Source organism: Actibacterium sp. MT2.3-13A, from assembly GCF_018139985.1.
In the GTDB taxonomy this organism is placed as follows: Bacteria; Pseudomonadota; Alphaproteobacteria; order Rhodobacterales; family Rhodobacteraceae; genus JAGSOU01.
The window spans coordinates 110,967-287,785 of sequence record NZ_JAGSOU010000003.1; the positions used below are offsets into that span (position 1 = coordinate 110,967).

Here is a 176,819-nt window from a genome sequence, read left to right on the forward strand (position 1 = left end):
CTCGCCGGTGGCGAAGGCGATGGCGGACTGCCAGTAGGTCTGGGTGATCGCCGCCTCGAAAAGCGAGGTGTCGACCTTCTGCCCGCGCCCGGTCTGCAGCATGCTGGCATAGGCGGCGCTGACCCCCATCGCGGCCAGGATCCCGGCGTTGATGTCTGAAATCGGCGCGCCGGGCTTGACCGGCGCGCGGCCCGGCCCCTCGCCGGTGATCGACATCAGCCCCGACATGCCCTGCGCGATCAGGTCGAAGCCGCCGCGCTGCGCGTAGGGCCCGGTGCGGCCGAAGCCCGAAATCTCGCAATAGATCAGGCGCGGGTTGATCTCGCGCAGGGTCTCGTAGCCCAGCCCCAGCCGCTCCATCGTGCCCATGCGGTAATTCTCGATCACCACGTCGGCCTCGGCCAGCAGGCGGCGCAGGGCCTCGACGGCCGCCGGATCCTTGAGGTTCAGCGCCAGGCCCCGCTTGTTGCGGTTCATCATCATGTAGGCGGCGGATTCGCCTTCGATCGCCGGCGGCAGGAAGCGGCGGCTGTCGTCGCCGTCTGGCTTCTCGACCTTGATCACGTCGGCGCCCATGTCGGCCAGCATCAGCCCGCAGACCGGGCCGGCCATGATATGGGCCAGCTCGATCACCTTCATGCCCCTCAGCGGGCCGCTTCGCTGGCTGTCCGTCATCTGCCCCTCCAGTCCGGTTTCTTCTTGGCGAGGAAGGCCTCCATCCCGTGGCGGAAATCCTCGCTCATGTAGCACATCTCGATCAGGTCTGCGTCTGCGCCGGCGGTTGCGGCGCGGTTGCGGCGCATCGCCTCCTTGGTGGCGCGCAGGGTCAGCGGGGCCATCTCGCCCAGCTGCCCGGCCAGTTCCTCGGCGCGGGCGATCAGCGCCGCCTCGTCCTCCAGCACCTCCGAGACCAGCCCGGCGGCCTGCGCCTCCTCGGCGCCCATCAGCCGCGCGGTGAAGATCATCTCGCGCACCCGGCCCTCGCCCAGCAGGGCCGATAGCCGGGCGAGGTTCCTGGCGGCCAGGCAGTTGCCCAGCGTGCGCGCGATCGGAAAGCCGAATTTCAGCGCCGATGAGGCGATCCGCAGATCGCAGACCGAGGCGATGGAGGCGCCGCCGCCGGTGCAGGCGCCGTGGATCGCGGCCAGCGTCGGCAGGGGGCATTTCTCGATCGCGGTCAGAACCTCCTCGATCCGCGCCTCGTAGTCGAGCGCGTCGCGCGCCGTTTCGAAGGCGCGGAACTGTGTCATGTCGGTGCCCGCGGCGAAGGCCTTGCCGCCGGCGCCGTGGATCACCACGGCGCCGAGGCTGCCATCGGTCGGCACGTTGCGGCACAGATCGGCCAGCGCCTCATACATGCCGAAGGTCAGGGCATTGCGCGCCGCGGGGCGGTTGAAAGCGATCCAGAGCGTGCGGCCCCGGATCTCATGCGTCAGGTCGCTCATCGGTAGAAATACTCCACCAGGAACAGCGGCACAGAGGGCACATAGGTGCACAGCATCAGCACCGCCAGCAACACGCCGACGAAGGCGACGTTGACCTTGGAGACTTCCCAGATATTCGCCCGCGCCACCGCGCAGGAGGTGATCAGCACCGAGGCCACGGGCGGCGTCTGCTGCCCGATCGCCAGGTTCAGCGTCACCACCAGGCCGAAATGCACCGGGTCGATTCCGGCCGCGTTGATCAGCGGGATCACGATCGGCACCACCAGGATGATCGCCGCCGCGGAGTGCAGGAAAAACCCGATCACCAGGAAGAAGATGTTGAGGATCAACAGGATCAGCCATTGCTCGGTGGTAATCGCCAGGATCCCCTCCGCCAGCTGCTGCGGGATCTGGGCGCGGGTCAGGAAGCCGCCCATCAGCACCGAGGCCGCCACCAGCAGCATCACCACCGCGGTCTGGATGCCACCGTCCAGCATGGCGCGGCGCAGGTGCCGGCCATCGACCTGGCGATACCAGGCCGAGACGATCAGCGCCGCGATCACCGCCAGCCCGGCCGCCTCGGTGGCGGTGACGAAGCCGCCGAAGATGCCGCCCAGGATGATGACGGGCAGGGCGAAGGCGGGCAGCGCCTCGCGGAAGGTCTCGCGCACGCGGGGGATGTTGAACGCCTCTTCGGTGGGCAGGTTGTAGCGCCGGGCGAACCAGTAGGCGACGGCCATCAGGCCGGCCGCCCCCAGCAGCCCCGGCACGACGCCTGCGACGAAGAGCTGCTCGACCGAGGTGTTGGCCGAGGCGGCGTAGAGGATCATCGGGATCGAGGGCGGAATGATGATCGCCAGCGAGGCCGACGAAGACGTGACGGCGGCCGACAGTTCCTTGGTGTAACCGCGTTTCTTCATCTGCGGGATCAGGATCGAACCCATGGCGGCCACGTCGGCCACCGCGGAGCCCGAGATCTCGGCAAAGAACAGCGACACGCCGATGTTCACCATCGCCAGGCCGCCGCGGATGAACCCGATCAGCGCCGAGACGAAGTTGATCAGCCGGTCGGTGACGCCGCCGGCATTCATGATCGCGCCGGCGAGCACGAACATCGGGATCGCGATCAGCGAGAATTTGGTCGACCCGTCATACATGTCGAGCGCGATGGTCACGAGGCTCGACGCGCCTTCGGTCATCAGAAGGCCCAGCACGCCGGCCAGCGCCAACGCCACGGCGATGGGCACGTTGATGCAGATCATCGCGACCAGGGCGAGGAAGATGACAAGCATCAGCATCAGGCATGCTCCTTGTTCTTTTGCAGTTCGGCCTCGACCTCTTCCTCGATCTCGGCATGTTCGAGAGAGATGCCCCGGACGGTGTTTTCCCAGTATTCGGGCAGGCTGAGCAGTTGGCTGACGATGAAGAGGAACGCGCCGATCGGGATCACCGACTGGGTCAGCTGCACCGGCACCCAGGTCAGCGACACCAGGCGGTCGCCTTCCAGCACCTCGAGCACCTGGAGCCCGGCGCGGGCCATCAGCACGAAGAAGGTCAGAACCAGAGCCTCTGCCAACAGCAGCGCGGCGATGCGCAGCCGCGGCGGCAGGGCCAGGAGAACGGTGTCGAAGCCGATGTGGCGGCGGTGCAGCGCGGCCAGGGCCGAGCCGTAATAGGTGATCCAGGCCAGCCCGATGGCGGCCACCTCGTCATACCAGGAGAAGCTTTCGCCCATCAGCCGGGCGATGACGGCGAGGATCACGATGGCGGTGAGGCCGACCATCAATGCGATGGTGATCGTCTCCAGCGCGCGGCTGGCGATCTGGCGGATGCGTTCGATGATGAGGCGCGCGCCGCTCTGAGCGCCGGGGGGTGAATGCGGATCTGCGGTCATAGTCATGCCTTGGCTCCGGAAGGTTGGGGGTGCAGGAAGCGGCGGGCGCAAGCGCCCGCCGCGTCAGGTTCAGCTGCCCCCACCGAGGCTAAGCACCCGGTCGATCATCTCCTGCCCGCCTTCGACTTCGGCGGCGAAGGCCTCGTAGATCGGCTTAGAGGCGGCGATGAAGGCGTCCTTGTCGGCCTCGTTCACCTCGACCCCGGCGGCCTTGATTACGCCCAGCAGTTCCTCTTCCAGCGCGGCGGCCTTCTCATAGGTGAAGTCCTGCGTTTCGGCGGCGCAGTCCTTGAGCCCGGCCTGCACGTCCTCGGGCAGTTTCGAGAAATGCTTTTCCGAGGCCAGGATATAGGCCGGCGTGTAGACGTGGCCGGTGATCGAGAGGTATTTCTGCACCTCCTGGAACTTGGCCGAGGCGATCTGGGCATAGGGGTTTTCCTGGCCGTCGATCACGCCGGTCTGCAGCGCGGTGAACACGTCCGAGAAGGCCATCGGCGTCGGGTTGGCGCCGTAGTTCTGGAACATCTTCACCCGCCAGGTGCCGTTCGGTGTGCGCAGTTTCACGCCCTTCAGATCCTCGGGCTTGTTGATCGGGCGCACGTTGTTGGTGATGTTGCGGAACCCGTTCTCGGCAAGGCCGACGATGTAATAGCCGTTGTCCTGCGCGGCGGTCTGGAATTTGTCCATCATCTCCGCCTGGACGCGGCGCATGTGGTCGCGGTCCTTGATGATGTAGGGCATCTCGAAGATGCCGAAGACATCATCGACCGAGGACATCACCGACGAGGGCAGGGCGAAATCGACCTGTCCCAGCTTGAGCTTCTGCAGCAGTTCCTTGTCCTTGCCCAGCTGCGACGAGCCGAAGGCCTGAACCTCGACCTTGCCGTCGAGCTTGGTGTTCGCGCATTCGGCGAAATGGTTGACGGTGGCTTCGAACAGCGAGCCGGGCGCGCCGACATGTCCGAATTTCAGCGTCAGGTCCGCGGCCATGGCCGGGCCCGTGCCGAGGGTGATCAGCGCCGTGGCTGTGGCGATCAACGTTTTTTTCATGTTTTCCTCCCTGATATTGATCGTGATTTGAACCGGGCGGTCGGTCTGTTGCCGTCCCGGCCCGTGCATCCCGAGATGTCTGATGTTTGTCTTGCGTGCGCTCCTTTCCTGTCGTCTCGTTTCGATCCGTCTTGCGCGGCCGCGGCGGTCCCCCGCGCGCGCCGGCCTCCTCAAACCGGCGGGGCGGGGCCGCGATCAGGCGGCCGAGCGATGCGCCGCGGGCGTGCTGCCCAGAAGATCCATCGCCGCCTGCACGCCGCCGGCCTTGCAGGGCACGCTGGCATCGCGCAGTCCCATTTCCACGCCGGCCAGCGTGCCACAGAGCATCAGATCGTTGAAATCCCCCAGATGCCCGATGCGGAACACCTTGTCGGCGACCTTGGACAGGCCGTTGCCCAGCGACATGTCGTAATGACGCAGCGTGGTGGCGCGGAAGGCGTCGGCGGAATGGCCTTCGGGCATCATCACCGCGGTCAGCACCGGCGAGCGGTGCGCGGGCACCTTGCAGAGCACCTCCAGCCCCCAGGCCTCGACCGCCGCGCGGGTGGCCGCCCCGTGGCGGGCGTGACGGGCGAAGACATTCTCCAGCCCTTCCTCGTGCAGCATGGCGACGGCCTCGATCAGGCCGTAGAGCAGGTTGGTGGCGGGCGTGTAGGGGAAATAGCCCGTGGCGTTCGGGCCCTCCATCTCGGCCCAGCTCCAGTAGGCGTTTTGCAGTCCGGCGGTTTTCGAGGCGGCCACGGCCTTCTCGCTGATCGCGTTGAAGGACAGCCCCGGCGGCAGCATCAGCCCCTTCTGCGAGCCCGCAACGGTCACATCCACCCCCCAGTCGTCGTGCCGGTAGTCCACCGAGGCGAGCGAGGAGATGGTATCGACCATCAACAGCGCGCCGTGGCCCGCGGCGTCGATGGCGCGGCGGACGTCGGCGATCGGGCTGACCGCGCCGGTCGAGGTTTCGTTATGCACCACGCAGACCGCCTTGATCTCGCCGGCGCGGTCCTCGCGCAGGCGCGCCTCGATCGCGCCGGGATCGGCGCCCGAGCGCCAGTCGCCCGCGATGAACACGGGCTTCAGCCCCAGCCTCTCGGCCAGTTTCTTCCACAGCGTCGAGAAATGGCCGGTCTCATACATCAGCACCGTGTCGCCGGGCGACAGCGTGTTGACCAGCGCGGCCTCCCAGGCGCCGGTGCCCGAGGAGGGATAGATTACCACCCGGCCCTTGGTTCGGAAGATCGAGCGCATTCCGTCCAGCGCCTTCTGCCCGAGTTCCGCAAAGGCCGGGCCGCGGTGGTCCATGGTGGGGTAGTCCATCGCGCGCAGCACGCGGTCCGGCACATTGGAAGGTCCGGGGATCTGCAGAAAATGGCGGCCGGCTGGCATGGTGTGTCTCCTCTGTGGTCACGGCATTCTTGTGGACGGACGTCCTGGCTGCCCCCGCGCTGCGGGCCGTCCCCTTTCGGGGCCTCCTCTCGGGCCGGAGCGCCGGGCGGGGCGAAATTGCTTGAAGTGAATTCTGAATTCATTATTCAGTCAAGGGCCAAGTCGAGAAACCGGGGAGGGCGGGCGCGATGCCGGACGGGACACGGAGCAGGATCCTGGCCAGGGAGCTAGAGGGAGAAGCTCATTTCGGCCTTTTCGATCGGGGGCGCTATGCCACCGATGCCTCGATCTACCAGATAATGCCGGCCGGCGTGGTGATCCCGAAATCGGCGGACGACGTGGCCATCGCGCTGGAGATGGCGCGCGAATCGGGCTTGCCGCTGACCATGCGCGGGGGCGGGACCTCGCAATGCGGCCAGACCGTGAATTCGGGGCTGATCGTGGATTGCGCGCGGCACCTGAACCGGATTCTGGAACTGGACGTCGAGGGGCGCCGGGCGATCGTCGAGCCGGGAATCGTGCTGGATGAGCTAAACCGCCAGCTCAAGCCGCACGGGCTGTGGTTCCCGGTCGACATCTCCACCGCCTCGCGCGCCACCATCGGCGGCATGGTGGGCAACAATTCCTGCGGGGCGCGGTCGATGCGCTACGGCACGACGCGCGACAACGTGCACCGGATCGTGGGGCTGCTGGCCGACGGCACGCCCTTCGATTTCGGCGCCGGCGGCGGCAACCGCGTGCCGGCTGACCTGCTGGAGCGCCTGTTGGCCATCGGCGCGCGCGAGGCTGAGGAGATCGCCCTGCGCTTTCCGAAGGTCCGCCGGCGGGTCGGGGGATACAACCTCGACGCGTTGGTGCCCGGGGCGGCGCCGCCGAACCTGGCGCATATCCTGATCGGCTCCGAGGGCACGCTGGGGATCTCGACCGCGATCGAGATCGCGCTGTCGCCGCTGCCCTCGAAGGACAAGATCCTCGGCGTGTGCCATTTCCCCACCTTCCGCGCCGCGATGGAGGCGGCGCAGCATCTGGTGGCGTTGGGGCCGACCTCGGTCGAACTGGTGGATGCCACGATGATCTCGCTGGCGCGCTCGATCCCCCTTTACGCCCGCACGCTTGAGGAATTCGTGCGCGGCGCACCGGCGGCGCTGCTGCTGGTCGAATTCGCCGACAGCGCCGAGGAGAATGAGCGCAACATCTCCGCCCTGCACGACACCATGTCCGATCTCGGCTATGGCTTCGGCCGCGGCGGCGCGCATGAGGGCGGGGTGGTCGAGGTGCGCGACGCCCGCCTCGCCGGCGACATAGGCGAACTGCGCAAGGGCGGGCTGAACATCATGATGTCGATGAAGGACGCCGGAAAGCCGGTCTCCTTCGTCGAGGATTGCGCCGTGCCGCTGGAGCATCTGGCAGACTATACCGACCGGCTGACCGAGGTCTTCACCCGCCACGGCACCACCGGCACCTGGTATGCCCACGCCTCGGAGGGGTGCCTGCATGTGCGCCCGGTGCTCAACCTCAAGCTCGACAAGGATGTCGCCACGATGCGCGCCATCGCCGAGGAAGCCTTCGACATGGTGCGCGACTACAAGGGATCGCATTCCGGCGAACATGGCGACGGCATCGTGCGGTCGGAATTCCACGAAAAGATGTTCGGCCCCCGGCTGGTGCGCGCCTTCGAGGAGGTGAAGGGACTGTTCGACGCCGAGAACCGCCTCAACCCCGGCAAGATCGTCAATCCGCCCAAGATGGATGACCGCAGCCTCATGCGTTACCCGCGCGGCTACGACTTCGCCGATCTAGAAACCGGCCACGACTGGTCGGCCTGGACCGGCGCGGGCGGCGGTTTCCAGGGCGCCATCGAGATGTGCAACAACAACGGCGCCTGCCGGAAACTCTCCGGCGGCAGCATGTGCCCCAGCTACCGCGTGACCCGGAACGAGCGCGACGTGACGCGCGGGCGCGCCAACACGCTGCGGCTGGCGCTGTCGGGGCGGCTGGGCAAGGACGCGCTGTTCTCCGACGAGATGGAGGAGACGCTGCGACTGTGCGTCGGCTGCAAGGCGTGCAAGCGCGAATGCCCCACCGGCATCGACATGGCCCGCATGAAGACCGAGGTGCTGGCGCAGCGCGGGCGCAAGCTGGGCTTCGGCGCGCGCGCCCGGCTGATCGCGGCCATGCCGCGCTATGCCCGTCTGGGCGTGGCGCTGCGCTGGGCGGTGGCGCTGCGCAACCGTGTGCCGCTGCTGGCGCTGCTGGGCGAGAAGGCGCTGGGCTTTGCCCGCCAGCGCAGCCTGCCGCTGTTCCGCGGCGATTTCTTCCGCGATGCGGAGGTCGCGCGCGGCTCGGGCAGCGGCGCAGCCGGGACGGTGGTGCTGTTCACCGACACCTTCAACCGCTGGATGGAACCGCGCATTCCGCGCGCCGCGCTGCGCGTGCTGGCGCGCGCCGGCTACAAGGTCGAGCCCGCGCAGGCGCCGGGCACCCGTCCGCTGTGCTGCGGGCGCACCTATCTGGCCGCCGGCATGATCGACCAGGCCCGCGCCGAGGCGCAGCGCACGCTGGAGGCGCTGATGCCCCATGTGCGCGCCGGCCGCCCGATCGTGGGGCTGGAGCCGTCGTGCCTGCTGACCCTGCGCGACGAGTTCCTGACGCTGCTGCCCGGCGAGGACGCCAAGGCGTTGGCCAGGAACGCGCTGCTGTTCGAGGAATTCGTGGCGCGAGAGCTGGGCGAGGGCCGGTTCAAGCTGCCTGCCGGCGGCATGGCTGGCGAGACCGTGCATGTGCATGGCCATTGCCACCAGAAGGCCGCCGGCGCGATGGGCGACATGGACCGCGCGCTGGCCGCGCTGGAGGGGCTGGAGGTGCGCCACATCGAAAGCGCCTGCTGCGGCATGGCGGGGGCCTTCGGCTATGGCGCCGAGACCTACGATGTGTCGCAGAAGATGGGCGAGCTGTCGCTGCTGCCCGCGGTGCGCGCGGCGGCGCCGGCGCACCATGTGCTGGCCAATGGCACCTCCTGCCGCCACCAGATCGCCGATGGCGCGGCGCGTGACGCGTTGCATATAGCCGAGCTTTTCGACCGGGCGACGCGAGGGCAGGATGACGACGAACAGCGCCGGGCTTGATCTTTGCGCCCCGATCGAGAAAGGAACCGCATGAACAGCAAGATCCCAGGTCCCATCGAGCGCACCGCGCTGGCCGTCGAGATCAGCAACCACCTTCGGCAGATGATCTTCGAAGGTGTGCTGGAGCCCGGCGAGAAGGTGCGCGAAAAACCCCTGACCGAGAAATTCGGCGTGTCGCGCACCCCTCTGCGCGAGGCGCTCAAGGTGCTGGCCTCCGAGGGGCTGCTCGAACTGATCCCCAACCGTGGCGCCGTCATCACGCGGCAGAGCGCGGACGAGCTGGACGAGGTGTTCAGCGTGCTGGCCGTGCTCGAGGGGCTGGCGGGGGAGTTGGCGGCGAAGGCGGCCTCCGACAAGGATCTGGCGCGGATCTCGAAAATGACGCGCGAGCTGCGGCAAAGCTTCGAGGACGCCGACCGGCCGACCTATTTCCGCATCAACCAGGCGATCCACAAGGCGATCCTCGAGGCCGCCTCGAACGACACGCTGACGCGCACGCATGAGCTTCTGGCCTACCGCGCGCAGCGGGCGCGCTATCAGGCCAACCTGACCGCGGAGCGCTGGCGCGTCGCGGTCGAGGAGCACGAGGCGATCGCCGGGGCGCTGGAGGCGCGCGATGCGGCGCGCTGCGCGGCGCTGATGCGGGCACATCTGCTCAACAAGCTGGCCTCGATCAAGGCGGCGGCGAAGGTCTGAGCCGGCGCCCGGGCGGCGGGCCGCGCCGGGCCCACCTTTCCCAGCCGGTTTCGGGGGCGGCTACAGCTTCAACCGGCGCAGCCGCAGCGCGTTGCCGATGACCGAGACCGAGGAGAAGCTCATCGCCGCGGCGGCGATCATCGGCGAGAGCAGCAGGCCGAAGACGGGGTAGAGGATCCCGGCCGCGATTGGCACGCCGGCGGCATTGTAGACGAAGGCGAAGAACAGGTTCTGCTTGATGTTTCGCAGGGTGGCGCGGGCCAGTTTCCGGGCCCGGACGATGCCTGTCAGATCGCCTTTCAGCAGGGTGATGCCCGCACTCTCGACGGCGACATCGGCGCCGGTGCCCATGGCGATGCCGACATCGGCGGCGGCCAGGGCGGGGGCGTCGTTGACGCCGTCGCCGGCCATCGCGACGGCGGCGCCCTGCGCGCGCAGCTCCTCGACCAGGGTCTTCTTGTCCTCGGGCAGGACGCCCGCGCGCACCTCGTCGATCCCCAGCTTCGCGGCCACCGCCTCGGCGGTGCGGCGGTTGTCGCCGGTGGCCATGATCACCCGCAACCCCTGGCGGTGCAGGGTGCGGATCGCGGCCTCGGTGGTCTCCTTGATCGGGTCGGCCACGGCGACGAGGCCGGCCAGCGCGCCATCGACGGCGACATACATGGCGGTCTTGCCGTCATCCCTCAGCCGGTCCGCGGCCGCCTCGGCCGCGCCGGTGTCGAGGCCGATCTCGCGCATCATCGCGGGGTTGCCGAGGGCGACCGGCACGCCGCCGACCGTCCCGCGCACCCCCTTGCCGGTGAGGGCCTCGAACCCGGACGGCTTTTCGAGCGTCACGCCGCGGGCGGCCGCCCCCTCGACGATGGCCTCGGCCAGAGGATGCTCTGAGCCGCGTTCCAGCGCGGCGGCCAGCGCGAGGATCCTGTCCTCGGCCGTCGCGCCGAGGGCCACCACATCGGTCAGCTTCGGCCGGCCCTCGGTCAGGGTGCCGGTCTTGTCCACGATCAGGGTATTGACGCGCGCCATCCGCTCCAGCGCCTCGGCGTCCTTGATCAGCACCCCCGCCTGCGCGCCGCGCCCGGCGGCGGTGGTGATCGAGATCGGCGTGGCAAGCCCCAGCGCGCAGGGGCAGGCGATGATCAGCACCGAGACCGCCGCCGCGATGGCAAAGGCCAGCGCCGGCTCCGGCCCGGCCAGGAGCCAGACGGCGAAGGCCACGATCGCGGTAAGAACCACCGTGGGCACGAACACCGCCGAGACCTTGTCGGCCAAGCCCTGGATCGGCGCGCGCGAGCGCCGCGCGCCGGCCACCATCTCCACGATCTGGGCCAGCACGGTGTCCGCGCCGACCTGCATGGCGCGGATCGCCAGCGTGCCGTTCTTGTTGATCGTGCCGCCCGTCACACGGTCGCCCTGCGCCTTTTCCACCGGCAGCGGCTCGCCGGTGATCATGCTTTCGTCGACGGCGGAATGGCCCTCGACCACCTCGCCGTCCACCGGCAGGCTGTCGCCCGGGCGCACCCGCAGCAGGTCACCCTCGACCACGTTTTCCAGCGGCGCTTCGTATTCTGACCCGTCGGGCAGGATGCGGCGCGCGGTCTTGGGCGCGAGATCGAGAAGCGCCCGGATCGCGTCGCCGGTGCGCTCGCGCGCCCGCAGTTCCAGCACCTGGCCGACGAAGATCAGCGCGACGATCACGGCGGCGGCCTCGTAATAGGTGCCCACGCCGTCGCCCATGCGATACTGCGCGGGGAAGATGCCGGGCAGGAAGGTGGCGACCAGCGAATAGAGATAGGCCGCGCCGACGCCGAGCGAGATCAGCGTCCACATGTTGGGCGAGATCGCGCGGATCGACTCCCACCCGCGCCGGAAGAAGGGCCGCGCGGCCCACAGCACGACCGGCGTCGCCAGCAGGAATTCCACATAGACCGCCACGCGGTGGCCGATCCAGTCGCGCAGGGGCAGGCCGACCAGCCCGCCCATGGTCAGCAGGATCAGCGGCGCGGCGAGCGCCGCGCTGATCCACAATCTGCGCGTGAAATCGGTCAGTTCCGCGCTGGGCTCGTCGGTGGGCACGATGGGCTCCAGCGCCATGCCGCAGATCGGGCAGGAGCCGGGCGCGTCGCGGATGATCTCGGGGTGCATGGGGCAGGTGTATTGCGTTCCGGGCTGCGCGCGCGGCCCGACCTTCGCCACGTTGCCCGAGGCATAGAACCACGGGTCCGCGTCGAATTTGGCAAGGCACCCGTCCGAGCAGAAATGAAACCTGTCGCCGCCGAATTCGCGTGATCGGCTGCCGGCGGCGATGGCGACGGTCATGCCGCAGACCGGATCCTTCGCCGTCGGCGCGCCCGGCGGGATCTCCGCCTGGCCGTGGTGGTGAGGGTGGTCTTGATGTCGATCCGTCATCGTTGCCTCCTAGCGGCGTCGCGACTCGAAGCATGGGGCTTCCGGTGGCTGGAGGGTCAAGGGCGATGCGGCCCTTGCCGCGGATGCGGCCTGGCCTGTCGGTCGCGGCGCCGCTTGCGGGTGTCGCGCAGCGTGACGATGAGCAGCGGCAGCAGCGTCGCCGCGCCGAGCCCTAGGGCGGCCCAGCCGGCGCCCGCCCAATCGCCGCGGGCGGCCTCGCCGCCGAGATGGGCCAGCAGGAAACTCGCCGGCACGATCCCGGCGAGGGTGGCGAGGGCGAAGCGCCACATCCGCAGACCGCTCAGCCCGGCGGCATAGCTGATCATGTCGAAGGAGACGAAGGGCAGCAGGCGGCTGGCGAAGACCGTCAGCATCAGTGCGTTCTGCGATCCCAGCAGGCCTGCCTCCACCCGGTTTCCGAGCCGCCGCCTCAGCGCCTCGCGCCCGAGGCGGCGGGCAAGACCGAAGGCGATGAGCGCGCCCAGCTCGGCGCCCAGGATCACATAGACCGTGCCCGCGACATGCCCGTAGGCCGCCCCGGCAGCCAGCGCGATCGGCGCGCTGGGCAGGGGGCTGGCCACCACCGCGACCGCCATCAGCAGGATGATCAGCGCCGGGCCGAACGCACCGCTGCGCACGACCCAGTCCGACACCGTGCCTTGGTCGAGAACGGCGTCCAGCCGCGTTCCGAGGCCCGCCCACCAGAGTCCTCCCGCCAGCGCCGAGAGCGCGAGGACCAGCAGCAGGCCCCTACGGGCCTTGAAGCGCCCGCCCAGCGGTTTCAATCAGGCCGCGTCGACCACGGCGCGCAGAAGGTCGCGGACCTGTCCCGCCACCGCCCCGAGACCGGCGTTGTCGATCGCCGCCATCGAGGCCACGGGGTCGATCGCGCTGATCTCGACACCGCCCGCGACCTGCCGGAGGATGACATTGCACGGCAGCATCGCGCCCACGCGCGGCTCCAGCCCGATGGCCTCATGCGCCATTTTCGGATTGCACGCCCCGAGGATGCGATAACCGTCCATGTCGACGTCGATCTTCTTCTTCATCGTGGCCTTGACGTCGATCTCGGTCAGCACGCCGAAGCCCTTGTCGGCGAGCGCGGCGCGCACGCGCGCTTCGGCGTCCTCCATCGTCGTTCCCGGCAGCAACCTGTCGTATGTGTAGCTCATCTTCCTGTTCCTTCTTGCAGGGGGTACGCGCCGCGCTCAGGCGACGGCGCTGGTCTCGTAGCCGGCTTCGCTGATCGCGGCGCGCACGGCGCTTTCCTCCAGGGTGGTCTTCACCGAGACGCTGCGCGCGGCGAGGTCGCAGTCCACCTGCGCGCCCGCGTCCAGCGCCTTGATCGCCTTCTCGATGGCGGCCGTGCAGTGACGGCAGCTCATCTCGGGAACGTTGAGTTTCATCTCGGCTATCCTCCTTCAGATGCCGCGAAAGTGGGGTGCTCCGGCGCTGGAAGGTCAAGTGGCGGAAAAAAATATTTCGGCGATCCTTGACCTTCCAGTGAATGGAAGCCTTAGGTGGCAGGCCGAGACCAGATCATTGGAGGCGCCCATGCCGGAAGAACAGCATTTCAAACTGTCGATCGAGGGGATGTCCTGCGCCTCCTGCGTGGGGCGCGTGGATCGCGCCCTCGCCGCGCTTCCGGGGGTGAGCGGGGTGTCCGTGAACCTTGCCAGCGAGACCGCGCAGCTCGACCTCGATGACGGCGCGCGGCTGGCGGATGTCGTCTCGACACTGGACGGGCTGGGCTATCCGGCGCGCCGGGCGGCGGTGACGCTGAGCATCGCGTCGATGTCCTGCGCCTCCTGCGTCGGGCGGGTGGACAAGGCCTTGGCCGCCGTGCCCGGGGTGCTGGAGGTCAATGTCAACCTCGCCTCGGAGACCGCCACGATCGCCTATCTCGATGGCGCGGTGACGCCTGGCGCGCTGATCGCGGCCTCGGCCGCGGCCGGCTATCCCGCCGAGCTCGCGCAGGCGACGCAGTCTGAGGACCGCGCCGCCCGCAAGGACGCGGAGGCGCGCGAGACCGCGCGCCGGACCATCCTGGCAGGGGTGCTGGCGCTGCCGGTGTTCCTGATGGAGATGGGCGGCCACCTGATCCCGGGCGTTCACGCCTTCATCGGCCAGACGATCGGGCACCAGGCCAGCTGGCTGATCCAGTTCGCCCTGACCACGGCGGTGCTGGCCGGGCCGGGGCGGGGGTTCTACGCCAAGGGCCTGCCGGCGCTGCTGCGCGGCGCGCCGGACATGAATAGCCTCGTCGCCGTCGGCACCGGCGCGGCCTATGCCTATTCGGTGGTGGCGACCTTCCTGCCCGCGCTGATGCCCGCCGAGGTCCGGGCGGTCTATTTCGAGGCCGCGGCGGTGATCGTCGTGCTGATCCTGCTGGGCCGGTTCCTGGAGGCGCGTGCCAAGGGCCGCACCGGGGCCGCGATCCAGACGCTTCTGGGCCTGCAGGCCCGCACCGCCCGCGCGATCCGCGACGGTGAGCCGGTGGAGGTGCCGCTGGAGGCGCTCCGCACCGGCGACATCCTGATCGTCCGCCCCGGCGAGCGCATCGCCGTCGACGGCGAGGTGACCGAGGGCGCAAGCCATGTCGACGAGAGCATGATCACCGGCGAGCCGGTGCCGGTGGCCAAGGCGCCGGGCGACCAGGTCACCGGGGGCACGGTGAACGGCGCGGGCAGCTTCCGCTTCCGCGCGACGCGCGTGGGGGCGGACACCACGCTGTCGCAGATCATCCGCATGGTCGAAGAGGCGCAGGGCGCGAAGCTGCCGATCCAGGGGCTGGTCGACCGGATCACCCTGTGGTTCGTGCCCGCGGTGATGAGCGCCGCGGCGCTGACCGTGCTGGTCTGGCTTGTGCTCGGGCCCAGCCCCGCGCTGTCCTTGGCGCTGGTCGCGGGCGTGTCGGTGCTGATCATAGCCTGCCCCTGCGCCATGGGTCTGGCCACGCCGACCTCGATCATGGTCGGCACCGGGCGCGCGGCCGAGATGGGGGTGCTGTTCCGCAAGGGCGACGCGCTGCAGCAGCTCGCCTCGGTCGATGTCGTGGCGCTGGACAAGACCGGGACCGTCACCGAGGGCCGCCCCGCGCTGACCGATCTCGTCCTCGCCGACGGCTTCGCCCGCGACGAGGTGCTCGGCCTGGTGGCCGCGGTCGAGGAACAGTCGGAACACCCGATCGCCGAGGCGATCGTGCGCGCCGCCCGCGCGGCGGGCGCGCCGCGCCGCGCCGCGGCTGGCTTCGCCTCGCTCACCGGCTTCGGCGTCAGGGCGACGGTCGATGGCCGCGACGTGCTGATCGGCGCCGACCGCCTGATGGCCCGCGAGGGGCTGGAGCCGGGCGCGCTGGCCGCGCACGAGGCTGATCTGGCGGCGCGCGGGCGCACCGCGCTCTATGCCGCGGTCGACGGCCGGGTGGCGGCGGTGATCGCGGTCGCGGACCCGGTGAAACCGGCCAGCGCGGCGGCCATCGCGGCGCTGCACGCGCAGGGGTTGAAGGTGGCGATGATCACCGGCGACAAGCGCGAGACCGCTGAGGCCATCGCGCGCGAAACCGGCATCGACCATGTGGTCGCCGGCGTGCTGCCCGACGGCAAGGTCGCGGCGCTGGATGAACTGCGCGGCGGCGGCCTGACGCTGGCCTTCGTCGGCGACGGCATCAACGACGCGCCGGCGCTGGCGCATGCCGATGTCGGCATCGCCATCGGCACCGGCACGGATGTGGCGATCGAATCCGCGGATGTGGTGCTGATGTCGGGCGACCTGCGCGGCGTGGTCAACGCCTTCGAGGTGTCGCGCCACACGATGCGGAACATCCGCCAGAACCTGTTCTGGGCCTTCGGCTACAACACCGCGCTGATCCCGGTGGCGGCGGGGGTGCTCTACCCCGCCTTCGGCGTGCTGCTCTCGCCGGTGCTGGCGGCCGGTGCGATGGCGCTGTCCTCCGTCTTCGTCCTGACCAACGCCCTGCGCCTGCGCCGGGTGCGCCCGCCGATGGACGAACGGGCCGCCCCCAACCCCGCCATGACCGCGCCGGCGCCCGCCCCGGCCGAGTAAGAAGGAGACCGACATGAATATCGGAGATGTCGCCCGCGCCTCGGGCCTGCCCGCCAAGACCATCCGCTACTACGAGGACATCGGCCTCGTGCAACCGCTGCGCAGTGCCAACGGCTATCGCAGCTTCCGGGAGAGCGACCTGCACAAGCTGGCGTTCCTGGGACGCGCCCGCGCGCTCGGATTCACCATCGAGGATTGCCGCAGCCTGCTCGCGCTCTACGAGGACGACACCCGCGAAAGCGCCAGCGTGAAGCGCATCGCCGAGGACCACCTGCGCCGGATCGACGAAAAGATCGCGCAGCTCCAGTCCATGCGGACGACCCTCGCGGATCTGGTGCAGTCCTGTGCCGGGGACCACCGCCCCGACTGCCCGATCCTGAACGACCTCGGGGCGCCGGCAGCGGGCGAGGGCGGCGCATCCTGCCACGGCGCGTCCGACTGACGCGCGGCGGCTAGATGCGCAGGCCGGTCCCGGCGTCGAACAGCTTGGCCTTGCCCATGTCCACCTCGAAGCGGAACGGCGTGCCGGGCGGATGAGCGTCTTCGGGCCGGACGCGGGCGATCAGGTCCTGGCCGCCGATCTCGAACACGATCATGGTGTCCGGCCCGGTCGGCTCGACCACGGCCACCGGGCGCTCGAACACGAAGCGGTCGGGCCCCGGCAGTTCGGTCCCGGCGGCGAAGATCGTCTCGGGGCGCAGCCCCAGCACCACCTCCTGCCCGTCGGGCGCGCCGATCCGCGCGGCCTCGGCCGCCGCGATGGGAAAGCGCACCCCGTCCCGGTCGCCCAGCGGCGCGAAGAACAGCCCGCCGTCCCGGACCAGCCGCCCGCGGATCATGTTCATCGGCGGCGAGCCCATGAAGCCCGCGACGAACAGGTCCACCGGGTTTTCATAGATCGTCGCCGGGTCGGCCACCTGACGGATATGGCCGTTGTCCATCACGGCGATCCGCGTGGCCAGCGTCATCGCCTCGATCTGGTCGTGGGTGACGTAGACGGCGGTCTTGCCCAGCCGCTGGTGCAGTTTCTTGATCTCGGTTCGCATTTCGATGCGCAGCTTGGCGTCGAGGTTCGACAGTGGCTCGTCGAACAGGAACACCGCCGGGTTGCGCACCAGCGCGCGGCCCATGGCGACCCGCTGGCGCTGCCCGCCCGACAGTTGGCCCGGCTTGCGCTGGAGGAAGCGGTCGATCTGCAACAGATGCGTGAACTCCTCTACCGCGGCGTCCTGATGCGCCTTGGGAATGCGCCGGGTCTCCATCCCGAAGGTGATGTTCTGGCGCACCGTCTTGGTGGGGTAGAGGGCGTAGGACTGGAACACCATGGCGATGTCGCGGTCGCGCGGCGGCGTGGTGTCGACCTTCTGCCCGCCGATGAACACATGGCCCGAACTCAGCGTCTCCAACCCCGCGATCAGGTTGAGCAGCGTGGACTTGCCGCAGCCCGAGGGGCCGACCAGCACCACGAACTCGCCCGGCTCGATCTCCAGGTCGATGCCCTTGATCACCTCGTTCGCGCCGAAGAACTTGCGCACCGACTCGAGCCGGATCCCTGCCGCCATTCGCCTACCCCTTTACCGCGCCCGCCGACAGCCCGCGCACGAAATACGCGCCGGCAACGACATAGACCAACAGCGTGGGCAGGCCGGCGATGATCGCCGCGGCCATGTCCACGTTGTATTCCTTCACCCCCGTCGAGGTGTTGACCACGTTGTTCAGCGCCACCGTGACCGGGTTGCTGTCGCCCACGGTGAAGGCCACCCCGAACAGGAAGTCGTTCCAGATCTGGGTGAACTGCCAGATCACCGTGACCACGATCGCCGGCAGCGACATCGGCAGGACGATCCCGAAGAAGATGCCGAAAAACCCCGCTCCGTCCACCTTGGCCGCCTGCAGGATGCCGTCGGACACCCCGATGAAGAAATTGCGGAAGAACAGCGTGGTGAACGCCAGACCATAGACCGTGTGCACCAGGATCAGCCCCGGCACCGAGCCCGCCAGCCCCAGCTGCCCCAGCGTCCGCGCCATCGGCAGCAGGATCACCTGGAAGGGGATGAAGGCGCCGAACAGGATCAGCGCGAAGATGATGTCGGCGCCGGGGAAACGCCACTTGGTCAGGGCATAGCCGTTGAGCGCGCCCAGGATGGTCGAGATCGCAACCGCCGGCACCGTCATCAGAACCGAGTTCCAGACATAGGGTTCCAGCCCGTCGCAGCGCACGCCGACGCAGGCCGCGTTCCACGCCTTTCCCCAGGCATCGAAGGTGATCTCGCGCGGCAGGCTCAGGAAGCTGCCGGCGCGGATCTCCTCCAGCGATTTCAGCGAGGTCGCGACCATCACGAACAGCGGCACCAGGTAATAGAGGCAGAACAACGCCAGCACCGCGAACAGGAGCCCGCGCAGCATCACCGCGCCTGGACCGGAGGGGCGGACGATGCCCGATGTGCGGCGGCGCCTCATTTTCGCGTCCCCCGCAGCTCGGAATAGAGATAGGGCACGATGATCGCGCTCACCGTCATCAGCATCATCACCGCGCTCGCCGCGGCCACGCCCAGCTCGCTGCGCTGGAAGGCGAAGGCATACATGAAGGTGGCGGGCATGTCGGTGGCGTAGCCCGGGCCGCCTCCGGTCAGCGCGACCACCAGGTCGAAGCTCTTGATCGCCAGGTGGGCGAGGATGATGACCGTGGACAGGAACACCGGGCGCAGCATGGGCAGCACGATGCCGGAATAGACCAGCCAGGGGCCCGCCCCGTCGATCGCCGCGGCCTTGAGGATCTCGTCATCGACCGAGCGCAGCCCGGCCAGGAACAGCGCCATCGCGTAGCCCGAGGATTGCCAGACGGCGGCGATGACCACCGTGTAGATCGCGAAATCGGAGTTCACCAGCCAGTCGAAGGTGAAGTTCTCGAACCCCGCCTGGCGCATCAGCCGCTCGATCCCGAGGCCGGGGTTGAGGATCCATTTCCACACCGTGCCGGTGACGATGAAGGACAGCGCCATCGGATAGAGGTAGATGGTGCGGATCATCCCCTCGATGCGGATGCGCTGGTCCAGCAGGATCGCCAGCAGGATGCCGATCGCCATGCTGATGCCGATGAAGAGCGAGGAGAAGATGAACAGGTTCTTCAGCGCCACATACCAGCGCGGCGTGGCCCACAGCCGCTCATACTGCGCCAGCCCGTCGAAGGTGTAGACCGGCATCACCCCCGATTTCGTCAGCGAGATATAGGCCGTCCAGGCGATGAAGCCGTAGACAAAGAACAGGCTCAGCGCGAATAGCGGCGAGACCACGATGAGCGGCAGGCGCCGTTCGACACCCTGCCTCAAGGATTTCAGGAACACTGCCCGCTGCATGGAGGAACAGGCGGCCGGGGCGCGCGTGGCCCCGGCCGCCCCGGTTTCACATTGCGCGCTTGACGGCGGCGGCCAGTTTCTCGACCGCGTCCTGCGAACTCATGTCGGAGTTGAAGAACTCCGTCACCAGGTCCAGGAACTCGCCCCGGACCGAGCGCGGCACTGCCATCTCATGCGCCATCGAGGGCACCAGCGCGTCGCTCTCGATCGCCTTGACCAGATCGGCATGCGAGCGCTTGGCGCAGTCGTCGAAATCGTCCAGCGGCACGTCCGTCCGCGCCGGGATGGAGCCCTTGGCCAGGTTGAAGGTCTTCTGGAAATCCGGCGACATGATCAGGCTGGCCAGCACCTTCTGCCCGGTGAGGTTCTCGTCGCCCTCGACCTTGAAGAAGGTGAAGCTGTCGGAGTTCAGCACGAAGCCGTTGCCCGGCGTCGGCGCGCAGAGAAAATCCTTGCCCGGCACCTTGCCCGCGGCCAGGAACTCGCCCTTGGCCCAGTCGCCCATGATCTGGAAGCCCGCCTCGCCGCGCATCACCATGGCGGTGGCGAGGTTCCAGTCGCGCCCGGAGAAGTTGGGATCGACATAGCCGCGCATCTTGCGCAGCTGGTCGAAGGCGGCGACCATGGTGTCGCTGGTCAGCGCATCCTGGTCGAGTTCGACCAGCGCCTTGCGGAAGAACTCAGCCCCGCCGACGCCCAGCACCACGTCCTCGAAGACGGTGGCGTCCTGCCAGGGCTGGCCGCCATGGGCCAGCGGCACGATGCCCGCGGCCTGCAGCTTGTCGGCGGCGGCGTTGAACTCCTCCCAGGTGGTCGGCATCGCCTCGACGCCGGCCTTGGCCAGCGCCTCGGGGTTGGCCCAGATCCAGTCGACGCGGTGGATGTTCACCGGCGCGGCGACATACTGGCCCTCGTATTTCATGATCCCGGCCAGCGCCGGGGGCAGCACGGCGTCCCAGCCCTCGGCCTCGGCCACGGCCTGCACGTCGTTCAGCGCGCCCTGCTGGGCCCATTCCTGGATGCCCGGGCCCTTGAGCTGCACCGCGGTCGGCGGGTTGCCCGCCACGACCCGCGCGCGCAGGGCGGTCATCGCCGCGTCCCCGCCGCCGCCCGCGATGGGCGAGTCGATCCAGGTGCCGCCGGTGGCCTCGAAGCTTTTCTTCAACTCGCCCACGGCCTTGGCCTCGCCGCCCGAGGTCCACCAGTGCAGCACCTCGACCGTGCCCTCGGCGCGCGCCGGGGTGCCCAGCGTCAGGCCCGCCATTGCCACAAGCGGTAGAACATACTTCGAATGAAACATGGGACTTTCCTCCTCCTGAACGGGCGGTGGTCAGCGCCCCGCCCAAAATGGAACGTCTTCGTGCCCCTTCCCCAGCCAACCGAGGACGTCGTGCAGTAATGCAACGCGTGTAGCACGGATCGGCGTTCTCCAGTTTGATCGGTGTCAAGTCTCGCCGCGCCCCGATCCGCCGCGATCGGGGCCGCGCAAGGGGCCGCCAGGGGGCAGTCACCGCGGCCGGGGGCACGTCAAAGGAGACCGCCCCCCGCGGGGCCGCTGCGCGCGGGGGGGCGAAGGGCGGAGGGCGACAGCGCCGACCTCCGAAGGGGACGTTATTTGATCTCGACCTCGATGAAGACGATCTCCGTCTCCCCGGCGTTGATCACGTTGTGCGACACGCCGGCCTTGCGGAAATACGACACGCCCGCGCGCAGGGGCGCCTGCACCGTGCCGCCGTCATCGGCGGCGATGGTCAGCGTGCCGGGCTGCACCGGCACGACGACGTAGTCGTATTCATGCACATGGTGGCCGGTCGCGGTGCCCGGCGCGAGGCGCCATTCGGTTACGCGCACCCGGTCGTTGTCCTCCTGGCAATCGCTTGCCGCCTGTCCGTAGTCCATCGCATTCGCTCCGTTCAATGCGCGGCGCCGCGCGCCGTCAGGTCGTAAACGCCGGTCTCGTGCAGGGTGGCCCGCCAGTCGGCGTCGATCAGGATGGTGGTGGTGTCCTCCTCGATCACGGCGGGACCCTCGATGCGGTCGCCCGCGCCCAGAAGGTTGCCGTCATAGACCGGCGCGGTGACCGCCGCGCCGTCGGCCGACAGAATTACCTCGCGCTGCGCCTTGATCGCGCGCTCGGGCCCGTCGCCCGCGGCCAGGGTGAAGCTGCCGAGCTTGCCGATCCGGCCGAAGATCGCGCTTTCCACGTTCACGACCTCCACCGCGTTATGCGGCTCGGAATAGGTGTAGAGCTCCTTGTGGCGGCGGTGGAATGCGTCGCGGAGGTCGCCGAGGCTGTCCTCGGTGATCTCCATGCCGCCGATCTCGACCGTGCATTCATGCACCTGCCCGACATAGCGCATGTCCAGCGCGCGCCGGATCTCGATGTCCTTGCGGGCGAAGCCGTCCGCCTCCAGGTCCGTGATCCCGCGCGCCTCGATCTCGGCGAAGGTGCGCGCCAGCGCCGCGCCGGTGCCGGGCGCGTCCAGCCGGGCGGGGAAGGGGGCCATGTAGTTGTATTTGACGTCCGAGATGATCTGCCCGAAGGCGCAGAGCCCCGAGGCCAGCTTGGGCACCAGGATGCGCCGGATGCCCATCTCGCGCGCCAGCGCCGTGATATGCGCGCCCGTCGCGCCGCCCGCGCCCACCAGGATGAAGTCGCGCGGGTCGTCGCCGCGCTCCACCGAGACGCGGCGAATGCCGTTGACCATGTTGTTGTTGACGATGGTGAACATGCCGTAGGCCGCGCGCTCGACGCTGATGCCCAGGGGCTCGGCGACATGGGTGCGGATGGCCTCGCGCGCCTTCTCCACGTCGAGCGGCAACTGGCCGCCGATCAGGCCGCCGGGGTTGAGATAGCCCAGCACCAGGTTGGCGTCCGACACCGTGGGCCTCGTGCCGCCCTGGCCGTAACAGGCGGGGCCGGGATCGGCGCCGGCGCTTTCGGGGCCCATCTGCAGCAGCCCCAGCTCGTTGATCGCCCCGATCGAGCCGCCGCCGGCGCCCAGCGTCTCAACCTGCACCATCGGCACGCCGAGGCGGTAGCGCAGGAAGTCGATGTTCTTGGTGATGTTGGAGACGCCGTTCTTGGTCAGCGTGATATCGAAGGAGGTGCCGCCCATGTCCACGGTGATGATGTTGTCCAGGCCGAAGGGCCGCGCCACGTGCAGCCCGGCCTGCGGCGCCGAGGCGGGGCCGGAGTTGATGGCATAGACCGAGCGGTCCGACAGCACCTCGCCGATCGCCAGCCCGCCGTTCGACTGGAAGAAGCGCACCGGGTTGCGCGCCCCCAGCGCGCGGAAATAGGCGTCCACCGCGTCCACATACTGGCGCAGGATCGGGCCGAGATAGGCGTTGACCACGGCGGTGGAGGTGCGGGTGTATTCGCGCACCTGCGGGTAAAGCTCGGACCCCACGGTCAGCAGGGCGCCGGGCATCATCTCGGCCACGATCCTGGCCGCGCGGCGCTCGTGCTCGGGATTGAGCACCGACCACACGAAGGAGATCGCGACCGAGCCGATGCCCTCCTTCAGGAACAGCTCGCAGGCGGCGCGCACGTCGTCCTCGTTCATCGGCGTGTGCACCGCCCCGGTGGAGATCACCCGCTCGCGCACGCCGCGGCGCAGGTAGCGCGGCACCAGCATGGTCGCGGGCGGGTATTCGGCGTCGTAGCGATAGCCGTCCTCCTTGTGGCCAAGGCGAATCTCCAGGCTGTCCTCGTGACCGTGGGTGCAGATCAGGCCGGTCGGCGCGCCGCTGTGGGTGATCAGGGCGTTCAGCGCCACGGTGGTGCCGTTGATGCAAAGATCCGCCCCCGAGACGATCTCCTCGGCGCTGACGCCGAGGGCCTCGGTCATCTGCGCCAGCCCCGCCTTGATCGCCTGCGTCGGGTCGGCGGGTGTGGAGAGCGCCTTGAACAGGTGCACCTGTCCGCTGCCGTCGGCCAGCACGAAATCGGTGAAGGTTCCGCCCGCGTCGATGCCCAGTCGGTATTTTGCCATTGTCCTGTTCCTTCCCCTCAGTTGGCGCGGCCGCGCAGCGCGGCGGTGGCGGCCTCGTCCACGGTCAGCGTTTCGGCGTCGGCGACGACCACGCCGTAATCGGCCCTGGCCCCTTCGACCGAGACCAGCCCGTTGCGGATGTCGCGGAGAACGGCCGCGATCTCGCGCTCGAACGGGTTGCCGTAGCCGCCGCCGCCGGGGTTCATGTTGGCCGCCCGCTCGCCCGGGCGGATGGTCTCGATGACGTTGCGCTTGATGACCTCGGTCTGGCCGTTGCGGGTGATCTCCAGCCGCCCGACCTTGGGCTCGATCATGGCCGAGGCCGCGCCGCCCGCGCCGGTGGCGGGAATGCGCCGGCCCTCGCCGAAGGTGATGAAGGTCATGTCGCTGTCCAGCGGTTCCACCTCCCAGCAGGTGCCCGAGCCCCCGCGGAACTTGCCCGCCCCGCCCGAGTCGGTCATCAGCGAATAGCGGTGGATGATGATCGGGTAGGAATGCTCCAGCAGTTCGATATCGCCCGAGGTCAGCGCCCCGAAGCAGCATTCCGGCCCGCAGGCGTGCCAGCCGTCCTGGCTGGGCGTGGCGCCCGCGCCCGAGATGATCGAGGCCAGAACCATGGTCACATATTCCTCGTCGTGGCGCTTGTCCCAGCCGGCGATGTTGCAGCCGTTGGCATGGCCCCAACTGGCCGAGACCTTGGCGGGCGCGGCCTGCTCGAAGGCCAGCCGCACGGCGTCGGTCAGGGTCTCCATGGGCGTGGTGGTGCAGTTGGCGTGCGGCGCCGGTTCCCGGGCGTTGCACAGCGTGCCCTTGGGCCCCATGTCCACGCTCACGCAGCGGTAGAGTCCCTCGTTATAGGGCGGCGGCAGCTGCGCGAACATCATCAGCCCGAGATAGACGCCGGAATAGCTGTTTCCCTCGTAGGAGTTGATGAAATAGGGGATCTGCGGTGGGCTTTCGATGGCGATGTGGCAGGTGTCGTCCTTGATCGTCACATGCGCGGTGATCTCGAAATCGCCGAAGCCGTGGCCTGCGTCCTCGAGGATCGCTGTGCCGGTATATTTGCCGTCGGGCACCTCGCGGATCAGCGAGCGCATATGCGCGTCGGCCATCTCCATCAGCTTGTCGATGCAGGCACGGACCTCCTCGACACCGTATTTGTCGAGCAGCGCGATCAGGTTGCGCTCTCCGACCTGACAGGCGCCGATCAGGGCGTTGAAATCGCCCTCCTGGTCGCGGCGCGCGCGCATGTTGGTCAGCAGCAGGTTGAGGATGTCGCGGCGCGGCACGCCCTTGTCCCAGATCTTGATCGGCGGGATGCGCAGCCCCTCTGCGTAGATCTCCTTGGCCTCGGGGTTGTAGCCGGCCGGGACCGGGCCGCCGATATCGGTCAGGTGGCCCTTGCACACCGTCCAGAATACCAGCTCGCCCTTGTAGAACACCGGCTTGTACATGCAGGTGTCGATGATGTGCGATCCCGCGTAATCGGGGTCGTTGTGCAGGATGAGGTCGCCCTCGTGGATGTCGCCGTCGAAGAATTTCCACACCGCCTTCATCGCCGGGATGAGGCTGCCGAGGTGGATCGGGATGTCCTGGCCCTGCAGGATCATCTCGGGCGTGGCGTTGAACAGCGCGGTGGAATAGTCATGCGCCAGATTGAACACGCTGGAGCGCGCGGTCTTTTCCAGCGAGACCGTCATCTCGCGCTGTGTGGTCTCCAGGACCCCGCGCACGACGCTCAGCGTGATGGGGTCGACATCCCTGTTGGCCATGGGGGCCTCCCGTCTTGTTATGGAGTGACGTTGTCGCGCCAGTTTAGGGCCGGTGGGCGGGGGCGTTCTATGCGCGGGGCGCACGATCTCTGTGCCGGCAGCGCATTGCGGGCCGAAAACGGACGGCTTGCCTTGTGCGGGGAGATCGGCAACCATTTCCCCGTTTCGCAAGGAGGGGCGCCGCATGACGCCAGCCACTGCCGAATTCACCACCGCCGGCCTGCCGCCGGGCCTCAGGGCCGCGCGCTGGTCGCAGGCGATCGCGCGCTCCTATTTCGCGCTGGAACTGGAGTTCCGCCAGCCGGAGCGGTTTCATGGCGCGCTCAAGACCTGGTCGCTGGGCGAGGTGCTGGCCTCGCGGTTGCGCTCGGACGCGCTGTGCTACACCCGGCGGAGCGATCACCTGCGCGGCGCCGGCGAGGAGGAGTTCCTGCTGACCATCCCGCACCGCAGCGCCGTGCAGTTCGTCCAGATGGGGCGGGACGTGACCTGCCCGCCGGGCGGCTTCATCGTCGAACGCGGCAACGAGCCCTATGAGTTCAGCTACGCCGCCGCCAACGACCTGATCGCGCTGAAGGTGGCGCACCGGACGCTGGCCGATCGGCTGCCCGACCCGGGGCGGTTCTGCGCGATGGAATTCGACGGGCGCAGCGGGGTGGGCGCGCTGATGGTGGACCTGATCACCGCCAGCGAGGCGCATGCCGCCGAGATGTCCGCCGAGGCCCGCGCCGCCGTGGGCCGCCAGGTGATCGAGCTGCTGGCGCTGGCGATCGAGCGCGATCCGCGCGCGGCGGGCAGCCGGGAAACCTCGGTCCGGGCGGCGCATCTGTCGCGCATCAAGCGGGTGATCGGCGAGGATTTCTCAAACCCGGCACTGGTCCCGTCCGCGGTGGCGGCGGCCTGCGGCATCTCCACCCGCTACCTGCATGAGCTGTGCCGAAGCGACGGCGCCAGCCTGCGCCAGCGGATCCGCGAGGCGCGTCTGAGCGCGGCGCACCGCCGGCTGTCGTCGCCGGGCGGGACCCGCTCGATCACCGAGGTCGCCTATGGCTGCGGATTTTCCGACGCCTCCTCCTTCGCGCGAGCCTTCCGCGCGCGCTTCGGCGTGACGCCGCGGGCGCTGCGCGATCAGGCGCGCGCCACCTGCTGGGAGCCGAACAGCCCCCGGAAATAGTCGCGGAAGGCGGTCATCGCCGGGGAGAAGACCGCGTTCCTGCGCCAGACCAGCCCGACATCCATCGGCGGGATGTCCTCGGCGACGTCGGCGGTCTCCAGCCGGCGGCCCTCCAGCGACCAGGGCCGGTAGACCATGTCCGACAGGATCGACACGCCATGCCCGTTGGCCACCATCGAGCGCACCCCCTCGACCGAAGAGGTCCTGAGCACGACATTCGGCTTGACGGTGGAGTTCGACCAGTAGCGCATCGCGGTATGCGCGGCCTCGTCCACGGTCAGCATGACGTAGGGCTCCTGCGCCACGTCGGCGAAGCTCAGCGCGCCGCGGTCGAGGAACGGGTGGCGCGAGGGCAGCCACAGCCGGCGCGGCGAGCGCAGCAGGGTCTCCGAGGCGATCTCGGAATTGGTGATGTTCGAGGTCAGCGCCACGCCGATGTCGATCTGTCCGTCGACCAGCGCATCCTCGATCGCCGGGCGCGACATCTCGCGCAGGTGCAGTGCGATGCCCGGCATCAGCCGTGCCATGCGCTCCAGGTGCACGGGCAGGAAATAGCCGATCACCGTGTAGGAGGCCGCGACCTGCAACGCGCCGCTGGTGTCCAGCGGCTCCTGCGCCTGCAGCGCCTCGTCCACCTTGGCCAGGATCTCGTAGCCCGAGGACAGGAAGCGCCGCCCCGCCTCGGTCAGGGTCATCCCCAGCGAGGAGCGCACGAAGAGGGTGGCGCCGAGGATCGCCTCAAGCTCGCGGATCGCGGCGGTGACCGCCGATTGCGACACCGACAGTTCGATCGCGGCGCGGCTGACCTGGCCGAGCTCGGCCGTGGCGACGAAATATTTGAGATGGCGCAGGTTGAATGACATGGGGCATCATTATCAGAAAAAACGATAGGGCAACCCCAGAAAAAAGAACTTCTGCGGAAAGAAATCCTGTCGTTAACTTTCCCCGATCCCGTTGGCTCCCTCGGAAAGGACCGTGATGTATCGCTCCACCATTGACCTGAACTGCGACCTGGGCGAGGGCTACGGCCACTGGACCTACGGCGATGCGCCCGACAGCGAACTGATGCCGCTGATCAGCTCGGCCAATGTGGCGACGGGCTATCACGCGGGCGATCCCAACCAGATGGACGCCGTGGTGCGGCTGGCGGCGGAAATCGGCGTCGGGCTGGGGGCGCATCCGGGCTACAAGGATCTGCAGGGCTTCGGCCGCCGCACCATCGCGGCGCGGCCGGACGAGCTGGTGAACGACATCCTCTACCAGACCGGCGCGTTGCGCGAATTCGGGCGCCGGCACAACGTGCCGTTGCAGCATATCAAGCCGCACGGCGCGCTCTACATGACCGCGGCCGCCGATGCCGACCTGTCGCGCCAGCTGGTCGAGGCGATGCAGCGCACCGGCCCCGACCTGTTCATCTACTGCATGTCGGTCTCGGAAACCTACCGCGTGGCGCGCGAGGCCGGGCAGCCGACGATCCGCGAATTCTACGCCGACCGCGATTACGACAACAGCGGCTCCATCGTCTTCGCGCGCAAGATGCGCCGGCTGGAGCCCGCCGAGATCGCCGAGAAATGCCTGCGCGCCTGCGTCGACGGCAAGGTCCGCACCGTCGAGGGCGACGACATCGAGATCGAATTCGAATCGATCTGCTTCCACTCCGACACGCCCGGCGCGCTGAAGATCGGCACCGCCGTGCGGCAGGCGCTGCTGGACAACGGCATCAGGATCGCCCCGCCCAGCCGCCAGACCGCCGTTTGATCCGCGACACAGACAAGGAACAGAACCATGGCCAAGACCATCCAATCCCCGCTTCCCGGCACCTTCTACCGCCGGCCCGCCCCCGATCAGCCGGAATTCGTCGCCGAGGGCGGCTCGGTTGCCGCGGGTGACACGATCGGGCTGATCGAGGTGATGAAGACCTTTCACGAGGTCACCGCCGAGCAGGCCGGCAGCAATATCCGCTTCTCCGTGGAAAACGAGGCGCCGGTGACCGCGGGCGCCGTTCTGGCCGAGATGGACTGATCGCCGTGGACCTGACCGGACGCAGCCTTTTCATCGCCAACCGTGGCGAAATCGCGGTGCGGATCAACCGCGCCGCGCGCAGCCTCGGCATGGAGGTGATCCAGGCCCATTCCGAGGCCGACGCCGACATGCTGGCGGTGAGGCTGGCCGACCGCGCGGTCGAGATCGGCCCGCCGGCGGCGACGAAATCCTATCTCGACATCGCCCGCGTGGTGGAGGCCGCCAGGGCCTCGGGCGCCGACGCGGTGCATCCCGGCTACGGCTTCCTGGCCGAGAACGCCGCCTTCGCCGCGGCGGTCGAGGCGGCGGGGATGATCTTTGTCGGACCCAGCGCCGAGACCATCGCGCGGATGGGCGACAAGGTGGCGGCGCGCGCCGCCGCGATCGCCGCCGGGGTGCCCACCGCGCCCGGCAGCGAAGGCCGCATCGAGGGCCTCGCCGAGGCGCGCGCGGTGGTGGCCGAGATCGGCTTTCCGGTGATGATCAAGGCGGCCGCCGGCGGCGGCGGGCGCGGCATCCGCGTGGTCGAGAGCGACGCCGACCTGGAGCGCCTGATCCCGCAGGCCCAGACAGAGGCCGCCGCGGCCTTCGGCGACGGCGGGCTTTATGTGGAGCGCATGGTGCGCGACGCCCGCCATGTCGAGGTGCAGATCCTCGGTGACGGCAGCCGCGCGGTGCATCTGTTCGAGCGCGAATGCTCGCTGCAGCGGCGCCGGCAGAAGGTTTGGGAGGAGGCCCCCGCGGCCTGCCTCGGCGCAGAGGCCCGCGCCCGGGTCTGCGCCGCGTCGGTGCGGCTGGCCGAGGCGGTGGGCTATCGCGGCGCCGGCACGCTGGAATTCCTCTTCGAACCGGCGCGCGACGCGTTCTATTTCATGGAGATGAACACCCGCATCCAGGTGGAGCACCCGGTGACCGAGATGATCACCGGCGTCGACCTGGTGGCCGAGATGATCCGCGTCGCCTTCGGCGCGCCGCTGGGCCTGCGCCAGGAGGAGATCGCCATCGACGGCCACGCCATCGAGGTGCGGGTGAACGCCGAGGACCCGTCGAAGAACTTCATGCCCTTCCCGGGCGTGACCGGCGCCATCGAGACGCCGGAGGGGGTGCGCTTCGACACCATGCTTTACGAGGGCTACGCAATCCCGCCCTTCTACGACTCGCTTCTGGGCAAGCTGATCGTGCATGGCGCCGACCGCGACGAGGCGCTTTCGCGGCTGCGCGAGGCGCTGGCGCAGACGCGCATCGGCGGGCTCAAGACCACCCTGCCGCTTTTTTCGGCACTGGCCCGGGATCCGGAGGTCCTGGCCGGCGAGGTCAACACCGCCTGGTTGGAATCCTGGCTGCAACGAAACATCATTCAGGCTGCCTGAGCGCGGCGAGGAGGCGAGACGCGATGAAAACACGATATTCATTCGGCGGCGATGAGCACATCTTTGTCGAAGTCGACGAGGAAATGTCGCTGGACGCTTTTTTCAAAAGCCTGTCCATGACCAACGCCGTGCGCAACAGCAACATCCCCGGCGTCACCGAGATCTGCCCGGCCAACGCCTCGTTCCAGGTCAAGTTCGACCCGGACCGGATCCATCCCGACGACATGATGGCCGAACTGAAGAAGCTGGAAAGCGCCGCCGAGAACGCCGAGAAGCGGCTGACCACGCGGATCATCGAGATCCCGGTCTTCTATAACGACCCCTGGACGCATGAGACGCTGATGCGCTTCCGCGAGCGCCACCAGGACCCGAACGGGACCGACCTGGAATATGCCGCGCGCATCAACGGCTTCGACAGCGTGGACGATTTCATCACCGCGCATCATTCGACGCCCTGGTTCGTGTCGATGGTGGGGTTCGTCTCGGGGTTGCCCTTCCTCTACCAGCTGGTCGATCGTGAGCGCCAGCTGCAGGTTCCCAAATACCTGCGGCCGCGCACCGACACGCCCAGGCTGACGGTCGGGCACGGCGGCTGCTTCGCCTGCATCTACTCGGTGCGCGGGGCGGGCGGCTACCAGATGTTCGGCATCACCCCCATGCCGATCTACGACCCCGAGCAGAAGGTCCGGCACCTGAAGGACTTCATGGTGTTCTTCAAGCCCGGCGACATCGTGAAATACAAGCCCATCGACCGCACCGAATACGACCGGATCGTCGCCGAAGTGGAGGCCGGGACCTACGCGCCCCGGATCGCCGAGGTTGAGTTCGATCTGGATGCCTTCAACGCGGATATGGAAGGCGTGAACGCCAAGCTGAAGGAGGCGCTCTATGTCGGTTAAGGTCATCAAACCCGGCCTTCTCACCACGGTGCAGGATCTGGGCCGCCCGGGCTATTTCCATCTCGGCATCCCGATGGGCGGCGCGATGGACCGCCTGGCGATGCGCAGCGCCAACCTGCTGGTCGGCAACGACGAGGGGGCGGCGGGGCTGGAGGCAGTTTTCATGGGGCCGGAGCTGGAATTCACCCAGGACGCGCTGGTCGCGGTCACCGGCGCCGACATGCCGATCTTCGTCGACGAGGTCGAACAGCCCGGCTGGACCGCGATCGCGGTCAAGGCCGGGCAGCGGCTGGGCTTCGGCTTCCTGCGCTCCGGTGCGCGGGCCTATATCGCCATCTCGGGCGGCATCGACACGCCGCCGGCGCTGGGCTCGCGCTCGACCTACGCGATCGGCGCGCTGGGCGGGGTCGAGGGCCGCGCCATCGCCGTCGAGGACGAGTTGCCGATCGGGCGGGCCTCGGGCAAGGGCAGGGCCGGCGCCAGCGTCCCGCAGGCGCTGCGCCGCGGCCCCGGTTCGCCGGCCGAGTTGCGGATGCTGCCCGGGCTTTACTGGCACCGCATCACGGAGGCAGCCCAGAAGGGCTTCTTCGAGGACGAATGGGCCGTCGCGCCCGAGGCCGACCGCATGGGATACCGCTTCCGCAACGGCCGCCCGCTGGAATTCGTCGAGCGCGAACAGCCCTTCGGCGCGGGCTCGGACCCGTCGAACATCGTGGACGGGTGCTATCCCTACGGCTCGGTCCAGGTGCCCGGCGGCACGGAGCCGATCGTGCTGCACCGTGACGCGGTGTCGGGGGGCGGCTATTTCATGATCGGAACGGTGATTTCCGCCGATATGGACCTGATCGGCCAGTTGCAGCCGCATACGCCGGTGAAGTTTGTTAAGGTGGACATGGACGCGGCGCTGGCCGCGCGCGCGGAGCGTGCGGCGCTGATGCAGCGCATCCGGGAAGCGGTGGGCTAGGGGTGATGGGCGCGGAGGTTCTCGACAAGGGCAGGCTGTCGGCCCCGGCGGTGCGCCGGGCCCGGCCGGCGCTGCGCGTGCTCGGCACCTCGGTGACCCAGACCCGCGCCATGACCGAGGCCGCGCGCGAGGAGCTTGGCCTCGATTTCGACTTCATCACCCTCGATGGCATGCGGGCGCAGCGCCAGGGCGCGCTGCGGCCCGACAGTTTCGATGTCTACGACCAGTGGTTCCACGATGTCGACCTGATCTGGCCCACCGGCTCGGTGCAGCCGATCGACGTGCGGCGCATCGACCGCTGGGACGAGATCAACGCCCTGCCCAAGACCGGGCGGCTGCGCCCCGACCTGCCGCTCGCGCGCGGCGGCGACCCGTCGCAGCGGCTCTATGTCCAACTCGACGGCTCGCTCGACAAGAAACCGTCGGACCACATCAGCATGGTGCCCACCGTGCACAACGCCGACAGCTTCGCCGTGGTCGGCTGCGACCCGGAGGAGATCACCAGCTGGGGCGCGCTGCTCGATCCGGACTGGTCGGGGCGGGTGGTGCTGCAGGGCGATGCCGCGATCGGCAGCCTCGACATGGTGCTGGCGCTGCAGGCGCAGGGGCTGCTGCAATCGGCCGACCTGGGCGACCTGACGCTGGAAGAGATCGACGCGCTGACCGAGCAGCTGGGCGCCTATGACCAGCGCGGCCATTTCCGCTGCATCTGGGCCGATGAATCCGAGGCCGTGGCGGCGCTGCAGGGCAAGCCGCCGATGATCGGCTCGCTCTGGTGGTCGGGCTTCACCAAACTGCGGGCGCTGGGCGTGCCGGTGTCGATGGTGACCCCCGCCGAGGGCTACCGCGGCTGGTTCGGCGGGCTGGCGCTGTCGTCGCGCCTGGACGACTGGGTGCGCGACGCGGCCTATGACTACATCAACTGGTGGCTCGACGGGCGGGCGGGGGCGATCATGATGCGCTCGGGCGCCTACATGTCCAACCCCGACGCGGTGCGCCCCCATGTCGCCGAGGCGGAGTGGGGATTCTGGTACGAGGGCCTGCCGGCGGCCGAGGACATCCTCGACGCCAATGGCAACACCACCTTCCGCAAGGGTGAGCGCCGCGAGGGCGGTAGGTATTCCGACCGGATGTCGCGGATCCGGGTCTGGGACAACATCATGATCGAGCACAACTACCTGGTGCGCCGCTGGGAAAGCGCGCTGGGTCTGGGCGGGGGGCACTGAGCATGTCAGGCGGTCTGGCGCTGCAGATAGCGGGGCAGGTCAGGCTCGGGGAAGACCGAGATCGCCATCAGCCGCTTGCGCGTGCGCTCGGCGGCCAGGCGCATGTGCTCCTCCAGGGCCTGCGCCGCGGCCGCGTGCGCGCCCCGCTTGATGAATTCCAGAACGATCAGGTGCTCGCGCAGCGACACCTCGAAGGGGCGCGCCCCGACATAGGAGGCGAACACCCGGTTCACCACCAGCGCGATCTGGGTCTGGTGGATCATCCGCAGCAGGTAGCCGTTGGACGAGCGCGCCAGCAGGCGGACATGGATGTCGTTCTCCAACTCGTCGATCAGCGCCGCGTCGAGCTCCGTCCGCCCCGAGATCGCATCGTCGGCGGCCTGCCACATGCGCTGGATCTCGGCGGGCGCCATCTGCGACGCGCTTTCCATGAGCGCCAGCGGCTCCAGCTTGCCGCGGATGTTGAAATAATGGGCCACGTCGCGCGCGGTCAGCGGCCCCACCACCCAGTGCGAGCGCAGGTCCTTGCGCACCAGCCCGCGGTCCTGGAAGCGCGACAGCAACTCGCGCACGATGGTGCGGCTGACCTCGAAATGATCGGCCGCGGCCTGCTCGTTGATGCGGAACAGGCCGAAGGGCAGCGCCAGCGCCAGGCTGTCCTCGAAGCGCCGCGCGATCCGCTCGGCGGTGGCCGGCTGCGGCTCGGGCGGCGAATCCGGCGCCAGGCCCAGCATCTCGCGCGTCAGCGGGGTGCGGGTCGGCGTGACCTTGCCGGCGCCGTGCACGACGAAGCCGCGGCCCTCGAACCGGGCGATCAGCCCGACTTCCAGCAGCTCGTTCAGCGCGGTGCGCACCGGCGTCCGGCTGGTGCCGAACAGGCTGGCGATGCGGCCTTCGGTCAGGACGGTCCCCTTGGGCAGGGTGCCGCTGCGGATCGCCTGCGACAGTGACTCCTTGATCGCCGCGTAGCGCGGGGCGGGGCGGCTGTCCGGGTCGTGGGGTGGGATGTTCAAGATCGCACGCCTTTCGTTCTTTTGAGCAAGGATAAATGCACTTCGTGCACGATGACCATTATTTTTTCGCCTAGATTGCGGGCTTTTGCGGGTTTGCGCGCGGTAAAGTGCAATTTCTGGCGCATGGGCTCAGAAAAATTTTGACTTTTGAACGCGAAACGCACAGCCTCGACTCATGGGGGCGCTGAGACCCCCGCAACAAACAGGTGAGGGATTCGGCCCGCGATGATGGAGCTTCATGGCCTCGGAAAGACGTTCGGCGGAAAGGCGGCGATTGCCGGTCTTTCGCTTCGCGTCGAAGATGATGAGTATCTGACATTGCTTGGACCTTCGGGCTCAGGGAAGTCGACGATGCTGCGTCTGATTGCGGGGCTTGAGGCGCCCGAGACCGGGCGCATCTTTCTCAACGGCGAAGACATCACGACCCGACCGACGCATCTGCGCGGGCTCGGTTTCGTGCAGCAGAATTACGCGCTGTTCCCGCATATGACGGTGGGCGACAACGTCGCCTTCGGGCTGCGCAACCGGATCGTCGATCCGGTGACCGACGAGACCGTGGTCGCGCGACGGGTCGGCGAAATGCTGGAACTGGTCGGCCTGCAGGGGCTCGAGGGGCGCATGGTCGGGCAGATCTCGGGCGGGCAGAAACAGCGGGTGTCGCTGGCCCGCACCCTGATCACCGAGCCCAAGGTCTGCCTGCTGGACGAGCCGCTGGGCGCGCTGGACGCCAACCTGCGCGAACGCATGACCATCGAACTGCGCAAGATCCGCGAGGCGCTGGGCGTGACCTTCTTCCACGTCACCGGCAACGAGAGCGAGGCGCTGGCCATGGGCGACCGGATGATCGTGCTCGACGAGGGCCGCGCCATCCAGGTCGATTCTCCGGACGCCGTGTTCCATGCGCCGGCGACCGTGCGCGTCGCGAAATTCATCAACAGCTACAACATCCTCGGCGGCCGCACCGAGGGCGGCGCGTTCCGCCACGGCGACCAGAGGCTGCAGATGCCGGCGGGCGCGGGCGAGGCCGCCTATTATGCGCTGCGCTTCGATGCGACCGAGATCGAGCCCGCTGGCGCCAGCGTCGCGCCGGGCCGGGCCTCGATGCCCGCGACCTTCATCGCGAGCGAGTTCATGGGCAGCCGGGTGGTGCATTTCTTCAAATGCTCCGACGGCGCGCTGTTCGAGGTGGAGCGTCATCTCAGCCGCTCCGATCCGGTCGAATACCGCGGCGGCGAGCAGCGGCTGCTGTCGTGGGACGTGAACGCCGTCCTTCTGTTCGATGCCTCCGGCCGCCGGATCGCCGCGGCCCAGACCAAGGGAGCTGCCTGATGGTTGCGACACCCGATATCGCCGCGTCCGAAACCGGCGCTCCGATGGCCCCCAAGCCGGGCTTCCTGAGCCGCAACCGGCATTTTCTGCTGCTGGCGCCCGGCGTCATCTGGATGGTGCTGTTCCTGATCGTGCCGCTGGTGATGATGGTCTATGTCAGCTTCTGGACCCAGACCACCTTTGCCATCAAGCCCGACCTGACCCTGAAATCCTGGGCCACCTTCTTCGGCTCGGAGACCTATTTCGGGGCGCTGCTGCGGACCCTGCGTATCTGGCTGACGGTGCTGTTCCTGACGCTGCTCCTCGGGTATCCGACGGCGCTGTTCATCGGCCAGTTCGTCCGCAACAAGACCGTGCAGACGGTGCTGCTGGTGGCCTGCGTGATCCCGTTCTGGACCTCCTTCCTGATCCGCGTGCTGGCGTGGCGGCCGATGCTGGGCAAGGAGGGCGCGATCAACATCGTGCTGCAGAAACTGGGCCTCATCACCCAGCCGATCGAGGTGCTGCTGTTCACCGAGCTGTCGGTGATCATCGGCATGGTGCAGATCTATGTGGTGTTCATGGTCGGCCCGATCGCCTTCATGCTGGCGCGCATCGACGAGAGCCTGATCGAGGCCGCGCGCGACCTCGGCGCCTCGTCCTCGACGATCTTCCGCAAGATCATCTTCCCGCTCAGCCTGCCGGGCGTGGTGGTGGGCGCGATCTTCGTCTCGGTCATGGTGCTGGGCGAGTTCGCCACCGCCTCGGCGCTGTCGGGCCGCAAGGTCAACCTGCTGGGCAACATCATCGTCACCCAGGTGGGGTCGCTGAAATGGGCCTTCGCGGCGGTGGTGGGCGTGGTGCTGACCGTGGTCATGGCCGCGGTGATCACCGGGCTGCTGCGAATCGTCAACCTGCGCCGTGAGCTCTGAGGGGGAATAGCGATGCAACAACTGACCGCAACGCGCTGGGTTCTGGCCCTCTATACCGCGCTGTTCCTCGCCTTCCTCTATGGCCCCTTCGTGGTGATGGCGATCCTGAGCTTCCAGCAGGGGCCGGAGGGCGGGCCGCAGTTCCCGATCATCGAATGGTCGACCTTCTGGTACAAGCATGTGCTGGGCTTCGCGCCGCCCTCGCGCGTGGCGCCGCTGCCGATCGGCGAGGCGCTGACCCGCTCGCTGACGCTGGCCTTCGCCACGATGGTGGTGTCCACCGTGCTGGGCACGCTGACCGCGCAGGCCTTCCGCCGGCAGTTCAAGGGCTCGGGTTTCGTGTTCTACCTGGTGGTTCTGGGCATGATGGTCCCGGGCGTGCTGCTGGGCCTCGGGATGGCGCTGGTCGCCGACCAGATGGACATCGCCCGCACCTGGTGGGGAACGGCCTTCGTGCTGCATGTGGTCTATACCTACCCCTTCGCCTTCCTGGTGATGCTGGCGATCTTCAACCGCTTCGACAAAGGCGTGGAAGAGGCCGCCTGGGCGCTGGGCGTACCGCCGGGGCGGACCTTCCGCAAGGTGACCTTCCCGATGATCTTCCCGGGCGTTCTGTCGGCCATGCTGTTCGCGCTGACGCTCAGCTATGACGAGTTTCCGCGCACGCTGTTCACCGGCGGCTCCGAGGTTACCATGCCGATCGCCATCTACGGCACCTTCGCGGTCGAGATCCACCCCAACCTCTTTGCCTTCGGGGTGCTGACCACGCTGTTCTCATTCTCGCTGCTGGCGGTCTACGGCATCCTGATGAGCGCCTCCGTGCGCCGCGCGAATGCCCGCGCCTCGGGCATCCAGGAGGACGTGGCATGACCCGGCTGGCGCACCACGCGGCGGTCGTCACCGGCGCCGGCGCGGGCATCGGCCGGGCCATTGCCGAACGGCTGGCCGCCGAGGGCGCGCGGGTGGTGGTCAACGACCTGAGGGCCGAGGCCGCCGCGGCCACCGCCGACGCGATCGTCGCGGCGGGCGGGACGGCCCTGGCCGCGCCGGGCGATGTCAGCTCCGAGGCGGATATCGACCGGGTGTTCGCGGCCTGCGAGGCAGCCTACGGCCCCTGCACCCTGGCGGTGAACAACGCCGGCATCGTGCAGCAGTTGCGCTTTGCCGAGATGTCGGCCGAGGATTGGGACCGGATGATCGCGGTGCATCTGCGCGGCTGTTTCCTGGGCGCGCGGCGGGCGATCGGGCCGATGCTTGAGGCCGGCTCGGGCTGCATCGTCAACATCGCCTCGCAGCTGGGCCAGATCGGCGGCATCGAGCTGACCCATTACAGCGCCGCCAAGGCCGGGATCATCGGCCTGACCAAGGCGCTGGCGCGCGAGGTCAGCGCCTCGGGGGTGCGCGTCAACGCGGTCGCGCCGGGGCCGATCAACACCGAGCTGGTGCTGGGCCTGTCCGAGGACTGGCGTGCGACCAAGGCCGCCGAACTGCCGCTGGGCCGTTTCGGCGAACCCGAGGACGTGGCCGCCACGGTGGCCTTCCTCGCCTCGGAGGATGCGAGGATCTACGTCGGCCAGACCCTGGGGCCGAATTCCGGCGATGTGATGTTGTGAGGGAGAGCAAGGCATGAAAACGGTTCTGATCACGGGCGCCGGCATCGGCATCGGACGCGCCACGGCGCTGGCCTTCGGCAAGGCGGGATACCGGGTCATCGTGACCGACGTCCTGCAGGACGAGGGCGCGGCGGTCGCCGCCGAGATCGAAGCGGACGGCGGCACCGCCGAGTTCCACCCGCTCGACGTCACCTCGACCGAACAGAGCAACGCGGTGGTGGCCAGGGTGGAGGCCGCGCATGGCGCGCTCGATACGCTGGTGTGCAACGCGGGCATCGCGCACAAGGTGCCGCTCGACCAGCTGACCGACGAGAAATGGGACCACACATTCGACGTGGACCTGAAGGGCATGATCCGGGTGATCCGCGCGGCGGCGCCGAAGATGCGCGCGGCCGGGCAGGGCTCGGTCGTCTGCCTCAGCTCGATCATGGGCGTGGCCTATGGCTGGGACGAGCATGTGCATTACTCGGCCGCCAAGTCGGGCGTGGTCGGGCTGGTGCGCGGTCTCGCGGTGGAACTGGCGGCCTCGGGCGTGCGGGTGAACGGCGTGGCGCCGGGCTACATCCGCACCGCTCAGGCGCTGTCGGAACAGCATTCTCTGGGGCCGGCGGGCCTGGAGAAGGCCGCTGAATTCATTCCCATGGGCAGGGTCGGCGAAGCCGCCGACATCGCCGATGTCATCTGTTTCCTTGCATCCGATGCGGCCCGGTATGTGACCGGCCAGGTCGTTACGGTGGATGGAGGGTTGCTGGTCGGCCGTTACTAGGCCGGCCCGCGCGCGCGGTCGTCAACTACAACAGGGAAGCGAAAGATGAAAAACTACAATTGTTCGCGCCGCGGCTTCATGGCCGGCGCAGGCGCATTGGCCGGGTCTTCGGCCCTGCTCAGCCCCCAGATGCTCTGGGCCCAGGGCCTCGGAGACCAGCAACTGCGGACCGTCGGCCTGTCGGTGACGGTGCAGGAGCGCATCCTGAACGACTTCAAGGCCAAGTCGGGCGTGGGCTCGGTGTCGGGCAAGGCCGACATTTTCCCCAACACCCAGACCGAGCTGCTGTCGGGCTCCAACGCCTATGACTGCTGGGAAATCATCGGCGAGCGCCTGCCGGCGATGACCATCACCGAAACCATCACGCCGATCCCGACGGCGGATCTGAGCAACTGGGGCAACATCCGCCCGACCTTCACCGAGACCGATCCCAAGATGGAAGCGCGGGCGCAGATTTCGGGCCAGATCTGGGCGGACGAGGCCAAGACCCAGCTGTGGATGGTGCCCACCGTCTACAACTTCGACTCGATCGGCTACCGCCCGGACCTCGTTTCGGCCGAGGAGGCGAACACCTGGACCGCGCTGTTCGACGAGAAGTTCAAGGGCAAGACCGGCCTGAACGTCGACCCGCTGATCGCCTTCGGCCAGGCCATCCTGGCGATGAACTCGCTCGGACTGCTTGAGGTTCCGAACCCCGGCAACCCCAGCGCCGATGAAATCGACGAGGCCGCCAAGTTCCTGATCGCCAAGAAGAAGGCCGGCCAGTTCCGCGCCCTGTGGGGCGATTTCGGCGAGCTGGTGAACCTGCTGGCCTCGGGCGAGATGATCCTCGCCGACGCCTGGCAGCCGGCGGTGATGGCGGTCAAGGCGCAGGGCATCCAGTGCTCCTACGCGGTGCCGAAGGAAGGCTATCGCGCCTGGTCGATCGGCATCTCGCAGATCGCCAACAGCCCCAATGGCGATGCCGTCAAGGCCTATGCCGATTACTGGCTGTCCGGCGCGCCCGGCATCACGGTGTCGGAGCAGGGCTACTATTCGCCGACCACCAACATCAAGGATGTGATGGACCCGGACAAATACGCCTTCTGGTACGAGGGCCAGCCCTGGAAGGGCGCGCCGGAGCGCGGCATCAACGAAGGCGACCTGCGCGACGGCGGCTCGCTGGAGGAGCGCGCCAGCCATGTCAGCTACTGGCACCAGTGGCCCGACGAGTACGACCACCTCATCAGCCGCTGGGACGAATTCCTCAGCGCCTGACGGCATGACGCCGTGGGAAAGGGGGGCGCCCCCTTTCCCACATCCCCAAGCCCAACAGCGTTGCGACAGGAGCCGCGCCCCCATGACGAATTTCGATCTCGAACTCGTGAAAATCCGCAAGGTCTATCCCGGCGGGACCGTCGCCGTGGAGGATTTCGACCTGCAGGTCTCGAAAGGCGAGTTCATCTCTTTCGTGGGGCCCTCGGGCTGCGGCAAGACGACCACGCTGCGGATGATAGCGGGGCTCGAAAGCATCACCTCGGGCGAGCTGCTGATCCGCGGCCGCAATTTCACCCATGTCCCGACCGAAAAGCGCCCGACATCGACGATTTTCCAGAACTACGCGATCTTCCCGCACATGACGGTGCGTCAGAACATCGCCTTTGGCCTGCAGGTGCGCAACGTGCCCTCCGACGAGGTCAAGCGCCGGGTCGACACGATCATCGAGAAACTGGAACTGGGCGACGTCGCCGACGCCAAAGAAAGCGCCCTGTCGGGCGGCCAGAAACAGCGTCTGGCGCTGGGCCGCGGCCTGGTGACCGAGCCCGAGATCCTGCTGCTGGACGAGCCGCTGGGCGCGCTCGACGCGAACCTGCGGAAATCCATCCAGGAAGAGCTGAAGATCCTGCAGCGCGACCTCGGCATCACCTTCGTCTTCGTCACCCACGCGCAATCCGAGGCGCTGAGCATGGGTGACCGCGTGGTGGTGATGAACTCCGGCAGGGTCGAGCAGATCTCGGCCCCGTTCGAGCTTTACACGCGGCCGAAATCGCCTTTCGTGGCGCGCTTCATCGGCCGCAACAAGATCATCGACGGCCAGCTTGCCGAAATCGGCGCCGGCCGGGCCACGGTGCAGACCCGTTTCGGCCTGCTGTCGGGCGTGCCCGGCTTCGATCCGGCAGCGGCGCGCCCTGGGGCGCAGGCGCTGGCCGTGGTGCCCTCGGAATATGTCGGCGTGCACCGCGCGGATGACCCCCGGGGCGACACGCCGCTCGACAGCGTCAAGGGCACCGTGACCGCGATGGATCGGGTCGGGCAGGTCATCTACGTCTCGGTCCGGCTGGACGACCGGCTGGACGTGCGGCTGGAGACCTACCGCGACAAGCTCGAGGGCCGCGGCATCGAGCCCGGCTCGGAGGTCGAACTGCGCTGGAACCCCGAACGCACCACGATCGTTCTCGACGCGGGCTGAGGGGGAGGGCCGCGCCCGGCGGCGGGCGCGGGCGACAAGACGAACAACAAACAGGCGCCGCCTGAGGACGGTGCCGATCCGAACCAACTAGGGAGTGAAACACATGGCTAAAGAAATCTACTGCGCCTTTGGCGTGGACGTCGATGCCGTCGGCGGCTGGCTCGGCTCCTACGGCGGCGAGGACAGCCCCTGCGACATCAGCCGCGGCATGTTCGCGGGCGAGGTCGGCTCGATGCGGCTGCTCGACCTGTTCGACCGCTGGGGCATCAAGACCACCTGGTTCGTCCCCGGCCACTCGATCGAGACCTTCCCCGAGCAGATGAAGCGCGTGGCCGAGGCCGGCCACGAGATCGGCATGCACGGCTACAGCCACGAAAACCCGATCGCCATGACGCCCGAGCAGGAAGAGGCGGTGATGGACAAGTCCATCGAGCTGATCGAACAGCTCTGCGGCCGCCGACCCACCGGCTATGTCGCGCCGTGGTGGGAATTCTCGCCGGTGTCGAACGAGCTGTTGCTGAAGAAGGGCATCAAGTACGACCATTCGCTGATGCATAACGACTACTCGCCCTACCGGGTGCGCGTCGGCGACAGCTGGACCAAGATCGACTATTCCAAGAAGGCCGAGGAGTGGATGAAGCCGCTGGTGCGCGGCCAGGAGACCGACCTGATCGAGATTCCGGCCTCGTGGTGGCTCGACGACCTGCCGCCGATGATGTTCATGAAGGCCGCGCCGAACAGCCACGGCTTCGTCAGCCCGCGGCACCTGGAAGAGATCTGGCGTGACCAGTTCGACTGGGTCTACCGCGAGATGGACTACGCGGTGTTCACCTTCACCATCCACCCGGACGTGTCGGGCAAGCCGCAGGTGCTGCTGATGCTGGAGCGCCTCTACAACCACATCATCTCGCATCCCGGCGTCAAGTTCACCACCTTCGACGCGATCGCGGACGATTACAACCGGCGCTTCCCGCGCTGATCCTTGCGCCCGGGCCGCATGGCGCGGCCCGGGCCGTTCCACCGACAGGGAGACGGACGACATGTGCGGCCTTTGCGGGCTGCTGGGGGTGGTCCATTGGACCGAGACCTCGGCACATCCAGACGCGTTCACCGGCGATGCCCGGCGCACCATCCGCGCCGAACGCAGCCACCGGGCCGCCATCGTCAACGCCGCGCTGGCGCCGCTGCGGATGAAGGTGAAGGATTTCCAGGCCAGCAGCTACATCCTGACCTCCGCCACCGGCCGCAGCGAGATCGTCGACGACATCCAGGCGGTCTGGGGCGCGGTTGAGCGTCTGCGCGGCGCGCCCGTCGATCCGCTCGACCCCGACTGGCTGGCGGCGCTGCCGGGGCAGGGGGGCAAGCCATGATCCCGGTGAACATCATCACCGGCTTCCTCGGCTCGGGCAAGACGACGCTGCTGCGCGAGATCCTGTCGCGGCCGGAGTTTTCCGACACCGCCGTCATCGTCAACGAATTCGGCGAGGTCGGGCTCGATCACATCCTGCTGGAGGAGGTCGAGGAGGGCGTGCTGCTGATGGACTCGGGTTGCCTGTGCTGCACCATCCGCAGCGACCTGAAGGACACCCTGCGCGACCTGCACGACCGCGCCGCGCGCGGCGACATCCCGCGCTTCCGCCGGGTGGTGGTGGAGACCACGGGGCTGGCCGATCCAGCCCCGATCGTCTCGACCATCGCGGCGGAGCCGGTGATCCGCAACCACTACCGCATCGGAAACATCATCTGCACGGTCGAGGCCGTGGCCGGCGCGCAGACGCTGGCCGGCCAGCCCGAGGCGGTGAAGCAGGCCTCGGTCGCGGACCGCATCCTGATCACCAAATGCGACCTCTCCGACGCGCCGGAGATCGCCGCGCTTGAGGCCCGGCTGCATGCGCTGAACCCGGTGGCCGCCGTGGTCCGCAGCGAGGGGCGTGACTTCGACGCCGATTTCCTCTTCGCCGAGGATCTGGGCGATGCCGAGCGCCGCGCCGCCGAGGTCGCCCGCTGGCTGGAGAGCGCCGCGCGCGCGCCGGCCCATGACCACCTGCACGACAGCGACACCAATTCCTTCGTGATCGTCTATCCGCAGCCGATCGACTGGACGGCCTTCGGGGTCTGGCTGACCGCGCTGCTGCATGTGCATGGCGCGCATGTCCTGCGGGTCAAGGGCATCCTGAACGTGCAGGACTCGGACACGCCGGTGGTGATCCACGGGGTGCAGCATGTCGTGCACCCGCCGCTGCACCTGCACCGCTGGCCCGACGAGGATCGCACCTCGCGGATCATCTTCATCACCCGCGGCATCGGCGAAGGGGCGATCCGCCATTCGCTGACGACCTTTCTGGCCGCGGTCGCGCCCGCGGGCGGGGGGGAGGCCGCGGCATGATCCTCCCCCGCGCGCGCATCCCGGAAAAAGGACCCAGACATGGCTGATCTCGAAGCCCTCAGCGGCCGCTCGGCGGCCACGATCGCCCGCGCGCTCGCGGCGGGCGAGGCCAGCCCGGTCGCGCTGGCCGAACTGCTGCTCGACCGGATCGCGGCGCAGAGCTCGCCGGTGTTCCTGGCGGTGACGCGGGAGCGCGCGCTGGCCGAGGCCCGCGCGGCGCAGGCGCGGCTGACGGCGGGCCGGGCGCTGTCGCCGCTCGACGGGGTGCCGATCGCCTGGAAGGACCTGATCGACGTTGCGGGCACGCGCACCACCGCCGCCTCCGATATCTACCGCGACGCCGAGCCCGCCCGCGCCGATGCCCCCATCGTGGCCAATGCGGCGGCCGCCGGGATGGTGAGCCTGGGCAAGCTGAACCTGACCGAATTCGCCTATTCCGGCCTTGGGCTGAACCCGCATTACGGCACGCCGGTCAACCCGAACGACCCGGCCACGCCGCGCGCGCCGGGGGGCTCGTCCTCGGGCTCGGGCGTGGCGGTGGCGTCGGGGCTGGCGCCGGTAGCGATCGGCACAGACACGGGCGGTTCGGTCCGCATCCCGTCGGCCTTCAACGGGGTGGTGGGCTACAAATCGTCGGAGGGGCGGATCTCCACCGCGGGCGTCTTCGCGCTGTCGCGGACCCATGACACCATCGGGCCGCTGGCGCGCTCGGTCGAGGATTGCGTGCTGAGCGAGATGGTGCTGCGCGGCGCGGCCACCAGCGCGGTGCGCCGCCGCCCCGCCGAGGGGCTGCGGATATTCGTGCCCGAAACCGTGGTTCTCGACGATCTCGACCCGGCGGTGGCGGCCAATTTCGAGGCAAGCCTGCGCCGGCTGGAGGCCGCCGGCGCGCGCATCGAACGCGGCCCGCTGCCACCCTTCGCCGAGGCGCTGCGGCTGGCCGGTGAGATCGGCACCATCACCGCCGCCGAGGCCTATGTCGAGCACCGCGCGCTGGTCGACGGCCCCGAGGCCGCGCGCATCGACCGCCGCGTGGTGGCGCGGATCATGGGCGGCAAACGGATGCCGGCCTCCGGCCTGATCACCCTGCACCGGGCGCGCGCGGCCGGCATGGCGGAACTGGCGGGGCGGCTGGACGGCGCGCTGCTGGCAATGCCCACCACGCCGCACACCGCCCCCGAGATCGCGCCGCTGGAGGCCGACGACGAGCTGTTCCACCGCGTCAACCTCAAGACGCTGCGCAACACGCTGATCGGCAATTTCCTGAACCTGCCCGGCCTCGCGATCCCCAACGGGCGCGATGCGGACGGGCTGCCCACCAGCTTCCTGCTGGCCGCGACCGGCGGCGAGGACGACCGGCTGCTCGGCGCGGGGCTCGGCGTGGAACACATCATTCGTGGCGAGGACGCGACAGAGAAGGACTGTGAAAGGATGACCAAATGATCAGAGTAGGCGTGGATGTCGGTGGAACCTTCACCGACATCGTTCTGGAGCGCACCCGGCAGGCGGGCGAGGACGACCAGCGGATCGTCGTGACCAAGGTGCCCTCGACCCCCTCGGACCAGTCCGAGGGGGTGGTGAACGGCGTGCTGCAGGTCTGCCGCCTGGCGGGCGTGGAACCGGGCGACATCGACGTGCTGTTCCACGGCACCACCGTCGCCACCAACATGGTGATCGAGCGCAACGGCGCCGAGGTCGGCATGCTGACGACCCGCGGCTTCCGCGACATCCTGCACATGGCCCGGCACAAGCGGCCGCACAATTTCTCGCTGCAATTCGACGTGCCGTGGCAGTCGAAGCCGCTGGTCAAGCGCCGCAACCGCCTGCCGATCACCGAGCGCCTGTCGCCGCCCACCGGCGCGGTCGAGGTGCCGCTGGACGAGGACGAGGTTCGCGCCGCCGCCGAGCTGTTCAAGAAGCGCGGGCTGGACGCGGTGATCATCGGCTTCCTGTTCTCCTTCCTCAACGACGCGCATGAGAAACGCGCCGCCGAGATCGTCCGCGAGGTGATGCCGGACGCCTTCGTCTGCGCCTCCTCGGACGTGGTCAACGTGATCCGGGAATACGAGCGCTTCAGCTCGACCGCGATGAACGCCTATGTCGGGCCCAAGACCGCGCTCTACCTGCGCCGCCTGGAAAGCCGGCTGAAGGAGAACGGCATCGGCGCCACGGTGCGGATCATGCAGTCGAACGGCGGCATCTCGACCATCGACCAGTCGGCGGCGCGGCCCATCGGCCTGCTGCTTTCCGGCCCGGCCGGGGGCGTGATCGGCGGCCGCTGGACCGGCCATCACTGCGACAGCGCCAATATCATCACCATCGACATCGGCGGCACCTCGGCCGACATCTCGGTGATCCAGAACGGCGAACTGCGGATCAAGAACCCGCGCGACACGCTGGTCGCCGACCTGCCGGTGCTGGCGCCGATGATCGACATCGACGCGATCGGCGCCGGCGGCGGCTCGATCGCCTATGTGGACGAGGGCGGCGCCTTCCGCGTCGGGCCGCGCTCGGCCGGCGCGGTGCCGGGCCCGGCCTGCTATGGCCGCGGCGGCACCGAGCCCACCGTGACCGACGCGCAGGTGGTGCTCGGGCGGCTCGATCCCGAGCGTTTCCTCGGCGGCGACCTGTCGATCGACAAGTCCCTCGCCGAGAAGGCGATCCGCGAGCATATCGCCGAGCCGCTGGGCCTGAGCGTCACCGGGGCGGCGCTGGGCATCCTCAAGATCATCAACAACAACATGGCGCTGGCGATCAACGCCAACTCGGTGGCCAAGGGGATCGACCCGCGCGGCTTCTCGCTGATGGGCTTCGGCGGGGCGGGGCCCCTGCATGTCGTGGCGCTGGCCGAGATGGTCCGGGCCAAGGACGTGATCTCGCCGCTGCAGCCGGGGATCACGGCGGCGATGGGCCTGCTGGTGACGGACCTGAAATACGAATACACCCGCTCGGTTCTCAAGACGCTGGACGATGCCGACGACGCGGCGCTGGCGCAGATCAACGCCATCGCCGACGACCTGATCGCCGAGGCCAACGCCCAGCTCGAGGCCGACGGCATCCCGCCCGCGGCACGCCGGTTCCAGAAGGTCATGGAATGCCGCTATCTCGGGCAGGGGTTCGAACTGCGCGCCGAGATGCCGGACGCGGCCCTGACCCAGGAGAACAAGCACGCGGTGATCGACTCGTTCTTCGACGTGCACAAGGAAGCCTACGGTCACGCCTTCCGCGACCAGATCACCGAGGGCGTGACCCTGCGGGTGATCGCCTCGGCCGAGGTCGACCAGCTGCGGCTGCCCGGCCTCGACCACGGCGGGCGCCACAACCCCGAGGAGGCGCATCTCTACGACGCGGACACCATCTTCGACGACGGCCACGCGACGCCGACGCCGCGCTACGACCGCACCAGGCTGCTCGCCGAGGACCGGATCACGGGGCCGGCGATCATCACCCAGCACAACTCCACCACGATCGTGCCGCCGGGCTTCGCCGCGACGGTGCTCGGCCACGGCGACATCCGCATCGAACGGACCTGAGGGAGAGAGACATGACCAAAGAACTTGATCCGATCACCCTGCAGGTCGTGGGCGGCGCCCTGCATTCCATCGCCGAGCAGATGGGCAACGTGCTGTATCGCATGAGCTATTCGTCGATCATCCGGGAAAGCCAGGATCTCGGCGCCGGGCTGTTCGATACCGAATACAACACGCTGTGCGAATCCGACTCGACGCCGATGCATATCGGCTCGCTGCCGGGTTACCTGCGCGGCATCGCCCAGAGCATCCCGCTGGACGCCTGGAAGCCCGGCGACTGCGTGTTGCACAATCACCCCTACAAGGGCTGCTCGCATTCGCCCGACATCGCGGTGGTGATGCCGGTCTTCTTCGAGGGCGCGCTGGTGGGCTTCTCGGCCAACACAGCGCACCATGTCGATATCGGCGCGGCCACCCCGGGCCTGATCATCGACGTGCCCGACATGTGGGCGGAGGGCATGATCCTCGACGCGGTGAAGCTCTATGATGAGGGCGTGCGCAACGAGGCGATGTGGAAATACATCCGCGACAACACCCGCGTGCCGGGGCTGGTGATGGGAGATCTGGAGGCCCAGATCGCCTCGGCCGAGCTGGGCGTGCGCCGCTTCGAGGAGCTGATGGCGAAATACGGCAAGCAGACCGTTCTTCAGGCCACCCGGCAGCTCATGGACTATACCGAGCGCCGGATGCGCGCCGAGATCGAGAAGATCCCCGATGGCGAGTATTTCGCCGAAGGCTTCCTCGACGACGACGGGCGCAACCGCGACAAGACGCTGCCGATCAAGGTCTGCGTCCGGGTCAAGGGCGACAGCGTGGAGGTGGACCTGACGGGATCATCGCCGCAGGTGCCCACCGCCTTCAACGTGCCCTTCGACGGCTCGACCAAGGTGGCGGCCTTCTTCGTGTTCCGGGCGCTGCTGCTGGACACCTACACCTCCTCCGACGACATCCCGGCGAACGAGGGCTCGTTCCGGCCGATCAGCGTGATCGCGCCCAAGGGCAGCATCTTCAACCCGATCGCCCCGGCGGCGGCCGAGGCGCGGTTCTGCCAGATCCAGCGCATGGCGGATCTGGTGATCAAGGCGCTTGCGCCGGTGCTGCCCGACCGCTGCACCGCCGGCAACGCCGCGACGCTGTCCTTCGCCGCCTATTCGGGGGTGAAGCCCGACGGCGACTACTGGGTGTTCCTCGAGGTGAACGAGGCCGCGATGGGGGCCCGCGCCACCTCGGACGGGCCGGACACGGTGGAGGAGCTGATGCGCAACACGCGCAACAACCCGCTGGAGGATCTGGGCATGCACCTGCCGCTGATCTGCGATCGCTACGAGGTGCGCGACGACGTGCCTCCGGGGGCGGGCAAGTTCCGCGGCGGCGCGGGCGTGGTGAAATCGCAGCGCTACCTGACGCCGGGCTTCATGACCCATGAGGCCGACCGCCATCTCGACGCGCCTTGGGGCGTGTTCGGCGGCAAGGAGGGCGCCGTGGGCAAGCTGGAGATCCACAACATCCATACCGGCGAGACCCGGCAGGAATACGCCAAGTTCTCGGGCCTGCGCACCGAGATCGGCGATGTGGTCAGCTATTTCTCGCCCTCGGGTGGCGGCTATGGCGACCCGCTGGACCGCGATCCGGCCAAGGTGCTGGACGACGTTCTGGACGGCTTCATCCGCCCCGAGCACGCGCGCGACGACTACGGCGTGGCGCTGGTCGAGGTGGACGACGGCTATGGCTGGGCGGTCGATGCCGCCGCGACGCAGAAGCTGCGCGGCGAGATGCGCGCCTGACGCCATCGCGCCGGGGCGAAGGGGGCGGCGTCCCCTTCGCCCCGGCGCGCCCGACCGCGCGCACCCCGCGGGCGCCGGTCAATCCGGTTGCTGCGCCCGGTGCCGGCTCCTAAGATCGCCGGCGGCGGATCAAGGCAGGAGAGACCGACGTGAGATTTGCGAAATGAGCCCGGCCCCCCGGGATGGCTGGCGGGTCGGCCTGCTGTTTTCACGCAGCGGCACCACCGAGGTCACCGAGACCGAGCATTTCAACGGCTCGTTGCTGGCCATCGAGGAGATCAACGCCGCGGGCGGCGTGCTCGGGCGCCCGATCGTCCCGGTCAGCCGCGATCCGGGATCGGACAGCGATACCTATCGCGCGCTGGCCCGGGGCATGCTGTCGGAGGACGAGATCGACATCATCTTCGGCTGTTCGATGTCGGGCAGCCGCAAGACCGTGCTGCCCATCGTCGAGCGCCACAACGGGCTGCTGTTCTACCCCTCGATGTACGAGGGGTTCGAATATTGCGAGAACCTCGCCTACACCGGCGCGACGCTGAACCAGACCTGCCTGCCGCTGGCCGACTACCTGCTGCAGACCTATGGCAGCCGGATCGCCTTCGTCGGGTCCGACTACATCTATCCGCGCGAATCCAATCGCGTGATGCGCGACCTGATCGAGGCCAAGGGCGGCGAGATCGTGGCCGAGCATTACCTGCCGCTTGGCGCCGGCGCCGCCGAGGAGGTGGCGGTGATCCGCGAGATCGACAGGATTCGCCCCGACGCGGTGTTCTCCACCCTCGTCGGCACCTCGGCGCAGGCGTTCTATACGCTCTACGATGCCGCCGGCATCGACCGCGCCGCCTGTCCCATCGCCAGCCTGACCATGGCCGAGGGCGAGATCGCCCGGATCGGCCCCGAGAAATGCACCGGCCACATCCTCGCGGCGAGCTATTTCCAGACGCTCGGCTCGGAGGTGAACCGCAGATTCGTGGCCGCCTACAAGGCGCGCTTCGGCGCGGGCGCGACCACCAGCGTCTGGTCCGAGCCTGCCTACAACCAGGTCCATCTCTTCGCCCGCGCGCTGGAGCGCGCCGGCGGGCTGGACACCCGGCGCATCGCGCGCGAGGTGCTGGGCGAGGAGTTCGAGGCGCCCGGCGGGCTGATCCGCGTCGATGCCGACACCCGCCATACCTGGCTGACGCCGCGGATCGGGGTGGCGCGGGGCGACGGCCTCTTCGACATCGTCTGGGAGGGGGCGGGGCCGGTGCGCCCGGACCCCTACCTGGCCACCACGCGGTTCGAGGAACCGTCGCTGCGGGAATGGGCATGAAGGGACAGGCGCGCCGGATACTCGACGACCTGCGCCGCGCGCGGGTCCTGGTCATCCATCCCCGCGACGAGGACGGCAAGGTGCTGACCGACCAGCTGCGCCGGCTGGGCTGCGAGGTCACGGCGGTCTGGCCGCTGCCCGCCGTCCTGCCCGAAGGCACCGATACCGTGTTCATCGCGGTCGAGGACGTGCCGGCCGACCAGGCCGCGCAGGTGTTCGAGGGGCAGGACCCCGCGATCATCGCCGTGGTCACCTACGAAAGTCCGACCTCGCTCAAGGCGATCTACGACCTCAACGCGCATGGCGTGATGAGCAAGCCGCTGCGCCCGCTGGGAATTCTCACCCAGTTCACCCTGGCGCGCTATCGCCACGGCTACGAGGCGCGGCTTGCGGGCAAGGTTCGCAAGCTGGAGGAAACGCTGAAGGGCCGGCGGGTGGTGGATCGGGCGATCCGCCTGCTGATTGACGAACAGGGATTGAGCGAGGACGCCGCCTATCGCCTTCTGCGCGAGCAGGCGACCTCGGAGCGGATCACCATGGCCGCGATCGCCGAGGATCTGATCTCGGCGCATGAGACAATGCGGCGCCTCGGCCTCGGCACCCGACTCAAGGGTGATGAATAAAACGGCCAAAAAATGTGGCAATTGCCAAAATATTGTGATTGAACCAACTCGCCCTGCATGACAGCATCCGGGGCAACGAGCAGGACTGCTCCGCGGCAAGGTTGCCGCCTTACATCCCGGCTATGCAGCCCCCGATCTGCGGTGATCAACCGCGGCGGGGGCTTTTTGCGTTTTGGAGACCGACGTGACCCCTGAGACCGAAGACAAACCGACCGTGACCATTGCCTGCATCCAGTTCGAGCCGATCATCGGCCAGGTGGAGGCCAATCTCGCCGCCATCGAGGAGCGCGTGCGCCGGGCCCATGCCCGCGGCGCGCGGCTGATCGTGCTGCCGGAACTGGCCGACAGCGGTTACGTCTTCGACAGCAGCGAGGAACTGGCGGCGCTTGCCCAGCCGATTCCCGGCGGGCGCAGCGCCGAGCATCTGTGCGCGCTGGCGCGCGAACTGGACATCTACATCGTCTCCGGCCTCGCCGAGGCGGCTGAGGGCAGGTTCTACAACTCCGCCATCTTCTGCGGCCCCGAGGGCCATATCGGCACCTACCGCAAGCTGCACCTGTGGGGCCGCGAGAACCTGTTCTTCGAAAAGGGCGATCTGGGCCTGCCGGTCTTCGACACGCCGCTGGGGCGGATCGGCATCGCGATCTGCTATGACGGCTGGTTCCCCGAGACCTTCCGCCAGCTGGCGATGAAGGGCGCGGAGGTGATCTGCGTGCCCACCAACTGGGTGCCGATGCCCGACCAGGACCCGAAGGCCGAGGCGATGTCGAACATCCTGCACAAGGCGGCGGCGCATTCCAACGGGCTGTTCATCGCCTGCGCCGACCGGGTGGGCATCGAGCGCGGCCAGCCCTTCATCGGCCAGAGCCTGATCATCGACGCCACCGGCTGGCCGCTGGCCGGCCCCGCCGACCGCGAGCAGGAGGAAATCCTCTATGCCACGATCCGGCCCTCCGACGTGGCAACGAAGCGGAAGCTCAACGAATTCAACGACATCTTCGGCGACAGGCGCAGCGACGTCTACGGCTGAAGACGGCAGGCGGCAGGCACGCATCCTTCACCAACCAACTGAAAGTCAAACAGGGGACATAAACCATGAAAATGCCAACACTTTTCGCAACCGTGGCCAGCGTCATGCTGGCGGGCAGCGCCTATGCGGCGGGCGACGGCCCGATCCGCATCGGCGTGCCGGTGGGCCTGTCGGGCGCCAACAGCGTGGTCGCACCTTCGGTGGTGCAATCGGCCGAACTGGCGGTCGAGGAGATCAACGCCGCCGGCGGCGTGCTGGGCCGCCCGCTGGAGCTGGTCATCGCCGATGACGCCTCGGGCGCCGCGGGCGCGCAGAAGGCCTTCGACTCGCTGGTGTTCCAGAAAGAGGTCGATGTGCTGATCTCGATGGAGACCAGCGCGGCGCGCAACGCCGGCCTGCCGATCGTGTCGCGCGGCCAGGTGCCCTATATCTATACCTCCTTCTACGAGGGCCGGTCGTGCAACCCGTTCCTCTATGTCAACGCCTGGGTGCCGGAACAGCAGGTGCCGCCGATCGTTGACTACATGAAGGGGCAGGGCGCCTCGAAATACTTCCTGATCGGCAGCGATTACGCCTTCGGCCGCGGCATGCTGGAGTTCGCCCGCAGCTATGTCGAAAGCACCGGCGGCGAGGTCGTGGGCGAGGAATACCTGCCCATGGACGGCACCGACTGGACCGCGATCATCTCCAAGCTGAAGGCGTCGGGCGCCGAGGCGCTGATCACCTCGACCGCCGGCGGCGCGCCCAACGTGACGCTGACCAAGCAGCTGCGCGGCGCGGGCGTCGACCTGCCCTATGCCAACCTCGCCGTGGACGAAGGCACCGCCAAGAGCATGGGCGCGGATGCCGCCGGCATCCTGATCTCGGCCTCCTATGTCACCGGCATCGACAGCGCCGAGAACGCCGCCTTCCTGAAGGCGATGGAGGCCAAGTTCGGCGCCGATCTGCGCACCCCCAACGACCTCTCGGTGCCGCAGTACGAGGCCGTCTATCTCTACAAGGCCGCGGTTGAGAAGGCCGGCACCACCGACGCCAAGCCCGTGCTCGACGCGCTGGACGAGGTGTCCTTCACCGGCCCGCGCGGCACCATCCAGATGAGCAAGCAGCACCATGCGCCGCTGACCATGTATCTGGGCCAGGTGCAGCCGGACGGTTCGGTCACCGTGGTCGAGAGCTTCAAGGATGTCGATCCGGGCGAGCAGTGCCCGAAACTGTGATCTGACGACAGCGGCCGGGGGGCGGCACGCCCCCCGGCCGGCATCAACGTATTCTGCCCAGGCAAACCGGAGACAGCGACCCGATGACACTCCTTCTGGATATCGTGACCACGGCGGCGATCCTGTTCATCGTCTCGGCCGGGCTACTGGCCATTTTCGGCGTGCTGAAGATCGTCAATTTCGCGCATGGCGCGTGGCTGACGGTCGGCGCCTATTGCGCCGTGGTGGCCGGCGGACTGGGGCTGAACCCCTGGCTGGCGCTGCCCCTGGCCTTCGCCGCCGGGGCGGTGCTGGGCGGCGTGACCGAGCGGCTGATCGTGCGCCCGCTCTACGCCCGGCCGCTGGACGCGATCCTGGCGACCTGGGGCCTGGGCATCGTCATCGGCCAGCTTGTGACGCTGTGGTTCGGCCGCGACGTGCAATTCACCGAAAGCCTGCTGCCCGGCACCATCCATGTGCTCGGCACCACCTATTCGCTTTACCGCATCTTCGCGCTGGGCGCCGCGGTGGTCATCGGGCTGGGCTTCGCCTTCTTGCTCGAGGGCACGCGGCTGGGCCTGTCGGCGCGCGCCATCATCATGAACGAGGCGCTCGCCCGCGCGCTGGGGCTCGACACCGCGCGCATCCGTCTTGTCACCTTCATGATCGGCACCGGGCTGACCGCGCTGGCGGGGGTGCTGCTGACGCCGCTGACCAGCGTCGACCCCACCATGGGCGTGGCCTGGCTGATCGGCTCGTTCATGCTGGTGATGGTGGCGGGGTCGTCCTTCGGGGCGCTGGCGGTGGCCTGCCTGCTGTTCGGCGGCGCGCAGGTGCTGGTCTCCACCTTCATCAGTCCGATCCTCGGGGGGATCACCGTCGCCGTGCTGTGCGCGCTGGTCCTCCGCATCAGTTCGAAAGGCTTTGCCCGTGTCTGACACCGTGACCGCACCCATCCCCTCTGCCGCGGGGCGGCGGCGGCCGCTGATCCTGGCGATCCTCGCCGGCGTGGCGCTGGCGCTGGTCCTGCTGGGGCCGCTGTTCCTTGACCGTTTCAGCATGAACGTGCTGACCCGCTCGATGATCTACGCGATCCTGGCGATCACCGTGGATCTGCTGTGGGGCTTCACCGGCATCCTGACCTTCGGGCAGGCGGCGTTCTTCGGCATCGGCGCCTATGCCTCGGCGATGCTGCTGACCCATATCGGCAGCTCGCCCGCGCTGCTGGGTCTGGCGCTGGTGCTGGCCATCGTCGTGCCGGTGCTGCTGGGCGTCGCGGTGGGCTGGCTGTCCTTCTACTACGGCTCGACCCCGATCTACGCCACGGTGATCTCGCTGGTCTTTCCGATCGTGGTCACGCAGCTGGTCTATTCCGGCGGCACGCTGACCGGATCGAGCAGCGGCCTGGTGGGCTATTTCGGGCTGCCTTTCGGGCTGGAGGGGTTCTTCCGCCTGTCGGGGATATGCCTGGTGGCGGTCGCGGTGGCGGCGCTGGTCTTCGTGCGCTCGGACGCCGGGCGGCTGCTGACGGCGATCCGCGACAACGAGACCCGCTGCGCCTATCTCGGCCTCAACACCCAGCGCATCAAGATCGCGCTGACCGCCACGCTGGCGGGCGTCGCGGGGCTGGCCGGGTTCCTATACGCCAACGCCTCGGGGGTGGTGGCGCCCGAGAACACCGGCTTCGTCTTTGGCACCGAGCTGGTGGTCTGGACGGCGCTGGGCGGGCGCGGCACCGTGCTGGGCCCCGTTCTGGGCACCATCGGCATCGATTATCTCAGCGCCAACCTGTCGGGCGAGCTGCCCTTCCTGTGGCAGCTGATCGTGGGCGCGCTGTTCGTGGTGATGATCATCTTCCTGCCCAACGGCCTGGCGGCGCTGGTGACGCGCTTCACCCGGCGCGGCCGCAGCGAGGTCGTGGCGGGCGGCGGCCCCACCCTGGTGCCGGAGAAGCCGCTGCACCACATGAAGACCGCCAGCGGCCCGCTGCTGAGCATCGAGAGGCTGGAGAAATCCTACGGCAGCCAGAAGGTTCTGGAGGACATCACCCTAGACGTGGCGCCGGGCGAGCTGGTCAGCCTGGTCGGCCCCAACGGGGCGGGCAAGACCACGATGATGCGCTGCCTGACCGACGGCAAGGAACGCTCGGGCGGCACCGTTCGGATTGCCGGGCAGGACATCGCGGGCATGATCCCCAACCAGATCGTGGCGCTGGGCGTGGGGCGCAAGTTCCAGGTGGCCAGCGTGTTCGAAAGCATGACCGTTGCCGACTGCCTGCGCATGTCGCGCGCCGCGCTGGAGGCGCCGAGCTTCGTCACTGCCTCGGACGCGCTGGGCCTGCCGCCCGCCGCGATCGAGATCCTGCGCCTGACCGGGCTCGACAAACTGCTGGCGACAGAGGTCTCGCTGCTGTCGCATGGCCAGAAACAAAGCCTGGAACTGGCGATGGTGGTGTCGCTGGAGCCGCGGCTGATCCTGCTCGACGAGCCCACCGCCGGCCTGACCAAGACCGAGCGCACCACCATCGGCGCGATCCTGAAAAAGCTGACCTCCGAGCTGGGCTTCGCCGCGATCCTGGTCGAGCACGACCTCGATTTCGTCTGCGACATCTCCAGCCGGATCGTGGTGCTGCACCAGGGGCGGCTGGTGCTGGACGGCTCGGTTCAGGAGGTGGTGAATTCGGACATCGTGAAGACGATCTATTCGGGGGGCGAGCATGTTTGACAGCAGCGCAGCTGAGGCAAAGCTGGAGCTTGACGGCGTGACCAGCGGCTACGGCCCGGTCGCCATCGTCCGGGACCTGTCGCTGTCGATCCGCCGCGGCGAGATCTTCGCGCTGATGGGCAAGAACGGCATGGGCAAGACGACCCTGCTGAAGACGATCCTCGGCCTCGTGGCGGCGCGCGGCGGCGATATCCGCATGGACGGCGCGTCGATCGTCGGCGCCTCGCCCAAGGCGCTGGTCAGCTCCGGGGTCGGCTACGCCCCGCAGGAGCAGCCGCTGTTCCAGGATCTCAGCATCCGCGACAACCTGCGGCTCGCCGTTCACTCCGACCGTGAGCTGGGCGCGGCCTTGGAGCGTGTCTTCGGCCATTTCCCCTTTTTGCGGGACCGGCTGGCGCAGAAGGCGGGCACGCTGTCGGGCGGCGAGCAGAAGATGCTGATCATGGCGCGGGCGCTGATGCTGGGGCCCGATCTGCTGCTGATCGACGAGATCTCCGAGGGGTTGCAGCCCACGGTGATCGCCCGCATCGCCGACGCGCTGCGCGCCGAGCGCGAGGCCAATGGCACCACCATCCTGCTGGTCGAGCAGAACCTCAACTTCGCCCTCGACGTGGCCGACCGCTGGGCGGTGCTGAAGCTGGGCGAGATCGACGATTCCGGCGAGGTGGGCGCGGGCAGCCGCGAGCGGGTTCTGGAACATCTGAAGATCTGACGCATCCGGCCATCGCCGGCGTGGAGAGCGGGACAGGGGGGGCGCGATGGGCGAGCGGCAGGTTGCGATCGAGGATATCGAGGCGGCGGAGCGGCTGCTGGGCATCGCCCAGACCGCGCGCGAACGCGCGCAGATGGCCGGCAATCTCGGCGGTCAGATCGAGGCCGCGGTGGCGCGGCGCAAGGTCGCGCTGGCCAATTCGGCGCCGATGGCGCTGCGCTTCGACCCGCGCCTGCCGACCACGCCGATGCCGGCGCCGCAGGGGCCGTTGCGGTTTTCCGCGGCCGATCCCGGTCCGCTGCCCGATGACGACGCGGATATCGCCTTCGCCCCGCTGCCGCGCCTTTCCGCATGGATCGCCTCGGGCACGCTCAGCAGCCGGCGGCTGACCGAGCTCTACCTCGCGCGGATCGAGGCGCTGGACCCGATGCTGAAATGCTGGGCCCGGGTCACGCCCGGGCGCGCGCTGGCCGAGGCGGAGGCCGCGGATCGCCTGCTGGAGCAGGGCGTGGTTCTCGGCCCGCTGCATGGCATTCCCTACGGGCTGAAGGATCTGTTCGACACCAGGGGCGTGACCACCGGCTGGGGCGCCGAGCCGTTCCGGGACCGCATTCCCGACACCGACGCGACCATCGTGCACAAGCTGCGCGCGGCCGGCGCGGTCCTGCTGGGCAAGACCTCGGTGGGCGCGCTGGCCTACAACGACATCTGGTATGGCGGCCAGACCCGGAATCCGTGGAACCTGAACGAGGGCTCGAACGGCTCGAGCGCCGGATCGGCGGCGGCGACGGCGGCGGGGCTGTGCGGCTTCGCGATCGGCACAGAGACGCTGGGCTCGATCACCTCGCCCTCGCAGCGCTGCGGCACGACCGGTCTGCGCCCGACCTTCGGGCGGGTGTCGCGCGCGGGGGGCATGGCGCTGTGCTGGTCTCTGGACAAGGTGGGGCCGATCTGCCGCGGGGTCGAGGACACGGCGATGGTGCTGTCGGTTCTCAATGGCGGCGACCTGGCCGACCGCGGCTCGATCGACGCGGCGTTCCATTTCGATGCGGGCGCGGGGATCGCGGGGATGCGGCTGGGTTATCTGCCGGAAGCCTTCGGCGAGGGGGCCACGGGCGTTGACCATGCCGCGCTCGCCGCGGCGCGCCGGCTGGGGATCGAGGTGGTCGAGGTCGCGCTGCCCGATCTGCCCTATGGCGCGCTGATGAACACCCTCTACGCCGAGGCGGCCGCGGCCTTCGAGGAGCTGACGCTGAGCGGCGCGGATGACAGCCTGACCTGGCAGGATGACGTGGCCTGGCCCAACACCTTCCGCAAGGCGCGGTTCCTGTCGGCGGTGGACCATGTGCAGCTGGACCGGCTGCGCTATCAGGTCATGCTGGCGCTGGACGGGCTGTTCGACCGGGTCGATGCGCTGATCGGCCCGTTCTCGACGGGGCCGATGCTGGTGGCGAGCAATTTCACCGGCCATCCCTGCCTGCATCTGCGCGCCGGTTTCGAGGACTTGCCGACGCGCGGGGGGGCGGCGCTGGAGGCCGGCAACCTTTCCTCGGGCGCGGCGGGCCGGACGGGGCGCCGGTTCACGGTGCCGCAGGGCGTATCGCTGTGGGGACGGCTGTTCCAGGAGGGGCCGCTGCTCAATCTCGGGATGGCGCTGGAGCGCGAGTTGGGCGTGGCCGCGCGCCGCCCCGGGTTTCCGGGCTGAGCGGCGCTCTCAGAACGTCGGCGGGGTGTTTACCCACAGGATCCGGGTCGTGCCGTCATAGGTGTTGCGGTAGCGGTGCGGCAGCTGCGAAGAGAAATAGAAGGAATCGCCCTGCACCAGCGGGATGACCTCGCCGTTCACGGTCAGTTCGGCCGCGCCCTCCAGCACATAGCCGATCTCCTCGCCGTCGTGGCGGATGTCGCCGCCGCTGTCGGCGCCGGGCTCCAGGGTGTGGATATTCGCGTCCAGCATGGTGCCGGGGTAGGTCGGCGAGAGGCGCTCGATGAAGATCGCGGGCTGGTTGCTCATCCGCCGCACCATGACCGAGGGGCGCTCGCCGCTGCGGTAGAGGCGCACGCCCTCGGTCTCGGCCTCGGCGAAGAGCTGGACGATGGTCATGTCCAGCGCCGCGGTGATCTGGTGCAACGTCTTGAGCGACGGCGAGGTCTGTTCGTTCTCGATCTTGGACAGCATCGAAACCGAGCAGCCGGCCATTTCGGCCAGGCTTTTCAGGGTCAGCCCATTGTTCAGCCGCGCGGCGTGCAGCCGGGCGCCGAGATCGCTGATCGGCGACATGTCCGCCTTGTCGTTTGCCATCTTCGCTCCCTGTCTTGCCGCCCGCCGGATGTAGCGGCTTTTGCCTGGCCCGCCAAGTTCGGGGGGCGGCCCGAAGTCCCCGCAACGCCCTGGATCGCGCCCGGATCAATTCGCCATCAGCGGCCGCGCGCCATAGTGACAATTTTCATCGTGGTAGAAATCTTCAATAGAAAACTGCCATATCCGTAAAAAATTTATTGTCATTCAAATTTCTCTGAGAAAGAGTTTCCCGGCAAGTGGCCAGCGGGATGCCCCTCGATTGCGGCTGCTGGCACAAAATGAACGCAGGGAGTAAATAGATGAAATTCACGGAAAACAGACGCAGCTTCTTGTCCTTCGCGCTTGCGGCGTCGCTTTCGCTGGGCCTGGCCGGGCCGGCGCTGGCCAAGGAAACCGTCAAGGTCGGCTTCATCGGCCCGCTGTCGGGCGGGGTGTCGAATATGGGGCTTGGCGGGCGCAACTCGGCCGCGCTGGCGGTTGCGCTGCGCAACCAGGACCCCAACGCCAAATACGAATACGAGCTGGAGCCGCTGGACGACGAGTGCAAGCCCAATGTCGGCGTCCAGGTGGCGACCAAGCTGGCGACCAACCGCAAGGTCGTGGGCGCCGTGACGCATTACTGCTCGGCGGTGGCGATGGGCACGGTGGACATTTACCACAAGTTCAACCTGCCGGTCATCGTCTGGGGCGCCGTGCTGCCCGACATCACCTATGGCAACGACTACGCCGAGGTGCATCGCGTCAACGGCACGATGATCAACCAGAACGAGACCGCGGCCAAGTTCATGACCGAGCAGGGCTACAAGACCTGGGCGATCATCCATGACACCACCGACTACGGCAAAGGCCACAACAAGTATTTCTCGCAGTTCCTGACCGAGCGCGGCGGCGAGATCCTGGGCACCTTCGGCGTGACCTCGGATCAGCAGGACTTCACCGCCGAGCTCACCAAGATCAAGGAGCTCAACCCCGACGTGGTCTATTTCGGCGGCCTGACCCCGATCGCCGTGCGTATCCGTCAGCAGATGGACAAGCTGGGCATCGAGGCGCAGTTCCAGGGCGTGTCGGGGATCAAGTCGGACGCCTATTTCGCCGGCCTCAGCGGCGATCTGGCCGAGGGCACGGTGACCTTCCTCGAGGGCGCGCCGGCCGAGAAGCTGCCGGGCGGCGAATATTTCATGGCGGAGTATGAAAAGGCCGGCTACGGTGAGGATTTCGAGGCCTATGGCCCCTTCGCCTTCGCCGCGATGAGCCTGCTGCTGGACGGCATCGAGGAGGTCGGCCCGGACCGCAAGGCGCTGACCGCATACCTTGCCGACGTGAACGAGCACAACTCGATCACCGGTTCGGTGTCCTTCGACGATCACGGCCAGAACACCGTGGCGCTGATCACCACCTATGTCGCGCAGGACGGCCAGTGGGTCGTGTGGGAAGACAGCGAATACGCTGACGGCACCCGCAAGCTGACCGGCAAGTAATCGCATCAACTCCGCGGGCGGGGCGCCGTTGTGCGCCCCGCCCGCCTCTGCAATCTCCGGAGGTCTCCTGATGGATATCGGTCTGCTCGGCCAGTATCTGGCCAATGGCGTCATGCTGGGCACGATGTATGCCCTTGTCGCCGTCGGCTTCACCCTGTTTTTCGGCGTGCTCGACGTGATCAAGTTCTCGCATGGCGACGTGCTGATGCTGGGCTCGTTCACCGGGTTCACCGTCTATATCGGCGTCCTGGCCATGGGGATCGAGAATCCCTGGCTGATGATCGCCGTGATCCTGATCGTCTCGATCACGACCACCGCCGCGGTCGGCGCGCTGATCGCGCGCTACCTGGTGCTGCCGCTGAAATCGGCGCCGCCGCTCAACATCCTGCTGATCACGCTGATGCTGGGCACCGCGATCCGCGAGGCGGTGCGGCTGTTCTATCCCGACGGCTCCAACCCCAAGAATTTTCCGGCGCTTCTGCCGACGGCCTCGGTCGATCTGGGCGGTTTCGCGCTGCGCGCGGACAGCGTGATCCTGGTGGGCGCGGGGATCGCCGTGATCATCGGGCTGAACCTGCTGATCAACCGCACCCGGCTGGGCCTGGCGATCCGCGCCGTGGCGCAGGACGAGGAGACCGCCAAGATCATGGGCATCAACTATACCCTGATCGTGCTGGTGACCTTCGCCATCGGCTCGGGGGCGGCGGCCTTCGCCGGCATCATGAACGGCCTCTACTACAACGAGGTCAATTTCGGCATGGGGCTGCTGCTGGGCCTGATCGGCTTTTCCGCCGCGATCATCGGGGGCTTGGGCAATATCTACGGCGCGATCCTGGGCGGCTTCCTGTTCGCCGGGCTGCAGACCGTGGGCGCCGTCGCGCTGCCCTTCGCCAGCGCCTACAAGGATGTGTTCGCCTTCGGCGTGGTGATCGCGCTGATGGCCTGGAAACCCACCGGCCTGATCGCCGAGCGCAGCAGCGACCGTGTGTGAGGAAATTTCGATGACAGACAAAACGACCCCCAAGAGCGGCTGGCTCGGCCTGCCGCCCCTGGCCGTGGGCCTGGGCGCGGTGGCGGCCACCGCGGTCTATGGCTGGCTGTTCCTGCTGGCCGAATCCGAGATCGCCGTCCTCGGCCTGGTGGCGCTGGCCGCGCTGGGCGGCTGGGCGCTGGGCCGCACCGGGCTGCCCGACACCCTGGACGCGGCCATGCGCGGCCACGGCCGCAGCATGAACGGCGCGATCCTGCTGGGCCTTCTGGCGGTGATCTTCCTGCTGGGCGAGGAGCATTTCCCGCTGCTGATGCTGACCACCATGCTGCTTTACATGACCGTGGCGCTGGGGCTGAACGTGCAGTTCGGCCTGACCGGCATGGTCAATTTCGCCGGTGCCGCCTTCTTCGGCATGGGCGCCTACACCGCGGCGGTCCTGACCGCGCATTCCGCGGTGCCGCCGCTGCTGATCCTGGTCGCGGGCGGCGTGATCGCGGCGGCGATCGGCTTTCTGCTGATCGTGCCGGTGGTGCGCACCGCCGGCCATTACTCGGCCGTGGTCACCATCGCCTTCGGCGTGCTGTTCAAGACCTTTCTGGAGGTCAACGACGTGCTCGGCGGGCCGCAGGGCCTGATGGTCGGCCCGATGAAGTTGTTCGGCTGGGATTTCAACTCCAGCCCCGTTCTGCTGGGCGTCGAGATGTCCTTCTACGTCAACTACGCGCTGCTGGGCGGGGGGCTCGCGGTGCTGGCCTTCGTGCTGACCCAGCGGCTTGAACGTTCCTGGCTGGGGCTGACGCTGGACAGCGTGCGGCTGGACGAGACGGCCTCGGCCTGTTTCGGGCTGAACGTGGTGCGGGCCAAGGTGCTGGCCTTCACCTTCGGCAATGTGCTGGCGGGTGTCGCCGGGGCGCTTTACGGCATGATGATCAGCTTCATCGCGCCCAACAGCTTCACCTTCGCCGATAGCCTGCTGATGGTGTCGATCGTGCTGCTGGGCGGGCTTGGCAGCCTGTGGGGCACGGCGCTGGCCGCCGCCATCGTGGTGCTGCTGCCGGAGAAGCTGCAGATCCTGCAGGAATACCGCTTCCTGCTGTTTTCGGGTCTGGTGATCCTGATGCTGCTGTTCCGCCCGCAGGGCCTGTTGCCGCGCAAGGTGCGCAGTTATTTCCCCAGCTGGAGGCCGCAACAATGAGCGACGCGCTTCTCGAATTCGAAGGCCTGGGCAAGAGCTTCGGCGGGGTCCGCGCGCTGGACGGGCTGGACATGCGCGTCAAGCGCGGCGAGATCCTCGGCCTGATCGGCCCCAACGGCTCGGGCAAGACGACCAGCTTCAACGTGGTGACGGGCATCTATTCGCCCAGCCAGGGGCGGGTGCGTTTCGACGGGCAGGACATCACCGGGCTCAGCGCGCGCAAGGTCTACGAGGCGGGGATCGCCCGGACGTTCCAGCGCTCGCGCCTGTGCCTGCCGCTGTCGATCTTCGACAACATCATGATCGGCAACCACGCCCGGCTCGACAACGGGCTGTGGTTCAACCTGATCCGGCGCGGCGCGCTGCGCCGGCAGGTCGAGGAAGGCTACGACAAGGCGCGCGAGCTGGTCGCGGGCTTCTCCAGGGAGCTGGCCGGCCGCATGTTCGAGCCCGTCGGCGCCCTGCCGATGATCGAGCGGCGCCGGATCGAGATCTGCCGCGCGCTGGTCTCGGGGCCGAAGCTGTTGCTGCTGGACGAACCGTCGGCCGGTATGACCCATGACGAGACCGCGCAGTTGATGGACGACATCCTGGCGGTGCGGGATCGCATGGACGACCTGTCGATCATCATCATCGAGCACGAGATGGGCGTGATCGAACGCCTGACCGACCATTGCGTCGTGCTCAGCTATGGCCGCAAGATCAGCGAAGGCAGCTATGCCCAGATCGCCGCCGATCCCGAGGTCCAAAGCGCATATCTGGGGGTGGACTGACCCATGAGCAGCATCAAGATCGAAAACGTCTACACCGCCTATGACAAGGCCGATGTCCTGCTGGACGTCTCGCTGGAGGTCGTGCCGGGCAAGATCACCTGCCTTCTGGGCTCGAACGGGGCGGGGAAATCGACGCTGATCCGCTCCATCCTCGGGCTGACACCGCCGCGCGCCGGGCGGATCACGGTCGATGGCCAGGACATCACCGGCGCCCCCACCCACAAGGTGATCGCGGCGGGCATCGCCTGCATCCCCGAGGGGCGGCGGATGTTCCCCAAGCTGACGGTGACTGAGAACCTGCGCCTCGGCGCCTTCCAGGTCGCCGACGAGGCGCTGATCCGCGAGCGGATGGAGAAGGTCTTCGACACCTTCCCGCGCCTGGCCGAGCGGCGCGATCAGCTCACCGGCACCATGTCGGGCGGCGAGCAGGCGATGGTTTCCATCGGGCGCGGCCTGATGGGCGGCCCCCGCATCCTGCTGATCGACGAGCCGTCGCTGGGCCTGTCGCCGCTTTATGTGAAGGAGAACTTCCGCATCATCGACGGCATCCGCGACAGCGGCATCACGGTGTTCCTGGTGGAACAAAACGTGCGTCAGACGCTGGCCATCGCCGATTACGGATATGTGCTGTCGGGCGGGCGCGTGGTGGCGCAGGGCACCGCCGAGGCGCTGAAGGACGACAAGGAAGTCTATGCCGCGTATTTCGGCTGAGGAGGGCGGCATGGAAGATGCCACAGATGTCATCGCGCTGACGCGCCGGTTGCTGCGCTTCGACACGGTGAACCCGCCGGGCGACGAGGCCGCCTGCGCGCGCGACCTGCAGGGGGTGCTCGACGCCGCGGGGTTCGAGACCGAGCTGCGCCCGATGGGCGAGGGGCGGGCCAACCTGCTGGCCTATCTCGGCGACGGCTCGGGCGCGCCGCTGGCCTTCACCGGGCATCTCGACACGGTGCCGCTGGGCGCGCAGGGCTGGCGGCACGACCCCTTCGCGGGGGTGATCGAGGACGGCCGGATCTACGGCCGCGGCACCACCGACATGAAGGGCGGCGTCGCCGCCTTCGTGGTGGCCTGCATCCGGGAGGCCGAGGCGCTGCGCGCGGGTCCCGGCGTGCTCTTGCTGATCACCGCGGGCGAGGAGACCGGCTCGGACGGGGCGCGGGCGCTGGTCGCGGAGGGCGGGCTGCGCCGGCCCGGCGCGCTGGTCGTGGCCGAGCCCACCGCCAACCGGCCGCTGGCCGGCCACAAGGGCGCGCTGTGGTTGCGGGTGGTCACGACAGGCGTCACCGCGCACGGCTCGATGCCCGAGCGCGGCGTGAATGCCGTGGTCGGGGCGGCGCGGGTGGTCGGGAAACTGGCCGCCTTCGGCTTCAACGTCGCGCCGCATCCGGTAATGGGCGCGCCGACGCTGAACGTGGGCACGATTTCCGGCGGGATGAACATCAACTCGGTCCCCGACCGGGCCGAGATCGGCGTGGACATCCGCAGCGTGGCGGGGCTCGACCATGACGCGCTGCGCGAGAACCTGACGCAGTTCCTGGGCGATGAGGCCCAGGTCGAGGTGCTGGTCGATCTGCCGCCGGTCTGGACCGACCCCGCGCATCCCTGGATGCGGCGGGTGGCGGGCGCGGTCGAGGCCGTCACCGGCGAGGTCAGCCGACCCGAAAGCGTCAGCTATTTCACCGACGCCTCGGTCTTCACCCCCGCCTTCGACGGTCTGCCCACGGTGATCCTGGGGCCGGGCGAGCCGGGTCTGGCGCATCAGACCGACGAATATTGCGAGATCGGCAAGCTTCACGATGCCGTTGATATTTACGCCCGCCTGATCAGCGACTGGGCCGGGCAGGGGGAGGACAGGACATGACCACGATACCCGACACCGCGCTGGCGGCCCTTGCCGCCTTCGAGGCCGGCACGCTGACGCCGGAGGGCTATCTGCGCGCGCTGCTGGAGCGCTGCGCCGAGGCCGAGCCGCAGATCCACGCCTGGGCGCATCTCGACCCCGAGGGGGCGCTGGCGCGTCTGGCCGGGGCCGGGGCGCCGGGACAGGGCGCGCTGGCGGGCCTGCCCATCGGCGTCAAGGATGTCATCCACGCCGAGGGCCTGCCGCGCACCTGCGGCTCACCGATCTACGCCGGCGCGATCTCGCCGGTGGATGCGGCGGTGGTGGCGCTGGCGCGGCTGGCGGGCGCCTATGTGATGGGCAAGACCGAGACCACGGAATTCGCCACCTACAGGCCGGCGCCGACCCGCAACCCGGCAGCACCCGGCCATACGCCGGGCGGCTCTTCCAGCGGCTCGGCCGCGGCGGTGGCGGCGGGGATGGTGCCGCTGGCGCTCGGCACGCAAACCGCGGGCTCGGTGGTTCGGCCCGCGGCCTATTGCGGCGTGGTCGGCTACAAGCCCAGCTTCGATTTGATCGAGCCCGGGGGCGTGAAGGCGCTGGCGCGCAGCTTCGACACGGTGGGGGTGTTTGCCCGCTCGGTTGCCGACGCGGCGCTGTTCGCCGAGGCGGTGACCGGCCTGCCCCTGCTGCGCGGGGCCCGTGCGCCCGAGGCGCCGCGGGCGATCGGCCTGTGCCGCTCGCCGGTGTGGGACCGCGCCGCGCCCGAGATGCAGGCGGCCTGGGACGAGCTCGGCGCGCGCCTGCGCGGCAAGGTCGCCACGGTCGAGCTGGAGCTGCCCGCCGAATACGGCGCGGCCATCGAGGCGCATCCGCGGATCATGGCGCGCGAGGCCTTTCAGGCGCTGTCGCACGAATGGCACAGCCACCGCGAACTGCTCAGCCCGCAGCTGCGCGCGATGCTGGAGGAGGGGCGCGACGACCTGCCCGGAGAGGCGCAGGCCGAGGGCCGCGCGATGATCGACCGGCTGCGCCAGCGCTTCGCCGCGGATCTGGGCGACACGCCGATCCTCGTCACCCCCTCCGCCCCCGGCGCCGCGCCGGCCTTCGATAGCGGCACCGGCTCACCCGATTTCAACCGGCTGTGGACGCTGCTGGGCGGGCCCTGCGTCAACGTCCCCGGGCTGCGCGCCGCCGATGGCCGCCCGGTCGGGGTGCAGGTGGTCGGCCCGATGGGCCGCGACGCCGAGGTCCTGCGCGCCGCCGCCTGGCTGGCCGGCCTGCTGGCCTGACGCGGCCGCCCCCCGCGCGCCCGGCGCCCGTTGCGCCGGGACCGCAGCCCCCGATTGCCCGCGGGCGAAAAAACCGACATGATCGGGGACCGGGGCGCCGCAGGGGCAGGGCAATTGGGGTGGACGACGTGAGGATTTGGCCGGACAGCGGGATCGCGCCGCCCTCCGCGCGGGCCGAGGTGCGCCTGCAGGGCGTCTCCTGCGCCTTCGGCGGGCGCGCGGTGCTGTGCGACACCACGCTGGAACTGTCCGAGCGCCGCATCGGCGTCGTCGGGCGCAACGGCTCGGGCAAATCCACGCTGGCGCGGCTGATCGCGGGTCTGATCGCCCCGGACAGCGGTCGGGTGCTGGTCAACGGCGTCGATGTCTATCGCCAGCGCCGCGCCGCCGTCGGGGTCGTCGGCATCCTGTTCCAGAACCCCGACCGCCAGATCATCTTTCCGACCGTGGAGGAGGAGCTGGCCTTCGGCCTGACCCAGCTGGGGCAGTCGAAATCCGAGGCGCGGGCGGGCGCCCAGGCCATGCTCGCGCGGTTCGGCCGGCCCGACTGGGCGCCGCGCGCGGTCGCCACCCTCTCGCAGGGACAGCGGCATCTGGTCTGCCTGATGGCGGTTCTGGCGATGCGGCCGGCGGTGATCCTGCTCGACGAACCGTTTTCCGGGCTCGACATCCCCACCACGCGCGCCCTGCGCCGCTACCTGGCGGAGATCGAACCGGCGATCATCCAGATCACGCACGACCCCTCGGCGCTGGAGGGCTATGACCGGGTGCTCTGGATCGACGCGGGCCGCATCCGGGCCGACGGTGCGCCCGGGCCGGTGCTGGACGCCTTCCTGGCGGCGATGAACGCGGAGGAGAGCGGCGATGCTGGCACTGACCTCGCCGGTTGACACGGTGTTTCACCGCCTGCCCGCCGCGCTCAAGCTGCTGGTCATGGCGGGCTTCACCGTCGCCGTCTTCCGGGTCGAGCGGCCGGCGGTCATGCTGATCCCGCTGGCCATCGTCGCGGCGGCCTACGCCATCGCCGGGCGCGCGGTCCTGCGGCAGGGGGCGCGGGCGCTGCGGCCGCTCTGGCCCTTCGTGGCGGTGATCCTGCTCTGGCACGGGGCCACGCGGGACCTCGCGACGGGGCTGGCCCTGACGGGGCGCATCCTGTCGGCGGTGGCGCTGGCCAACCTGGTGACGATGACGACGCGGCTGGACGAAATGATCGGGGTGGTCAACGGCGCGCTGCGGCCGCTGGAGCGTCTCGGGGTGCGGACCGGCGCGGTCGGCTTCGCCATCGCGCTGGTGATCCGTTTCACGCCCGTCCTGATCGAAAAGGGCCGCGCGCTGGCCGAGGCTTGGCGGGCGCGCAGCCCGCGCCGGCCGGGCTGGAACATCGTCATCCCGGTGACGCTGGCCGCCCTCGATGACGCCGAATATGTGGCAGAGGCCCTGCGCGCGCGCGGCGGCCTGCCTGCCGGAGCAACCGAAAGGAACCGACATGGAACGTAACGTGGTCATGATCGCGCTGTTCGCCGCGCTGATCGCCGCCCTGGGGCTGATCCCCACCATCACCCTGATGTCCGGGGTGCCGATCTCGGCCCAGAGCCTGGGAGTTATGCTGTGCGGCACGGTGCTCGGCGCACGCAAGGGGGCGCTGGCGGTGCTGCTGTTCCTGCTGCTGGTGGCACTCGGCCTGCCGCTGCTGTCGGGCGGGCGGGGCGGGCTGGGCGTCTTCGTCTCGCCGACGGCGGGCTTCCTGGTGGGCTTTCCGATCGCGGCTTTCGTGGCCGGCACCATCGTCGAGAGGTTCAGGGCGGTGCCGCTGACGTGGGCCGCGATGATCGGCGCCTTTCTCGGGGGCGTGGTCGCGCTCTACATCCCCGGCATCATCGGCATGGCGATCACCCTCGACAAGTCGCTGTCCGGGGCGGCGGCGCTGGCGCTGCCCTTCCTTCCCGGCGACGCGATCAAGGTGGTGATCGCGGGGCTGGTGACCGCCGCCATCGCCCGCGCCCGGCCCGGCAGCCTGCTGTCGCGGCCCTGAGCCGGCCCTAGCTGGGCTTGCGGAACAGCCGCGTCATGTCGAACAGCGCGTCGAGCCGCTCGTAGCGGTCGCGGGTCTCGGGCCAGCATTCCTCCTGGGTGGCGGCGATCAGCGCCTCCAGCAGCATCATGGTGGAGATGTTCGAATCCCAGGCCGAGGGGATCTCGACCCAGCAGTTGAAGCTGTGCGTGGCGACGCCGGCGATCGGACTGGCCCATTGGTCGGTGATCAGGATCACCCGGACGCCGCGTTCGGCGGCGAGTTCCGCCAACCGCTCCAGGTTGGTCTCGTAGCGGCGCACGTCGAACATCAGCAGCGTGTCGCCCGCCTCCATGTCCAGCAGGTAATGCGGCCAGGTGGCGGAGGAGGCGGTCATATGCGTGACCCGCGGGCGCACCGCCTGGAAATGGGTGAAGGCGTAATCCGCCAGCGCCCGGGTGATGCGCCCGCCCACGACATAGAGCTGGTGCCCGGTGTCGGCCAGTTGCCGGACGGCGGAATCGAAGCTGCCGGTGTCGAGGTTCGAGAAGGTCTGGTCGATATTTCGCGTCACCGCCTGGGCGAAGCGGTTGAGCAGATGCGACTCGGGCGCCTCGGCGGCCCATTTGGCGCGGCGCTGGGTGGGGCCGGAGACCTTGGCCTCCAGCTCCTTCAGCAGCGCCTGGTGGAATTGCGGGTAACCCTTGAAGCCCAGCTTCTGCACCATCCGCGCCACCGTGGGTGTGGAGACATCGGCGTTCGCCGCGACGATGGTGATCGAGGCAAGACCGGCTGCGGGATAGTTTTCCAGTAATGAATTCGCGAACTTGCGCTCCGACTGGGTGAGGGCGGCATAATGTTCGCGGATCAGTTCGCGCACGGTCGCGGGCGACTTCTTCAACGGCTTTTCCTGTTCTTCCTGCTGCAATCTTGGGCGAAGCGACCGCTGCGGGGCAGACGTGGCGTCATCCCTCACCGGCCGCATTGAAGATATATTGACACAAGAACGGCCACTGTGGAAAGATTTTTACAGCGCAGGGAGGGTGCGTATGTCCCAAGGCAATCCCATAGGCGGCTCGCCGGCTGTCGAAGTGATCAACCCGGACGGTCCGGGGGTGGCGCTGCTGCTGTGCGAACATGCCTCCTGCCACGTCCCCGACCGTTATGACGGGCTGGGCCTGCGCGCGGAGTGGCGCGAAAGCCATGCCGCCTGGGACCCCGGCGCGCGCGCCGTGGCGCTGAGCCTGTCGCAGGCGCTGGACGCGCCGCTGGTGGCCAGCCGGGTCTCGCGTCTGGTCTATGACTGCAACCGCCCGCCCGAGGCGGAAAGCTCCATGCCCGTGTTCTCCGAGGTGGTGGAGGTGCCGGGCAACCGCGACCTGCCCCCCGAGCAGCGCGCAGAGCGGATCGCAACCGTCTACCGCCCCTTCTGCGACAGCGTCACGGCGCTGATCGACGCGCGGCGCGCGCGCGGCCTGCCCACCGTCCTGATCACCATTCACAGCTTCACGCCGGTGTTCTACGGCAAGAGGCGCGAGACCGAGATCGGCATCCTGCACGACGCGGACAGCCGTATGGCCGACGCCATGCTGGCCGAGGCCGGCCGCCTGCCAGGCCGCCGGGTCGAGCGCAACAAGCCCTACGGGCCCGAGGACGGGGTGACCCATTCGCTGAAAATCCACGGCATCGCGCAGGGCCTGCCCAACGTGATGATCGAGTTCCGCAACGATCTGGTGGCCGATGACGCGGGCGTCGAGGCCATGGCGCGGGACCTGATGACAATGATCGGCCCGGCGCTGGCGGCGCTGGGCGTCGAGAGCAAGGGGGCGGAGGATGCCTAGGATCGTTCGCGGCTATGTCCACGCTGTCGACGCGATGAACCGCTTCATCGGGCGGATCGCGATGTATCTGATCTTCGTGCTGGTGGGGGTGCTGCTGTGGTCCTCGGTGTCGAAGACCCTTTTCACGCCCTCGCTGTGGACGCTGGAGACCGCGCAATTCGTGATGGTCGCCTATTACGTTCTGGGCGGGCCCTATTCGATCCAGCTCGGCTCGAACGTTCGGATGGACCTGTTCTACGGCGGCTGGTCGGTGAAGACGAAGGCGTGGTTCGACGCCGTCACCGTGCTGTTCCTGATGTTCTATCTCGGCGTGCTGCTCTATGGCGCGGTCGGCTCGACGGCCTATGCGCTGGGCTATTTCGGGACCGAACCCTTCGCCTTTTTCCGGGACCTGCTGGGCGCGCTGCTGACCGGCGGGCTGGACGCCGCGGCCGGGAAGCTGGGCTACCTGGAGCGCAGCCCGACCGCCTGGCGGCCCTGGCTGTGGCCAGTGAAGACTCTTCTCTCCATTGGCGTGTTCCTCATGTTGCTGCAGACGCTGGCTGAACTGTTCCGGGATATCGGACGCATTCGCGGGGAAGAAATCTGATGTCCTATGAAATGATCGCCCTGCTGATGTTCAGCTCGATGATGCTGATGCTGCTGACCGGCCAGCGCGTGTTCGGCGCGATCGGCTTCGTCGGCGCGGCGGCGGCGCTGCTCTTGTGGGGGACGGGGGGCGTGGACGTGCCCTTTTCGGCGGCGATGAAGCTGATGAAATGGTATCCGCTGCTGACCCTGCCGATGTTCATCTTCATGGGCTATGTGCTGTCGGAATCGAAGATCGCCGACGACCTCTACCGGATGTTCCATGTCTGGATGGGCCCGGTGAAGGGCGGCCTCGCCATCGGCACGATCGGGCTGATGGTGCTGATCTCGGCGATGAACGGGCTGTCGGTCGCGGGCATGGCGATCGGCGCCACCATCGCCCTGCCGGAGTTGCTGAAGCGCGGCTATGACAAGATCATGGTGACCGGCGTGATCCAGGCGGGGTCGAGCCTCGGCATCCTTGTGCCGCCGTCGGTGGTGCTGGTGCTCTACGCCATGATCGCGCGCCAGCCGGTGGGGCAGCTGTGGCTGGCCGGTGTCATTCCCGGTCTGATGATGGCCGCGATGTTCATCCTCTACATCTATCTGCGCTGCCGGGTGCAGCCGCATCTCGGGCCGGTCCTGCCGGCGGAAGAGCGCAACGTGCCGATGGAGGAGAAGCTGCGCCTGCTGCGCGCGGGCATCCTGCCGCTGGTGATCTTCGCGGCGATGATGGTGCCCTTCGTCAACGGCTGGACCTCGCTGGTGGAAAGCTCGGCCATCGGGGCGATGGCGGCCTTCGTGGCGGCGATCGTGAAAGGGCGGATGACGAAGCAGGTCTTCGAGACCTCGGTGCGCCACACGCTGGCGGTATCGTGCATGTTCATGTGGATCATCCTCGCCGCGCTGGGCTTCGGCGCGGTGTTCGACGGGCTGGGCGCGGTCAAGGCGATCGAGAACCTGTTCACCGAGCAGCTGGGCCTCAGCCCGTGGATGATCCTGGTGCTGATGCAGCTGAGCTTCATCGTCATGGGGACGTTCCTGGACGACACGGCGATGCTGGTGATCGTGGCGCCGCTCTATGTGCCGCTGGTGGGGGCGCTGGGCTTCGACCTGATCTGGTATGGTGTGCTCTACACCATCACCACCCAGATCGCCTACATGACCCCGCCCTTCGGCTACAACCTGTTCCTGATGCGCGCCATGGCCCCGCCCGAGATCGGCCTGCGCGACATCTATGTTTCGATCATTCCCTTTTCCCTGGTCATGGTGCTGGCGCTGGCGCTGGTCATGGTCTTCCCTGAGATCGCGCTGTGGCTGCCGGATTATGTCTACGGAAAATAACCGAGAGAAGAGCCCCGCAAGGGGGCCATTACACCAACAAGGAGTAAGTGAGATGACCACCAGACGTAAGTTCCTGACCACCGCCGGCGTCGGCGCGATGGCCGCGCCTCTGGCCGCCCCGGCGCTGGCGCAGTCCACCATCAAGTGGCGCATGCAGACCTATGCCGGCCCGGCGCTGGCCGAGCATGTGGTGAAGCCCGCGATCGACATGTTCAACAAGATCGCCGGCGACCGCATGCAGATCGAGCTGTTCTTCGCCGATCAGCTGGTGCCCACCGGCGAGCTGTTCCGCGCCATGCAGCGCGGCACGATCGACGCGGTGCAGTCCGACGACGACTCGATGGCCTCGCCCACAGAGGTCACGGTCTTCGGCGGCTACTTCCCCTTCGCCTCGCGCTACTCGCTCGACGTGCCGGTGCTGTTCAACCAGTATGGGCTGAACGAGATCTGGGATGCCGAATATGCCAAGGTCGGGGTCAAGCATATCTCGGCCGGGTCCTGGGATCCGTGCCATTTCGCCACCAAGGACCCGATCAACAGCCTTGAGGATCTCAAGGGCAAGCGCGTCTTCACCTTCCCCACGGCGGGCCGCTTCCTGTCGCAGTTCGGCGTGGTGCCGGTCACGCTGCCCTGGGAGGACATCGAGGTCGCGGTGCAGACGGGCGAGCTTGACGGCATCGCCTGGTCGGGCATCACCGAGGATTACACGGTGGGCTGGGCCGACGTAACCAACTATTTCCTGACCAACAACATCTCGGGCGCCTGGGCGGGGTCGTTCTTCGCCAACATGGGGCGCTGGGACGAACTGCCCGAGGATCTGCAGACCCTGTTCCGCGTCTGCTGCGACCAGTCGCATTACTACCGCCAGTGGTGGTATTGGGGCGGCGAGGCCAGCCTCCGCGTCAACGGCACCAAGATGCAGTTGACCACGATCCCCGACGCCGAATGGGCGCAGGTCGAGGCGGCCGCGACCAAGTTCTGGGACGAGATCGCGGCCGAATCCGAGACCAAGGCCAAGGTGGTGGAGATCTTCAAGCAGTATAACGCCGACATGCAGAAGGCGGGCCGCCCCTACCGCTACGGCTGAACGGCCCCGGCCCACACGAGACCGGCCCCGGCGGCGCGCGCCGGGGCCTCCCCATTCAGAACAGGATAACTGCCCATGTCTGGCATACTGAGTTTCGAGGAACTGAAGGCCCAGGTCGCGGCCGGCGCTGTGGATACGGTTCTGGTCTGCCTCGTCGACATGCAGGGCCGCCTGATGGGCAAGCGCTTCCACGCCGGGCATTTCGTCGCCAGCGCCTGGGAGGAAACCCATTGCTGCAACTACCTGCTGGCGACCGACCTGGCCATGTCCACGCCGGAGGGCTTCGCCGCCACCAGCTGGCGGCGCGGCTATGGCGACTATGTGATGAAGCCGGACCTGAGCACGCTGCGCCCGATGCCCTGGCTGGAGGGCACGGTGATGGTGCTGTGCGACGTCCTCGACCATCACACCCACCAGGAGATCCCGCATTCGCCCCGCGCGGTGCTGAAACGGCAGCTGAAGCGGCTGGAGGAGATGGGCTACGAGGCGATGATGGCCTCGGAGCTGGAATTCTTCCTCTTCGAGAAGAGCTTCGAGGAGATCCGCAAGGGCGGCTACCGCGACCTCGCGACCCTCTCGGGCTACAACGAGGATTACCACATCCTGCAGACCACCAAGGAAGAGCACGTCATGCGCCCGCTGCGCAATCACCTGTGGAACGCGGGCATCCCGGTGGAGAACACCAAGGGCGAGGCCGAGGCCGGGCAGGAGGAGCTGAACATCAAATATGCCCCCGCGCTGGACACCGCCGACTACCACACCATCGCCAAGCACGCGGCCAAGGAAATCGCCTGGCAGCAGGGCCGTGCCGTGACCTTCCTGCCGAAATGGCATCACGACAAGGTGGGCTCGTCCAGCCATGTGCACCAGTCGCTGTGGCAGGACGGCAAGCCGGCCTTCCATGACCCCGAGGACAGCCTCGGCATGTCGGCGCTGATGAAGAGCTACGTCGCGGGGTTGCTGAAATACGCCGCCGACTACACCTATTTCCTGGCCCCCTACATCAACAGCTACAAGCGCTTCCAGCGCGGCACCTTCGCGCCGACGCGGATCATCTGGTCGATCGACAACCGCACTGCCGGCTTCCGCCTCTGCGGCGACGGGACCAGGGCGGTGCGGATCGAATGCCGGGTCGGCGGTTCGGACATCAACCCCTATCTGGCGATGGCGTCGATGCTGGCGGCGGGCATCCGCGGGATCGAGGAGCGACTGGAGCTGGAGCCGCCCTTCAAGGGCGACGCCTATGAGGGCGAAGGCGCCCATATCCCCCACACCCTGCGCGACGCGCGCGAGGCCCTGATGGGCTCGGCCATGCTGCGCGCGGCGATGGGCGACGACGTGATCGACCATTACGCCCGCGCGGCGGAGTGCGAGATCGAGGATTTCAACCGCGTGGTCACCGATTACGAGGTGGCGCGCGGGTTCGAACTGGCCTGATTGAGGACACCATGAGCCAAACACTGAAATGCATCTCGCCGATCGACGGATCGGTCTATGCCGAGCGTGAGACGCTCAGCGCCGAGGCCGCGCGCACCGCGGCCGCGCGGGCCCGCGCGGCGCAGGCGGCCTGGGCCGCCCGCCCCCTGCAGGAGCGGATCGAGCTGGTGCTCGCGGGCGTCGCCGCCGTCGGCGCGATGAATGACGAGGTGGTGCCGGAACTGGCGCACATGATGGGCCGCCCGGTGCGCTACGGCGGCGAGTTCGGCGGCTTCAACGAGCGCGCCAGTTACATGGCCGGCATCGCCGGCGAGGCGCTGGCCAATATCGAGGTGGGCGAGGACGCTACCTTCAAGCGCTACATCCGGCGCGTGCCGCTGGGCGTGGTGCTGGTGGTGGCGCCTTGGAACTACCCCTACATGACCGCGATCAACACCGTCGCGCCGGCGCTGATCGCGGGCAACACGGTGATGCTGAAACACGCCACGCAGACCCTGCTGGTGGGCGAGAGGATGGCGCGCGCCTTCCATTCGGCGGGCGTGCCCGAGGACGTGTTCCAGAACGTGTTTCTCGACCACGACACCACCTCGGGGCTGATCGCGGGCAACGCCTTCGATTTCGTGAACTTCACCGGATCGGTCGGCGGCGGCCGCGCGATCGAGCGCGCGGCGGCGGGCACCTTCACCGGCGTCGGGCTGGAACTGGGCGGCAAGGATCCCGGCTATGTCATGGAGGACGCCGATCTTGACGCGGCGGTCGCCACGCTGATCGACGCGGCGATGTTCAACTCGGGCCAGTGCTGCTGCGGGATGGAGCGGCTCTATGTCCACGAAAGCCTGTTCGACGCCTTCATCGAAAAGGCGGTGAAGATCGTGAAGGGCTACAAGCTGGGCAACCCGCTGGACCCCGATACCTCGATCGGGCCGATGGCCAACATCCGCTTCGCGCGCGAGGTGCGCGCCCAGATCGGCGAGGCGCTGGCCGCCGGCGCCGTGGCGCATATCGAGACCTTCGCCGAGGATGACGGTGGCGCCTATCTCACGCCGCAGATCCTGACGGGCGTCACCCACGACATGCGGGTGATGCGCGATGAAAGCTTCGGCCCGGTCGTGGGGATCATGCCGGTCAAGGACGACGAAGAGGCGATTGCGCTGATGAACGACAGCGTTTTCGGCCTGACCGCGTCTCTCTGGACCCGCGACCTGGAACGTGCCGAACGGGTGGGCGACCGGATCGAGACCGGCACCGTCTTCCTCAACCGCGCCGATTACCTCGATCCCGGCCTGTGCTGGACCGGCTGCAAGCAGACCGGCCGCGGCGGCGGGCTGTCGGTGATCGGCTATCACAACCTGACCCGTCCGAAATCCTACCATCTGAAAAAGGTGACAGCATGAGCCTGACTGCAAACTGGTCCTACCCGACCGCTATCAAGTTCGGCGCAGGCCGCATCGGGGAACTGCCCGCGGCCTGCGCGCAGGCCGGCATCAAGCGCCCGCTGCTGGTCACCGACCGCGGGCTTGCCGGCCTGCCGATCACCGCGCGGACCCTCGATATCCTGGAGGCGGCGGGACTTGGCCGCGCGCTGTTCGGCGAGGTCGATCCGAACCCGAACGAAAAGAACCTCGATGCCGGCGTCGCGGCCTACAAGGCGGGCGGCCATGACGGGGTGATCGCCTTTGGCGGGGGCTCGGGGCTGGACCTGGGCAAGATGGTCGCCTTCATGGCCGGCCAGACGCGGCCGGTGTGGGATTTCGAGGATATCGGCGATTGGTGGACGCGCGCGGATGCTGACGCCATCGCGCCGATCATCGCCGTGCCCACCACCGCCGGAACCGGGTCGGAGGTGGGGCGCGCCAGCGTCATCACGAATTCGGAAACGCACGCGAAAAAGATCATCTTCCACCCCAAGGTCCTGCCGAGCGTGGTGATCTGCGACCCCGAGCTGACCGTGGGCATGCCGAAATTCATCACTGCGGGCACCGGGCTCGACGCTTTCGCCCATTGCGTGGAGGCGTTCAGCTCGCCCTTCTACCACCCGATGAGCCAGGGCATCGCGCTGGAGGGCATGCGGCTGGTCAAGGAGTATCTGCCGCGCGCCTATGCCGACGGCGCCGATCTTGAGGCCCGCGCGCAGATGATGAGCGCGGCAGCGATGGGCGCCACCGCCTTCCAGAAAGGCCTGGGCGCGATCCACGCCATGAGCCACCCCATCGGCGCGCATTTCAATACCCATCACGGCACCACCAACGCGGTCTGCATGCCCGCCGTGCTGGCGTTCAACGGCCCCGCCATCGCCGAACGCTTCGCCGCCGCGGCGGCCTATCTGGGCATCGCCGGGGGCCTCGACGGGTTCCGTGCCTTCGTGCAGGAATTCAACGACAGCCTCGGCATCCCGCGCAAACTGTCGGAACTTGGCGTGACGGAAGAGAGCATCCCCGAACTGGTCAAGGGCGCGATCATCGACCCCTCCTGCGGTGGCAACCCCGTGGCGCTGACCGAGGAGAACCTGACCGCGCTGTTCCACGCCGCGCTCTGATCCGCACCGAGAGGCGCAGATCGTCATCCCCGCCGTCCGGGACGCCCGCGCGCGCCGGACGGCGGGGGCTCACTCCAGCGCCGCCACGATCGCATCCAGCCCCTCGGTCAGGGCGGCGGGGCCGGGTTGCAGGATCAGGGGGGATTTGATTTCCACGATCCGGCCCCCGGCCACGGCTGGGATCCGGTCCCAGCCGGGCCGCGCCGCGATGCGCTCGGGGCGGACCTTCTTGCCGCACCAGGAGGCCAGGATCACCTCGGGCGCGGCGGCGATCACCTGTTCGGGGCTCACGATCCGGTCGCGCGCCGACGTCCGCGCGGCGCGATCCGCGAACACGTCCTCGCCCCCGGCGATCGCGATCAGCTCCGACACCCAGCCGATGCCCGAGATCATCGGCTCGTCCCATTCCTCGAAATAGACGCGCGGGCGCGGGCGGCCCCGACGCGCTTCGGCCAGCGCCGCCAGCCGCGCCTCGTAGCCGCGCGCCAGCGCCTCGGCCGCCCCGGCGCAGCCGGTCAGCGCGCCGAGGCTGCGGATCATGGCCAGGATGCCCGCCACGTCGCGCTGGTTGAAGCCCAGAACCGTCACGCCTTCGCGCATCAGCGCCGCCGAGATATCGGCCTGCAGGTCGGAGAAGCAGAGCACCAGATCGGGCGCCAGCGCCATGATCCTGGGGATATCCGCCGAGGTGAAGGCCGAGACCCGAGGCTTCTCGCGCCGCACGCGTTTCGGGCGCACGGCATAGCCGGAGACGCCGACGATGCGGTGCTCCTGTCCCAGCAGGTAGAGGGTTTCGACGGTTTCCTCGGTCAGGCAGACGATGCGTTCCGGCGGGAAGCGGCGCATGGCTCAGGCCCCCGCCATCTGCGCCGCGGCGCCGGGCCGGGCGCGGGGCAGGGCCTGCACCATCGCGCAGGGGATTTGCTCCGGTCCGCCACGGCCGAGCAGCGCCCCGGCCGCGCCCGGCCCGAAGAAAGCGGCGGCGAAGCGCGCCAGCGGGGCGGGGTCGGCGTCGCCGTCCACGTCGCAATAGACGCGCACCGCGCGCGTGCTTGCGACATAGAGCGCGGCGCAGCTGCGCGCGCAGCCGGTCAGGCGGCCCGATCCGGTGACCTCGAAATCCTCCGCGGTGAACGGGGCCGACAGCCGCAGCGCCGCCGCCAGCCGCTCGGCCAGCTGCGCGGCGGCGGGGCAGGGCGCCCCGGAGTGCCGGCAGGTGGAGCAGGAATATTCATGCGTGTCATCGGCCCAGATCATGTCGCCCTCCGCGCTTGCGGGGCGGCAGAGCCGGCGGTGCGATCGGGCAGGCAGGGGCTTGGCGCCATCTCAATCCTCCATCCGGGCCACCCCGCCCGGGTTCGAGTTTCTTGCGATGGCAGGTCTCCTGACTCGCGGGTCGTCGCTCTCCCGGTCCTTCCCGGGCCTTCCGGCCCAGTGGAGCGCTCCGGGGTTGCTCGCCGCTTACAGTTGCGGGGGCAGTCGCGGATTTGGCGCAGGCGCCGCACCGCGTTCCCTTTTCATCCCTTTGGCCGGCCGGCCTTCGGGAACCATCGTCCGATGCGTAACGGGCCGCGCCCCACCGCGTCAAGGGCGCGGCGCCGGGGCCGCGCGATTGCCGCGGCGGCGGCGCCGGGCCGGGGCAACGCAATTCTGCAAATGAGAATAGTTCGCAATTCTATTGACTTCTGCGAATGATTTGCAATAACTGGCGGCAGGACGGAGCCTGCCCGTCGCAACCACCGACATCGGGGATCACCGGCGCATGCTGACCAGACGTTCCTTTCTGAACCTTGCCGCGGGGCTGGGACTTGCCGCGACCGCCGGCGCCGCGCGCGCCGAGGCGCGGCTGGCGGTGGTCGCCACCACCGGCATGATCGCCGATGCGGCGCGCCGGCTGGGCGGCGACCTGGTCGAGGTGCGCGCGCTGATGGGGCCGGGGGTGGACCCGCATTCCTATCGCCAGACCCGCTCGGACATCGTGGCCCTGGCCAATGCCGACCTGGTGCTGTGGCACGGGCTCTATCTGGAGGCGCAGATGGAGGCGTTCCTGCGCGATCTTGCCGCCGAGGGGCGCGTGGTGGCGGTCGCCGAAAGCCTGCCGCGCGAACTGCTGCGGGCGCATGACGATTACGCCGACAAGTTCGACCCGCATGTGTGGATGGATCCCGCGCTCTGGGCGCGCGTGGTGCTGAGCGTGCGCGACGCGCTGATCGCCGCCCGCCCCGAGGCCGAGGCCAGCTTCCGCGCCAATGCCGAGGCGCATGTGGCCGAGATCGCGGCGCTGGGCGACTATGCGCGCGGCATTCTCGGAACCGTGCCGCCCGCCAGCCGCGTGCTGGTGACAGCCCATGACGCGTTCAGCTATTTCGGCGCGGCCTATGGGTTCGAGGTGGTGGGCATCCAGGGCATCTCCACCGAATCCGAGGCCGGGCTGCGGCGCGTTTCCGAACTGGTGGAGCTGCTGGTGGCGCGCGACATCCGCGCGGTCTTCGTCGAAAGCTCGGTGTCCGACCGCAACATCCGCGCCCTGATCGAGGGGGCGGCGTCGAGGGGGCACGAGGTGGTCATCGGCGGAGAACTCTATTCCGACGCGATGGGCGCCGAGGGCAGCTACGAGGGCACCTATCTGGGCATGATCGACCACAACGCCACGGTCATCGCCCGCGCGCTGGGCGGCACGGTGCCGGCGGGCGGCATGGCCGGCAAGCTGGTCCTGAACTGAGGGAGGACGCGATGACAGATCCCGTTCTCACGCTGGCCGCCGATCACGGGCTGACGCGCGCGGCCCCGGCGCCGGGGGACAGCCCGCTGGCGATCCGCGGCATGACCGTCTCCTATGGTGAGAAACCGGCCGTGTTCTCGGTCGATGCCACCTTTCCGCCCCACGCGATGACGGCCATCATCGGTCCCAACGGCGCGGGCAAGTCGACCATGCTGAAGGCGGCGCTGGGGGTGATCCCGCGGCTTTCGGGCGAGGTGACGGTCTTTGGCCGGCCGATCGGCAAGGCCCGCGATCGGATCGCCTATGTGCCGCAGCGCGCCAGCGTCGACTGGGATTTCCCGGCGACGGTGATCGACGTGGTGCTGATGGGGCTCTATCGCCGGGTGGGGCTGCTGAAGCGGCTGACCGGCGCGCATCTGGCGGCGGCCCGCGACTGCCTCGACCGCGTCGGCATGGCCGATTTCACGGACCGCCAGATCGGCCAGCTTTCGGGCGGCCAGCAGCAGCGGGTGTTCCTGGCCCGCGCCCTGGCGCAGGAGGCCGACCTCTACCTTCTGGACGAGCCCTTCGCCGGGGTCGACGCCGCGACCGAGCGTGCCATCATCGACGTGCTGAAGGCGTTGAAGGCCGAGGGCCGGGCGGTGGTCTGCGTGCATCACGATCTGGCCACCGTGGCCCGCTATTTCGACCATGTCTTCCTGATCAACGTGCGCCGCATCGCCGAGGGGCCGGTCGCGACCGCCTTCACTGCGGCGAACCTTCACGCCACCTATGGCGGGCGGCTGGCAACGGCGCATCTCGACCAGCTCGACCTCGGCCTCGGCGGGGCGTCATGAGCAGCCTTCTCGACGCGCTGCTGCTCGGCGCGGGCTACAACGCCGCGCTGGTGGGGATCGGGGCGGGGCTGCTGGGCTTCGCCGCCGGGGCGGCGGGCACCTTCCTGTTCCTGCGCAAGCGCGCGCTGGTCTCGGACGCGGTGGCCCATGCGACGCTGCCCGGCGTCGGGCTGGCCTTCATCGCGATGGTGGCGCTCGGCGGGGACGGGCGCAATCTTGTCGGACTGCTGGCGGGATCGGCGCTGAGTGCCTGGGCGGGGCTGCTGCTGGTGGAGTGGATCACGCGCCGCACGAGGCTGAGCGAGGACGCCGCGATCGGCGCGGTGCTGTCGGTATTCTTCGGGGCGGGGGTGGTCCTGCTGACCGTGATCCAGACCATGAGCGCGGGGCGGCAGGCGGGGCTGGAGGGGTTCCTGCTGGGCTCCACCGCGGGGATGCTGTTCCAGGACGCGGTGGTGATCGCCGTCGGCGGCACGCTGGCGGTGCTGGCCACCTGGGTGCTGCGCCGCCCGATGACGCTGGTGGCCTTCGATGCCGATTACGCGGCCGCTTGTGGCTACGACGTGCGCCGGATCGACCTTGCCATGATGGCGCTGGTGATGGCCGTCACCGTGATCGGGCTGAAGCTGGTGGGGCTGATCCTGATCGTGGCCATGCTGATCATCCCGCCCGTGACCGCCCGCTTCTGGACCGAGCGCAGCGGCCGCGTGATCTGGATCGCGGGCGCGCTGGGCGGGACGGCGGGCTATGTCGGCGCGGCGATCTCGGCCTCCGCGCCGGCCATGCCCACCGGACCGATCATCGTGCTGGGCGCGGCGGCGCTGTTCCTGCTGTCGCTCTTCCTGGCGCCCGCGCGCGGGGTGGCGGCCGCGCTGCTCCGGCGCCGCCGCTTCCAGCGCCGGGTGCATCGCCGGCAGGGGCTGCTGGCGCTGGCCCGCTCCGAGAGGGTCCACGACCCGCTGACGCTGAAGGTGCTGCGCGCCGAGGGGCTGATCCGGCCCGACGGCGTGGCGACCGATGCGGGCCGCGCGCAGGCCGCCAGGGTCGCCCGCGACGAGCGCCGCTGGGATGTCGCCCGGGAGATCCACCAGGACGCGGGGCTGACCGGCCGGTATGACGGGCTGACCCCGATCGAGCAGGTCTTCACCCCCGACGAGATCGCCGCCTTCGACCGCGTGATCGGCGGCCCCAGCCCGGTGGGAGGTCCCGTCTGATGGGTAATGAATTCGTGCAGTTCTCGCTGACCCCGATGCTGATCGGCACGCTGGCCGCGGTGGCCTGCGCGCTGCCGGGGAATTTCCTGCTGCTGCGCCGCCAGGCGCTGATCGGGGACGCGATCAGCCATGTGGTGCTGCCTGGCATCGTGGTGGCCTTCCTGCTGACCGGGGCGGTGGCCGCGATCCCGATGCTGCTGGGCGCGGCGGGGGCGGCGGTGGTCGCGGTGATCGTGATCGAGGCGATCAAGCGGCTGGGCCGGATCGAGCCCGGCGCGGCGATGGGGGTGACCTTCACCTCGCTTTTCGCGGGCGGCGTGCTGCTGCTGGAGCAATCCGACACCTCGTCGGTTCATCTCGACGTCGAGCACGCGCTGATGGGCAATCTCGAAAGCCTGATCTGGTTCAAGGCGCGCGGCTGGGGCTCGCTTCTGGACCCCGTGGCGCTGGCCGCACTGCCCGACGAGCTGGGCCGCATCGCGGCGGTCTGCGCGCTGGTGATCGCGCTGACGGTTCTGTTCTGGCGGCCGCTGAAGATTTCCACCTTCGACGAGGGCTTCGCCCAGGCGCAAGGCCTGCCGGTGGGGCTGATCGGCTTCGGGCTGGTGGGGGTGGCCGCGGTGGCGGCGGTGGCGGCCTTCGACGCGGTGGGCTCGATCATCGTGATCGCCATGTTCATCTGCCCGCCGGCGGCAGCGCGGCTGATGACCAATCGGCTGGAGCGTCAGGTGGGCTGGAGCGTGGTTTTCGCCGTCGCCTCGGCGGTTCTGGGTTATGTCCTCGCGGGCTATGGGCCGCTGTGGTTCGGCGGTCAGAACGCGGTCAGCGCGGCGGGGATGATCGCCGTGGTCTCGGGGCTGATCCTGGGGCTCGCCTGCCTTGTCGGCCCGCATCGCGCGCGGGTGGGCGCAAGGGGCGAGGCCGCGTGAGGCGCCCTCAGCCCTCGGCCGGGGCGGGCTCCAGCGCGCAAGGTTCGGGCCGTGGCAGCCGGTCGAGCAGGCGGTGCGTCAGCGCCCGGCAGTCGGCGCCCGGCCAGCCCTCGGGGAAGAAATCCGCGGGCAGGTCGGGATGGCGCAGCAACAGGCGCCGCCAGCTGTGCACGACCAGCATCCTGAGTGTCGCGGTCTCCAGCGGTCCCGGCGTGACGCCCTGGGGCAACAGCGCCGCGACGCGATCCAGCCGTCCGTGCAGGGCGCGGTAGGCGGCGGCCAGATCGCCGGGACCGAACTGCGATTTCAGCCAGTCGGGCAACACCGGTGCGGGGCCCGCGAGAGCGAAGAAACCGGCGCAGTCCCCCGGCACCGGGCCGCGGCCCAGGAACACCCCGCGCGTGAGCGGCTGGTAGCCGCGCGCGGCCAGCGCCTCGGCGGTCTCGGCCAGCTCCGGCTGCGGCATGGGCGCGGGGAGCAGGACATGCCAGAGCGCCGGTGCGGCCACCTCGCGGGCATAGATGCGCGGGGTGGCGGCGGCGCTTTGCTCCAGCCCGGAGGGCGTCAGGCGGTAGAGGCTGCTGCGCCCGGATTTGCGGCTGTCGATCCAGCCGTCCTTGCGCAGCCGGTGCAGCGCCACGCGCAGCGCCTGCGGCTTGATGCCGATGGGCGCGAAGATCCGGCTGAGCGCAGGGCTGCTGATCTCGGCCCCCGGCGCCTGCGCGAGGTCGCCGAAAAGGGTCACGATCAGCGACCACACGCGGGGCGTGTCGTCTCCGGTCAGGGCGGTGATGCAGGCGGCGAAATCCGCGTCGGAAAGCTCTGTCATGCGGACCTTATAGGCCGGTTGCCCGGGCGAGGCCAAGGCAACCGGCGCGCGCCTCAATAGGCGTTCATGGTCAGCAGTTCGTATTCCGCCACCAGCTCGTCGTCCTGGTTGGTGAGCGTCACATGCCAGCGCACCTCGCCGTAGGCGTCGGTGCGGCTGGTTTTCTTCTTCACGGTGAGACGGACCTTGATGGCATCGCCCGCCTCCACCGGCTTCATGAAGCGCAGGCTGTCGAGGCCGGTGTTGGCCAGCACCGGGCCCTCGCTGGGCTCCACGAACAGGCCGGCGGCGAAGCTGAGCAGCAGGTAGCCATGCGCCACCCGGCCGGGGAAGAACGGGTTCCGCGCGGCGGCGTCCTGATCCATGTGGGCGTAGAAGGTGTCGCCGGTGAAGGTGGCGAAATGCTCGATATCCTCCAGCGTCACGGTGCGCGGTGCGGTATGCAGCGTCTCGCCGATCCGCAACTCGCCGAACTTGCGGGTGAAGGGATGGGCGGGGCCTTCGATCTCCTGCGCGCCGGGCACCCATTTCTCGCCGATGGCGGTCAGGATGTCGGGGCTGCCCTGCACGGCGGTGCGCTGCATGTAATGCATCACGCCGCGCACGCCGCCCATCTCTTCGCCGCCGCCGGCCCGGCCGGGGCCGCCATGCACCATGTGCGGCAGGGGTGAGCCGTGGCCGGTGGATTCCTTCATCGAAACGCGGTCGTTGAAATAGAGCCGCCCGTGGAACGCGCCGGCCCCCAGCGCGACCTCGCGCGCGACGGCCGGGTCATGGGTGATGACCGAGGCGACGAGGCTGCCCTGGCCCTTGTTGGCCAGCTCCACCGCATGGGCCACGTCGCGGTAGCCCATGATGGTGGAGACGGGGCCGAAGGCCTCGGTGTCATGCACGCGGGTGGCGGCGTCGGGGTCGGCGCAGTGGAACAGCATCGGCGGCAGGAAGGCGCCCTTGTCGGCATCCGCGCCCTGCACCTCGAAATCGTCGGGGTTGCCGTAGACGCGCTCGGCCTCCTGGCGCAGGATGGCGACCTTTTCCAGGACGTCGCGCTTCTGGGCGTTGGAGACCAGCGCGCCCATCCGGGTGGTGTCGAGCCTCGGATCGCCGATAACGGTCTTCGCCAGCCGCGCCGAGATCGCCTCGATCAGGGCGGGGACCTGCGCCTCGGGCGCGATGATGCGGCGGATGGCGGTGCATTTCTGGCCCGCCTTGGTGGTCATCTCGCGCTGCACCTCCTTGACGAAGAGGTCGAACTCCGGCGTGCCCGGCGCGGCGTCGGGGCCGAGGATGGAGGCGTTGAGGCTGTCCTGCTCGGCCACGAAACGGATGGAGTTCTCGATGATATGCCGGGCCGAGCGCAGCCTGAATGCGGTGGCGGCCGAGCCAGTGAAGCTGACCACGTCCTGGCAGCTCAGCCGGTCCAGCATGTCGCCCAAGCCCCCCGAGACCAATTGCAGCGCGCCCTCGGGGACAAGGCCGCTGTCGAGCATGATCTTCACAGCCAGTTCGGTGACATAGCAGGAGGCGGTGGCGGGTTTCACGATGGCCGGCACGCCCGCCAAGAAGGTCGGGGCGAGCTTTTCCAGCATCCCCCAGACCGGGAAGTTGAACGCGTTGATATGCACCGCCACGCCCTGCAGCGGCGTGCAGATATGCTGGCCCAGGAAGGTGCCGTTGCGCGACAGATGCTCGATCTCGCCATCGACATAGACGTGGCCGTCGGGCATCTCGCGCCGGCCCTTGGAGGCGAAGACGAACATCGTGCCGATGCCGCCGTCGATGTCGATCAGGTGATCGCCCTGCGTGGCCCCGGTGGCGAAGGAGATGTCATAGAGCGCCTGCTTGTGCTCGCTCAGGCGCAGGGCCAGCGCCTTGAGCATCTTGGCGCGCTGGTGGAAGGTCATGGCGCGCAGCGCCGGGCCGCCCCTGGAGCGGGCATGGTCCAGCATGGCCTGCACGTCGAGCGCGTCGTTGCCGGCCTGCGCGATGGCTTCGCCGGTGACGGCGCTATAGACGGTGCGGGCACCCGCGCCGGGGGCGATCCACTCACCGGCGGCAAAGCTGGAGATGTCTTGCAGTGTCATGGCTGGCTCCTCATCATGTATCGCGGCAAGCCCGGCGGGTGGCTGCGCGGTGAAGCTATAGTTAACCGACCGATCGGTCAATTAATACCTCGGTTCAAATCCCGATGGGCAGGGCATCGGGTGTGTCTTTCAGTCAGGCCGCGCGGGCGGCGGGTGGTCCCCCCGGCGAAGGCCGGGGGCTGTGATGCGTCGCCGCCCCGCCCGGGGCCGCGCGGGGCGGGCGACCGGGGCGGGCGACCGGGGCGGGCCCGTCAGTGCCCCATTGCCCCCATGTTTTCCGGCAGGAACAGCACGATCGCCGGAACCAGCACGATCAGCGCCAGCCGCACGATATCGGCCATCCAGAACGGCGTGACGCCGCGGAAGATCGTGCCGGTGGAGACATCGCCCACCACGCCCTTCAGGATGAACACGTTCAGGCCGACGGGCGGCGTGATCAGCGAGATCTCGGTCACCACCACCACCACGATGCCGAACCAGACCGGATCGTAGCCCAGGCTGGTCACAAGCGGAAAGAAGATTGGCACCGTCAGCAGCAGCATCGAGAGGCTTTCGAACACGCAGCCCAGAACGATGTAGATGCCGAGGATCATCAGCATCACCACGAAGGCCGGCACGTCATAGGCGGTGACGATCCCGATCAGCGCCTCGGGCAGGCCGGCGAGGTTGACGAAGTTGGAAAAGATCTGCGCCCCGATCAGCACCGCGAACAGCGAGGCGGCGGTGAAGGAGGTCTCCTTCAGCACCTCGAAGGTGGAGCGGAAGGTCAGCCCGCCGCGGCTCAGCGCGATCAGGAACGCGCCGGCGGCGCCCATGCCCGCGGCCTCGGTCGGCGAGAAGGTCAGGTTCAGCGGCTCGAAGTCGAAGGCGCCGTAGAGCCCGCCGATGACCAGGAAGAACAGCAGCAGGACGGCCCAGACCGAGCCGAGCGCGCGGATCCGCGCGCCCCAGCCGGCCTTTTCGCCCGCGGGGCCGGCCTCGGGGTTGCGCCAGACCGTCCAGCGCACGGCGAAGAGGTAGAACAGGATGCCCAGAACCCCGGGGATGATGCCCGCGACGAAGAGCTTGCCGATCGAGGTCTCGGTCAAGAGCCCGTAGATCACCAGGATCACCGAGGGCGGGATCAGGATGCCCAGCGTGCCGCCCGCCGCGATCGAGGCGGTGGACAGGCTGTCGGCGTAGCCGTAGCGCCGCATCTCGGGCATGGCGACCTTGGACATGGTCGCGGCGGTGGCCAGCGACGAGCCGCAGATCGCCGAGAACCCGCCGCAGGCGGCGACGGTCGCCATGGCGATGCCGCCGCGCATGTGGCCGAGGAAGGCGTTGGAAACCGCGTAAAGCTCGCGCGCCAGCCCGCCCTTGTTCACGAACAGGCCCATCAGGATGAACAGCGGCACGACGCTGAGCCCGTAGTCCTGCGCGGTGTCGGTGATCTGGCGGCCGACCATCGACATGGCGGCCTTCAGGCCGCGCTCGTCGAGGATCGAGCCGCCGCGCTCATAGGCGAAGCCCAGCGTGCCCACCAGCCCCATCGAGAACACGATGGGCATGCGCAGAAGGACGAGGATCAGGACGAGGGCGAAGCCGATCAGGGCAGCAGTCATAGGTCGCGCTCCAGCAGGCGGGGGGCAAAGAGATACAGAAGGCCGGTGATCACCATCACCACGGCCGTCATCGCGGTGAAGCCGGCGATGAACCAGCCGACGTAGAATTGCGGGATCGACAGGTATTCGGTCACGTCGCCATATTCGCGCCAGCGCTCTGCCAGCACCCAGACGCGTTCGACCGGCCAGATCATCATCACGCCGCAGGCGATGTAGACCAGCCCGTCGCGGATATTGTGCAGCTTCAGCCGCAGGAAGATACTGTCGGTCAGATCGACCGAGATATGGTCGCCCCGGGCCGAGATCACCGGCATCACGGCAAAGACCATCACCGCCATCAGGATGCGGGTCAGCTCGGTCGCGGCCTCGATCGGGGCGTTCAGGATCGAGCGCAGCATCACGTCGGCGAAGGTCATGACCATCAGGATGAACAGCGCCAGCGCGGCCAGCACCACGGGGGCGAGACTGGCCCTGCGCGCCAGAAAAATGACGGATTTCATGGGATTGGCCCCTCCCAAAGGCCGGGGTGGCGGGCCGGCGCGGAACGGCGCCGGCCCGGTTTGCGGGATCAGTAGGCGGCCATTTCGGCCTTGATCATGTCATAGGCGGCCTGGGCATCGACGCCGGTGGCCGCGATCTCCTTCAGCACGGTCTCGGTCACGCCGGCGGCCAGTTCGTTGAACTTGGCGACATCGGCCTCCGAGGCCACGGTGATGGTGTTGCCCTCGGTCTGCTTGGTCAGCTCGACGCTTTCGATGTCGCCGGCGTCCCAGATCTTGCCGATTTCGCGGCTCAGCGGCTCGCCGAAGACCTTTTCCTCAAGCGCCTGCCGGATGTCCTCGGGCAGGTCGGCGAGGGCGTCCTCGTTCATGATGAAGGCGAAGGAGCCGCGGTAGAACCCGCCGGGCATCTCGTACATGTGCGGCGCGACCTCGGTCAGCTTGAAGCCCTTGCGGCTGTCGATCGGCATCACCACGCCGTCCGCGGCCTTGGAGGCCAGCGTCTCGTAGACCTTCGGCGCGGGGACCTGGATGCCGGTCGCGCCCAGTGCCGTGCCGACGTCGCCGCCCACGCCGCCGGGAATGCGCAGCTTGAGGCCGGCGATGGCGTCGAGGCTGTCGATCGGGTCGGCGGTGTGCAGCTGGGCCGGGCCGTGGGTGTGCAGCGCGATGACTTTGACGCCGCGATGCTCCTCGGCCTTCGACAGGTATTTCTCATAGGCGCGCCAGTAGGCGACCGAGGCGGCCTCGGCATTGCCTTCGAAGCCCGGCAGTTCGATCAGTTTGGTGGTGACGAAGCGACCGGCCTGGTAGCCGTGGAAGATGATCGACAGGTCGGCGGCGCCGTCCATGATCAGGTCCATCTGCGCCGGCGGCGGGGCGAGGCCCAGCTTCAGCTCGGCGGTGACCTGGCCGCCGGTGGCCTCCTCGATCATCTCGACGAACTTGGGCCACATCTGCGCGTTGATGTTGTGGGTCGGCGGCGCCCAACTAGAAATCGTCAGCGTGTAGTCCGCGGCGAAGGCCGCTGCGCCCGACAGCGCGAAGGCCGCGCTGGCCAGCAAAGTGCTCAGTTTCGAGAATTTCGCCATGGTTTCCTCCCTAGATGGCATTTTGTTGCGTAAGTAACAGTTTCGGGTGCAACCATCAATCCTCCGCTGACGGTCGCTCCCGCTCCGCCAGCGGGCCGATGATCCACGAGCCGGGGCTCTCCTCGGCCACGCGCCGCATCGTGGCGGCGGTCTCTTCCCATCCGACCGCGGCGGCGTAGTGCATCGGCCCGCCCCGCCAGCGCGGAAAACCGTAGCCGTGGACCTGCACCATGTCGACGGCGGCATCGTCCTCGGCGATGCCCTCCGCGACGATCCGGGCGCCCTCGTTGGCCAGAACGGCCAGCAGGCGCGACGCGATCTCGTCTTCGGCGAAGTGGCGGCGCGCGATGCCTTGCGCGGCGGAATACCCTTCTATCAGGGCCTCGACCTCGGGGTCGCGGACGGGCGTGCGGCTGCCCTCTTCATAGGCATACCAGCCCTTGCCGGCGCGCTGCCCCAGCCGCCCCATCTCGCACAGCTGATCGGCGATGGTCACATAGCGTTCCTGCGCGGGGCGGCTATCGGCTTGGCGCTTGCGGTTGGCCCAGGCGATCTGCAGTCCGGTCAGGTCCTGCATCTCGTAAGGGCCCATCGGCACGCCGAAGGCGCGCATCGCGGAGTCCACCTGGTAGGGCAGGGCGCCATCGGCCAGCAGGTAATCGGCCGCGCGCCGGTAGGCGGCCAGCATCCGGTTGCCGATGAAGCCGTCGCAGATCCCCGACAGGACCGAGATTTTCCGCAGCCGCCTGCCCAGGGCGAAGCCGGTGGCCAGAACCTCGGCCGAGGTGTCGGGAGTCTTCACGATCTCGAGGAGCTTCATCACATGGGCCGGGCTGAAGAAATGCAGGCCGAGGCAGCGGTCCTGGTTCGCGAGCCCGGCGAAAATCTCGCGCGGGTCGAGGTAGGAGGTGTTGGTGGCCAGGATCGCGTCGGGCCGCATCGCGGCGGACAGCCGGGCGAAGACCTCGCGCTTGACGGCGACATCCTCGAACACCGCCTCGATGGCGAGGTCGGCCGCGCCTGCCTTGGCATAGTCGGTCTCGGCGGCGAAGGCGCCCATCCGCTCGCCGAGCTGCGCCTCGGTGATCTTGCCGCGCTTGAGGCCCGATTCCAGCAGCTCGCGGACGCGGGCGCGCGCGGCCTCGGCGGCTTCGTCGTCGCGTTCCAGCAGGGTCACCGGCAGGCCCGCGTTCAGCAGCGCGGTGGCGATACCCGCGCCCATCAGCCCGCCGCCGACGACGGCGACATGGGCGATCTCGCGCGGCGCGGCGCCGGTGATCGCGTCGGGTCTGGCGATCTTGCGCTCGGCAAAGAAGGCATGGCGCAGCGCGCGCGACTGCGACGAGCGGCGCAGGGCGAGGTGGCGCGCGCGTTCCCTGGGTTGGCCTTGTGCGAAGGGCAGGGCGGCCCATTGCAGCGCCTCGAGATTGTCGAGCGGGGCGGTGGCGCCCTTCGCGCGTTTGGCGATCTCGGCGCGCCTGCCCTCGATCAGCGCGGGGTCGATCCCGACCGCGGGGCGCTGGCTGACGGCCACGGGGCGGGCGGGCAGCTCGGCGGCGAAGGCGCGGGCGGCCGCGATCAGGTCGCCGCCGGCGATGGCGTCGATCCCGCCCAGCTCCAGCAGTTGCTCGGCCTTCAGAAGCGCGCCGTTGCAAGCCAGGTCGATGGCGGGCTCCATCCCGATCAGGCGGGGCAGGCGCTGGGTGCCGCCGGCGCCGGGGATCAGCCCCACGTTGACCTCGGGCAGGCCGAAGCGCGTGCCCGGCGCGGCGATCCGCCAGGCGCAGCCCATGGCGATCTCGAACCCGCCGCCCAGAACGTTGCCGTGCAGCAGCGCGAGGAATGGCGTCGCGCTGTCCTCGATCAGTTGCACCACGTCGGGCAGGTGCGGCTCGGCCGCGGGGGCGTCGAATTCGGACATGTCGCCGCCGGCGATGAAGGTCGGCCCCTCGCAGCGCAGCACCGCCAGCTTGGCGTCCTGCGCCTGGCGGACCGCGGCCTCCAGCCCGGCGCGGACTGCGGTCGAGGTCGCGTTCACGGGCGGATTGTTCACCACCACCCAGGCGATTTCGCCCTCGCGTTCGACTGTCACCACGTCCGTCATGCGCCCTCCCGGGGAATCGAAGCTTTCGGTTATTTATTGACCAACCGTTCGGTTTATGCAAGATGCTTGTAGAAATCTTCGGAAAGGGAGGCGGGGATGAGCGACACGATTCTTTCGCACAGGAATGGCGAGTGGGTTGAGATCACCCTCAATCGCCCGGACCGGCTCAACAGTTTCAACGACGAGATGCACCTCGCGCTGCGCGCCGCGCTGGAGGAGGCCCGCGATTCGGGTGCCCGCGCGCTGCTGCTGACAGGCAGCGGCCGCGGCTTCTGCGCGGGGCAGGACCTTGGCGACCGCGACCCGGCCAGGATGGACAGCCCGCCCGACCTCAGCCTGACACTGAGGAATTTTTACAACCCGCTGATCCGGCTGATCCGCTCGCTGGAGTTCCCGGTGATCTGCGCCGTGAACGGCGTGGCCGCGGGGGCGGGGGCCAACCTGGCGCTGGCCTGCGACATCGTCCTGGCCGCCGAGACCGCCAGGTTCATCCAGTCCTTCGCCAAGGTCGGGCTGGTGCCCGACGCAGGCGGCAGCTGGGCGCTGCCGCATCTGCTGGGCGAGGCCCGCGCCAAGGCGCTGGCCCTGACGGCCGAGCCGCTGCCCGCCCCGCAGGCCGCCGAATGGGGCCTGATCTGGAAGGCGGTCCCCGACGAGTTCCTGATGGAGGAGGCCCGCGCCCTGACCGCGCGGCTGGCCGGCGGCCCCACGGTGGGGCTGGGCCTGACCAAGCAGGCCATCCAGGCCGCCGCCGGCAACACGCTCGACCAGCAGCTTGAGCTTGAGGCGCAGTCGCAGAAGACCTGCGGCATGACCCCGGATTACGCCGAGGGCGTCAGCGCCTTCCTGCAGAAACGCGCGCCCAGCTACACGGGGAAGAAAGCATGACACCGAAGCAACGCGCCGAACGGTCGGCCGCCGCGATGTGGGCCGAGGATCACGCCTCGCAATGGGCGGGCTTCTCGCTCGACGAGGTGGACGAGGGCGTTGCCACCCTGTCGCTGAAGGTGGAAAAGCACCATGCCAACGGCCACGGCATCTGCCACGGCGGGGTGACCTTCATGCTGGCCGACACGGCTTTTGCCTTTGCCTGCAATAGCCGCAACCAGGCCACCGTCGCGCAGCACAACAGCATCACCTTCGTGGCGCCGGGCCGGGTGGGCGACACCCTGACCGCCCGCGCCCGCGAGGTCAGCCTGACCGGGCGCAGCGGCATCTACGACGTGACCGTCACCAACCAGGACGGCGCCGTGATCGCGGAATTCCGGGGAAATTCCCGCGCGATCCGGGGTCAATTGTTCGAAGAATAACCGGGCGAGGAGGACATCATGAAAGACCTGACCCCCAGGAAATCCGAGCTTGATCCGATCGAGATCGCCTCGCGCGACGAGATCGAGGCGCTTCAGCTGGAACGGCTGAAATGGTCGCTGCGCCACGCCTATGAAAACGTCCCCATGTATCGCCAGCGCTTCGACCAGAAGGGTGTGCACCCGGACGACCTGAAGTCGCTCAAGGATCTGTCGAAATTCCCCTTCACGGTGAAAACCGACCTGCGCGACAACTATCCCTTCGGCCTCTTCGCCGTGCCGCGCGAACAGATCGTGCGCCTGCATGCCTCCTCCGGCACCACCGGCAAGCCGACCGTCGTGGGCTACACGAAAAGGGACATCGACACCTGGGCCGACCTGATCGCGCGCAGCCTGCGCGCCTCGGGCACGCGGCCCGGCGACATCGTGCACAACGCCTATGGCTACGGCCTGTTCACCGGGGGGCTCGGCGCGCATTACGGGATCGAACGGCTGGGCGCCACGGCGGTGCCCGTCTCGGGCGGCCAGACCCCCCGGCAGGTGACCCTGATCCAGGATTTCCAGCCGCACACCATCATGGTGACGCCCTCCTACATGCTGAACATCCTCGAGGAATTCCACCACCAGGGCCTCGACCCGCGCGAATGTTCCTTGCAGGTGGGCGTGTTCGGGGCCGAGCCCTGGACCAACGCCATGCGCCACGAGGTGGAACAGGCCTTCGACATGCACGCGGTCGACATCTACGGCCTCAGCGAGATCATGGGCCCCGGCGTCGCCAACGAATGCGTCGAGACCAAGGACGGCCTGCACATCTGGGAAGACCACTTCTACCCCGAGATCATCAACCCCGAGACCGGCGAGCCGGTCGAGGACGGCGAGATCGGCGAGCTGGTCTTCACCACGCTCACCAAGGAAGGCCTGCCGATGATCCGCTACCGCACCCGCGACCTGACGCGGCTGCTGCCGGGCACCGCGCGCTCCATGCGCCGGATGGAAAAGATCACCGGCCGCTCCGACGACATGATCATCCTGCGCGGCGTCAACGTCTTCCCCACCCAGATCGAGGAGCAGGTGCTGGCCACCGGCGGGCTCGCCAACCATTTCCAGATCGAGCTTTTCCGCGCCGGCCGCATGGACGCCATGCGCGTGCACGTGGAATGCACCCCCGACGCTACCGACGAGGCCTCGAAAACCGCCGCCGCCCGGATGCTGACCAAGCGCATCAAGGACATCGTCGGCGTTTCGACCGAGATCGACATCAAGGATCCCGGCGAGGTAGAACGCTCGCAAGGCAAGGCCAAGCGCGTCGTCGACAACCGGCCCAAGGAGTGAGCAAGTGGTCCGCACCATCGCAAAAGACCACGATCAGAAGCGCGATCAGATCCTGAAATCGGCGGCCAAGGTGTTCGCCGACCAGGGCTTCGATCGCGCCTCGATGAGCATGCTCGCCCGCGAATGCGGGATCTCCAAGGCCAATATCTACCACTATTACGACAGCAAGGACGCGCTGCTGTTCGACATCCTCGACACCTACCTGTCCGAACTGCGCGACCAGATCTGCGGCATCCCGCTCGAGGGGCTGGCGCCCGAGGACAAGCTGCGCGCGACCATCTCGGCCACGCTCAAGGCCTATCAGGGCGCGGACAACGAGCACCGGGTGCAGAGCACGGGCATCCCCGCGCTGCCCGAGGCCCAGCAGGAAATCCTGCGCGGCTATCAGCGCGACATGGTGGGCCATATGTCCGGCCTGATCCGCGCCGTCGCGCCCGAGGTGTTCGACAGCGACAAGGGCAAGCTCTATGCCGCCACGATGTCGGTCTTCGGCATGCTGAACTGGTTCTACATGTGGAACAGCAAGGCCGGCGCCAAGGCGCGCGAGGAGTATGCCAACCTCGTCACCGACCTCACGCTGAACGGCGTCCGGGGCCTCTGACCCCCTTCTTCTGGCCGCAAATGTCCCGGGGTTTGGGGCAGAGCCCCAATTGGACCCAAGGCTTGCGCCGCAGGCGCGCAATTCAACAAAAGGCCCCCGCCGACGCGTCGGCGGGGGCCTTTCCAGTTCATGCAACGGGCCTCAGCCCGCCGTCAGCCCCAGCGGCTTCAGCACCGCACGCGCCTCGGCCGCCCAGCGGGTGCGCAGCTCCTCGCCGGTCGTCCGGCGCAGACCCATCGCCTTCAGCGCCGCGAATTTCGCCGCGTCCGCCGCGCCGAAGCTCGCCGCCACCCGCGGCCACCAGTAATCGACCGAGGCCCGCAGGGCGTCGCGCCCCGCCGGCTCCGCGACCAGCTGCGCCAGCCCCTCCTCGGCCAGTTCCGCATGGCGCGCCTCGCGCGGGGCGATGGCGCGGAAGGCCTCGGCCAGCGGCTGGTAGCTGACCATCGCCAGTTCGGCCAGCTGCACCCCCACCGCGCGGCCCATCAGCAGGTTCATCACCACCGCGTCGGACCAGCCCTCCAGCGGGTAGTTGAACACCGCCAGCCGCATGTCGTGCTCCGACCGCGTCGTGCCGATATCGGCGTCGCGGGGCAGGCGGGCGGTCCAGGGGTGGTGGCTGGCGTAGCGTGCGGTGTCGGCGCCGAACTCGCCCATCACCTTCAGCACCCGCTCGGCATGGTCGGTCTTTTCCAGCACGATCCGAGCGGCGGCGATGCGCTCCTTCAGCCCCGGTGCTGCGTTGATGATGTCGGCAAACCCCGCCGCGCCCGCCAGCTCGCTGTCCACGAAGGTCGCCATCAGCTTCATCAGTTCCGCGCGGTACCGCGGCGGCACGTTGGCAGGGTTCGACAGGATGCCGCCTGCCTCCAGGTAGCGCTCGATGCTCATGTCCTCGGCCATGGCCGTTCCTCCCTCACTGGTCGTAATCGACGACGACCCTGTCGGTCACCGGGAAGGACTGGCAGGACAGGACATAGCCCTTCTCCACCTCGTAATCCTCCAGCGCGTGGTTGGCGACCATCTCCACCTCGCCCTCCAGCACCCGGCAGCGGCAGGTCGAACAGACCCCGGCCTTGCAGGCATAGGGCGCGTCCATCGCGTTCTGGAGCGCCGCGTCGAGGATGCTCATGTCCTTGGGCATGGTCACGCTCTGCGTGGCGCCATCCAGCGTGATCGAGGCCGTGGCCTGGTTGGCCGAGGATGCCGCGTCCCGCGACGCCGCCTTGCGCTTCAGCCGCCCCGGCTGGGCGCTGGCGAACAGTTCAAACTTGATCAGCGCGTCGTCCAGCCCGTGATCGCGCAGCGCCTTGGCGATGCCCAGCATCATCGGCTCGGGTCCGCAGATGAAGGCGGTGTCCACGTTCCCGATGTCGATCCAGTGCCGGAACAGCTCGGCGCATTTCGCCTCGGTCACCAGCCCGGTGAAGAGGTCGATCTCCTGTGCGTCGGTTTCCAGCACATGGATCACGTTCAGCCGGCCCATATAGAGGTTCTTCAGATCCTCCAGTTCCTCGCGGAACATGATCGTGTTCACGCCCTTGTTGGCGTAGACGAGGGTGAAGTTCGACTTCGGCTCGCGTGCCAGCGTGGTCTTCAGGATCGACAGAACCGGCGTGATGCCCGAGCCGCCGGCGAAGCCCAGATACTGCTTCTCGGCCTGCGGGTTCAGCTCGGTGTGGAAGCTACCCATCGGCGGCATCGCCTCCAGCGTGTCGCCGACCTTCAGCTCCTCGTTGGCCCAGGTCGAAAAGGCGCCGCCCTCGACGCGCTTGATGCCCACCTGCAGGATGCCCTCGTCCTTGCCTGCGCAGATCGAGTAGCTGCGGCGCAGCTCCTCGCCGTCGAAATCGCGGCGGAAGGTCAGGTACTGGCCCTGGATGAAATCGAAATCCTGCGCCGCGCCATTGGCGGGCTTCAGGGTCACCACCACCGCGTCGCGGATGGTCTTGTGAACGTCGGTGACGGTCAGTTCGTGAAAGCGCGCCATCGGTTCCTCTCCTCAGATGCACTTGAAATAGTCGAAGGGTTCGAGACAGTCCTTGCAGCGCCATGCGGCCTTGCAGGGGGTCGAGCCGAACTGGCTGACCTTCTCGACATGTCCGCTCCCGCAGCGCGGGCAATGATCGGGGCCGCCGGCGGGCCGGGGCGGCGCGATGCCGTATGCCTCCAGCTTCCGCTTGCCCTCATCGCTCAGCCAGTCGGTGGTCCAGGCAGGCGAGAGCTGGCGTTTCAGCGCCAGCTTCTCGATGCCTTTTTCGCGCAGCGCGGTCTCGATATCGAGATTGATGATCGAGGTCGCCGGGCAGCCCGAATAGGTCGGCGTGACGGTCACGACCAGCGTGTCGCCCTGCCATTCGACATCGCGGATGATGCCCAGGTCGGTCAGCGAGATCACGGGGATCTCGGGGTCCGGGACGGCCGACAGCCAGTCCCAGACCTGTTCGGTGCTCGGATGTTGCATCGCTCTTACCAGCTTGCGCCGGGATAGGCGCGTTGCAGCCACTGCATCTGGGTCAGCAGATGGCCCAGGTGCTCGGTATGCATGGTGCCGGTCTTGCCGCCCTTGTGGGCGAAGGGGCTGTCGGGGATCGCCAGCGTGGCATCGCCCAGAACGCGGCCCACCAGCGCGTCGTAATCCGCGCGCAAGGACGCCGGGTCGGACGCCACGCCCGCGGCCGCCATCTCGGCATCCACGGCGTCGCCGGTGAACATTTCGCCCACATAGGGCCAGAGATACTCCAGCGCCGCCTGCATGCGGGCGTGGCTTTCCTCGGTGCCGTCGCCCAGCCCCACCACCGTGCCGGCCGAGCGTTCGAGGTGATAGCTCACCTCCTTGCTGGCCTTCTCGGCGATCTCGGCGACGCGGGGGTCGCTCGATTTCATAAGCTTGCCCAGCAGGATCGAGTGGAAGGCGTCGAACAGGAATTGCCGCATCAGGGTCCGGCCGAAGTCGCCGTTGGGCATCTCGACCAGCAGCACGTTGCGGAAATCCCAGGCGTCGCGCAGGAAGGCGAGCTTGTCGGCGTCGCGTCCCTTGCCCTCGACCTCACCGGCAAGCCCCAGCCACAGCTGCGTCTGCCCGATCAGGTCGAGCGCGGTGTTGGCCAGCGCGATGTCCTCTTCCAGAACCGGCGCGTGCCCGCACCATTCCGAGACGCGGTGGCCGAGGATCAGCGTGTTGTCGCCCAGCCGCAGCAGGTATTCGAAAAGAGCCTCGTCGCGGGTCATCACATCGCCCCCACGTCTTCGGGAATGTCGAAGAAGGTCGGGTGGCGGTAGACCTTCGACTGCGACGGCTCGTAGAGCGGGCCCTTGTCGCTGGGCGAAGAGGCGGCGATATCGGCGGCCTTCACCACCCAGATGCTCACCCCCTCGTTGCGGCGGGTGTAGACGTCGCGCGCGTTCTTGATCGCCATCTCGGCGTCGGGGGCGTGCAGGCTGCCCACATGACGGTGGCTAAGCCCGTGCTGTCCGCGGATGAAGACTTCCCACAGGGGCCATTCGTTCTTCATGTCTCGTCCTCCTTGAGAAACTTACTCGGCCGCGACCCGGGCGGCGCGCTTGCGCGCGTGCGCCAGCAGGCCGTCGCGCACCCATTTGCCTTCGTCCCAGGCCTTGTTGCGGGCGGCCATGCGGTCCGTGTTGCAGGGGCCGTTGCCCTTGATCACGTCGAAGAACTCCGTCCAGTCGGGCTGGGTGAAGTCGTAATGCCCGGTCTCCTCGTTCCACTTGAGGTTCTCGTCCGGGACGCTCAGCCCGAGGTATTCGGCCTGCGGCACCGTCTGGTCGACGAATTTCTGCCGCAGCTCGTCATTGGTGTTGATCTTGATCTTCCATGCCATCGACTGGGCGGAATGGATGGAGTCCTTGTCCGAGGGGCCGAACATCATCAGCGAGGGATACCAGAAGCGGTTCAGCGCATCCTGCGCCATGCGCTTCTGCTCCGGCGTGCCCTGTGCCATCTTCATCATGATGTCGTAGCCCTGCCTCTGGTGGAAGCTCTCTTCCTTGCAGATGCGGATCATGGCGCGGGAATAGGGCCCGAAGGAGGTGCGCTGCAGCGGCACCTGGTTCATGATCGCGGCGCCGTCGACCAGCCAGCCCACCGCGCCGATATCCGCCCAGGTAAGGGTCGGGTAGTTGAAGATCGACGAATACTTCATCTTGCCCGACAGCAGATCCTCGGTCAGCTCGTCGCGCGAGACGCCCAGCGTCTCGGCCGCGCAATAGAGGTAGAGGCCGTGGCCCGCCTCGTCCTGCACCTTGGCCAGCAGGATCGCCTTGCGCTCCAGCGTCGGCGCCCGGGTGATCCAGTTGCCCTCGGGCAGCTGGCCGACGATCTCGGAATGCGCGTGCTGGCCGATCTGGCGGATCAGCGTGGCGCGGTAGTCGTCGGGCATCCAGTCCTTGGGCTCGATCTTTTCGCCCGCGTCGATGCGGTCCTGGAACCTGCGCTCCTCCTCGGTCATCTCCTCGCGGGATTTCACGCCGGTGGAGGCGGTCTTGATCATCTGTGCATACATCTCAGGGTCCTCCCGTCAGATCCGTTCGAGGATAATCGCCGCGCCCTGGCCCACGCCCACGCACATGGTGCACAGCGCATAGCGCCCGCCGCTGCGCTTCAGCTGGTAGGCCGCGGTCAGCACCAGCCGCGCGCCCGACATGCCCAGCGGGTGGCCCATGGCGATGGCGCCGCCATTGGGGTTCACATGCGCCGCGTCGTCGGGCAGCCCCAGCTCGCGCAGGGTGGCCAGGCCCTGGGACGCGAAGGCCTCGTTCAATTCTATCACATCCATCTGGTCCAGCGTGAGCCCCGCGCGCGCCAGCACCTTGCGGGTGGCGGGGACCGGGCCGATGCCCATGACGCGCGGTGGAACGCCGGCCGCGGCCATCGCCACGACGCGCGCCATCGGGGTCAGCCCGTTCCTTGCCGCCGCTGCCTCACTCGCCAGCAGCAGCGCCGCCGCGCCGTCGTTCACGCCCGAGGCATTGCCCGCGGTCACGGACAGATCCGGCCCGTTCACGCCCTTGAGCCTGGCCAGCTGCTCCAGCGTGGTTCCGGGGCGGGGGTGCTCGTCGGTGTCGACGATGACGGGGTCGCCCTTGCGCTGGGGCACGGCGACGGGGACGATCTCTTCGCGGAAGATCCCGGCGGCCTGCGCGGCAGCCCAGCGGTCCTGGCTGCGCAGCGCGAAGGCGTCCTGATCCGCGCGCGAGATGTTATAGTCCTCGGCCACGTTGTCGGCGGTTTGCGGCATCGAATCCGTGCCATACATCGCGTCCATCTTAGGGTTGACGAAGCGCCAGCCGATTGTGGTGTCGTAGACCGCGTTCGCGCGGGTGAAGGCGCTCGTCGCCTTGGGCATGACGAAGGGCGCGCGGCTCATGCTCTCCACGCCGCCGGCGATGGCGAGGTCGTAGTCGCCCGCCCGGATGCCGCGCGCGGCCATGCCCACCGCGTCCATGCCGGAGGCGCAGAGCCGGTTGATGGTGGTGCCTGGCACCTCGACCGGGAGGCCGGCCAGCAGGGCGGCCATGCGGGCCACGTTGCGGTTGCTTTCGCCCGCCTGGTTGGCGTCGCCCAGGATCACGTCATCGACGCTGGCCCAGTCCACCCCGGCGTTGCGTGCCTTCAGCGCGGCGATCGGGGCGGCGGCCAGGTCGTCTGTGCGGACCGAAGACAGCGCCCCGCCATAGCGCCCGATGGGTGTACGGATTGCGTCGCAGATGAATGCGTCCATGCGGCGGACCCTCCCTGAACTCTCAATAATAATCGACCGTGTGGTCGGTATAAGTGCCCCAGGGGCGATTCGGCAATCTTTAAGTTACAAAATGATCGCAGATTGGAAAAATCTGTAACAATGCATCCGGCGCGTGCCGCGGCGTCATTGTTCTCGCCCCCGCCACATCCCGCCCGCGGATGCTATAGTGCCTGCGAACGACCCGCAGGCAGGGAGGCGGCGGATGCAACTGACGGTGAACGGCGTGGCGCATGAACTGGATGTCGAGGCAGACATGCCGCTGCTGTGGGTGCTGCGCGACGAGCTGGGGATCACCGGGCCGAAATATGGCTGCGGCATTGCCCAATGCGGGGCCTGCACCGTGCATGTCGATGGTCAGGCCGTGCGCGCCTGCCAGGTGGCGGCCGGCGATGTCTGGGGCGAGATCACCACGATCGAGGGGCTGGGCACGCCGCGGTCGCTGCACACGGTGCAGGCGGCATGGATCGCGCATCAGGTGGCGCAATGCGGCTATTGCCAGTCCGGCCAGATCATGCAGGCCGCGGCCCTGCTGGCCGAAAATCCCGATCCGACCGACGCCGAGATCGACGAGGCGCTGTCCGGCAATCTCTGCCGCTGCGGCACCTATCCGCGCATCCGCGCCGCGGTGAAAACCGCCGCCGCCATGTTGCGGGAGGGCTGAACCATGAGCCGCATCGGACGCCCGGCCCGCCGCAGCTTCCTGATCGGTTCCGCCGCTGTCGCCGGCGGCGTGGCCTTCGGCTACTACCGCTACCGGCAGCCGCTGCCCAACCCGCTGCTGGAGGGTCTGGCCGAGGGCGAGGCGGCGCTGACGCCCTTCGTCAGGATCGACGCGCAGGGCGTGACCCTGATCACCCCGCGCGCCGACATGGGGCAGGGGGCCAGCTCCATTCAGGCCTACCTGCTGGCCGAGGGGCTGGACCTGGACCCACTGACCGTGCGCCTCGACCCCGGCGACCCAAGCCCTGCCTATTACAACGGCGCCGTGCTGGCCGAGGGGCTGCCCTTCGCGGCCACCGACACCGGCTGGCTGGCCGAAACGGCCCGGGCCGCCGCCGATGTTCCGGCGCGGCTGATGGGGATGCAGATCACCGGCGGCTCCTCCACCGTGCCGGATATGTTCGACCGGCTGCGCCACGCCGGCGCCGTGGCCCGCGAGACGCTGAAGGAAGCCGCGGCGCAGCAGACCGGCATCGCGCGCGACCGGCTCGGCACAGATGACGGCGCGGTGATCCTGCCCGACGGTCAGAGACTGCCCTACGGCGCGCTCGCGGCCCGCGCGGCCACGCTGGAGCCCGTCACGGATGCGATCCCGCGCCCCGCAAGCGCCTGGCGCTATCTCGGGAAACGGGTGCAGCGCACCGATATCGTGGCGAAGTCCACCGGGACCGAGACCTATGGCATCGACCTCGCGCTCGACGGCATGCTCTACGCCTCGGTCCGGACCAATCCCGGGTTGGGCGGCGCGGTCAACGGTTACGACGCCAGCGCGGCCGAGGCGATGCGCGGGGTGCTGAAGGTCGTGCCGGTCACCGGCGGCGTGGGCGTGATCGCCGACAACACCTGGCGCGCCTTCAGGGCCGTCAACGCCATCGCGATCGACTGGGGCGCGCCGGGCTATCCGGCCAGTTCTGACCAGATCTGGCCGGCGCTCCGGGCCGCCATGACTGCCGGAAACCGCGACAGCCGGTTCCGGGACGAGGGCGACGTGGAAAACGCGCTGTTCGAGGGCGAGGCGATCGCGGCCGAGTACCGCGTGCCCTATCTCGCCCATGCACCGCTGGAGCCGATGAACGCCACCGTCCGCGTCACCGACAGCCGCGCCGATATCTGGACCGGCACGCAGATCCCGCGCTTCGTGCAGACGCACGCGGCCCGGCTGACCGGCCTTGATGAGGCAGCCGTGCATGTCCATGCCCTGCCCATGGGCGGCAGCTTCGGCCGGCGGCTGGAGGATGACTATGTCCTGCAGGCGGTGGAACTGGCGATGGCGGTGAAGGGCCGGCCGGTGAAGATGACCTGGACCCGCGAAGAGGACATGACCCACGATTTCCCCCGTCCCGCGCAGATCGCCCGCGGTCGTGGCACGGTGCGCGAGGGCAGGGTCGAGGCGCTGGACCTCTCGGTCGTCGGCCAGTCGGTGAGCGCCTCGTGGCTGGGGCGGGTGATGGTGGCCCCGCCGGGTCCCGACACGACGATCGTGGCCGGCGCCTGGGATCAGCCCTTCGCCATCCCGCATTACCGCGTCACAGGCTACCGCGCGCCGGAAATGGTGCCGGTCAGCTCATGGCGCTCGGTTGGGGCCTCTGCCAACGGCTTCTTCCACGACTGTTTCCTCGATGAGCTGATCCATGCCGCCGGCGCCGACCCGCTGGAGGAGCGTCTGCGGCTGTGCGCCGACCCGCTGTCGCGCAAGGTGCTGGAGGCGGCGGCCGAGATGTCGGGCTGGAGCGGACCGCGGATCAGTGAGACCCGCGCGCGCGGTGTGGCCTTCTGCCTGTCCTTCGGCGTGCCGATGGCGGAGGTGGTGGAGATCAGCCGGACCGAGGCCGGCATCAGGATCGACAAGGTCTACGCCGCCTGCGAGATCGGCCGCGTCCTCGACCCCGACAATTTCGAGGCGCAGGTCGCGGGCGGGATCCTCTTCGGCCTCGGCCACGCGATGAATTGCGAGCTGAGCTATGCGGATCACGCCCCCGAGCAGGCGAATTTCGACAGCTATCCGGGGATGCGCCTGTCGCAGGCGCCGCAGATCGAGGTGCGCGGGCTGGAAAACGGCGACCGCATCCGCGGCATCGGCGAGCCGGGCGTGCCGCCCGCGGCGCCGGCGCTGGCCAACGCGATCTTCGCGCTCACCGGGCAGCGCATCCGCGAATTGCCGCTGAACCGGCATGTGACCTTCGCCTGAGCGACACATATCTGTCGCCCGGTTCCGTCCTGTCTGACTGGAGAGAAATTGGAGCGGGCGATGAGATTCGAACTCACGACCCTTACCTTGGCAAGGTAATGCTCTACCCCTGAGCTACGCCCGCTCACTGACGTGGGGCGGGATTTACGACGTCCGCTAGAGCTGTGCAAGCAGAAAATTCTGGCGGATCCCATGTCCCAGATTTTTCCGTGTTTCCGCGCCCTTCCCGGCGCTGACATGGATTTTCCAGTCCCCGGTCGCCGGACGTCCAGAGGCCCGGGAAGAGCCCTGGAGCACCGTTGCCGGAACGCCCGAGGTGTCGCCGATATCGGCCGCAAGGCCGGGATCGTCCCGGCGACCTGTTTCGACTGCGACCGGAAGAGGACATATCCCGGCCTCCCGCCTGGTGACGCGGCGCCGCGCGCCTGCAAGGGCTGCCGCGGACCCGGCGCGTGGCCGGGAGATGCCCGGGGGGCGCGATCAGGGAATGCGCAGGGGCCTGCCCGGAAATGCGCCCCGCGCCGTGTTCTTCGGATCCGCCTCCCCGCGTCGGGTCAGACACGGTCGAGCTGGGTTCGACGCGGCGTCAGGGTGGCGGCGCGCCCATGCGTATCCTCGCGCGGCCCTTGCGGCGGCGTCCCGAACAGCAGGGCGCGGGCACGGTCCTGGACGGCCACGAAATGGCCTTCCGCCACCTCGACCATCTCCGCGCGGGCCGGCGCCTGCCTGGCGCGCAGAAGCAGCCTGGGTGGTTGCGGGGCGGCAAGGCTCGGGCGCCGATCGTCGCGTCGGGACGGATCCGGCACCGGGACGGCCGACAGCAGGCGCTGCGTGTAGGGATGCTGCGGGTTGTGCAGGACTGCCTCGGTGGGGCCGGTCTCGACGATCTGGCCGGCCCACATGACGGCGACCCGGTGGCTGACCCGCTCGACCACCGCGATGTCGTGAGAGATGAACAGGAACGACACCCCTTCCTCGTCCTGCAGCCGCGCCATCAGGTCGGTGACCTGGCGCGCGACCGAGACGTCCAGCGCCGACACCGCCTCGTCGGCGACGATCAGGGCGGGCCGCACCGACAGGGCGCGGGCGATGCACAGCCGCTGGCGCTGCCCGCCCGAGAACTGGTGCGCGAAGCGGTCGGCGGCCTCGGACTCCAGCCCGACCTTTTCCAGCAACTCCCCGGCCAGCGCGCGCCGGTCGCGGCGGGACAGGCGGTGATGGATATGGGCCGGCTCGGTGATCAGATCGCGCACCGGAAGGCGCGGGTTGAGGCTGGCGAAGGGGTCCTGGAAAACCATCTGGGCGCGCTGGCGCAACGGCCGCATTTCGGAGGCGTCTAGGTGGGTGATGTCCTGCCCCTTCAGGCGCAGGCGGCCTTCGCTGGGTTCGACGAGGCGAAGCACGGCGCGGGCCAGGGTGGATTTGCCACAGCCGGATTCGCCCACAAGTCCCAGCGTCTCGCCCGGGGCGATCGACAGCGAAACACCGTTGACCGCGTGGTAATCGAGATGCCCGCCCGGCAGCAGGCCGCGCCGGATCGGAAAGCGTACGGCCAGGTTCTCGACCGTCAGCACCGGCGCGGCGGGACGGCGCAGCGGTTTCGGCGCGCCGCTGCCCAGTTTCGGCGTCGCGGCCATCAGCTGCCGGGTGTAGGCCGCGCGGGGGCGGGCGAACAGGTCTTCGACCGGCCCCTCTTCGGCTTTTTCCCCCTGTTTCAGCACCACGACCCGGTCGGCGATCTTGGCCACCACGCCCATGTCGTGGGTGATGAACAGAACGGCCATGCCGATCTCGTCCTGCAGCTGCCGGATCAGCGCCAGGATTTCGGCCTGGGTGGTCACGTCCAGCGCGGTCGTCGGCTCGTCCGCGATCAGCAGATCGGGCCGGCAGGCCAGCGCCATGGCGATCATCACCCGCTGGCGCAACCCGCCCGAGAGCTCATGCGGGAACTGGTCGAGACGGCGCTCGGCCTCGGGGATCTTCACCCGCTCGAATGCCTCGCGGGCGGCGGCGCGGGCGGCGGCGGCGTCCAGGCGCTGATGCAGGCGCAGCACCTCGGCCACCTGCTCGCCCAGCGGCATCACCGGGTTGAGCGCCGTCATCGGCTCCTGAAACACCATCGAGACGCGGTTGCCGCGCACCTGCTGCATCTGCCGGTCGCTCAGCGCCGACAGCTCCAGCGCGGGGGCGCCATGCAGCGTGATGGTGCCGCCGGCGATGCGCCCGCCCTCGCGCTCGATGAGGCGCAGGAGCGCCAGCGCGGTGGCCGATTTGCCGGACCCGGATTCGCCGACCAGCGCCACCGTCTCCCCCTTCGCGATGTCGAAGGAAAGGCCCCTGACGGCCTGGTGTGATCCGAAGCTCAGGTGCAGGTTCTCGACGCTCAGAAGGGGGGTGCGGGGCATGGCTCAGCTCTCGGCTTTGATGTGGCGGGCGCGCAGCTCGGGATGGGCGCGGAAATCGGGCAGGACCGGGGTCCAGCGCCGGGCGGTGGGGGTGATCTCGGCGCGGTAGGGATCGCGGCCCGCGACCTCCCAGCGCACGGTCTCTCCCAGTTCGATCACGCCCATGGCGCCGGCGGGGGCGCCTTCGGTGGTGAAGCTTTCGGTCAGAGACTGCTGGGTCAGGTGGGGGATGCCGTCAACGGTGGTGACGGTGTTCCAGTGGACGTGGCCGGCCAGGCAGACCACAGGCACCCTGGCCTGCGCCAGTGCGGCGCGGGCGCGTTCGGCCATCGGGTAGGTCGCGTTGGACGGGTTGTTCTGGAAATAGTAGTTGCCGACCTGCGAATGGCCCGAGACCGGCACATGGCTGACCACCAGAAGCGGCCGGTCGGCGGCCTGCACGGTGCGCGACAGCCACAGCAGGTCGGCCTCGCGCAGCACGAAACCCGAGCGTTCGGCCGTGCGCCGGATGCGGGTGTCGGCGCGCCACAGCACGATGCGCCAGCCGCCGAGGTCATGGGTCTCGTGGCCCAGAGACTGGCCGAGGATCTGTTCGTTCTCCTCGACGCTGAGGAAATCGCGGTCGTGGTTGCCGTTCAGGTGCCAGATCGGTTTTTCGACCGCGCGGAAGGCCTCGGCGACCTCGGCCTCCAGCCGCAGGTCGGTGTCGTGGTCTACGTCCGAGATCCGGTCGCCCAGGTCCAGCACATGGCTGACATCGGCGTCGCGGACATAGCGGGTGAAGTCCTCCATCAGTCCCATGGCGGCGTCCCCGCGCTTGGTGGCGGAGGGGATGCCGTGGTGGATATCGGCGACGATGGCTAGGCGAACGGTCATGGCGGGGGCTTTCCTGAATGGAGGGGAGGGGGGGACCCGCCGCCGGCAGGGCGGCGGGCCTGTTGGAGCTCAGTTCGACGCGAATGAGATCGAGCCGGCGCGGAAGTCGAGCACATAGGGGATGTGGCCCGGCTTCGGCGCCCAGCTCACGTCCTTGCGCATGGCCCAGCTTTCAAACGGGCGGTAGAGCGGCAGCACCGGCGGGTCCTGCCTGATGCGCTCCATCAGCTCTGCATAGGCGGCCTTGCGGGCCTCGACGTCCTTCGAGAAGCGGAAGCGTTCCCAGATCTCGGCGTATTGCGCATCGGTGTTGAAGCGGCCTTCGCCCTCGGAGGGGCCGTTGGGCGCCCACATCACGCCGAAGGAGCCGAACGGGTCGGCGAAATACATCGGGTTCGACCAGTTGCGGGTCATCATCTCGGGCGAGCGGCCCGACCATTTCTCGGCGATGTTGACGCGGCCCTTGACGCCGACCTCGGCCCACATCTCGGTGATGGCCTGCGCGGCCAGCAGACCGTTGGTATAGTAGGTCGGGTGGGTGTCGAAGGTGACCTCGAACCCGTCATAGCCGGCCTCTTTCAGCAGCTGCCTGGCCTTTTCGGGGTTGTATTCGAAGGTCTTGAGTTCCGGCATGTAGAGGTCGCCGTATTCCTCGAGCGTGTGGGTCGAGGGGACGACCGCCTTGCCCAGCCACAGCGCCTCGTTCAGCGTGTCGCGGTCGATGGCGAGGCTCAGCGCCTGGCGGATGCGCGGATCCTTCAGCTTGGGGTGGTTCACGTTCATGATCATGACGTGGAACAGCGGCGTGGCGCTACCCACGGTGCGGAGGTTCTTGTCGGCCTCGATCAGCGCCAGCTGGTCGGGCGCGATGTTGGTGACGATGTCGGCCTCGCCGGTCTTCAGCGCGGTCACCCGCGATGCGGTTTCGGGGATGTGCTGAACGGTCGCCTTGGCCAGCGGCGCCTTTTCGCCCCAGAAATCGTCGAAGCGTTCATAGACCACGCGCTCGCCCGGCACGAACTCGGCGATGCGGTAGGGGCCGGTCCCCACGGGTGCCAGCGAGAAGGCCTCGAAATCGTCATGCTCGGCCACCTCGGGATCGCCGGTCAGGGCCTTGGTGTAATCCTCCGGGATGATCATGACCTGCTGCAGGTTCAGCAGGGTCTCCCACAGCGGTTCTTCCTTCTCGACGGTGACGCGCACGGTCAGGTCATCGACCTTCTCGGCCTTGAGGAAGTTCGACAGCCGATCGCGCGAGCGCACCACATAGGGCGGGAAATCGGCCTGATACATGCGGTTGAGCGAGAACACCACGTCGTCGGCGGTCATCGCCTCGCCGTTGTGGAAGGTCACGCCGTCGCGCAGCGTCAGCTCCATGACCTTGGGTTCGACCAGTTTCCATTCGGTTGCCAGCGCCGGAACCCACTCGGCCTCCAGCTTGTCGTGGTTCTTGCCGATCAGGGTGTCGAAGGCGTTGTAGTAGAATTGCGAGCCGACGTTGGAATGGTCGCGGCCGGGGTCGAGGTAGCTCGACACGTTGGCGGCGCCGACAGTGATCTCCTGGGCGCAGGCGCCCGAGGCAAGCCCGGCGGCGAGGGCGGTGGAAAGCAGCAGTTTCAGCATGTCTTTTCTCCGTGAGGAATGGGTGGACGTTTGAACGGGGCGGGCGTTTCAGCCTCTGTTGTTGGTGTTCGGGGTCATCGCGCGCGCAGCCGCACATCGGCGCCGTCGCGCAGCCAGTCGCCGAGGATCTGCACGGCGAAGGTGACCAGCAGGATCATCATTGCCGGGGCCGCCACGATCCAGGGGGCGGTCGGCATGTAATCGCGGCCGATGCCGACCATCGACCCCAGCGTCGCGGTGGGCGGCTGCACGCCGAGGCCGAGGAAGGAGAGCGTGCTTTCCAGCAGCACGATGTTCGACAGCGCCAGCGTGAACTGCACCACCAGCGGCGAGACGATGTTGGGCAGAAGGTGGCGGTGCGCGATGCGCAGCGGGGCGGCGCCGGCGGCGCGGGCGGCCTCGATGAAGGGCAGCTTCATCAGCCGGCGCACCTCGCCGCGGACGATGCGGGCATATTGCTCCCACCCGGCCAGGCCCAGAACCAGCACGATCACCTCGATCGAACTGCCGAGGATCGCCAGCAGGAACAGCGCGACCAGGGTGAAGGGCACCGCGATCTGGGTGTCGACCGCGGCCATGATGCTGGCCTCGGTCCGGCCGCCGACGATCCCGGCCAGCAGGCCCAGCGTGCCGCCGATCAGCAGACCCAGCGTCGCGCCCAGTCCGGCCAGCATCAGCGTCAGGCGCAGACCGAACAGGCTGCGCGAGAACACGTCGCGGCCCAGCTCGTCGGTGCCCAGCAGGTGCCCGGCCTTCGCCCGCTCGAAGCCCAGCGGCGGGCGCAGCCGCGCGATCAGGCTTTGCGAATTGGGATCGAACGGGGCGACGATCGGCGCCAGCACGGCCAGCAGGACCAGGCTCAGCCCGATCACGATCGCGGCTTTCTGGATGGCATCGGCGCTGCGCCACAGCTGCAGGGCGGCGGCGGGGGCAGAGGGGGCGGGGACGGCGGGGTTCATCATGGGAGATCAGCCTTTCACGGTATGGCGCAGGCGCGGATCGGCCCAGGCATAGGCAAGATCGACGGCGGCATTGATCACGATCACGGCCAGCGCGACGGTCAGCACGCCGAACTGCAGCACAGGGTAGTCGCGGCGCAGCGCCGAACTGACCAGCAGGTCGCCGATCCCCGGCCAGGCGAAGATCGCCTCGATCACGACCGAGCCCGATGCCGCCAGCCCCGCCACCTGCAACCCGATGACCGACAGGATGGTGATGCCGGCGTTGCGCAGCCCGTGCCGCAAGATCACGGCGTTCTCGGGCAGGCCCTTGGCGCGCGCCGTGCGCATGAAATCCTGTCCCAGCACGTCCAGCATGGCGTTGCGGGTGAAGCGGGTCAGCGCCGCGATCAGCACGCCCGCCAGCGCGACGGTCGGCATGATGAAATGCAAAGCCGTGCCGTTGCCGACCACCGGCAGCCAGTTGAGCCAGTAGGAGAAGAGGAGCACCATCACGATGGCGAGGACGAAATTCGGCACCGCGTAGCCGAGGAAGGCCACGACCATCACCGCGCTGCCGATCCAGCTCTTGCGCCAGATGGCCGCCGCGATGCCCAGCGGGATCGACACCAGAACGGTCAGGCCCACCGCGGACAGCAGCAGTTGCGTCGAGGGCCAGATGCGCTCCAGCACCATTTCAGACACCGGCCGCCTTTCGATGAAGGACAGGCCGAACTGGCCATCGGTGAAGGCCCGCAGGAAGGCGAGGTACTGGGACCAGATCGGCCGGTCCAGTTCGTAGTATTTGATGAGCAGATCGCGATCCTCGGTGGTCATCCCCTCGCCGATCACGAAGTCCACCGCGTTGCCCGACAGGCGGGTTGCGAAGAACACGATGGTCACGATCACGAAGAAGGTCAGGACCATGCGGATCAGGGTTCGCAGGGCGTAGCTCAACATGTGCAGGCTCCGGTCTTGGCTGGAAGGGAGGGCTCTTCGCCCGGGCGCGTCAGACGTATGAACTCGACCCCGACCGCCGCGGCGGCCGCGCCGTCGGTTTCGGCGGTGTCGCCGATGAAGACGGCCGCCCCGGCGGTGACGCCGGCGCGGCGCAGCGCCTCGCGCGGCAGATCGGGGGCCGGCTTGCCCAGGCTGGGCGCCCGGACCTGCGGCACCACCGCGGCCACCGCCGCCCACAGCGCCCCGGTCTCGGGCTGCGGCGTGCCGTCGGCGCCCGGATGGCTGGTATCGGGATTGGTCAGGGTGACGGGCACGCCGGCATGGGCGAAGGCGGCGATGCGGGCGATGTCGGAAAAGCTCAGCGAGGGGTCGCGCGCCAGCACCACCGCCTCGGGCCGCGCGCGGTCGGGGCGCAGACCCAGCGCGCGCGAGAGATCCTGAAGCGGCTCGGCCGCATAGAGCGCGACCCGCGCCCCGGGGCGTGCCGCCTGCAGCGCGCGCAGCGTCATCTCGCCGGCCAGCAGGATCCGTTCGGGCGGCAGGGCCAGGCCCAGGGCCGCCAGCCGGGCCGACAGGCTCTGCGCGGTGTCAGAGGAATTGTTGGACACGATCCAAAGCCGCTCGCCGCAACGCGCGAAAAGCTCGGGCACGTCCGGCAGCACCGTTTCCCCGGAGATGAGACAGCCGTCCAGATCGGCCAGTATGGCGGCCCGGTCCGGCCAGGGACCGTCGAGGAAACGCTGCAATCGGACCGGTTGGTGCATGCCAATAACTCTCCGTTCGGGGAAACGCCCCGTCTGCGCCTTGCCGGCGCTGTCTTCGATGGTCTCTGGGTCGGCGCTGTGCCGGCTGTGAGAAGAGATATGGCGCCCGACTGTAACCGTACCGTTACAGGTGAAAGCATATGTTCCGGGGCATGAAGTCATCGGTTTCAGAATCGGCCACGGGCCTCTCGCTTTCGCGTTTGCGCGCGCTGACGGCGGTCGCCGAGGAAGGATCGTATTCCGCTGCGGCCCGTCGAATCGGGATTTCGCACACTGCGGTGGCCCAGCAGATCCGCGATCTGGAGCGGATCCACGACATCCACCTGTTCGATCGCCTGCGCGGGGTGCTGCGCCCCACGCCCGCCTGCCTGGAACTGTGCGACATCGGCAACCGCATGCAGCAGGCCGCGCGCGACGCCGCGCGCGTGCTGGCGCGTCGCGGTCCGTCGGGCAAGCACCGGCTGCGGGTCGGTCTGGGGAACTCGATGCCGGGGATCGCCATCGTCGGACATGTGCTGAAACTGCACCCGACGCTGACGGTGTCGGTCGAAAGTGGCTCGCATCAGGACATCATGGCGGCGGTGTCCCGGCGCGAGGTCGATGTCGCCGTCCTGCCCGACCTGCCCGCCGACCCGCGCTTTCGGCGCGCGCCCGTCCTGTCGCAAGAGGTGGTCGCGATCGTCTCGCCCGAAAGCCCGATGGCGGAATGCAGCGACGTGACGCTGGAGCATCTGGCGCAGAACCCGCTGGTGTTCCGCTCCCCTGGGTCGTCGACCCAGAAGATCGTGGACCGCGGCTTCCGCCAGGCGGGCCTCGAGCCCGAGCCGCGGCTGACAGCGGATACCCGGGACGCCGTCTATGAGGCGGTCGCTCTCGGAATCGGGGTCGGGTTCATGTGGCGCTTCGGAACCTACCGTTCGGATATCGTGCGCCGTGTGCCGGTCCCGGAATTTCGTTCGACCGTGGACGAGGTGGTGTTCGCCCTTGCCGATGAACGGAACCCGCTCGTCGATCTGTTCTTCAACGTTGCCGGGCAGTTCCGGCCGGAGGCGATGATGCGGGGTTGATATCTCCCCGGCCCCGGGGCCGGGCGAATTGCCTGTTCAACCGAGCAATGATCCCCCCGCCACGACCAGGGCCGAGGGAAACGAGGTGCTCCCGACCGTGGCGCGGCCGTTGCCTGACGATACGGGCGCCGCAACCGAGCTTCGGTTTTCCCACGGCTGTCCGCTGGCGGGCGAACTGCGCACGACGGTCAACCTGCTGCCCGAGGGTGACGCCTTTCCGACCTGTTCCCTGAGCCCTGGCCGTGACGACCAGAGCTTGGGCGGCAGCGCCGGAATTCTCGGCGTTCCGCGGCGCTCGTCCCGATCGGCGCGCTGACGAATATCCCTTTCATCTCCTGACATTCAGCCATTGCTTCGCCAACCATCCGCGGCGCCGCGTCGGCGTCGTCCGGCTGTTCGGGGGACGGGGAAAATGGGGGCGGCCCGAAAAACGCCGCGGCTGACAGAGCATCGGTCCGCTGGGGCGGCGAAGGCCCGCTTCCTGCCGCGCTATCCCGCTCCGAAACGACGAAAGGCCGCCCGAAGGCGGCCCTATCATACACTCCTCATCCGGTGAGGAGAAATTGGAGCGGGCGATGAGATTCGAACTCACGACCCTTACCTTGGCAAGGTAATGCTCTACCCCTGAGCTACGCCCGCATCCGTTGGGTGAGCGGTGATCTACCCAAGCCCGCCGCCCCCTGCAAGAGGAAAGTCACCCCTCGGCGCGAATTTTTGCCGCCGCCCGTCGCTTGGCCCGCACCAGGTTCAGCGCCTCGACCGCGCCGGCGAACACCATCGCCGCGTAGATGAAGCCGCGCTCGACGTGGAAATGCAGGCCATCGGCCATCAGCGCCATGCCCACCATCACCAGGAAGGCCAGCGCCAGCATCTTTGTCGAGGGGTGCGCCTCGACGAAATCGGCGATCGGCTGGGCGGCCACCATCATCACCACAATCGCCACCACCACGGCGGCGACCATCACCTCCAGATGGTCGGCGATGCCCACTGCGGTGATCACGCTGTCGAGCGAGAACACCAGGTCCAGCATCATGATCTGCACGATCACCGCGGCAAAACCGGCACGCACGGCGCCGCCCTCGTGATGGGTGCCGTCCTCGACCTCGTCGAAGATCTCGGTCGAGGCCTTCCAGATCAGGAACAGGCCGCCGGCCAGCAGGATCAGGTCGCGCCAGGAGATGCCGAAGTCCGCGACGGTGACGAAGGGTTCGGACAGGGTCACGATCCAGGCGATCGAGAACAGCAGCGCCACGCGCAGCGCCAGGGCGCCGATCAGCCCGATGAACCGGGCCCTCCCGCGTTGCTCCTCGGGCAGTTTCGAGGCGGCGATCGAGAGGAAGATCACGTTGTCGACGCCCAGCACGATCTCCAGCACGGTCAGCGTCAGGAACGAGGCCCAGACGGCCGGGTCGGTCAGAAGTTCCAGCATGGTGTTCTCCTCAGAAAAACGGGCCGGCGTGGGCGGGGGCCGAGGGCTGCGCCGGGGCCTTCGCCGCCGATGCCGATTTGCTCCAGACCTAGCGGTCCTTGGCGGGCATTTCCAGCGGTCTTGAGACGGGCAGGGCCGCACGCCACTGTGTGACGCGCGGCCCCGGTCTCGTCTGCGGCGCGTTTACGCCTCGTATTCCACCAGCAGGTCCTTGGCGTCGATCTGGGCGCCGGGGGTGACGTGCACCGCCTTGATGACGGCGGCGCGTTCGGCGTGGATGCCGGTCTCCATCTTCATCGCCTCGATGGTCAGCAGCAGGTCGCCCTCGCTGACCTTCTGCCCGGCCACCACCGCGACGGTGGCGACCACGCCGGGCATCGGCGCGCCGAGATGGGCGGGGTTGCCCTGTTCGGCCTTGGGGCGGGCCGCGGTCTTGGCCTTGACCTTGCGGTCGGGCACGCGGATCACCCGGGGCTGGCCGTTGAGTTCGAAGAACAGCTTGGCCTCGCCCTCCTCGTTGGTTTCGCCCACCGCCTGCATGCGGATCTCCAGCGTCTTGCCGGGGTCGATCTCGGCGGTGATCTCCTCGCCCGCCTCCATGCCGTAGAAGAAGGCATGGGTGGGAAGCGTCCGCACCGGGCCGTAGATCTCGTGGCGCGCCATGTAGTCGGTGAAGACCTTGGGATACATCAGGTAGCCGTTCAGGTCCTCGTCATCGACCGGCTTGCCATCGAGCCTGGCCGAGGCTTCGGCGCGCGCGGCCTCCAGGTCCACCGGTTTCAGGTGCTTGCCGGGGCGTTCCAGGTTGGGCTTCTCGTCCTTCAGCACCTTCCTGACGATCTTCTCGGGGAAGCCGCCCGGCGGCTGGCCGAGATTGCCGCGCATCATGTCGATGACGCTGTCGGGGAAGGCGACCTCGATTTCCGGGTCCTCGACCTGTTCGCGGGTCAGGCCCTGGCTGACCATCATCAGCGCCATGTCGCCCACCACCTTGGAACTCGGCGTCACCTTCACGATGTCCCCGAACATCCGGTTGACGTCGGCATAGGTCTGGGCGACCTCGTGCCAGCGCTCCTCCAGCCCCAGGGAACGCGCCTGCGCCTTGAGGTTGGTGAACTGCCCGCCCGGCATCTCGTGCAGGTAGACCTCGGAGGCGGGCGCCTTCAGCCCGGCCTCGAAGGCCGCGTATTGGGCGCGCACCGCCTCCCAGTAGTCCGAGATCTGGCGCACCGCGCCGATGTCGAGCCCGGTCTCGCGATCGGTGTTGCGCAGCGCCTCCACGATCGAGCCGAGGCAAGCCTGCGAGGTGCCGCCCGAGAAGGCGTCCATCGCCGCATCCACCGCATCCACCCCCGCCTCGCTGGCCGCCAGGATCGTGGCGCCCGCGATGCCGCTGGTGTCGTGGGTGTGGAAATGGATGGGCAGGCCCACCTCTTCCTTCAGCGCGCGGATCAGCGCGGTGGCGGCCGCGGGCTTCAGCAGGCCGGCCATGTCCTTCAGCCCCAGCACATGGGCGCCGGCGGCCTCCAGTTCCCTGGCCATGCCGACATAGTATTTCAGGTCATACTTGGCGCGGTCGGGGTCGAGGATGTCGCCGGTGTAGCAGATCGCGCCCTCGCAGACGCGGCCGGTCTCGATCACCGCGTCCATGGCGACGCGCATGTTCTCGACCCAGTTCAGGCTGTCGAAGACGCGGAACACGTCCACCCCGGTCTCGGCGGCCTGACGCACGAAGCTCTGCACCACGTTGTCGGGATAGTTGGTGTAGCCCACGCCGTTCGAGGCGCGCAGCAGCATCTGGGTCAGCAGGTTGGGCATGGCGGCGCGGAGGTCGCGCAACCGCTGCCAGGGGCATTCCTGAAGGAAGCGATAGGCCACGTCGAAGGTCGCCCCGCCCCAGCATTCGACGGAGAAGAGCTGCGAGAGGTTGGCGGCATAGCTTGGCGCCACCTTGATCATGTCGATCGAGCGCATCCTTGTCGCGAGCAAGCTCTGGTGCCCGTCGCGCATGGTGGTGTCGGTCAGCAGAAGCTGTTTCTGATCCTTCATCCACGCCGCAAGCCCCTCGGCACCCTTCTGGTCGAGGACCTGCTTGCTGCCCGCGGGGGGTGTTTCGACCCGGGGCCTCGGCGCGCGCGGCGGCCTGGCCTGGGCCGCGGGCCTCGGGCGGCCCTCAGTCTCGGGGTGCCCGTTCACCGTGATGTCGGCGATATAGGTCAGGATCTTGGTCGCCCGGTCCTGGCGCGGCGCGAACTGGAACAGCTCGGGCGTCTGGTCGATGAACTTGGTGTGATACTCGTTGTTGAGGAACTTGGGATGTTTCAGCAGGTTCTCGACGAAGGCGATGTTGGTGGCCACGCCGCGGATGCGGAACTCGCGCAGGGCGCGGTCCATCCGCGCGATGGCGGCCTCGGGGGTGGGCGCCCAGGCGGTGACCTTTTCCAGCAGGCTGTCGTAATAGCGGGTGATCACCGCGCCCGAATAGGCGGTGCCGCCATCGAGCCGGATACCCATCCCCGTGGCCCCGCGATAGGCGGTGATGCGGCCGTAATCGGGGATGAAGTTGTTCAGCGGATCCTCGGTGGTGATCCGGCATTGCAGCGCGTGGCCGCGCAGCTCCACGTCATATTGCGTGGCAACGCCGGTGGCCTCGACCAGGCTCTTGCCCTCGGCGATCAGGATCTGGGCGCGCACGATGTCGATGCCGGTGACCTCCTCGGTCACGGTGTGCTCGACCTGGATGCGGGGGTTCACCTCGATGAAGTAGAACTCGCCCGTGTCCATATCCATCAGGAACTCGACGGTGCCGGCGCATTCGTAATGCACATGCTCGCAGATCTTCTTGCCGAGATTGCACAGCCGCTCGCGCTGCGCCTCGGAGAGGTAGGGGGCAGGGGCCCGCTCCACCACCTTCTGGTTGCGCCGCTGGACCGAGCAGTCCCGCTCCCACAGGTGGTAGATATGCCCATGCGTGTCGCCGAGGATCTGCACCTCCACATGGCGGGCGCGCTGGATCATCTTTTCCAGATAGCCCTCGCCGTTTCCGAAGGCGGCCTCGGCCTCGCGCCGGCCCTCGCGGACCTTCTCCTCCAGCTCGGCCTCGCTCAGGATCGGGCGCATGCCGCGCCCGCCGCCGCCCCAGCTGGCCTTGAGCATCAGGGGATAGCCGATTTCGGCGGCCTGCCTGCGGATCTCGTCCATGTCGTCGCCCAGAACCTCGGTCGCGGGGATCACCGGCACGCCGGCCTCGATCGCAACCTTGCGCGCGCTGGCCTTGTCGCCGAGCCGCCGCATGGTCTCGGCGCGCGGGCCGATGAAGGTCAGGCCGGCGGCCTCGCAGGCCTCGACGAACGCGGGATTCTCGGACAGCAGGCCATAGCCCGGATGCACCGCGTCGGCGCCGCATTCGCGCGCCACCCGGATGATCTCGGGGATGCTGAGATAGGCCGCCACCGGGCCCAGCCCCTCGCCGATCTGGTAGGCCTCGTCCGCCTTGAAGCGGTGCAGGCCCAGCTTGTCCTCCTCGGCGTAGACGGCGACCGTGCGCTTGCCCAGCTCATTCGCTGCGCGCATCACGCGGATCGCGATCTCGCCCCGGTTGGCGATCAGGATTTTCTTGAAGTCACTCATGGGCGGGCCCTTTCGCATGGGTCTGTCCGGCGCGCCTCCCCGGCGCGACATGATGCGGAATGGGTATGGGATGCTGCGCTGCAGCGCAATACCCGCGACGACGTAATATGAAGCTTTTGTGACAGACCGCCGATTTCCGGCACCCGGGCAGGAACATTGTGCGAACAATTCTTTAACTCCGTCGCGAAGCGGTTTAGATTGCCGCCATGAGCAGATTTGACGAAGACGACGCCTTCGAAGCGGGGGCGAAACTGTCGCTGGCCGCGCGCGCCATGGCCGCGCGCCCGGCGCCTTATCTCGATGACCTGAACCCCGCGCAGCGCGAGGCGGTGGAGGCGCTGGACGGGCCTGTGCTGATGCTGGCGGGCGCCGGCACCGGCAAGACCAAGGCCCTGACAACCCGCATCGCGCATCTGCTGAACACCGGCCGGGCGCGGCCCAATGAGATCCTCGCCGTGACCTTCACCAACAAGGCCGCGCGCGAGATGAAGGAGCGCGTCGCACGCCTGCTGGGGCAGTCGGTGGAGGGGATGCCCTGGCTGGGCACCTTCCACGCGGTCTGCGTGAAGCTGTTGCGCCGGCACGCCGAACTGGTGGGGCTGAAATCGAATTTCACGATTCTCGACACCGACGACCAGATCCGCCTGCTCAAGCAGTTGATCGTGGCCGCCAACATGGACGAGAAACGCTGGCCCGCGCGCCAACTCGCCGGTCTCATCGACCACTGGAAGAACCGCGCCTGGACGCCGGAAAGCGTGCCCGCCGCCGAGGCCGCCGCCTTCAACAACCGCGGCACCGAGCTCTACGCCGCCTATCAGGAGCGCCTGCGCACCCTGAACGCGGTCGATTTCGGCGATCTGCTGCTGCACATGGTCACGATTTTTCAGCGCCACGACGACCTGCTGAAGCAGTATCAGCGCTGGTTCCGCTATATCCTGGTGGACGAATACCAGGACACCAACGTCGCCCAATACCTGTGGCTGCGGCTGCTGGCGGGCGGGCATCACAATATCTGCTGCGTGGGCGATGACGACCAGTCGATCTATGGCTGGCGCGGCGCCGAGGTCGGCAACATCCTGCGCTTCGAGAAGGACTTTCCGGGCGCCAAGGTGGTGCGGCTGGAGCAGAATTACCGCTCCACCCCGCATATCCTGGCCGCGGCCTCGGGCGTGATCGACGCCAACCAGGGGCGGTTGGGCAAGACCCTGTGGACCGACGCCCAGGACGGCGAGAAGGTCCGCCTGATCGGTCACTGGGACGGCGAGGAGGAGGCGCGCTGGATCGGCGAGGAGGTCGAGGCGATGCAGCGCGGCACCCGCGGGATGCGCCCCTTCACGCTGGACGAGATGGCGATCCTGGTGCGCGCCAGCCACCAGATGCGCGCCTTCGAGGACCGTTTCCTGACCATCGGGCTGCCCTACCGCGTGATCGGCGGCCCGCGATTCTACGAGCGGATGGAGATCCGTGACGCGATGGCCTATTTCCGCGTGGCCACCAGCCCCGACGACGACCTCGCATTCGAGCGGATCGTGAACACGCCCAAGCGCGGCGTCGGCGACAAGGCGCTGCAGACCATCCAGCGCACGGCGCGCGCCAATGGCGTGTCGCTGCTGGAGGGGGCGCGGCTGCTGATCGACGCGGGCGAGATCAAGGGCAAGGCGCGGGGTGCGCTGGCGGCGCTGATCCAGGGGTTCGACCGCTGGCACCGCGCCGCGGTCGCCGGCGCCAACCATATCGAGCTGGCCGAGCAGATCCTCGACGAATCCGGCTATACCGAGATGTGGGTGAACGACAAGACGCCCGAGGCGCCGGGGCGGCTGGAGAACCTCAAGGAACTGGTCAAGGCGCTGGAGCAGTTCGAGAACCTGCAGGGTTTCCTCGAACATGTCGCGCTGATCATGGACAACGAGACCGACGAGGGCGGCCCGAAGATTTCCATCATGACGCTGCATGCCGCCAAGGGGCTGGAGTTTCCCGCCGTCTTCCTGCCGGGCTGGGAGGACGGGCTGTTCCCGTCGCAGCGGGCGATGGACGAGACCGGCCTGAAGGGCCTGGAGGAGGAGCGGCGGCTCGCCTATGTCGGCATCACCCGCGCCGAGGAACTGTGCACGATCTCCTTTGCTGCCAACCGCCGGGTCTATGGCCAGTGGCAATCGGCGCTGCCCTCGCGGTTCATCGACGAACTGCCCGAAAGCCATGTCGAGGTGCTGACGCCGCCGGGCCTCTATGGCGGGGGCTACGGCGCGGCGGCGGCGCCGTCGGGCGCGGGGATCGAGGACCGCGCGGCCAGCGCCAATGTCTACAACTCGCCGGGCTGGAAGCGGATGCAGGCACGCAGCACCGCGCGCCCGATGAGCCAGCCGCGCGAGAGCCGCGCGATGGTGATCGACGCCGAGGCGATCTCGTCCTTCACGGCCGGAGACCGGGTGTTCCACCAGAAATTCGGCTACGGCACGGTGATGGGGGTCGAGGGCGAGAAACTGGACGTCGAGTTCGACAAGGCGGGTGCCAAGAAGGTGGTCGCGCGTTTCATCGTCTCTGCCGCCCAGGCCGACGACGTGCCGTTCTGAGCGGGAACGCCTTTTCCGCGAAAAGCGATCGAGATTTCGCATGAATTTCCGGTGCGGCGGCGGCGCGTCGCCCGCGCCATCCGGCCCCAACCCGTAGAAAGGCGCCTGCGGGCGCTACCCCTGTTCGGCGCGATCTTTGCCCGGCCGGTGGCCTCTGGCTGCGCGCGCGATCCCCGAAAACAAAAAAAACGGCGACGCCAGGGAGGAGGAGGGCGCCGCCGTTCTTGTCAGCGCCGGACCTCAGGGAGGAGGAGGAGGCCGGGCGCATCTCGGGTGAAACTCAATCGAGTTCCGAATAAGGGGGCGGCGGCGCAGGGAGGAGGAGAGCGCCGCCGCTCATTACAGAAAACCCAGGGAGGAGGAGGGGTTTCCTGATCTCTTGTATCTCGTCTCAGGCGCCGTAGGCGGCCTCGTAGGCCACGCGGCGCACCATCGAGCGGTGGAGGCCGAGGTCGGCCAGTTCACGCGCGCTCAGCGTGTTCAGTTCGCGCACGGTCTGGCGATACATGCGCCGGCGCGCCAGTTTCTCCTGGATCTCGCGGAAGCCAGCCCGCAGCCATTCGGTGATGCTGAGCTGTGCGACTTCGATGTGCTGTGCATGTGCCATGGTTCAAACCTCGGATCGTCGTATTCGGTTAAGCGGGTGTTGCCCGCGGCGTTGAGGTGAAAATAGCCCAATGCTGCGGATGCACAATGGTTTGCGTCATCAATGCCGCCATGCAGAAAATGCATAAGTGATGCTGACGTATTTTTCGGATGCCCGTTTGCTGTGCGGACCGCCGGGGGCTGCATGGCCCGGTGCCCGGAAAATCGGCGCGGCGTGGATCTTGCCCCCTCCGGGGCGGGCGGCCATATCGGGTGTGAAGCAACCGGAGAGCCTGACATGCCCGTGACCCGCGAGACGATTCTGGACAGCCTGGCGCGGCTGGCACTGCCCGATGGCGGCGACCTTGTCTCGCGCGACATGGTGCGCGCGCTGAGCGTCGAGGGCGGCGCGGTGCGCTTCGTGCTGGAGGCCGAGAGCCCAGACATGGCCGCCCGGATGGAGCCGCTGCGCCGGGCCGCCGAAGAGGCGGTGCGCGCGCTGCCGGGGGTGGAAAGCGTCTCGGTGGTCCTGACCGCACACGGGCCGGCGGCGCAGGCATCCGCGCCGGGGCTCAAGATCGGCCGCCATGCCGCGCCCGGCGGCGTGACCCGCCCCGAGGGGGTCGACCGCATCCTGGCGGTGGCCTCGGGCAAGGGCGGCGTCGGAAAATCCACCGTCGCCTCGAACCTCGCCGTGGCGCTGGCCCGGCAGGGGCGGCGGGTGGGGCTGCTGGATGCCGATATCTACGGCCCTTCGCTGCCGCGCATGATGGGGGTGTCCGGCCGTCCGGCCTCGCCCGACGGCAAGACGATCCTTCCGCCCAGGGCGCATGGGGTCACGCTGATGTCGATCGGCCTGATGGTCGATCCCGCGCAGGCGGTGGTCTGGCGCGGGCCGATGCTGATGGGGGCGCTGCAGCAGATGCTGGGGCAGGTGCAATGGGGCGCGCTGGACGTGCTGATCGTCGATCTGCCGCCGGGCACGGGTGACGTGCAGCTGACGCTGTGCCAGCGCGCGGCGCTGACCGGGGCGCTGGTGGTCTCCACCCCGCAGGACGTGGCGCTGCTCGACGCGCTGAAGGCGATCGACATGTTCGAGCGCCTCAAGACCCCGGTGCTGGGGCTGATCGAGAACATGTCGTCCTTTTACTGCCCGCATTGCGGCGGCGAGAGCCATATCTTCGGCCATGGCGGCGTGCGCGCCGAGGCTGGACGGCTGGGCTTGCCCTTCCTGGGCGAGTTGCCGCTGGCGCTGGAGGTGCGCGAGGCGGGCGATGCAGGCCGGCCGGTGGCGCTGGGCGAGGGGCCTGTGGCCGAGGCCTATGCCGCGCTGGCGCGCGGGCTGGTGGCGGGCGGCATGGCCTGAACCGGCGGGACCGCGGCGCGCCGCGTCGTTGTCGAGGGCATGAGGGGGCTTTGCCCCCTCACACTCCCCCAGGATATTTCTGCCAGAAGAAACATGGGGCGGGGCGCCTGGGTGGTCCGAGCGCTTATGGGAAATGGTGGGAACGATTTGCGCCGGCGCCCGTTCCGCGTGGCGGTGCGCGAATCACTTTGGCGCCCCGCGCCTTCTGAAGGGCGGTTTCGCGGCGTTTTCAGAGACGCGGAGGGGCTGGTTCCCGGTTCGCAAGTGGGAATTTTGGGAAATCGCGGGATTTTCTTCTCCCGGTGATTTCTCGCTACATGTTGTGTGTGCGATTCGATGTTCTGCCAGATGATCCGCCCACCGGGGGTCAGATGCTCACAAGATGTTGTTTTTCATGGAGCTGTGTAGCAGAACTTGGTGTTAATTCCCGTAGATGGCTATTGATTTCCATGAATTCCCGTGGCACCTTGAGTTCATCGGATGAAGACGGGCTCAACAAGGGGCGAAAAAGAACCCCGAAGGCACCTGAGGCAGGTTTCATACACGGCACCCGCTTTCTCCGAACCAAAAGATCCGACGCGCACGCGAGCAGACATCCCCCCAGGTGGCACGCGCAGTTGGACACACCCAGTGATGGGACGAGGGCGGCGGATTGGGCAGTGGCAGCAGCTCAGTCCGCCGTTTTCGTACCGGCCGGGGCAACAAGGAATGAGGGAGCGTCGGGACGGTGGCGCGCAGGTTCAGAGGCGAATACACCTTCAAGGTGGACGGTAAGGGCAGGGTGTCGATCCCGGCCCTGTTTCGCCGTGTGCTGGAGGCCGGCGACGACGCCTGGGTCGACGGCAAGCGCCCCGAACTGGTTATCGTCTACGGTGACCGGACGCAGAACTACCTCGAAGTTTACACCATGCGCGCGATCGGCGCGCTTGAGGACAAGATCGCCCGTCTTCCCAGCGGCGCGCTCAAGCGCAAGTTGACCAAGCGCATCAGTGGCTTGTCGCACCAGACCGAGGTCGATCCCGACGGCCGGCTGGTGATCCCGCAGCGCCTGCGCGAGAAGATCGGCCTCGACAAGGAGGCCTATTTCATCGCCACCGGCGACACTTTCCAGGTCTGGAACCCCGACACCTATGCCGAGATCGAGGCCGAGGAGGACGAGGCGCTGGGCGATGACCTGCCCGAGGACATCGACCTGATGGATGCGCTCGACCTGACGCTTTCGCGCTTGGGGGAGGGCTGAGCATGGCCGCGGCCGCTTCGCCCTCCGACGACCGTCCGCACATCCCCGTTCTGCTGCGCCCGCTGCTGGCGGCGGTGGCGCCGGTGCGGGGGCTGTGGCTTGACGGCACCTTCGGTGCGGGCGGCTACGCCCGCGGGCTGCTGGAGGCCGGGGCGGAGCGCGTGATCGGCGTTGACCGCGATCCGGCGGTGTTCGAAATGGCGCGGGACTGGGCGGCCGCCTACGGCGACCGGCTGGTGCTGGTCGAGGGCACGTTTTCGCGGCTCGACACCTATAGCGACGAGCCGCTCGACGGGGTGGTGCTGGATCTCGGCGTCAGCTCCATGCAGATCGACCAGGCCGAGCGCGGCTTTTCCTTCATGCAGGAGGGGCCGCTCGACATGCGGATGAGCCAGTCCGGGCCCTCGGCCGCCGATCTGGTGAACACGGCCGATGAAGAAGACCTGGCCGATATCCTCTATCATTACGGCGAGGAACGCGCCTCGCGCCGCATCGCGCGGGCCATCGTTGCGGCGCGCAAGATCCGGCCCTTCGAGACCACCGCCCAGCTGGTCGCGGTGATCGAGCGCTGCCTGCCGCGCCCCAAGCCCGGACAGAGCCATCCGGCGACCCGCAGCTTCCAGGCGATCCGCATCGCGGTGAACGACGAGCTGGGCGAGCTGGTGGCCGGCCTGATCGCCGCCGAACGGGCGCTGAAGCCGGGCGGAAAGCTGGCCGTGGTCACCTTCCATTCCATCGAGGACCGGATCGTGAAGCGCTTCCTTCAGGCGCGTTCCGGCGGGGGCGGGCGGGGCAGCCGCTACGCGCCCGAGATCGAACAGGAAGAACCGCAGTTCCGGCTGCTCAGCCGCCGCGCCATCGGCCCGGACGACCGGGAGCTTGAGGAAAACCCCCGCGCGCGCAGCGCCAAGCTGCGCGTGGCCGAACGGACGCAGGCGCCCAGCGGCGAGCCCGACCGCGCCGCGCTGGGCCTGCCCGCCTTGATGACAGGGAGGAAACGCTGATGCGCACGGTGCTTTACGTTCTGTCGGCGCTGGCGGTGATGGGGCTGGCCTACTGGGCCTACAACCAGAATTACCGCACCCACGAGGCGCTGAAGGAAACCCAGAGGCTGCAGGCCGAGATCGGGCGGATGCGCGAGAGCCTCGGGGTGCTGCGCGCCGAATGGGCCTATCTCAACCGCCCCGACCGCCTGCGCGAACTGGCCGATCTGAACTTCGACCGTCTGGGGCTGCTGCCGCTGCACCCCGACCAGTTCGGCGAGATCAGCAAGGTTTCCTACCCGGCGCCCGAATTGCCGGCGATCCTGAGTTCCGTCGAAGTGGTTGGTGAACGGGAGGAAAACCCATGATCCGCACGCCCCTGCGCCCGCTGGCGCGCATCCTCGAGGCACGCGCCCGCGGCGAAAACCCCGACGCGATCGAGCGCGAGAACCTGCGCCTGCGCCATGAACAGATGCGCGACCAGGCCCGGCTGCGCGCCGAGGGGCGCCTGCTGGTGCTGGGCGTGGCCTTCTTCTGCGCCTTCGTGACGGTGGGCGCGCGCATGGGGCTTCTGGCGGCGGCCGAGCCGCACGAACCCAGCGCCGCCGCCTCCAGCGCGCCGATCGTGGCGCAGCGCGCCGATATCGTCGACCGGCAGGGCCGGATCCTGGCCACCAACATGGCCACGCATTCGCTTTACGCCCAGCCGCAGCAGATGATCGACAAGGAGCGCGCGGCGCGCGAACTCGCGCGGATCTTCCCCGATCTCGACGAGGAGGAGTTGCTCAAGGATTTTACCGGCACCCGCAAGTTCCTGTGGATCCGCAAGAAAATCAGTCCCGAGCAAAAGCAGCTGGTGCATGACATCGGCGATCCCGGCCTGCTGTTCGGCCCACGCGAGATGCGGCTTTACCCGAACGGTAAGCTGGCGGCCCATATCCTGGGCGGGGCCAGCTTCGGCCGCGAGGGCGTGCATTCGGCCGAGGTGATCGGCGTCGCGGGCGTCGAAAAGGCCTTCGACGGCTACCTGCGCGACCCCGCCAATGGCGGCCAGCCGCTGCGCCTGTCGCTGGACCTGACCCTCCAGGCCGCGGTCGAGCGCGTGCTCTACGGCGGCATGAAGCTGATGAACGCCAAGGGCGCGGCCGCCGTGCTGATGAAGGCCGAAACCGGCGAGATCGTGGCGATGGCCTCGCTGCCCGATTTCGACCCCAACGACCGCCCCGCGCCGCGTCCCGGCACTCAGGCCGAGGACAGCCCGCTGTTCAACCGGGCGGTGCAGGGGGTCTACGAGCTGGGCTCGACCTTCAAGATATTCACCGCCGCGCAGGCGATGCAACTGGGCCTGGTGGGCCCCGACACGCTGGTCGACGCCAATGCGCCCATGCGCTGGGGAAAGCACCGGATCAACGAGTTCCGGAACAAGAACTACGGCCCCAAGCTGTCGGTCACCGACGTGATCGTGAAATCCTCCAACGTCGGCACGGCCAACATGGCGCTGGAGATCGGCAAGGAGCGTCAGCAGGCGTTCTTCCGCAGCCTCGGGCTGTTCGATCCGACCCCGGTCGAGCTGGTCGAGGCCCCCACCGGCAAGCCGCTCCTGCCCGCGCATTGGGGCGACATCCACACCATCACCGCCTCCTACGGTCACGGCATCTCGGCCAGCCCGCTGCACCTGGCCACGGCCTATGCCTCGGTGCTGAACGGCGGCAAGCGGGTGCAGCCGACGCTTCTGGCCGGCGGCCGCCCCGAGACCGGCGAGCGCGTGGTCTCCGAAGAGATCTCGGCCGCCGCCCGCACCATGCTGCGCGCGGTGGTGACCCACGGCACCGCCACCTTCGGCGAGGTCGAGGGCTACCGCGTGGGCGGCAAGACCGGCACCGCCGACAAGCCCAACCCGCGGGGCGGCTATTACGAGGACAAGGTGATCACGACCTTCGCCAGCGTCTTCCCCACCGACGATCCGCAATATATCCTCGTCGTCACGCTCGACGAGCCCGAGGACCGCTCCGGCGCCGAGCCGCGCCGCACCGCCGGCTGGACCGCCGTGCCGGTGGCCGCCGAGATCATCCGCCGCGCCGCTCCCCTGCTGGGTCTGCGGCCGGAGATTGCACCCACCCCGGACTTCGCGCTAACACTCGCCTCGCACTGAACGCCACGGGGGCAGAAATGACGGGTCGGGCAACAGCGAAATCACTGGCAGAGCTGGGCCTGACCGCCCAGGGCGGGCGCGAGGCGCGCGTCACCGGGCTGTCGGTGGACAGCCGTCAGGTGAAGCCCGGCCACCTCTTCGCGGCCCTGCCCGGGACCCGGGTGCACGGCGGCACGTTCATCCAATACGCGCTGCGGATGGGGGCGGGGGCGATCCTGACCGATGCCGAGGGCGCGCGGATCGCGCGCGCCGACCTGGCGGCCTCCGGCGCCGCGCTGATCGTCGCCGAGGATCCGCGCCAGGCGCTGGCCTACACCGCCGCCCTGTGGTTCGGCGCCCAGCCCGGCGTGGTGGTGGCGGTCACGGGCACCAACGGCAAGACCTCGGTCGCCAGTTTCACCCGCCAGATCTGGGAGTTGCTGGGCCACAAGGCCGCCAACATGGGCACCACCGGGGTCGAGGGCGCCTATGCCGCGCCGATGACCCACACCACGCCCGAGCCGATCACCCTGCATCGCCTCCTGGCCGAGATGGCCGAGGCCGGCGTCACCCATGCCGCGATGGAGGCGTCGTCGCACGGGCTGGCGCAGCGCCGGCTGGACGGCGTCCAGCTGACCGCGGCGGCCTTCACCAATTTCACGCAGGACCACCTCGACTACCACGCCAGCTTTGACGAGTATTTCGCGGCAAAGGCCGGGCTTTTCGCCCGCGTCCTACCCGAGGACGGGACCGCGGTGATCAATCTCGACGACCCGCGCGGGGCCGAGATGGCAGGGATCGCCCGTGCCCGCGGCCAGCGCCTGATCACGGTCGGCCGGGCCGAGGGCGCCGACCTGCGCCTGCGGGCGCAGCGCTTCGACGCCACCGGGCAGGAGTTGCGCTTCGACTGGCAGGGCAAGACGCATCACGCGCGGCTGTCGCTGATCGGCGGCTTCCAGGCCGAGAACGTGCTGGCCGCCGCGGGCCTTGTCATCGCCTGCGGCGAGGCGCCCGGCCATGTCTTCGACACGCTGCCCGAGCTGACCACCGTCCGCGGGCGGATGCAGCTGGCCGCCACCCGCGACAACGGCGCGGCCGTCTTCGTCGATTACGCCCACACGCCCGATGCGCTGGAAACCGCGCTCACCGCGCTGCGCCCGCATGTGATGGGGCGGCTGGTGGTGGTCTTCGGCGCCGGTGGCGACCGCGACCGGGGCAAGCGCCCGCTGATGGGGCAGGCCGCCGCGGCGCACGCCGATGTGGCCTTCGTCACCGACGACAACCCCCGCTCCGAGGACCCCGCCGCGATCCGCGCCGAGGTGCTGGCCGGCTGCCCCGAGGCGAACGAGGTCGCCGACCGGGCCGAGGCCATCCTGCGCGGCGTCGATGCGCTGGGGCCGGGCGACGCGCTGCTGGTCGCCGGCAAGGGGCACGAGACCGGGCAGATCGTGGGCGACGACGTGTTCCCCTTCGACGACGTGGAACAGGCCAGCGTCGCCGTGGCCGCGCTGGACGGGAGGCTGTCATGACTGCGCTCTGGACTTCTGCCGATGCCGCCGCCGCCACGGGAGGGCGCGCGACGCGCGACTGGCAGGCGAGCGGCGTCTCCATCGACACCCGCACGCTGCGGCCGGGCGACCTGTTCGTGGCGCTGAAAGACGTGCGCGACGGCCATGACTTCGTGGCGCAGGCGCTGGAAAAGGGCGCCGCGGCCGCGCTGGTCTCGCGCATTCCCGATGGCGTGGCCGAGGACGCGCCGCTGCTGGTGGTCGCGGATGTGCTGAAGGCGCTGGAGGCGCTGGGCGTGGCGGCGCGGGCGCGGACGCAGGCCCGCGTCGTGGCTGTGACCGGATCGGTCGGCAAGACCTCGACCAAGGAGATGCTGCGCGCGGTGCTGTCGGGGCAGGGGAAAACCCATGCCGCCGAAGCCAGCTACAACAATCACTGGGGCGTGCCGCTGACGCTGGCGCGGATGCCGCGCGACACCGAATTTGCCGTGATCGAGATCGGCATGAACCACCCCGGCGAGATCGCGCCGCTGGCGCGGCTTGCCCGTCCGCATGTGGCGATGATCACCACCGTTGCGCCCGCGCATCTGGCGGCCTTCGAAGATCTGGCCGGCATCGCCCGCGAAAAGGCCAGCATCCTTGAGGGGCTGGTGCCGGGTGGGGCGGCGGTGCTGCAAGGCGACCTCGACGTCAGTTCGATCCTGATCGGAAAGGCCCGTGAGGCGGGCGCCAGGATCACCCTTTTCGGTGCCGGAAAGGAAAACGATTTCAGGCTTATGTCAGCCGATCTTAAGGATGGCGCCACGATTGTCCGGGCCGAGGCCGCGGGTCGGCCGCTGCTGTTCAAGATCCGCGCCGCGGGCCGGCATTTCGCGATGAACGCGCTGGGGGTGCTGGCGGTGGCCGACGCGCTGGGGCTGGACGCGGCGCTCGCGGCCTGCGACCTCGGCGAATGGCGCCCGCCCGCCGGGCGCGGCCAGCGCGAGAGGCTGGTGCTGGACGCCGTGGACGAGCGGCTGTCGATCGACCTGATCGACGACGCCTTCAACGCCAACCCGACCTCGATGGCCGCCGCGCTCGAGGTGCTGGCGGCGACGGTGCCCGCCGACGGGGTGGGGCGGATCGCCCACGGGCGGCGCATCGCCGTGCTCGGCGACATGCTGGAGCTGGGCGCGGGCGAGATCGCGCTGCACCGCGCCCTGGCCGGCGATCCCTCGCTGGCCAAGGTCGAGCTGGTGCATTGCGTGGGCCCGCGGATGCGGGCGGCCTATGACGCCCTGCCGCCGCGCCAGCGCGGCCAGTGGCACGAAACCGCCGAGGCCCTGGCGCGGCGGATCGGCTCGCTTGTGGACGCGGGCGATGTGGTGCTTGTGAAGGGCTCGAAGGGCAGCCGGGTCTCTCTTGTGGTTGACGCGCTGCGCAAACTGGGCCAAGCCGCGCCCACCGAGGACTGAGGACAAGAACGAATGCTCTACTGGTTGATCAAGTTTTCCGACGGCGGCGACGTGTTCAACCTGTTTCGCTACATCACTTTCCGGGCGGGCGGGGCGTTCTTCACGGCGTTGATCTTCGGTTTCATCTTCGGCCGCCCCCTGATCAACCTATTGCGGCGCAAGCAGAAAAAGGGTCAGCCCATCCGCGATGACGGCCCGCAGGGCCATTTCTCCAAGGCCGGCACGCCGACCATGGGCGGGTTGCTGATCCTCTCGGCGCTGCTGTTCTCGACCGTGCTCTGGGCGCGGACGGACAATGCCTATGTCTGGATCGTGCTGTTCGTGACGGTCTGTTTCGGGTTGATCGGCTTTGCCGACGACTACGCCAAGGTGTCGAAGAACAACACCAAGGGCGTCTCGGGCAAGCTGCGCATGGGGCTGGGGCTGCTGGTGGCGGGCTTCGCCGGCTACGCGGCCACCCAGGTGCATTCGGCCGAGCTGTCGGGCCAGCTGGCGTTGCCGGTGTTCAAGGACGTGCTGATCAACATGGGGGTGTTCTTCGTCCCCTTCGCGATGATCGTGATCGTGGGCGCGGCCAATGCGGTCAACCTGACCGATGGGCTGGACGGGCTGGCCATCATGCCGGTGATGATCGCGGCCGGAACGCTGGGCGTGATCGCCTATGTCGTCGGCAACTCCAACTTCTCCGAATATCTCGATGTCCATTATGTGCCCGGAACCGGAGAGATCCTGATCTTCACCGCCGCGCTGATCGGGGGCGGCCTGGGCTTCCTGTGGTACAACGCGCCGCCGGCGGCGGTGTTCATGGGCGACACCGGCAGCCTTGCCCTTGGGGGGGCGCTCGGGGCGATCGCGGTGGCCACCAAGCACGAGATCGTGCTGGCCATCGTTGGCGGGCTGTTCGTGGTCGAGGCGCTGAGCGTGATCATCCAGGTGCTCTATTTCAAGCGCACCGGAAAGCGGGTGTTCTTGATGGCGCCGATCCACCACCATTTCGAGAAGAAGGGCTGGGCCGAGCCGCAGATCGTGATCCGGTTCTGGATCATCAGCCTGATCCTGGCGCTGATCGGCCTCGCCACGCTGAAGCTGCGCTGAGGCGGGCTTCGGCGCATATCGATTCCACCCGCGTTTTCAGATGACCGCCCGACCCGCCGCTTGAGGGGCGGGCGCGGCCCTCTGTTCCGCGCTCGACGCCGCTTGCAATTCGGCGCGTGCCCGGTGCATCTTCGCGCCGACCAAAAGGAGGGCAGGCAATGATCCCCGTGCGTGGTTACAAGGGCGCCAAGGTCGCCGTTCTGGGGCTGGGCCGCTCGGGCCTGTCGGCGGCGCGCAGCCTGCGCGCGGGCGGGGCCGAGGCCCTGGTCTGGGACGATAACGCGGAGGCCCGCGCCCGCGCCGAGGCCGAGGGGTTCGCCGCCCATGACCTGACCCGCGAGGGCGCCTTCGCCGGCGTGGCCGCGCTGATCGTCAGCCCCGGCATCCCGCATCTCTATCCCGCGCCGAACCGGGTGGTGGCGGCGGCCTGGGCGGCCGGCGTGCCGGTGGACAACGACATCGGGCTGTTCTTCCGCTCGCTCGCGCTGGACGCGTGGGAAAATTACGACGTCCTGCCCAAGGTGATCGCGGTCACCGGATCGAACGGCAAATCCACCACCTCGGCGCTGATCCACCATGTGCTGAGCGACGCCGGCCGCGACAGCCAGCTGGCCGGCAATATCGGGCGCGGGGTGCTGGACATCGCCCCACCGGGCGACGGCGGCGTGGTCGTGCTGGAACTGTCGAGCTACCAGACGGAGCTTGCGCGCGCGCTGACCCCTGATGTGGCGGTCTTCACCAATCTGTCGCCCGATCACCTCGACCGGCACGGCGGCATGGGCGGCTATTTCGCGGCCAAGCGGCGGCTCTTCGCCGAGGGTGGCCCCGACCGCGCCGTCGTCGGCGTGGACGAGGACGAGGGGAAATTCCTGGCCAACCAGCTGTCGGAGGGGGCGGGCGACGACCGGGTGATCCGGATCTCGGCGGCCGGAAAGCTGTCGGGCTCCGGATGGTCGGTCTATGCGCGCAAGGGCTTCCTCGCGGAGTTCCGCAAGGGCCGGCAGGTGGGCGCGATCGACCTGCGCGCCATCGCCGGGCTGCCCGGCGCGCACAACCACCAGAACGCCTGCGCCGCCTATGCGGTGGCGCGCACGCTGGGCGTGTCGCCAAAGCAGATCGAGCGCGCCTTCCACGGTTTCGAGGGCCTGCCGCACCGCAGCCAGCGGGTGGCCGAGAGGGACGGCGTGGCCTATGTCAACGATTCCAAGGCCACCAATGCCGACAGCGCGGCCAAGGCGCTGGCGGCCTTCCCGCGCATCCGCTGGATCTGCGGCGGGCTGGAGAAGGACGGCGGCCTGGGCGCGCTGACGCCCTATCTGGGCAATGTGGTCAAGGCCTATGTCATCGGGCGCGAGGCGCGCGGTTTCGCGCTCAACCTCGGCGACACGCCGCATGAGATCAGCGAGACCATGGCGCGCGCGGTGCGCGCTGCGGTGGCGGAGGCGCAGCCCGGCGAGACCGTTCTGCTGGCCCCGGCGGCGGCGAGTTTCGACCAATACGACAATTTCGAGCAGCGCGGCGAGGATTTCATCGCCGAGGTGACGCGCGCGCTGCGGGCGTGACCGGGTTCAGCCGCGCCGCAGGGCGCGCGGCAGGGCAGGGCGCGGCCGGCGAGGGCGGCGGCGGGCGACGGCGCGCGCGGCGCCGTCGGATGCCTCCGGCGGGGATATTTGGGGCCAGAAGAAAAGGGTCCCTGCGCGCCCTTGCCCCGGCCGGCGCGATCCGCGTCGGCGGCGGCGCGGCGGGCGGCAGAAAATAATTTTCGTCGCGCGTGAAATACCCTCTTGCACCGACTCGGCCTTGGCCCTATCTGCCCGCGCACAGACGCCAACGCACGCGCCTCTGGCCGGGCCCTCAACGAGCCCCGCGTTTATGTAGCGACGGTAACGTCTCCCTTGGAAGTGAGCGGCCATATATGGCCGGGTCTATTGGAGATGACCATGAACGCTACGATCACCGACTTCGTCGGCCGCGCTGCCATTGCGCCTGCATCCCGCATCGAAACCTTCATCCGCAGCACCGTCTTCGACCGCCCGACGCTGGTTCTGGACCGCGAGGCGGTGGCCGGTCAGTACCGCGCGCTGAAGGCCGGGCTGGGGCGGGCGGCGATCCACTATGCCGTCAAGGCCAACCCGGCGCGCGAGATCATCGAGACGCTGATCGCTGAGGGCGCACATTTCGACGCCGCCTCGCGCGGCGAGATCGAGCTGTGCCTCGGCCTGGGCGCGGCGCCCGAGCATATCTCCTTCGGCAACACGGTGAAGCGCGCCAGCGACATCGCCTTCGCGCATCACGCCGGGATCACGCTGTTCGCGGCCGATGCCGAGGAGGAGCTGGAAAAGATCGCCGAGCATGCGCCCGGCGCCGAGGTCTACATCCGCCTGATCGTCGAGGCCTCGCAGGCCGACTGGCCGCTGACCCGCAAGTTCGGCTGCGCCCGCGACAAGGCGCTGTCGCTGCTGGCGCTGGCGCGCGAGCTGGGGCTGCGCCCGGTCGGCTTCTCCTTCCATGTCGGCAGCCAGACCCGGCGCGCCGAGATGTGGACGGCGACGCTGGACCAGGTGGCGGCGATCTGGCGCGCGGCGCAGGAGGCGGGCTTCGGCCTGACGCTGCTGAACATCGGCGGCGGTTTCCCGGCCTTCTACGGCGAGGCGGTGGATCACCCCACCAGCTATGCCGCGCGGGTGATGGAACTGGTCGCCGAGCGGTTTGGCGATGTGGCGCGCGTGATGGCCGAGCCCGGCCGCGGGCTGGTCGCCGAGGCGGGCATGATCGCCGCCGAAGTGCTTCTGGTGTCGAAGAAATCCGAGGATGACACCCATCGCTGGGTCTATCTCGACATCGGCAAGTTCTCGGGCCTGGCCGAGACCATGGACGAGGCGATCCGCTACCAGTTCGTGACCGACCGCGGGCACGAGCCGACGGGCGCCTGCATCCTGGCCGGTCCCTCCTGCGACAGCGCCGATGTGCTGTATGAGAAGCGCCCGGTGCAGCTGCCGGTGGGCCTGCGCGCCGGCGACCGTGTGATCATCCGCGCCTGCGGGGCCTATACGTCGAGCTACTCCTCGGTGGGCTTCAACGGCTTCCCGCCGCTCGACGTGGTGGTGATCTGAGACCGGGCCTTGCCCCGTCCTCTCCCCGTGGCTAGGCTGACCGGCCCGGGGGGAGGACCGCGATGCCCGATATCACGCAACAGGCCGCCGCGCATTGGGACGCGGCCTACGAGGGCCGCGCCGAGGAGGCGCTGACCTGGTTCCAGGCGCGTCCCGAGCCGTCGCTCGGGCTGATCGCGCGGCACGCGGGGCCGGGGGCGGCGGTGCTGGACGTGGGCGGTGGCGCCGCGCGGCTGGCCGATGCACTGCTGGAGGCGGGCCAGGCCGACGTGACGGTGCTGGACCTGTCGCAGGTGGCGCTGGCGGCGGCGCGGGCGCGGCTGGGCGCGCGGGCCGATGCGGCGCGCTGGATCCGCGCCGATGTCACCCGCTGGGCGCCACCGCGCGAATACGACCTGTGGCACGACCGGGCGGTGTTCCATTTCCTGACCGAGCAGGCCGATCGCGCGGCCTATGTCGCCACGCTGCTGCGCGCGCTCAGCCCCGGGGGCGTGGCCATCATCGCCACCTTCGCGCCGGACGGGCCCGAGGCATGCTCGGGCCTGCCGGTGCAGCGCTATTCCCCCGAGACCCTGACCGCGACGCTGGAGGCGCTGGCCCCCGGCGCCTTTGCGCGCATCGGTGCCGAGGCCCATGTCCACGAAACCCCGTCCGGGCGGCGGCAGAGCTTTCAGTTCAGCCTGTTTCGCCGCGCCGGACCCGCCTAAAGCGCTGGAAACGCGGCCTCATCCGGGGTAGACTGAGGCGCAGACCCGGAAAACGGGCGCGAACAGAGGCAGATCGAGGCGGTATCCGATGACCGAAATGGTGTATGGCACCGTGCCCATCCGGGCGGGTGAACCGATTCTTCCCCGCTGGTGGCGAACGGTCGACAAGCTGACCATGTCCTGCATCCTGATCCTGTTCGGGATCGGGCTGTTGCTGGGGCTGGCCGCGTCGCCGCCGTTGGCCTCGAAGAACGGGTTCCAGCCTTTCCACTATGTCGAGCGGCAGGCGATCTTCGGCGGGCTGGCCCTGTGCGTGATGCTGCTGACCTCGATGATGTCGCCCAACCTGGTGCGGCGGCTGGGGGTTGTGGGCTTTTTCGGCGCCTTCGTGGCGCTGGCGCTGCTGCCAGCGCTGGGCACCGATTTCGGCAAGGGCGCGGTGCGCTGGTATTCGCTGGGCTTCGCCTCGGTGCAGCCCTCGGAATTCCTGAAGCCCGGTTTCGTCATCCTCGCGGCCTGGCTGATGGCTGCGAGTCAGGAGATCAACGGCCCGCCGGGCAGGACGTTCTCCTTCGGGGTCGCCATCGTGATCGTGGGGTTCCTGGCCATGCAGCCCGATTTCGGGCAGGCGGCGCTGATCCTGTTCGCCTGGGGCGTGATGTATTTCGTGGCCGGCGCGCCGATCCTGCTGCTGGTCGGCATGGCGGGGATGGTGGTGATGGGCGGGACATTCGCCTATCACAATTCCGAGCATTTCGCGCGCCGCATCGACGGGTTCCTCTCGCCCGACCTCGATCCGCGCACCCAGCTCGGCTATGCCACCAACGCGATTTCCGAGGGTGGTTTCTTCGGCGTCGGCGTCGGCGAGGGGCAGGTGAAATGGTCGCTGCCCGACGCCCATACCGATTTCATCATCGCCGTCGCGGCCGAGGAATACGGGCTGGTTCTGGTGCTGGCCATCATCGCGCTTTACGCCGTCGTCGCGGTGCGCTCGCTGTTCCGGCTGATGCGCGAGCGCGATCCGTTCATCCGGCTTGCCGGCACCGGGTTGGCCTGCATGTTCGGGGTGCAGGCGCTGATCAACATGGGGGTGGCGGTGCGGCTCCTGCCGGCCAAGGGCATGACGCTGCCCTTCGTCTCCTACGGCGGCTCCTCGCTGATCGCGGGCGGTATCGTGGCGGGCATGCTGCTGGCGATGACCCGGACCCGCCCGCAGGGTGAGATCGGCGATATCCTGATGCGCAGGACGGGGCGATGAGCGCGCCGCTTCTGGTGATCGCGGCCGGCGGCACGGGCGGGCACATGTTTCCCGCGCAGGCGCTGGCCGAGGCGATGCTTGGGCGCGGCTGGCGGGTGAGACTGTCGACCGATGCGCGCGGCGCGCGCTACACCGGCGGCTTTCCGCAGGCGGTGGAGATCGAGCAGGTCCAGGCCGCCACCTTTGCCCGGGGCGGGCTCGCGGCCAAGGCGCTGGTGCCGTTCAAGCTGGCGGCCGGGGTGGTCTCGGCGGCGCTGAAGATGCGGCGCGACCGGCCCGCCGTGGTGGTGGGCTTCGGCGGTTACCCGTCGATCCCGGCGCTGGCGGCGGCGCGGCTGCTGCGCCTGCCGTGCATGATCCACGAACAGAACGGCGTGCTGGGCCGGGTGAACCGGCTTTTCGCGGGCCATGTGGACGCCATCGCCTGCGGCACCTGGCCCACCGACCTGCCGCAGGGCGTGGAGGGCGTGCACACCGGCAATCCGGTGCGCGCCGCGGTGCTGGCGCGCGCCGGCGCGCCCTATGTGCCGCCGGGCGACTATCCGATGTCGGTGCTGGTGATCGGCGGCAGCCAGGGTGCGCGGGCACTGTCGGACAATGTGCCGGCGGCCATCGCGGCGCTGCCCGAGGATCTGCGCCGCCACCTGCGCGTCAGCCACCAGGCCCGCGACGAGGACCACGACCGGGTCGCCGCCTTCTATGACGGGCACGGCATACGCGCCGAGGTGCAGAGCTTCTTTTCCGACGTGCCCGCGCGCATGGCCGAGGCGCAGCTGGTGATCTCGCGCGCCGGGGCCTCGTCGCTGGCCGATCTGACGGCGATCGGGCGTCCGGCGATCCTGATCCCCTATCCCCATGCCGCCGCCGACCACCAGACCGCAAACGCCCGCGGGCTGGTCGAGGCCGGCGGCGCGATCCTGATCCCGGAATCCATGCTTGACGCCGCGACGCTGGCAGAGCACATCGCCGCGATCCTCTCCAACCCGGAGGCGGCGGTGCAGATGGCGCATGGCGCGCTCGCGCATGGCCGCCCCGACGCCACCGAGCGGCTGGTGGAGATGGTCGAGACGCTGGCACGCAAGGAAGGATGAGATGAACGCAGCCGCCACCAAGCTTCCCACCGATGTGGGCCCGATCCATTTCGTCGGCATCGGCGGCATCGGCATGTCGGGCATCGCCGAGGTGCTGCTGAACCTCGGCTACACGGTGCAGGGGTCGGACCTGAGGGCGACCAGGATCACCGACCGACTGAAGGAACTCGGCGCCACGATCTACGAGGGCCAGCGCGCCGAGAACCTCGAGGGGGCGGAGGTCGTGGTGATCTCCTCGGCCATCAAGCCGGGCAACCCCGAGCTGGACGCGGCGCGCGCGCGCGGCCTGCCGGTCGTGCGCCGGGCCGAGATGCTGGCCGAGCTGATGCGCCTGAAATCGAACGTCGCGGTGGCGGGCACCCATGGCAAGACCACCACCACGACGCTGGTGGCCACCCTGCTGGACAAGGGCGGTTTTGATGCGACCGTCATCAATGGCGGCATCATCCACGCCTACGGCTCGAACGCGCGGATGGGCGCGGGCGAGTGGATGGTGGTCGAGGCCGACGAGAGCGACGGCACCTTCAACCGCCTGCCCGCGACCATCGCCATCGTCACCAATATCGACCCCGAGCACATGGAACACTGGGGCAGCTTCGACAACCTGCGCCGCGGCTTCCTCGATTTCGTGTCCAACATCCCGTTCTACGGGCTGGCGGTGTGCTGCACCGACCACCCCGAGGTGCAGGCGCTGGTGGGCCGGATCACCGACCGCCGCGTGGTGACCTTCGGTTTCAACGCGCAGGCGGACGTCCGCGCGGTGAACCTGCGCTACGAGGCGGGTGTCGCGCATTTCGACATCGCGCTGCAATCCGAAGGCAAGGTGATCGAGGGCTGCACCCTGCCGATGCCGGGCGATCACAACGTGTCGAACGCGCTGGCCGCGGTGGCGGTGGCGCGGCATCTGGGCATGAAGGGCGGCGAGATCCGCGAGGCGCTGGCCGGTTTCGGCGGCGTGAACCGCCGCTTCACCAAGGTCGGCGAGGTGAACGGCGTCACCATCATCGACGATTACGGCCACCATCCGGTCGAGATCGCGGCGGTGCTGAAGGCCGCGCGCCAGGCCTGTTCGGGCCGGGTGATCGCGGTGCACCAGCCGCACCGCTATTCGCGGCTGCATGCGCTGTTCGACGATTTCTGCTCGTGCTTCAACGACGCCGACGTGGTGGGCATCGCCGAGGTCTATGCCGCGGGCGAGGACCCGATCGAGGGCGCGACCCGCGACGACCTGGTGGCCGGGCTGATCCGCCACGGCCACCGCGACGCCCGCGCCATCCGCTCCGAGGACGAGCTGGAACAGCTGGTCCGCGCGGAGACCCGGCCGGGCGACATGGTGGTCTGCCTCGGCGCCGGCACGATCTCGGCCTGGGCGAACCGGCTGCCCGGGCGGCTGAAAGGCTAGGGTGGCGATGGCGGAGGCGCTCAAGCGGCAACTGGGACTTGGGCTGCTGATCGCTTACGGCGTGGGCATCATGGTGGGCGCCGGCATCTATGTGCTGGTGGGCGCGGCGGCCGGGGCCGCCGGGATCTGGGCGCCGCTGTCGTTTCTGCTGGCGGGTCTGGTCTCGGTGCCTACGGCGCTGAGCTTCGCCGAACTGTCGGCGCGCATCCCCGAGGCGGCGGGCGACAGCTCCTATGTCGAATTCGGGCTGCACCGGCACGGGCTGGCGGTCCTCGTCGGCTGGATCAACGTGGTGGCGGGCACGGTGGCCTCGGCCGCCGTTCTGCGCGGCGGCGTGGGCTACCTGACATCGGTGTTGCCGGTCGGCTTCGAGGTGGCGGTGATCGGGCTGGGCCTGGGCCTGACCCTGATCGCGCTGATCGGCGCGCTGGAAAGCCTGGTCTTCGCCGCCCTGATGACCGTGGCCGAGGTGATCGGCCTGCTGCTGGTCAGCTGGGTCGGGCTGACGGCCGCGCCGGTGGCGGAATGGACCGCCCCCGCCGCCCCGCAATGGAGCGGCGTCGCCGCGGCGACTCTGTTCGCCTTCTTCGCCTTCATCGGCTTCGACGACCTTGTGAACATGGCCGAGGAGACGCGCCGCCCCGAGCGCACCATGCCGCGCGCGATTCTGATCGCGCTGGCGATCACCGCGGTTCTCTACATGACCGTCTCGCTGGCCGCCGTCCGAACCGTGGACCGCGACCTGCTGGGCGTGAGCGAGCGGCCGCTGGCGCTGGTCTGGGAGACCGCGACCGGGCGCAGCGCCGCCTTCCTGTCGCTGATCGCGGTGGCGGCGGCGCTGAACGGGGTGCTGGCGCAGATCGTGATGGCGGCGCGGGTGCTCTACGGTCTCGGCAAGCGCTCGCCGGGGCTGCGGCTGTTCCGCCATGCCCATCCGCGCTTCGGCACGCCGGTCTTGGCGACGGTGGTGATCGGGGCGGTGGTGATCGGCGCGGCCCTGGCGATGCCGGTGGCGGCGCTGGCCGAGGTCACTTCGCTGGCGCTGCTGATCGTCTTCGCGATCGTCAACGCGGCCCTGATCGGGCTCAAGCGCCAGGCGCCCGAGGCGCCGTTCCGCGTGCCGGCCTATGTGCCCTGGCTGGGGCTGGCCGGCTGCGTCGCCGCCTTTGCCGCCGCCACGCTGGCGGGGGGAGGTGGGGCATGACCCTGTCGCTGGTCCTGGCCTGCGTCTGGGCGGTTCTGGCCTGCGTGATCGCGGCGCTGCCGCCGCGCGCCCACTGGCCCGCCGCCTATGGGCTGATCGCGCTGGGCATTCCGTTGCTGGGGTTCGTCACCTATCAGAACGGCCCGTTCTGGGGGTTGCTGGTGCTGGCGGGCGGCGTGTCGCTGCTGCGCTGGCCGGTGATCCGCCTGGGCCGCTGGTGCGCGGGGAAATTGCGCGTTAAACGTCCCTGAGCGCAAGCGAAGGGGGCCGCAGATGGGCATCACGATCATTCTGGTTTACGCCACCTGGGGCATCGCGCCGGTGGTGGTCTATCAGGCGCTGATGGCGGGGCTGAAGGGCGAGGGGCGCGGTTTCGCGATCCTCTTCGCGATCTACGCCGCCGCCGTTGGGGTGACCTGGGCCAGCCTGACGGCGGATCTGGCGCGCACCGGCTTTGGCCCGGTCAGCCCGCCCGCCGTGATCGCTCCGGCGGTGGCGACGGCGGTGCTGTCGGCGGCGCTCTATGTCCTGGGACGCAAGGCGGGAGCCGACAAATGAGCCAGATGCCCGAGGTGCGCGGCACCCTGACCCCGAACCGCCCGCTGAACGACCTGACCTGGCTGCGCGTGGGCGGGCCGGCGGACTGGCTGTTCCAGCCCGCCGATCTGGACGACCTGCGCGATTTCCTCGCCGCGCTGGACCCGTCGGTGGCGGTGTTCCCGATGGGGGTGGGCTCGAACCTGATCGTGCGCGACGGCGGCATCCGCGCGGTGGTGATCCGGCTGGGGCGCGGCTTCAACGGGATCGCGGTCGAGGGCACGCGGGTGACTGCGGGCGCGGCGGCGCTGGACGCGCATGTGGCGCGGCGGGCGGCGGCGGGGGGGGGCGACCTGACCTTTCTGCGGACCATCCCCGGCGCGATCGGCGGCGCCGTGCGGATGAACGCGGGCTGCTATGGTACCTATGTCGCGGATGTCTTCGTCGAGGCCAGGGCGGTGACGCGGACGGGCGAATTGGTGACGCTGACGGCGGATGACCTGAATTTCCGCTACCGCCAGACCGACCTGCCCGAGGGCTGGGTGCTGGTCGAGGCCACATTCGAGGGGAGCAGGGGCGACCCGGCGGAACTGGAGGCGCGCATGGCCGAGCAACTGGCCAAGCGCGACGCCACCCAGCCCACCCGGGACCGCAGCGCCGGCTCGACCTTCTGCAACCCGGCCGGGTTCAGCTCCACCGGGCGGGCGGATGACGTGCATGACCTGAAGGCGTGGAAGGTGATCGACGACGCGGGGCTGAGGGGCTTTTCCATCGGCGGCGCGCAAATGTCGGAAAAACATTCCAATTTCTTGATCAACACCGGCGCGGCCACCGCCCGCGACCTCGAAGATTTGGGCGAGGAGGTCAGAAAAAGGGTTTTCCAGAACAGCGGAATAGAGCTAGTATGGGAAATCATGCGGGTCGGCGAACCGGCCCCGGAATAACAAGATGCAAGAGCCACGCATAAGGCTCTGAAAGAGGCACAAGTGGCGGGTATGTCGAGCAGGGCAACCCCCAAGGTGGCGGTACTGATGGGCGGGCCCTCGGCTGAGCGCGAGGTGTCGCTGTCCACGGGGCGTGAATGCGCCGCCGCGCTGGGGCAGGCGAATTACGAGGTGGTCGCGGTGGATGCCGGGCCGGACCTCGCGCTGCGCCTGTCCGAAATCCGACCCGATGTCGTGTTCAACGCGCTCCACGGCCGCTGGGGCGAGGATGGCTGCGTGCAGGGGCTGCTGGAATGGATGCGAATCCCCTATACCCATTCCGGCGTGCTGGCCTCGGCGCTGGCCATGGACAAGGAACGCACCAAGACCGTCTACCGCGACGCCGGCCTGCCGGTCGCGCCCAGCGTGCTGGCGCGCGCCAGCGAGGTGCGCGCGCGGCATGTGATGGCGCCGCCCTATGTGGTGAAACCCTATAACGAGGGTTCCTCCGTCGGGGTCTATATCGTGCACGAGGCCGCCGAGGCCCCGCCGCAGCTGGCCTCCGAGATGCCCGATCTGGTGATGGTCGAGGCCTTCGCGCCGGGGCGCGAGCTGACGGTCACGGTGATGGGCGAGCGCGCGCTGTGCGTCACCGACATCATCACCGAGGGCTGGTACGACTACGACGCGAAATACCGGCCCGGCGGATCGCGCCATGTGCTGCCGGCCGAGCTGCCTGAGGCGATCACCGCGGCCTGCCTCGACTACGCGCTGCGCGCGCATCGAGCGCTGGGCTGCCGGGGTGTCAGCCGCACCGATTTCCGTTGGGACGAGGCGCGGGGGCTCGATGGGCTGGTGCTGCTGGAGACCAACACCCAGCCGGGCATGACGCCGACCTCGCTGACCCCCGAACAGGCGGCGCATTGCGGGATATCCTTTCCCGCGCTCTGCGCCTGGATGGTGGAGGACGCCTCATGCGACAGGTGAGCGCGCCGCGCCGCGACCCGGCACCCAGCCGCTGGTCCTACCGGCTGCACCGGCTGTGGCTGACGCCGCTGTTCCGGGTGCTGCTGCGCACCGGCCTGCCCGCCTTCTGCCTGGTCTTCGCGGTGGGCGTCTGGATGTCGGACCAGGGCCGGCGGGACGACCTGCGCGCCACGGTCCTCGAACTGCGCCGCTCGATCCAGGAGCGGCCGGAATTCATGGTCCGGCTGATGGCGGTCGAGGGCGCCTCGGCCGAGCTGGACGGCGATATCCGCGAGATCGTGCCGGTGGATTTCCCGATCTCCAGCTTCGATCTGGATCTGGAGGAGATGCGCCAGACCATCACCGGGCTGGACGCGGTGAAATCGGCGCAGCTGCGGATCCGCCCCGGCGGCATTCTCAGCGTCGAGATCACCGAGCGCACGCCGGCGATCATCTGGCGCGGCCCCTCGGGGCTGGAGCTGCTGGACGGCGAGGGCCACCGGGTGGGCCCGCTGACGGGCCGCGCCGCGCGGCCCGATCTGCCGGTGATCGCGGGGCAGGGGGCCGACCTCCATGTCGCGCAGGCGCTGGAGCTGGTCGCCGCCGCACGCCCCATTGCGCACCGCATCCGCGGGCTGGAACGCATGGGCGAGCGGCGCTGGGACGTGGTGCTGGACCGCGGCCAGCGCATCCTTCTGCCCGAGGACGACCCCGTGCCGGCGCTGGAGCGCGTGATCGCGCTGGACGGCGCCGAGGACATGCTGACGCGCGATCTGCTCGCCGTGGACATGCGTAACAGCGCCCGCCCGACCCTGCGGCTGGCGCCCCGTGCCGTCGAGGAATACCGGCGGCTGCAACTCATCGAGGCAGGAGCAACCAACGGATGACCGATCTCTATCAGTCGCAATGTGCCATGCGCCGGATGCGCAAACAGGCGATGGACCGGGGCGTGATCGCAATTCTCGACGTCGGGACATCCAAGATCGCCTGCCTGGTGCTGCGTTTCGACGGGACCGACCGTTTCCGCGGCGCCGACGGCGTCGGCTCGCTGGCCGGCCAAAGCTCGTTCCGGGTGATCGGGGCGGCGACCACGCGCTCGCGCGGGGTGCGCTTCGGCGAAATCGACGCGATGAACGAGACCGAGCGCGCGATCCGCACCGCGGTGCAGGCGGCGCAGAAGATGGCCAATGTGCGGGTCGATCATGTGATCGCCTGCCTGAGCGGCGCCGCGCCGCGCTCCTACGGGCTGGACGGCTCGGTCGTGCTGGAGGACAGCATGGTCAGCGAGCAGGACATCGCCCGCGCGCTGGCCTCCTGCGAGATGCCGGACATCGGCGAGGGGCGCGAGGTGCTGCATGCCCAGCCGGTGAATTTTGCGCTCGATCACCGCTCGGGGCTGAACGACCCGCGCGGCCAGATCGGCAACCGCCTGTCGGTGGACATGCACCTGCTCAGCGCCGAGGCCAGCGCGCTGCGCAACCTGCTTTATTGCATCAAGCGCTGCGACCTTGAGTTGGCGGGGGTGGCGAGTTCGGCCTATGTCTCGGGCATCTCCAGCCTGGTCGAGGACGAGCAGGAGCTGGGCGCGGCCTGCGTCGATCTGGGCGGCGGCACCACGGGGCTGTCGATCTTCATCAAGAAGCACATGATCTATGCCGACTCCGTGCGGCTGGGCGGCGATCACGTCACGCAGGACATCTCCAAGGGCCTGCAGGTGCCGCTGGCGGTGGCTGAGCGGATCAAGACCTTCCACGGCGGCGTGGTGGCCACCGGCATGGACGACCGCGAGATGATCGAGGTCGGCGGGGACACCGGCGACTACGAGCATGACCGGCGCAGCTTCAGCCGGGCCGAACTGATCGGCATCATGCGCCCCCGCGTCGAGGAGATCCTCGAGGACGTGCGCGCGCGGCTGGACGCGGCGGGGTTCGAACACCTGCCCAGCCAGCAGATCGTGCTGACCGGCGGCGGCAGCCAGATCCCCGGCCTCGACGGGCTGGCCAGCCGCATCCTGGGCCAGCAGGTGCGCCTGGGCCGGCCGCTGCGCGTGCAGGGCCTGCCGCAGGCCGCGACCGGTCCGGCCTTCGCCTCGGCCGTGGGGCTGTGCCTGTTCGCCGCGCATCCGCAGGACGAGTGGTGGGATTTCGACATTCCGGTGGAGCGCTACCCGGCGCGCTCGCTCAAACGGGCGGTGCGTTGGTTCCGCGACAACTGGTGACGCTAGATAAGGGGGGATCGGCGAAATACCGCTGGAACAGCGTGCCGTTTCCCCATATTTTGTGCCAAATTCGCGTTTTTTTCGTGACCGACTCTGCCGTAACGGTTAGGATTGAGCGAAAATAGGCCGCCCGGCGGCAACGTGATCGGTAAAAAAGAACAGGCGGACAGATCAATGACATTGAACCTGACAATGCCCGAGCAGGACGAGCTCAAGCCCCGTATTACCGTGTTCGGCGTGGGCGGCGCCGGGGGCAATGCGGTCAACAACATGATCGAGAAGCAGCTGGAGGGGGTCGAGTTCGTCGCGGCGAACACCGACGCCCAGGCGCTGCAGCAGTCGAACGCGCCGGCCAAGATCCAGATGGGCCTCAAGGTGACCGAGGGTCTGGGCGCCGGCGCGCGGCCCAGCGTGGGCGCGGCCGCCGCCGAGGAGACGATTGAGACCATCGTCGATCACCTGGCCGGCTCGCACATGTGCTTCATCACCGCCGGCATGGGCGGCGGCACCGGCACCGGGGCGGCCCCGATCATCGCCCAGGCCGCGCGCGAACTGGGCGTGCTGACCGTGGGCGTGGTGACCAAGCCCTTCCAGTTCGAGGGCGCCAAGCGGATGCGCCAGGCCGAGGAGGGCGTCGAGGCCCTGCAGAAGGTCGTGGACACGCTGATCATCATCCCCAACCAGAACCTGTTCCGCCTCGCCAATGAAAAGACCACCTTCACCGAGGCGTTCTCGATGGCGGATGACGTGCTTTACCAGGGTGTGAAGGGCGTGACCGACCTGATGGTGCGGCCCGGCCTGATCAACCTCGACTTCGCCGACGTGCGCGCGGTGATGGACGAGATGGGCAAGGCGATGATGGGCACCGGCGAGGCCACCGGCGAGGATCGCGCGATCCAGGCCGCCGAAAAGGCCATCGCCAACCCGCTCCTGGACGAGATCAGCCTGCGCGGCGCCAAGGGCGTGCTGATCAACATCACCGGCTCCTACGACCTGACCCTGTTCGAACTGGACGAGGCCGCCAACCGCATCCGCGAGGAGGTGGACCCGGAGGCCAACATCATCGTCGGTTCGACGCTCGACACCGCGATGGAGGGCACCATGCGCGTGTCGGTCGTCGCCACCGGCATCGACGCCTCGAACGTGCACAAGGAGACGCCGGTCGCGCGCCGCCGCCTGGCCGAGCCGCTGCAGCCCGCCGCCGAGGCCGAGCCCGCGCCGGCCCCGGTCGAGGCCCCGGTGATGGAAGAGCCGCAGCCCGAGCCCTCGCTGTTCGCGGGCATCGACCAGCCGGTCGCGGCAGAGCGGGCCGACGACATCTACGGCCGCCAGGTCACGGACGACCTGCCGCCGCCGGCCTACCAGCCGCAGGCGGAGGCGCCCGCCGCCCGCCATTTCGAGCCGGAGCCCGAGCCCGAGCCCGAGGCCGGCTTCGTGGCGCCCCGGCCGCGCGCGCCGGGCACGCCCTCGCCCGAGGCGCTGGCGCGTCTGCAGGCGGCGGTGTCGAAGGCCCCCCGCAGCGGTCAGGCCGCAACCGCGCGTCCCGTCGCGCCGACCCGCCCGGCCGCGCCGGCCGCCGCCGAGAAGGCGCGCTTCGGCATCGGCTCGCTGATCAACCGCATGGCCGGGCACGGCCACGACGCGGCTCCCGAGCGCGGCGTCCAGACCGCGCGCCAGCAGCCGCCGATGCATGGCTACGAGGACGAGAACGAGCTCGATCCCGAGCAGGAGCGCATCGAGATCCCGGCCTTCCTGCGCCGCCAGGCCAACTGACAATATTCCCTGACGTGGGGGCGGGAAGGGTCGGTTTTGCCGGCCCTTCTTCTTTGAGAATTCAGGAGGTTAGGGGGGTGCCCCGGCGGGGTGGCAAGAATCTGCCGACGGCCTCCTCCCTATGTTTCAGCACGTTGCAAAGATTGAGTTGAGCCTCCGGCCCCCGGCAATTAGGTCAGTCTCGCCGGGACCGCGAAACGCCCGGCGTAAGTGAACAGGTGCGATTTGCAGACCACGATCAAGACCCCGGCAAGCTTCACCGATGTTGGTCTCCATTCCGGGCGCCCGGTGCGCATGGTGGTGCGGCCCGCGTCGGCCGAATACGGGGTCTGGTTCCGCCGCACCGACGTCGTCGGCGTCGACAATCTGATCCCGGCGCGCTGGGACGCGGTTATGCCCTCGCGGCTCTGCACCAAGCTGGTCAACGCTCAGGGCGTCGAGGTCTCGACGGTGGAGCATGTGATGGCCGCGCTTGCCGGCTGCGGCATCCACAACGCCCTGATCGACATCGACGGACCCGAGGTGCCGATCCTCGACGGCTCGGCTGCGCCCTTCGTCGCCGCTTTCATGGCGCGCGGGCTGCAGGAACTCGAGGCGCCGGTGCGGGCGATCCGCATTCTCGAAACGGTCGAGGTCAGCGACGGCGCCGCGCGCGCCCGGCTCAGCCCCGCCGACACGCTGGAGATCGATTTCCACATCCACTTCGCCGACGCCGCGATCGGCCGGCAGGAAAAATCCCTGAACATGGCCAACGGTGCCTTCGTGCGCGAGCTGTGCGACAGCCGCACCTTCTGCCGCCAGGCCGATGTCGACGCCATGCGCGCCAACGGGCTGGCGCTTGGCGGCACGCTGGAAAACGCCGTGGTGGTCGAGGACGACAAGGTGCTCAGCCCCGGCGGGCTGCGCCACGAAGACGAGGCGGTGCGCCACAAGATGCTGGACGCGCTGGGCGACCTGGCGCTGGCCGGCAGCCCGATCCTCGGCCGCTACGAGGGGCACCGCGCGGGCCATGCGCTGACCAACCGCCTGCTGCGGACGCTTTTCGCCCGTCCGGGCGCCTTCCGAATGGTCACCTGCGATGGCCAGATGGCCTGCCGGCTGCCCGGCGCGGGGCTGCGCCAGGCCGATCTGCGCGCCGTCGCCTGAGGGCGCGCGAATTCCGCCCAAAGGCGTTTTGCAGCGGATTTTTCTGTGCTAACAGACAACGACCACCGCGTGGGCCCGCCCGGCGCGGCAACAGAATTCGGGGTTAGCAGGTCATGGCGATTTTCAGCGCGCGCGCGGGTTTGGCAGGAGCGGTTTCGGCGCTGGTGATTCTGTCGGCCTGCGGCCCGATCGGCAGCAACCGCCCCAAGCCGATGGAAGATTTTTCCGCCGAGCAGATCTATGTCATGGCCGAATACGAGCTGGAAAATTCGCGCAAGGCCGAGGAGGCCGCGCGGCTCTTCGGCGAGGTCGAGCGGCTCTATCCCTATTCGGAATGGGCACGGCGCGCGCTGATCATGCAGGCCTATGCCTATCACAAGGATCGCAATTACGAGCAGAGCCGCGCCACCGCGCAGCGCTTCATCGATTTCTACCCGGCCGACGAGGACGCCGCCTATGCGCAATACCTGCTGGCGCTCAGCTACTACGACCAGATCGATCTGGTGGGCCGCGACCAGGGGCTGACCTTCCAGGCCTTGCAGGCGCTGCGCACGGTGATCGAGCGCTACCCCGACAGCGAATACGCGAAATCGGCGGTGCTGAAATTCGACCTCGCCTTCGACCATCTCGCCGCAAAGGAGATGGAGATCGGCCGCTACTACCTCAAGCGCGGCCATTTCACCGCCGCGATCAACCGTTTCCGCGTGGTGGTCGAGGATTTCCAGACCACCACCCACACCGCCGAGGCGCTGTTCCGCCTGATCGAGGCCTATCTGTCGCTGGGTCTCGACGACGAGGCGCAGACCGCGGGCGCGATCCTCGGCCACAACTTCCGCGCCACCGAGTGGTATGAGGACGGCTACAACCTGCTGACGGGCAAGGGCCTGGCGCCCGAGGCCAAGGGCACCTCGTGGCTGCGCACCATCCATCGCCAGATGATCCGCGGCGAATGGCTCTGATCCGGGGGAGCTGAGCCATGCTGCGCAGTCTCGACATCCGGGACATGCTGATCATCGACCGGCTCGAGCTGGAGTTCCAGCCGGGGCTGAACGTGCTGACCGGCGAGACCGGGGCGGGCAAGTCGATCCTGCTGGATTCGCTGGGTTTCGTGCTGGGCTGGCGCGGCCGGGCCGAGCTGGTGCGCGCCGGCGCCGAGCAGGGCGAGGTGGTCGCCGTGTTCGAGCTGCCCGAGGATCACGCCGCCCACGCGGTCCTGGCCGAGGCCGGACTGCCCCGCGGCGAGGAACTGATCCTGCGCCGGGTGAACACCCGCGAGGGGCGCAAGACCGCTTGGATCAACGACCGACGCGCCTCGGGCGAGGTGCTGCGCGCGCTGTCGGACACGTTGGTCGAACTGCATGGCCAGCAAGACGACAGGGGCCTGCTGAACCCGCGCGGCCACCGCCTGCTGCTCGACGAATTCGCGGGGCTGGGTCCCCGGATCGCGACCTGCCGCGCCGCCTGGCGCGACCTGGCCGCGGCCCGCAAGGAGCTGGCGGGGGCGCAGGCCGCGCTGGACGCGGTGCGCGCCGAGGAGGATTTCCTGCGCCACGCGGTGGGGGAGCTCGACAAGCTGGACCCGCAGCCGGGCGAGGAGGCCGAGCTCGACACCCGCCGGCGCATGATGCAGGCCGCCGACCGCATCCGCGAGGATGTCGCTCGCGCGCTGTCCGCGATCGGCCACGAGGGCGCCGAGGGGCGGATGGGCGACGCGCTGCGCTGGCTGGAGGGGGCGGCCGACAGCGCCGAGGGGCAGCTCGACGCGCCGCTGGCGGCGCTGGAGCGCGCGCTGACGGAACTCGGCGAGGCGCAGCAGGGCGTGGAGCGCTTCCTGGACGCGCTGGCCTTCAACCCGGCCGAGCTGGAAGAGACGGAGGAGCGCCTTTTCGCCATTCGCGGGCTGGCGCGCAAGCACGGCGTGCTGCCCGACGATCTGGGCACCTTCGCCGAGGATCTGCGCGCGCGACTGACGCGGCTCGACGCGGGCGAAAGCGCCATCGCGGCGCTGGAACAGGCGGTGCGGCAGGCCGAGGCCGCCTATGACGCGGCGGCGGCCGATCTGACCGCGCGGCGCACGCAGGCGGCGTCGGCGCTGGATGCGGCGATGGCGGCGGAACTCGCCCCGCTGAAGATGGAGCGCGCGCTGTTCGAGACGCAGCTTTCGGCGGCCGAGCCGGGGCCGGAGGGGCGCGACGCGGTGGCCTTTACCGTGGCCACCAACCCCGGCGCGCCGGCGGGGGCGCTGAACAGGATCGCCTCGGGCGGCGAGCTCAGCCGCTTCCTGCTGGCGCTGAAGGTCTGCCTGACCAAGGGCACCAGCGGCGTGACCATGATCTTCGACGAGATCGACCGCGGCGTGGGCGGGGCCACGGCGGACGCGGTGGGCCGCAGGCTGGCGCAGCTGGCGCAGGGCGCGCAGGTGCTGGTGGTGACCCATTCGCCGCAGGTGGCCGCGCTCGGCGGGCATCACTGGCGGGTGGAAAAGCGGGTCGAGGACGACATGACGCTGTCCACCGTTCTGGCGGTGGCGGGCGACGCGCGGGTGGACGAGATCGCGCGGATGCTGTCGGGCGACACCATCACCGACGAGGCCCGCGCCGCGGCGCGGGCCCTGCTGGCGGGCTGACCCCGCATTTTCGACAAAAGTCGGGGTAACGCTCAGTTCCCGCGCACGACCTTGCCGGGGTTCAGGATGTTCGCGGGGTCGAGCGCGCGCTTGATCTCGCCCATCACCTCCCAGCCTTGCCCGTGTTCGGATTCCATGTAGCCCAGCTTGCCCATGCCCACGCCGTGTTCGCCGGTCACCGTGCCGCCGAGGGTCAGCGCGCGTTCCACCATCCGGCCCGACAGCGCCAGCGCCTCCTCCATCTCGGCCCGGTTGCCCTGCTCGACCAAAAGGATGGCGTGGAAATTGCCGTCGCCCACATGGCCCAGGATCGGGCCGGGGATGGAGGATTGCGCGATGTCGGCGCGGGTCTCCTCGACCGCCTGGGCGAGGCGCGAGATCGGCACGCACATGTCGGTGACGACCGCCGTGGCGCCCGGTTTCGAGGCCAGGATCGACCAGTAGGCGCGGTGGCGCGCCTCCCACAGGGCGTTGCGCTCCTCAGTCTTGGAGGACCAGCGGAAATCGTGGCCGCCGAAGTCTTCGACCAATGCGCCGAAGCTCTCGGCCTGCTCGGCCACGCCGGCCTCGGAGCCGTGGAATTCGACCATCAGATGCGGCATCACCGGCAGCCCGGTGTTCGACGCGGCGTTCACCGCGGCGACCGAGGCGGCGTCGAGGAACTCGATCCGCGCCATCGGGATGCCCATCTGGATGGTGGCGATCACGCAGTCGACCGCCGGGCCGATCTCGTCGAAGGCGCAGAGCGCGGACGAGATCGCCTCGGGCTGGCCCTGCAGGCGCAGCGTCAGCTCGGTGATCAGGCCCAGCGTGCCCTCGGAGCCCACGAACAGCCCCGTCAGGTCGTAGCCCGCGCTGGATTTGCGCGCCCTTGTGCCGGTGCGGATCACGCGGCCGTCGGCCAGCACCACCTCCAGCGCCAGCACGTTGTCGCGCATCGTGCCGTAGCGCACCGCGGTGGTGCCTGAGGCGCGCGTCGCGGCCATGCCGCCAAGCGAGGCGTTGGCGCCCGGATCCACCGGGAAGAACAGCCCCGTCGCGCGCAGCTCCTGGTTCAGCGCCTCGCGGGTGCAGCCGGGCTGAACGGTCACGTCCATGTCCTCGGGGTTGACCCGCAGCACCTTGTTCATCCGCCCGAAATCCACCGTCACGCCGCCGCGCGTGGCCAGCGCGTGCCCCTCAAGCGAGGTGCCGGCACCCCAGCCGGTCACCGGCACGCCGTGCCGGGCGCAGATTTGCACGATCTGCGAGACCTCGTCGGTGGTTTCGGGATAGGCCACGGCCTCGGGCGGGGCCGGGGGGAAATGGGTCTCGCTGGCGCCGTGGGCGGCCAGATCGGACTTGGAGCGGCTCAGCCGATCGCCTAGAAGTTGGGACAGGGCGGACAGGGCCTCTTGGGTGGACATCGCTTCCTCCTGGGGGTGGGACGCCGGGCACCCTAGGCCAGTCGGGCGGCCGGGGAAAGCCCCCGGCGGCATGCGGCCGCAAGGAAAGCGACGCCCGCGTGGGACGGCCGATGAATGGGCTCTTGAGCGAATGGATCGACGCGCTCTTCCTGGCGGCGCGCAACGCCTGGGGCGTGTTGCGCCAACGCGGGCCGTCGCAGTTCCAGTTCTGGCTGATCGCGCTGCTGATCGGCATCGGGGCGGGCTTCGCCGCGCTGTTTTTCCGAATGGGAATCAACGCGCTGCAGAGCGCCCTTTACGGGATCGAGGACCCGCGGCTGCTGCACAGCTTCGCCCAGACCCTGCCGTGGTACTGGATCCTGCTGATCCCGGTGGTGGGCGGGCTGGCGGTGGGGGTGATCCTGAACCGCTTCACCCCTGACGGGCGGGTGCGCTCGGTCGCCGACGTGATCGAGGGGGCGGCGCTGCACCAGGGCCGGGTCGAGGGCCGGGCCGGTGTCGCCTCGGCGCTGGCGTCGCTGATCACGTTGTCCTCGGGCGGCTCGTCGGGCCGCGAGGGGCCGGTGGTGCACATGGCCGGGGTGATCTCCAGCTGGGTGTCGGACCGGATCAAGGCCGACGGCATCACCGGGCGCGACCTGCTGGGCTGCGCGGTGGCCGCCGCCGTCTCGGCCTCGTTCAACGCGCCGATCGCGGGCGCGCTGTTCGCGCTGGAGGTGGTGCTGCGCCATTTCGCGGTGCATGCCTTCGCGCCTATCGTGATCGCCTCGGTGGCGGGCACCGTGATCAGCCGGCTGGAATTCGGCAATGTGACCGAGTTCCACCTGCCGGCCGAGGGCAGCCTGGTGTTCTATGTCGAACTGCCGGCGTTCCTGCTGCTGGGGCTGATGTCGGGACTGGTGGCGGTCGTGCTGATGAAGTCGATCTTCTGGGCCGACAACCTCGGATCGGCGGTGCAGAGCCGCCTGGCCATTCCCGGCTGGCTGCGCCCGGGCGTGTCGGGGGCGATGCTCGGGGCGCTGGCGATCTGGTTCCCGCATATCATCGGAGTTGGCTACGAGACCACTTCGGCGGCGCTGACCGGCGAACTGGCGTTCCGCGAGTTGGTGATCTTCGCCATCCTCAAGACGGTCGCGGTCGCGATCACATTCGCCGGGCGCATGGGGGGCGGGGTGTTCTCGCCCTCGCTGATGGTGGGGGCGCTGTCGGGGCTGGCCTTCGGCATCGTCGCGACCTCGATCTTTCCCAATGTCTCGGGGTCGGAGACGCTCTATGCGCTGGCCGGCATGGGGGCGGTGGCCGCCGCCGTTCTGGGCGCGCCGATCTCGACCACGCTGATCGTGTTCGAACTGACCGGGGACTGGCAGACCGGGCTTGCCGTGATGGTGGCGGTGTCGATGTCCACAGCGGTCTCGACCCGGCTGGTCTACCGCTCGTTTTTCCTCACCCAGCTTGAGCTGCGTGGCAAACATGTGGCGGCGGGTCCGCAGGCCTATCTGCTGGGGATCTATTCAGCCGGGGTGCTGATGCGCGGGGTCGAGGGGCCGCGCGCGGCCTCGGAGGAGGCCTGCCGCGACCTGATGGAGCAGGGCATCTCGCTGCGCCCCGAGGCCACCCTGGAGGAGGCGATGCCGATCTTCGAGGAATGGGGCCACAGTTTCATCCCCGTGGTCCGCCCCGCCGCCGGCGAGGGCGCGCCCGAACTGATGGGCGCGCTGTTCCATGTGGATGCGCTGAAGGCCTACAACCGCGCGCTCTGCGACACGGCGGCCGAAGAGCATTCGTGACCGCTAGATGCGTTCGACGGCCACCTTGGGGCCGGTGTAGAAGGCGATGTGATCCTTGATCCTGGCCGCGGCCTCGGTCGGGTCCTCGTAGGACCAGGCGGCGTCCTTCAGGGTTTCGCTCTTGGTCTCGATCGAGAAATAGCTGGCCTCGCCCTTGTGCGGGCAGGTGGAGCGGCTGTCCGAGCTGTCGAGAAAGGCCATCGCGATGTCCGCGCGGGGGAAATAGATCACGGGTGCCCTATCGCCTTCCACAAGTTCCAGCGCGTTCCGGCTCTCGCCCAGAACGGCGCCCCCGGCGCGCACCACCCAGGTGCCCTCGGCCTTGTGGATCTTGATATGTTCAACCATGCGTTTCCCCGCTTTCCAATCTTCACATGTCTATGCGTGCCGTTCATGACAGGTTCGTGAAGGGCTGGCTAGGGGGCCGGGTGTCACAGGGGCGCGGTGGCCCGGCTCAGCCAGTCGCGCGCGACCCCGGACAGGCGCGGGCCGATCTTTTCGGCGACCTCGGCGTGATAGGCGTTGAGCCACTCGCGTTCCTCCGGGCTGAGCATCTCCGCCACGATCAGGCGGCGGTCGATGGGCACGAAGGTGAGGGTGCGGAAATTCAGCATCTCGCGTTCGTCGCCACCCGCGAGCGGCGGCGCGGGCTGGACCACGATCAGGTTCTCGATGCGGATTCCGAAGGCGCCCTCGCGGTAATATCCCGGCTCGTTGCTGAGGATCATGCCCGGCTCAAGGGCGACATCGCTGATCCGCGACAGCCGCTGCGGCCCCTCGTGCACGCTGAGATAACAGCCCACGCCGTGGCCGGTTCCGTGGTCGTAATCCTGCCCGGCCTGCCACAGCGCGTAGCGCGCCAGCGCGTCGAGGTCGCGCCCCGCCAGCCCCTTGGGAAAGCGCGCCCGCGAGATCGCGATCATGCCCTTCAGGACGCGGGTGAAGCAGCGCTTCTCCTCTTCGCCTACATCGCCCACGGCGATGGTGCGGGTGATGTCGGTGGTGCCGTCGAGATATTGCCCGCCGCTGTCGATGAGCAGCAGTTCGCCTGGTTTCACCTCGCGGTTGGTCTCGGTGGTCACCCGGTAATGCACGATGGCGCCGTTGGGGCCGGCGCCGGCGATGGTGTCGAAGCTGATGTCGCGTAGCCTGTTGGTGTCGCGGCGCATGGTTTCCAGCTCGGTCACCACGTCGATTTCGGTCAGCGGGGCCTGCCCGGCCGTGACGTCGAGCCAGGCCAGGAACTCGCAGACCGCCGCGCCGTCGCGCAGATGCGCCTCGGCGCTGCCGGCGATCTCGGCCGCGGTCTTGCAGGCCTTGGGCAGGAGGCAGGGGTCTGCGCCCCAGTCCAGCGACACACTGTTCTCGGCCAACTGCGCCGAGACCCAGAGCGGCGCGCTGGCCTTGTCCAGCCGCACCGGCCCGGTCAGGCTGCGCAGGCCGGGCCCGAAGGCCTCGGGCGGGCGCAGGGTGATTTCCTCGCCGAGATGGGCGCGCAGCGCGGCGTCGCATTTCGCGGGGTCCGCGAACAGGGTCAGCCGCGCGTCGTCGTGCAGGATGGCGAAGGCATGCGGCACCGGGTTGCGGGCGACGTCGCAGCCGCGCACGTTCAGCAGCCAGGCGATGGAATCGGGCAGGGTGAGCACGGCGGCCTTCTGCCCCGCCTCGCGCAGCGTCGCCGCGATGCGGGCGCGTTTTTCGGCGTGGGTCTCGCCGGCCAGATCCTCGGGGTAGGGGGTGATCGCGCCCATCGGCGGGCCGGGCTGGTCGGGCCAGATCCGGTCGATCAGGTTGTCGGTCTCCGACAGGGTAATGCCGCTGTCCTTGAGCGCGGCCAGCAGTTTCTCGATCTCCTCGAAACTGTGCAGCCAGGGGTCGAAGCCGATGGTGCCACCGTCGGGCAAATGCGCCTTGAGCCAGTCGGCCAGCCGGGTCTCGGGCCAGTTGACCGGGGTGAAGGCCCCGGCCAGCTGCTGGCGCACCTGCACGCGGTAGCGCCCGTCCACGAACACGCCCGCGACATCGGCCAGCACCCCGGCGAAGCCGGCCGAACCGGTGAAGCCCGTCAGCCAGGCCAGTCGCTCGTCGCGCGGGGCGACATATTCGCCCTGATGGGCATCGGACCGCGGCACGAGAAAGCCGTCGAGCCCCGCCTTGACCATCTCGGCCCTGAGCCGCGCCAGCCGCGGCGGACCCTGCTCGGGGCGGGCGGAGGCGTCGAAGCTCTGGAACATCACACGGCCTTCTTGATGCCGAGGAACCGGGCGCGGGCGCGGCGGTCGTGGTCGAAGAGGCTGGCCAGTTGCTCGGTCATGGCGCCGGCGAGCTGCTCGACATCGGTGATGGTGACGGCGTGCTCGTAATAGCGGGTCACGTCATGGCCGATGCCGATCGCGATCAGCTCGACGGCCTTGCGGCGCTCGACCATGGCGATCACGTCGCGCAGGTGTTTTTCCAGGTAGTTGGCGGGGTTGACGCTGAGCGTCGAGTCGTCGACCGGCGCGCCGTCCGAGATCACCATCAGGATCTTGCGCGCCTCGGGGCGGAACAGCATCCGCCGATGCGCCCATTCCAGCGCCTCGCCGTCGATGTTCTCCTTCAAGAGCCCCTCTTTCATCATCAGGCCGAGGTTGTTGCGGGTGCGCCGCATCGGCGCGTCGGCCTTCTTGTAGACGATGTGGCGCAGGTCGTTGAGCCGCCCCGGCGCCTGCGCGCGACCCTCGGCCAGCCATTTCTCGCGGTTCTGGCCGCCCTTCCAGGCGCGGGTGGTGAAGCCCAGGATCTCGACCTTCACGTCGCACCGCTCCAGCGTGCGGGCCAGCACGTCGGCGCAGATCGCGGCGATCGAGATCGGCCGCCCGCGCATCGAGCCTGAGTTGTCCAGCAGCAGCGTCACCACGGTGTCGCGGAACTCGGTGTCCTTCTCCATCTTGAAGCTGAGCGGGGTGGTCGGGTTGGCCACCACGCGCGCCAGCCGCCCGGCATCGAGGATGCCTTCCTCGAGGTCGAATTCCCAGCTCCGGCTCTGCTGCGCCTGAAGCCGGCGCTGCAGCTTGTTGGCCAGCCGCGACACCGCGCCCTTGAGCGGTTCGAGCTGCTGGTCGAGATAGGCGCGCAGGCGCTCCAGCTCGGCCGGTTCGGCGAGGTCCTCCGCGGGGATTTCCTCGTCGAAGTCGGTGGTGAAGACCTTGTAGTTCGGATCGGCAGCGGAATGCGGCGGCGGCGCGGGGGGCTCCAGCGGGGCCTCGCCCTCGGGCAGCTCGGCCTCCTCGGACATCTCCATCTCGGCCATGTCGTCCATCGAGACCTGCGCCTCGGCGGCCTCCATGCTTTCGGCCTGGTCCTGGTCGGGCTGGGCCTCGGCCTCCTCGGTGCTCTGGTCCTGGTCCTCGCCGGTGGTGTCGGGCTGCTCCTGCTGCTCCTCGGTCTCCTCGGACTGCTCCTCGCTCTCTTCCTCGAGGTCCGGGTCCTCGCCGAGCTGGTCGCCATAGCCCAGGTCCTTGATCACCTGGCGGGCGAAGCGGGCGAAGGCGGCCTGGTCGGCGAGCGTCTCGTCGAGCGCGTCCAGCGTGCCGCCGGCCTGCTGCTCGATGAAGCCGCGCCACAGTTCCATAACGTTCTGCGCGCCCTCGGGCAGGGGGCGGCCGGTGGCGAGGTGGCGGATCAGGTAGCCCGCGGCGGTGGCCAGCGGCGCGTCGGCGGCCTGCGTGATCTGGGCGTAGCCCTTGCGCTCGGCCTCGGTGCGGATCATCACGTCGATGTTGGAGGCGGTGCCGGGCATGGCGCGGGCGCCCACGGCCTCGCAGCGGGCGGTCTCCATCGCCTCGTAGAGGGCGCGCGCCATCTCCCCCTGGGGGGCGTAGCGGGCATGGGTGGCGTCGTTGTGATACCGGCGCCGCAGCGCCAGCGCGTCGGCGGTTCCGCGCGCCAGCAGCACCTCGTCGCGGGTCATGCGGCGGCTGACCTGGGGCAGGCGCATCGCCTCGCCGGACAGGCCCGGCGGATCGATCGAATAGGTGATGCCGAGATCCGGGTCGTCGGCCAGCACCTTGGTCGCCTCGGCCAGCGCCTTCTTGAACGGATCTGCGGGGTTGTCGGATTTCTGGATCATGCGTTCTCGGTCCATTGCGGGCGCCCTGCCGCCAATCTAGGACCTATCGGAAGGCTTGACCATAGGGCGGTGGAAGGCCCCTGGGGGCGATCGCGTGGGGGGAGGCTGGGGGCTGTCTGCCCCCAGACCCCCGAGGATATTTGGCGCCAGAAGAAAGGGGGGCGGAAGAAAAATGCCGTCAGCCCAGGCTCATGCTGGCGGCGCTTTCCGGCAGTTCCTCGTCGAAGCAGCGCTGATAGAACTCGGCCACGGTCTGGCGCTCAAGCTCGTCGCATTTGTTGAGGAAGGACACCCGGAAGCCATAGCCCACGTCGCGGAAGATCGAGGCGTTCTGCGCCCAGGCGATCACCGTGCGCGGGCTCATGACGGTGGAGAGCTCGCCGTTCATGAAGGCGGTCCGCGTCAGGTCGGCCACGGTGACCATCTGGCCGACGATCTTGCGCCCCTTCTCGGTGTTGTAGGTGGGGTTCTTGGCCAGCACGATATTGGTCTCGGCGTCGTGGCTGAGATAGTTCAGCGTGGCCACCAGAGACCAGCGGTCCATCTGGCCCTGGTTGATCTGCTGGGTGCCGTGATAGAGGCCGGTGGTGTCGCCCAGGCCGATGGTGTTGGCGGTGGCGAAGATGCGGAAATACTTGTGCGGCGTGATCACCTCGTTCTGGTCGAGAAGCGTCAGCTTGCCGTCCACCTCCAGCACCCGCTGGATCACGAACATCACGTCGGCGCGGCCGGCGTCGTATTCGTCGAACACGATGGCGGTGGGGTTGCGCAGCGCCCAGGGCAGGATGCCCTCCTGGAACTCGGTTACCTGCACGCCCTCGCGCAGCTTGATCGCGTCCTTGCCGATCAGGTCGATCCGGGAGATGTGGCTGTCGAGGTTGACGCGCACGCAGGGCCAGTTGAGGCGCGAGGCGACCTGTTCGATGTGGGTCGATTTACCCGTGCCGTGATAGCCCTGGACCATCACCCGGCGGTTGAAGGCAAAGCCCGCCAGAATCGCCAGCGTGGTGTCGGGGTCGAACTTGTAGGTCGGGTCGGGATCGGGCACGCGGTCGGAGGGCGCCTCGAACCCCTTGACCACCATGTCCGTGTCGATGCCGAACACATCGCGGACAGAGATTTCTTCGGTGGGTTTTGCGTTGATATCCATGGTGCCGTCTGCCGTCCTTCGCCTCGTCAATCGGCGCGCGGTCGCGCGCCGCTTCAAATTCAGTTGATCAAACATTTGGGGCATATCGGCCGCGGGTGCAAGGGCAAGGCGGCAGTCCGCGGGACGGCGCGGGCCGGGGACGGGCATTCGCCACACGCGCCGGTGCCCGGATCGTGAACGCGCGGCCTGGCCCGATGGGCTATGCTGCGCCTGCGGGGCCGTCCCGCGAACCGAGGAGGTGGAGATGAAGCGCCGAACCTTCCTGAGCCTCGGCGCCGCCGCGCTGGCGCTGCCCGCGCGGGCCGGGGAAAGCTTCGAGATCACCCGCACGCAGGCCGAATGGCGCGCCATGCTCAGCCCGCTGGAATACAAGGTGATGCGGCGCGAGGGCACTGAGCGCGCCTTCTCCAGCGCGCTGAACGACGAGAAGCGGGCGGGGATCTATCACTGCCGGGGCTGCGATCTGCCGCTTTACGATGCCGCCGCCAAGTATGACAGCGGCACCGGCTGGCCGAGCTTCCGGCAGGCGCTGCGCGACGCGGTGGCCACGCGGCCGGACCGCGGCTTCCTCATGGTTCGAACCGAAGTGCATTGCCGCCGCTGCGGCAGCCATCTTGGCCATGTCTTCGACGACGGGCCGCCGCCCACCGGCAAGCGGCACTGCATCAACGGAGTGAGCCTGGTGTTCCGCCCGGCCTGAGGGCGCCGCGGCTCACTCCCTGAAGCTGCGGCTGTCCTTGATCTGGTCCCAGGCCCAGACCACCTCTTGCAGCCGGTCCTCGTCGGCACGGTTGCCGCCGTTCATGTCGGGATGGAGATCCTTGACCAGGCTCTTGTATTTCTTGCGGATCTCGGTGCGCGACCAGTGATCCATCGCCTCGAGGATCTCCAGCGCCTTGCGCTCGGTGGGCGGCAGGCGGCGGGTGCCGGTGATCGACTTGCCGGGATTGCGGGTGGCGTTGTCACCCAGCACCTGGTGCGGGTCGTCCACGCCCAGCCGGGCCCAGGCGCGCTGTTCCTCGGATTTCTTGCCGAAGGGCTTGGTCTCGCGCTCCCAGACGCGATCCTTGTTGATCTGGGCCTCGAACTCCTCCTCGGTCGCGCCGGAGAAGAAATTCCATTTCAGGTTATATTCGCGGACGTGGTCCTTGCAGAACCACAGGTAGTCGTCCAGCGTGTCCGGCGATCGCGGCGCGCGGTACTGGCCCAGCTCCTCGCAGCCGGGATGTTCGCATTTCCGGTTCGAGGTCTCGAACGCCCCGGACATGCCGCGCTTCGTGCGCGTGCGCTTTCTCTTGTCTGCCGATACCGAGATATCGAACCCGAACGGATCGCTCTTGTTCATGCTCTGCCCACCTTTTCGACTCGGACGACAGAGTTTAATGCTTAAAATCCGGGAATGAAGGGGGATGTGGCGAAAAATGACAGTGGCAGACGAAATCCGCTCACGGCTGGAGGCGGCATTCCAGCCGGCGTTGCTCGAGGTGCGCGACGACAGCGAGCAGCATCGCGGCCATGCCGGCTACCGGGAGGGCGGGGAGAGCCATTTCACCGTGACCCTTCGCGCCGAGGCTTTTTCCGGCATGTCGCGGCTGGCCCGCCACCGCGCCGTGCACGCGGCGCTGGGCCCGGAGCTGGTCGGGCGCATCCACGCGCTGGCGCTGAAGATCGAGGGCTGAGCCGCCGTTATTCGGCGGCCACGCCGTCGTTGCGGCCATTGTCGCCGTCGCCGCCCTTGTCCCCGTCCCTGGCCGCGTCGCGGCGGGCGGGGCCGAGGCTGGGCGCCGCGCCGGCGCTGCCGCGCGCGACTGCGGGGGCGTTGCCCGGCTCGGCCCCGGCGCTGAGCGTGGCGGCGGCCGCGGCCGCGATCTCTTCGGGGCTGCGCGGAGCACGCTCCGGCCCAGGAACGGGCGCCTCGGCGCCGAGGGCGCGGCGGAAGATCAGCATGTTCTGGAAAGTGGTGGTCCTGCCGGTCAGGCCCTGGCGCTCCTCGCAGGGCAGGGTGTCGGCGCGCAGGTATTCCCACCCGTCGCGGCCCATCTCGTTCATCAGCGCCATCAGGGTGTGGGCGAAGCGTTCGCGCGTTCCCTTGAGACCCTTTGCCCGCTCGCCCTTCAGCGGCGCGGGCACGACCTTGTACTCATACTGAGGCATGACACCCTTCCCTTGGTTCAGCAGTTCGAGATTATCCGATTCGCGACGATCGAGTTCAAGGGCGCCGCCGCGCGGCGCAGGACCCGAAGGTTCAGCGCCCGGCCTTGTCACGCGACGTCTGCCACAGGTGCCGATTCGTCATCCGCAGCAGTTCCTCGACCATCGGGTCGGGTCCCTGGCTGACCGGCAGCGTCTCGGGCGGGGCCAGCCGCAGGCCGAGGCGCCGCTGCACCTCTTTGCGCTTGGCGGCGTAGTCGCGGATCTGCTGCGGCCAGAAGCCGGCGGTCCGGTATTTCCCGCCCGGCAATTTCCGCAGGCGGGCGACCTCGCGCTCGTCCCGTGTCGGGCTGCCCAGCGGGTTGAGGTGATTGTAGAGGAACAGCGCCCGCACCGCGTCGGCCGAGACCGACTCGTTATCGTGGCGCTCGCTCAGGCCCAGCGAGGCCAGCGTCGGCAGGTCGAAGCGCGACAGCAGCGCGTCGCAGATTCCGGTCTTCACGGCGTCCTCGAACTTGACGAAGGTCGTGGCCTCGCGGCCGAAGACCCCGGCGAGCCGCAACGGCAGATCGTAGAGCCGCTGGATCGCCGTGTCATAGCGCGTCGGGCGCACCCGCAGGCCGGCCTTGGCCAGTTGCTGGCTGTCGGACGAGATCCAGCTGTGCAGTTCGCGGTAGAAATAGACCGCGTGCAGCTTTCCGTGGCGGCCGAGGAAGTCGCGCAGCCGGGTCATCGGCCCTTCGTCGAGCATCGAGAGATATTCGCTCGAGATCACCACGGTGGTGCCGCGGGCCTGCGCCAGGTCCTGCTCCAGGTCGCTCAGCGTCTCGGCGTCGCGGGCGCGGATCGCGCCTTCGTCGAGACCGGAATGCACATTCCAGACAAAGGCCATCGGGTCCGGCAGGAAGGCCGAATAGAGATTGGGGTAGGGGCCGCCGGTGCCAAGATAGGTGATCCCCGCGGCGCGCAGCGCGTCGCGGTGCTCATCGAGGGTCTTTTGCAGCGAGGTCGAGCCGGTCTTGTGCGTCCCGACATGCAGCAGGATGGTTGTCTTGTCTGACACGCGTGCCTCCCGGGCGCCGGGCCTAGAGCCCCAGCTTCGCGGCGACGATCTCGTTCACCGCCTGCGGGTTGGCCTTGCCGCCGGTCGCCTTCATCACCTGGCCGACGAACCAGCCTGCCAGTTTCGGGTTCTGCTGTGCCTTCTCGACCTGCGCGGGGTTGGCGGCGATGATCTCGTCCACCACCTTCTCGATCGCGCCGGTATCGGTCACCTGCTTCATGCCGCGGGCCTCGACGATCTCCGCCGGCTCGCCGCCCTCGGTGTAGACGATCTCGAACAGGTCCTTGGCGATCTTGCCCGAGATGTCGCCCTTGGTGATCAGGTCGATGATGCCGCCCAGCTGCGCCGGGCCGACCGGGCTTTGGGTGATGTCGCGGTCGTCCTTCTTGAGGCGCCCGAACAATTCGTTGATCACCCAGTTGGCGGCGAGCTTGCCGTCGCGGCCGGCGGCGACCTCTTCGAAATAGGCGGCGTTCTCGGCCTCGGCGGTCAGCACGTCGGCGTCGTATTCGGTCAGGCCGAATTCCTTGACGAAACGCGCCTTCTTCTCGTCCGGCAGCTCCGGCAGCGAGGCAGCGATCTCGTCCACCCATGCCTGCTCGATCTCCAGAGGCAGCAGGTCGGGGCAGGGGAAGTAGCGGTAGTCATGCGCCTCTTCCTTGGAGCGCATGGAGCGCGTCTCGCCCTTGTCGGGATCGTAGAGTCGGGTTTCCTGCACCACCGTGCCGCCGTCCTCGATGATGGCGATCTGGCGGCGCGCCTCGTATTCGATGGCGGCCTGGATGAAGCGCATGGAGTTCATGTTCTTGATCTCGCAGCGCGTGCCCAGGACCGAATGGTCGCCGGTCTCGATGAATTTCTCGTAATCGCCCGGGCGGCAGACCGAGACGTTCACGTCGGCGCGCAGGTTGCCGTTCTGCATGTTGCCGTCGCAGGTGCCGAGGTAGCGCAGGATCTGGCGCAGCTTGCCGACATAGGCGGCGGCCTCCTCCGGGCCGCGGATGTCGGGGCGCGAGACGATCTCCATCAGCGCGACGCCGGTGCGGTTGAGATCGACGAAGGACATGTGCGGGTCCATGTCGTGGATCGACTTGCCCGCGTCCTGCTCCAGGTGGATCCGCTCGATCCGCACGCGGCGGGCGACACCGGGGCCCATGTCCACGATCACCTCGCCCTCGCCCACGATCGGGTGGTAGAGCTGGCTGATCTGGTAGCCCTGCGGCAGGTCGGGGTAGAAATAATTCTTCCGGTCGAAGGCGGATTTGAGGTTGATCTCTGCCTTCAGCCCCAGCCCGGTCTTGACCGCCAGCGCGACGCAGCCCTCGTTGATCACGGGCAGCATGCCGGGCATGGCGGCATCGACGAAGGCGACGTTGGAGTTCGGTTCGGCCCCGAACTGGGTCGAGGCGCCGGAGAAGAGCTTGGCCCGGGAGGCGACCTGGGCGTGCACCTCCAGCCCGATCACCAGCTCCCAGTCATGCTTGGCGCCGGCAATGGTTTTCGGTTTCGGAGCGGTAAAGCTGAGATGGTCGAGCATTCGGCAAATCCTGTCAAAGGTCTGGCGCGGTTCTAGGACAGGGGGGGGCGCGGGGCAAGGGGGGCAAGGTGGCGGGAACTGGCCGAGTGGCACGGGCGGGGCTTGCGGGACGCGGCGCGGCGGGCAAATCTGTCGGCGTTCAGGCGGGAGGCGCGGATGCTGGGCAGGGTTCTGAGAGGGGTGATGGTGACGGCGCTGCTGCTGGCGGCGGCGGGCTGCGCCCGCCAGGAGGTTTCGGCGCGGCTGTCGGGGGCCTCGATGGCCGCCGGGGCGCTGCCCGCGATGCGCTGGGATCACCGCGCCGAGGCCGCGGACTGGACGCGCGCCACGCTGGGCGCGCTGGAAAGCCACGGCGCGGCGCTGCCGCACAGCCTGCCGGCGGATATCGGGCGGTTCTGCCCGGGCTACGAGAGCGCCTCGCTGGACGAGCGGCGCGCCTTCTGGGCGGGGCTGCTGTCGGCGCTGGCCAAGCACGAAAGCACCTGGAACCCGCGCGCGGTGGGCGGCGGCGGCCGCTGGTTCGGGCTGGTGCAGATCGCGCCCCGCACGGCGCAGGGCTATGGCTGCCGGGCGCAGAGCGGCGCGGACCTGCAGGAGGGCGGCGCCAATCTCAGCTGCGCGGTGCGGATCATGGCGCGCACCGTCGCCCGCGACGGAGTGATCGCCCAGGGCGGGCGCGGCGTGGCGGCCGACTGGGGGCCGTTCAAGGTCGCCGGAAAGCAGGCCGACATCGCCGCCTGGACCAGCAGCCAGAGCTACTGCCGCTGAGCGCGACCCCGGATGGCCCGGATGCGGCGCGTGCCGCGCCACGGCCGTTCGGCGCGCCCTTGCGGGCGCGGATTGAGTATTTTCGCCAAGAAGAAGATCAGCCGGTCTGCACCGCGCGCGCCCAACTCGGCCGGCGGCTGTTGTCGAGCAGCGAGACGGTGGGGGCGTGGCGGCCGCCGAGCGCCAGCGTGGCGGCGCGCAGCATCTCGATCCCGTCCTCCGATTTCGCGGGCAAGGCGGCGGCCGAGATCGGCTGGCCCACGGTCAGCCGGTAGGGCTGGCGGTCCTTGTTCAGGGTCTCGTGGAACAACGTGATGTCGCGCAGCGTCGGGTGGATCAGGTCGAACAGGTAGAACAGCACCGAGTTGCGGGCGCGGATGTTGACCGGGATCACCGGCAGGTCGAACTTGCGCGCGATCATCGCTGCGGAGGCCATCCAGGGGCGTTCGTGCAGCTTCAGTCCGCGCCGCTTGGCCAGGCGGCCGGAGGGGAAGATCACCCCCAGCCGGCCCGCCTCGATGGCGCGGCGGGTATAGGCCATGGTCTCGCGCGTCTTGCCGTGCGAGCGCTTTTCCTCGCGCCATTCCACCGGGGCGATGATGTCCTCCATCTGCGGCAGCACGCGCAGGATGTCGCGGTTGGCGTAGAAGAACAGGTCGCGGCGCAGCTGGCCCAGAAGGCTCCACAAAATGACGCCATCGGCGATGCCGGTGGGGTGGTTGGCGACGATCAGCGCGGGGCCGGAGCGCGGCACGTTCTCGAGCCCCGACGCCTCGACATCGCGGGCCAGCAGGCGCGCCATCTCGTCCATGATCACGGGGGCGGGGTGGTCTTTCAGCGCCTCGCCCAGGGCGACGGTGCGGGGATAGCCAAGAAGGCCGGTCAGCAGGTTGCGCGAAGGGGCGCTCCAGGCATGGTCGGCAAAGAGCCAGGGCGCGCGTTCCTCGATCAGCGGGTCGATTCTATCCTTCATGCGCCTTGTGACCACGTAAACGTGACAGTTGCGTAACAGCAGACCCCGGCGGGCCGGGCCCGGTCAAGCGTTTTCGCCCGGGCCCGGATTTCGGCGGGGAACCGCCCGCCGTTCAGCCCTCGCCGAGCATCCGGCCGACCATTTCGGACATGTCGCGCGACAGGCCCCCGGTGGCCGCGATGCGGCCGAGCTGGGCGCGGATCAGCGCTTGGCGGTCGGCGTCGTAGCGGCGCCAGGTCTCGAAGGCGGTGGACATGCGCGCCGCGGTCTGCGGGTTCAGCGCGTCGAGCCGGATCAGCCAGTCGGCCACGAAGGCGTAGCCCGCGCCGGAGGCGTGGTGGAAGCCCGCCGCATTGGCCGAAAGCCCGCCGATCAGAGCGCGGAAGCGGTTGGGGTTCTTCCAGTCGAAATCGGGATGCCCGGCCAGTTGGGCGGCCAGCGCCGCAGCGCGGTCGGGGGCGGCATGCGCCACCTGCAGGCCGAACCAGCGGTCGATCACCAGACGCTCCATCCGCCAGCGCTCGTAGAAGGTCGCGAGTTGCCCCTCGCCCGCGCCGATGTCGAGCAGGCAGCCAAGAGCCCCGAACTGTTCGGTCATATTGTCGGCCCCGGCGAACTGCGCCTCGGCGCGGGCCGGGCCATCCACGCGCGACAGCAGCGACAGCGCCGCCAGCCGCAGCGCGCGCTTGCCCGCATCCGCCGCGTCAGGGCGGTAGGGGCCGGGGCAGGCCGTCGCCTCGTAAAGCGCGCCGAGCTGCGGCGCGAGGTGATCGGCCATCGCGTCCTTCAGCGCCTCGGCGGCGGCGTGGATCGCCGCCGGATCGGGCGTATGGCCGCCGTCGTGCAGCGTCTGCGCGATGTCGTCCTCGCCGGGCAGGCTGAGCGCCAGCGCGCGGAAGGCGGGGTCCAGCTGCTCATCGCGCAGCAGCGCGGCCAGCGCGTCGAGATAGGCCGCATCGGGGGCGGCGTGGTCGCGCACCATGCGGATCAGCCCATCCTTGGCCAGGGCCCGGCCCGCCTCCCACTTGTTGAACGGGTCGGTGTCATGGGCCAGCAGGAAGGCGCGCTCGGCCGCGGGGCGGTCGTGGTTGAGGATCACCGGGGCGGAGAACCCGCGCAGGACCGAGGGGATCGGCCGGGCGGAGAGCCCGCCGAAGGTGAAGCTCTGCTCGGCCTCGGTCATCTCCAGCATGGTCGTCGGCAGCACCTCGTCGCCATTGGGGCCGATGAGACCCAGCGCGATCGGGATCACCTGCGGCGCCTTGTCGGGCTGACCTGGGGTGGGCGGTGTTTCCTGTTTGAAGGCAATGGTGTATGTGCCGTTTCTAAAGTCATCCGTGAAGCTCAGTCGCGGCGTGCCGGCCTGCGAATACCAGCGCTTGAACTGGCTGAGATCGCGGCCCGTGGCATCCTCGAACACCTTCAGCCAGTCCTCGATCGTGGCGGCCTCACCGTCGTGGCGGGCGAAATAGAGGTCGAGTGCGCGGGCATAGCCCTCGTCGCCCACCAGGCGCTTGAGCATGCCGATCAGCTCGGCGCCCTTTTCATAGACGGTGGCGGTGTAGAAATTGTTGATCTCGACAAAGCTTTCGGGCCGCACCGGATGCGCCAGCGGGCCGTTGTCCTCGCGGAACTGGCGGGCGCGCAGCGCCATCACGTCCTCGATCCGGTGCACCGCGTGGCCGCGCATGTCGCCCGAGAACTGCTGGTCGCGGAACACCGTCAGCCCCTCTTTCAGGCACAGCTGGAACCAGTCCCGGCAGGTGATGCGGTTGCCCGTCCAGTTGTGGAAATACTCATGCGCGATGATCGCCTCGATGCGCGCATAGGTCGGGTCGGTGGCGGTCTCCGGGCTGGCCAGCACGCAGGAGGAGTTGAAGATGTTCAGCCCCTTGTTCTCCATCGCGCCCATGTTGAAATCGTCCACCGCCACGATGTTGAACACGTCGAGGTCGTATTCGCGGCCATAGGTCTCCTCGTCCCAGCGCATGGAGCGCTTCAGCGCGTCCATGGCGAAGGCGGTCTTGCCCTCGTCGCCAGGGCGCACCCAGATGTTCAGCGCCACCTCGCGCCCCGAGGCGGTGATGAAACTGTCGGAGGTCGCCACCAGTTCGCCCGCCACCAGCGCGAAGAGATAGGCGGGCTTCGGCCAGGGGTCCTGCCATTCGGCCCAGCCCGCGCCCCGCGCCACCGGGTTGCCGTTCGACAAGAGCACCGGCAGGTCGCTCTCGATCCGCACGGTGAAGGGGGCCATCACGTCGGGGCGGTCGGGGTAATAGGTGATCTTGCGGAAGCCCTCGGCCTCGCACTGGGTGCAATACATGCCCTTGGACATGTAGAGCCCCTCCAGCGCGGTGTTGGCCTCGGGCGCGATCTCCACCTCGGCCTCCCAGATGAAGGGGGCGTCGGGGGCGGGGCAGGTGAGGCCGGTTTCGGTGATCTCGGGTGAGACCTCCTTGCCGTCGATTTTCGCCCAGACCAGGCGCAGGTTCTCGCCATGCAGGAAGAACGTCCTGTCGGCGGCCTCGGGGTTGGGGCGGAAGGCGATGCGCGAGAGGACGCGCGTGGAGGTCGGGGCCAGCCGGAAGGTCAGGTGCACCTGATCCACCAGAAAGGCCGGCGGGGTGTAATCGCTCAGGTAGATCGGCTGCGGCGCGGCGTCTTTCATGGCGGGCTCCTCTGTTGGCCCTCCTGATCTATCCGTTCGGGCAGCGACTGCAAGGGTGCGGCTTTGCAGTCGGAAATGTTCACTTTATGTTCGCGACATGACGGTTACGATTCTCTGGTTCAAACGCGATCTGCGGCTGTTCGATCACCCGGCGCTGGCCTGCGCTGCGGCCGGCGAGGGGGCGGTGCTGCCGCTTTATATCGTCGAGCCGGGGTATTGGGCGCAGCCCGATACCTCGGCGCGGCAATGGCGCTTCACGGCGGAATGCCTGGAGGATCTGGCAGCCGGGCTGGCCGCGCTGGGCGCGCCGTTGCAGGTGGAGGTGGGCGAGGCGGTCGAGGTGCTGCGCAAACTGGCGGCGGCGCGGGGCGTGGCCCGCTTCGTCAGCCATGAGGCGACCGGCAACGCCTGGACGCATGCGCGCGACCGGCGCGTCGCGGCCTGGGCGCGGGCGGCCGGCGTCGAATGGGTGGAACTGCCGCAATCGGGCGTGGTGCGGGGGCTGGCCAGCCGCGACGGCTGGGCCCGGGCGCGCGCCGCGTGGCTTGGCCAGCCCACGGCGGCGGCGCCCCAGGCCCTGCGCGCGGTTCCCGGGTTGGGACCCTGCCCAATCCCCGAGGCGCGCGACCTGGCGCTGCGCTTCGATCCCTGCCCGGGGCGGCAGCGGGGCGGACGGGCGCGGGGGCTGGAGGCGATGGGGGGCTTTCTGGAGGGGCGGGGGCCGGACGACCACCGGGCCCTGTCCATGCCGGCAGAGGGGAAGGGCGCCCCTTCGCGCCTCTCGCCCCATCTGGCGCTGGGGGCGCTGTCGGGGCGCGAGGTGGCGCAGGCCGTGGCGGCGCGTCGCCGCGTGGTGCGGGGGCAGGGTGACGGCTGGCCGGGCCGCCTGCGGAGTTTCGGCGCGCGGCTGGCCTTGCGCGACCATCTCATGCAGAAGCTTGAGGAGGCGCCGATCATCGAGCGGCGCTGCCTGCACCCGGCCTATGAGAACCTGCGCCCGGCAACGCCCGACGCCGCGCGGCTGGCGGCCTGGCAGAAGGGCGAGACCGGGCTGCCCCTCGTCGATGCCTGCATGCGCGCGCTGACCGAGACCGGCTGGCTGGATTTCCGCATGCGCGCGATGCTGGTCTCGGTCGCCTCCTACCACCTGTGGCTGGACTGGCGGGCGACCGGGGCGCATCTGGCCCGCCTTTTCACCGATTACGAGCCGGGCATCCACTGGCCGCAGATGCAGATGCAGTCGGGCACCACCGGCATGGAGCCGCCGCGCGTCTGCGATCCGGTGAAACAGGCGCGCGCGCAGGACCCGGCCGGCGCTTTCACCCGCCGCTGGCTGCCGGAACTGGATCAGGTGCCCGATGCCTTTCTGCAGCAGCCCTGGCTCTGGCCGGGGGCGGGGCGGCTGCTGGGGCGCGCCTACCCCGAGCCGGTCGTGGACGTGGCGCAGGCCGGCCGGGCGGCGCGCGACCGGGCCCTGGCGGTGCGCAGGGGCGATGCCTTCCGGGCCGAGGCCGCGCGCCACGCCGGCCGCAAACCGGCGCCGCGCCCGCGCGCGCCGAGAGCCCGCGCCGACGGACAGCTGAGTTTCGATCTGTGAGGGCGCGGGCGGGCATCCGCGCCGCCTTGGGGCGGCCCTTCGCCCGGCGGCGGAAGCGCGCGGCGGTGTGAGACGATCCGCGACATTGCCCGGCCCGCTGCCGGATGCGAAGCCGGCCGCGGCGCGGCAAAGCGGCGGTTTTGGGCAAAATTGGTAAATGAAATTGACCAGCGCTGTTGCCTATCGGAAACAAATTTTCTAATGCTGCGCGCGACTCGATTTGAGAAAAAGTGTCGCAGTTCTGGCCTGCGAGGAGGGATCACAGATGACGAACTATGTGGAACGTGCCGGGCTGAAGGTGGAAGCAACGCTGGCCGCCTTCGTTGAGGACCGGGCCCTGACCGGCCTTGAGATCGGCGCCGAGGCGCTGTGGCAGGGCCTGTCGGACCTGATCCATGATTTCGGCCCGCGCAACCGCGCGCTGCTGGCGCGCCGCGAGGAGCTGCAGGAAAAGATCGACGCCTGGCACCGCGCCAATGCCGGCCAGCCGCATGACGCGGCCGCCTACAAGGCTTTCCTCGAGGAAATCGGTTACCTGCTGCCCGAGGGCGAGGATTTCAGCATCGACACCTCGAATGTCGACCCCGAGATCGCGGCCCAGCCGGGCCCGCAGCTGGTGGTCCCGATCATGAACGCGCGCTACGCGCTGAACGCGGCGAACGCGCGCTGGGGCTCGCTCTACGATGCGCTGTACGGCACCGACGCGCTGGGCGACCTGCCTCAGGGCAAGGGCTATGACCCCGAGCGCGGTGCGCGCGTGGTGGCCTGGGCCAAGCGCTTCCTCGACGACGTGGCGCCGCTGGCCGAAGGGTCGTGGGCCGATGTCACCGCCCTGTCGGTCGCGGGCGGCAAGCTGACCCCGGCGCTGGCCGATCCGTCCCATTTCGCCGGCCATATCGGCGCGGCGGACGCGCCCGACGAGGTGATCCTGGTCAACAACGGCCTGCACATCCGGGTCAAGGTCGATGCCTCCACCCCGGTCGGCAAGGACGACCCGGCCCATATCAGCGACATGATCCTCGAGGCCGCGATCAGCTCGATCATGGATTGCGAGGACAGCGTCGCCGCCGTCGATGGCGAGGACAAGGCGCTGGCCTATTCCAACTGGCTGGGCCTGATGGCGGGCGACCTGGAAGAGCAGGTCGAGAAGGGCGGCAAGGTCTTCACCCGCCGCCTGCATGACGACATCACCTACACCGCCGCCGACGGCAGCGAGGCCACGCTGAAGGGCCGCGCCCTGATGCTGGTGCGCAACGTGGGCCACCTGATGACCACGCCCGCCGTGCTGGACCGCGACGGCAACGAGGCGCCCGAGGGACTGCTCGACGCGATGATGACCTCGCTGGTCGCCATGCACGACCTGCGCAAGACCGCGGGCGCGCGCAACTCGGTCAAGGGCTCGGTCTATGTGGTGAAGCCCAAGATGCACGGCCCCGAGGAGGTCGGTTTCGCCGACGAGATCTTCTCCTTCGTGGAGAAGACCCTCGGCCTGCCGCAATACACCGTCAAGCTGGGCATCATGGACGAGGAGCGCCGCACCTCGGCCAACCTCAAGGAATGCATCCGCGCCGCCAAGCACCGGGTGGCCTTCATCAACACCGGCTTCCTCGACCGCACCGGCGACGAGATCCACACCTCGATGGAGGCGGGCCCGATGATCCGCAAGGGCGACATGAAGCACGCCCCCTGGATCCTGTCCTACGAGGACCGCAACGTCGATATCGGCCTGGCCTGCGGGCTGAAGGGCCACGCCCAGATCGGCAAGGGCATGTGGGCCATGCCCGACCTGATGGCGGCGATGATGGAGCAGAAGATCGGCCATCCGAAGGCCGGCGCCACCTGCGCCTGGGTCCCGAGCCCGACCGCGGCCACGCTGCACGCCACCCATTACCACCGCGTTGACGTGCTGGCCCGCCAGGACGAGATCGCCGCGGGCGGGCCGCGCGGCACGCTCGACGACCTGCTGACCATCCCGGTGATGGAGGGCCAGAACCTCAGCGACGAGGACATCCGCCAGGAGATCGAGAACAACGCGCAGGGCATCCTGGGCTACGTCGTGCGCTGGGTCGACCAGGGCGTTGGCTGCTCCAAGGTGCCGGACATCCATGACGTCGGCCTGATGGAAGACCGCGCCACCTGCCGCATCTCCAGCCAGGCGCTGGCGAACTGGCTGCACCACGGCGTGGTCAGCGAGGGGCAGGTGATGGAGGCGATGCGCAAGATGGCCGAGGTGGTGGACCGCCAGAACGCGGGCGACCCGGCCTACATGCCGATGGCGCCGGGCTTCGAGGGGATCGCCTTCCAGGCGGCCTGCGACCTGGTGTTCCGCGGCCGCGAGCAGCCCTCGGGCTACACCGAGCCGGTGCTGCATGCCCGCCGCCTGCAGCTCAAGGCCACCCGCACCCCGCAGGTCAGCGCGTCCTGACCCGCAGATACAGGAGATAGAGACATGGCGACGATTTCCCTGCGCAAGGCGCGCACCATCATCCGCAAGGCCCTGGACAAGGGCCGGGAGATGAACCTCAAGCCGCTGTCGGTGGTGGTGCTGGACGCCGGCGGCCACGTCATCGCGTTCGAACGCGAGGACGGCGCCAGCCCCGGCCGCTTCAAGATCGCCGAGGGCAAGGCCTATGGCGCGGTCATGCTGGGCATGGGCGGGCAGGCGCAGATGGCCCGCGCCGAGGCCCAGGCCTATTTCATGGCCGCCGTGAACGGCGTCTATGGCGGCAAGGTGATTCCGGTGCCGGGCGGCGTGCTGGTGCGCGACAAGAAGGGCACGGTCCTGGGCGCGGTTGGCGTGACCGGCGACAGCTCGGAGAACGATGCCATTGCGGCCACCGCGGGCATCGAGGCGGCGGCGCTGATCGGCGAAGCGTAAGCGCCGCGATCCGCCTGAAAAACCGGCACGGGCCCCCGGGCGGGGCCCGTGCCGCCGCCGCCCCTTCACGGGCGCGCGCGATCGGCCTATGCTGCGACGAGAACAGCAAGAGGACGGACATGTCGCGCCCCATCGTCGGTATCATCGGCAACCAGTATCTGATCAACGACCAGTACCCCGCCCATGCCGGCGGCACGATGAATTCCGAGGCGGTGGCCGAGGTGGCCGGTGCGCTGCCGCTGCTGGTTCCGGCCGATCCGCGCTTCGTCACGGTCGAGGAACTGCTGGAGACTTGCCACGGTTTCCTGCTCACCGGCGGCCGCCCCAATGTCCACCCCGAGGAATACGGCGAGGAAGAGACCGAGGCGCATGGCGCCTTCGACCGCGCCCGCGACGCCGTCACCCTGCCGCTGATCCGCGCGCTCGTCGAGCGCGGCCAGCCCTTCCTTGGCATATGCCGCGGCTTCCAGGAGGTGAACGTGGCGATGGGCGGCACGCTCTATCCCGAGATCCGCGATCTGCCGGGCCGGATGAACCACCGCATGCCGCCCGACGGCACGCTGGAGGAAAAATTCGCCCTGCGCCACAAGGTGACGCTGACCGAGGGCGGGCCGTTCCACCGGCTGTTCGGCGCGCGTGAGGTGATGACCAACACATTGCACGGGCAGGGGATCAAGAGCCCCGGCAGCCGGATCGTGATCGACGGTCACGCCCCCGACGGCACGCCCGAGGCGATCTATGTCGCCGACGCGCCGGGCTTCACCCTCTCGGTGCAGTGGCATCCCGAATACCGCGCGGCCGAGGATCCGGTCTCGCGGCCGCTGTTCTCGGCCTTCGGGCGGGCGGTGCGCGCCTGGGCCGAGGGGCGCCGCGCCCCGGTGCTCAAGACCGCGTGACTTGACCTTACCCCCGCTGGAAGCGGCAGTCTCTCGCCGCGAACAGGGGAGAACGCATGAAACCAGTGATTATTGCCGGCGCGGCCGGCCTCGTGGCCGCGGGGGTGGCCTATGTCCTGATCCGGGGCGGCGCGGAGGAGGCCACGGCCCCGGCGGGCGGCCAGGGCCCCGCGCCGGGCGCCGCGATCGTGACGGTGCAGATGCCCGCGCTCAGCGCCACGGCGCAGCTCGGGCGCAAGGCTTTCGAGGCGAACTGTGCCACTTGCCACGGGCCGGACGGGTCCGGGCGGCAGGACTCGGGGCCGCCGCTGATCCACAAGATCTACGAGCCCGGCCACCATGCCGACATCGCCATCGTTATGGCCGCGCAGAGGGGCGTGAAGTCGCATCACTGGCGGTTCGGCGACATGGCGCCGGTTCCGGGCTTGACCGAGCGCGAGCTGGGGTCGATCGTGGTCTATATCCGCGAGGTGCAGCGGGCCAACGGGATCGAGTGATCCGCGTGCCGCGATGAAGGGAGTCCAACCATGAAGATCGCCATCGTCTACGCCACCACCGAGGGGCAGACCCGCAAGATCGTCCGGTTCTGCGCCGATCACCTGATCGACGCGGGCGACAGCGTGGAGGTGATCCACGCCGTCGATGCCCGGGATCTGGACCTGGCGCGCTTCGACGGGGCGATCGTGGCCGGATCAATCCATGTCATGCACTACCAGAAGGAACTGGCGGAATTCGCCAAGGTGCAGGCCGGCGCGCTGGCGAAATTGCGCACGCTGTTCCTGTCGGTCTCGCTGACCGCGGCAAGCAACGACCCCGAGGACCGGGCCGGGCTGGCGGACTGCGTGGCGGAGTTCTCGGCCAAGACCGGCTGGACGCCGGGGCAGGTGGCGCATGTCGCCGGCGCCTTCATGTTCTCGGAATATGATTTCTTCCGCAGCTGGGCGATGCGCTGGATCGCGGCCCAGAGGGGGCAGAGGGTGAGCCCGAACGAGGACCGCGAATACACCGACTGGCAGGCGCTGGCCGCCACGCTGGACGCGTGGCGCGCGGGCTGATCTAGGCCGCCAGCAGCCGCGCCTCGTGCCGCTTCAGGCAGATGCGCGAGGTGTCGCCATAGCCGTTCGGGTTGCTGCGCAGTTCGGGGAACAGGGCGAAGAGCTCTTCGCGGGCCGGGCCGGTCACCGCATCGAGGCCCTGCGCGCCGGGGTGGAAGCTCTCGCTCGGGGCGCCTTCGGCGAAGATCACCTGGTGGCGGTCGAACAGCAGGTGGACATAGGTCACCTCGCCGCCGGGCGCGCGGATCACGTCGCGCCCGTCGATCAGGTGCTTGGCGGCGGCCAGAACCTCGCTTTCGCCGAACAGCAGGTTGGCCCGGTGCCCGGTGACGAGCATCCGGTGCTGCGGCGAGACCAGCAGGTCGCGCCCGTTGCCGAAGGCCGAGCCCGCGCGCAGCAGGACCGGCGCGAGCCGACCCACCGCGGGCACCCGCCGCCGCCCCGTCCAGCGCACCGGCCGCAGCCCGTCATCGGCGGTGATGACCAGGTCGCCGGGGCGCAGATCCTCGATCGGGCGGGCGCCATGCGGCGTCAGGATCCGGGTGCCGGCGGCGAAACAGATGACGATGTTCTCGATCTCGGAGAAGTTCACCACCGAACCGTCGCCCAGCGTGGCAAAGCCCGACAGCCCGCCGCCGGCGTCGGAGGAATTGGTATAGGTGATGTCGCCGCGGTCGATCAGGCCCTGGAAATTCAGCGTGTCGCCAATGCTCTCGCCGCCCTCGCCGCCGGCAATGGCGATGGTCGCGCCGCCGCTTTCGGCCAGATCGGCGACCAGGAAGGTGTCGTCGCCGTCGCCGCCCGAGGCGCTGTCGCCCTGGGCGACGGTGATGCTGTCGTCGCCCGCGCCGCCCTCCAGCGTGTCGGCGCCGGTGCTGCCCGCCAGGGTGTCGTCGCCCGCGCCGCCGTCGATCACGTCGTCGCCGCCGGCGGCGGGTATCGTGTCGAAATGCACGTCGGTGATCCACAGCGCCTGGCCCGTGTCGCCGGCGTTGGAATAGACGATCTCGATCCGCGCGACCGGGCCGGCGATCTCCACCAGCGCCGACCCCTCGACCGAGCTGGCACTTTCGCTGCCCTGACCGGCGATGACGGTGTCGCCCGTGACGGTGTCGTTGCCACTGGCGGTGATGGACACTGGCACCGGGTTGCCGTCGGCATCGTAGGCGCGGACCTCGACCACGTCGGTCCAGGTGCCCGAGTCGATGTCGTTGATGCGGAAGGTGGCGTTGCTGACGCTGTCGCTCAGCCCCGAGCCGGGTGTGTGGGAAAACTCGATCGTCGTGGTCGCAGTGGTGCCCGTGCCGAGGCTGTCGCTGGTCAGGTGGAGCGCCGAGTTGCTGGCGAAAGGTTCGCCCGTGGCGGTGTATTGCGTGCTGTCTGAGACCTCGATCCGGTCGCTGATCGGCCCGCGGAGGAAGGAGACATCGACGCGCATCCCGCCGGTGTCCTGGCTGAAACCGCCGCTGATGTCGCTGCGGTCGGTGCCCGCCGCGCTCCAGTTCAGCGATTGCGTTTCCGACACCGCCGCGCCGCCGTCGCCGTGGATCGTGTCGTTGCCCGCGCCGCCCGAGATCGTGTCGTGCCCGGCGCCGCCGGAAACCGTGTCGTCGCCGCCGCCGGCCGTGATGCTGTCGTTGCCGTCCAGCCCCTCGACCGTGTCGCCCAGTCCTGACGGCCCGCTGCCGTCGCCCTGATCCACGCGGTCGCCCTGCGCGTCGGTATAGCCCGTGTCGATGACGTCATCGCCGCCGGTGCCCTCGACCGCGTTGGCGCCGCCGGCGGCACCGGCCTGGGACAGGGGGCTGCCCGTGAAGGCCAGCGAGGCCGAGGCGCTGTCGCCGTCGACGTAATCCGCATAGGAAAAGGCGATGTCGCCCGAGGCGGCGTCGGGGTTGGAGTTGTATTCCAGCACCTGGTAGCTGCGCCCGGCCACCAGCGGCTGCTCGGACAGCGTGTAATAGCCCGCCGCAGCGCCCTTCTCGACCTGGAACTGCGCGATCTGGAAGGTCTCGCCGGTCACGCTGTCCTGCACCGTCCAGACGGCCTCGGCATCGACGGAGGAATTGGTGGAACTGGCGCCTCCGAGCGTGACATCGGCCCTCGCGTTTTCGCGGCCGGCCGAATCGTCGTCCAGCGTCAGCCCTCCGATCCCGCGCTCGTTGTCGGTGATCGTGGCCGTGCCGTCGGCCGTGGCCGGGCCCGACCAGTTGAACGACCCGCCGGTATCGGTCGGGAGAATCCCGTCGGGATTGATGTCATAGAATTTGACGTCGAAGACTGCCATCAACTGCCTGCTCGTTACCCAACCTTTTGCCGGTGCGCCCGCGGGGCTTTTGCCCGGGACGGCGGCGGCCGGTCGGCCCACCCTCATTGTTTTGCCGCGCCGCGTCGTTGGCCCGCCGGCGATCCGGGGGCAGGGCGCGGGTTTCCTCGGCATCCGGACTAGCCGGGGAGTGCGGCAGCGTTAGGGTCGCGTGGCGGCGGCGGGCGGGCGGAAATGCGGAAACAATGGGGCGCGGCGGCGGAAATTGTCGCGGTCAACCGTCGCTCAGCGTCCGTTCCATGCGGAAATTCGTCAGCGCGACGCCGTCGCGGATGACGCTCTGGCGGGCGGTGGTCCGCCAGCCGCGGCGCGACAGAAAACTGCGGGCGAGGTGGCTCGCCTCGGTGCTGAGCACGGGCATGGCGCGGCGCCGCGCGGTCTCGATCAGGGCCGCGTGCAGCCGGTCGGCCACGCCGCGCCCCATCCAGCGCGGCGCGACATAGAGCAGGTCGAGAAACCCGTCCTCGCCCAGCGAGGTGAAGCCGGCGGGGCGGCGGCCGATCACGGCCACGGTGGTCAGGGCCTCCAGCAGGCGAGGCTCCCAGCCGGCTGGCGGCTGGGGCGTGGGGGCCCAGGCGCGGCGCTCCTCGGCGCTGTAATGGCGGGCCGCGCCCGCGTGCACCGCCTCGAACAGGAGCGCGGCCAGGGCCGGGCCGTCGCCGGGCCGCGCGGGGCGCAGCCGCACCGCGGGGGCCCGGCGCGGGGCCTGGTGGAGAGGGGGCTCGGTCGCTCTGCGGTCGCTCATCCGGGCAGTTTTGTCAGCGCCGGGCTGCGGCGACAAGAGGGCTTGCATTCGCCGCGCGCCCCGCGATGATCGCGCGATCTTGCGGAGGATTTGAGATGACTGCGAAATGGGGCGCGCTGGCGCTGGCACTGACCCTGGCCGTGACCGGCCCCGCCTGGGCCCAGGAAGATCCGGTGGCCGAGGCAATCCAGGACTACCTGGATTTCGCCACCTACGAGGCGGGCATCATCCTGCCCGACCAGATCACCGAGGAGATGCTGCCGTCGGTCACCTTCATCGACACCCGCGACGCGGCGCAGTTCGAGGCGGGCACGATCGAGGGCGCGGCGAATATCGAATGGCGCGAGATCCCCGCGCGGCTGGACGAGCTGCCCGAGGACGGGCTGGTGGTGCTGTTCTGCAATACCGGCTCGCTGTCGGCGCAGGCGACGTTCGCCGCGCGCCTGCTGGGCCGGGAGAACGTGGTGGTCCTGCAGGACGGGATTCAGGGATGGCTGGCGCGCTAGGCCGCGTCTTGCGCGGGCTGGACCTGCCGCCGGTCTGGCTGGCGGGGTTCGCCGCGCTGGCCTGGGGGCAGGCGCGGACCCTGCCCACGGGCGCCCCCGGCGCCTGGGCGGGCTGGCTGGGCGGTGCGCTGATCGCGCTGGGCGTTGTGCTTGCCGCGGCCGCGGTTTTCGAGTTCCTGCGCCACCGCACCACGGTCATTCCCGGCCGGACGCCGCGGGCGCTGGTGCAGAGCGGGGTCTACCGGATCAGCCGCAACCCGATCTACCTGGCCGATGCGATGATCCTGGCCGGCCTGTGCCTGATCTGGGGCGCGATTTCCGGCCTGATCCTGCTCCCGGCCTTCATGGCCTTGATTCAAAAGCGCTTTATCGAAGGAGAAGAGGCACGGATCCGGGCCGAGTTCGGCGCGACCTTCGATCGCTACGCCGCGCGGGTGCGGCGCTGGATGTGACGTGTCGTCCCGCCTGAAGGGTTTCGCGATAACAGCTCCTTGTGAAACATAATTTCCCGATGGTAAGAGTCATAATTCTTACCAAGTCCGTTCGTGTTTGCCGGGGCGATAGAGAGGGAAAACAACGTGAAAATCGGGGCACCGAAGGAAATTTTCGAGGGTGAAGCGCGCGTCGCGATGACCCCAGAAAGCGCCCTTCAGCTGCAGAAGCTGGGGTATGAATGCGCGATCGAGAGCGGCGCCGGGGAAGCGGCCGGGTTCTCGGACGCGGAATACGAAAAGGCCGGGGTCGAGATCATCAAGACAGGCGCCCAGCTGTGGAAGGCCGTTGACGTGGTCGTGAAGGTTCGCGAGCCCTCGGAGACGGAGGCGAAGCGTCTGGTGAAGGGTCAGACGCTGATCAGCTTCTTCTGGCCGGCGCAGAACGAGGCTCTGCTTGA

At 68.8% G+C, this 176,819-nt stretch carries 157 protein-coding genes, 2 tRNA genes, 1 pseudogene and 1 riboswitch (1 of these 161 only partly in view); of the genes and pseudogenes, 100 read left to right on the forward strand and 60 right to left on the reverse strand.

Annotation, left to right across the window (positions count from 1 at the left end):
- The 6 genes from KCI33_RS04100 to KCI33_RS04125 all read right to left on the reverse strand — a co-directional run.
- A protein-coding gene (locus tag KCI33_RS04100) for a CoA transferase (RefSeq protein ID WP_212523488.1) crosses the window boundary here: on the reverse strand, window positions 1–675 show its 5' portion. The gene continues 537 nt to the left of window position 1, outside the view; 675 of the gene's 1,212 nt are visible here — the first part of the coding sequence; its start codon is at window positions 673–675; the stop codon falls past the left edge of the window.
- On the reverse strand, window positions 672–1,445 hold the full coding sequence (locus tag KCI33_RS04105; RefSeq protein ID WP_212523489.1) for an enoyl-CoA hydratase/isomerase family protein: 774 nt from the start codon (window positions 1,443–1,445) through the stop codon (window positions 672–674). Before KCI33_RS04105 ends, KCI33_RS04100 begins: the two co-directional genes overlap by 4 nt.
- On the reverse strand, window positions 1,442–2,722 hold the full coding sequence (locus tag KCI33_RS04110; RefSeq protein WP_212523490.1) for a TRAP transporter large permease: 1,281 nt from the start codon (window positions 2,720–2,722) through the stop codon (window positions 1,442–1,444). Before KCI33_RS04110 ends, KCI33_RS04105 begins: the two co-directional genes overlap by 4 nt.
- The gene (locus KCI33_RS04115) at window positions 2,722–3,324 is read right to left on the reverse strand and encodes a TRAP transporter small permease subunit (protein ID WP_249138903.1); all 603 of its coding nucleotides are present in this window, start codon (window positions 3,322–3,324) and stop codon (window positions 2,722–2,724) included. The genes KCI33_RS04110 and KCI33_RS04115 overlap by 1 nt, the downstream gene beginning before the upstream one ends.
- Before the next feature lie 63 nt (window positions 3,325–3,387).
- Window positions 3,388–4,368 carry a TRAP transporter substrate-binding protein gene (locus KCI33_RS04120; protein WP_212523491.1) on the reverse strand — a complete coding sequence of 327 codons (981 nt, stop codon included), beginning with the start codon at window positions 4,366–4,368 and terminating at the stop codon, window positions 3,388–3,390.
- A 195-nt stretch (window positions 4,369–4,563) separates the two neighbouring features.
- Window positions 4,564–5,748: an aminotransferase class V-fold PLP-dependent enzyme gene (locus tag KCI33_RS04125; RefSeq protein WP_212523492.1), complete on the reverse strand. Its 1,185-nt coding sequence runs from the start codon at window positions 5,746–5,748 to the stop codon at window positions 4,564–4,566.
- Window positions 5,749–5,936: 188 nt separating this feature from the next.
- On the opposite strand from KCI33_RS04125, the gene KCI33_RS04130 reads away from it, so the two are divergent.
- Together KCI33_RS04130 and KCI33_RS04135 are read left to right on the forward strand one after the other, a co-directional pair.
- Entirely contained in the window at window positions 5,937–8,873 is a 2,937-nt protein-coding gene (locus KCI33_RS04130; protein WP_212523493.1) for an FAD-binding and (Fe-S)-binding domain-containing protein, read from the forward strand.
- A 30-nt stretch (window positions 8,874–8,903) separates the two neighbouring features.
- Complete coding sequence (locus KCI33_RS04135; RefSeq protein ID WP_212523494.1) at window positions 8,904–9,569, forward strand: GntR family transcriptional regulator; 666 nt, start codon at window positions 8,904–8,906, stop codon at window positions 9,567–9,569.
- Between the two features lie 60 nt (window positions 9,570–9,629).
- Here the strand turns inward: KCI33_RS04135 and KCI33_RS04140 are convergent, their stop codons facing one another.
- The 4 genes from KCI33_RS04140 to KCI33_RS04155 are packed head-to-tail and all read right to left on the reverse strand — an operon-like array spanning window position 9,630 to window position 13,384.
- The gene (locus tag KCI33_RS04140; protein ID WP_212523495.1) at window positions 9,630–11,978 is read right to left on the reverse strand and encodes a heavy metal translocating P-type ATPase; all 2,349 of its coding nucleotides are present in this window, start codon (window positions 11,976–11,978) and stop codon (window positions 9,630–9,632) included.
- Between the two features lie 56 nt (window positions 11,979–12,034).
- On the reverse strand, window positions 12,035–12,763 hold the full coding sequence (locus KCI33_RS04145) for a VTT domain-containing protein (RefSeq protein ID WP_249138904.1): 729 nt from the start codon (window positions 12,761–12,763) through the stop codon (window positions 12,035–12,037).
- A complete protein-coding gene (locus KCI33_RS04150) occupies window positions 12,764–13,150 on the reverse strand; it encodes a DUF302 domain-containing protein (RefSeq protein WP_212523496.1) in 387 nt (128 codons plus the stop codon). It lies immediately after the preceding gene.
- Window positions 13,151–13,186: 36 nt separating this feature from the next.
- Window positions 13,187–13,384 carry a heavy-metal-associated domain-containing protein gene (locus KCI33_RS04155; protein ID WP_212523497.1) on the reverse strand — a complete coding sequence of 66 codons (198 nt, stop codon included), beginning with the start codon at window positions 13,382–13,384 and terminating at the stop codon, window positions 13,187–13,189.
- A 148-nt stretch (window positions 13,385–13,532) separates the two neighbouring features.
- Between KCI33_RS04155 and KCI33_RS04160 the strand changes: the two genes are divergently transcribed.
- A complete protein-coding gene (locus tag KCI33_RS04160; RefSeq protein ID WP_212523498.1) occupies window positions 13,533–16,043 on the forward strand; it encodes a heavy metal translocating P-type ATPase in 2,511 nt (836 codons plus the stop codon).
- A 13-nt stretch (window positions 16,044–16,056) separates the two neighbouring features.
- The gene (cueR, locus tag KCI33_RS04165) at window positions 16,057–16,485 is read left to right on the forward strand and encodes a Cu(I)-responsive transcriptional regulator (protein ID WP_212523499.1); all 429 of its coding nucleotides are present in this window, start codon (window positions 16,057–16,059) and stop codon (window positions 16,483–16,485) included.
- Window positions 16,486–16,495: 10 nt separating this feature from the next.
- On the opposite strand, the gene KCI33_RS04170 is transcribed toward cueR, so the two are convergent.
- From KCI33_RS04170 to KCI33_RS04200, 7 genes are all read right to left on the reverse strand, one after another.
- On the reverse strand, window positions 16,496–17,605 hold the full coding sequence (locus tag KCI33_RS04170; protein ID WP_212523500.1) for an ATP-binding cassette domain-containing protein: 1,110 nt from the start codon (window positions 17,603–17,605) through the stop codon (window positions 16,496–16,498).
- Between the two features lie 4 nt (window positions 17,606–17,609).
- Window positions 17,610–18,503 (reverse strand): carbohydrate ABC transporter permease, encoded by an 894-nt coding sequence (locus KCI33_RS04175; protein WP_212523501.1) that lies wholly within the window; start codon window positions 18,501–18,503, stop codon window positions 17,610–17,612.
- Window positions 18,500–19,372, reverse strand: coding sequence for a sugar ABC transporter permease (locus KCI33_RS04180; RefSeq protein WP_212523640.1), 873 nt, complete (start codon window positions 19,370–19,372; stop codon window positions 18,500–18,502). The genes KCI33_RS04175 and KCI33_RS04180 overlap by 4 nt, the downstream gene beginning before the upstream one ends.
- 73 nt (window positions 19,373–19,445) lie before the next feature.
- Window positions 19,446–20,663, reverse strand: coding sequence for an ABC transporter substrate-binding protein (locus KCI33_RS04185; RefSeq protein WP_212523641.1), 1,218 nt, complete (start codon window positions 20,661–20,663; stop codon window positions 19,446–19,448).
- Between the two features lie 347 nt (window positions 20,664–21,010).
- A complete protein-coding gene (locus KCI33_RS04190; RefSeq protein ID WP_212523502.1) occupies window positions 21,011–21,298 on the reverse strand; it encodes a cupin domain-containing protein in 288 nt (95 codons plus the stop codon).
- Between the two features lie 14 nt (window positions 21,299–21,312).
- Window positions 21,313–23,397, reverse strand: a complete 2,085-nt coding sequence (locus KCI33_RS04195; protein ID WP_212523503.1) for a hydantoinase/oxoprolinase family protein — start codon at window positions 23,395–23,397, stop codon at window positions 21,313–21,315.
- A 17-nt stretch (window positions 23,398–23,414) separates the two neighbouring features.
- Window positions 23,415–25,169, reverse strand: a complete 1,755-nt coding sequence (locus tag KCI33_RS04200; protein WP_212523504.1) for a hydantoinase B/oxoprolinase family protein — start codon at window positions 25,167–25,169, stop codon at window positions 23,415–23,417.
- A 184-nt stretch (window positions 25,170–25,353) separates the two neighbouring features.
- On the opposite strand from KCI33_RS04200, the gene KCI33_RS04205 reads away from it, so the two are divergent.
- Window positions 25,354–26,343 (forward strand): helix-turn-helix domain-containing protein, encoded by a 990-nt coding sequence (locus KCI33_RS04205; RefSeq protein WP_212523505.1) that lies wholly within the window; start codon window positions 25,354–25,356, stop codon window positions 26,341–26,343.
- Here the strand turns inward: KCI33_RS04205 and KCI33_RS04210 are convergent.
- A complete protein-coding gene (locus KCI33_RS04210; protein WP_212523506.1) occupies window positions 26,298–27,206 on the reverse strand; it encodes a LysR family transcriptional regulator in 909 nt (302 codons plus the stop codon). The genes KCI33_RS04205 and KCI33_RS04210 overlap by 46 nt on opposite strands.
- A 115-nt stretch (window positions 27,207–27,321) precedes the next feature.
- On the opposite strand from KCI33_RS04210, the gene pxpA reads away from it, so the two are divergent.
- The 6 genes from pxpA to KCI33_RS04240 are packed head-to-tail and all read left to right on the forward strand — an operon-like array spanning window position 27,322 to window position 32,824.
- A complete protein-coding gene (gene pxpA / locus KCI33_RS04215) occupies window positions 27,322–28,101 on the forward strand; it encodes a 5-oxoprolinase subunit PxpA (RefSeq protein ID WP_212523507.1) in 780 nt (259 codons plus the stop codon).
- A gap of 27 nt (window positions 28,102–28,128) precedes the next feature.
- Window positions 28,129–28,365, forward strand: a complete 237-nt coding sequence (locus tag KCI33_RS04220) for an acetyl-CoA carboxylase (protein ID WP_212523508.1) — start codon at window positions 28,129–28,131, stop codon at window positions 28,363–28,365.
- 11 nt (window positions 28,366–28,376) lie between these two features.
- Window positions 28,377–29,735 carry an acetyl-CoA carboxylase biotin carboxylase subunit gene (locus tag KCI33_RS04225; protein WP_212523642.1) on the forward strand — a complete coding sequence of 453 codons (1,359 nt, stop codon included), beginning with the start codon at window positions 28,377–28,379 and terminating at the stop codon, window positions 29,733–29,735.
- Between the two features lie 23 nt (window positions 29,736–29,758).
- Window positions 29,759–30,634: an allophanate hydrolase subunit 1 gene (locus KCI33_RS04230; RefSeq protein ID WP_212523509.1), complete on the forward strand. Its 876-nt coding sequence runs from the start codon at window positions 29,759–29,761 to the stop codon at window positions 30,632–30,634.
- Entirely contained in the window at window positions 30,624–31,598 is a 975-nt protein-coding gene (locus KCI33_RS04235) for a biotin-dependent carboxyltransferase family protein (protein WP_212523510.1), read from the forward strand. The genes KCI33_RS04230 and KCI33_RS04235 overlap by 11 nt, the downstream gene beginning before the upstream one ends.
- 5 nt (window positions 31,599–31,603) lie before the next feature.
- On the forward strand, window positions 31,604–32,824 hold the full coding sequence (locus tag KCI33_RS04240) for an extracellular solute-binding protein (protein WP_212523511.1): 1,221 nt from the start codon (window positions 31,604–31,606) through the stop codon (window positions 32,822–32,824).
- A gap of 5 nt (window positions 32,825–32,829) precedes the next feature.
- Here KCI33_RS04240 and KCI33_RS17870 read toward each other — a convergent pair whose 3' ends face one another.
- Entirely contained in the window at window positions 32,830–33,837 is a 1,008-nt protein-coding gene (locus tag KCI33_RS17870; RefSeq protein ID WP_249138905.1) for a GntR family transcriptional regulator, read from the reverse strand.
- Between the two features lie 228 nt (window positions 33,838–34,065).
- Between KCI33_RS17870 and KCI33_RS04250 the strand changes: the two genes are divergently transcribed.
- The 21 genes from KCI33_RS04250 (at window position 34,066) to KCI33_RS04350 (ending at window position 57,907) form a co-directional block, all read left to right on the forward strand.
- A complete protein-coding gene (locus KCI33_RS04250) occupies window positions 34,066–35,166 on the forward strand; it encodes an ABC transporter ATP-binding protein (RefSeq protein WP_249138916.1) in 1,101 nt (366 codons plus the stop codon).
- Entirely contained in the window at window positions 35,166–36,077 is a 912-nt protein-coding gene (locus tag KCI33_RS04255) for an ABC transporter permease (RefSeq protein WP_212523513.1), read from the forward strand. The genes KCI33_RS04250 and KCI33_RS04255 overlap by 1 nt, the downstream gene beginning before the upstream one ends.
- Window positions 36,078–36,089: 12 nt before the next feature.
- Window positions 36,090–36,947 (forward strand): ABC transporter permease, encoded by an 858-nt coding sequence (locus KCI33_RS04260; RefSeq protein WP_212523514.1) that lies wholly within the window; start codon window positions 36,090–36,092, stop codon window positions 36,945–36,947.
- Window positions 36,944–37,690, forward strand: a complete 747-nt coding sequence (locus KCI33_RS04265; protein WP_212523515.1) for an SDR family oxidoreductase — start codon at window positions 36,944–36,946, stop codon at window positions 37,688–37,690. Before KCI33_RS04260 ends, KCI33_RS04265 begins: the two co-directional genes overlap by 4 nt.
- A 13-nt stretch (window positions 37,691–37,703) precedes the next feature.
- A complete protein-coding gene (locus tag KCI33_RS04270; RefSeq protein WP_212523516.1) occupies window positions 37,704–38,456 on the forward strand; it encodes an SDR family NAD(P)-dependent oxidoreductase in 753 nt (250 codons plus the stop codon).
- 45 nt (window positions 38,457–38,501) lie between these two features.
- Window positions 38,502–39,713 (forward strand): extracellular solute-binding protein, encoded by a 1,212-nt coding sequence (locus KCI33_RS04275; protein WP_212523517.1) that lies wholly within the window; start codon window positions 38,502–38,504, stop codon window positions 39,711–39,713.
- Between the two features lie 82 nt (window positions 39,714–39,795).
- Complete coding sequence (locus KCI33_RS04280; protein ID WP_212523518.1) at window positions 39,796–40,905, forward strand: ABC transporter ATP-binding protein; 1,110 nt, start codon at window positions 39,796–39,798, stop codon at window positions 40,903–40,905.
- Window positions 40,906–41,008: 103 nt separating this feature from the next.
- Window positions 41,009–41,884, forward strand: coding sequence for a polysaccharide deacetylase (locus KCI33_RS04285; protein WP_212523519.1), 876 nt, complete (start codon window positions 41,009–41,011; stop codon window positions 41,882–41,884).
- A 61-nt stretch (window positions 41,885–41,945) separates the two neighbouring features.
- The gene (locus KCI33_RS04290) at window positions 41,946–42,275 is read left to right on the forward strand and encodes a hypothetical protein (protein WP_212523520.1); all 330 of its coding nucleotides are present in this window, start codon (window positions 41,946–41,948) and stop codon (window positions 42,273–42,275) included.
- Entirely contained in the window at window positions 42,272–43,291 is a 1,020-nt protein-coding gene (locus KCI33_RS04295) for a GTP-binding protein (RefSeq protein ID WP_212523521.1), read from the forward strand. The genes KCI33_RS04290 and KCI33_RS04295 overlap by 4 nt, the downstream gene beginning before the upstream one ends.
- Window positions 43,292–43,330: 39 nt before the next feature.
- A complete protein-coding gene (locus KCI33_RS04300) occupies window positions 43,331–44,734 on the forward strand; it encodes an amidase (protein ID WP_212523522.1) in 1,404 nt (467 codons plus the stop codon).
- Window positions 44,731–46,824, forward strand: coding sequence for a hydantoinase/oxoprolinase family protein (locus KCI33_RS04305; RefSeq protein ID WP_212523523.1), 2,094 nt, complete (start codon window positions 44,731–44,733; stop codon window positions 46,822–46,824). The genes KCI33_RS04300 and KCI33_RS04305 overlap by 4 nt, the downstream gene beginning before the upstream one ends.
- An 11-nt stretch (window positions 46,825–46,835) precedes the next feature.
- Complete coding sequence (locus KCI33_RS04310) at window positions 46,836–48,605, forward strand: hydantoinase B/oxoprolinase family protein (RefSeq protein WP_212523524.1); 1,770 nt, start codon at window positions 46,836–46,838, stop codon at window positions 48,603–48,605.
- A gap of 163 nt (window positions 48,606–48,768) precedes the next feature.
- Window positions 48,769–49,917, forward strand: a complete 1,149-nt coding sequence (locus KCI33_RS04315) for a transporter substrate-binding domain-containing protein (protein ID WP_212523525.1) — start codon at window positions 48,769–48,771, stop codon at window positions 49,915–49,917.
- Window positions 49,914–50,540: an ANTAR domain-containing protein gene (locus KCI33_RS04320; protein WP_249138906.1), complete on the forward strand. Its 627-nt coding sequence runs from the start codon at window positions 49,914–49,916 to the stop codon at window positions 50,538–50,540. Before KCI33_RS04315 ends, KCI33_RS04320 begins: the two co-directional genes overlap by 4 nt.
- A gap of 184 nt (window positions 50,541–50,724) precedes the next feature.
- Window positions 50,725–51,570: a nitrilase family protein gene (locus tag KCI33_RS04325; protein WP_212523527.1), complete on the forward strand. Its 846-nt coding sequence runs from the start codon at window positions 50,725–50,727 to the stop codon at window positions 51,568–51,570.
- Between the two features lie 65 nt (window positions 51,571–51,635).
- Window positions 51,636–52,787, forward strand: coding sequence for a substrate-binding protein (locus KCI33_RS04330; RefSeq protein ID WP_212523528.1), 1,152 nt, complete (start codon window positions 51,636–51,638; stop codon window positions 52,785–52,787).
- An 83-nt stretch (window positions 52,788–52,870) separates the two neighbouring features.
- Window positions 52,871–53,704: a branched-chain amino acid ABC transporter permease gene (locus KCI33_RS04335; RefSeq protein WP_212523529.1), complete on the forward strand. Its 834-nt coding sequence runs from the start codon at window positions 52,871–52,873 to the stop codon at window positions 53,702–53,704.
- On the forward strand, window positions 53,697–55,490 hold the full coding sequence (locus KCI33_RS04340; protein ID WP_349252176.1) for an ATP-binding cassette domain-containing protein: 1,794 nt from the start codon (window positions 53,697–53,699) through the stop codon (window positions 55,488–55,490). The genes KCI33_RS04335 and KCI33_RS04340 overlap by 8 nt, the downstream gene beginning before the upstream one ends.
- A complete protein-coding gene (locus KCI33_RS04345) occupies window positions 55,483–56,202 on the forward strand; it encodes an ABC transporter ATP-binding protein (RefSeq protein ID WP_212523530.1) in 720 nt (239 codons plus the stop codon). Before KCI33_RS04340 ends, KCI33_RS04345 begins: the two co-directional genes overlap by 8 nt.
- Before the next feature lie 46 nt (window positions 56,203–56,248).
- Window positions 56,249–57,907, forward strand: coding sequence for an amidase (locus tag KCI33_RS04350; RefSeq protein ID WP_212523531.1), 1,659 nt, complete (start codon window positions 56,249–56,251; stop codon window positions 57,905–57,907).
- A gap of 9 nt (window positions 57,908–57,916) precedes the next feature.
- On the opposite strand, the gene KCI33_RS04355 is transcribed toward KCI33_RS04350, so the two are convergent.
- On the reverse strand, window positions 57,917–58,504 hold the full coding sequence (locus KCI33_RS04355) for a cupin domain-containing protein (protein ID WP_212523532.1): 588 nt from the start codon (window positions 58,502–58,504) through the stop codon (window positions 57,917–57,919).
- Window positions 58,505–58,803: 299 nt separating this feature from the next.
- Between KCI33_RS04355 and KCI33_RS04360 the strand changes: the two genes are divergently transcribed.
- The 10 genes from KCI33_RS04360 to KCI33_RS04405 all read left to right on the forward strand — a co-directional run bounded on the left by KCI33_RS04360 (window position 58,804) and on the right by KCI33_RS04405 (window position 68,105).
- The gene (locus tag KCI33_RS04360; RefSeq protein ID WP_212523533.1) at window positions 58,804–59,982 is read left to right on the forward strand and encodes a branched-chain amino acid ABC transporter substrate-binding protein; all 1,179 of its coding nucleotides are present in this window, start codon (window positions 58,804–58,806) and stop codon (window positions 59,980–59,982) included.
- A 70-nt stretch (window positions 59,983–60,052) separates the two neighbouring features.
- Window positions 60,053–60,973 carry a branched-chain amino acid ABC transporter permease gene (locus tag KCI33_RS04365; protein WP_212523534.1) on the forward strand — a complete coding sequence of 307 codons (921 nt, stop codon included), beginning with the start codon at window positions 60,053–60,055 and terminating at the stop codon, window positions 60,971–60,973.
- A 10-nt stretch (window positions 60,974–60,983) separates the two neighbouring features.
- A complete protein-coding gene (locus KCI33_RS04370; protein ID WP_212523535.1) occupies window positions 60,984–62,168 on the forward strand; it encodes a branched-chain amino acid ABC transporter permease in 1,185 nt (394 codons plus the stop codon).
- Window positions 62,165–62,941 (forward strand): ABC transporter ATP-binding protein, encoded by a 777-nt coding sequence (locus KCI33_RS04375; protein ID WP_212523644.1) that lies wholly within the window; start codon window positions 62,165–62,167, stop codon window positions 62,939–62,941. The genes KCI33_RS04370 and KCI33_RS04375 overlap by 4 nt, the downstream gene beginning before the upstream one ends.
- Window positions 62,942–62,944: 3 nt before the next feature.
- On the forward strand, window positions 62,945–63,652 hold the full coding sequence (locus tag KCI33_RS04380; RefSeq protein WP_212523536.1) for an ABC transporter ATP-binding protein: 708 nt from the start codon (window positions 62,945–62,947) through the stop codon (window positions 63,650–63,652).
- A 10-nt stretch (window positions 63,653–63,662) separates the two neighbouring features.
- Window positions 63,663–64,802, forward strand: coding sequence for a M20 family metallopeptidase (locus KCI33_RS04385; RefSeq protein ID WP_212523537.1), 1,140 nt, complete (start codon window positions 63,663–63,665; stop codon window positions 64,800–64,802).
- A complete protein-coding gene (locus KCI33_RS04390) occupies window positions 64,799–66,073 on the forward strand; it encodes an amidase (RefSeq protein WP_212523538.1) in 1,275 nt (424 codons plus the stop codon). Before KCI33_RS04385 ends, KCI33_RS04390 begins: the two co-directional genes overlap by 4 nt.
- Before the next feature lie 179 nt (window positions 66,074–66,252).
- Window positions 66,253–66,963 carry an ABC transporter ATP-binding protein gene (locus KCI33_RS04395; RefSeq protein WP_349252177.1) on the forward strand — a complete coding sequence of 237 codons (711 nt, stop codon included), beginning with the start codon at window positions 66,253–66,255 and terminating at the stop codon, window positions 66,961–66,963.
- Window positions 66,938–67,570 carry an energy-coupling factor transporter transmembrane protein EcfT gene (locus KCI33_RS04400; protein WP_212523539.1) on the forward strand — a complete coding sequence of 211 codons (633 nt, stop codon included), beginning with the start codon at window positions 66,938–66,940 and terminating at the stop codon, window positions 67,568–67,570. The genes KCI33_RS04395 and KCI33_RS04400 overlap by 26 nt, the downstream gene beginning before the upstream one ends.
- Entirely contained in the window at window positions 67,560–68,105 is a 546-nt protein-coding gene (locus tag KCI33_RS04405) for a biotin transporter BioY (protein ID WP_212523540.1), read from the forward strand. The genes KCI33_RS04400 and KCI33_RS04405 overlap by 11 nt, the downstream gene beginning before the upstream one ends.
- A 7-nt stretch (window positions 68,106–68,112) precedes the next feature.
- On the opposite strand, the gene KCI33_RS04410 is transcribed toward KCI33_RS04405, so the two are convergent.
- Window positions 68,113–68,985 (reverse strand): MurR/RpiR family transcriptional regulator, encoded by an 873-nt coding sequence (locus tag KCI33_RS04410; protein ID WP_212523541.1) that lies wholly within the window; start codon window positions 68,983–68,985, stop codon window positions 68,113–68,115.
- A gap of 148 nt (window positions 68,986–69,133) precedes the next feature.
- Between KCI33_RS04410 and KCI33_RS04415 the strand changes: the two genes are divergently transcribed.
- From KCI33_RS04415 to KCI33_RS04445, 7 genes are all read left to right on the forward strand, one after another.
- Complete coding sequence (locus tag KCI33_RS04415; protein ID WP_212523542.1) at window positions 69,134–69,925, forward strand: N-formylglutamate amidohydrolase; 792 nt, start codon at window positions 69,134–69,136, stop codon at window positions 69,923–69,925.
- Window positions 69,918–70,514, forward strand: a complete 597-nt coding sequence (locus KCI33_RS04420) for a TRAP transporter small permease subunit (RefSeq protein WP_212523543.1) — start codon at window positions 69,918–69,920, stop codon at window positions 70,512–70,514. Before KCI33_RS04415 ends, KCI33_RS04420 begins: the two co-directional genes overlap by 8 nt.
- Window positions 70,514–71,836 carry a TRAP transporter large permease subunit gene (locus KCI33_RS04425; RefSeq protein WP_212523544.1) on the forward strand — a complete coding sequence of 441 codons (1,323 nt, stop codon included), beginning with the start codon at window positions 70,514–70,516 and terminating at the stop codon, window positions 71,834–71,836. The genes KCI33_RS04420 and KCI33_RS04425 overlap by 1 nt, the downstream gene beginning before the upstream one ends.
- Window positions 71,837–71,888: 52 nt before the next feature.
- Window positions 71,889–72,923 (forward strand): TRAP transporter substrate-binding protein, encoded by a 1,035-nt coding sequence (locus KCI33_RS04430; RefSeq protein WP_212523545.1) that lies wholly within the window; start codon window positions 71,889–71,891, stop codon window positions 72,921–72,923.
- A 75-nt stretch (window positions 72,924–72,998) separates the two neighbouring features.
- On the forward strand, window positions 72,999–74,360 hold the full coding sequence (locus tag KCI33_RS04435; protein ID WP_212523546.1) for a glutamine synthetase family protein: 1,362 nt from the start codon (window positions 72,999–73,001) through the stop codon (window positions 74,358–74,360).
- Between the two features lie 11 nt (window positions 74,361–74,371).
- Window positions 74,372–75,754, forward strand: coding sequence for an aldehyde dehydrogenase family protein (locus tag KCI33_RS04440; RefSeq protein ID WP_212523547.1), 1,383 nt, complete (start codon window positions 74,372–74,374; stop codon window positions 75,752–75,754).
- A complete protein-coding gene (locus KCI33_RS04445; RefSeq protein ID WP_212523548.1) occupies window positions 75,751–76,896 on the forward strand; it encodes an iron-containing alcohol dehydrogenase in 1,146 nt (381 codons plus the stop codon). The genes KCI33_RS04440 and KCI33_RS04445 overlap by 4 nt, the downstream gene beginning before the upstream one ends.
- 69 nt (window positions 76,897–76,965) lie before the next feature.
- Here KCI33_RS04445 and KCI33_RS04450 read toward each other — a convergent pair whose 3' ends face one another.
- Window positions 76,966–77,742, reverse strand: a complete 777-nt coding sequence (locus tag KCI33_RS04450; protein ID WP_212523549.1) for a cobalamin-binding protein — start codon at window positions 77,740–77,742, stop codon at window positions 76,966–76,968.
- 3 nt (window positions 77,743–77,745) lie between these two features.
- Window positions 77,746–78,153, reverse strand: coding sequence for a hypothetical protein (locus KCI33_RS04455; RefSeq protein ID WP_212523550.1), 408 nt, complete (start codon window positions 78,151–78,153; stop codon window positions 77,746–77,748).
- A 99-nt stretch (window positions 78,154–78,252) separates the two neighbouring features.
- Window positions 78,253–78,463, reverse strand: a riboswitch (cobalamin riboswitch).
- 195 nt (window positions 78,464–78,658) lie between these two features.
- Here KCI33_RS04455 and KCI33_RS04460 point away from each other — a divergent pair.
- The 4 genes from KCI33_RS04460 to KCI33_RS04475 are packed head-to-tail and all read left to right on the forward strand — an operon-like array spanning window position 78,659 to window position 82,597.
- On the forward strand, window positions 78,659–79,618 hold the full coding sequence (locus KCI33_RS04460; protein WP_212523551.1) for a zinc ABC transporter substrate-binding protein: 960 nt from the start codon (window positions 78,659–78,661) through the stop codon (window positions 79,616–79,618).
- 11 nt (window positions 79,619–79,629) lie between these two features.
- Entirely contained in the window at window positions 79,630–80,454 is an 825-nt protein-coding gene (locus KCI33_RS04465) for a metal ABC transporter ATP-binding protein (RefSeq protein ID WP_212523552.1), read from the forward strand.
- Entirely contained in the window at window positions 80,451–81,668 is a 1,218-nt protein-coding gene (locus tag KCI33_RS04470; protein WP_212523553.1) for a metal ABC transporter permease, read from the forward strand. The genes KCI33_RS04465 and KCI33_RS04470 overlap by 4 nt, the downstream gene beginning before the upstream one ends.
- A complete protein-coding gene (locus KCI33_RS04475) occupies window positions 81,668–82,597 on the forward strand; it encodes a metal ABC transporter permease (protein WP_212523554.1) in 930 nt (309 codons plus the stop codon). The genes KCI33_RS04470 and KCI33_RS04475 overlap by 1 nt, the downstream gene beginning before the upstream one ends.
- 7 nt (window positions 82,598–82,604) lie before the next feature.
- Here KCI33_RS04475 and KCI33_RS04480 read toward each other — a convergent pair whose 3' ends face one another.
- The 6 genes from KCI33_RS04480 to KCI33_RS04505 form a co-directional block, all read right to left on the reverse strand.
- Complete coding sequence (locus tag KCI33_RS04480) at window positions 82,605–83,426, reverse strand: PaaX family transcriptional regulator C-terminal domain-containing protein (RefSeq protein WP_212523555.1); 822 nt, start codon at window positions 83,424–83,426, stop codon at window positions 82,605–82,607.
- 53 nt (window positions 83,427–83,479) lie between these two features.
- On the reverse strand, window positions 83,480–85,510 hold the full coding sequence (gene paaZ, locus KCI33_RS04485; RefSeq protein ID WP_212523556.1) for a phenylacetic acid degradation bifunctional protein PaaZ: 2,031 nt from the start codon (window positions 85,508–85,510) through the stop codon (window positions 83,480–83,482).
- A 251-nt stretch (window positions 85,511–85,761) separates the two neighbouring features.
- Entirely contained in the window at window positions 85,762–87,114 is a 1,353-nt protein-coding gene (locus KCI33_RS04490; protein ID WP_212523557.1) for a TRAP transporter large permease, read from the reverse strand.
- A complete protein-coding gene (locus KCI33_RS04495) occupies window positions 87,111–87,614 on the reverse strand; it encodes a TRAP transporter small permease subunit (RefSeq protein WP_212523558.1) in 504 nt (167 codons plus the stop codon). Before KCI33_RS04495 ends, KCI33_RS04490 begins: the two co-directional genes overlap by 4 nt.
- A gap of 68 nt (window positions 87,615–87,682) precedes the next feature.
- Window positions 87,683–88,705, reverse strand: coding sequence for a TRAP transporter substrate-binding protein (locus KCI33_RS04500; protein WP_212523559.1), 1,023 nt, complete (start codon window positions 88,703–88,705; stop codon window positions 87,683–87,685).
- Between the two features lie 55 nt (window positions 88,706–88,760).
- Window positions 88,761–90,809, reverse strand: coding sequence for an FAD-dependent oxidoreductase (locus tag KCI33_RS04505; RefSeq protein WP_212523560.1), 2,049 nt, complete (start codon window positions 90,807–90,809; stop codon window positions 88,761–88,763).
- A 96-nt stretch (window positions 90,810–90,905) separates the two neighbouring features.
- Here KCI33_RS04505 and paaG point away from each other — a divergent pair, with 96 nt between their 5' ends.
- From paaG to KCI33_RS04525, 4 genes are read left to right on the forward strand one after another with little or no spacing between them, the layout of a single operon-like run.
- Entirely contained in the window at window positions 90,906–91,697 is a 792-nt protein-coding gene (gene paaG, locus KCI33_RS04510) for a 2-(1,2-epoxy-1,2-dihydrophenyl)acetyl-CoA isomerase PaaG (RefSeq protein WP_212523561.1), read from the forward strand.
- Window positions 91,694–92,119 carry a hydroxyphenylacetyl-CoA thioesterase PaaI gene (gene paaI / locus KCI33_RS04515; RefSeq protein WP_212523562.1) on the forward strand — a complete coding sequence of 142 codons (426 nt, stop codon included), beginning with the start codon at window positions 91,694–91,696 and terminating at the stop codon, window positions 92,117–92,119. Before paaG ends, paaI begins: the two co-directional genes overlap by 4 nt.
- A gap of 18 nt (window positions 92,120–92,137) precedes the next feature.
- Window positions 92,138–93,448 (forward strand): phenylacetate--CoA ligase PaaK, encoded by a 1,311-nt coding sequence (gene paaK / locus KCI33_RS04520; RefSeq protein ID WP_212523563.1) that lies wholly within the window; start codon window positions 92,138–92,140, stop codon window positions 93,446–93,448.
- A 4-nt stretch (window positions 93,449–93,452) separates the two neighbouring features.
- On the forward strand, window positions 93,453–94,049 hold the full coding sequence (locus KCI33_RS04525; RefSeq protein WP_212523564.1) for a TetR/AcrR family transcriptional regulator: 597 nt from the start codon (window positions 93,453–93,455) through the stop codon (window positions 94,047–94,049).
- Between the two features lie 141 nt (window positions 94,050–94,190).
- On the opposite strand, the gene KCI33_RS04530 is transcribed toward KCI33_RS04525, so the two are convergent.
- From KCI33_RS04530 to pcaF, 7 genes are read right to left on the reverse strand one after another with little or no spacing between them, the layout of a single operon-like run.
- Complete coding sequence (locus KCI33_RS04530; protein WP_212523565.1) at window positions 94,191–94,952, reverse strand: Phenylacetic acid catabolic protein; 762 nt, start codon at window positions 94,950–94,952, stop codon at window positions 94,191–94,193.
- Window positions 94,953–94,965: 13 nt separating this feature from the next.
- Window positions 94,966–96,039 carry a 1,2-phenylacetyl-CoA epoxidase subunit PaaE gene (paaE, locus tag KCI33_RS04535; RefSeq protein WP_212523566.1) on the reverse strand — a complete coding sequence of 358 codons (1,074 nt, stop codon included), beginning with the start codon at window positions 96,037–96,039 and terminating at the stop codon, window positions 94,966–94,968.
- Between the two features lie 12 nt (window positions 96,040–96,051).
- The gene (gene paaD, locus KCI33_RS04540) at window positions 96,052–96,513 is read right to left on the reverse strand and encodes a 1,2-phenylacetyl-CoA epoxidase subunit PaaD (RefSeq protein ID WP_212523567.1); all 462 of its coding nucleotides are present in this window, start codon (window positions 96,511–96,513) and stop codon (window positions 96,052–96,054) included.
- Between the two features lie 5 nt (window positions 96,514–96,518).
- Window positions 96,519–97,280: a 1,2-phenylacetyl-CoA epoxidase subunit PaaC gene (gene paaC, locus KCI33_RS04545; protein WP_212523568.1), complete on the reverse strand. Its 762-nt coding sequence runs from the start codon at window positions 97,278–97,280 to the stop codon at window positions 96,519–96,521.
- Window positions 97,280–97,564, reverse strand: a complete 285-nt coding sequence (gene paaB / locus KCI33_RS04550; RefSeq protein WP_212523569.1) for a 1,2-phenylacetyl-CoA epoxidase subunit PaaB — start codon at window positions 97,562–97,564, stop codon at window positions 97,280–97,282. Before paaB ends, paaC begins: the two co-directional genes overlap by 1 nt.
- 21 nt (window positions 97,565–97,585) lie before the next feature.
- A complete protein-coding gene (gene paaA / locus KCI33_RS04555; protein ID WP_212523570.1) occupies window positions 97,586–98,575 on the reverse strand; it encodes a 1,2-phenylacetyl-CoA epoxidase subunit PaaA in 990 nt (329 codons plus the stop codon).
- Window positions 98,576–98,590: 15 nt separating this feature from the next.
- Window positions 98,591–99,793 carry a 3-oxoadipyl-CoA thiolase gene (gene pcaF / locus KCI33_RS04560; protein ID WP_212523571.1) on the reverse strand — a complete coding sequence of 401 codons (1,203 nt, stop codon included), beginning with the start codon at window positions 99,791–99,793 and terminating at the stop codon, window positions 98,591–98,593.
- Between the two features lie 223 nt (window positions 99,794–100,016).
- Here pcaF and KCI33_RS04565 point away from each other — a divergent pair, with 223 nt between their 5' ends.
- Window positions 100,017–100,475 (forward strand): (2Fe-2S)-binding protein, encoded by a 459-nt coding sequence (locus KCI33_RS04565; protein WP_212523572.1) that lies wholly within the window; start codon window positions 100,017–100,019, stop codon window positions 100,473–100,475.
- A 3-nt stretch (window positions 100,476–100,478) separates the two neighbouring features.
- Window positions 100,479–102,722 (forward strand): molybdopterin cofactor-binding domain-containing protein, encoded by a 2,244-nt coding sequence (locus KCI33_RS04570; protein ID WP_212523573.1) that lies wholly within the window; start codon window positions 100,479–100,481, stop codon window positions 102,720–102,722.
- Window positions 102,723–102,771: 49 nt separating this feature from the next.
- Here KCI33_RS04570 and KCI33_RS04575 read toward each other — a convergent pair.
- From KCI33_RS04575 to KCI33_RS04605, 7 genes are all read right to left on the reverse strand, one after another.
- Window positions 102,772–102,846, reverse strand: a tRNA-Gly gene (locus KCI33_RS04575).
- 430 nt (window positions 102,847–103,276) lie between these two features.
- The gene (locus KCI33_RS04580; protein WP_212523574.1) at window positions 103,277–105,127 is read right to left on the reverse strand and encodes an ABC transporter ATP-binding protein; all 1,851 of its coding nucleotides are present in this window, start codon (window positions 105,125–105,127) and stop codon (window positions 103,277–103,279) included.
- Between the two features lie 3 nt (window positions 105,128–105,130).
- Window positions 105,131–106,003, reverse strand: coding sequence for a metallophosphoesterase (locus KCI33_RS04585; RefSeq protein WP_212523575.1), 873 nt, complete (start codon window positions 106,001–106,003; stop codon window positions 105,131–105,133).
- A 69-nt stretch (window positions 106,004–106,072) separates the two neighbouring features.
- A complete protein-coding gene (locus KCI33_RS04590; protein ID WP_212523576.1) occupies window positions 106,073–107,626 on the reverse strand; it encodes an ABC transporter substrate-binding protein in 1,554 nt (517 codons plus the stop codon).
- Window positions 107,627–107,700: 74 nt separating this feature from the next.
- Entirely contained in the window at window positions 107,701–108,588 is an 888-nt protein-coding gene (locus KCI33_RS04595) for an ABC transporter permease (protein ID WP_212523577.1), read from the reverse strand.
- A 6-nt stretch (window positions 108,589–108,594) separates the two neighbouring features.
- Window positions 108,595–109,524, reverse strand: coding sequence for an ABC transporter permease (locus tag KCI33_RS04600; RefSeq protein ID WP_212523578.1), 930 nt, complete (start codon window positions 109,522–109,524; stop codon window positions 108,595–108,597).
- Complete coding sequence (locus KCI33_RS04605; RefSeq protein ID WP_212523579.1) at window positions 109,518–110,288, reverse strand: HAD family hydrolase; 771 nt, start codon at window positions 110,286–110,288, stop codon at window positions 109,518–109,520. The genes KCI33_RS04600 and KCI33_RS04605 overlap by 7 nt, the downstream gene beginning before the upstream one ends.
- 152 nt (window positions 110,289–110,440) lie before the next feature.
- Here KCI33_RS04605 and KCI33_RS04610 point away from each other — a divergent pair, with 152 nt between their 5' ends.
- Both KCI33_RS04610 and KCI33_RS04615 read left to right on the forward strand, forming a co-directional pair.
- Complete coding sequence (locus tag KCI33_RS04610; RefSeq protein ID WP_212523580.1) at window positions 110,441–111,355, forward strand: LysR family transcriptional regulator; 915 nt, start codon at window positions 110,441–110,443, stop codon at window positions 111,353–111,355.
- 109 nt (window positions 111,356–111,464) lie between these two features.
- Entirely contained in the window at window positions 111,465–111,671 is a 207-nt protein-coding gene (locus tag KCI33_RS04615) for a hypothetical protein (RefSeq protein ID WP_212523581.1), read from the forward strand.
- Between the two features lie 248 nt (window positions 111,672–111,919).
- On the opposite strand, the gene KCI33_RS04620 is transcribed toward KCI33_RS04615, so the two are convergent.
- The 3 genes from KCI33_RS04620 to KCI33_RS04630 form a co-directional block, all read right to left on the reverse strand.
- Window positions 111,920–111,994: transfer RNA gene (locus KCI33_RS04620), tRNA-Gly, on the reverse strand.
- 55 nt (window positions 111,995–112,049) lie between these two features.
- The gene (locus tag KCI33_RS04625) at window positions 112,050–112,784 is read right to left on the reverse strand and encodes a TerC family protein (RefSeq protein ID WP_212523582.1); all 735 of its coding nucleotides are present in this window, start codon (window positions 112,782–112,784) and stop codon (window positions 112,050–112,052) included.
- Between the two features lie 183 nt (window positions 112,785–112,967).
- Window positions 112,968–116,414: a pyruvate carboxylase gene (locus tag KCI33_RS04630; RefSeq protein ID WP_212523583.1), complete on the reverse strand. Its 3,447-nt coding sequence runs from the start codon at window positions 116,412–116,414 to the stop codon at window positions 112,968–112,970.
- A 206-nt stretch (window positions 116,415–116,620) separates the two neighbouring features.
- On the opposite strand from KCI33_RS04630, the gene KCI33_RS04635 reads away from it, so the two are divergent.
- Entirely contained in the window at window positions 116,621–118,984 is a 2,364-nt protein-coding gene (locus KCI33_RS04635) for a UvrD-helicase domain-containing protein (RefSeq protein ID WP_212523584.1), read from the forward strand.
- Between the two features lie 391 nt (window positions 118,985–119,375).
- Here the strand turns inward: KCI33_RS04635 and KCI33_RS04640 are convergent, their stop codons facing one another.
- A complete protein-coding gene (locus KCI33_RS04640; RefSeq protein ID WP_212523585.1) occupies window positions 119,376–119,591 on the reverse strand; it encodes a DUF1127 domain-containing protein in 216 nt (71 codons plus the stop codon).
- Window positions 119,592–119,867: 276 nt separating this feature from the next.
- On the opposite strand from KCI33_RS04640, the gene KCI33_RS04645 reads away from it, so the two are divergent.
- The 25 genes from KCI33_RS04645 to recN all read left to right on the forward strand — a co-directional run bounded on the left by KCI33_RS04645 (window position 119,868) and on the right by recN (window position 148,310).
- Entirely contained in the window at window positions 119,868–120,935 is a 1,068-nt protein-coding gene (locus tag KCI33_RS04645; RefSeq protein WP_212523586.1) for an Mrp/NBP35 family ATP-binding protein, read from the forward strand.
- A 727-nt stretch (window positions 120,936–121,662) separates the two neighbouring features.
- Complete coding sequence (gene mraZ, locus KCI33_RS04650) at window positions 121,663–122,175, forward strand: division/cell wall cluster transcriptional repressor MraZ (protein WP_212523587.1); 513 nt, start codon at window positions 121,663–121,665, stop codon at window positions 122,173–122,175.
- A gap of 2 nt (window positions 122,176–122,177) precedes the next feature.
- Window positions 122,178–123,179, forward strand: coding sequence for a 16S rRNA (cytosine(1402)-N(4))-methyltransferase RsmH (gene rsmH / locus KCI33_RS04655; protein WP_212523588.1), 1,002 nt, complete (start codon window positions 122,178–122,180; stop codon window positions 123,177–123,179).
- Window positions 123,179–123,526, forward strand: coding sequence for a cell division protein FtsL (locus KCI33_RS04660; RefSeq protein WP_212523589.1), 348 nt, complete (start codon window positions 123,179–123,181; stop codon window positions 123,524–123,526). Before rsmH ends, KCI33_RS04660 begins: the two co-directional genes overlap by 1 nt.
- Entirely contained in the window at window positions 123,523–125,310 is a 1,788-nt protein-coding gene (locus tag KCI33_RS04665; protein ID WP_212523590.1) for a penicillin-binding protein 2, read from the forward strand. Before KCI33_RS04660 ends, KCI33_RS04665 begins: the two co-directional genes overlap by 4 nt.
- 17 nt (window positions 125,311–125,327) lie before the next feature.
- On the forward strand, window positions 125,328–126,818 hold the full coding sequence (locus KCI33_RS04670) for a UDP-N-acetylmuramoyl-L-alanyl-D-glutamate--2,6-diaminopimelate ligase (protein WP_212523591.1): 1,491 nt from the start codon (window positions 125,328–125,330) through the stop codon (window positions 126,816–126,818).
- Entirely contained in the window at window positions 126,815–128,251 is a 1,437-nt protein-coding gene (murF, locus tag KCI33_RS04675) for a UDP-N-acetylmuramoyl-tripeptide--D-alanyl-D-alanine ligase (RefSeq protein WP_212523592.1), read from the forward strand. The genes KCI33_RS04670 and murF overlap by 4 nt, the downstream gene beginning before the upstream one ends.
- 12 nt (window positions 128,252–128,263) lie before the next feature.
- Window positions 128,264–129,346, forward strand: coding sequence for a phospho-N-acetylmuramoyl-pentapeptide-transferase (gene mraY / locus KCI33_RS04680; RefSeq protein WP_212523593.1), 1,083 nt, complete (start codon window positions 128,264–128,266; stop codon window positions 129,344–129,346).
- Between the two features lie 158 nt (window positions 129,347–129,504).
- The gene (gene murD / locus KCI33_RS04685; RefSeq protein ID WP_212523594.1) at window positions 129,505–130,908 is read left to right on the forward strand and encodes a UDP-N-acetylmuramoyl-L-alanine--D-glutamate ligase; all 1,404 of its coding nucleotides are present in this window, start codon (window positions 129,505–129,507) and stop codon (window positions 130,906–130,908) included.
- Window positions 130,909–131,286: 378 nt separating this feature from the next.
- A complete protein-coding gene (locus KCI33_RS04690) occupies window positions 131,287–132,459 on the forward strand; it encodes a type III PLP-dependent enzyme (RefSeq protein WP_212523595.1) in 1,173 nt (390 codons plus the stop codon).
- Between the two features lie 62 nt (window positions 132,460–132,521).
- Window positions 132,522–133,166 carry a class I SAM-dependent methyltransferase gene (locus tag KCI33_RS04695; RefSeq protein ID WP_212523596.1) on the forward strand — a complete coding sequence of 215 codons (645 nt, stop codon included), beginning with the start codon at window positions 132,522–132,524 and terminating at the stop codon, window positions 133,164–133,166.
- Window positions 133,167–133,254: 88 nt separating this feature from the next.
- Complete coding sequence (gene ftsW / locus KCI33_RS04700) at window positions 133,255–134,424, forward strand: putative lipid II flippase FtsW (protein WP_212523597.1); 1,170 nt, start codon at window positions 133,255–133,257, stop codon at window positions 134,422–134,424.
- Complete coding sequence (locus KCI33_RS04705; protein WP_212523598.1) at window positions 134,421–135,515, forward strand: UDP-N-acetylglucosamine--N-acetylmuramyl-(pentapeptide) pyrophosphoryl-undecaprenol N-acetylglucosamine transferase; 1,095 nt, start codon at window positions 134,421–134,423, stop codon at window positions 135,513–135,515. The genes ftsW and KCI33_RS04705 overlap by 4 nt, the downstream gene beginning before the upstream one ends.
- Before the next feature lies 1 nt (window position 135,516).
- Window positions 135,517–136,917: a UDP-N-acetylmuramate--L-alanine ligase gene (murC, locus tag KCI33_RS04710; RefSeq protein WP_212523599.1), complete on the forward strand. Its 1,401-nt coding sequence runs from the start codon at window positions 135,517–135,519 to the stop codon at window positions 136,915–136,917.
- Between the two features lie 7 nt (window positions 136,918–136,924).
- Window positions 136,925–138,121: an APC family permease gene (locus KCI33_RS04715; protein ID WP_212523600.1), complete on the forward strand. Its 1,197-nt coding sequence runs from the start codon at window positions 136,925–136,927 to the stop codon at window positions 138,119–138,121.
- The gene (locus tag KCI33_RS04720; RefSeq protein ID WP_212523601.1) at window positions 138,118–138,372 is read left to right on the forward strand and encodes a DUF2484 family protein; all 255 of its coding nucleotides are present in this window, start codon (window positions 138,118–138,120) and stop codon (window positions 138,370–138,372) included. Before KCI33_RS04715 ends, KCI33_RS04720 begins: the two co-directional genes overlap by 4 nt.
- Window positions 138,373–138,394: 22 nt before the next feature.
- Window positions 138,395–138,679, forward strand: coding sequence for a hypothetical protein (locus tag KCI33_RS04725; protein ID WP_212523602.1), 285 nt, complete (start codon window positions 138,395–138,397; stop codon window positions 138,677–138,679).
- Window positions 138,676–139,602 (forward strand): UDP-N-acetylmuramate dehydrogenase, encoded by a 927-nt coding sequence (gene murB / locus KCI33_RS04730; RefSeq protein WP_249138908.1) that lies wholly within the window; start codon window positions 138,676–138,678, stop codon window positions 139,600–139,602. The genes KCI33_RS04725 and murB overlap by 4 nt, the downstream gene beginning before the upstream one ends.
- A 42-nt stretch (window positions 139,603–139,644) precedes the next feature.
- Window positions 139,645–140,568 carry a D-alanine--D-alanine ligase gene (locus KCI33_RS04735; RefSeq protein WP_212523603.1) on the forward strand — a complete coding sequence of 308 codons (924 nt, stop codon included), beginning with the start codon at window positions 139,645–139,647 and terminating at the stop codon, window positions 140,566–140,568.
- Window positions 140,556–141,434 (forward strand): cell division protein FtsQ/DivIB, encoded by an 879-nt coding sequence (locus KCI33_RS04740; RefSeq protein ID WP_212523604.1) that lies wholly within the window; start codon window positions 140,556–140,558, stop codon window positions 141,432–141,434. The genes KCI33_RS04735 and KCI33_RS04740 overlap by 13 nt, the downstream gene beginning before the upstream one ends.
- Complete coding sequence (gene ftsA / locus KCI33_RS04745; protein ID WP_212523605.1) at window positions 141,431–142,765, forward strand: cell division protein FtsA; 1,335 nt, start codon at window positions 141,431–141,433, stop codon at window positions 142,763–142,765. The genes KCI33_RS04740 and ftsA overlap by 4 nt, the downstream gene beginning before the upstream one ends.
- A 174-nt stretch (window positions 142,766–142,939) precedes the next feature.
- Entirely contained in the window at window positions 142,940–144,538 is a 1,599-nt protein-coding gene (gene ftsZ / locus KCI33_RS04750) for a cell division protein FtsZ (protein WP_212523606.1), read from the forward strand.
- Window positions 144,539–144,763: 225 nt separating this feature from the next.
- Window positions 144,764–145,684 carry a UDP-3-O-acyl-N-acetylglucosamine deacetylase gene (gene lpxC, locus KCI33_RS04755; protein WP_212523607.1) on the forward strand — a complete coding sequence of 307 codons (921 nt, stop codon included), beginning with the start codon at window positions 144,764–144,766 and terminating at the stop codon, window positions 145,682–145,684.
- Between the two features lie 113 nt (window positions 145,685–145,797).
- Window positions 145,798–146,643, forward strand: a complete 846-nt coding sequence (locus KCI33_RS04760; RefSeq protein WP_212523608.1) for an outer membrane protein assembly factor BamD — start codon at window positions 145,798–145,800, stop codon at window positions 146,641–146,643.
- Window positions 146,644–146,660: 17 nt separating this feature from the next.
- Entirely contained in the window at window positions 146,661–148,310 is a 1,650-nt protein-coding gene (gene recN / locus KCI33_RS04765) for a DNA repair protein RecN (RefSeq protein WP_212523609.1), read from the forward strand.
- A 32-nt stretch (window positions 148,311–148,342) separates the two neighbouring features.
- Here the strand turns inward: recN and KCI33_RS04770 are convergent, their stop codons facing one another.
- On the reverse strand, window positions 148,343–149,716 hold the full coding sequence (locus KCI33_RS04770; protein ID WP_212523610.1) for an FAD-linked oxidase C-terminal domain-containing protein: 1,374 nt from the start codon (window positions 149,714–149,716) through the stop codon (window positions 148,343–148,345).
- Window positions 149,717–149,826: 110 nt separating this feature from the next.
- On the opposite strand from KCI33_RS04770, the gene KCI33_RS04775 reads away from it, so the two are divergent.
- Window positions 149,827–151,503, forward strand: coding sequence for a chloride channel protein (locus KCI33_RS04775; RefSeq protein WP_212523611.1), 1,677 nt, complete (start codon window positions 149,827–149,829; stop codon window positions 151,501–151,503).
- A 3-nt stretch (window positions 151,504–151,506) separates the two neighbouring features.
- On the opposite strand, the gene KCI33_RS04780 is transcribed toward KCI33_RS04775, so the two are convergent.
- The 4 genes from KCI33_RS04780 to cobS all read right to left on the reverse strand — a co-directional run bounded on the left by KCI33_RS04780 (window position 151,507) and on the right by cobS (window position 156,764).
- Window positions 151,507–151,851, reverse strand: coding sequence for a DUF427 domain-containing protein (locus KCI33_RS04780; protein WP_212523612.1), 345 nt, complete (start codon window positions 151,849–151,851; stop codon window positions 151,507–151,509).
- An 83-nt stretch (window positions 151,852–151,934) separates the two neighbouring features.
- Entirely contained in the window at window positions 151,935–153,737 is a 1,803-nt protein-coding gene (locus tag KCI33_RS04785; RefSeq protein ID WP_212523613.1) for an aminopeptidase P family protein, read from the reverse strand.
- Window positions 153,737–155,614 (reverse strand): cobaltochelatase subunit CobT, encoded by a 1,878-nt coding sequence (cobT, locus tag KCI33_RS04790; RefSeq protein ID WP_212523647.1) that lies wholly within the window; start codon window positions 155,612–155,614, stop codon window positions 153,737–153,739. The genes KCI33_RS04785 and cobT overlap by 1 nt, the downstream gene beginning before the upstream one ends.
- Before the next feature lie 178 nt (window positions 155,615–155,792).
- The gene (cobS, locus tag KCI33_RS04795) at window positions 155,793–156,764 is read right to left on the reverse strand and encodes a cobaltochelatase subunit CobS (protein ID WP_249138910.1); all 972 of its coding nucleotides are present in this window, start codon (window positions 156,762–156,764) and stop codon (window positions 155,793–155,795) included.
- A gap of 244 nt (window positions 156,765–157,008) precedes the next feature.
- On the opposite strand from cobS, the gene msrB reads away from it, so the two are divergent.
- Window positions 157,009–157,464, forward strand: coding sequence for a peptide-methionine (R)-S-oxide reductase MsrB (gene msrB / locus KCI33_RS04800; RefSeq protein WP_212523615.1), 456 nt, complete (start codon window positions 157,009–157,011; stop codon window positions 157,462–157,464).
- 12 nt (window positions 157,465–157,476) lie between these two features.
- Here msrB and KCI33_RS04805 read toward each other — a convergent pair whose 3' ends face one another.
- A complete protein-coding gene (locus KCI33_RS04805; RefSeq protein ID WP_212523616.1) occupies window positions 157,477–158,109 on the reverse strand; it encodes a J domain-containing protein in 633 nt (210 codons plus the stop codon).
- Window positions 158,110–158,185: 76 nt separating this feature from the next.
- Here KCI33_RS04805 and KCI33_RS04810 point away from each other — a divergent pair, with 76 nt between their 5' ends.
- Window positions 158,186–158,443 (forward strand): BolA family protein, encoded by a 258-nt coding sequence (locus KCI33_RS04810; protein ID WP_212523617.1) that lies wholly within the window; start codon window positions 158,186–158,188, stop codon window positions 158,441–158,443.
- Between the two features lie 7 nt (window positions 158,444–158,450).
- Here the strand turns inward: KCI33_RS04810 and KCI33_RS04815 are convergent, their stop codons facing one another.
- The 3 genes from KCI33_RS04815 to gatB all read right to left on the reverse strand — a co-directional run bounded on the left by KCI33_RS04815 (window position 158,451) and on the right by gatB (window position 161,515).
- The gene (locus KCI33_RS04815) at window positions 158,451–158,918 is read right to left on the reverse strand and encodes a DUF4177 domain-containing protein (protein WP_212523618.1); all 468 of its coding nucleotides are present in this window, start codon (window positions 158,916–158,918) and stop codon (window positions 158,451–158,453) included.
- 91 nt (window positions 158,919–159,009) lie between these two features.
- Entirely contained in the window at window positions 159,010–159,978 is a 969-nt protein-coding gene (locus KCI33_RS04820; protein WP_212523619.1) for a hypothetical protein, read from the reverse strand.
- Between the two features lie 22 nt (window positions 159,979–160,000).
- Entirely contained in the window at window positions 160,001–161,515 is a 1,515-nt protein-coding gene (gene gatB, locus KCI33_RS04825) for an Asp-tRNA(Asn)/Glu-tRNA(Gln) amidotransferase subunit GatB (protein WP_212523620.1), read from the reverse strand.
- A gap of 156 nt (window positions 161,516–161,671) precedes the next feature.
- Between gatB and KCI33_RS04830 the strand changes: the two genes are divergently transcribed.
- On the forward strand, window positions 161,672–162,283 hold the full coding sequence (locus tag KCI33_RS04830) for a transglycosylase SLT domain-containing protein (protein ID WP_249138911.1): 612 nt from the start codon (window positions 161,672–161,674) through the stop codon (window positions 162,281–162,283).
- Window positions 162,284–162,380: 97 nt separating this feature from the next.
- Here the strand turns inward: KCI33_RS04830 and KCI33_RS04835 are convergent, their stop codons facing one another.
- Window positions 162,381–163,256 (reverse strand): lysophospholipid acyltransferase family protein, encoded by an 876-nt coding sequence (locus tag KCI33_RS04835; protein ID WP_212523621.1) that lies wholly within the window; start codon window positions 163,254–163,256, stop codon window positions 162,381–162,383.
- 112 nt (window positions 163,257–163,368) lie between these two features.
- Complete coding sequence (gene pepN, locus KCI33_RS04840) at window positions 163,369–165,924, reverse strand: aminopeptidase N (protein ID WP_212523622.1); 2,556 nt, start codon at window positions 165,922–165,924, stop codon at window positions 163,369–163,371.
- 97 nt (window positions 165,925–166,021) lie between these two features.
- Here pepN and KCI33_RS04845 point away from each other — a divergent pair, with 97 nt between their 5' ends.
- From KCI33_RS04845 to KCI33_RS04870, 6 genes are all read left to right on the forward strand, one after another.
- Window positions 166,022–167,521 carry a cryptochrome/deoxyribodipyrimidine photo-lyase family protein gene (locus KCI33_RS04845; RefSeq protein ID WP_212523623.1) on the forward strand — a complete coding sequence of 500 codons (1,500 nt, stop codon included), beginning with the start codon at window positions 166,022–166,024 and terminating at the stop codon, window positions 167,519–167,521.
- A 265-nt stretch (window positions 167,522–167,786) separates the two neighbouring features.
- On the forward strand, window positions 167,787–169,946 hold the full coding sequence (locus tag KCI33_RS04850) for a malate synthase G (protein ID WP_212523624.1): 2,160 nt from the start codon (window positions 167,787–167,789) through the stop codon (window positions 169,944–169,946).
- A gap of 24 nt (window positions 169,947–169,970) precedes the next feature.
- Entirely contained in the window at window positions 169,971–170,399 is a 429-nt protein-coding gene (locus tag KCI33_RS04855) for a heme-binding protein (protein ID WP_212523625.1), read from the forward strand.
- A gap of 119 nt (window positions 170,400–170,518) precedes the next feature.
- The gene (locus KCI33_RS04860) at window positions 170,519–171,295 is read left to right on the forward strand and encodes a gamma-glutamyl-gamma-aminobutyrate hydrolase family protein (protein ID WP_212523626.1); all 777 of its coding nucleotides are present in this window, start codon (window positions 170,519–170,521) and stop codon (window positions 171,293–171,295) included.
- A gap of 56 nt (window positions 171,296–171,351) precedes the next feature.
- Window positions 171,352–171,792 carry a cytochrome c gene (locus KCI33_RS04865; protein ID WP_212523627.1) on the forward strand — a complete coding sequence of 147 codons (441 nt, stop codon included), beginning with the start codon at window positions 171,352–171,354 and terminating at the stop codon, window positions 171,790–171,792.
- Between the two features lie 30 nt (window positions 171,793–171,822).
- Complete coding sequence (locus tag KCI33_RS04870; protein ID WP_212523628.1) at window positions 171,823–172,350, forward strand: flavodoxin domain-containing protein; 528 nt, start codon at window positions 171,823–171,825, stop codon at window positions 172,348–172,350.
- 1 nt (window position 172,351) lies between these two features.
- Here KCI33_RS04870 and KCI33_RS04875 read toward each other — a convergent pair whose 3' ends face one another.
- Window positions 172,352–174,637, reverse strand: coding sequence for a Hint domain-containing protein (locus tag KCI33_RS04875; RefSeq protein ID WP_212523629.1), 2,286 nt, complete (start codon window positions 174,635–174,637; stop codon window positions 172,352–172,354).
- A 253-nt stretch (window positions 174,638–174,890) separates the two neighbouring features.
- Entirely contained in the window at window positions 174,891–175,421 is a 531-nt protein-coding gene (locus KCI33_RS04880) for a GNAT family N-acetyltransferase (protein ID WP_212523630.1), read from the reverse strand.
- 95 nt (window positions 175,422–175,516) lie between these two features.
- On the opposite strand from KCI33_RS04880, the gene KCI33_RS04885 reads away from it, so the two are divergent.
- The 3 genes and pseudogenes from KCI33_RS04885 to KCI33_RS04895 form a co-directional block, all read left to right on the forward strand.
- Window positions 175,517–175,927 carry a rhodanese-like domain-containing protein gene (locus tag KCI33_RS04885; RefSeq protein WP_212523631.1) on the forward strand — a complete coding sequence of 137 codons (411 nt, stop codon included), beginning with the start codon at window positions 175,517–175,519 and terminating at the stop codon, window positions 175,925–175,927.
- Window positions 175,912–176,379, forward strand: coding sequence for an isoprenylcysteine carboxylmethyltransferase family protein (locus KCI33_RS04890; RefSeq protein ID WP_249138912.1), 468 nt, complete (start codon window positions 175,912–175,914; stop codon window positions 176,377–176,379). Before KCI33_RS04885 ends, KCI33_RS04890 begins: the two co-directional genes overlap by 16 nt.
- A 126-nt stretch (window positions 176,380–176,505) precedes the next feature.
- Window positions 176,506–176,819, forward strand: a pseudogene (locus KCI33_RS04895) (NAD(P)(+) transhydrogenase (Re/Si-specific) subunit alpha); the annotation flags it as partial.

Excerpts from the sequence above, each read along its gene's own strand:
- KCI33_RS04635 (WP_212523584.1), top strand. The coding sequence starts at position 116,621 with ATGAGCAGATTTGACGAAGACGACGCCTTCGAAGCGGGGGCGAAACTG.
- KCI33_RS04690 (WP_212523595.1), top strand. The coding sequence starts at position 131,287 with ATGAACGCTACGATCACCGACTTCGTCGGCCGCGCTGCCATTGCGCCT.
- paaE (WP_212523566.1), bottom strand. The coding sequence starts at position 96,039 with ATGGCGCGCTTTCACGAACTGACCGTCACCGACGTTCACAAGACCATC.
- murF (WP_212523592.1), top strand. The coding sequence starts at position 126,815 with ATGACTGCGCTCTGGACTTCTGCCGATGCCGCCGCCGCCACGGGAGGG.
- KCI33_RS04290 (WP_212523520.1), top strand. The coding sequence starts at position 41,946 with ATGTGCGGCCTTTGCGGGCTGCTGGGGGTGGTCCATTGGACCGAGACC.
- KCI33_RS04380 (WP_212523536.1), top strand. The coding sequence starts at position 62,945 with ATGAGCAGCATCAAGATCGAAAACGTCTACACCGCCTATGACAAGGCC.
- KCI33_RS04740 (WP_212523604.1), top strand. The coding sequence starts at position 140,556 with ATGCGACAGGTGAGCGCGCCGCGCCGCGACCCGGCACCCAGCCGCTGG.
- KCI33_RS04865 (WP_212523627.1), top strand. The coding sequence starts at position 171,352 with ATGAAACCAGTGATTATTGCCGGCGCGGCCGGCCTCGTGGCCGCGGGG.
- KCI33_RS04300 (WP_212523522.1), top strand. The coding sequence starts at position 43,331 with ATGGCTGATCTCGAAGCCCTCAGCGGCCGCTCGGCGGCCACGATCGCC.
- KCI33_RS04220 (WP_212523508.1), top strand. The coding sequence starts at position 28,129 with ATGGCCAAGACCATCCAATCCCCGCTTCCCGGCACCTTCTACCGCCGG.
- KCI33_RS04805 (WP_212523616.1), bottom strand. The coding sequence starts at position 158,109 with ATGAACAAGAGCGATCCGTTCGGGTTCGATATCTCGGTATCGGCAGAC.
- cueR (WP_212523499.1), top strand. The coding sequence starts at position 16,057 with ATGAATATCGGAGATGTCGCCCGCGCCTCGGGCCTGCCCGCCAAGACC.
- murB (WP_249138908.1), top strand. The coding sequence starts at position 138,676 with ATGAGCCAGATGCCCGAGGTGCGCGGCACCCTGACCCCGAACCGCCCG.
- KCI33_RS04610 (WP_212523580.1), top strand. The coding sequence starts at position 110,441 with ATGAAGTCATCGGTTTCAGAATCGGCCACGGGCCTCTCGCTTTCGCGT.
- KCI33_RS04430 (WP_212523545.1), top strand. The coding sequence starts at position 71,889 with ATGACCACCAGACGTAAGTTCCTGACCACCGCCGGCGTCGGCGCGATG.
- KCI33_RS04210 (WP_212523506.1), bottom strand. The coding sequence starts at position 27,206 with ATGTCATTCAACCTGCGCCATCTCAAATATTTCGTCGCCACGGCCGAG.
- KCI33_RS04475 (WP_212523554.1), top strand. The coding sequence starts at position 81,668 with ATGGGTAATGAATTCGTGCAGTTCTCGCTGACCCCGATGCTGATCGGC.
- KCI33_RS04260 (WP_212523514.1), top strand. The coding sequence starts at position 36,090 with ATGCAACAACTGACCGCAACGCGCTGGGTTCTGGCCCTCTATACCGCG.
- KCI33_RS04280 (WP_212523518.1), top strand. The coding sequence starts at position 39,796 with ATGACGAATTTCGATCTCGAACTCGTGAAAATCCGCAAGGTCTATCCC.
- KCI33_RS04110 (WP_212523490.1), bottom strand. The coding sequence starts at position 2,722 with ATGCTGATGCTTGTCATCTTCCTCGCCCTGGTCGCGATGATCTGCATC.
- KCI33_RS04460 (WP_212523551.1), top strand. The coding sequence starts at position 78,659 with ATGCTGACCAGACGTTCCTTTCTGAACCTTGCCGCGGGGCTGGGACTT.
- KCI33_RS04295 (WP_212523521.1), top strand. The coding sequence starts at position 42,272 with ATGATCCCGGTGAACATCATCACCGGCTTCCTCGGCTCGGGCAAGACG.
- KCI33_RS04185 (WP_212523641.1), bottom strand. The coding sequence starts at position 20,663 with ATGGCGGGCCTGACGCTGGGCACCCCGGCGCGCGCCGAGGGCACGGTC.
- msrB (WP_212523615.1), top strand. The coding sequence starts at position 157,009 with ATGAAGCGCCGAACCTTCCTGAGCCTCGGCGCCGCCGCGCTGGCGCTG.
- KCI33_RS04315 (WP_212523525.1), top strand. The coding sequence starts at position 48,769 with ATGAGCCCGGCCCCCCGGGATGGCTGGCGGGTCGGCCTGCTGTTTTCA.
- KCI33_RS04890 (WP_249138912.1), top strand. The coding sequence starts at position 175,912 with ATGGCTGGCGCGCTAGGCCGCGTCTTGCGCGGGCTGGACCTGCCGCCG.
- KCI33_RS04155 (WP_212523497.1), bottom strand. The coding sequence starts at position 13,384 with ATGAAACTCAACGTTCCCGAGATGAGCTGCCGTCACTGCACGGCCGCC.
- KCI33_RS04500 (WP_212523559.1), bottom strand. The coding sequence starts at position 88,705 with ATGGCGAAATTCTCGAAACTGAGCACTTTGCTGGCCAGCGCGGCCTTC.
- KCI33_RS04815 (WP_212523618.1), bottom strand. The coding sequence starts at position 158,918 with ATGCCTCAGTATGAGTACAAGGTCGTGCCCGCGCCGCTGAAGGGCGAG.
- KCI33_RS04725 (WP_212523602.1), top strand. The coding sequence starts at position 138,395 with ATGGGCATCACGATCATTCTGGTTTACGCCACCTGGGGCATCGCGCCG.
- KCI33_RS04845 (WP_212523623.1), top strand. The coding sequence starts at position 166,022 with ATGACGGTTACGATTCTCTGGTTCAAACGCGATCTGCGGCTGTTCGAT.
- paaZ (WP_212523556.1), bottom strand. The coding sequence starts at position 85,510 with ATGACACTGCAAGACATCTCCAGCTTTGCCGCCGGTGAGTGGATCGCC.
- KCI33_RS04830 (WP_249138911.1), top strand. The coding sequence starts at position 161,672 with ATGCTGGGCAGGGTTCTGAGAGGGGTGATGGTGACGGCGCTGCTGCTG.
- KCI33_RS04780 (WP_212523612.1), bottom strand. The coding sequence starts at position 151,851 with ATGGTTGAACATATCAAGATCCACAAGGCCGAGGGCACCTGGGTGGTG.
- KCI33_RS04850 (WP_212523624.1), top strand. The coding sequence starts at position 167,787 with ATGACGAACTATGTGGAACGTGCCGGGCTGAAGGTGGAAGCAACGCTG.
- pxpA (WP_212523507.1), top strand. The coding sequence starts at position 27,322 with ATGTATCGCTCCACCATTGACCTGAACTGCGACCTGGGCGAGGGCTAC.
- KCI33_RS04880 (WP_212523630.1), bottom strand. The coding sequence starts at position 175,421 with ATGAGCGACCGCAGAGCGACCGAGCCCCCTCTCCACCAGGCCCCGCGC.
- KCI33_RS04785 (WP_212523613.1), bottom strand. The coding sequence starts at position 153,737 with ATGTTCCAGAGCTTCGACGCCTCCGCCCGCCCCGAGCAGGGTCCGCCG.
- KCI33_RS04440 (WP_212523547.1), top strand. The coding sequence starts at position 74,372 with ATGAGCCAAACACTGAAATGCATCTCGCCGATCGACGGATCGGTCTAT.
- KCI33_RS04505 (WP_212523560.1), bottom strand. The coding sequence starts at position 90,809 with ATGACGGACGTGGTGACAGTCGAACGCGAGGGCGAAATCGCCTGGGTG.
- KCI33_RS04125 (WP_212523492.1), bottom strand. The coding sequence starts at position 5,748 with ATGCCAGCCGGCCGCCATTTTCTGCAGATCCCCGGACCTTCCAATGTG.
- KCI33_RS04875 (WP_212523629.1), bottom strand. The coding sequence starts at position 174,637 with ATGGCAGTCTTCGACGTCAAATTCTATGACATCAATCCCGACGGGATT.
- KCI33_RS04370 (WP_212523535.1), top strand. The coding sequence starts at position 60,984 with ATGACAGACAAAACGACCCCCAAGAGCGGCTGGCTCGGCCTGCCGCCC.
- KCI33_RS04445 (WP_212523548.1), top strand. The coding sequence starts at position 75,751 with ATGAGCCTGACTGCAAACTGGTCCTACCCGACCGCTATCAAGTTCGGC.
- KCI33_RS04310 (WP_212523524.1), top strand. The coding sequence starts at position 46,836 with ATGACCAAAGAACTTGATCCGATCACCCTGCAGGTCGTGGGCGGCGCC.
- KCI33_RS04630 (WP_212523583.1), bottom strand. The coding sequence starts at position 116,414 with ATGAGTGACTTCAAGAAAATCCTGATCGCCAACCGGGGCGAGATCGCG.
- KCI33_RS04435 (WP_212523546.1), top strand. The coding sequence starts at position 72,999 with ATGTCTGGCATACTGAGTTTCGAGGAACTGAAGGCCCAGGTCGCGGCC.
- KCI33_RS04205 (WP_212523505.1), top strand. The coding sequence starts at position 25,354 with ATGACGCCAGCCACTGCCGAATTCACCACCGCCGGCCTGCCGCCGGGC.
- KCI33_RS04835 (WP_212523621.1), bottom strand. The coding sequence starts at position 163,256 with ATGAAGGATAGAATCGACCCGCTGATCGAGGAACGCGCGCCCTGGCTC.
- KCI33_RS04715 (WP_212523600.1), top strand. The coding sequence starts at position 136,925 with ATGGCGGAGGCGCTCAAGCGGCAACTGGGACTTGGGCTGCTGATCGCT.
- KCI33_RS04600 (WP_212523578.1), bottom strand. The coding sequence starts at position 109,524 with ATGTTGAGCTACGCCCTGCGAACCCTGATCCGCATGGTCCTGACCTTC.
- KCI33_RS04230 (WP_212523509.1), top strand. The coding sequence starts at position 29,759 with ATGAAAACACGATATTCATTCGGCGGCGATGAGCACATCTTTGTCGAA.
- KCI33_RS04860 (WP_212523626.1), top strand. The coding sequence starts at position 170,519 with ATGTCGCGCCCCATCGTCGGTATCATCGGCAACCAGTATCTGATCAAC.
- ftsA (WP_212523605.1), top strand. The coding sequence starts at position 141,431 with ATGACCGATCTCTATCAGTCGCAATGTGCCATGCGCCGGATGCGCAAA.
- KCI33_RS04285 (WP_212523519.1), top strand. The coding sequence starts at position 41,009 with ATGGCTAAAGAAATCTACTGCGCCTTTGGCGTGGACGTCGATGCCGTC.
- KCI33_RS04265 (WP_212523515.1), top strand. The coding sequence starts at position 36,944 with ATGACCCGGCTGGCGCACCACGCGGCGGTCGTCACCGGCGCCGGCGCG.
- KCI33_RS04330 (WP_212523528.1), top strand. The coding sequence starts at position 51,636 with ATGAAAATGCCAACACTTTTCGCAACCGTGGCCAGCGTCATGCTGGCG.
- KCI33_RS04660 (WP_212523589.1), top strand. The coding sequence starts at position 123,179 with ATGCGCACGGTGCTTTACGTTCTGTCGGCGCTGGCGGTGATGGGGCTG.
- KCI33_RS04565 (WP_212523572.1), top strand. The coding sequence starts at position 100,017 with ATGCAACTGACGGTGAACGGCGTGGCGCATGAACTGGATGTCGAGGCA.
- murC (WP_212523599.1), top strand. The coding sequence starts at position 135,517 with ATGAACGCAGCCGCCACCAAGCTTCCCACCGATGTGGGCCCGATCCAT.
- rsmH (WP_212523588.1), top strand. The coding sequence starts at position 122,178 with ATGGCCGCGGCCGCTTCGCCCTCCGACGACCGTCCGCACATCCCCGTT.
- paaB (WP_212523569.1), bottom strand. The coding sequence starts at position 97,564 with ATGAAGAACGAATGGCCCCTGTGGGAAGTCTTCATCCGCGGACAGCAC.
- KCI33_RS04760 (WP_212523608.1), top strand. The coding sequence starts at position 145,798 with ATGGCGATTTTCAGCGCGCGCGCGGGTTTGGCAGGAGCGGTTTCGGCG.
- KCI33_RS04250 (WP_249138916.1), top strand. The coding sequence starts at position 34,066 with ATGGAGCTTCATGGCCTCGGAAAGACGTTCGGCGGAAAGGCGGCGATT.
- KCI33_RS04885 (WP_212523631.1), top strand. The coding sequence starts at position 175,517 with ATGACTGCGAAATGGGGCGCGCTGGCGCTGGCACTGACCCTGGCCGTG.
- KCI33_RS04705 (WP_212523598.1), top strand. The coding sequence starts at position 134,421 with ATGAGCGCGCCGCTTCTGGTGATCGCGGCCGGCGGCACGGGCGGGCAC.
- KCI33_RS04720 (WP_212523601.1), top strand. The coding sequence starts at position 138,118 with ATGACCCTGTCGCTGGTCCTGGCCTGCGTCTGGGCGGTTCTGGCCTGC.
- KCI33_RS04595 (WP_212523577.1), bottom strand. The coding sequence starts at position 108,588 with ATGATGAACCCCGCCGTCCCCGCCCCCTCTGCCCCCGCCGCCGCCCTG.
- KCI33_RS04360 (WP_212523533.1), top strand. The coding sequence starts at position 58,804 with ATGAAATTCACGGAAAACAGACGCAGCTTCTTGTCCTTCGCGCTTGCG.
- KCI33_RS04175 (WP_212523501.1), bottom strand. The coding sequence starts at position 18,503 with ATGAGGCGCCGCCGCACATCGGGCATCGTCCGCCCCTCCGGTCCAGGC.
- KCI33_RS04415 (WP_212523542.1), top strand. The coding sequence starts at position 69,134 with ATGTCCCAAGGCAATCCCATAGGCGGCTCGCCGGCTGTCGAAGTGATC.
- KCI33_RS04105 (WP_212523489.1), bottom strand. The coding sequence starts at position 1,445 with ATGAGCGACCTGACGCATGAGATCCGGGGCCGCACGCTCTGGATCGCT.
- KCI33_RS04405 (WP_212523540.1), top strand. The coding sequence starts at position 67,560 with ATGGAACGTAACGTGGTCATGATCGCGCTGTTCGCCGCGCTGATCGCC.
- KCI33_RS04350 (WP_212523531.1), top strand. The coding sequence starts at position 56,249 with ATGGGCGAGCGGCAGGTTGCGATCGAGGATATCGAGGCGGCGGAGCGG.
- gatB (WP_212523620.1), bottom strand. The coding sequence starts at position 161,515 with ATGCTCGACCATCTCAGCTTTACCGCTCCGAAACCGAAAACCATTGCC.
- KCI33_RS04455 (WP_212523550.1), bottom strand. The coding sequence starts at position 78,153 with ATGATCTGGGCCGATGACACGCATGAATATTCCTGCTCCACCTGCCGG.
- KCI33_RS04490 (WP_212523557.1), bottom strand. The coding sequence starts at position 87,114 with ATGACTGCTGCCCTGATCGGCTTCGCCCTCGTCCTGATCCTCGTCCTT.
- KCI33_RS04480 (WP_212523555.1), bottom strand. The coding sequence starts at position 83,426 with ATGACAGAGCTTTCCGACGCGGATTTCGCCGCCTGCATCACCGCCCTG.
- KCI33_RS04255 (WP_212523513.1), top strand. The coding sequence starts at position 35,166 with ATGGTTGCGACACCCGATATCGCCGCGTCCGAAACCGGCGCTCCGATG.
- ftsZ (WP_212523606.1), top strand. The coding sequence starts at position 142,940 with ATGACATTGAACCTGACAATGCCCGAGCAGGACGAGCTCAAGCCCCGT.
- KCI33_RS04190 (WP_212523502.1), bottom strand. The coding sequence starts at position 21,298 with ATGGACTACGGACAGGCGGCAAGCGATTGCCAGGAGGACAACGACCGG.
- KCI33_RS04345 (WP_212523530.1), top strand. The coding sequence starts at position 55,483 with ATGTTTGACAGCAGCGCAGCTGAGGCAAAGCTGGAGCTTGACGGCGTG.
- KCI33_RS04570 (WP_212523573.1), top strand. The coding sequence starts at position 100,479 with ATGAGCCGCATCGGACGCCCGGCCCGCCGCAGCTTCCTGATCGGTTCC.
- KCI33_RS04355 (WP_212523532.1), bottom strand. The coding sequence starts at position 58,504 with ATGGCAAACGACAAGGCGGACATGTCGCCGATCAGCGATCTCGGCGCC.
- KCI33_RS04870 (WP_212523628.1), top strand. The coding sequence starts at position 171,823 with ATGAAGATCGCCATCGTCTACGCCACCACCGAGGGGCAGACCCGCAAG.
- KCI33_RS04585 (WP_212523575.1), bottom strand. The coding sequence starts at position 106,003 with ATGACCGTTCGCCTAGCCATCGTCGCCGATATCCACCACGGCATCCCC.
- KCI33_RS04665 (WP_212523590.1), top strand. The coding sequence starts at position 123,523 with ATGATCCGCACGCCCCTGCGCCCGCTGGCGCGCATCCTCGAGGCACGC.
- KCI33_RS04170 (WP_212523500.1), bottom strand. The coding sequence starts at position 17,605 with ATGGCGGCAGGGATCCGGCTCGAGTCGGTGCGCAAGTTCTTCGGCGCG.
- KCI33_RS04470 (WP_212523553.1), top strand. The coding sequence starts at position 80,451 with ATGAGCAGCCTTCTCGACGCGCTGCTGCTCGGCGCGGGCTACAACGCC.
- KCI33_RS04605 (WP_212523579.1), bottom strand. The coding sequence starts at position 110,288 with ATGCACCAACCGGTCCGATTGCAGCGTTTCCTCGACGGTCCCTGGCCG.
- KCI33_RS04580 (WP_212523574.1), bottom strand. The coding sequence starts at position 105,127 with ATGCCCCGCACCCCCCTTCTGAGCGTCGAGAACCTGCACCTGAGCTTC.
- KCI33_RS04275 (WP_212523517.1), top strand. The coding sequence starts at position 38,502 with ATGAAAAACTACAATTGTTCGCGCCGCGGCTTCATGGCCGGCGCAGGC.
- ftsW (WP_212523597.1), top strand. The coding sequence starts at position 133,255 with ATGACCGAAATGGTGTATGGCACCGTGCCCATCCGGGCGGGTGAACCG.
- KCI33_RS04115 (WP_249138903.1), bottom strand. The coding sequence starts at position 3,324 with ATGACTATGACCGCAGATCCGCATTCACCCCCCGGCGCTCAGAGCGGC.
- KCI33_RS04235 (WP_212523510.1), top strand. The coding sequence starts at position 30,624 with ATGTCGGTTAAGGTCATCAAACCCGGCCTTCTCACCACGGTGCAGGAT.
- mraY (WP_212523593.1), top strand. The coding sequence starts at position 128,264 with ATGCTCTACTGGTTGATCAAGTTTTCCGACGGCGGCGACGTGTTCAAC.
- KCI33_RS04305 (WP_212523523.1), top strand. The coding sequence starts at position 44,731 with ATGATCAGAGTAGGCGTGGATGTCGGTGGAACCTTCACCGACATCGTT.
- KCI33_RS04420 (WP_212523543.1), top strand. The coding sequence starts at position 69,918 with ATGCCTAGGATCGTTCGCGGCTATGTCCACGCTGTCGACGCGATGAAC.
- pepN (WP_212523622.1), bottom strand. The coding sequence starts at position 165,924 with ATGAAAGACGCCGCGCCGCAGCCGATCTACCTGAGCGATTACACCCCG.
- KCI33_RS04450 (WP_212523549.1), bottom strand. The coding sequence starts at position 77,742 with ATGCGCCGCTTCCCGCCGGAACGCATCGTCTGCCTGACCGAGGAAACC.
- cobS (WP_249138910.1), bottom strand. The coding sequence starts at position 156,764 with ATGGATATCAACGCAAAACCCACCGAAGAAATCTCTGTCCGCGATGTG.
- KCI33_RS04645 (WP_212523586.1), top strand. The coding sequence starts at position 119,868 with ATGCCCGTGACCCGCGAGACGATTCTGGACAGCCTGGCGCGGCTGGCA.
- KCI33_RS04530 (WP_212523565.1), bottom strand. The coding sequence starts at position 94,952 with ATGGCCGAGGACATGAGCATCGAGCGCTACCTGGAGGCAGGCGGCATC.
- KCI33_RS04150 (WP_212523496.1), bottom strand. The coding sequence starts at position 13,150 with ATGAGCTACACATACGACAGGTTGCTGCCGGGAACGACGATGGAGGAC.
- paaI (WP_212523562.1), top strand. The coding sequence starts at position 91,694 with ATGACACCGAAGCAACGCGCCGAACGGTCGGCCGCCGCGATGTGGGCC.
- KCI33_RS04770 (WP_212523610.1), bottom strand. The coding sequence starts at position 149,716 with ATGTCCACCCAAGAGGCCCTGTCCGCCCTGTCCCAACTTCTAGGCGAT.
- murD (WP_212523594.1), top strand. The coding sequence starts at position 129,505 with ATGATCCCCGTGCGTGGTTACAAGGGCGCCAAGGTCGCCGTTCTGGGG.
- KCI33_RS04195 (WP_212523503.1), bottom strand. The coding sequence starts at position 23,397 with ATGGCAAAATACCGACTGGGCATCGACGCGGGCGGAACCTTCACCGAT.
- KCI33_RS04390 (WP_212523538.1), top strand. The coding sequence starts at position 64,799 with ATGACCACGATACCCGACACCGCGCTGGCGGCCCTTGCCGCCTTCGAG.
- KCI33_RS04270 (WP_212523516.1), top strand. The coding sequence starts at position 37,704 with ATGAAAACGGTTCTGATCACGGGCGCCGGCATCGGCATCGGACGCGCC.
- KCI33_RS04335 (WP_212523529.1), top strand. The coding sequence starts at position 52,871 with ATGACACTCCTTCTGGATATCGTGACCACGGCGGCGATCCTGTTCATC.
- KCI33_RS04670 (WP_212523591.1), top strand. The coding sequence starts at position 125,328 with ATGACGGGTCGGGCAACAGCGAAATCACTGGCAGAGCTGGGCCTGACC.
- KCI33_RS04130 (WP_212523493.1), top strand. The coding sequence starts at position 5,937 with ATGCCGGACGGGACACGGAGCAGGATCCTGGCCAGGGAGCTAGAGGGA.
- KCI33_RS04160 (WP_212523498.1), top strand. The coding sequence starts at position 13,533 with ATGCCGGAAGAACAGCATTTCAAACTGTCGATCGAGGGGATGTCCTGC.
- KCI33_RS04775 (WP_212523611.1), top strand. The coding sequence starts at position 149,827 with ATGAATGGGCTCTTGAGCGAATGGATCGACGCGCTCTTCCTGGCGGCG.
- cobT (WP_212523647.1), bottom strand. The coding sequence starts at position 155,614 with ATGATCCAGAAATCCGACAACCCCGCAGATCCGTTCAAGAAGGCGCTG.
- KCI33_RS04200 (WP_212523504.1), bottom strand. The coding sequence starts at position 25,169 with ATGGCCAACAGGGATGTCGACCCCATCACGCTGAGCGTCGTGCGCGGG.
- KCI33_RS04810 (WP_212523617.1), top strand. The coding sequence starts at position 158,186 with ATGACAGTGGCAGACGAAATCCGCTCACGGCTGGAGGCGGCATTCCAG.
- KCI33_RS04425 (WP_212523544.1), top strand. The coding sequence starts at position 70,514 with ATGTCCTATGAAATGATCGCCCTGCTGATGTTCAGCTCGATGATGCTG.
- pcaF (WP_212523571.1), bottom strand. The coding sequence starts at position 99,793 with ATGGACGCATTCATCTGCGACGCAATCCGTACACCCATCGGGCGCTAT.
- KCI33_RS04240 (WP_212523511.1), top strand. The coding sequence starts at position 31,604 with ATGGGCGCGGAGGTTCTCGACAAGGGCAGGCTGTCGGCCCCGGCGGTG.
- KCI33_RS04625 (WP_212523582.1), bottom strand. The coding sequence starts at position 112,784 with ATGCTGGAACTTCTGACCGACCCGGCCGTCTGGGCCTCGTTCCTGACG.
- KCI33_RS04590 (WP_212523576.1), bottom strand. The coding sequence starts at position 107,626 with ATGCTGAAACTGCTGCTTTCCACCGCCCTCGCCGCCGGGCTTGCCTCG.
- KCI33_RS04120 (WP_212523491.1), bottom strand. The coding sequence starts at position 4,368 with ATGAAAAAAACGTTGATCGCCACAGCCACGGCGCTGATCACCCTCGGC.
- KCI33_RS04135 (WP_212523494.1), top strand. The coding sequence starts at position 8,904 with ATGAACAGCAAGATCCCAGGTCCCATCGAGCGCACCGCGCTGGCCGTC.
- KCI33_RS04375 (WP_212523644.1), top strand. The coding sequence starts at position 62,165 with ATGAGCGACGCGCTTCTCGAATTCGAAGGCCTGGGCAAGAGCTTCGGC.
- KCI33_RS04640 (WP_212523585.1), bottom strand. The coding sequence starts at position 119,591 with ATGGCACATGCACAGCACATCGAAGTCGCACAGCTCAGCATCACCGAA.
- KCI33_RS04695 (WP_212523596.1), top strand. The coding sequence starts at position 132,522 with ATGCCCGATATCACGCAACAGGCCGCCGCGCATTGGGACGCGGCCTAC.
- paaA (WP_212523570.1), bottom strand. The coding sequence starts at position 98,575 with ATGTATGCACAGATGATCAAGACCGCCTCCACCGGCGTGAAATCCCGC.
- paaC (WP_212523568.1), bottom strand. The coding sequence starts at position 97,280 with ATGACCCGCGACGAGGCTCTTTTCGAATACCTGCTGCGGCTGGGCGAC.
- KCI33_RS04320 (WP_249138906.1), top strand. The coding sequence starts at position 49,914 with ATGAAGGGACAGGCGCGCCGGATACTCGACGACCTGCGCCGCGCGCGG.
- paaG (WP_212523561.1), top strand. The coding sequence starts at position 90,906 with ATGAGCGACACGATTCTTTCGCACAGGAATGGCGAGTGGGTTGAGATC.
- KCI33_RS04465 (WP_212523552.1), top strand. The coding sequence starts at position 79,630 with ATGACAGATCCCGTTCTCACGCTGGCCGCCGATCACGGGCTGACGCGC.
- KCI33_RS04385 (WP_212523537.1), top strand. The coding sequence starts at position 63,663 with ATGGAAGATGCCACAGATGTCATCGCGCTGACGCGCCGGTTGCTGCGC.
- paaD (WP_212523567.1), bottom strand. The coding sequence starts at position 96,513 with ATGCAACATCCGAGCACCGAACAGGTCTGGGACTGGCTGTCGGCCGTC.
- KCI33_RS04400 (WP_212523539.1), top strand. The coding sequence starts at position 66,938 with ATGCTGGCACTGACCTCGCCGGTTGACACGGTGTTTCACCGCCTGCCC.
- KCI33_RS04365 (WP_212523534.1), top strand. The coding sequence starts at position 60,053 with ATGGATATCGGTCTGCTCGGCCAGTATCTGGCCAATGGCGTCATGCTG.
- recN (WP_212523609.1), top strand. The coding sequence starts at position 146,661 with ATGCTGCGCAGTCTCGACATCCGGGACATGCTGATCATCGACCGGCTC.
- KCI33_RS04855 (WP_212523625.1), top strand. The coding sequence starts at position 169,971 with ATGGCGACGATTTCCCTGCGCAAGGCGCGCACCATCATCCGCAAGGCC.
- paaK (WP_212523563.1), top strand. The coding sequence starts at position 92,138 with ATGAAAGACCTGACCCCCAGGAAATCCGAGCTTGATCCGATCGAGATC.
- KCI33_RS04495 (WP_212523558.1), bottom strand. The coding sequence starts at position 87,614 with ATGAAATCCGTCATTTTTCTGGCGCGCAGGGCCAGTCTCGCCCCCGTG.
- KCI33_RS04140 (WP_212523495.1), bottom strand. The coding sequence starts at position 11,978 with ATGACGGATCGACATCAAGACCACCCTCACCACCACGGCCAGGCGGAG.